The sequence below is a fragment of the Cupriavidus sp. 96C5-1 genome (genome assembly GCF_057798855.1).
The window spans coordinates 281,867-507,893 of sequence record NZ_JBYOJU010000001.1 but is presented as its reverse complement, the minus strand read 5'-3'; the positions used below and the strand labels follow the sequence as shown (position 1 = coordinate 507,893).

Sequence of the window (226,027 nt, the reverse complement as noted above, 5' to 3'; positions counted from 1 at the left end):
TGCGTATCGAAGGATGCGAGGTGGCGAACTCGCTAGAGGATGCGCAACGCCTGTGCGTTGGCGTCGAGCAGATCTTCCTGATCGGCGGCGCGCAGTTGTATGCGGAGGCGTTGCCCAGCGCCGACAGGCTGGTGGTGACGGAGATCGACGCGGATGTGGAAGGCGACGCGGTGTTCCCCGCGATCGACCCGCGCCAGTGGGTCGCGACCGAGCGCGAACGGCATCACTCCGAAGCCAATGGCTTCGACTACGCGTTCGTCACTTACGAGCGTCCGCCGTCCGGCGAGGAGTAGGCGCGGGAAGCGTCCTGGTTTTGCGCCCATGAACTTGCGCCCATGAACGCGGCGGCCTGCAGCCAGGCCGCCGCGTTTTTTCTTAGTTGCCGGCGATCGTCATCTGCTCGATCAGGACCGAGCCGGTTTCCTTGGTGCCGCGCACCAGGCTGTCGGCGCCGATGGCCACGATCTGCCGGAACATCTCCACCATATTGCCGGCAATGGTGATCTCTTCCACCGGGTACTGGATCACGCCGTTCTCGACCCAGTAGCCTGACGCGCCGCGCGAGTAATCGCCCGTCACGTAGTTCACGCCCTGCCCCATCAGTTCGGTGACCAGCAGGCCGGTCCCCAGCTTGCGCAGCATGCCGGCGAAATCGTCGTCAGGCGTGGTCAGCGCGCTGGACAGCGTCAGGTTGTGCGAGCCGCCCGCATTGCCGGTGGTCTTCATGCCCAGCTTGCGCGCCGAGTAGGTGGAGAGGAAGTAACCCTTGACAACGCCCTCGCGCACCACATCGCGCGCATGCGTCTTCACACCTTCTTCGTCGAACGGCGCGCTGCCCATGGCACCCGGCAGGTGCGGCTGCTCGTGGATATGGATATGCGGCGCGAACACCGCTTTTCCCAGCGTGTCGTAGAGGAAGGTCGATTTGCGGTACAGCGCACCACCGGACACCGCCTGCACGAAAGCACCGAGCAAGCCGGCAGCCAGAGGTGCCTCGAACAGCACCGGGCAACGGCGCGTGGACAGCTTGCGGGCGTTCAGGCGCGCCAGCGAGCGCTCGGCGGCATAGCGGCCGATGTCCTCGGGCGCGGCCAGGGCGCCGGGGGCGCGTTTGGACGAGTACCAGTCGTCGCGCTGCATGCCGCTGCCGGTGCCGGCGATCGGCGCGCACGAAATAAAGTGGCGGGAATATGGATAGCCGCCCATGAAGCCGCGCGAGGTAGCCAGCACGAACTGCGAATGCTGGGCCGACACGCTGGCACCGTCGCTGTTGCGGATGCGCGGCGAAACCGCGAAGGCGGCCGCTTCCGCGCGGCACGCGATCTCGATGGCCTGCTCGGCGTCGATATCCCAGGGATGGAACAGGTCGAGGTCGCGCGGGGCGCGCTCGAGCAATTCTTCCTCGGCCAGCCCCGCGCAATCGTCTTCCGCGGTGAAGCGGGCGATGTTGTAGGCCGCCTCGGCGGTAGCGCGCAGCGCCGCCGCCGAGAAATCCGAGGTGCTGGCATTGCCGCGCCGCTTGCCGATCATGACCGTGACGCCCACCACCTTGTCGCGGTTCTGCTCGATGGTCTCCACCTGGCCCTTGCGCACCGAGACCGACAGCCCGCTGCCCTCGGAGATCTCGGTTGCCGCGTCGGTGGCCCCCAGCCCGCGTGCCACCCGCAGCACATCTGCGGCCATCTCGCTAAGCTGGGCCTGGGTATAAGTGAAATGGGTGGTCTGATCTGCGGATTGATCCATTGTCGGCGCGGTCATCAAAAGTCCAAACAGGAATCATAGCAAGATAAAATGCTACCCATGACGCGAAACTCCCGCACCTCCCCCCGGAACGCCTCCGGCTTCCCCGGCCAGTTCGCCCCCGAACCCGCCGAAGACGACGACCTGCCCAAGAGCAAGTCCCAGAAAAAACGCGATATGCTCGCCCTGCAGGACCTGGGCGTGGAACTCGAAGCCCTGCCCAAGGACCGCCTGGCACGCGTGCCCATGCCCGAAGCGCTGGCCGACGCCATCCGCGACGCGCGCCGCATCACCAACCACGAAGGCAAGCGCCGCCAGATGCAGTTCGTGGGCAAGGTCATGCGCAAGCTGGATGAAGCCGAAGTGGAAGCGATCCAGCGCATGCTGGAAGGCTTCAAGGGCGCCAGCAAGGCCGAGACCGCCAAGCTGCACCTGGTCGAGCGCTGGCGCGAACTGCTGCTGGCCGACGATGCCGCGCTGACGAAATTCCTGGCCGAGCATCCGGCCAGCGATGTGCAGGCGCTGCGCAACATCATCCGCAATGCGCGCAAGGAACACGAGATGAACAAGCCGCCGCGCTACTTCCGCGAGCTGTTCCAGGCGATCAAGACCGCCCTGGAAGGCAAGCAGGCGGCCGCCGCCGCGGACGAGCCGCAAGCCGCACCCGACGCTGAAGCTGACGAGTAATCCTTCAAGGAGCAGGGACAAGATGACGCAAACCACGACGCCGATGGTCCATCCCGTTGCCCGCAGGCATCCGGACGAACTGCTGGTCGGCTTTGTCTCGATCTCCGACCGCGCCTCGGCCGGCACCTACCAGGACGAAGGCATCCCGGCGCTGCGCGAGTGGTTCGGGCGCACGCTGACCTCGCCCTGGCAGGACGTGGAGCGCCTGATCCCGGACGAGCAGGCCGTCATCTCGCGCACCCTGATCGAACTGGTCGACGTAGCCGGCTGCGATCTGGTGCTGACCACGGGCGGCACCGGCCCCGCGCGCCGCGACGTCACGCCGGAAGCCACGCTGGCGGCGGGCACCAAGGTAATGCCGGGCTTCGGCGAGCAGATGCGCCAGATCAGCCTGCACTTCGTGCCCACGGCGATCCTGTCGCGCCAGGTGGCGGTGATTCGCGAAACCGCCAGCCGCGCCGCCCTGATCATCAACCTGCCGGGCCAGCCGCGCGCCATCCGCGAGACGCTCGAAGGCCTGCGCGGCGAAGACGGCAAGTCCATCGTGCCAGGGATCTTTGCCGCCGTACCTTACTGTATCGACCTGATCGGCGGCCCTTACATCGAGACCGACGAGGCTGTGGTCAAGGGCTGGCGCCCCAAGAACGCGGTTCGCGCCAAGCCGGCGGCCTGAGCCGAAGACGGGCTGCGCCGCAACCGGCTCAGCGCAGCCCCAGATACAGCCCCAGCGGCACGAACACCACCGCGCCGATATTGCCCAGCAGCACGATCGAAGCGACCTGGTCCGGCTCCTGCCGGAAATGATCGGCGACGAGGAAATTGAGCACGGCCGGCGGCAACGACGCGAACACGAACAAAAGCCCGCGCTGGAGCTGGCTCAGCGGCACCACCTGGGCCAGCAGCAAGGCGCAGGCAATACCGGTCAGCGGACAGACCGCCGCCCCGATCGCGCCCATGCCCCAGTTGCGCAGGCTCACATCCTTCATGCGCACGCCCAGCGCGAACAGCATCAGCGGCACGGTCGCATCGCCCAGCAGCTTGATCGACTGCAGCACCGGATCGGGCAGCGCGAACCACGGCCGCGCCAGCGACAAGCCCACCCCCGCCACGGTAGCCAGCACCATCGGATTGCGCGCGATCTGCGTGATCGACGCATGCCGGTTGACGATCTTCATGCCGATGGTGAAGTGCATCAGGTTGGATGCGGCGAACAATGCGACCGCGGGCGCCAGCCCGACCGGCCCAAAGGCGAATACCGACAGCGGCAGCCCCATATTGCCGCAGTTGTTGAACATCATCGGCGGCACGAAGGTGCGGGGATCCGCCCGCAGCAGGCGCGCGCCCAGCCAGGCCAGCAGCCCGGAACCCAGCACCACGGCCACCGCGCAACCCAGCAGCACAAGCTGGTCGGCCAGCACGAAATCCTTGCTGACGAAGGCGGACACCACCAGCAGCGGCGCGATCACGTCGAGCGTGGCGCGATTGATGCCGGCCATGTCGGGATGCGCGCGGCGCCCGTAGAGCCAGCCCACCAGGATGATCAGGATGACCGGCGTGATGATCGAGACGATGCGCGCTAGCATGGACAGGGCGGCCGGTAAGCCAAGGCGCCCTAAAGGGCGCCTTGGCAATCACATGGGAAAGGAAGAATCAGCCCGCCGGTGCGGCAGGCGCGGCCGGCGCCTCGCCTGTCGCGGCTGCCGCCGGCGCGGCATGGCGGATGAAGTGGGTGCGGTAGTAGCGCAGCTCCTCCACCGACTCCAGGATATCGGCCAGCGCGGTGTGCATCTGGCGCTTGACGAAGCCCTTGTGGATGGCCGGTTCCCAGCGCTTGCACAGTTCCTTCAGCGTGGACACGTCAAGGTTGCGGTAGTGGAAGAACGCCTCCAGCTTGGGCATGTAGCGCGCCATGAAACGGCGGTCCTGGCAGATCGAGTTGCCGCACATGGGCGACTTGCCCGCCGGCACCCAGCGCTTGACGAAGGCCAGCAACTCGGCCTCGGCCTGGTCCTCGCTCAGGGTCGAGGCCTTGACCTTGTCGATCAGGCCCGAGCGGCCATGGGTGCCCTTGTTCCAGTTGTCCATGCCGTCGAGCACGGCGTCTTCCTGGTGGATCACCAGCACCGGGCCTTCGGCCAGGATATTGAGCTCCGAGTCGGTCACCACGATGGCGACCTCGATGATGCGGTCCTGGTCAGGCATCAGGCCGGTCATCTCCATGTCCAGCCAGATAAGGTTGTTTTCGCTCTTGACGGATTTGACGCCGCTGGGGGCGTGGGTGTTTTGGCTGGTCATCTGGACTGCAGTTGAAGAAGAAGCAAGAAGGGAGCGCGCCGCGGTCCCGGCGCTCTCGGACAAGGAACGCGGGGCAGCAGGCACGAACAACTTATAATTCTCGCATATCCGCTGCCGCCGCCGGCTCAAAGCGGTCGGGAACCCCCCTGTTCCGGATCGCGGCCGTGCGTGCGACGGCTTCACATGACAAGGCTCCGCCCGATGTTCACGTTTCTGTTCCTAGCCGCCCTGATGCTGATGGTGCTGACCAAGCTCTGGCTGGCGGCCCGCCAGGTGCGCCATGTGGCGCGACACCGCCACGCGGTGCCCAGCCGCTTTGCCGACACCATTACGCTGTCCTCGCACCAGAAGGCGGCCGACTACACCATCGCCCGCACCCGGCTGTCGATGCTGGAGGTGCTGGCCGGCGCCGCGCTGCTGATCGTCCTGACCATGCTGGGCGGACTGCAGTGGATCAACCAGTTCTGGCTCGGCACTTTCGGCCCGGGCTACGCCTACAGCGTCGCGCTGATCGCCAGCGTGGCCGTGCTCGGCGGCCTGGTCGACCTGCCCTTCTCGCTCTATGGGCAATTCGGCATCGAGCAGCGCTTCGGCTTCAACCGCATGGGCTGGAAGCTCTGGCTGGCCGACCTCGTCAAGATGACGGCCATCGGTTGCGCGCTGGGCCTGCCCCTGCTGCTCGCGGTCCTGTGGCTGATGGAGCATATGGGCCAGTACTGGTGGGCCTGGACGTGGCTGACGTGGATCGCCTTCACGATCTTTGTGCAGATGATCGCGCCGTCGGTGATCATGCCCATGTTCAATCGCTTCGAACCGCTTGCCAACGCCTCCCTGGAAGCCCGCATCACGCGCCTGCTGCAGAAGTGCGGCTTCCGCAGCCGCGGCCTGTTCGTGATGGACGGCAGCAAGCGCAGCGCGCACGGCAACGCCTACTTCACCGGTTTCGGCGCCGCCAAGCGCATCGTCTTCTTCGATACCCTGATGGAGCGCCTGGCCGACGACGAGATCGAAGCGGTACTTGCGCACGAGCTGGGCCACTTCAAGCGGCGCCATATCCTCAAGGGCATGCTGGTGAGCTTCGCGCTGAGCCTGGCCTTCCTGGCCGCGCTGGGCTGGCTGGCCAGCCGCTCCTGGTTCTACACGGGCCTGGGCGTGCTGCCCAACCTCGGCACCACCAACCATGCGCTCGCCCTGGTGCTGTTCTTCCTGACGCTGCCTGTGTTCACCTTCCTGCTCGGGCCGCTGGCCAGCCAGACCTCGCGCCGCCACGAGTTCGAAGCCGATGCCTTCGCCGCCGGCCAGACGGATGCCGGCCACCTGGTCTCGGCACTGGTCAAGCTGTACAAGGACAACGCCTCGACGCTGACCCCCGACCCACTCTACAGCGCCTTCTACTACTCGCATCCGCCGGCGGCACAGCGGATCGACCGCCTGCTGGCGCACGCATGAGCCGCGCCGGCCGGAGCGGCCCGCAGCGCGCCGCAAGCGCTGCCAAGGGCAATGGTGCCGCAGCCGAGGAGGCGCTGATCGTCGCCGCGCACGGACGCCACTATGTGATCGAGCTGGACGACGGCAGCCGCCTGCATGGCTTCCCGCGCGGCAAGCGCAGCGAGTGCGCGGTGGGCGACCGCGTCACCATCGAGCGCGCCGCCGCTGACCAGTGCGTCATCACGGGTTTCAAGCCGCGCAAGAACCTGCTGCACCGTTCGGACCAGTTCAAGTCCAAGCTGCTGGCCGCCAATATCGACCAGGTGGTGATCGTGCTTGCGACCGAACCGGGCTTTTCGGAAGACCTGCTGGGCCGGGCCCTGGTATCGGCCGAAGCGCTGGGCATCCGGCCGCTGATCATCCTCAACAAGATCGACCTGACCGAGCGCCTGGAAGAAGCCCGGGGCCGGCTCGAGCTATACCGCGCACTGGGCTACGAAACCCTGTTCCTGTCGGTACATGGGTCGCCGGACGATACGCTGGCGCAGTTGCGGCCGCAGCTGGCGCATCGCTCCAGCATCCTGATCGGCCAGTCCGGCATGGGCAAATCGTCCTTGCTGAACCTGTTGATCCCGGGCGTGGAAGCGCAGACCCGGGAGATCTCGGCCAAGCTGGATTCGGGCAAGCACACCACCACCTTCACCCGCCTCTACCACCTGCCAGCCAGCGTGGATGGCGCTACAGCCGGCGTCGAGGGCGGTGCCGACCCGCACGCCCGGCAGCGCGGCTGCCTGATCGATTCGCCGGGCTTCCAGGAATTCGGTCTGCATCACCTCAGCGAAGGCATGCTGGAACGCGCCTTCCCCGAATTCCGTCCGCGCCTGACCGAGTGCCGCTTCTACAACTGCCATCACATCAACGAACCCGGCTGCGGCGTGCTGGCCGCGATGAAGGACGGCGCGATCTCGGAGCGGCGCCACCAGCTCTACACGCAGCTGCTGCACGAATCCCGCCAGCAAAAGCCGTGGTAAGGTAGTCGGGCACGCCTGCCCGGCGTGCCCGACTACCATGAAACTACTGCTATCGACCCCTTCCCTCGTCCATGCGGCGCACTGCCAGAACCTGCTGGAAGCCGCCGGCATCCGCGCCGACCTGCGCAACACCTGGCTGGCCGGTGCAATGGGTGATATTCCCTTCCGCGAAAGTGCCCCCCAGGTCTGGCTGCTCGACGACGAGATGGAAACCCAGGCGTGGGCCGTGCTGCGCGCCGCCGCCAATCCGGTGCCGGGCCCAAGGTGGGAATGCAAGTCTTGCGGGGAGTGGCACGAGTCGCAGTTCAACTCGTGCTGGCAATGCGGGGCGCCGCGGCAGCCTTAGTGCAAGGCAGCGGCAGGGGAACGGAAAAGGCGTTGGCGGGACCGTGATCCCGCGCACCCGCCAAGGGGGCCGGCTCAGCCCACCCAGAGCGCCAGCGAAAGCATCGCCAGCAGCAACATCCACAGCACCACGGCACGCCACACCAGGCCGATGGCCGACTGCAGCGTACGCACGCCCGGCTCCGCGCCGAACTCGGGCGCAACCGGCTCGGGCTCGCTATCGTCTTCCATGCCGGGTGCGTAGTCGACCGCCGGGCCGGCCAGGCTGGTACGCAGCACCACGGCGGAATCTTCCTCGGCCAGCGGCACGCCCAGGCGCACGCCCAGGGCTCCGCCGCCGCTGGCGAGCAGGATGCCGTTGACCGCGTCGTTCCACTTGCGCGCGTGGTTGCGCCACGCATAGACGGCATCCTCGAAGTTGCCGACGATGGCAAAGCCGACCGAGGTCAGCCGCGAAGGCACCCAGTCCAGCAGGTAGAAGGCGCGCGCGGCAAACCGCCCCAGCGCCGGGCTGCGTTCGGTGGAAGGCAGGTTCCAGTGGCGTGCCAGATACTCGGCGATGCGGTACAGCACCATCCCGCCCGGACCGATCGGCACCAGGAACCAGAAGAACACCCCGAACACATGGCGGTGCACCGCGACGATAGCGGCCTCCAGCGTATGCCGCACGATCTCGGTGACGGGCATTTCCAGGGTATCGAGACCGGTCCACTGGTGCAGCAGCGCGCGGGCGCGCGGCAGGTCGTCGCGATTCAGCGCTTCGTGGATATCGGTGAAGAAGTGGCTGAACTGCCGGAAACCCAGGGTCAGGTAAAGCAGCAGGACATTCCAGGCGAGCGTGAGCGCGACGCTGATGGAGGCCAGCAGGTAGTGCACCACCATGGCCGCCAGCGTCAGCGGCAGCACCACCGTACACCAGGCCAGCGCGGTATCGCGGGGGCGGCCGGTGTCGAAGGCGTGTTCGGCCCGTTCGGCCAGCACGCGCACGATATCGTAGATCGGGTTGTTGCGGCCCAGGGCACGGAACTGCTCGGCGATCAGCGCGAGGAGAACGGATACAAAGGTCATTCTGGTCTGGGTATCGATGGCCAGGGCGCACCCGTTAACGCATGTGCCGGCCTGACCGCTTAGCTATGACGAGACGATAGCACACGGCAAAGCCGCCCAGACAGAGCATTCCCGCCCGCCGCGAAAACGGGCGGGGCGGGAATGCCGCTCGACAGGCCGCTCAGGGCAGGTCGAAGACAAGCACTTCGGCTCCGTCGCCATGGCTCAGGGTCACCGTATCGATGTCTTCCAGCTGCGCAGCATCGCCCGCCTCCAGCGCTCGCCCATTGACGCTGACACGCCCGCGAGCCACTTGCACATAGGCACGCCGCTGCGGCGCCAGCGCCAGCGTGGCGGACTCATCGCCATCGAACAGGCCGGCATACAGGCGCATGTCCTGGTGGATCACCACCGAGCCTTCGGCACCGTCGCGGCTGCCGACCAGGCGCAGGCGGCCACGCTTGTCGGCCGCCTCGAAGCGCTTTTCCTCATAGCCGGGCTCGAGATCGGCCTTTTCCGGCAGGATCCAGATCTGCAGGAAATGCGTGGTGTCATGCGCCGCGTGGTTGTACTCCGAATGGCGCACGCCGGTGCCCGCGCTCATGCGCTGCACGTCGCCGGGGCGGATCACGCTGCCGTTGCCCATGCTGTCCTTGTGGGCCAGTTCGCCTTCGAGCACGTAGCTGATGATTTCCATGTCGCGGTGGCCGTGGGTGCCAAAACCCATGCCCGGGGCGACCCGGTCCTCGTTGATCACGCGCAGCGGCCCGAACTGGACGTGCTTGGGATCGTAGTAGTCCGCGAAGGAAAAGGTATGGTAGGACTTCAGCCAGCCATGATCTGCATAACCGCGCTCGCCCGCCTTTCTGATTTCAATCATTTTGACGGCCCTCCTTCAGGCCACGTCGGCACAGGAACCTAGTCCTGGCCTTGCGCTACGTTTCGATGCTAGGCAGTTTAGGATGGCAGGAGTATATTTGGCGGAACGATCTCAGTAGCATTCATTCAGAATTTCTGAACATGGCACTTTCTCTCGAATCCCTGGAAGTTCTCGATGCCATCGAGCGCAAGGGCAGCTTTGCCGCTGCCGCGCACGAGATGGGCAAAGTGCCTTCGGCGCTGACCTACGTGGTGCGCAAGCTTGAAGAAGACCTCGATGTCCTGCTGTTCGACCGCCGCCGCCACCGCGCTGAACTGACGCCCGCCGGGCGTGCCCTGCTAGACGAAGGCCGCCACCTGCTGCATGCCGCCGACGATCTGGCCCGCCGCGTCAAGCGCCTGGCCACCGGCTGGGAGGCGACCCTGACCATCGTGGTGGACGACCTGATCAACTTCCGTGCGCTGCTACCGGTGATCCAGGACTTCTACGCCGAAAACAGCGCCACCCGGCTGCGCTTCGCCAAGGAAGTGCTGGGCGGCGCCTGGGATGCGCTGGTCAGCAGCCGCGCCGACCTGGTGATCGGCGGCGCCTATGACGCGCCGAGCACCCAGGGCTTCCAGGTGCGCCCGCTCGGCGCCATGCCATTCGTGTTCGCGGTGGCAGCGCATCATCCTCTCGCGACCGAACCCGGCCCGCTGACCACCCTGCAGATCGCCAAGCATCGCATCGTGGCCGTGGGCGACACCTCGCGCAACCTGCCGGCGCGCACCCACGGCGTGCTGGCCGGGCAGGACGTGCTGGTGGTGCCCACCATGCGCGACAAGCTCGAGGCCCAGATCCGCGGACTGGGCTGCGGGTGGCTGCCCGCACCGATGGCGCAACCGTTTATCGAGAGCGGCGTGCTGCAGGCCCGCGAAACGCTCGAGGTGCGCGCACCGGGCAATTTCAAGGTGGCGTGGCGCACCAGCACGCGCGGCAAGGCGCTGCAATGGTGGGCCAACAAACTGGAAGACCCGCGCCTGGCGCAAGCCCTGCTTCAGCAGCAGCCGGGCCAGTCCGACTAAGGCAGGCCAACACGATGTCCGCCTGCCCGAGCCCGGCGCCCGGCTACCGTGGCCGCTTTGCGCCCTCACCCACCGGCCCGCTGCATATGGGCTCCCTGGTCACCGCGCTGGCCAGCTGGCTCGACGCGCGCGCCCACGGCGGGAGCTGGCTGGTGCGCGTCGAAGACATCGACTATCCGCGCTGCGTGCGCGGCGCCGACCAGCAGATCCTGCATGCGCTGGCCCGCCTCGGCCTGCATCCCGACGAGCCCCCGCAGTGGCAGAGCCGGCGCGAGGCGCTCTATACCGAGGCGCTGCGCAAGCTGGAAACCGCTCATCGGATCTATCCCTGCGGCTGTTCGCGCAAGGAAATCGCGGACTCGCTCCTGCACGCGCGCGAGCGCCACCAGACCCTGGCCTATCCTGGCACCTGCCGCGACGGGCTGCATGGCAGGCTGCCGCGTGCCTGGCGCGTGCGGGTACCGGACAGCGACGATGCCCTGGTCTGCTTCGACGACCGCTGGCAGGGCCGGCAATGCCAGGATCTGGCGACCGAACTGGGCGACTTCGTGCTGCGCCGGGCCGACGGCCTGTGGGCCTACCAGCTGGCCGTGGTGGTTGACGACGGCCAGCAAGGCATCACGCATATCGTGCGGGGTGCCGACCTGCTCGACTCCACACCGCGCCAGATCTACCTGCAGCACCTGCTGGGACTCCCTACGCCGTCGTACCTGCACGTGCCGGTGGTGACCAACGCCCTCGGTGAAAAGCTCAGCAAGCAAAGCGGCGCGCAAGCCATCGACGAACTGGATCCGCTGGCGGCCTTGCGCAGCGCCGGCGGGCACCTGGGCCTGGCGAGCGCGGCGCAATCCGTGGAGAGCTGGCTGGGAGATGCCACCGCCGGCTGGGCTGCATTGCTGGAGCGCCTGCCCGCGGGCGCACAGGGTGGCGCAACGATGGCCTGAAAAGCCGAAGCGCCGCGACGCCGGGCGCGGCGGGACCATACCGGCGCTTGACCTTGCCCTTGCGTAAAGGCCGACAGTACGCACCTTCTCCCGCAAGGAAACCGTATGCTCACGATAGGACAGATGGCCCGATGCTACGGGCTCACTACCAAGACCCTTCGCCACTACGACAGCATCGTCCTCTTCAGCCCGGCGCTGACCGGAACGGAAAACGGCTATCGCTACTACCTGCCCACGCAGATCGGCTGCCTGCCGCCGGATTCAAGGTCCTGGAAGGCATAGAGTTTGAATACATGGACGAACGCTTCCTGGGCCCGCAGCACGCGGACACCGTCGTCGAATTGTTCATACCGGTGCAGGCCTGAGGCCCATCTGGCCGGTTGCAGGCAACCCTGCGGCCGGGTAGGTTGTCCCCCTCTTCCCCCGCGGGGCGAGGGAGTCAACGCCGTCGTCATGCCAGACGGCTTTGGCGCACCGAAGACCTCAGGACTTGCGCGGCACACCGCCAAGCAGCGCCGCCAGCGGGCGCTTGGGCGCGGGGCGGCCACGGCCAAAGGCGGCGGCATGGCTCTCCGTGACATCGGGCTGCGCGGCGGCGGCACCGCCGCTGGGCTCGTAGGGACGCGAGAAGAAGGGATCGTCGGACGGACGGAAGGCGTTGCGCGAGCTGGCCGGATCGTTCCGGCGCGGACGCGGCTCATCGCCTTCGCCGTTGGGGCGGGCGCGGCGCACGTCGCTACGGGCACGGCGGCGTTCGCTCTCTTCCGCGCGGGCGTTGGCGCCGGTGGGGTCGAAACCTTCCAGCGGCGTGCGCGGGATATTGCGCTTGAGCAGTTTCTCGATATCGACCAGCAGGCGCTCGTCGGCCGGCACAAAGATCGACAGCGCGTCGCCGCTGGCGCCGGCGCGGCCGGTACGGCCGATGCGGTGAACATAGTCTTCGGCGCTATACGGCAGGTCGAAGTTGATCACGCAAGGCATGTCGGGAATATCGAGGCCGCGGGCCGCAACGTCGGTGGCCACCAGTGCATCGATATTGCCCTGCTTGAAGCCATCGAGCGTCTGCATGCGCTCGGTCTGGGTCTTGTCGCCGTGGATGGCGGCGGCGTTGATCCCTTCGCGCTCCAGATGGCGGGCCAGGCGCGAGCAGCCGATCTTGCTGTTGACGAAGACGATGCACTGGCGCGACAGCCCGTCGGCGGCGCGCTTCTTCAGCAAGTGCACGACCGCGGCCTGCTTGTGGCCGTCTTCGACCTGGAACACCGTCTGGCGCACGTTCTCGTTGGCCGAGTTGCTGCGCGCCACCTCGATGGTGACCGGCTGGCGCAGGTAGCTCGAAGCCAGGCGCTTGATCTCGGCCGAGAAAGTGGCGGAGAACAGCAGGGTCTGGCGCTGTGCCGGCAGCAGGTTGATGATGCGCTGCAGGTCAGGCAGGAAGCCCATGTCGAGCATGCGGTCGGCTTCGTCCAGCACCAGCATCTGCACCTGCGACAGGTTCACCGATTTCTGCTGCACGTGGTCGAGCAGGCGGCCCGGTGTCGCCACCAGGATTTCGACGCCGCGCCGCAGGGCCTCGGTTTGCGGATTCATGTCGACGCCGCCGAACACCACGGTGCTGCGCAGGTCCGTGAAGCGGGCATAGCGGGCCACGTTGTCGTAGACCTGGTCGGCCAGTTCGCGCGTGGGCGTCAGCATCAGGGCACGCACCGGATGGCGCGCCGGCGAAGCACTGGCATTGGACATCGGCAGCAGCCGCTGGATGATCGGCAGCGCGAAGCCGGCGGTCTTGCCGGTGCCGGTCTGGGCCGCGCCCATCACGTCCTTGCCCAGCAGCACCACGGGAATCGCCTGCGCCTGGATCGGCGTGGGCTTGGTATAGCCCTGCTCGGCCAGCGCGCGCTGGATGCGGGCGTCTAGCCCGAAGCTATCGAAGGTGATCTCGGGGGTGGTCTGGTCGGTGGTCGTAGTCGTCATGGTTTCCGTGTCTTGCAGGAGGCGAACCCGGCGCCAACGGACACGCGTCTTGAACCGAGCGGGGAAAGATCTGCGTATGGATTTAGGCCCGGCCGCGGGTGGCGCTGTGCCGCCGCGAACCGTCGCCTGTCCGTGCCTGTGGTGGGCGATTCCGCCGCGAGATCAATAGCTCATGTAAATCAAAGACTTAGATTGTAGCACCAGAGCCCCTCGGAAGGGTAGGCCGGGTGTGTCGGCTACGCCATTTTCAACCATCGGGGTTTCAACTTTGTGTCGCGCGCGCATCAGCTCCGCAAGCCGGGATAGCGTGGCCGCGCCAGCCAGGTATCCGCGCAGACATCGGGAGAGTCCGCGTACCGAAGCCGCATCCCCTCGCGGCCTGGATTCCAATTGTCATTTTTTGCTTGCAAACGTATACAAACGATGACGAGTGACCTATGCTGGATGCGAGTGAGTCATTCCCAGGCATATCCCGATGCAAACCGTCTCCGTCCGTATCCCCGAAGAAGACCTCGCCTGGCTGGCCCGCATCCAGTTGCCTGGCGCCAGCAGCCCAAGCGACAAGATCCGGGCGCTGCTTGCCGACGCGCGCCGGCGCGCTGACGGTTCGTCCGACTACATCGGCTGCGTTTCGCTGCTGCGCGAGCAGGTGCGCCCGCTGCTGGAGGCCGCGCAGATCCTGGAGCAGGACCACCAGCAGCATTCTGAAATCGTGCTGATGTTCGCCATGCAGCTACCGGAGCTGATGGCCAGCCTGATAGCAGGCGTGCCGGCCGGCGACCAGGCAGCGGCCCGGGCGCGCGAGCTGGAGGCACGCCTGACCGCACGCGCCATGCGCATGCTGCTCGGCCTGCTGCGCCTGGCCGTGACCCAGCGCACCCCCGCCTATGACCCCACCGTGCTGGACGCTTATGTACCGGAAGTGTTAGAACTGGCAACATTGATTAAAAATGCGCGGCGAACAAGCTGATTTCATCTCTGCCGCGCCGCCGCCAGCGCGGCGCCTGATCGATGCACAGAGGAACCACACCATGACGACCGAAGGCCTGGGTAACCGTGTAAAACGACTGCTGACCGCCAATGTGCACGCGCTGGTCAGTTCGCTGGAGAGCCGCACACCGCAAGCCGTGCTCGAGCAGTACCTGCGCGAATTCGACGACGTGATCGCGCAGGCGCGGGTGGCACTCGGCCAGCAGGAGGCCGCCAAGCACCAGGCCGCCAAGGCAATCGCGCGGATCAACAACGAGATCGAGCGGCTTGACGAACAGGTGGCGGTCGCGCTGAATCGTGGCGACGAGGCTGCGGCGCGCGCGGGAACCGAGCGCCAGATCGACCTGGAGGACCAGCTCGGCACGCTCAACACCAGCCTGCAGGAAGCGGTGGAAAAGTCCACTGCGACCGAGTCCGACCTGCTTGGCCTGCGCGCCAAGCGTGCCGAGATGGAACAGGCGCTGGCCGGCATGATCGCCGCGCACGCCGCCGGGCATGCCGGCGGCGGCGGCGGTGGGCCCGCGTTCAACGCCGGCGTGCGCGCCGAACAGCTCGAGCAAGGCTTCAACCGCACCATGACCAGCGCCACCGGCGTAGCGGGACTGGGGGTTGGCCGTTCGGGTGCCGACGCCTCCCTGCTCAAGCGACTGGAGACATTGCACAGGGAGCAGCGCATCGATGAGCGGCTGGAACGCCTGAAGGCCGGACGCGACGGCAACCGCTCCTGAGCCGGCGGACGACCTGCGCCGGCCCAGCCCATCCCGACCGATTCAGCACAACAAGAAAGCCGAAATGAATCAGCTGTTATTGCCGGGCAATGCCCCGTTCGTGGTCGCGATTGGACTGATGGTGGTGATCGGCATGCTGGAGGCGCTGGCCATGCTGCTTGGCTTCGGCCTGTCGCAGCATGCCGACAGCTTCCTCGTCACCCACTTTGCCATCGACCACACCGATGCCGCGGCTGCGGATGCAGGTGCGGTCGGCCAGTTCCTCGGCTGGCTGCATGTGGGACGCGTGCCGCTGCTGATGCTGGTGGTGCTGTTCCTGATGGGCTTCGCCATCGTCGGGCTGGTCCTGCAATGGGCAATGGGAGCAGTAGCCGGCCATCTCTTGCCGGTGCCCATTGCGGTGGGGCTGGCCACCCTCGGCGCCCTGCCCTTCGTCAGGCAGACCGGCGCCCTGGTGGCACGCTACTTCCCGCAGGACGAATCATCCGCGGTATCCGAACTCGATTTCGTCGGCCGCGTCGCCCAGGTCACCGTCGGCGAAGCGGCCGCCGGCAATCCGGCGGAGGCGCGGCTGATGGACGAGTACGGGCAGCCCCACTATATCCGCGTCGAACCGGACCAGCCGGACCAGCGCTTCCCGCGCGGCGAAAGCGTGCTGATCGTCGCGCGCGTGTCGGGCACCCTGTACCGCGTCATCGCCAACCCGCGGCCCGACCTGCTGTAGCCCGCCGGCCCGCGGCCTTGCCTTTCCACGATTTTTTCCTAGTCAAAAAGGAGCGTCAGAACCAATATGGATTCCATCATCTTCTGGGGTGTCATCGGCCTGGCCGGCGTGATCGGCGTGTGCATCATCGGCTTGATCTTCTCGCGCCTGTACACCCGCGCATCCGCCGAACGCGCCTTCGTGCGTACCGGCCTGGGCGGGCAAAAGGTGATCATGAGCGGCGGCGCCATCGTGTTGCCGGTATTCCATGAAATCATCCCGATCAATATGAATACGCTCAAGCTCGAGGTCAGCCGCGCCTCGCGCGACAGCCTCATCACCAAGGACCGCATGCGGGTCGACGTGGTGGTGGCCTTCTTCGTGCGCGTCAAACCCACCGTGGAAGGCGTTTCCACCGCCGCGCAAACGCTGGGCCAGCGCACGCTGGCGCCGGAAAGCCTGCGCGCGCTGGTCGACGACAAGTTCGTCGACGCGCTGCGCTCCACCGCCGCGCAGATGAGCATGCAGGACCTGCAGGACGCGCGCGAGCAGTTCGTGCAGGGCGTGCAGAACACGGTCGCCGAAGACCTGGGCAAGAACGGCCTGGAACTGGAAAGCGTATCGCTCACCAACTTCAACCAGACCTCGAAGGAATTCTTCGATCCCAACAACGCCTTCGATGCCGAGGGCCTGACCAAGCTCACGCAGGAAACCGAGCGCCGCCGCAAGGAGCGCAACGAGGTCGAGCAGGACACCGAGGTCTCGGTGCGCGAGAAGAACCGCGACGCCCTGGCCAAGAAGCTGGGGATCGAGCAGCAGGAATCGTTCATGAAGCTCGAACAGGAACAGCAGGTGAAGACCCGCACCGCCGAGCAGAACGCACGCATTGCCTCCTACGAAGCCGAGCGCCGGCAGGAAGCCGAACAGAGCCGCATTACCGCCGAGCGCCAGGTACAGGAGTCCGAGATCCAGCGCGAACAGGCTGTGCGCACGCGCAAGGTGGAAGCCGAGCGCGACGTGCGGGTCAAGGAAATCGAGCAACAGCGCGTCACCCAGATGGCGGCCATCGAGCAGGCCAAGGTGACCGAGATCGCCGAGCAGGAAAAGGCCATCGTGATCGCCTCCAAATCGGAAGCGCAGTCCCAGGCGCAGGGCCGCGCCAACGAGGCGCTGGCCGAAGCGGTCAAGGCAGAGCAGATGGTGGAGACCACGCGGCGCACCGCCGAAGCGGACCGGGCCAAGCAGGTGGCCCTGATCGAGGCCGCGCAGGAGGCCGAGACCCAGGCCGTGCACGTCACCACGCAGGCACGCGCCGAACGCGAGGCGGCACAGATGCAGGCCATGGCCATTGTCGAACTGGCCGAGGCGGCACGCAAGAAGGGCCTGGCGGAAGCGGAAGCGCAGCGCGCGCTCAACGACGCCATCAACGCGCTCTCGTCGGACCAGACCAGCCTGAAATTCAAGCTGGCGCTCTTGCAGGCGCTGCCCGGCGTGATCCAGCAGACCGTCGAGCCCATGAAGGCGATTGATGGCATCAAGATCATCCAGGTCGACGGCCTGAACCGCGGCGGTGCCGCATCCGGGTCGGGAGACGCCGGCAACGGCAACGGCGGCGGCAATGGCAACGGCAATCTTGCCGAGCAGGCGATGTCGGCCGCGCTGTCGTACCGCGCGCATGCGCCGCTGATCGATTCGCTGCTGAAGGAGGTGGGATTGTCCGGCGGCTCGCTGCAGGGACTGGTCCCAGGCCTGGCGGCGGCTCCGCATCCGGAAGCAACGGCGGCGCATCAGCAGGCAACGGCTCCGCGCCTGGAGGCAACGGCGCCGCATCATGACAACAATGCCGATGTGTTGCCGCTGACGCATGCAGACTACGCTGCGGGCACGCCGAAGATCGGCCCCGCAAGCACCGCAGGCTAACCGCTGCCAGGCAAAAGAAAAGGCCGGACAACCCCGCATGTCCGGCCTTCCCCCACTACAGATCCAGTCCTGGCTGGCGCCAGTAGAGACCATCGCCGATCGATGCCGTCGTCTCAGTCGCTCTTGATACCGTTGTCCTGGATCACCTTGCCCCACTTCTTGTAGTCGTTGCGCATGCGCGCGGCCAGCTGCTCGGGCGGCTGGTAGGCCGCGACCGTGCCGGCGCCCAGCATCTTTTCCTGCACCACCGGATCGGCCAGCGCGGCCTTGAGTTCGGCCGACAATCTGGCGATCACGTCCTTGGGCGTGCCGGCGGGGGCCAGCAAGCCGCCCCAGGCGGTTGCCTCGAAGCCGGGGAAGCCCTGCTCCGCCACTGTCTTCACATCGGGCGTAAAGCTCACGCGCCTGGCCGAGCCTACCGCGATGGGCCGCAGCTTGCCGGCCTTGATATGCGGCAGCGCCGCGATCATGTCCGAGAACATCATTGGCACCTGTCCGGCCAGCAAATCCGAGATCGCCGGCGCGCTGCCCTTGTAGGGCACATGCTGGACATCGAAATGCCCCAGGTTCTTGAGCAGCTCCGTGGACAGGTGGCCAAAGCTGCCATTGCCGGCGCTGGTGTAGTTGAGCGCGCCAGGCCGGGCCTTGGCGCGGGCGATGTATTGCTGCAGGTCCGTCACGTCGGGCATGGCCTGCGGATTGACCACCATCACGATGGGCAGGTCATAGGCGGCACCGACCGGCGTGAAATCCTTGAAGATGTCGTAGCCCTTGCGGCTGATCAGGTGCGGCGCCAGCAGCGTGGGCGTGGCCAGCACCATCAGGGTGTAGCCATCCGGCACGCTCTTGGCGACCGCCTCCGCGCCGATCGTGCCGGAGGCGCCCGGGCGGTTGTCCACCACCACTGTCTGCTTGAGCGATTCACCCATTTTCTGGCCGATGATGCGTGCGGCGGTATCGGTCGGGCCGCCCGGCGGGAACGGCACGACAAGGCGGATCGGCTTGGAGGGATAGGCCTGCGCGAATGCTTGCGATGCGCACAGCGGCAGCGCGGCAACCAGGAGGGCCGCGCCTGCGCGGCGCGTGAAAGTACGACGGCTTGTCTTCTGCATGATGGGTATGAAACGGTATCCAGCAATGACGCGTGCCGGCTCAACAGCCCCCGCGCGCGTCGGCGATCCAGCAAACTAACGGGAAAGACAGGACAAAGCTTCGATGGCCTCCTCCATGACCGGTCACGGCCGGTCTTATCGTTTTTGGACGGCAAACCGGCTGGCATGCGCCCGCCGGCTTCAGGGTGTCAGAGCTTCAGCGGGCCGGGGCGGAACAGCCGCGCGTCCATGACGCGCAGGTCGGCCGCCACCGTGACCGGCGTGGCGCACTGATCCAGCACATCGCGCTGCAGGTCGATGCCGGGCGCGATCTCGATCAGCGTCAGGCACTCGGCGCCAATCGCATCGGGCCGCATCTCGAACACCGCACGCTCGGTGATGTAGAGCACGGGGATGCCCAGCGAGGCCACGTAGGGACCGTTGAAACTGAGATGCGAAACCTGCGGCACGATCTTCTTGACGCAGCCCTCGCGCACGATGCGCAGGGCGCCATCCTCGGCGCACGCCTCGAGGCCGCCGGCGGTAAGCGTGCCGACGAACACCACGGCCTTGGCACTCTGCGTGATATTGATAAAGCCGCCGACACCGGCGATCAGGGCGTTGTCGCCTTCGCCGAACTTGCTGACATTGACGTTGCCATGCCCGTCCAGCTCGGCCAGCCCGAGGATGGCGAGATCGATGCCCCCGCCCTCGTAGAAATCGAACTGCGCCGGCTGGTCGACCACCGCCTCCGGATAAGCCGAGGCGCCAAAGCTGAGGCCATCGGCCGGCGTGCCGCCGATCGGGCCGGCCTCAACAGTCAAGGTAAAGCCGTCGAGGCCGGCTTGCGCCGCCAGCATGCCGACGGCGGCAGGCATGCCGACCCCCAGGTTCACCACGCGCGGCTGCCGGCGCGCCAGTTCCAGCACCGCGCGGCGCTGCACGATGGTACGGGCGTCAAGCGCGGGGGCTGCAGCCGGTGCGGCCGCGGCACTCGCTGTCGCGCCCTGCCACGGCGCGATATAGGCCGGGTTGAATGACTCGGCGAACGTCATCTGGTGATGCGCCGGGTCCGTGCTGACCACCACGTAGTCGACCAGGATGCCGGGCACATGGATGGCGTGCAGATTGTCGTGACGATCCACCAGCGACTCCACTTGCGCGATCACGATGCCACCCGAATTGTGGGCCGCCTGCGCCATCGCCAGCAGTTCGTGATGAAAGGCCTCGCGGTGCGTGCTCAGGTTGCCGCGGCTGTCGGCCGCGGTGCAGCGGATCAGCGCGCAGTGGATCGGGAAGCTTGGATAGAACAGGTATTCGTCGCCACGAAACTCGATCGCCTCGACCCAGTTGGCGCGGTTCCCGGCGATCGCCTGCTGCGCGCTGCGGTTGATCGCGCCGCCATGGTAGCGGCTGTCCTGTGCCGTGCGCGGATCGACGAAGGTGTGCAGGCCGATCCTCGTCATCACGCCAGGCTTGCCGCCGGCGATGGCACGGTACAAGTGCGTCAGCACACCCTGCGGCAGGTTGTAGCCCTCGCACTGCTCGGCCATGGCCAGCGCCGCCAGCCGCGTGGCGGAACGCCAGTGCCCGCCGACGATACGGCCGGTCATGCCGGCATTGCCAAAGTGGTTGACCCCGCGCGCGCCCTGGTCGCCCTGCCCCGCCGAATACACCAGCGTCAGGTCGCGCGGCATGCCGCTGTCCAGGAAGCGCCGCTCGAGCGCCTCCGTCACGGCCTCGGCATGCCCGGCCCCGACAAAACCGGCACTGGCCACGGTCCAGTGGGATTGCACGAGCGCAGCGGCCTGCTGCGCGCTGATGACCTTCATGGCTGTCTCCATCGTATTCTTTTCGCCGGCCGCATGGCGGCGGGCTGGTTGGCCCGCGTTGCGTCTCACCATGTTTTGCGAACATTTGTTCGCAAAACGCATATCATACGGAGTCATGCCGGCATCGCGCAAGTACGTTCAGCGCACTAGAATCACGCTATTTCCTCCACTCCCCGCCAATGAACAGCCCCGACACGCCCCAGGACAACCCGCAAAAAAGGGACGAGCTGCTCGATTCGCTGACCAAGGGACTGGCGCTGCTGCGGCTGTTTGCCTCCGGCGCACCGAGCCTCACCGTGCAGGATGTGGCGGAGCAGCTTGACGTCACCCGCGCCGCGGCGCGGCGCCTGCTGCTGACATTGCAGCACAATGGATACCTCGCGCAGGATGGCCGGGAGTTTTCCATCACGCCACGCGTGATGGACCTGGGCTTTGCCTATTTCGCCTCGATGAACCTGCCGCGCCTGGCCGGGCCCTACCTGAAAGCGCTGTCGGAAGAAGCGGGCGAAACCTGCTCGCTGGGCGTGCTCGATGGCGAATCGGTAGCACTCGTCGCGCGCGAGGAGCCGCCGCAGATCCTGCGCGTAGACATGGGCGTGGGCCGCCGCATGCCGGCCTACGCCCACTCCCTGGGCCGCGTGCTGCTGGCGGGACTGGACGACGCGGCACTCGAGGCCTATCTCGCCACGGCACAACTGCGCAAGCTCACGCCGTTCACGGTCAGCTCGCGCACGGCGCTGGCGCGCACCCTCAAGCAGGTGCGCAGCGACGGCTATTGCACGCTCGTCAGCGAACTGGTGGATGGCTTCGCCGGCATCTCGGTGCCGCTGCGCGCGGAATCGGGCAAGGTGGTAGCCGGGCTGGGTTTCAGCATGGTGCTGGGCAGCCGGGATAAAGCGCATCTCGTGCGCCACCACTTGCCGGCGCTGAGGCGCGCGGCCGGTGACATCGAAGCGCTGCTGCGCAGGCGCTAAGCCCTCGGCAAGAACCGCCGGCCCGGCGCCGCGCCGCGAGAGCCCGGACGCCAGTCCAGGGCATGGCCGCCGCGCAGGGCCTAGGATGGCGCCGCGTAAGCCGGCACGCCCCCTCCCTGTCGGACCGGCTGCGCGGCAGGAAGCCACACGTCACAAAGAAAAAAGAAGCCCCGCAGGTTTCCCTGCGGGGCTTCTTTTTTCCAACAATGGTGGGCCTCCCGTGAGTCGAACACGGCACCAACGGATTATGAGTCCGCTGCTCTAACCAGGCATGAGCTAGAGGCCCGGGGAAGTCAGACCGGCGAACCGGTCAGCTGCCTTCGAGGAAACTCTTCAGCTTGTCGGAGCGGCTTGGGTGACGCAGCTTGCGCAGTGCCTTGGCTTCGATCTGGCGAATCCGTTCACGGGTGACGTCGAACTGCTTGCCGACTTCTTCCAGTGTGTGATCCGTGCTCATTTCGATACCGAAGCGCATCCTCAAGACCTTCGCTTCGCGCGGGGTCAGAGAGTCTAGCACGTCCTTGACCACATCGCGCATGGATCCATGCAGCGCTGCTTCGGCCGGGGCCAGCGTATTGGTGTCTTCGATGAAGTCGCCCAGATGGGAATCGTCGTCGTCGCCGATCGGCGTTTCCATGGAGATCGGTTCCTTGGCGATCTTCATGATCTTGCGGATCTTGTCTTCCGGCATCTCCATCTTCTCGGCCAGCGTTGCCGGATCCGGCTCGTTGCCGGTTTCCTGCAGGATCTGGCGCGAGATGCGGTTCATCTTGTTGATCGTTTCGATCATGTGCACCGGAATACGGATGGTGCGCGCCTGATCGGCGATCGAACGGGTGATGGCCTGGCGGATCCACCACGTGGCGTAGGTGGAGAACTTGTAGCCGCGGCGGTATTCGAACTTGTCCACAGCCTTCATCAGGCCGATATTGCCTTCCTGGATCAGGTCGAGGAACTGCAGGCCGCGGTTGGTGTACTTCTTGGCGATCGAGATCACCAGGCGCAGGTTGGCCTCGGTCATCTCGCGCTTGGCTTCGCGGGCGCGCTTCTCGCCCTCGCTCATCTTGCGGTTGACGTCCTTCAGTTCCTTCAGCGGCAGTACCACGCGCGCCTGCAGGTCGATCAGCTTTTGCTGCAGCTCGTGCACGGCCGGCACGTTGCGTTCGACGATGGTGCTGTACGGCTTGCCATCGGCGATGATGGTGCCGATCCACTCGAGGTTGGTTTCATTGCCCGGGAAGCGGGCGACGAAATCCGCGCGCGACATGCCGCACTTGTCCACCACGATCTTCAGGATGGAGCGTTCGAGCTTGCGCACTTCGTCCACCTGGCCACGCAGCGTGTCGCACAGGCGTTCGACGTTGCGCGCGGTGAAGCGGATGGTCATCAGCTCGTTCTGGATGGCTTCCTGGGCCTTGACGTAGGCCTTGGACTTGTAGCCTTCCTTCTCGAAGGAACGACGCATCTTGTCGAACTGCTCGGCGATCACCCGGAATTTCTCCAGCGCGCCCTGCTTCAGTTCCTCGAGCTGGCGTGCGGAAGCAGCCAGGCCGCCGGCGTCGTCGTCCTCGTCTTCCTCGGACTCTTCGTCGTCCGATTCCAGGTCCTCTTCCTCGGCCGCCGCCGCCACCACGGGCGCGGGCGCGGCCGCGGGCACGTCGTCGGCGTTCGGATCGATCAGGCCATCGACGAACTCGTCGATCTTGATCTCGTCGCTGGCAACGCGCTCGGCCAGCGCCAGGATCTCGGAGATCGTGACGGGGCAGGCCGAGATCGCCATCACCATGTCCTTCAGGCCGGCCTCGATGCGCTTGGCGATTTCGATTTCGCCTTCGCGCGTGAGCAGTTCCACCGTGCCCATTTCGCGCATGTACATGCGCACGGGATCGGTGGTGCGGCCAAATTCGGAGTCCACCGTGGACAGGGCGGCCTCAGCCTCTTCCTCTGCCTCTTCTTCGCTGGTGGCCGACGGCGCGTTGTCGTTGAGCAGCAGGGTTTCGGCATCGGGCGCCTGTTCGTAGACGGCGATCCCGATGTCGTTCAGCGTGGCAACCAGCGTGTCGATCGTTTCCGAATCGACCATGTCGTCCGGCAGATGATCGTTGATTTCCGCGTAGGTCAGGTATCCGCGCGACTTGCCCAGCTTGATCAGTGCCTTCAGCTTCTGGCGGCGTGCTTCCAGTTCTTCCTCGGTGCCCTGCTGGGTCGACGCGAACTCCTTGAGCAGGGCCTTTTCCTTGGCCTTGCGGTCGCGGGCCTTCTGCTTTTCGCTCCTGGGCGCGGCCGCCGGCGCTGCAGCGGGCATCTCGTCTTCGTAAAGCTCTTCAGTCACGTCGTCTGTTGTGCTGTCGTCGTGCTGCATCCCGGCCTTGGGCTTGCGGCCACGCTTCTTCGGCTCCGGCTTGACTGCCGGAGCGGCGGGACGCTCGGATGCAACGGGGGCGGAAGTGGTGGCATGCGGCGTGGCCTCGGGCCCGGTCGTACCCGCCGTGGGGCTGCCGGTCTTGGCGCTGGTCGCTGCCGTTCGCTTGCTCTCGACTTCGGTGTTCTGCTGTTTCGCCACGGTGATACTCTTGCCTTTCACTGGTACAGATGCGGCGTGCTTGCCGCTCGTATTGGCGCTATTGCCGCTCTCGCGTGCCGAAGTCGAGGGCATCGGGTTTTCGGAATTGCGGGTTCCGGTGGAAGCGGTCGCAGCGGGCGCCTTGGCGCTCCGAGCGGTCTTAGCTGGCACAGGCTGGGCTGGCGTCCTGACTGACGCGGCTGTCTTCTCAGCCGCCGCTGATGTCACGGACGCCTTGCCGCTCCCTGATTGGGGAGCTTTAGTGGAAACCTTTTCGGTTGCTTTGGCCTTTGCCATTGGCACGCTCACTTTCACCAGAACTGGAGAGAAAGATTTCGCAATCCAAACCGGTAATTGTAGCACGTCACAATTAGCCGGCTTCCCATCAGGTGAGGTTTTCACCTGAAAAATCAAGGCTTAAGCTCAGCAATGCCGGGCCAAGCCCTTATTTATTCTTCATTCGCGCATAACCTATCCGTCACACCGCGCCCTCCCCGGTTTGGCGTGCCGGACCTCAACCCAGCTGCCGCCGGCGGTTGATCTCCGTGACCAGCCAGCGCATGCGGCTCTTGGCCGCCTCGTCCGCCGTCCCCATGACCACCGACGCCTGCAGGCTGTCGAGTTCGCGGCGCAAAGGCCCGGCCAGCAGCTTGGCGATGGCGGCGTCGAACTCCTGCTGCGCCGGCTCCTCTTCGATCTCTTCGCGCAGCACCGCCGCGCGCACATTGGCATAGACCTCGGCGTACGGCGACTGCGCCAGATGCTCGCTGAAGGCGGCAAAGTTCACCTCGCCCCGCAACTCGTCGCACGCCGACACCAGGTGCGCCAGCACTTCGGCATCGGCCTGCTCGTCCTCCAGCAGCAGCACGCGGCTGTCGGCGTCGAGCCGGACCGAGAGCTGCGGATAGCACATCAGCAGCTGCAACACACGCTGCTCCAGCCCGGTCGGCGCCTGGCGCTTGCTGCGCGGCCGCGGCTGGGCGAAGCGGCCGACCCGTACCGGGTCGCTGGCCAGCCCGCAGACCGCTTCGATCTCGGCAGGCGTCGTTCCGGTCGCGTCCGCCAGTTCGCGCACGATCTGCAGGCGCAGGCCGCCGCCGGGCATCGCCTGCAGCAGCGGCTTGGCCTCGTACTGGGCGCGTGCGCGGCCTTCCGGCTGCCGCAATTCCTGCCCCTCGGTCACCACCTGGAGCAGGAAGCGCGACAGCGGCATGGCATCGCGCACCTGCGCGGCAAAGGCATCGGTGCCCTGCTCGCGCACATAGCTGTCCGGATCGTGCTCGGCCGGCAGGAACAGGAAGCGGATGGTCTTGTTGTCCGCCACATAGGGCAGGCACGCCTCCAGTGCACGCCGCGCCGCCCGGCGTCCGGCGGCGTCGCCGTCGAAGGAGAACACCACGGCATCGGTCTGCCGCAACAGCTTTTGCACATGCACCGCGGTGCAGGCGGTGCCGAGCGTGGCCACGGCGTTGGCAAAGCCAAGCTGGGCCAGCGCCACCACATCCATATAGCCTTCGACCACCAAAACATAGCCGGTTTCCCGGATCGCATGGCGCGCCTCGAACAGGCCATACAGTTCGGTGCCCTTGCTGAACAGCGGGGTCTCCGGGGAATTCAGGTACTTGGGCTCGCCCTGCCCCATCACCCGCCCGCCAAAGCCGATCACCTGGCCCTTGGTGCTGCGGATGGGGAACATGATGCGGTCGCGGAAGCGGTCGTAGCGCCGCGGCTTGCCGTCGGCGTCGCGCTTCTCGGCGTTTTCGATCATCAGGCCGGCCTCCACCAGGGGGCCGGCGATGGCGTCGTCGCGATAGCTGCCGAATACCGGTTCCAGCCCCTGCCAGTCGTCCGGCGCGTAGCCAAGGCCGAACTGCGCGGCGATCTCGCCGGTCAGGCCGCGGCCCTTGAGGTACTGGATGGCTTGCGGGGCACTGCGCAACTGGCGCCGGTAGAACTCGGTGGCGCGGGTCATGGCGTCGGACAGCGCGAGCGAGCGCGCCTGGTGCTCGGCACGCTGGGCCGGCGGCAGGCGATCACGCTCCTCGGGCACCGACAGCCCGACCGATTGCGCCAGCTCGCGCACCGCGTCGGGGTAGGACTGGCCGGAGTATTCCATCAGGAAGCCGATGGCCGAGCCATGCGCGCCGCAACCGAAGCAGTGGTAGAACTGCTTGGTCGGCGAGACCGTGAAAGACGGCGATTTTTCGTTGTGGAAGGGGCACAGCCCCATGAAATTGGCGCCGCCCTTCTTCAACTGCACGTATTTGCCCACCACATCGACTATGTCGACACGGTTGAGCAGGTCCTGAATGAAGGATTGCGGAATCACCCGGCTTGTCGTCCTCATGCACAGCCACCCGCGAGACCGGGCGCCGGCAATATCATCGTGATGGAAGGCGTGACCGGAACTACGCTTTCCGGCCCTTAACACTACATTGTAGTGCAGACGCAACGGATTGCAGCCAGCCGCGGCGTGGGGTGTCGGGCGGCCGGGGCCGGGGCACGCTCATGGCCCCGGCTGCACCGGCCGGGCGCGAAGCACGCCGGCTCCCGGCGGCGCCCCTGGCTCAAGCCCCGGCCAGCGCGGCCTTGACCAGGCCGGATACGGCCGTCATGTCGGCCCGCCCCGCCAGCCGGGGCTTGAGCACCGCCATGACCTTGCCCATGTCCTGCGGACCGGCGGCACCGCTTTCGGCCACCGCCTTCTGCACCTCGGCAGCGACTTCCGCATCGGACAGCGCTGCGGGCATATAGACCTTGAGCACTTCCACTTCGGCGCTTTCCTTGTCCGCCAGGTCGTTGCGGCCGGCTTGCTGGAACTGGGAGATGGAATCCTTGCGCTGCTTGATCAGCTTGTCGATCACGCCCTGCACGGCAGCGTCGTCGAGTTCGATGCGCTCGTCCACTTCCCGTTGCTTGATGGCCGCCAGCAGCAGGCGGATGGTGCCGAGGCGCTCGGACTCGCGGGCGCGCATGGCGGCCTTCATGTCTTCGCTGATACGGGCTTTGAGGGACATGGCAATTTTCCAGGAAAGAGTGGGCAGGACACTGGCGGCCTGGCAGGCACGCGAGCCACCGGGGCGCCAATGCAAAAACCCGCCGGAGCCGTGCCCACAGCGGGTTCTGATGCGGATGCGAAGGGTACGGTCAGTACAGCTTCTTCGGCAGCATCTGGCTGCGGATGCGCTTGTAGTGGCGCTTTTCGGCGGCGGCTTTCTTGCGCTTGCGCTCAGCCGTCGGCTTTTCGTAAAACTCGCGAGCCCGCAATTCAGTAATCAAGCCGTTCTTTTCGATGGTGCGCTTGAAACGGCGCATGGCAACTTCAAACGGCTCGTTGTCTTTCAGGCGGATCGTGGTCATTTTGCTGAAATAAGTGGCAGCTGTTAGCGGTTTTACGAAAGCTACAAGTGTAGCACAGGGATTGTCAAGACCGCACCGCGCAAATTTGCCGATACGCCGCTCAGGCCGCTCCCGCCGCCGCGGCTCGTGCGTTTTCCGCAACAGCCTGGCCAGCCGCCACGCCAGAGGCCCATGCCCACTGGAAGTTGTAGCCCCCCAGCCAGCCGGTCACGTCGACCACCTCGCCAATGAAATACAGGTTGGGCACCGTCCTTGCCATCATGGTGGCGGACGACAGCGCGCGGGTATCCACGCCGCCCAGCGTGACTTCGGCTTTGCGGTAGCCCTCGGTGCCCGCCGGCACCAGTTGCCAGCCGTTGAGCGCCGCACCGAGCCGGCGTAGTGCCTTGTCCGGCATGTCGTGCAGCGGCTGGGCGCCATTCAGGCCGGCCGCGGCGCACCAGGCGTCGGCCAGCCGGGAGGGCAGCCTCTCGGCGAGCAGGTTGGCCAGGTGTTTGCGGCTGCTGCCCTTTTGCTCGAGCAGCCAGGCGCCGGCGTCGTTGCCATCGAACAGGTCGATGGCGATGGGCGTGCCCGGGCGCCAGAAACTGGATATCTGCAGTACGGCCGGACCGGACAGGCCACGATGGGTCCACAGCAGGTCTTCCTTGAAGCCACCGGCCGTCTTCCCGCTGCCGGTGGCGATATCGACTTCCATCGACACCCCGGCCAGCGGCGCGAACGGCGCCCATCCCTGTCCGTCGAAGGTCAGGGGCACCAGCGCCGGCCGCGTCTCGGCCACGCCCAGCCCGAACTGGCGGGCAATGCGGTAGCCCAGGTCGGTGGCGCCGATCTTGGGAATGGAGAGCCCGCCGGTCGCCACCACCAGGGCGCCGGCCCGGATCGGCCCATGCGCTGTCATCAGCAGGAAATCCTCGCCCTCGCGCCGGACCTCGTCCACGCTGCATCCGGTTCGCCAGTGCACATTGCCGGCGCCGCATTCGGCACGCAGCATCTCGATCACCTGCTCGGCGCTGTCGTTGCAAAAGAGCTGGCCGCGATGCTTTTCGTGCCAGTCGATCTCATGGCGCCGCATCAGCGCAAGGAAATCCTGCGGCGTATAGCGTGCGAGCGCGGAGCGGCAGAAGTGCGGATTGGACGACAGATAATTGGCCGGCCCCGCCTGCAGGTTGGTGAAATTGCAGCGGCCGCCGCCGGAAATGCGGATTTTCTCGGCCAGGCGCGTGGCATGATCTACCAGTACCACGCTGGCGCCGCCCTGCCCCGCCACGGCGGCGCACATCATGCCGGCGGCCCCGGCGCCAAGCACCGCCACGTCAAAGCGTCCTGCGCGCGCACCGGTCTGGCCGGTCTCCGCGGTCTGCTTGTTGCCCATGCCCATCCTGCCTTGAAAGAAGCGGCGATTGTAGCGAAAAGCGGGGCTGGCGCCGCTGTGCTACCCTGCTGGCCTTGCGCCAGGCAGCCGGCCCGACGGCCAGCCGCCTGCGCCAACCCTTGATTTGCCGGCCTCGCCAGATGCCGGCCTTGCTGCTCCCATGCTTGTCCTCGGCATTGAATCTTCCTGCGACGAAACCGGCCTCGCCCTGTACGACACCGAAGCCGGCCTGCTCGCCCACGCCCTGCATTCCCAGATCGCCATGCACCGCGACTACGGCGGCGTGGTGCCCGAACTCGCCTCGCGCGACCATATCCGCCGTGTACTGCCGCTATTGCAACAGGTGCTGGACGAAGCCGGACGCACCCGCGCCGACATCGACGCCATCGCCTTTACGCAAGGGCCCGGCCTGGCCGGCGCGCTGCTGGTGGGCGCATCGGTTGCCAATGCGCTGGGCTTTGCCCTCCATGTGCCGATGGTGGGCGTGCACCACCTGGAAGGCCACCTGCTGTCGCCGCTGCTGACGCGCGATCCGCCGCCCTTCCCCTTCGTGGCCTTGCTGGTTTCCGGCGGGCACACGCAGTTGATGGAAGTGCGCGGCATCGGCGACTACGCCTTGCTGGGCGAGACCCTGGACGATGCCGCCGGCGAAGCCTTCGACAAAACCGCCAAACTGCTCGGCCTGAGCTATCCGGGCGGCCCCGAGGTATCGCGGCTGGCCGAGTTCGGCATGCCCGGCGTGTATGCCCTGCCGCGCCCGATGCTGCATTCGGGCAACCTCGATTTTTCCTTTGCCGGCCTGAAGACCGCGGTGCTGACGCAAACCCGCAAGCTGGCCAATGTGTGCGAGCAGGACCGCGCCAACCTGGCGCGCTCCTTCGTCGACGCCATCGTCGACGTGCTGGCCGCCAAGTCCATGGCCGCGCTCAAGCAGACCGGGCATCGCCGGCTGGTGGTGGCCGGCGGCGTGGGCGCGAATCGCCAGTTGCGCGAGCGCCTGGACCAGCTCGGGGCGCAGAAGAAGATCCAGGTCTATTACCCGGACCTGGCCTTCTGCACCGACAACGGCGCCATGATCGCCTTCGCCGGCGCCATGCGGCTGCAGGCCGCGCCCGAACTGGCGCAGCACAGCTACGGCTATGGCGTGACGCCGCGCTGGGACCTGTCGGACATCCGCTTGCCGGCGGCGCACTAGGCTTACCCGCGTCGTTCTCCCACCCGAACGCCGAGAAAAAAGCCACCTTTACGGTGGCTTTCCTACTTTCTTGTTGCCCGGCTATCGCCAAGCCGGCCAATTACGCCGCGCGCTTGTCACGCTCGATCACGGCATAGGCGCTGTGGTTATGGATGGACTCGAAGTTCTCCGCCTCCAGCACGTAAGCCACGATGCGCTCGTCCGCGTTCAGGCGCATGGCGATATCGCGCACCAGGTCTTCGACGAACTTTGGGTTCTCATAGGCGCGCTCGGTGACGAATTTTTCGTCGGGGCGCTTGAGCAAGCCCCACAGTTCGCACGAGGCTTCTTCCTCGGCCATGCGCACCAGTGCCTCGACCGGCAGGTCGCCCGCCAGCTCGACGTTCATGGTGATATGCGAGCGCTGGTTGTGCGCGCCGTATTGCGAGATCTTCTTCGAGCACGGACACAGGCTGGTAACCGGCACCAGGGCCTTCAGGAAGACCTTGGCCGCGCCGTTGCGCACCTCGCCGATCAGCGTGACTTCGTAATCCATCAACGATTGCACGCCCGACACCGGCGCGATCTTGTTGATGAAATAAGGGAAGGTGACCTCGATGCGTCCGGCCTCGGCCTCGAGCTTGACCAGCATCTTGTCGAGCAGCGAGCGGAAGGTGGCCAGTTCGAGCGGCTCGCGCTCTTCCTCGAGCAGCGCGACAAAGCGCGACATGTGCGTGCCCTTCTGGTCGGCGGGCAGGTGCACGTCGAGGTTGAAGGTGCCGACCGTGGCCAGCACGCCGGCGGGGGTCTTCAGCGACAGCGGATAACGCACGCCTTTCACGCCAACCCGCTGGATCGGGATCTGGCGGGTATCGAGGCTCGACTGCACGTCGGGCATCACGAAGGCGGGATTGATGTCATTCATATCGGTCAGGTTTCCTCTACGGTCGCGGCATTTTTCGCAGTCAACTTTGCCGCGCAACGAGTGTGAAACCGCGGGCGAGCGCAAAGCCGATGCCGTCCCGCAGCTGCGAACACAGAACCTGCGATTCTAAGGGAAATCGTCTATTGCTGCCCACGGGCGGGCGATACCCGCACGATCCATACGGATGATGGCGCGATCGCCGCCGCCATGCGGCTCTGCCAAAGCCCGGGCAAGGCCCGGAACCGGAACGAAGGCGGAACGGGGGTCGTACGATAACAGGAAGGAAAGGCGCCGGCGCGCCCGCCATCGGCGGACACGCCGGGATCGGGACGGATCAGGCCGCGCGCGTGGCGACTGCCGCCTGGGTCAGGCTGAAGCGCTCGCGCACGGCATGCTCGATGCCCGCCGCGTCCAGCCCGCATTGCGAGAGCAGGAAGGCCGGGTCGCCATGATCGACAAAGCGGTCCGGCAGGCCGAGCTGCAACACCGGCACGACGATGCCGGCGGCAGCCAGCGCCTCGAGCACCGCGCTGCCGGCGCCACCCATCACGCAGCCCTCCTCGACGGTGACGAGGTAATCGTGATCGCGCGCCAGCGTCTTCACGAGTTCCTCGTCGAGCGGCTTGACGAAGCGCATGTTGGCCACCGAGGCGTCGAGCGCCTCGGCCGCGCCCAGCGCCGGATGCAGCATGGAACCGAAGGCCAGGAAGGCCACGCGCTGGCCGGCCCGCGCGCCGCCGGTACGGCGCATCTCGCCCTTGCCCACCGGCAGCGCGGTGAGCGCGGCCTGCGTGGCCACGCCGGTGCCGGCGCCGCGCGGGTAGCGCACGGCGGTCGGGCACGCCTGCTGGTAAGCGGTGGTCAGCAGTTGGCGGCATTCGTTCTCGTCGGCCGGCGTCATCACCATCATATTGGGGATGCAGCGCAGGAAGGCGATGTCGTAGGCGCCGGCGTGGGTGGCGCCGTCGGCGCCCACCAGCCCGGCACGGTCGAGCGCGAACACGACCGGCAGGTTCTGCAGCGCCACGTCGTGGATCAACTGGTCATAGCCACGCTGCAGGAAGGTGGAATAGATCGCCAGCACGGGCTTGAGGCCTTCGCAGGCCAGACCGCCCGCGAACGTCACGGCGTGCTGTTCGGCGATGCCCACATCGTAGTAGCGGTTGGGAAAGCGCTTCTCGAACTCCACCATGCCCGAGCCTTCGCGCATGGCCGGCGTCACCCCCACCAGGCGCGGGTCGGCGGCGGCCATGTCGCACAGCCATTCGCCGAAGACCTGGGTGTAGGTCTTGCGCGCAGGCTTGGTCGACGGGCGGATGCCTTCGGCCGGATTGAACTTGCCGGGACCGTGATACAGGATCGGATCGGCCTCGGCCAGCTTGTAGCCCTGGCCCTTCTTGGTGACCACGTGCAGGAACTGCGGGCCGCCGCCTTCGAGGGCACGCTGGCGGATGTTCTGCAGCGTCGGCACCAGCGATTCGAGATCGTGGCCGTCGATCGGGCCGATGTAGTTGAAGCCGAACTCCTCGAACAGCGTCGCCGGCACCACCATGCCCTTGGCATGTTCCTCGAAGCGCTTGGCGAACTCGAGCACGGGCGGGGCCACCGACAGCACGCGTTCGATGCCCTTCTTGGTGGCCGCGTAGAACTTGCCGCTCATCAGCCGCGCCAGGTGGTTGTTGAGCGCGCCGACCGGCGGCGAGATCGACATGTCGTTGTCGTTCAGCACCACCAGCAGCGGCAGGTCCTTGTAGACGCCGGCATTGTTCATGGCCTCGAAGGCCATGCCCGCGGTCATCGCGCCGTCGCCGATCACGGCGATCGACACGCGCTTCTCGCCCAGCGTGCGGGCGCCCAGCGCCATGCCCAGCGCGGCCGAGATCGAGGTGGAGGAGTGCGCGGTGCCAAAGGTGTCGTATTCGCTTTCGCTGCGGCGCGGGAAGCCCGAGATGCCGCCCCACTGGCGCAGCGAATGCATGCGGTCGCGGCGCCCGGTCAGGATCTTGTGCGGATAGCTTTGGTGCCCGACGTCCCATACCACGCGGTCGTCCGGTGTGTTGAACACGTAGTGCAGTGCGATGGTCAGCTCGACCGTGCCAAGGTTGGACGACAGGTGGCCGCCAGTCTGCGACACCGATTCGAGCACATAGGCGCGGAGTTCGTCAGCCAGCGTTCCGAGCTGCCGGCGGTCCAGCCTGCGGAGGGCTGCGGGGTCGTCAATAGTTTTGAGCAGTGCGTAGGTCATGATGTCCGTTCGGCGGCCGGATTCTTGTGCCCGGTTGTCGGTTTTCCTGCTTATCAATTCAGTTCGAGCGCAGCACGATCAGATCGGCCAGTTCGCCCAGGCGTCTGGCGCGCGCGCCAAAGACAGCCAGCGCTTCGTGCGCCGTCGTCCGCAGCTGCTCCGCCAGTTGGCGGGCAGGCTCGAGCCCCATCAGCGATACATAGGTCGGCTTGTCGTGGGCGGCGTCCTTGCCGGCGGTCTTGCCCAGCGTGGCGGTATCCGCGGTCACGTCGAGGATATCGTCCACCACCTGGAACGCCAGGCCCACGGCGGCTGCGTAGCGCTCGAGCGCGGCCAGGCCGGCCTCGTCCACCGTGCCGCAGTACGCGCCCATGCGCACACTGGCGCGCAGCAAGGCACCGGTTTTCATGCGGTGCATCGCCTCGAGTTCGTCCAGCGACATGGCCAGGCCCACGTGCTGCAGGTCGATCGCCTGCCCGCCCGCCATGCCTAACGAGCCCGAAGCCCGTGCCAGCTCGGCCACCAGGCGCATGCGCGCGTCAGCGCCGAGCCCGGCCAGCGATGCGGCCTCGGCCAGCACCACGAAAGCCTGGGTCTGCAACGCGTCGCCCACCAGCAGTGCGGTCGCCTCGTCATAGGCCTTGTGCACGGTGGGACGGCCGCGGCGCAGGTCGTCGTCATCCATGCAGGGCATATCGTCGTGCACCAGCGAGTACGCATGGATCATCTCCACCGCGCAAGCCGCAGCATCGCACGCTTCGGGTGATGCGCCAACCACTTCGCCGGCAGCATGAACCAGCAGGGGACGTACCCGCTTGCCGCCGCCGAGCACAGCATACCGCATGCCTTCGTGGAGCGTGCAAGGCACGGTTACAGCGGCCGGCAGGGCGGCGTCGAGCGCGGCCTCGGTGCGGGCGCCCTGGGCGCCCATCCAGGCGGCGAAATCGCCGGCTTCGGCGGTCTGGCGCGAATCGCTCATTCTTGCTCTCCCGGGATGCCGGTTTCGGCGGTCACTGGCTTGAGCACGTCGCCCTCCAGCACTTTGACCTGCTGCTCCACGCGTTCGAGCATCTGCTGGCAATACCTGACCAGTTCCGCCCCGCGCTTGTACGCCGCCAGGGAGTCTTCCAGCGGCAGCGCGCCACCCTCCATGCTGGCTACCAGCCCTTCCAGCTCGGCCATGGCGGCCTCATAGGAAGCGGGCGGCGCGAGGGGCGACCGCTGGTCGGTCGGGGCCGGATCGATGTCGGCCGGGGAGCTCGTAGTCTTTGGCATTTCGGGCATTGAAACAGGGGAAGCTGGGATTTTACGCCAAAGCGGGACATTGCCCGCATCCCATCCGTCGGGTGAGGCGGAGGGCAACACCCGAAAGTGACTTGTGCGCTTGGGTCGTCTTTCCGAATGCGCCCCGAACGGCACCTCCATGACGACCCGGGTCGACTTTTTCGCTAAAAAGGCAAAAAAATCAGTCCCTTAACTTTTTCGCTCGGGTACAATCCGCGGTTCGTCAGCGTGAACTGCATCCATGCGCCCGGAGCGGGTCATGGCACGGCTGACAGTCTTTCCCAAATCGATTTCTTTTCGATGGTTGGGTTGTTCACTGCTTTCGCCTGTCATAGGGAGTGGGGATAATGTCCAATCTCAGCACCGCGCTGAAACTGGTGCCGGCTGATACGCAGCTGCCCGTCAACGTCTACTTCGACGAGCCACTGCATCAACAAGAACTGGAACTGCTGTTCAAGAAGGGCCCGGGCTATGTCGGCCACGAGCTGATGATCCCGGAGACGGGCGATTACCACGCCCTGGCGGCCGAGGAAGAAGGCCGCATCCTGGTGAGGAATGCCGACGGCATCGAGCTCCTGTCCAATGTCTGCCGCCACCGGCAGGCCATCATGCTCAATGGCCGCGGCAATGCGCAGAACATCGTCTGCCCCTTGCACCGCTGGACCTACGACCTGAAGGGTGAACTGCTCGGCGCGCCGCATTTCGCGGAGCAGCCCTGCGTGCACCTGAACCGTTCGCCGCTGCAGAACTGGAACGGCTTGCTGTTCGAGGGCCAGCGCGACGTGCGGGCCGACCTGGCTCGCCTGGGCGTGGCCGGGGACCTGGACTTCGACGGCTACATGCTCGACCACGTCGAGGTCCACGAGTGCAACTACAACTGGAAGACCTTCATCGAGGTCTATCTGGAAGACTACCACGTCGTGCCGTTCCACCCGGGCCTGGGCAGTTTCGTCTCCTGCGACGACCTGAGCTGGGAGTTCGGCGACTGGCACAGCGTCCAGACGGTTGGCCTGCACGCCGGCCTGAAGCGTCCGGGCAGTCCCACCTACCAGAAATGGCATGAGGCCGTACTGCGCTTCAACAACGGCGTGCTGCCGAAATACGGCGCGATCTGGCTGACGTACTACCCCAACATCATGGTGGAGTGGTACCCGCACGTGCTCGTGGTCTCGACGCTGCATCCGCTCGGACCGGACAAGACACGCAATGTCGTCGAGTTTTACTATCCCGAGGAAATCGTGCTGTTCGAGCGCGAATTCGTCGAGGCCGAGCGCGCCGCCTACATGGAAACCTGCATCGAGGACGACGAAATCGCCGAACGCATGGATGCCGGGCGCCGGGCGCTGCTAAGGCGCGGAGTCAGCGAAACCGGACCCTACCAGTCGCCGATGGAAGACGGTATGCAGCACTTTCATGAATGGTATCGCCGCGCCATGTCCTTCACCGGCTGACCTGCGGGCCAAGGCTTTGCGGCCTGCCGCAGTGGCAAATCAGGCAAAACGGACCGCCCCGGCGGTCCGTTTTGCGTTTGGTGCGGTGCACGCCCGCTGATACAATCGCCGCTTCCGGTGTGCGCCCGGCGCCGCGCCGGCCATCCGCCTTGCGCGGAGCCTTTCGAGATTCGAGAACCCGCGTGAGATCGGGGCCCGGATCGCGCGCTGTCTCATTCCTCCTTCGCCCCCGCCATGCAATCGCTCTGGATGCTGTTCGCCGCCTTCGCCTTTTCGTTGATGGGGGTGGGCGTCAAGCTGGCGTCCGAGTTCTACGGCACGGGCGAGATCGTGTTCTACCGCAGCCTGATCGGCGTCGTCATCATGTGGACGATACTGGCCTCGTCGGGCACCTCGGTACGCACGCCGCACATGGCCATGCATATCAAGCGCAGCCTGTTCGGCGTGACCGCCCTGCTGCTGTGGTTCACCTCGATCACCATGCTGCCGCTGGCCACGGCGATGACCCTGAACTACATGTCGCCGGTCTGGATCGCGCTGATCCTGGGCGCCGGCGCCGCGCTGACGGGCACCGGCGGCGCCGACCGCAAGCTGATCGGCGCCATCCTGATGTCGTTTGCGGGCGTGCTGTGCCTGCTGCAACCGTCCGTCGGGCACAACCAGCTCACCGGCGGCCTGATCGGCCTCATCTCCGGGATCTTTACCGCGCTGGCCTATGTCGAGGTCCGGCAGCTCGGCCAGCTGGGCGAGCCCGAAGGCCGCATCGTGTTCTATTTCTCGGCGGTCGGCATGACGATCGGACTGATCTGGATGCTGTACTCAGGCCCGAGCCCCCACAGCTGGCGCGGCGCGGGCCTGCTGCTGGCCATCGGGGTCCTGGCCACGCTCGGCCAGACCGCGATGACACGCGCCTACAAGCGCGGCAACACCCTGCTCACCGCCAACCTGCAATATGCCGGCATCGTGTTCTCCAGCCTGTGGGGCATGATGGTCTGGCGCGACCAGCTCAACTGGCTGTCCTGGCTTGGCATGGCGCTGATCGTCGCCAGCGGCATCGCCACCACCCTGACGCGGGCGCGCGAAAGCTCCAACCGGCAACCCACCGCCGACACCCCGGTCAAGTCGGCAGAAGCGGAAGTGCATCCCGAGGTGTAGCATCGTAGGCCAGTTGCGCTTTCCCAACCCAAGGTTATCCCATGTTCACCACCCTGATCTCCAGCCAGGACCTGCGCGCGCTGCGCGAAGACAGCGGCCGCCACAGCGTCGTGATCGACTGCAGCTTCGACCTCGCCAACCCGGCCGCCGGGCGCGAGGCCTACCATGCGGGCCATCTGCCCGGCGCCTTCTATCTGCATCTGGACAATGAACTGTCCGGCGAAAAGACCGGCGCCAACGGACGCCATCCGCTGCCCGATCCCGACACGCTGGCCGCGCGCCTGCGCGCGCTCGGCGTGAATGAAGCCAGCCAGGTGGTTGCCTATGACGCGCAGGGCGGCATGTACGCGGCGCGCGCATGGTGGCTGCTGCGCTGGCTGGGCCACGGCGCGGTCGCCGTGCTGGATGGCGGCAAGAGTGCCTGGGTAGCGGCCGGCCTGCCGCTCGAGGCCGGCAACGCGCCGGAACCCGAAACGCCCGGCACGCTGGCGCGCAAGGCCGCGCTGGTGGCCACCGTGGATGCCGGCGCGGTGCTGGCCAACCTGGCCAGGCCTGCGCGGCTGGTGGTCGACGCCCGGGCGCCGGACCGCTTCCGTGGCGAGAACGAAACGCTCGATCCCGTGGGCGGACATATCCCGGGCGCGGTCAATCGCTTCTTCAAGGACAACCTGCAGGACAACGGCGCGTTCAAGCCTGCCGCAGCGCTGCAGCAGGAATTCGGCCAGGTCTTGGGCAACACGCCCGCCAGCCAGGCCGTCATGCAATGCGGCTCGGGCGTGACCGCGTGCCACAACCTGCTGGCACTGGAAGTGGCCGGCCTGCCAGGTGCTGCGCTCTATCCCGGTTCGTGGAGCGAGTGGTGCGCCGACTCCGCGCGGCCGGTGGCCAGCGGAGCCTGAGCCCGGCGACCCTGGCGCGCATGCCTGGCTGGCGGCTCGCGCCGCCCAGGCTTATCGGGCGGGAGCCGCCACACCATGCGCATGTCCCTCGCCATGCGCATGGTGTACATCCTTGGTAACGAAGTAGATGGCGCAGATCCCCGTGGCTACCAGTACAACCTGGATGATGGACTCGCGCCAGCGCGGCTTGCGCTGCATCTGCGGCATCAGATCGCTGACGGCGATATAGACAAAACTGCTCGAGGCAATCACCAGCACATAGGGAATCCAGCTGCTCATCTGGTCGAGCAGGAAATATCCCACCAGGCCGCCGGCGATGGCCGCTACGCTGGACAGCAGGTTGAAGGCAAAGGCGCGCGCCTTCGAAAAACCAGCGTTGAGCAGCACGATGAAATCGCCCACTTCCTGCGGGATCTCGTGGGCGGCGATGGCCAGCGCGGTGACCAGCCCGATATGCGGGTCCGCCAGGAACGCCGCGGCGATCACGATGCCGTCGGCAAAATTGTGGAAGGTATCGCCCACCAGGATGGTCAGGCCGCTGCGCCCGGCTTCCTCGCGGTCATGCCCGTGGTGGTGGTGGTGCCCGTCGCCCTCGTGGTGATGCGAGTGGCGCAGCAGCGCGACCTTCTCGAGCAGGAAAAAACCGAGCAGGCCGGCCAGCAAGGTACCGAACAAGGCGCGCGGATCGGCACCCGACTCGAACGCCTCCGGCAGCGAATGCAGCAGGGCCGTGGCCAGCAGCACCCCGACCGAGAAGCTCACCATGCGCTCCACCACGCGCGAGGCTGCCGTCAGCGTCAGCAGCGCCGCCCCAAAGATACTGCCCACCCCCGAGATAGTGGCGGCAAGCAGGATATAGGCAAGGGTGGAATGGATGATAGGCTCCCGGGATCGGTTATGCGCCCCTGGGGAGCAGCATCGATCTCAAACGCAACACTGTTGCAAGAAACGAAGCCCGCATTGTACGTAGATTGGCGCCGACTTTGCAATGACCATCGTCAGCGCGTGTACGCGAGAGGGGAAAGGCGGCGGCGCCAACGCCACGCGCGCCGCTCAGGAGACGCCGTGCTGCCTGAAGGATGCCAGGCAGCGCTGCCAGCCATCCCTGGCGTCGGCCTCGCGATAGCTCGGGCGATAGTCGGCATTGAAGGCATGGCCGGACTCGGGATAGACCACGAAGACCGACGACCTGGCGTTCGGGTTGCCCGACTCCGCCAACGCCGCCTTCATCTTTTCCACCTGCTCCTGCGTGATACCGGTGTCCTTGCCGCCGTAAAGCCCGAGTACCGGCACCTTGAGCTCGCCGACCAGATCGATCGGGTTCTTCGGCTTGATGAGCGTGGGCTCGCCCATCAGCTGGCCGTACCAGGCCACGGCAGCCTTGACCTGCCGGCTGTGCGCGGCGTAAAGCCAGGTCACGCGCCCGCCCCAGCAAAAACCGGTGATGGCCAGCTTGCCGGTATTGCCGCCATTGGCCGCGGCCCAGGCCACGGTGGCATCGAGATCGCCCATGACCTGCTCGTCCGGCACCTTGGAAATCAACCTGGCCTGCAACTCCTGGATGGTCCCGAAACTGCCGGGATCGCCCTGGCGCGCAAACAGCTCCGGGGCGATGGCCAGGTAGCCCAGCTTGGCGAAGCGCCGGCAGATATCGGCGATATGTTCGTGCACCCCGAAGATTTCGCTGACCACCAGCACCACCGGCAGCCTGGTCTTGCCTTCCGGCTGGGCACGGTAGGCGGGCATGCTGAAACCACCCGAGCCGATCGTGACCTCGCCCGCGGTCAGGCCGGCGAAATCGGTCTTGATCGCCTGCGCCATCACGGGCAATGCGGCCGCGGCAAATGCCGAGCCCAGCGCGGTCTTGACGAAAGACCGCCGGTCAAAGGACTGGCCGGGGACAAGGCTTTCCACTTCTGGCTTCAGCATGCGGTCTCCTGTTTGGTTTGGCTTGGATGGCCGATCCGGATGGGCAAGGCATGGCGGCGCGGCAGCCGGAAACAGGCTCCGATTCTAAGCAAACATGGCGACAAACGCACGCGGCCGGCGGACGGGGGCCAGGACCGCCCCCGCGCCGGCACCCGTCAGTGCAGTTTCACGCGCGGACTGGTCTTGCTGCGCAGCCAGTGGGTCACGGTGTCCAGCCCCATGCGCACGGCGCCGTGCAGCGCCAGGACATGCATGCGGTACAGCGAGGTGTACATGACGCGCGCCATCAGCCCCTCGATGAACATCGAGCCGCCGATCAGGCCGCCCATCAGGCTGCCGACCGCGCTGAAGTGCCCCAGCGAAACCAGCGAGCCCAGGTCCTTGAACGCGAATGCCTGCAGCGGCTTGCCATTGAGGCGTGCGCGCAGCGCATCGAACAGGAACATGGCCTGCTGGTGGGCGGCCTGGGCGCGCGGCGGCACGGCGCTCTGCTTTTCGGGCCAGGGGCAGCTGGCGCAATCGCCGAAGGCAAAGATATCGGGATCGGCTTCGCTCTGCAGGGTGGGCTTGACCACGATCTGCCCCATCCGGCTCACCGGCAGGCCCAGGGTGGCCAACACCGCGGGCGCGGTAATGCCGGCGGCCCAGACCGTCAGGTCGGCATCGATGCGTTTGCCGCTGGCGGTCAGCACCGCATCGGCCGTGACCTCGGTCACGCGCTCGCCGGTGAAGACCTCGATATCGAGCTTGTGCAGCAGCTTGGTGGTCTCGGCGGAAACCCGCTCGGACAGCGCGGGCAGGATACGCGGGCCGGCCTCGATCACGTGGATGCGCACATCGCGGCGCGGGTCCAGCTGGTGCAGGCCGTAGGCGCTGAGGACATGCGCGGTATTGCGCAGCTCCGCCGAGAGTTCGACGCCGGTGGCGCCGGCGCCGATGATGGCGATGTCCACGCGCGGCCGGCCGTCTTCGCCGAGCCGCCCGCGGCCGTTCTGTGCACGCACGCAGGCGGAAATCAGCCGGCGGCGGAAGCGCTCCGCCTGCTCGACGGTGTCGAGCGCGATGGCATTCCCGGCAGCGCCGGGCACGCCGAAGAAATGCGTCACGCAGCCGATCGCCAGTACCAGGGTGTCGTAGGGGAGTTCGCGCGCCGGCAGCAGCTCCGAGCCGTCGAGGTCGACGCAGCCCGCCACTGAAATGGTCTTGCGGGCGCGGTCGATGCCGGTCAGCTCGCCTTGCTGGAACTCGAAATGATGCCAGCGCGCCTGCGCGACATACTCGAGCTGATGGGTGTTGGGATCCATGCTGCCGGCTGCGACTTCATGCAGCAGCGGTTTCCAGATATGCGTGGGCGAGCGGTCCACCAGTACCACCTGCGCGGCCCCGCTCTTGCCGAGCTTGTCGCCCAGCCGCGTGACCAGTTCCAGCCCGCCTGCCCCGCCTCCGACTACGATGATGCGATGCGCCCTTCCCTCTGTGCTCATGATCTACCCAGTGTCGTCGATATTTTTTTGCCGGGGGCACGACGCGAGCCAGTGGCCTCGGCTTTGCGCCAGTTTGCTGCACAGCAGCACGACTGGCAAGACGCCATTCACCGATTCAGCGGTCGCTTCAATCGGAAGCAGGATGCAGGAATACCGCGGCGGCGGCAATCCCGGCGCGGGCCGGAAGGCCGCCCCGGGGCACTGGATACAAGCTCAGCGGGTCAGTGCGCTTCCTCCCAATTGCTGCCGCTGCCGACCTCGGCCACCAGCGGCACGCGCAGCGTCGCCACATTGCACATCAGTTCCGGCAGCCTGACCTTGACCAGCGCCAGCTCGGCCTGCGGCACTTCCAGCACCAGTTCATCGTGCACCTGCATGACCTGGCGCGTGGCCAGGCCATCGCGCTCGATCCAGCCCTGCACGGCGATCATGGACAGCTTGATCAGGTCGGCGGCCGTCCCCTGCATCGGCGCATTGATGGCGGCACGCTCGGCGCCCTGGCGGCGCGGACCGTTGCCGCCGTTGATATCGGGCAGCCACAGGCGGCGGCCGAACACGGTCTCGACGAAACCCTGCTCGCGCGCGGTCTGGCGCGTTTCTTCCATGTACCGGGCCACGCCGGGGTAGCGCATGAAATAACGGTCGATATAGTGCTTGGCCGCCTCGCGCTCGATACCGAGGTTGCCAGCCAGGCCAAAGGCGCTCATGCCGTAGATCAGGCCGAAGTTGATGACCTTGGCGTAGCGGCGCTGCTCGCTGCTGACGGCATCCGTGCCGACCCCGAAGATCTCCGCGGCGGTGGCCCGGTGCACGTCCTCGCCCTCGGCGAAAGCGCGCATCAGGTTCTCGTCGCCCGAGATATGGGCCATGATGCGCAGTTCGATCTGGGAGTAGTCGGCCGACACGATGACGTTGCCCGGCGCGGCGATAAAGGCCTCGCGGATACGCCGGCCTTCCTCGGTGCGCACCGGGATGTTCTGCAGGTTGGGCTCGGTCGACGCCAGCCGGCCGGTCACCGCGGTGGTCTGTCCATAGCTGGTATGCACGCGCCCGGTGGCCGGGTTGACCATCTTCGGCAGCTTGTCGGTGTAGGTGGACTTGAGCTTGGCCAGGCCGCGGTAGTCCAGCAGCAGCTTGGGCAGCGGATAGTCCTCGGCGAGCTTCTGCAGCACCTCTTCGTCGGTGGAAGGCGCGCCGCTGGCGGTCTTCTTGACCACCGGCAGCTTCATCTGGCCAAACAGGATCTCGCCGATCTGCTTGGGCGAGCCCAGGTTGAACGGCTGGCCCGCGGCCGCATAGGCGGCCTGTTCCAGCTCCAGCATGCGCTGGCCAAGCTGCGCGCTCTGCGCGCCCAGGCGATCGGCGTCGATCAGCACGCCGTTGCGCTCGATCTTCTGCAGCACCACCGAGACCGGCATTTCGATCTGCTCATAGACATAGCGCAGCCCCGGCAGCGCTTCCACCTGCGGGTACATATTGCAGTGCAGCCGCATCGTGACGTCGGCATCCTCGGCGGCGTACTCGGTGGCGCGCGCAATGTCGATCTGGTCGAAGCCGATCTGGCTGGCGCCCTTGCCGCACACTTCCTCGTAGCTGATGGTCTTGAGGCCGAGCAGGCGCTCGGCCAGGCTGTCCATGCCATGGTTGCGGTGCGAAGCCAGCACGTAGCTCTGCAGCATGGTGTCGTGCGCGATGCCGCGCAGGTTCACGCCATGATTGGCGAAGACGTGCGCGTCGTACTTCAGGTTCTGGCCGACTTTCGCGCGCGACGGATCTTCCAGCCAGGCGCGCATGCGCTCCAGCACGGCTTCGCGCGAGAGCTGGCCATTGGCCTCCAGGCCGACCACATCGGGGCCGCGGTGGCCAACCGGGATATAGCAGGCTTCGCCCGGCTCGATCGACATCGAGATGCCGACCAGTTGCGCCTGCATCGGGTCCAGCGAGGTGGTTTCGGTGTCGATGGACACCAGCGGCGCTGTTTCGATGCGGCGCATCCAGGCTTCCAGCGCCGCCTCGGTCGCCACGGTCTCGTAGCGGATCTGGGCCGGTGCCGGTGCATTGTCGAACAAGCCGCCCTGGGCCGGGCCCGCGTCCGCTCCCGCCGCGCCGGCAGCAGGCTGCGCCGCGCTTGCGCGCGCCTGGGCATGCGGATTGGGCAGGCTTTCGCCGGTCGCCTCGCGCAGCCAGGTCTTGAAGCCATAGCGCGCAAAGAACTCGATCAGCTTGTCCTTGTCCTCGCCGCTCTCCTTGAGCTTGTGGAAATCGGCCAGCGAGCTCTTCAGGTCGCAATCGGTCTTGACCGTCACCAGTTCGCGGGCCTTGGGCAGCCACGCCAGCGTATTGCGCAGGTTCTCGCCAACCACGCCCTTGATGCTGGCGGCGCTGGCCATGACATCGTCGAGCGTGCCATATTCGGTGAGCCACTTGACCGCGGTCTTGGGGCCGACCTTGGGCACGCCGGGCACGTTGTCCACGGCATCGCCGATCAGCGAGAGGTAGTCGACGATGCGCGCCGGCGGCACGCCGAACTTGGCCACGACGCCGGGCGGGTCGAGCACCTCGCCGCTCATGGTGTTGACCAGCGTGACATGATCGTCGACCAGCTGCGCCAGGTCCTTGTCGCCGGTGGAAACCACCGTGCGCATGCCTTCGCCGGTAGCCTGGCGGGCCAGCGTGCCGATCACGTCGTCGGCCTCCACGCCCTCCACCACGACGATAGGCCAGCCCAGCGCGCGCACCGCTTCGTGGATCGGCTCGATCTGCCTGGCGAGGTCTTCCGGCATCGACGGGCGATGCTCCTTGTACGCAGGATAAAGGTCGTCGCGGAAGGTCTTGCCCTTGGCGTCGAACACGCAAGCGCTATACTCTGCCGGAAAATCGCTGCGCAGCTTGCGCAGCATATTGATCATGCCGTAGATTGCCCCTGTGGGCAGACCCTCCCCGTTCCTCAGATCCGGCAGGGCGTGATACGCGCGATACAAATAGCTCGACCCATCGACGAGCAAGAGTGTTTTTGGACTATCCGACATTCCCATGGACTCAAAATTGACTGGTGCCGCCGCAGGCGGTGCGAACGCCGCCCCCCTCTCCGACGCAGCCGGCGCCGGTAACCCGGCGGCGGCCATCAAGCAGGCCGCCGAAGGCAGGATTGTCCCCGCGGCCGATATGGACGTGAACGTGACGGTCGGCGCCGCTGCCGATGGCCCGGGAGACACTGCCCCGGCCGCCGGCATCCGCGCCAACCCGCGCAAGATGATTCCCAGCCTGCGTGCGCTGGCCGATGAAGACCGCGCAACCGCAAAGAAAGCGCGCGCCTCGTGGCAAATGTTCACGATTATGGCAGAGTTCATCGAAGCCACGGAGTACCTGTCCGAGATCCGTCCCGCGGTATCGATCTACGGCAGCGCGCGCCTGCGCGAGGATTCCCCCTACTATCAGCGCACCATCGAGATCGCCCGCCTGTTCTCCGACGCCGGCTTCGCAGTGATCTCGGGCGGCGGCCCCGGCATCATGGAGGCGGCCAACAAGGGCGCCCATGCCGGCAAGTCGGCCAGCGTCGGCCTGAACATCGAGCTTCCGCACGAGCAGCAAGGCAATCCCTACCAGGATATCGCCATGCGCTTCCGGCACTTCTTCACGCGCAAGGTGACTTTCGTCAAGAACTCGGACGCCTTCATCGTGATGCCCGGCGGCTTCGGCACGCTCGACGAACTGGCCGAGGTCCTGACCCTGGTGCAGACCGGAAAATCCCGGGCGGTGCCGGTGGTGCTGTTCGGCAGCCGCTTCTGGAAGGGCTTGCTCGACTGGTTCCGCTTTACCCTGCTGCCGATGGGACTGATCGCCGAGCACGACCTCGATCTGATGAAGATCGTGGACGAGCCGCACGAAGTGCTCGAAGCGGTATATGAGTACTACGAGCAACGCGGCGGCGACAACCCGATCCCGCCCAAGGAAGAAATGTTCTACCTGTAAGCCGGCTGGGCCCGGGCCGGCCATCCGGCTCCCGCCCGGTGCCAGCCTGCCGGGTTGGCGGCGGGGGCCCATGCGGCGCCGTGCGGTCCTGCAAAGGTGGCCGCCGGGTCACCGCAACGGCCAGGCGCGGGCAGGAATTGCTAGAATGGAAGCCTGACACACTGCCAAAGCCCGGCGTCGCCGGGCTGCAGCGCCATTCGCGGCGCAGCAAGCCCACGGCCTGCTGCGCTGCACAGGAGCCTTAGATGATCTCCCCCACACTCCAGGCCACCGCGCGCGCGGAAGAGCCGGAGACATTCCCAGCCGCCGCACGCGCGCTGGCGCTGGCAGCCTTGCTGGCGCTTGGCGCCCCCGGCGTGGCCATGGCGCAGCAGGACGCCGAGCAGGCGGGCGGCGCGCTGACGCAGCAGGAATTGAACCAGATCAACAACCGGCCGATCGTCTCGCCTGCCAAGACCCAGATCAACAAGCCGCGCGAGCCGAGCTTCAAGCTCGATGAACCGGACGGCACCCAGATCCGCGAATACCGGAACAAGGGCCAGGCCACCGATATCGAGGTCAAATCGGGCGTCGGCACCAGGTACCAGATGAGCAAGCCGGAGGACAGCTCCCCGAAGATCCGCGACCGCGAAATGAACCGCGTGCCTTCGGTCAACGTGCTGCAATTCTGAGATCCGGGCTCCGAGCTCCGGCATGCCCGGTCTTTGAGCCCTGTTGTCCGATTTCCCCCGACCCCGCCAGACGATCCGAGGCGGGGCCGCGCCGGCCCTGCCGGCATCCATGCCGCGGCGGAGCGCAGCTTTGCGTCCGCCGCCATCCGTTTCGATTCACGCAAAGAGTATGGCCGTATTCACCACGGTCTCGCCGGACGAGATCGCCAGTTGGCTCCTTGATTACAACCTGGGCGAAATGCGCGACCTGCGCGGCATTGCCTCGGGCATCGAGAACAGTAATTTCTTCCTGACCATGGAGCAGGATGGCAGCACGCGCGAATACGTGCTGACCATCTTCGAGCGCCTGACGTTCGAGCAGCTGCCGTACTACCTGCACCTGATGGCCCACCTGGCATCGCACGGCATCAGCGTGCCGGCGCCGGTCCCGGGCCGCGACGGCGAGATCCTGCGGACCCTCAAGGGCAAGCCGGCGACCATCGTCACGCGGCTGCCGGGCAGCTCGCAGCTGGCGCCCGGCGCCGAGCATTGCGCGGAAGTGGGCGGCATGCTGGCGCGCATGCACCTGGCCGGCCAGAGCTATCCGCGCCAGCAGCCGAACCTGCGCAGCCTGCCGTGGTGGCAGCAGACCGAAGCCGAGATCCTGCCCTTCCTCGACGCCGGGCAGCGCGCCCTGCTGCAGCAGGAACTGGTCCACCAGACCGCCTTCTTCGACAGCGCCGATTACGCGGCGCTGCCTGGCGGCCCCTGCCATTGCGACCTGTTTCGCGACAATGCGCTGTTCGAGGACGATCATGCCGGCCACTACAGGCTGGGCGGCTTTTTCGACTTCTACTTCGCCGGCAACGACAAGTGGCTGTTCGACCTGGCGGTCACCGTCAACGACTGGTGCATCGACCTGGCCACCGGTACCCTGGACCATGCCCGTGCCCAGGCCCTGCTGCGGGCCTATCATGCGGTCAGGCCGCTGGGCGACATCGAATCGCAGCGCTGGCGCGACATGCTGCGCGCCGGTGCGCTGCGTTTCTGGATTTCCCGTTTGTGGGACTTTTACCTGCCGCGCGAGGCCGACATGCTCCAGCCTCACGACCCGACCCATTTCGAACGCATCCTGCGCCGGCGCATCGAAGCCGCCGCGCTGCCCTGGACCTGACCGTCATGCAATTACTGGAAGTTTCCGCCAAGGAAGGTTATGTCTGGTTCCGCCAGGGTGTCTGGCTGTTCCGCAAGAACCCGCTCGCTTTCCTGATGCTGCTGTTTATCTACCTGATCACCGCGCAGCTGGCGGTGTTCGTGCCGCTGATCGGCATCATCGCGCTGCTGGTGGTCACGCCGGGGCTATCGGTGGGCATCATGACCGCCTGCCGCGAGGTGATCCAGAACAAACGCGTGCTGCCCACGGTGCTGCTGGCCGGGTTCAGGGGCAACGGCAAGCAGGCGAGCCGCAACCTGCTGGTGCTGGGCGGCATCTATGCCGGGCTGGTATTCGTGCTGAGCCTGATCGCCGGCAGCCTGGTGGATATCGGCACGCTGGTGCCGATCCTGCTCAAGGAGGAAGCGCCCTCGGCCGAATCGGTGCGGCAGCTCTACTTCGCGCTGATGGTCGGCGCCGCGCTGTACACGCCGATCGCCATGCTGTTCTGGTTTGCCCCGCTGCTGACTGCCTGGCACGACGTGCCGCCGATCAAGGCGCTGTTCTTCAGCTGGACCGCCTGCTGGCGCAACCGCGGCGCGTTCTTCGCCTACGCCGTGGTGTTCGCCGTGCTGCTGGTGGCAATCCCCTTCGTGCTCGAGGCGGTGTTCGGCGCCCTGGGCGCGGAAGGCATCCTGTCCTTCCTGGTCACGCCGTATTCGCTCCTGATGCTGGCGATCATGTATTGCTCCTTCTACGCCACCTACCGCGGCTGCTTCAACGTGGTCCCGGAGGAATCCGGCGGCAAGACCGACTACGCCGCCTGACCCGGCCCGCCCGGCCGCTCAGGGCATGGCATGCATGCCGAACAGCCGGGCCGCGTTGCGGTCCGGCGCCTCGCGCGACGGCCCCAGCCAGTCCCATACCCCGCGCTGCAGACCGGCATAGCTGGCCTGTGCCTCGTGATTGGTCCATGGCCAGTCCGACCCCCACAGCAAGGCCTGTTCGCCCAGGCAGTGGAGCCAGTCCGCTACCACGCCTGCCAGGCCGGCCCCCACGCGGTACGGCGCGCTCAGCTTGACATAGACCTCGCGCTGCTCGCGCCAGTGCCGCGCGCAAGCCAGCATCCGCGCATCGCCTTGCGCGCCGCCCGCGGGCTTGCCGAAGTGGTCCAGCACCAGCGCGATCGGCACCGGCGGCAGCCATTCCCGCAGTTCGGCCAGCCGGCCCGGCTCGGTATGCAGCTCCAGGTGCCAGCCCAGCGCGTGGGCCGCCTCCAGCAGCACCGGCCAGCGCGCATCGCGCCATGCCGGGTCGTCCTGCCGCCCCACCATATTCCAGCGCAGGCCGCGCACGCCGATGCCATGCAGCCGCGCCAGTTCGCCGGCCGACGCTTCCGGGCCGAGCACGCACACCCCGCGCAGCGCGCAGGACGTTGCCAGCGCCGCTTCCAGCTCGCTGTTGTCGGTGCCAAAGAAACTCGGCTGCACCACCACGCCCGCGCGCACGCCATGCACCCCGGAGAGGGCTTGCCACTGCGCCAGGCTGGCGCCGTAGGCGGGCCGGTAGCGGGCGCCGCCCACGGCGGGCGCCTGCGCGGAAAACACGTGGAAGTGCGTATCGATCTGGAACATGCTGGTTCTGGGTGGGCGGACAAGACGGAAGGCGCCGGGCGGCAACACACGGGTCGATTGACATCCCGCAACCACCATTCTATGCTCTAGTCCTATAGATGACTAGAGTTCCCGTCGACATGGCGCAACCGCCACGCCGGGATGCATCATGGAGACACGCATGCCGAATCGTTCCGCCCTGCCCGCCGCGGCCGACACCCATCCCGACGACTCGCCCGCCAGCCTTGCCGCGCCGCGCTGGGCGCGCATCGCCACCGCGCTCAAGGGCCGCATCCTCGCCGGCGAATGGGCATCCGGCACGGCCATTGCCGCGGAGAGCGCGCTGGCGGAACACTATGGGGTGGCGCTCGGCACCATGCGCGCGGCCATCCAGGCGCTGGTGGACCAGGGGCTGCTCGAACGCGTGCATGGCCGCGGCACCTTTGTCCGCGGTGCGCTGACGGGGGCGACCATGGCGCGTTTTTTCCGCTTTGGCGATGCCGGCTCGGAGATTCCGGAGTCGCGCATCGTGTCGCTGCGCACGCTGGCCGCGCCGGCGGAGATTGCCGCGCAGCTCGGGCTGGCGGCGGGCACGCCGGTGCTTCGCCTGCTGCGCCAGCGCGGCTGGGAAGGCAAGGTCCGGCTGCTGGAGACCATCTGGCTGCCGGCAGCGCTGTTCAGCGAACTGGCCACGCTCAAACCGGCCGAGTTCGCCCCCCTGCTCTACCCGATGTACGCCGAGCGCTACGGCATCACGGTCAGCCGCGCGATCGACGACCTGCGCTTTGCCCGGCTGGGCGCGCGCGAAGCCACGCAGCTGGGATTGCCGGAAGGCCATCCGGCGCTGGCGGTGAACCGCGTCGCCTTCGATCTCGCGGGCCGGCGCGTCGAGTTCCGCCAGACGCTCGGCAACGCCGACGATTTCCACTATCGCGCCGAAGTGCGCTGACCCCCAGGCAGCGCGCCAACGGCGACAGCCGGCGCGTCAACCGTACCGACAATACTCCCGAGGAGACCCATGCGATTCCCCGTCCGACTTTGCGCCACCGCCCTGTGCTGGCTCGCCGCCGGCAGCAGCGGGCTGGCCCACGCCGAGGCCTGGCCCGCCGCCAAACCCATCCGCCTGGTGGTCACCTATGCACCGGGCGGCGGCGCCGACACCATGGCCCGCATGATCTCGCCACGCCTGGGCCAGGAACTGGGCCAGACCATCGTGGTCGACAATCGGCCCGGCGCGGGTGGCCAGATCGGTACGGACCTGGTTGCCAAGTCGGCCCCGGATGGCTACACGGTGCTGCTCGACGCCGCCTCGTTCGCCTCCAATCCCTCGCTCTACAAGAAACTGCCGTACGACCCGGTCAAGTCCTTCATCCCGGTCTCGGTACTGGCGCTCTATCCCAATATGCTGGTCGTGAACCCGCAGTTCCCAGCCAGATCCGTGCAGGAACTGATCGCCATGGCACGCGCCAAGCCCGGCGGCATCGCCTACGCGTCATCGGGCAACGGCTCGGCCCAGCACCTGGCAGGCGCGCTGTTCGCCCAGCGCATGAAGCTGGATCTGCTGCACGTGCCGTACAAAGGGGGCGGCCCCGCCATGGCGGACGTGATTGCCGGCCAGGTGCCGGTCTTCTTCGCCAATACGGCCTCCGGCCTGCAGCATGTGCGCGCCGGCAAGCTGCGCGCGCTCGCGGTGACCGGCGCGAAGCGCACGCCCATCCTGCCGGATACGCCAACGCTGGCCGAGGCAGGCGTGCCGCGCTATGAGGTCTACGAATGGAATGGCGTGTTCCTGCCGGCCGGCACGCCGCCGGATATCGTCAAGCGCCTGTCGGAAGCGATCCGCAAGGTCATCAACCTGCCCGAGAACCGGGAGCGGGTGACCAGCCTTGGCGGGGAAATCGTGGCCGGTACGCCGGCGGAGGCGGCGAAGTTCATCCAGGCCCAGACGAGCGAGTGGGCCAAGGTCATCAAGGACGGCAACATCCAGGTTGACTGAAGGCGTGAATAAGTCTGCTGCGCGGTCCCGGGCGGCTCGCTACGATTTCTTCCCCCTTCGGGACGGCTGTGGCACAACAGGCGCGATGCGCCCATTGCAGCAATGCCCGGGGCGCGGCTCGGATCCCGAGCTTTGCCCCGCTCCCGCAGCTCAGTCGATCGGATCCAGTTTGGCCACGGCCAGTGCCAGCCACTTGGCGCCGTGGCGCTTGAACTTGATGTTGGCGCGGGCATCCGCGCCCTCGCCTTCGAGCGCGGTGATCACGCCTTCGCCAAACTTGTTGTGGAATACGTTCTGGCCGATGCGCAGGCCCGAGCCGGCCTGGCGCTTGGCGTCGGCATAGCCGTTGCCGGTGTCCATGCCGCCGGTGGGCTTGGTACCGGAATACGGCACGTCTTCCGGCTTCTTGAACCAGTCGCGGCCCCAACCGCTCTCATTCTGCTGGCGGCGCGGGGAGCCGCCGTAGGCTTGCGCCGGCGGCTGCAGCCACTTGAGCGAGGTCTCGGGCAGTTCCTCGAAGAAGCGCGAGCGCACGTGGTAGCGCATCTGGCCGTGCAGCACGCGGCTCTGGGCGAACGACAGGTACAGCCGCTCGCGCGCCCGCGTGATCGCCACGTACATCAGGCGGCGCTCCTCCTCCAGCCCGTCGGCCTCCATGGCGCTGTTCTCGTGCGGGAACAGCCCTTCCTCCAGCCCGGTGATGAAGACCGCGTTGAACTCCAGGCCCTTGGCGGCGTGCACGGTCATCATCTGCACCGCGTCCTGGCCGGCCTGCGCCTGGTTGTCGCCGGCTTCCAGCGAAGCGTGGGTGAGGAAGGCCACCAGCGGCGTCATCACCACCGGCAGCGCCTCGGGATCCAGCACCTGCTGGGCCTGGTCGCCGTCGGCCAGCGCCGGCACGGCTTGCGCGCCATCGCGCCCGACCGGAATCGCGCTCGCCAGCGCATCCAGGCCGAAGCCTTCTTCCATCACGAACGCCTGCGCCGCGGTCACCAGTTCCTGCAGGTTCTCGATGCGGTCCTGGCCTTCCTTCTCGCCGCGGTAGTGGGTGATCAGGCCGCTGGTATTGGTCACGTATTCGACCGTTTCCGGCAGGGTCATGCGGCGCGTCTCGGCACGCATCTGCTCGATCAGCCGCACAAAGGCGCCCAGCGAACTGCCGGCCTTGCCAGGCACATAGGCCACCGCCTCGGCCAGCGAACAGTCGTACTGCCGCGCCGCATCCTGCAGCGCCTCCAGCGAGCGCGCGCCGATGCCGCGCGTGGGGAAATTCACCACGCGGCCAAAGGCGGCGTCGTTGCGGGGGTTTTCCAGCAGTTGCAGGTAAGCCAGCGCGTGCTTGACTTCGGCGCGCTCGAAGAAGCGCAGGCCGCCGTAGACGCGGTAGGCGATGCCCGACGAGAACAGCGCGTGCTCGATCACCCGCGACTGCGCGTTGCTGCGATAGAGGATGGCGATCTCCGAGCGGCTCATGCCCTGCGCGATCAGGTCGCGGATCTCCTCCACCAGCCAGGAGGCCTCCTGGCCATCGGAGCCGGCCTGGAACACCCGCACCGGCTCGCCATGCCCGGCGTCGGTGCGCAGGTTCTTGCCCAGGCGGCGCGCGTTGTGGGCGATCAGGTGGTTGGCCGAATCCAGGATGTGGCCGTGCGAGCGGTAGTTCTGCTCCAGTTTGATCATGTGGCGCACGCGGAACTCGTGCTCGAAATCGCGCATATTGCCGACATTGGCGCCGCGGAACGCGTAGATGCTCTGGTCGTCGTCGCCCACCGCGAACACCGCCGCCGGGTTCTGCGTGCCAAAGCCCGCCAGCAGCTTGAGCCACTGGTACTGCAGCACGTTGGTGTCCTGGAACTCGTCCACCAGCACATGGCGGAAGCGGTGCTGGTAGTGCTGGCGGATGGCGTCGTTGTAGCGCAGCAGTTCGTAGCAGCGCAGCAGCAGTTCGGCGAAATCCACCACGCCTTCGCGCTGGCACTGCACGTCGTAGGCGGCATAGAGGTCGACGAAACGGCGGTTGAAGTCGTCGTTGGCCTCCACGTCGGCCGGCCGCAGGCCCTGTTCCTTCGCGTTATTGATGAAGTACTGCAGGTTCTTGGCCGGGTACTTCTCGTCGTCGACATTGAGCGACTTGAGCAGGCGCTTGAGCGCGGAGAGCTGGTCCTGGCTGTCGAGGATGGCGAAGGTCTGCGGCAGGCCGGCGTCGCGGTAGTGGGCGCGCAGCATGCGGTTGCACAGGCCGTGGAAGGTGCCGATCCACATGCCGCGCGTGTTGATGGGCAGCATCGAAGTCAGCCGCGTCATCATCTCCTTGGCCGCCTTGTTGGTGAAGGTCACCGCCAGCAGGCCGGCCGGCGAGACCCGTCCGTTCTGGATCAGCCACGCGATGCGGGTGGTCAGCACGCGCGTCTTGCCGCTGCCCGCGCCAGCCAGGATCAGCGCCGGCTCGTCAGGCAAAGTGACGGCGGCAAGTTGTTCAGCGTTGAGATTGGCAAGCAGGTCGGACATCGGGTGGGCCTTGTGGAGTGCCCCGAATTATACCGGGCAGCCCCCCTCCACCGCGCCATGCCCCTCCCCGTGCCCACCGAGCCACCCGGCGCGCCGCCCGATGTCGCAGAAACCGCACAAAGCGGAAAGCGCCACCTTCCCGCGGCGGGATCCGGATCGGCGCAAAGCCGCGGCAAAATGGCATCGCCAGGCCGGCTACGGGCCGAAATCGCGCACCCTCCAGCCGCCTCCCCTATAATTTGACGTTTTCCCGGCGCGTTGCCCCTGCCCGCCTGGCCCGCAGAATCCGACGTAATCATCGACATCCGAGCATGACCGCCCAAGACCAGTCCCTTGCCAAGAGCTTCGAACCCGCCGCCATTGAGGCCAAGTGGGGCCCAGAGTGGGAGAAGCGCGGCATCGCGAAGCCGACCCTCGATCCGGAGCGCCCGGACTTCTGCATCCAGCTGCCGCCGCCCAATGTGACCGGCACGCTGCACATGGGCCATGCTTTCAACCAGACCATCATGGATGGGCTGGCCCGCCATGCCCGCATGAGCGGCGCCAACACCCTGTGGGTGCCGGGCACCGACCACGCCGGCATCGCCACCCAGATCGTGGTGGAACGCCAGCTGGAAGCGCAGGGCGTGTCGCGCCATGAACTGGGCCGCGAGACGTTTACCGAGAAGGTCTGGGCCTGGAAGGAAGAGTCCGGCTCGACCATCACGCGCCAGATCCGCCGCATGGGTGCTTCGATCGACTGGAGCCACGAATACTTCACGATGTCGCCGGAAATGTCCAAGGCGGTCACGGAAGTGTTCGTGCGCCTGTTTGAACAGGGACTGATCTACCGCGGCAAGCGCCTGGTCAACTGGGATCCCGTGCTGGGCACCGCGGTGTCCGACCTGGAAGTGGAGAACGTCGAGGAAGAAGGGTCGATGTGGCACATCCGCTATCCGCTGGCCGAGCCCGACGCCGCGCATGGCCTGACCCACCTGACGGTGGCCACCACCCGCCCCGAAACCATGCTGGGCGACGTGGCCGTGATGGTGCACCCGGAAGATGAACGCTATGCGCACCTGATCGGCAAGTCCGTGCACCTGCCGCTGACCGGCCGCGATATCCCGGTGATCGCCGACGACTACGTCGACCGCGAATTCGGCACCGGCGTGGTCAAGGTGACCCCGGCCCACGACTTCAACGATTATGCGGTAGGCCAGCGCCACAAGCTGCCGCAGCTGTCGATCCTGACCCTCGACGCGAAGATCGTCGCCGATGCGCCCGCCGCCTACGCCGGCCTGGACCGCTTCGAGGCGCGCACCCGCATCGTCGCCGATCTCGAAGCCCAGGGCCTGCTGGCCGAGGTCAAGAAGCACAAGCTGATGACCCCGCGCAGCGAGCGCACCGGCAGCGCCATCGAGCCGATGCTGACCGACCAGTGGTTCGTCGCCATGAGCAAGCCGGCGCCGGAAGGCACCTTCAACCCGGGCCGCTCGATCGCCGAAGTGGCGCTGGACGCCGTGCGGAGCGGCGAGATCAAGCTGATCCCGGAAAACTGGAACAGCACCTACAACCAGTGGCTGGAGAACATCCAGGACTGGTGCATCTCGCGCCAGCTGTGGTGGGGCCACCAGATCCCGGCCTGGTACGACGAGGCCGGCAAGTGCTTCGTCGCCCGCACCGAGGAAGACGCCCTGGCGCAGGCGCGTGCAGCCGGCAGCACCGGCGCGCTGCGCCGCGAGGACGACGTGCTCGACACCTGGTTCTCGTCTGCCCTGGTGCCCTTCTCCTCGCTCGGCTGGCCGGCAGAAACGCCGGAATTGCAACATTTCCTGCCCTCGTCGGCACTGGTTACCGGCTACGACATCATCTTCTTCTGGGTGGCGCGCATGGTCATGATGACCAAGCACTTCACCGGCAAGGTGCCGTTCCACACCGTGTATGTGCACGGCCTGGTGCGCGATTCCGAAGGCAAGAAGATGAGCAAGTCCGAGGGCAACACCCTGGACCCGGTCGACCTGATCGACGGCATCGAGCTCGAGCCGCTGCTCAGGAAGCGCACCACCGGCCTGCGCCGCCCCAAGGACGCGCCCAAGATCGAGAAGAAGACCAAGAAGGAATTCCCCGAAGGCATTCCCGCGTTTGGCGCCGATGCGCTGCGCTTCACCTTCGCCTCGCTGGCCACGCTGGGCCGCAACATCAACTTCGACACCGGCCGCTGCGAAGGCTATCGCAACTTCTGCAACAAGCTGTGGAACGCCACGCGCTTCGTGCTGATGAACACCGAGGGCCACGACTGCGGCATGGGCCCGTGCAGCAATGACTGCGGCCCCGACGGCTACCTGCACTTCTCGCAGCCGGACCGCTGGATCGTGTCGCTGCTGCAGCGCGTCGAAGCCGAGGTGGAGAAGGGCTTCGCCGAGTACCGTTTCGACAATATCGCCAGCGCCATTTATAAGTTCGTTTGGGACGAATACTGCGACTGGTACCTGGAACTGGCCAAGGTCCAGATCCAGAACGGCACGCCCGCACAGCAGCGCGCCACCCGCCGCACGCTGCTGCGTGTGCTGGAAACGGTACTGCGCCTGGCCCACCCGGTCATCCCCTTCATCACCGAAGAGCTGTGGCAGAAAGTGGCGCCGCTCGCCGGGCGCGCCAGCGGCGACGGCAGCGAGACGCTTGCGCTGCAAGCCTATCCGCTGCCTGCCGTGGCCAAGATCGACGAGGCCGCGGAGCAATGGACCGCGCAGCTCAAGGCCGTGGTCGACGCCTGCCGCAACCTGCGCGGGGAAATGAATATTTCGCCCGCCCAGCGCATTCCGCTCTATGCGCAGGGCGACAGCGCCTTCCTGACCTCGGCCCAGGCCTATGTGCAGGCGCTGGCGAAACTTTCGGAGGTCAAGGTGTTCGAAGATGAGAATGCCCTGATGGCCGAAGGTGCTGGCGCACCCGTCGCCATCGTCGGCGCCAACCACCTGTTGCTGAAGATCGAAATCGACGTGGCGGCGGAACGCGTGCGCCTGTCCAAGGAAATAGAGCGTATCAGCGCCGAAATCGGCAAGTGCCGCGGCAAGCTCTCCAATGAGAGCTTTGTCGCCAAGGCACCGCCCGCCGTCGTCGCGCAGGAAACCCAGCGTCTGTCGGATTTCGAACAGACCCTGGGCAAGCTGCAGGATCAACTGCAGCGTCTGCCCGCATGAGCTTTGCGTCACCAGCAGGGATGCCCACACCGTAATGATAAGGAAACCTGATATGGAAACCCGTGTCACCAAGGCTGTCTTCCCGGTAGCCGGTCTCGGCACCCGCTTTCTGCCGGCCACCAAGGCAAGCCCGAAGGAAATGCTGCCGGTGGTCGACAAACCCCTGATCCAGTACGCCGTGGAAGAAGCCATGGCCGCTGGCATCACCGAGATGATCTTCGTGACCGGCCGCTCCAAGCGCGCCATCGAAGATCACTTCGACAAGGCCTATGAGCTCGAAGCCGAGCTCGAGGCCAAGAACAAACAGGCCCTGCTCTCGCTCGTGCGCTCGATCAAGCCGTCGCACGTGGAGTGCTTCTACGTGCGCCAGCCCGAGGCGCTCGGCCTCGGCCATGCGGTACTCTGCGCGGAGAAGCTGGTTGGCGACGCGCCGTTCGCCGTGATGCTGGCCGACGACTTGCTCGACGGCGTTCCCCCGGTGATGAAGCAGATGGTGGATATGTACGGCCACTACCACTGCTCGGTGCTGGGCGTCGAAGAAATCGCGCCGGAACAGAGCCGCTCCTATGGCGTGGTGGCTGGCCGCGAATGGGACGAAGGCGTGATCAAGGTATCGGACATTGTCGAGAAGCCCGCGCCCGAGAACGCCCCCTCCAACCTGGGCGTGGTTGGCCGCTACATCCTGACCCCGCGCATCTTCGACCACATCCGCAACCTCAAGCCGGGCGCCGGCGGCGAGTTCCAGCTCACCGACGCAATCCAGTCCCTGCTTAGCCAGGAACAGGTGCTGGCCTATCGCTACAATGGCGTTCGCTACGATTGCGGCAGCAAGCTGGGCTACCTGAAGGCGACCGTGGAGTTTGCGCTCAAGCACCCCGAGGTAATGGACGAGTTCAGCGCCTACCTGCGCGCGCGCGGCTGAAGGCATGAACACCTGAAGCACCGCCGGCGATGCACGGCCATGAAAAACGGCGCCCGCGGGCGCCGTTTTTCATGGGCAATCGACCTTGCTGGCGCGCCTAGCGCCGGCGCATGTAGAACACAAACACCTTGTCGACTTCCTGGTGCGACAGCAGCTCGTTGCCGGTCTGCTTGGCAAATGCCTGAAAATCGCGCGTGGCGCCCGGATCGGTGGCGAGCACCTTGAGCACATCGCCGCTGGCCATGTCGGCCAGCGCCTTCTTGGTACGCAGGATCGGCAGCGGGCAGTTCAGGCCACGCGCATCCACTTCTTTCTGGAACTCCATTCCTCTCTTCCTTGGTTCTGGGCGTTCAGGGCCTGCCATGCCGCATGCGTCACGGCAACCGTGCCTGCCTCTATCGCATTATCGCGTCGCCGCTGTCTATGAGCGGTATTGTAGCGAAGCATCGCGCTGGCGCGGGTCGGGGATATCCTCCCCGGTCTGGCGATCGAAGAAGCGCACCGGATAGCTACGCGAGGCAAGCCAGTCGGCCACCGCGAAGCCCGTGCCCGCCGACCAGATCCGCATGTCCTCGGGCGCCACCAGTTTGTAGTCGGCCAGTTCCTCGGACAGCGAGACGGTGCCGCTGGCTTGCACATGGTAGGCGATGATCAACTCGTTCTTGCGCATGAACTCATAGACGCCGATCAGCGATACGGACTGGGCGTCGAGGTTGGTCTCCTCCTTCAGTTCGCGCGCCACGCCATGCTCCGGCGTTTCGTCGCGTTCCAGGAAACCGGTCACCAGCGCAAACATTTTTTCCGGCCATGCGGCATTGCGCGCCAGCAGCAGCTTGCCTTCGTACTCCACCACGGCAGCCAGCACCGGCAGCGGGTTATTCCAGTGAACGAAACCGCATTCTGGCTGGATGCAGGCATCGCGCTCGCGGCCGGCATGCGGCAGCACCTCCAGCGGCGAGCCGCATTGCGGACAGTATCGGTAGACGGACATGCGGGGGGCTCCTGTTATTGTGGTTTTGCGGCGTGGTAGCTGGTAGCGTCGGGGCGCTTCAGCCTTGTGCGGCTGCCGGGCCGGACGGTGCACAGGCGCCGCAGGCAATGCGCATGTCGGCAGCCAGCGCCTCGACGGTTTCAGGCTGCAGGTCCCACGCGCACATGAAGCGGCAGCCACCGGCACCGATAAAGGTATAGAAGCGCCAGCCCTTGGCACGCAGGGCTTCGATGGCCGGCAACGGCAACTCGGCGAAGACCGCGTTGGACTCGGTCGGGAACATGATGCGCACGCCGGGAATGGCGGCGATGCGGTCGTGCAGCAAGCGCGCCATGGCGTTGGCGTGGCGGGCGTTGCCCAGCCAGACGTCGTTCTCCAGCAGGCCCAGCCACGGCGCCGAGATAAAGCGCATCTTGGAAGCCAGCTGCCCGGCCTGCTTGACGCGATAGGCGAAGTCCTCGGCCAGCTTGCGGTCGAAGAACACCACCGCCTCGCCCACCGGCAGGCCGTTCTTGGTGCCGCCGAAACACAGCACGTCGACTCCGGCGCGCCAGGTGATCTCGGACGGATGCACACCCAGCGACGCCACGGCATTGGCAAAGCGCGCGCCGTCCATATGCACGCGCAACTGGCGGCGCTTGGCGATGGCGGCGATGGCGCGGACTTCCTCGACCGTATAGACGGTACCGACCTCGGTCGATTGGGTCAACGACACCACCTTGGGCTTGGGATAGTGGATATCGGAGCGGCGCGTCACCAGCGCTTCGACCGCGTCGGGCGTCAGCTTGCCGTTGGCACCGGGAGCGGTCAGCAGCTTGGAGCCGTTGGAGAAGAACTCCGGGCCGCCGCACTCGTCGGTTTCGATATGCGCCAGCTCGTGGCAGATCACCGAATGGTAGGACTGGCACAGCGCCGATAGCGCCAGCGAATTGGCGGCGGTGCCGTTGAAGACGAAGAACACTTCGCAATCGGTCTGGAACAGGTCGCGGATGCGGTCGCAGACCTTCTGCGTCCACGAATCGTCGCCGTAGGCCTGCTCGTGGCCGCTGCCGTTGGCTTCGAGGAAATACCTGAGCGATTCCGGGCAGAAGCCGGCGTAGTTGTCGGAGGCGAAATGCTGCATGGGGGAATCCGTTGCGGGTGGCGAGGCAGGTGCCGCGGGCATTGAGGCTGATGGTCTCCGGCCCGTGGCGGATTGGCGTCGCGCCTGGCTTACTTCTTGTCAGCCCACAGTTCGCCGGCGGTGGCCCAGTTCTCGCGCTTGATATCGGTGATGATGATGTCGACGGCCGAGGCTGAACAGCCCAGCGTTTCGCAGGTGACGCGGGTGACTTCCTCGACCAGCTTGCGCTTTTGCTCGATGGTTCGGCCTTCGAAGAGTTCTACATGGTAAGTCGGCATGGTCTGGCTCCTGTTGCCTGGTGGTCCGGCTGTTTTGAGAATGCGGCGAGCGCCCGGCCTCCGGGCCGGCGCTTGCGGTTCAGGGGTAGCGGGGCGGACACCGGCGTGAAGCCGCTGCCTCAATCGCGATACGAAGCATCGATTCTATCGAGTTTGCGCAACAGCGATGGCCACTCCATCTCGCCCTCCAGCGCGCCGCCGTCGTATAGCTGCTCGGAGGCGCGTATCGCCAGCGCCGGCGGCGGCTGCACCACCTGCCCACCGGCCTGCGCACCCAGCTGGATCTCGCAGGCCTTGACCAGGGTCGCCATCAGCACGTAGGCCTCGGCCACGGTCCGGCCCACCGTCAGCGTGCCATGGTTGCGCAGCAGCATGGCGGGATGCTGCCCGAGCGATGCGGTCAGCCGCGCACCCTCGGCAGGCGTGAAGGCCAGGCCCTCATAGTCGTGATAGGCCAGCCGGCCGTAAAAGCGCAGGGCATGCTGCGACAGCGCCAGCAGGCCGCAGGCCTGGGCCGACACCGACACGCCGGCGCTGTTGTGCAGGTGCATCACGCACACCGCATCGGGGCGTGCGGCATGCACCGCGCCATGCAGGGCGAAACCGGTGACGTTGACCGGATGCGCGCTATCGCCCACCACCTCGCCGCGGCCGTTGATCTTGACCAGGTCGCTGGCGCGGATCTCGTCGAAGGCAAAGCCGAAGGGATTGATCAGGAAATGATCCGGCTCGCCAGGCACGGCTGCCGAGATGTGCGTGTAGATCAGGTCGTCCCAGCCTTGCAGGGCACACAGCCGATAGGCCGCCGCCAGGTCGGCGCGCATGCGCAGCTCGGCTGCTTTGACTGGCTGGGAGATGCCCGCCGCGCGGGTGGGCTGCAAGGCAAAGGACATGAATCGGCTCCTGCGCCGCGCCCTGTCATGCGCCGGTTTTGCCAACCGGAGCGGGGACGGCGAAGGCGATACTGTAGCGCAAGCCGGCGGGCGGCGTCAGGCCGCCGGCGTCTCTCGGGCCGGTGCCGGGGCGGGCCCGGCACGCCCCATCCACGCGAAGATCGCCCCGCCCAGCAGCAGGGCCGCGACGGCGCAGCAAAGCGAAGCGGCGAAGCCGCCGCTGCGGGCCACCAGCGCCGTGGCCAGCGGCGGCCCGACGATCTGGCCAAGGCCGTAGCTGGCGGTCATCAGGCCCATCAGCCGCTGTGCCTGGCCACCCCACAGGCGCCGCGCCTCGCGCATGGCAAATGCCACCAGGGCATTGAAGGGCAGCCCGGCCAGCAGGCTGCTGAGCGCGAAGCCCGCGACCGTGGGCCAGACCACCGCGATGGCCACGCCGATCGCCTGCATGGCGTAGGTGAACGCCAGCAGGCGGCGATTGTCGCGCCCGGTGCTCACTTTCGATGCCGCGAAAGCGCCGATGGTCACGCCCGCGCCGAAGATGGGCCAGAACAGGTCCGCCCACAGCGAGCCCGGCATGGCCTGGCGCGCGATCACCGGCAGGAAGGTGGCGGTGATGATGTAGCCGAAGCCCGCCAGGCCATAGGCCAGCGTCAGCAGCCACGTTTCGCGGTCCAGGCGCGGGGCCGCCCGGGCCGGCGCGGCGGGACCCTCATGGCGGGCGCCGCGGGATGCCGGCCGGAACACTTGCCAGACCATGCCGACCAGCGCCACCGCCAGCGCGCCGAAGGCCAGCCAGCCCCAGCTCGCGCGCCAGCCCGCGCCTACCATGGCGAAGGCGGACACGCCGGTGACCACGATGCCGATGCCAGGCCCGCAGAAGATCAGGCCGCCCAGCGGCGCCCGGCCAAGCTCGGCAAGCCTGTGCATGCACCAGGCGGTGGTGTAGACCATGGTCAGCGCGCTGGCCACGCCGGCCGCCGCGCGCCACAAGCCCCAGGCGGCCATGCCGCCGGGCGCCGCCATGCCAAGCGTCAACAGTACGGTGGCCGCCAGGCCATACCTGACCATGCGAGCCGGATCGGGATGCATGAACAGGCAGGCGGCAGCGCCGGCAAAGTAACCCAGGTAGTTCAGCGTAGCCAGCCAGCCGCCCTCGCCCAGCGTGACGGCGCCGTCATGCAGCATCATGGGCAGCAGCGGCGTAAAGGCGAAGCGGCCGATGCCCATCGCCACGCCCAGCGCGACCAGGCCCGCCAGGGCCACGGCCCAGGCCCCGGGCTGCGTCCGCGCCGCGGCGCTGGCGCCGCCGGGCTGGTGGTCCGCGCCGCCCATCTAGGCGACCGCCCGGAGCGAAGGGGGGGAAGGGACGGGACGGCGCGGGAGCGCCGGTGAGCGTGTCGAAGTCATAGCGGCATGCTACGCTCGGATCCCTGAACCGAAAAATGAATAATTGAGATCGCAATCATCTCGGCACGAGATGATTGGCTTGTGCCGGCAATGCCCGCCGCAGGTTTCGATTCCGGTTTCGGTCGGCATCCGGCAACTACCCCCTCAAGGCTTCAAGGCGATCGCAATGGACCTGGCTTCCCTGGAAATCTTCCGCTCCGTGGTCGAGGAGGGCGGCGTCACCCGCGCCGCGGCCCGCCTGCACCGCGTGCAATCCAACGTCACCACCCGTATCCGGCAACTGGAGCGCTCGCTCGGCGTCGAGCTGTTCCTGCGCGACGGCAAGCGCATGGTCCTGACGCCGGCGGGACAGACCCTGTTCGACTATGCCCGGCGCGTGCTCGACCTGGCCGAGGAAGCGCGCCAGGCCGTGCTCCCGGCCAAGCCGCAGGGGCGCCTGCGCATCGCCTCGATGGAAAGCACGGCGGCCAGCCGCCTGCCTGCCGTGCTGGCCGCCTATCATCAGGCCTGGCCGGAGGTGCAGCTCGAACTGGTGACCTGCCCCACGCGCCAGGCCCTGCAGGCGCTGGCGCGCTTCGAGGTGGACTGCGCCTTTGTGGCCGAGCCGCTGGACGATCCTGCGCTGGCATCGCTGCCGGTCTTCCAGGAGGAACTGGTGCTGGTGGCGCGCGAGCATCACGCGCCCATCCACGCACCGGCCGACCTGGAAACCCGCACCATGCTGGCCTTCGAGCCGGGCTGCAATTACCGCATGCGGCTGGAAAGCTGGCTTGCCGGCGGCGACAGCCCGCCACGCCGGGTGCTGGAACTGGGCTCCTATCACGCCATCATTGCCTGCGCGGCCGCCGGCATCGGCGTGGCCATCGTGCCGCGTTCGGTGCTTGGCCTGTACCGCGACCTGCCCAGGATCAGTCTTCACGCGCTGGGCGCGGCAGGCAAGGTCGACACCCTGCTGGCCTGGCACCCCGCCATGGCCAATACCGCGCTGCGCGCGCTCGTCGATACATTGCGTGCGCCGCGGCCCGGTCTCGCCGCAGCGGCCTGAGTCGATCGCCTGGGATGTGCCCGGCAGGATGTGCCCGTTCGCCTACACTGGAAGTGGCGCCGCGTTTGCACCCCTCGTGCCGGCGTCACTGCCATGAAGTATGCCCCGATGCTCCTGCGATGGCTTGCCGCCGGCCTCTGTCTGGCCGTGGCCGCCACGGTGGCCACGCCGTCCGCCCCGGCCAATGCGCAGGCAAGTGCGCCCTACGGCGCGAGCGGCGCCATCCCCGGCCTGGCGGCAGCGGCAACCACTGCCGTCGTGGCCGCCGCGCCGGTCGCCACCGCCAGCGCCACGGCCCCCGTGGTCGTGATCCCCCTCAAGGGAGCGGTCAGCCCCGCCAGCGCCAACTTCATCCTGCGCGGCATGACGCACGCGCGCGAAGCCGGCGCGCAATTGATCGTGCTGGAAATGGACACGCCGGGCGGCCTGGACCTGTCGATGCGCGAGATCATCCAGGCCATCCTGGCATCGGAGATACCGGTGGCCAGCTATGTCTACCCGGGCGGCGCGCGCGCCGCCAGTGCCGGCACCTACATCCTCTATGCCAGCCATATCGCGGCGATGGCGCCCGGCACCAACCTCGGCGCCGCCAGCCCGGTACAGATCGGCATCGGCGGGCCGCAAAAGCCGGAAGCGGTGCCGGCCTCGGCGCCCGCCGGCGCCCCCCCGCAGGACACCATGGAGCGCAAGCAGATGCACGACGCCTCGGCTTATATCCGCGGCCTGGCGCAACTGCGCGGTCGCAACGCCGAGTGGGGCGAGCGTGCGGTGCGCGAGGCGGTCAGCCTGTCGGCGGACGAGGCCGTGGCGCAGCATGTGGCCGACCTGGAGGCGCCCGACCTGCCCGCCCTGCTGCGCGCCCTTGACGGGCGCCGGGTCCAGGCGGCCGGCGTGCAGCGCGTGCTGCGCACCGCGCAGGCACCGGTGCAGGTGCAGGAGCCGGACTGGCGCGACCGCTTCCTGGCGGTCATCACGGATCCCAGCGTGGCGCTGATCCTGATGATGGCCGGCATCTATGGCCTGATCTTCGAATTCTCCACGCCGGGCATGGTGGTGCCCGGCGTCGGTGGCGCGATCTGCCTGCTGCTGGCGCTGTTCGCGCTGCATATGCTGCCGGTCAGCTACGCCGGACTGGGGCTGATCGCGCTGGGCATCGGCTGCATGGTGGCCGAACTGTACCTGCCGACCTTCGGCGCGCTTGGCGTGGGCGGCATCATCGCCTTTATCTTCGGCGCAGTGATGCTGATCGACACGGATGTGCCCGGCTTCGGCATTCCGCTGTGGCTGATCGGCAGCCTGGCGCTGGCGAGCGCAGTCTTCCTGTTTGCCGTCTGGACGCTGCTCTGGCGCGCGCGGCGCATGCCGTCGATCAGTGGCGGCGATGCGATGATCGGCACGCCCGGCGTGGTGCTGGAGGACCTCCGGGACGATGGCTGGGCCGAAATACGCGGCGAACGCTGGCGCGTGCACAGTGCCCTGCCGCTGACGCAAGGCCAGCGTGTGCTGGTGATCGGGCGCCACGGCCTGCTGCTGGAGGTGCGCGCTGTCGACACGGTCCCAATTCAATCATCCACCCAAGGAGCATGATCATGGCATTCGGATTCAGCGCGGGCGGCCTGGTCTTCATCATTGCCCTGCTCATCGTTTCCTCCATCCGCGTGCTGCGCGAGTACGAGCGAGGCGTGGTGTTCATGCTGGGACGCTTCTGGAAGGTGAAGGGGCCGGGGCTGGTGATCCTGATCCCGGCGGTGCAGCAGATGGTGCGCGTGGACCTGCGCACCGTGGTGATGGACGTGCCGCCGCAGGATGTGATCTCGCGCGACAACGTGTCGGTCAAGGTGAACGCCGTGGTGTACTTCCGCGTGATCGACCCGGAGCGCGCCATCATCCAGGTGGCGAATTTCCTCGAGGCCACCAGCCAGCTGGCGCAGACCACGCTGCGCTCGGTGCTGGGCAAGCATGAACTCGACGAGATGCTGGCCGAGCGCGAGCAGCTCAATATCGACATCCAGAAGGCGCTGGACGCCCAGACCGACAGCTGGGGCATCAAGGTCTCCAACGTGGAAATCAAGCACGTCGACCTCAACGAGACCATGATCCGCGCGATTGCGCGCCAGGCCGAGGCCGAACGCGAGCGGCGCGCCAAGGTGATCCATGCGGAAGGGGAATTGCAGGCGTCGGAAAAGCTGCTGGAAGCGGCGCAGATGCTGGCCAGGGAGCCGCAGGCGATGCAGTTGCGCTACCTGCAGACGCTGACCCAGATCGCGGGCGACAAGAGTTCGACCATCGTGTTTCCGCTGCCGATCGATATCTTGACGCTGGTGGGAAAGCTGAGCCGCGGGCAGACGTGAAAAAAGGCGCCGGAGCGCCTTTTTGATACTGCGGGGGGACTGAAAGTCCCGGCTGTCACTCCCGCGAGAGGGAGTGACAGCCGTCGTCATTGCAAACGGCTCTGGCGCATCCTGCCGGCTTCGTCCAGTGCCGGAGACTTACCTCAGACCTTGCCTGCCACCCACTCGCCAACGCCCGCCAGCGCCTTCGGCAGATTGGCCGGCTCGGTGCCGCCAGCCTGCGCCATGTCCGGACGGCCGCCGCCCTTGCCGCCGACCTGCTGGGCGACAAAGTTGACCAGTTCGCCGGCCTTGACCCTGGCTGTGGCATCGGCGGTCACGCCAGCAATCAGGCTGACCTTGCCGTCGGCCACGGCGCCCAGCACGATGGCCGCGGTGCCCAGCTTGTCCTTGAGCTTGTCCATGGTCTCGCGCAGCGTCTTGACGTCGGCGCCGTCGAGCTGGGCGGCCAGCACCTTGATGCCCTTCACGTCGATGGCCTGCGCCGCCAGCTCGTCGCCCTGCGAGGCGGCCAGCTTGCTCTTGAGGCGTTCCAGCTCCTTCTCCAGCGCCCGCACCTGCTCCTGCACCTGGCCGATACGCGGCACCAGTTCGGACGGCTGCGCCTTGAGCGCGGCGGCGGCTTCGTTCAGCCTGGCATCCAGCGCCTGGAGGTAATGCAGCGCGTTGTCGCCGGTGATGGCCTCGACGCGGCGGATGCCCGCCGCCACGCCGCCTTCCACCACGATCTTGAACACGCCGATATCGCCGGTGCGGGTCACGTGGGTGCCGCCGCACAGTTCCTTGGAACTGCCGATCGACAGCACACGCACGTCGTCGGCGTACTTTTCGCCGAACAGCGCCATGGCACCGCTCTTGACAGCGTCGTCAAAAGGCATGATCTCGGCGCCGGTGGCCGCGTTCTGCAGGATCTCGGCGTTGACGATTTCCTCGACACGGCGGATCTGCTCGTCGGTCAGCGGCGCATTGTGCGAGAAGTCGAAGCGGGTCTTGTCGGCATCCACCAGCGAGCCCTTCTGCTGCACGTGGCTGCCCAGCACTTCGCGCAAGGCCTTGTGCATCAGGTGGGTGGCCGAGTGGTTGCGCACGGTGCGCGCGCGGCGCTGCGCGTCGACCTGCGCGGTGACGCTGTCGCCGACCTTGAGCGCGCCGCCCGCCAGGGTGCCCTGGTGGCCGAACACGTCGGCCTGCACCTTGGTGGTGTCGGCCACGGTGAAGACGGCGCTGCCGCCCTGCAGTTCGCCCTGGTCGCCGGCCTGGCCGCCGGACTCGGCGTAGAACGGCGTGTTGTCGAGCACCACCACACCGGTCTGGCCCGGCTGCATGGCGTCGACGGCGGCGCCGTCCACATAGAGTGCCGTGATCTTTGCGCCATCGACGGCCAGCTTCTCGTAGCCGTGGAAGGCGGTCTTGTCGCCCTTGTACTCCAGGCCCGCGGCCATCTTGAACTTGCCGGCGGCACGGGCCTGCTCGCGCTGGCGGTTCATGGCGGCGTCGAAGGCAGCCTCGTCGACGGTGATTTCCTGTTCGCGGCACACGTCCTGCGTCAGGTCGAGCGGGAAGCCGAAGGTGTCGTGCAGCTTGAAAGCGAGTTCGCCGTCGAACACCTTGCCGCCCTTGAGCTTCAGCCCGGCCAGCGCCGCATCGAGGATCGACATGCCGTTCTCGATGGTCTCGAAGAAGCGCTCTTCCTCCACCTTGAGCACTTCCACCACGCGCGACTCGGCTTCGGCCAGCTCCGGATAGGCTTCGCCCATCTGCGCCACCAGGTCGGCCACCAGCTTGTGGAAGAACGGCGTCTTCTGGCCCAGCTTGTAGCCATGGCGGATGGCGCGGCGGACGATCCGGCGCAGCACGTAGCCGCGGCCTTCGTTACCGGGGATCACGCCGTCGACGATCAGGAAGGCGCAGGCGCGGATGTGGTCGGCGATGACCTTGAGCGAATTCTGGTTGAGGTTGTCGGTATGGGTCTCGCGCGCAGCGGCCTTGATCAGTGCCTGGAACAGGTCGATCTCATAGTTGCTGTGCACGTGCTGCAGCACCGCGGCGATCCGTTCCAGGCCCATGCCGGTATCGACGCAGGGCTTGGGCAGGCGCGGCATATTGCCTTGATCGTCCCGGTTGAACTGCATGAACACCAGGTTCCAGATCTCGATGTAGCGGTCGCCGTCTTCGTCGGGAGATCCCGGCGGGCCGCCCCACACTTCCGGGCCGTGGTCGTAGAAGATTTCCGAGCAGGGGCCGCAGGGGCCGGTGTCGGCCATCTGCCAGAAGTTGTCGGAAGCGTAGCGCGCGCCCTTGTTGTCGCCGATGCGCACGATGCGCTCGGCCGGCACGCCGACTTCCTTGGCCCAGATGTCGTAGGCTTCGTCGTCTTCCGCGTACACCGTGACCCACAGCTTGTCGGCCGGCAGCTGGTAGACCTTGGTCAGCAGTTCCCACGCGTACTGGATGGCCTCGCGCTTGAAATAGTCGCCAAACGAGAAGTTGCCGAGCATTTCAAAGAAGGTGTGGTGACGCGCGGTGTAGCCCACGTTCTCCAGGTCGTTGTGCTTGCCGCCGGCGCGCACCGAACGCTGCGACGAGGTCGCGCGGGTGTATGGGCGCTTGTCGGTGCCCAGGAACACGTCCTTGAACTGCACCATGCCGGAATTGGTGAACAGCAACGTCGGATCGTTCCCCGGCACCAGGCTGGACGAGCGGACCACGGTGTGGCCCTTCGATTCGAAGTACTGCAGGAACTTGCTGCGGATGTCGGAGACTTTCATGTTCTGGGCAAGGGCGTCCCGCGGCATGGCAGGGCGCTGTCGGTCAGGATGGATTTGCAAACCATTGATTATACGGGGAAGCCTGCCTGCGCGGCGCGCCGCCGGGGATTCGCCCCGCCCGGCCGGCGCCAGGCGATCCGGGCGGCTGCCGATGTGCTTCCGGCGGCCCGCCGGTGGTAAAGTGCAGGCTGTCCCAGCCGGACGCCCCAGGGCCTGTTCTCGCACCAGCGCCCGATTGCCCTGCAAGCCGCCACCCTGAACAGACGGCGGGGCCGCCCGGCCGTCCCTTGCCCACCCTTGCCGGATCCGCCTGACACCCCATGGGAGCTTTAAGCCACCTCCGCGTCCTCGACCTGACCCGCGTTCTCGCCGGGCCCTGGTGCGCCCAAAACCTTGCCGACTTCGGCGCCGACGTGATCAAGATCGAGCGCCCCGGCGCCGGCGACGATACCCGCACCTGGGGCCCGCCCTGGCTGCAGGACGCCGACGGCCGCGATACCGCGGAGGCCGCCTACTACCTGGCCGCCAACCGCAACAAGCGCTCGGTAACCTGCGACATCAGCACGCCCGAGGGCCAGGAACTGGTACGCGCGCTGGCCGCCCAGAGCGATGTGGTGCTGGAGAACTACAAGGTCGGCCAACTGAAGAAATACGGCCTGGACTACGACTCGCTCAAGGCGGTCAAGCCCGACCTGATCTACTGCTCGGTGACCGGCTTCGGCCAGACCGGCCCCTATGCGGCGCGTCCGGGCTACGATTTCATCGTGCAGGGCATGGGCGGCTTCATGAGCCTGACCGGCGAGCGCGACGACCTGCCCGGCGGCGGCCCGCAGAAAGCCGGCGTGGCCATCTCCGACCTGATGACCGGCCAGTACGCCACCATCGCCGTGCTGGCCGCGCTGGCCCACCGCGAGCGTACCGGCTGCGGCCAGTACATCGACATGGCCCTGCTCGACGTGCAGGTGGCCATGCTGGCCAATATGAACACCAACTACCTGGCCAGCGGCGTGGCGCCCAAGCGCTGGGGCAATGCCCATCCGAACATCGTCCCCTACCAGACCTTCCAGGCCGCCGACGGCTGGATCATCGTGGCGGTGGGCAACGACGGGCAGTTCCGCAAGTTCGTCGGCGCCGGCGGACAGCCCGAACTGGCCGACGACCCGCGCTTCGCCACCAACCCGCAGCGCGTGGCGCACCGCGACGTGCTGGTGCCGGTGCTGGCCGAGATGGTCAGGCCGCGCAGCCGGGCCCAGTGGATCCTGGACCTGGAAAGCGCCGGCGTGCCCTGCGGCCCGATCAACACGCTGGACGACGTCTTCGAGGATGCCCAGGTCAAGGCGCGCGGCCTGCGCGTGGACCTGCCGCACCCCAGCGCCGGCGAGGTCAAGCTGGTGGGCAGCCCGATCAAGATGAGCGCGACCCCGCCGGAAGCGGTGCGCCACCCGCCGCTGCTGGGCGAGCATACCGACGCGGTGCTGGGCGAGATGCTGGGCTACACGCCCGGGCAGATTGCTGCGCTGCGCGCCAAGGGCGTGCTGTAAGGCGCCCGCCGCCGTAGCCGAACCAGCCGTAGCCGTAGAGAATCGAGCAAAGAGCCTTGCCCTGCGCGCGCCGGCAGCCGGCGCATGCCCAACCACAAGAGAAAAAGGAGTTTGGATGCTGACCGACGCCCTGCTGGCTTTCCTGCACTTCACTTTCATCTTCCTGCTGATCGCCTTGATGACCGCCGAGGCCGTGGTACTGCGGCCCGGCATCACGCCGGCCACGCTCAAGCGGCTGTCGGTCTACGACCTGTTCTACTTCCTCTCGGCCATGGCGGTGCTGGCGACCGGCCTGCTGCGCCTGTTCTACGGCGCCAAGGGCGCGCAGTTCTATCTGCACAACCCCTGGTTCCACGCCAAGATCGGCGTGTTCGTGGTGATCGCCCTGTGCTCGCTGCCGCCGACCTTCGCCATCCAGCGCTGGCGCCGCCAGGCGCGCAGCCTGCCGGATTTCGTGCCGGTGCCTGCCGAGCTGAAATCCGCCCGCCGCTGGGTCATGATCGAGGCGCACCTGCTGATCCTGCTGCCGCTGTGCGCGGTCATGATGGCGCGCGGCATCGGCATGCGGTGAGGCCCGCCGTCCGCCCCGGCGCACCCCCATTCCCCATCCATACCAACGCAATCCCATGGTCTTCAAGCAACGACTCGCAGCGGCGCTGTTCGCCGCCGCCCTGCCAGCCATCGGCGCCCTTGGCGCCATCAGCGCCGCGCCGGCCGCCGCCGCTGCCGCCTATCCGGTCAAGCCGCTCAAGTTCGTGGTGCCCTATCCGGCCGGCGGCCCGCTCGACACGGTTGCGCGCGCCATCGGCGACAAGCTCAAGGACAGCCTGGGCCAGCCCGTGGTGGTGGAAAACCGCCCCGGCGCCGGCGGCAATATCGGCGCCGACTATGTGGCAAAGCAACCTGCCGACGGCTACACCATCGTGATGGGCGCCGTGGCCACCCACGCCATCAACCCGAGCCTGTTCGCCAGGATGCCGTACGATCCGGTGAAGGACTTCAGCCCGATCACGCTGGTGGCCGACGTACCCAATGTGCTGGTCATGCATCCCGGCAAGGCCGCCGAGCTGCGTATCAGCAATGTGCGCGAACTGGTGGATTACGCACGCAAGAATCCCGGCAGGCTGGACTACGCCTCGGGCGGCAACGGCAGCGCCGGCCACCTGTCGGGCGAACTGTTCAAGAGCATGGCCAAGGTCAGCATGGTGCACATCCCCTACAACGGCGCCGCGTCCGCGCAATTGTCGGTGCTGTCCGGCCAGACCGACATGATCTTCGACAACCTGGCCTCGGCCACGGCGAATATCCGGGCCGGCAAGCTCAAGGCCTTCGCCGTCACCACCGCCACGCGCGCCGCCGCCTTCCCCGAGTTGCCGACCATCGCCGAAGCCGGCAAGGGCCTGGGTCTGGAAGGCTTCGACATCTCCACCTGGTTCGGCGTATTCGCGCCGGCCAACACCCCGAAGGAGATCGTCGAGCGCCTCAATCACGATATCGTGGCGATCCTGAAGACCGACGACATGAAGGCGAAGCTGGCCCGCATCGGCGCGCAGCCAGCCCCCACCACGCCGGAGCAGTTCGCGGCGCTGGTGCAGCGCGAACTGAAAAAGTACGCGCAGATCGTCAAGGTGTCCGGGGCCAAGGTGGACTAGCACACCGATGGCGGGAAAGCCGCTCCGGCATGACGAAACGGCCCGCGCTTGCGGGCCTTTTCCTTGCTTCAGGCTTTACTCCCCCGCTTCCGTGCGCGGCAGCAGCAACCCCACCTGCATGATGCGCGGCCCGTCCATCCGCGTCACGGTCAGTTTCAGCCCGGCGATCTCCACGGCGTCACCTTCCACTGGCGGTGACGTAAAGGCCTCCTGCATGGCAGCCTCCAGCGTCCGCGCCGCCTCGGCGGCAGTCAGTTCGCGCGTGCCATAGAGTCCCGCCACGTCGCGCAGCATGGCATCGCCGGACAGCAGGAAATCGTGGCTGGCCTTGCCCCAGGCCGGCGCCGGGCCGGGCCGGTGAAACAGCACCGCCAGCATCGGCACGCTGGCAGCCGGTGCCATGATGGAAACGACGTCGCCAGCGCGCAGCACGGTCTGCCCGGGAGCGGCCAGGGCCTTGTCGCGCACCACCGTCAGCAAGCGGCTGCGCGGCGGCAGTTCAAGCTGGTCGGCACGCAGGTTCTCGACCGGGGCATTGGCCTCGACCGCGAACTGCATCACGTCAAGCGCGGGCGCGTGGGTGCCGTGCAGGCGCGCGCGCGCCAGCGGCTCCGGGTAGGCCGGGCGGAGCACCCGCGCCAGCCTGGCGGCCAGCGGCACGGTAGTGCCCTGCAGCAGCAGGCTGGTCAGCACGACCGCGAAGGCGATGCGGAACAGCAGGCCGGAGTCGGGCATGCCTTGCAGCATCGGGAACAGCGCCAGCACGATGGGCACCGCCCCGCGCAATCCCATCCATGCCACGAAGCCCTTCTCCCGCGCGCTGAAGCGGAACGGCAGCAAGGCCAGCCAGACCGCGGCCGGGCGCGCCACCAGCATCAGGAAGGCAGCCACCGCCACCGCCGGCAGCGCCACGTCCCAGATCCGGTGGGGCGCCACCAGCAGGCCCAGCAGCAGGAACATCACGGACTGCGCCAGCCAGGCCATGCCGTCCATGGCGCGCATGGTGTCGGCGCTGACCGCGCGCTCGCGGTTGCCCACCAGGATGCCGGTCAGGTAGACCGCCAGGAAGCCGCTGCCGCCCGCGGTCTGCACGATGGCGAACACCATGGCGCCGCCCGAGCACAGCAGGATGGCCTGCAGGCCTTCGGCCACGCGCATGCGTTCCATGACATTGGCAAGACAGTAGCCCAGGCCAAGCCCTAGCGCACCGCCCACGCCGAACTGCACCACCAGGCGCCAGGCCAGCGCACCGGCGCTGAGGCCGGCGGGCGCGCCAATCCAGTCGATCAGGGTGAGGGTCAGGAAGATGGCCATCGGGTCGTTGATGCCGGACTCGATCTCCAACACGCTCGCCACCCGCTCCTTGAGCCGGATGCCGCTGGTATTGAGCAGCGAGAATACCGCCGCCGCATCGGTCGAGCCGACGATGGCGCCCAGCAGCAGGCCCAGCTTCCAGTCGATCTCCAGCACCCAGGCGGCGAACAGGCCCACCATGCCGGTCGTGACCAGCACGCCGACGGTGGCCAGCGACAGCGATGGCCGCAGCGCCACCCGGAAGGTGGCCAGCCGGGTGCGCAAGCCGCCATCGAGCAGGATCACGGCCAGCGCCAGGTTGCCGACCAGGAAGCTCAGCCAGGTATTGTTGAAACGGATGCCTCCCGGTCCGTCCACGCCGGCCAGCATGCCGACCGACAGGAAGACCAGCAGGAAGGGCACGCCCAGGCGCGCCGAAAAAGCGCCGACCACAATGCCCAGGGACATCACGATGGCGCCGATCAGGATGACGTGGTCGATGCTTTCCAAAACGGCTTCCCTTTCCATGCCGTGCCGTATCGACCACAGGCTGCGGGCGCGCAGGCAACGGCAGTGCAGCCAGCGATGATAGCGCAGCACAAAGTCGGGGCTACCGCGGCGATGCGCAAGGATCTCTCGGGGCGACGACGGACCATCCGGATGTCATTAATGTATCCCTAGGGAGATACCCGGACATTGACCATTTTTGCAGACATCCGAAAGGTAACTGAAAGGTCTTCCCCTTAATTTCCACCCTGCCCGCGGCAGGAGGGGTGCGCGCTCTTTTTTTTAGCGCCGCGACATCAGCCACCGCACGGATTTCAAGCAAGTTTTATCGAGGAGAATCATTTTGCGCATACGTAGCCAAAAGGACTTTGCCTCCGGCCTGATGTTCATCCTGGTCGGATTCGGCTTTTCCTGGGTCGCACGCGGCTATTCCATGGGAACCGCCGCCAAGATGGGCCCGGGGTATTTCCCGTTCTGGCTCGGCGTCGTGCTCGCCCTGCTGGGCGCGCTGGTGCTGTGGGGCGCCCTGTCCGCCAAGAAGGAAGAAGATCAGCTGGCGCGCTGGGACATCAAGACGCTGTTGTGGATCCTGGGCGCCGTGGTGCTGTTCGGCCTCATGCTCAAGCCGCTCGGCATGGTGCTGTCGGTGCTGGTGCTGGTGCTGGTGTCGTCGATGGCCAGCCACGAGTTCAGCTGGAAGGGCGCCATCGCGAACGCGATCATCCTGGTGCTGATCAGCATGGGCGCCTTCGTGTACGGCATCAATCTGCAGATGCCGGTATGGCCTGCATTCTTGGCAGGTTAAGGAGACGGCCATATGGAACTACTAGCCAACCTGGGCCTCGGTTTCTCGACCGCCCTGACCCTGCAAAACCTGGCCTACGCCTTCCTGGGCTGCGTGCTGGGTACCCTGATCGGCGTGCTGCCGGGCCTGGGGCCTCTGGCCACCATCGCCATGCTGCTGCCGGTGACCTACACGCTGCCGCCGGTGGCCGCGCTGATCATGCTGGCCGGCATCTACTACGGCGCCCAATACGGCGGCTCCACCACCGCCATCCTGGTCAACCTGCCGGGTGAATCGTCATCGGTGGTGACTACCATCGATGGCTACCAGATGGCGCGGCGAGGACGAGCGGGGGTGGCGTTAGCGACCGCCGGCCTGGGCTCGTTCTTCGCCGGCTGCGTGGCCACCCTGATCCTGGCCGCGTTCGCCGCGCCGCTGTCGGAGCTGGCCTTCAAGTTCGGTCCCGCCGAGTACTTCTCGCTGATGGTGCTGGGGCTGATCGGCGCCGTGGTGCTGGCCTCCGGTTCGCTGGTCAAGGCGATCGCCATGATCGTGCTGGGCCTGCTGCTGGGCCTGGTCGGCACCGACGTGAACTCGGGCGCCGCGCGCTTCTCCTTCGATGTGCCCGAACTCACCGACGGCCTGAATTTCGTCTCGGTGGCGATGGGCGTGTTCGGCTTCGCGGAAATCATCGCGAACCTGGAACAGAAGGATGCCCGCGAGACCTTCACCGACCACATCACCAACCTGTTCCCGACCAGGGACGACTTCAAGCGCATGATCCCCGCGGTGCTGCGCGGCACCGTGCTGGGTTCGGCGCTGGGCATCCTGCCTGGCGGCGGCGCGGCGCTGGCCTCCTTCGCGGCCTACTCGCTGGAAAAGAAGACCTCGAAGTACTCGCATGAATTCGGCAAGGGCGCCATCGAAGGCGTGGCCGGTCCGGAATCGGCCAACAACGCCGCCGCGCAGACCTCCTTCATCCCGCTGCTGACGCTGGGCATTCCACCCAACGCCGTGATGGCGCTGATGGTGGGCGCGATGACCATCCACAACATCCAGCCGGGCCCGCAGGTCATGACCAGCAACCCCGCGCTGTTCTGGGGCCTGATCGCCTCGATGTGGATCGGCAACTTCATGCTGATCATCCTGAACCTGCCGCTGATCGGGATCTGGGTGAAGCTGCTGAAGGTGCCTTACCGCTACCTGTACCCGGCCATCCTGACCTTCTGCTGCATCGGCGTGTACTCGGTCCAGAACACCACCTTCGACGTGTTCCAGACCGCGGCCTTCGGCGTGATCGGCTACCTGTTCATCAAGCTCAAGTGCGAGCCGGCGCCGCTGCTGCTGGGTTTCGTGCTGGGGCCGATGATGGAAGAGAACTTCCGCCGCTCCCTGCTGCTGTCGCGCGGCGAGTTCAGCGTGTTCGTGACCCGTCCGCTGTCGCTCGGCCTGCTGATCGCCGCCGCGGTGCTGGTGCTGATCGTGGCGCTGCCGTCGATCAAGAACAAGCGCGAGGAAGCGTTCCAGGAAGAATAACCAGGATAACCAGGCACGTCTCGCGGCCTGCCTCGGCGCAGGCTGCGAGGGACGTCGCCAGCCAGCCTCTCAAGGTGCCGTCAGGCACCTTTTTTTGCGCTGTCGGCCCGGACATTCAAACGCCGGCGGCAACGGCGCGCACCCGCTCCAGCCAGGCTTCCCTCTGCCTTGCCGCCGAGCCCAGCACCGGGCCGAAGGCCATGGTCCTGACCGGCCTGATGCCGCAGAACGCCAGCGTCGTTTTCCGCATCTGATGGATGCCCGGCATGCGGTAGACCCAGCGGAAATACCAGGGAGGCGTATCCATGGTCACCAGGAGATGCGCCGTGCGGCCTCTCAGGAGCTGCTCGGGAAACGCCTTGCCGGCGCGGTACCTGAATGCGAACCCGGGCAGGAACACGCGATCCAGGAAGCCCTTCAGCAGCGCCGGCACCCCGCCCCACCAGATCGGAAAGACAAAGGCCAGGTGCCCTGCCCAGGCGATCGCCTCCTGTGCCGCCAGCAGATCGGGCTCGAGGTCCTGGATCCCATGGTAGCCCGCGTGCAGGATGGGATCGAACCGCAACGCATCCAGCCGGAGCAGCCGGACTTCATGTCCCGCTGCCTCGGCGGATGCCGCATAGGTCCGGGCGATGGCCCCGCAGAGACCATCGCCGGAAGGGTGGCCCAGGATCACAAGTATTCGTTGCCGCATTGCGACGCGCTCCTCAACAGGTTGACGCCGCGAGAGTAAGGCTTGCCCCTGGTGGCAGAGTCAAGCGCGCCGGCAGGCCATCGCTGCCGCCTCAGGCGGCGGATGGCGGATGGCAGGCCGGCCCATCGGCACTGCCCGGATCATTGCGGCGGTCAAGGCATGCGCGGATCTCCGCGCCGATCTCGCCCAACTGGGCGTCCAGCCTGCGCAATCGCTGTATTTCCTCGCGCAGGCTGGCGCGTTTGCCGTCGATCTGCTGCGCCAGGCCTTGCCAGTCCGGTTCGCCGGCGCCCCCGTCCAGCGCCGGGAGAAGCTCGGACAAGCGAAAGCCCAGGGATTGCGCCTGCCGGATCAACTCCACCTGCCTGACCTCATCGTCCGTGTAGACGCGATATGAACCGGCGCGTGTCACCTGCCCAAGCAGGCCGAGCGCTTCGTAGTGGCGAATCGCCTTCGGCGAAGCCCCCGTGCGCCTGGCAATCTCTCCGATGAACATCACCCGCTCCTCAAGAATCAATACGAAATATCGGCCGCCATCCAGCCGCGCGCCCGGCACTGCCCTGCCTCGTGAAGCTTGCCGCAAGGGGGCCGCAGGGTAAGGCCTGCCCCTGGGGGCAGAGTCAAGCGGCGACGGAAACCGCGGCCTTCGCCCCTCATGCCTGCGCGGCGGCGGTGCGATCGGCAGGCGCGCCAAACAGCACGCTGCACGCCTCGCGCACTGCCGCCGTGACATGGCGCCGGGCGTGGTCGCGCCGCTCCAGCATGCCGATGGTACGCAGCACCGGCGGCGCGCCGCCCACGGCCAGCGGCAGGATGCGCAGCGCCTCGTCGTCCAGCCAGCGCGCGCGCTGCAGCAGCGGCACCACGGTCACGCCGACCTGCTGGCGCACCAGTTCCACCAGCGCCTCGATGGAGTTCAGTTCCAGGAATTCGTTGACGCGCAGATGCGCGCGGCGCAGCGCCCGCTCCACCTGCATGCCGGTACGCTGGCCGCGGTCGAAGCGCAGGAACGGGTTGGCCGCCAGCGCCTCGCGCGCGTTCGCGCCGGGGCTGTCGCGCCCGGCAATGGCCACCAGCGGCTCCTGGTAGAGCGGCGTCCATACCAGCGTGCCGGGCAGGCGGCCCGCCCCTTCCACCAGCATGGCCGCGTCCAGTTCGCCGGCTTCCACCTGGGCGGCCAGCTCGATCGACTTGGCGCCGACCAGGCGCACGTCCAGCGCCGGGTATTCGCGTTTCATGCGCGCCACCACATGCGAGAGGCCGCCCATCACCGAGACCACTGCGCCCACCGCCACCGCGCCGGCCATGGCATCCGGCGCTTCCGGCGGCATGCGCATCTCGTCGTAGAGTGCCAGCATCCGGCGCGCCTGCGGCAACAGCTCGCGGCCGCCGGCGTTGAGCGCCACCACCCTGCCGCCGCGATCGAACAGTTCGCGGCGCAGCTCCATCTCCAGCGAACGCATCTGCAGGCTCACCGCGGCCTGGGTCAGGGCCACCTTTTCCGCGGCGGCGGCAAAGGATCCGTGGTCGGCCACGGCCACGAAAGTGCGCAGGAAACGGATGGTGCTCATGAGCTGGGTCTGGGAATGGTGGCTTGTCCGGCGGGGCCGATACTTAAGAAAACATTGAGACACAAGAAAGAAATATTAGCTTTCATTACGATCAGCTGCACGGAATAATGATGTGCAATACCATCGCAGCGTGCCTCCGGCGTCACCGCCCCGGCGCGCTGCCGCGTGGTGATCCGCCCGAGGGCCGCCAGCGGCCTGCCATGCCTTGCTTTCCAGATCCGGAGATCGTCATGAAACACTGGCTGCGCCTGTTTGGCACGAGCCTCGCCACCGGTCTCGCGCTGACCGCCTTCCCGGCCCTCGCCGACACCTACCCGAGCAAGCCGATCCGCCTGATCGTGCCGTTCCCGGCCAGCGGCGCCACCGACCTGCTGGCGCGCGCCATCGCACAGAAAGTGGGCACCAGCATGGGACAGCAGATCGTGGTCGACAACCGCCCCGGCGCGGGCGGCGCGATCGGCTCCGACATGGCGGCCAAGGCCCCCGCCGACGGCTACACGCTGCTGATCGCCACCACCAGCACGCACGCCATCGGGCCGTACATCAACCCGCGCCTGCCGTACAACACCGAGACCGACTTCACGCCGATCGGCCAGGTGGCCATCGCCACCAACCTGCTGGTGGTGCCCAACAGCCTGCCGGTGAAGAACGTCAAGGAACTGATCGACTACGCCAAGAAGCACCCGGGCGAACTGAACTACGCGTCCAGCGGCAACGGCACCGTGGTGCACCTGACCGCCGAGGCCTTCAAGGCGCAGGCCGGCGTGTTCATCACGCACATCCCGTATCGCGGCACCGCGCTGGCCGTGCCTGACCTGATCTCCAACAAGGTGCAGGTGCTGTTCGACAGCATCGTCTCCGGCCTGCCGCATGTGAAGGACGGCAAGCTCAAGGCGCTGGCCGTGACCAGCCTGAAGCGCTCGCCGCTGGCGCCCGAGATCCCCACCGCCAGCGAATCCGGCCTGCCGGGCTTCGAGTCCGATACGTGGTTCGGCATCTATGGGCCCAAACAGATGCCGGCCGAGCTGGTGAACCGCCTCAATGCAGAATTCAACAAGGCGATCCAGGCGCCTGACGTCAGGGAGCGCCTCGGCAAGCTGGGGGCGGAACCGGTCGGCGGCACGCCGGCGCAGTTCGCCGCCATGGTGAAGAAGGACAGCGCGCGCTGGGGTAAGCTGATCAAGGATCGCAAGATCACCGTGGAATAAGCGCGACGGAATCCAAGCAATTTCGTGTGTACTCCCCTCTTCCGCGCATGGGAGCGGGGAGCCAGGCAAACGCAAGGCTCCGGCACATCGGCACGACGCGATCCGCCAGGCCGGCAAATCGAACCAAGGCAAGCATGCAGAACTTCAACTGGACCAATCCCTACCCTTCGGTGCGCATCCCGCTGTTCGCACGCAACGTGGTGTCCACCTCGCACCCGCTGGCGGCGCAGGCCGGCCTGCGCATGCTGCTCAAGGGCGGCAACGCGGTGGATGCGGCCATTGCCGCGGCGGCGGCCATCACCATTGTCGAGCCAGTCTCGTGCGGCCTGGGCAGCGACGCCTTCGCGATCCTGTGGGACGGCAAGGAACTGCACGGCCTGAACGCCTCGGGCGTGGCGCCGGCGGCATGGAGCCCCGAGTACTTCAAGAGCAAGTACGGCACGGACGCCAACGGCATTGCCAAGCGCCCCTTGCGCGGCTGGGACGCCGTCACCGTGCCGGGCGTGATCGCCGGCTGGGCCGCGCTGCACGAACGCTTCGGCAAGCTGCCCTTCGCGGAACTGATGGAGCCCGCCATCGAGATCGCCGAGCGCGGCTACGCCGTGCCGCCGGTGGTGGCGCACAAGTGGGCGGCCGCCGTGCCCGAACTCAAGGACCAGCCCGGCTATGCCGAAGCCTTCATGCCGAATGGCCGCGCGCCCAACGTGGGCGAGAAGTTCACGCTCAAGGCCGCCGCCGAGACGCTGCGCAAGATCGGCGCCACCAACGGCCGCGCCTACTACGAAGGCGAGATCGCCGAGCAGATCGCCGCCTTCAGCAAGGAATGCGGCGGCGCCATGACGGCTGACGACCTGCGCAACTACAAGCCGGATTGGGTCAAGCCGATCAGCAAGTCCTACCGTGGCTACGAGATGCACGAGATCCCGCCCAACGGCCAGGGCATCGCCGCGCTGATGGCGCTCGGCATCCTCGCCCAGTTCGACATGGCGTCGCTGCCGGTGGACTCGGTGGACTCGCAGCATCTGCAGATCGAGGCGATGAAGCTGGCTTTCGCCGACCTCTATCGCTACGTGGCCGATCCGCGCAGCATGGAAGTCACGCCCGAGCAGATGCTCGACGACGCCTACCTGAAGTCGCGCGCCAGTCTGATCGACATGGAGCGCGCCACGCATTTCGACTTCGGCATGCCCAAGGTCGGCGGCACCATCTACCTCACCGCCGCCGACGAGAACGGCATGATGGTCTCCTTCATCCAGTCGAACTACATGGGCTTCGGCTCGGGCGTGGTGGTGCCGGGCACCGGCATCAGCCTGCAGAACCGCGGCGTCGGCTTCTCGATGGACCCGAAATCCGCCAATGTGGTCGCGGGTGGCAAGCGGCCCTTCCACACCATCATTCCCGCCTTCCTCACCAAGGATGGCCAGCCGGTCATGAGCTTCGGCGTGATGGGCGGCGACATGCAGCCGCAGGGCCACCTGCAGACCGTGGTGCGCATGGTGGACTACAAGCAGCAGCCGCAGGCCGCCTGCTGCGCGCCGCGCTGGAAGGTCAACCGCGACTTCACGCTGGACGTGGAATCCAGCATGGACCCGGCCGTCGTGGCCGGCCTGAAGGCGCGCGGCCACCAGCTCAAGTCGGTCGACGATCCTTATATGGACTTCGGCTCCGGACAGTTTATCTGGCGCCTGTCGGATGACGCCGAGCATGGTTATGTGGCCGCCAGCGACAGCCGGCGCGACGGGCAGGCAGTCGGCTTCTGATTCTCTGCAAGCTGCACCGGAAGCGCGCCCGCGGTGGGCGCGGCGAAAGCGAAGACATCCAACTCCCCGAGCGCAGGGAAAGGCTTGCCCCGAAATCTGGAAGAATCTGGAAGAATCTGGAAATTCCAGGAGGAGAAACTGATGAAAAAGTCGGGTTCGACCGGGGGCCAGCCAGCGTCCGAGCTGATTGACAAAAGAATCGCCGATCTCGGAGACTGGCGCGGGGAGACCTTGAGCAGGATGCGCAAGCTCATCCACGAGGCTGCCCCGGACGTCGTGGAGGAGTGGAAGTGGATGGGCACTCCCGTCTGGTCTCGCGACGGGATCATCTGCACCGGCGAGTCTTACAAGTCGATAGTGAAATTGACCTTCGCCAAGGGGGCTTCGTTGAAGGACCCGGCCAAGCTCTTCAACGCGAGCCTCGACGGCAACGCAAGGCGCGCGATTGACATCCATGAGGGGGAGGAGGTCGACGCGGGCGCGTTCAAGGCGCTCATCCGTGCCGCGATCGCTCTCAATACGTCGAGTGGAAAGGCAAGCCCAAGGCGAGCGAAGTAGGCCACGGGATTCGCGCCGGACCGGCGCTGAACCGCGATGCACGCCACTGTCTGCAACTGGCTTGCCCGCCATCCCGGCAAGTGTCCATGGTGTCTGCCGCGGGGAGAATTACACTGAGGCCTCTGCCTCCACCACGATAACCATGGCCACCTACGCTTATCGCCTGCTCAACGTCTTCGCCGAGTCCACCTTTGGCGGCAATCCCCTGTGCGTGTTCGAGGATGCGCGCGGGCTCGACGACGCGACCATGCAGGCCCTCGCATTGCAGTTCAACCTGTCCGAGACCACCTTCGTCCTGCCCTCCGAACAGGCCAGCGCGCGGGTCCGCATCTTTACCCCGGGCTATGAGATGCGCTTCGCCGGCCATCCCACGCTGGGCACCGCGCATGTGGTGCGCGACCTCGCCGGCACCGGCGATGCGCTCACGCTGGAATTCAAGGCCGGCGTGGTGCCGGTGACCGCGCAAGGCGACGTCTGGACCTTCACCGCACCGCATTCGGGCGAACCGAAGACCGCGCCGGCCGGCCTGCCGGACGCGCAAATGGCAGCCCTGCTTGGCCTGGCCGAGTCCGACCTGCTGACTTCGCCGATGTGGGTCGACACCGGCGCAGACCAGCTGCTGGTGGCGGTAAAGACCGTCGACGCCGTGCGCCGCGCGCAACCCGACGGCGCGCGCCTGGGTATCTGGCCGCAGAGCAGCCTTGGCCGCAAGACCGCCTACGTCTTTGCCTTCGACCCCAACCGGCCCGGACAGGTGGTGGCGCGCTATTTCTTCACCAAGCAGGGCGGCGGCGTGGCCGAGGATCCGGGCACCGGTTCGGCCTGCGCCAACCTGGGCGGCTGGCTGATCGCCACCGGCCACGCGCTGCCGGCCGGCTACCAGATCGCGCAGGGCGAGGCTGTCGACCGGCCGTGCACGCTGCGGCTGGAAGTGACCGGCGGGCAGGCTATCCGCGTGGGCGGCCGCGTGATCGAGCTGGGCCGCGGCACCGTCACCCTGTAGCGGGCACGGCCGGCGATGGCCCCGCGCGGGCGCGACAAACCTCACGTCAGTGCGTTACAGTGAGACTAGTCCGGCGCCCGCGCCCCCCAACGCCCATCGACATGACCACCCCGCACGCCATTACCACGCTGGCAGAGCTGGAGGCTCGCTACGCCGAAGCCGGCGAAGCCTCGCTCGCCAAGGAAGTCGACCACCTCCATCCACACTACCGCGCCTTTGTCGAGGCCGCACCGCTCTGCCTGCTCTCCACGGTGGGTGGTGAATACGCCGAATGCTCGCCGCGCGGCGATGCGCCCGGCTTCGTGCAGGTGCTCGACGAACGCACCCTGCTGCTGCCGGACCGGCGCGGCAACAACCGCATCGACAGCCTGCGCAATATCGTCGCCGACCCACGCGTGGGCCTGCTGTTCCTGATCCCCGGCGTGAACGAGACCATCCGCGTGGCCGGCACCGCCCTGGTCTCGGTCGACCCGGCGCTGATCGCGCGCTGCGTCATCGACGGCAAGGCACCGGCCACGGTGCTGGTGATCTCGATCCAGTCGGTGTTCTTCCAGTGCGCCCGTGCGCTGGTGCGCTCGAAACTATGGGACCCGGCAACGCAGGTGGCGCGCACCAGCCTTCCGAGCAACGGCACCATCCTGGCCGACCTGAGCCGCCATGCGATCGACGGGGCCGCCTACGACCAGACGCAGCCGGAACGGCTGAAGCAAACCCTGTATTGAAGCTTGACTACCCCGGATATATGTACACGCCAACCCACTTCGCCTGTACCGAGAACGACGCCATCGACGAGGTCATGCGCCGTTATCCCTTCGCCACCCTGATCGGTAACGACGCCGGCGGCCTCCCCTTCGCCACGCATTTGCCGGTGGTAGCCGAGCGTAGCGGCGACAGCTGGCGGATCGAAGCCCATATGGCGCGCGCCAACCCGCACTGGCGCTGGCTGGAGCAGACTCCCAAGGCCTTGCTGGTGTTCCAGGGGCCGCATGGCTACGTATCGCCGGCGCTGTACGAGGAAAAGCGGTCGGTGCCGACCTGGAACTACGTTGCCGTGCATGTGTACGCCGAGATCGTCACCGTGCATGACGCCGGCGCCAAGGACGCGCTGCTCAAGCGGCTGATCGCCCATAACGAACCGGGCTATGCCGCGCAATGGCATGACTTGCCGGAGGATTTCAAGCAAAAGATGCTGGGCGGGATCGTCGGCCTGCGCATCGAGCCGACGCGCATCGAAGCCAAGTTCAAGCTCAGCCAGAACCGCCCCGCCACCGACCGCGCCCGCATTCTCGCGGCCCAGCGGGAAGGCAGCGCCATCGAGCGCGACATGGCGGAGTGGATGGCGCGCATGACGGGCGCCTGAAGCCCGGGGTTCCCACCGCGCGCCGCTCAGGCGCGCGGCAGCCACTCGGGCATATGGGTGCCGAGCGGCACCGAGGGCAGCGCCCATTGCGCAGGCGTCTCCGACAGCCGGGCCGCATGCGACACCACGCCCAGCGCACCGAAGCCCGAAGGCAAGGCCACCATCAGGTCGGCCACATCCTCGAAGCGCTGATCCGGTATCTCCATTCCGCCTTCAAGCCGCCCGAGGCCGCGCAGCCACTGGCCGGTCTGCGCCAGCGACACCCGCACATGCCAGCTGCCGCCCTCGCCTGCGCGCCGGTGCAGCGCGGCCATGGCGCCCAGCGCCAGCAGGTAGCCGGCCGTATGATCGAGCACCTGGGCCGGCAACGGCTGCGGCGTGTCGCTGCCCGCGGCCTGCGCTTCCGCGTGGTTGAATCCGCTCGCGGTCTGCACCAGGGAATCGAAGCCGCGCTTGCCAGCCCACGGCCCGGTGTGGCCATAGGCGCTCAGCGTCACATAGACGATGCCCGGCCGCGCGCGCGCGGCCGCCTGCGGCCCCACGCCCAGTTCCGCCAGCCCCTGCGGCCGATAGCCCTGGATCAGGACATCGGCGCCATGCAGCAGCTTGTGCATGGCGTGCTTGTCGTCCGGGTCGCGCAGGTCCAGCTGGCAGGAGCGCTTGCCGCGTCCGGTATCGATCACCAGCGGCATGATGGCCGGCAGATGGGCGGCAGTGACCAGCAGCACGTCGGCGCCATGCGCCGCCAGGGTGCGTCCGGCCACGGGCCCGGCGATGATGCGGGTGAAATCCAGCACGCGCACGCCCGTGAGCGGGCGCGCGCCGGTGGCCGGCAGATCCGGCAACGGCTGCGGCGGCGCCTCGCCGATGCGCTCGATGGTCAGCGGCGGCATGCCGTGCAGCGCCTGTCCCTGGGGATGCCGGTCCCACGCCTCGAAGCTGCGCATGGCGGCCACCACCAGGCCTGCCTCGGAGGCAGCGGTCTCGAACGCCTCGGCCTCCCACTTTTGCAGGGCGGCCTGCACCGCCGCGACATCGTTGGCGCAGCCGAGCAGTCGCAGCACGCCATCGCGGTGGTGGGGAAAATTGGCATGCAGGCGCACCCAGCGGCCATCGCCGCAGCGGAAAAGCCGGGAGAGCGGATCCCGGAACTCCGGCCAGGGCGCGCCATCGACGCGCAGGTAGCGTTCGCTGCGGAATTCGGCCAGCGCGTGACGCATCTCCACGGCGACGTCCTGCCAGCGCCCGCTGCGCTGCTGCCACAGGGCGGCGGCGGCGAGCGCCGCGGCGCCCAGGCTGGCCTGGGCAGCGGTGCCCACGGCGAAGGAGGATGGCAGCACCGGGTCGGCGCCGCCGAGTTGCAGCCGGCCCAGTGCCGCGGCCGGCAGCCCCGCGGCCTGCCAGAGTCCGGCTACGGCCTCGTCCGGGCTGGGGCGGGTGGCCGGGGTAATGGTTGGCGTCGGCATGGCGGCAAGCTCCAGGGGCGGATGCGCTCCCTCCATCCTAGTCCACCGGATCGCCGAAATTGGCCGCGCCTGGTATTTCAAACCGGCGGCGAACCCGGCCGCGCCGGCTGTTTTCCGGCCGGCGCGCTCAGTTTCCCCGACACTGGCCGCAGGCACGGTAAAATCACCCGATCCGGCAATCCGCCACGCAATCGAGCATCGCGGCGGGCAGCGGGCCGCCATCGCGGCCGCCGCCCCCGCGGAATTAACAGCCCATCGGCGCCCAAATGAGCCACGACCCCAAAGCCAACGACAATACGCCCGCCGCATCCAATTTCCTGCGCAGCATCATCGACCAGGACCTCGCCTCCGGCACCTACGCCGGCCGCCAGGATGCGCAGGGCCAGCCGTTGCCCACCGTCATCACCCGCTTCCCGCCGGAGCCCAACGGCTACCTGCATATCGGCCACGCCAAGAGCATCTGCGTGAACTTCGGCATGGCGCGCGATTACGCCGGCCGCTGCCACCTGCGCTTCGACGACACCAACCCGGTCAAGGAAGACACCGAATACGTCGACTCCATCATCGACGCGGTGCACTGGCTCGGCTTCAGCTGGGACAGCACCGGCGCGGACGGCAGCAAGCAGCCTCACCTGTACTACGCCAGCGACTACTTCGACCAGCTCTATGCCTTCGCCGAAAAGCTGATCGAGCGCGGCGTGGCCTATGTGGACAGCCAGACCGCCGAGCAGATCGCCGCCAACCGCGGCGACTTCTCGCGCCCCGGCACGCCCTCGCCGTTCCGCGACCGCAGCGTGGCGGAAAACCTGCAGCTGTTCCGCGACATGCGCGACGACAAGTACGCCGACGGCGAACACGTGCTGCGCGCCAAGATCGACATGAGCGCGCCTAATATCGTGATGCGCGACCCGGTGATCTACCGTATCCGCCACGCCCATCACCACCGCACGGGCGACAAGTGGTGCATCTACCCGATGTACGACTTCACCCACTGCATCTCGGACGCGCTGGAAAACATCACGCATTCGCTGTGCACGCTGGAGTTCGAGAACAACCGTCCGCTGTACGACTGGGTGCTGGCGCAGCTGCGCGAATGCGGCGTGTTCAGCGATCCGCTGCCGCACCAGTATGAATTCGCCCGCCTGAACCTGACCTACGCCATCACCAGCAAGCGCAAATTGCTGCAACTGGTCGCTGAGAACCGCGTGGACGGCTGGGACGATCCACGCATGCCCACCATCGTGGGCATGCGCCGCCGCGGCTTCACGCCGGAATCGATCCAGTTGTTCTGCGACCGCATCGGCGTGGCCAAGTCCGATAGCTGGATCGACATGAGCACGCTGGAGGGCGCCGTGCGCGACGACCTCGACGCGCGCGCCGCGCGCAGCGTGGGCGTGCTGGACCCGCTCAAGCTGATCCTCGACAACTACCCCGAAGGCCAGAGCGAAGAGTGCTCGGCGCCCGTGCACCCGAAGAAGCCGGAGCTGGGCCGTCGCGTGTTCCCGCTGTCGCGCGAGCTGTGGATCGAGCAAGACGACTTCAGCGAAGCGCCGCCCAAGGGCTACTTCCGCCTGTTCGCGCCCAAGGACGGCAATCCCGGCAGCAAGGTGCGCCTGCGCTATGGCTATGTGATCGAATGCACGGGCGTGGACCGCGACGCCGACGGCAAGGTGATTGCCGTGCACGCCAACTACCTGCCCGACACCAAGAGCGGCACGCCGGGCGCCGACAGCGTCAAGGTCAAGGGCAACATCCACTGGGTCAGCGCACCGCACGCCTATGAAGCGGAAGTGCGCCTGTACGACCGCCTCTTCAGCGACCCGAACCCGGATGCCGGCGGCAAGAACTTCCTCGACGCGCTGAACCCGGGCTCCAAGAAAACGGTCACCGCCTACCTGGAGCCCGGCCTGCAGCAGGCCGCCGCGGAAGACCGCTTCCAGTTCGAGCGCCATGGCTACTTCGTCGCCGACCGCGTCGACTCCAGGCCGGGCAAGCCGGTCTTCAACCGCATCGTCGGTCTCAAGGACAGCTGGGGCAAGTGAGTCGAACGAGGCAAACGAAGTCAACAAGGAACAAGGCAGACGAGGACCATGCAAACCATAACCTTCCCGCTCGAGGGCGAGCATATCGCCCTCAACGACCTGCTCAAGGTGGCCGGGATATGCGACAGCGGAGGCGCCGGCAAGGCCCTGGTGGCGACCGGCGAAGTGTCGGTCGACGGCGCGGTGGAATCGCGCAAGACCGCCAAGATCCGCGCCGGCCAGGTGGTCAGCGTGCCCGGCGTGAAGATTCGGGTGGTGGCGGCCTGAGGCCAGCCCATCCGCAGGCATGCCCGGCGGCTGGTCCGGCCGGCCACCGGGCGCCTGCCCCCAAGCAAAGGAAATATCCATGCCGATTGCATTCTGGTGTGTGCTGCTCGCAGGCATCCTGCCTGTCGTGACGGTGGGCATCGCCAAGGCGGGCGGACGCGGCTACGACAATCACGACCCGCGCGGCTGGCTGGAAGAGCAGGCCGGGCGTGCCCGGCGGGCCGACCAGGCCCACCGCAACCACTTCGAGGCCTTCCCCTTCTTCGCCGCCGCCGTGCTCTCGGCGAGCTTCCTGCATGCGCCGGCCTCGCGCATCGACGAACTGGCGCTGGTCTTCGTCGCTGCGCGCATCCTGTACACCTTGTGCTACCTGGCCGATCGCGCCACCTTGCGCACCCTGTGCTGGACCGTGGGCTTCCTGTCCGTGATCGGCATCTTCCTGCTGCCGGTGTTCGTCCACTGAGGATATGCCCTATGCGGCACCTGCCAACCGCCCTTTGCTCACTATGCCTGCTGGTGTCCTTGCTGCCCGGCACGGCTCTGGCGGAACCGCTCGACTTCAAGGTCGACCCGACCCACACCACGGTGTATTTCGCCGCCAGCCATTTCGAGCGGACCTCGGTGCGCGGGCGCTTCGGCAAGATCGACGGCCGCATCCGCTACGACGAAACCAGCGGCAGCGGCGCGATCGATTTCACGGTGGATGCCGACTCGGTCGATTCCGGCAACCGTACCCTGGACGGCATCCTGCGTTCGCCCCAGTTCCTCGATGCGCAGAATTTCCCCGTGGTCAGGCTGCAGGCCAGCCGCTTTGTACGCGAAGGCGACCGGCTGGTGGCCGTGGAAGGCGAGCTGACCCTGCACGGCGTCACGCAGCCGCTGCGGCTGGAGGCGGAGCGGTTCAGCTGCGGCGCGATTTCCCTGTTCGGCATCAAGCGTCACGTCTGCGGCGGCGATTTTCGCGCCGTGCTGTCGCGCAGCACCTTTGGCATGACGCGCTTCCTGCCCGAGGTGGGCGATACCGTGGTGCTCACGATGTCCGTGGAGGCGACGCCGTCGCTGCCGGCGCTGGAGTGACAGCCGCGCCGCCCAGCATCCGGCGGCGCTGCGGGATGTCGCCCCGGCGGCACCTGAAGCACCGATTTCTTCTGTAGAATCAGGGGTTTGCCTATTTGGCCGGTCCTGTCTCCCGGCCTTCGCCCGAACGGGGAACGAACACAAATGACGATGATTCAAGCTGGGGATATCGTGGCTGCCGCGCTGGCGGCGGCGGGCGCCTGCCTGGTCTGCAGTATCCCGCTGGACTTCCTGCGCCCCTTCCCGGCGTGGGCGCTTCGCACCTATGGCCGCCGCGCCCTGCTGGTGCCGCTGCTGATCCCGCTGGTTGGAAGCTGGCTGCTCGGCCTGGCCCAGTCGGGGCAACTCGACAGCCCGGCCGGGCACGCCATGGTAGTGGCGGCGGCCTTCCTCTGCCTGAACCTGGCTGCGGCGCTGCTGCGCTACTACCTCAGCGACTACCGCAAATCGCGTTGATCCTCAGGGACCCCGGCGCGCCATTCATGAGCACACCCCTGCGCTTCGACATCGCGGCCGGCGCCGAAACGCTGGCCGCGGACCGCATCGACGCCGGCAACGGCGCCAGCTGCCTGCTGCTGCACGGCGCCGGCACCAGCCACCGCGGACGCTGGCTGGCACTGCGGCAGGCGCTGGCCGCGCACGGCGTCGGCAGTGTCGCCATCGATTTTTCCGGCCACGGCGAAAGCGCCGCCCGCACGCCCAACTCGCTGGCCAAGCGCCTGGGCGAAGCGCAAGCAGCGCTGGCGCATCTGGACGGCAGCGGTCCGAGGGCCCTGATCGGCATCAGCATGAGCGGCGAAATCGCCGTGCGCATGGCGGCCGATCCGGCCAACCGGATCGAGCGCTTGCTGACGCTGGTGGGCGCCGCCTACGACCCGGCCGCCTTCGAACTGCCCTTCGGCCCGGCCTTTACGGCCGTGCTGCGCACGCCCGGCAGCTGGCGCGCCTCGCTCGCCTTCGAGCAGATCGAGCGCTTTCGCGGCCGCATCACGCTGGTGCGCGGCGCCGAGGACAACGTCATTCCACCCTGCATTGCCGACACCCTGGCCGCCCGTGCCAGCCTGGCCGAGCGGGTCGAGGTGATCGACCTGCCCGCTACGGGTCACTTGCTGGGGGAAGCCTGGCAAACCCGGCCGGGTTTTGCCGCGCTGCTGAGCGGGATCGCGCTGCGCGCCGTCAGCGCCTGACGGCGCGCTCCCGGGCCGATCGTGGCGTCCTTGCAAGACATGGCGGACCGCGGCCATGGCGCAGTCGCGATCGCGCCGCGCGTTTCACGTATGATGCGGCCTTTCGCTTCTCGCAGCCTCTGCCGCGCCCAGTCTTCTCCCATGGCTCTCAAATCCACCATCTACAAGGCCGAACTGTCGGTGTCCGACATGGACCGGCCTTACTACGGCAGCCACGCCCTGACCATCGCCAAGCACCCGTCCGAGAACGACGCGCGCATGATGGTGCGGCTGCTGGCCTTCGCCTGCGAAGCCAGCGACACGCTTACCTTCACCCGTGGCCTCGACGAGCCCGACGAGCCGGACCTGTGGGAAAAGACCCTGACCGGCGAAATCGCCCACTGGATCGAGCTGGGCCAGCCCGACGAATCCCGCCTGAAGCGCGCGGCGGCGCGCGCCGACCGTGTCACGGTGTTCACCTACAATGGTGCCAGCGCGCGCGAATGGTGGAAGGGCATGGCCGGCAAGGCAGGCAAGCTGCGCAACGTGACCATCTACAATGTGCCCGCCGAGGCGGTGGAAGCGCTCGCCGCCCTGGCGCAGCGCGCCATGCGGCTGTCGGTGACGATCCAGGACAGTGAAATCTGGGTCAGCGACGACGACAACAACGTCCGCATCACGCTCGAAGTCCTGCAGCGCCCGGCGGGCTGAGCCTGCCGCGCCGCCCGGTTTTCGCATTTTGTGTATTTCGTGTTTTTCGCATCACCCATCCGCCCGGTGCGACCGCAAACGCCGGTCGCACCGAACCCGTGACCCTCGCTGATACAGCACAAGGAAGCCATCCATGAATACCACTCCCTCCGGCCTGCAATATGAAGACACCGTAACCGGCGAAGGCGCCGAAGCCACGGCAGGCAAGCATGTCACGGTGCACTACACCGGCTGGCTCTACGAGAACGAACAGGCCGGCCGCAAGTTCGATTCGAGCAAGGACCGCAACGATCCCTTCGTGTTCCCGCTGGGCGCCGGCCATGTCATCCGCGGCTGGGACGAAGGCGTGCAGGGCATGAAGGTGGGCGGCACGCGCCGCCTGGTGATCCCCGCCGAACTCGGCTACGGCGCGCGCGGTGCGGGCGGCGTGATTCCGCCCAACGCCACGCTGCTGTTCGAAGTGGAACTGCTGGCAGTCTGAGCGCCTGGCTGCCGCTCGGGCGGCAGCCATCGGCATGCCATCCCGCGCGCCTGCGCGGATGGCAACAAGCAACAAGGGGCGCCCGCGGGCGCCCCTTGTGCGTTCCGGCCCCGGCCATGCCGGCCGGACGCGCTTCCAGCACTAAAAGCTGATCGCAGCGTTGCCCACGTCGACCCGCACCTTGTCGCGGTCCAGCAGGCGCGCGGCATGGCGGGCATAGTCCTGCGCCCAGGCGGCATCGCCGGAAAATCGCGCTTCGCCGGAGAACTTGGCCACGTTGAGGATCTTGTCGATCACCAGCACCTTGCCCACCGGGCTGGAGGCCTGGCAATCGAGCTCGGCGTATTCGCGGTCGAACCAGCGCCAGCCGGCATCCTCGCTGACCGCCGCCAGCTCGGCATCGCCAATGGTGAAACCGAATTCCTTGCCGGTGCCGAAGGCCACCGTGAGCGTACGCGCCATAGCCTGATCTCCTGGTTGATGCCAGCATTGTAAAGACATGTCGGCCGATACCGCCACCTTGCCAGGTCAAGTATCGCGCCGAAATATCGCGCCGGCGCGGCAGCCGCCATCCCCCCGGCACCTCGTAGCGCGGCATAGGCCTGGCCACCCTGCCTGCCAGCGGCGCCGCTCGCGTGCGCACGCCTGACTCCGATCGAAACCTGACCGTTGCGAGCCGCCGACAACGTGGGGAACCTTACACAGATTTCTCCTCGCCATGTGGTTTCCATGCCGCCCGCCGCGCCGCTTTGGATTATGCTTGCACCATGGCCATCACCCGACAAGATCTCGAAACGGATCGGCTGCGTGCTTCTCTATGCAGCACGCCGGTGGCTTCCTCGCTGCTTCCCGCCGAAGCGCTCGAGGGTTCGCTGCGCGCCACGCTCGACCGGCGCCCGGATTCGCCGGCGCTGGCCGGCGATGTCTGGCTGTTCGGCTACGGCTCGCTGATCTGGAACCCGATGGTGGTCCACACCGACCACCGGCTTGCCACCGTGCACGGCTACCACCGCGGCTTCTATCTCTATTCGCGCATCAACCGGGGCACCTGGGACGACCCGGGCCTGGTGCTGGGACTGGATCGCGGCGGCTCCTGCCATGGCGTCGTCTTCCGCATTCCCCATCACATGATCGAGCAGGAATTCCGCCTGCTGTGGCGCCGCGAGATGCTCACCGGGGCTTATCATCCGCGCTGGCTCAACGTGAAGATGGCCGGCAGCGCGCCGCAGCGGGCGCTGGCCTTCGTGATGAACCGCACGCATGAGTCCTACGCTGGCCGGCTGCCCGACGACCGCGTGGTGGCGTGCCTGCGCCATGCCTGCGGGCTCTACGGCCCGGCTCGCGAGTACCTCCAGCAAACCCTGCTGGGCCTTGCCACCAACGGCGTCGACGACCCCTACCTGGGGCGGCTTTGGCGCCGCCTGCAGGATACGGATGCCGCGGGCGCGGCCACCCGCGCCGCAAGCGAAATCGCCTGATCCAGGAACCACCGGGATGCCACGCCCTGCCGCCCGCCCTCGCCGCCTGGTGCTTGCCGAAGTGCTGGGACTGACCGGGTTGCTGATGGGCGGCGCCTTGCTGGCCGGCCCGGGCGGGTCGAGCCTGGCGGCACGCCCGGCAGGAAGCGGTCCGGCACAGGCTTCACCGCGCTCGCACGGGCATGGCTCGGCGCACTCTCCGTCCGCCGCGCACGACAGCGTCGGCGCGCTGGACCGCAACCTCATCGCGGCCGCCTCGGTCGGCGATCTCGAACTGGTCAAGCGCTTGCTGGCAGCGGGCGCATCGGCCCAGGCTACCGACGATCACAACCGCAGCGCCTTGCTGGTGGCGGTCTACAGCCGGCATACGGAAGTCGCCAGGGCGCTGGTGGTGGCTGGCGCCGACGTCAACCGCAAGGATGTCGAGGGCAACAGCCCGTTCCTGCTGGCGGCGGCTACGGGGCAGCTCGAGGTGGTGCAGTTGTCGCTGGCCCATGGCGCCGACGTCGGCAGCACCGACGGCTACGACAACACCGCCCTGATCGCAGCCTGCGAGCATGGCAATACCGAAGTGGTGAAAGTGTTGCTGAAAGCCGGCGTCGCGGTCGACCACGTCAACGGGCAAGGCTGGACCGCCTTGCTGGAAGCCATCGTCATGGGGGACGGCAGCGCGCGCTACGAAGACATCGTGCAGTTGCTGCTGGACGCCGGCGCGGATGCCAACCTGGCGGACCGCGACGGCACCAGCCCGACCCGGCACGCGCGCGAGCGCAGCTACAAGACCATAGTGAAGATGCTGATGCGCGAACGCGGGCACTGAGGCGCGGCCGGATTGTCCCGGGGCGCGCCCGGAACTCGCCGCCCTTGCATCAGGCAACTTGCCGGCGCATCAGGCCTCGGCCGGCTTGGCCCCGGCGTTGCGCGCGTTCTCGCTTTCCTGCAGGTGGCGCCACATCACCTTGCCCGTGCCCGATTTGGGCAGCGCATCGACGAACTCCACCACGCGCGGATACTTGTAGGCCGCCATGTTCTCCTTGGCCCACTCGATGATGTCCTCGGGCGTGGTCTTGCCCTTGGCATGGGTCTTGAGCACCACCACGGCCTTCACGGTCTCGCCGCGGTAGGCGTCGCGCGTGCCGATGATGCAGGCCTCCTGCACGTCGGGATGCTTGTACAGCAGGTTCTCGACTTCGGCCGGCCACACCTTGAAGCCTGACGCATTGATCATGCGCTTGAGCCGGTCGGTGATGAAGTAGTAGCCGTCCTCATCCATGCGGCCCAGGTCGCCGGTACGGAAGAAGGTCTTGCCGTCGAATTCGATGAAGGCATCGCGGGTGGCATCGGGCTTGCCCCAGTAGCCCTTGAACACCTGCGGGCCGCACACGATGATCTCGCCGACTTCATTGACCGGCATTTCCTCCAGCGTCACCGGGTCGATCACGCGCGCGTCGGTATTGAGGAAGGGCACGCCCAGGCACTGCAGCTTGGGGCGATCGCCCGGATTGCTGTGGGTCGGCGCCATGGTCTCGGACAGGCCGTAGCCTTCCAGGTAATTCAGGCCGAACTGCTGCTTCAGGCGCTCCGCGATCGCCTGCGGCATGGCCGCGCCACCGCCGCCGATATAACGCAGGCTGGACAGGTCGAACTGCTCCAGGTTCGGGCTGGCCAGGAAATCGATCACCATGGTCGGAATATTGGTCCAGTGCGTGACCTGGTAGCGCGAGATCAGCCGGCCGGCGACTTCGCGATCCCAGCGCGGCAGCATCACCACGGTGGCGCCGCTGTAGATCGGGCCGTTCATGCCGTACTGCATGCCGGTCACATGGAACAGCGGCAGCACCGACAGGATGGTCGATTCCGCGCCGCTGCCGCTCCAGATGCTGCCGCCGATGACGTTGTGCATCACCGAGCGATGGGTGTGGATGCAACCCTTGGGGAAACCGGTGGTGCCCGAGGTGTAGGGCATCACCGCCATGTCGTCCGGGCCGGCGGTATGCGGGGCCGGAACCAGTTGCGCGGCGAGCGCCTCGGCCCACGGCGTGGCGCCTGCGGGCAGGGGATGCTGGGTGGTCAGCCAGGCGGCCGGCGCGTCTTCGGGATGCGCGTAGCTGGGCGGCAGCGCGTCGCTGTATTGCGTGACCAGCAGATGCTGCAGGCGCTGGCCGGCCGGCAGTTCGCCATTGGCCTGCTCGGCCCCGCCGGCCAGGTCGGCGCTCAGGATCGCCACGCGGGCCTGCGCGTCGCTGATGTAGTGCTTGAATTCTTCGGCGCGGTTCATCGGGTTGACCGGCACCACCACCGCGTCCGCGCGCAGGATGGCGTAGTAGGCAATGATGAACTGCGGGCAGTTCTGCATATAGAGCAGCACCCGGTCGCCCTTCTTCACCCCCGCCTTTTGCTGCAGCCAGCCAGCCATTGCGCTGGCCTGGGCCTCGAGCTCCCGGAAGCTGATGGCGTTGCCGAAATACCGGATGGCCGCCTTGCCGGGGTAGCGATGGGCGGAGACCACCAGGTTGTACCAGAGCGAAGTCTCCGGCAGCACGATCTCGGTGGGCACGCGCTTGGGCCAGAACTGGAAATGCGGGCGCGCGGGCTGAGGGGTCTGCATATTGGTCTCCTGTGCGGTCTCGAGGACCGTGGTCTTGGCATGCGGGTCGATGCGTATCAATGCGTATCAGATACCGGTCAATCAATATAACCGAACGACCGTTCTATTTTCAATCCATCGCTTACCCTTGTCTACCCTCCCGCCACCGCGGCAAGGTTGCATTCGGCCGGTCCCGCCCCAAAATGAAGAGGGTGAAATGCCCTGCCCGGCGGCGCTGCCGCGGGGGCTCCACTTCTCGAGACCAAGCCATGAGCGACGTAACCCTGCAGAACTTCGAGGCCGACGTGATCGACACGTCGCGCCATGTCCCCGTGCTGGTGGATTTCTGGGCACCCTGGTGCGGACCTTGCCGCACCCTGGGGCCGATGCTGGAAAAGCTGGAAGGCGAAGCCGCCGGCAAATGGCGGCTGGCCAAGGTGAACGTGGACGAGAACCAGGAGCTGGCGGCCCATTTCGGGGTGCGCAGCATTCCGCACGTGGTGGCGTTCGCGGACGGCCAGGCGGTCGATCAGTTCACCGGTGTGCTGCCGGAGTCCGGCCTGCGCGAGTTCATTGCGCGCGTGATGCCCGACCCGGGCCAGGTGGCCCTGCGCGCGGCGCGCGATCACGCCGCCGCTGGCGATAGGGACGCCGCCCGTGCGGCGTTCCAGGCGGCGCTGGCCTTCGACCCCGGCTTCGACGCGGCGCGCCTGGAGTACATCGGTTTTCTGCTCGACGAAGACGCGCTGGAGCAAGCCGAGGCCGAGTTCGGCATGCTATCGCCCGACGCCACCCAGGAGGATGGGTTCGCCGCGCTGCGCACCCGGATCGAGGCCATGCGCGGCGTCTCCGGCCTGCCCGACCCGGCTGTCCTGATGGCCCGCATCGCCGCGGCGCCGGACGATCTCCAGGCACGCCTGGACCTCGCGCGCGCCCTGATCGCGCACCGGCAATACGAGGCGGCGCTGGCGCAACTGCTGGCCATCGTGCGCGCAGACCGGGCCTTCGGCGACGATGTCGGGCGGACCACCATGCTGTCGGTATTCGCGCTGATGGGCGACCAGCCCGAGGCGGTGTCGCGCTGGCGCCGGCAACTGGCCTCGGCGCTGAATTAAACTGGCGGGTGCATGCTGCGGGCGGGCCAGCCCGCTCTCCCGCCGCACCTGCCCTGTTTCCCTAATTCCCCAGTTCCGCCGTGACCGCCTCCCTGCCCCGCCTGACCGATTTCCAGACCGACGCGCAACCCCTGCCCAGCCATGACCGGCCACGCCCCGACCGGCTGGTCGCCGGCAACCCGGACCGCACCACCTGGACGCACTACAGCGCCGGCCAGGGCGATTTCGATTGCGGCGTGTGGGCTTGCGAGCCCGGCGCCTGGCGCATCGCGTTCCCGGCCGGCAAGGAGGAGTTCTTCCATGTCATCAGCGGACGCATCCGCATCAGCGACGACGCCGGCCAGGCCCGCGAATTCGGCCCCGGCGACGCTTGCGTGATCCCGGCCGGGTTCACCGGCCTGTTCGAGGTGCTCGAAGCGGTGCGCAAGCACTTCGTCGTGCTCGACCGCGCCGCGGCCAGGGCCGGCTGAGGCGGCAGCCGCTTCAGGCAGCCTGCCCGGCCGGCGCCTCGATCAGCGAAAAGCCGTTCTCGCGCATGTGATCGACCATCATCGCGTCCATCGACTTCACATGCTGGTCGAACCAGCCGGGCAGTTCCGACACCAGCCGCCTGCCCAGCGCCAGGTCGCCCTCGGCGACCTTGTCGCGCACCGCGCCGGCCACCGCCAGCACCTGCTCGTGCTCGCCCCGATGGCAATGCTGCGGGCCGAAGGCCATCGCCTCCATCCAGGCTTCCTCCTGCCCGAAATGGTGGCGGGTATGGTCGATCCACTCGTCCAGCGCCGCCAGGAACCCGGCGTCGTCGGCGCGCGCGGCAGCATCCAGCAACTGGACGAATTCAGCGTGGGTGGCGTCGGTCACCGGCTCGCCCAGCAAAAGCTCGGGTGCAAGGACGGCGGTGCTCGGTGCGGAAGAATCGGTCATGACAGGGAGGACGGAAGCGGGCAAACCGCAAGGATACCGAATCTGCCGCGCAGCGGCCTGATCCAGGACAAGGCGCGGTTGTGCCGGGCTGGCCCACGTCCAGGGGTTATGCTGGAGCCTGAACTCCGCTCCCGCCAGGCTGCCCCCTGGCCCCCCAATGCCCCGACTGCTCTTCTTCTGCGGCCATGCCGGCACCGGCAAGACCACCCTGGCCCACCGCCTGATCGGCCCGCTGATGCAGGCTACCGGCGAACCGTTCTGCCTGCTGGACAAGGACACGCTCTACGGCGGCTACAGTGCCGCGGCGATGAGCGCGCTGACCGGCGACCCGAACGACCGCGACAGCCCGACCTATCTCAAGTACCTGCGCGATGCCGAATACCACGGCCTGCTCGACACCGCGCGCGAGAATCTTCTGCTCGGCATCAGCGTGATCGTGGTGGGCCCGCTGTCGCGCGAGGTGCGCGACCATCTGTTGCACGATCCAGCATGGCTGCGCATGCCAGCCGGCACCACGGTGCGCACGCTCTGGGTGCACCTGCCGGAAGACGAGGCCCACGCGCGTATCGTGCGGCGCGCCAATCCCAACGACGCCTACAAGCTGGCGCACTGGGAGGACTACCGGACGCGGCGCTTCATGCCCGCGCCGGAGCAGTATCCCGAGCTGGCCTACTTCGACAATACCGCCCCCGGCGAGGCCGAATTCGCCGCCCTGCTGGCGCGCCTGGCGGCGTGATGGCGGCCACGCGCGTGGCTTTAGTCCGGTGCCGCCGGATCCGGGGCCGCCGGGTCTGGCGCGGTCAGCGCGCTTAGCACCGTGGAGGCCGCCACCAGTCCGAACACCGCGGTCACCGCCACCGAGGAGCCGAAGCCGGCGCAGGCCAGCCCCTGCGGGCCGGCCGGTGCTGCGGCGGGAGCGGCCGCCGGGGCCTCGTCGATCTCGCAGGCCTGCTGTTCGGGCTCGGGATAGCGCAGGGGCTCGTCCGAGTAGACCGCGTCGATGCCGAACTTCCGCTTGGGATTGCGCGGCCAGCCCCAGTCCTTGCGCAGGCTGGAGCGCACCTTGGCCAGCAGCGGGTCCTGCTGGGTACGGGAGAAATCGACCACGCGGATACGGGTCGGGTCGAGCTGGCCGCCGGCGCCGCCGCAGGTGATGATGCGCCTGCCCACGCGGCGGGCCCAGCCCAGCATGGCGATCTTGACCTTGACCGAGTCGATGGCATCGATGATGTAGTCGTGCCCGTCCAGCAGCTCGGCCACATTGTCCACCGTCACGAAGTCATCCACCTCCCGCACCTGGCAGCGCGGGTTGATCTGCACCATCCGCTCGGCCATGGCCTGCACCTTGGCGCGGCCATAGGCATCGCCCAGGGCGTGGATCTGGCGGTTGGTATTGGACAGCGCGATATGGTCGAGATCGATCAGCGTGACGCGGCCGACCGCATTTCGCGCCAGGGCCTCGGCCGCCCAGCTGCCCACCCCGCCGATACCGACCACGCACACCTTGGCCGCCTCAAGCCGCGCCAGGCCCGCCGCGCCGTACAGGCGCGCCACGCCACCGAAGCGGCGATGATAGTCCTCCTCCTCCGGGCTCTCGTGGGCGAGCGCCGGCGGCAGTTGCGCCAACTCCGGCTGGGCGAATGTTTCCGGGACGAGATTGCTCATTTCTTCGCTCGAAGCTTGCTGATTGGAGGACACTGCGGGGGAAAGCGCGCGTTGCGCCACCTTGTCGGCCGGGCGCCGACAGGATAGCGGGGCGCGCAACTATACAATAACCGCAGCCCCCCAGCCGCGGTTCGACCGCTGCATTGTCCCGCAGACGCTGCGGCGGGCCGCGCCGATCAGGAAACCGACCCATGACCCTGCGCCGCAAGGCCGTTCTCTGGAGTGTACTGACCCCGCTGCTGCTGATCGCGGCGCTGGCGGTCGCTCTCCTGAACTTCGACTGGAATCGCCTCAAGCCCTGGCTGAACCAGAAGGTCTCCGAATCCATCGACCGGCCTTTCGCCGTCAATGGCGATCTCAGCCTGACCTGGCGCAGCGCCGAGGGCGAGACCGGCTGGCATACCTGGGTGCCCTGGCCCCGGCTTTCCGCGCGCGACATCACCGTCGGCAATCCCCTCTGGGCCCGCGAGCCCAATTTCGCCACGGTGCGCGAACTGATCTTCGTGCTGCGGCCGCTGCCCCTGCTCTCGCATCGGATCTCGGTGCCCACCATCGTCATCGACAGCCCGGCGGTCTGGCTGGAGCGGCTGGCGGACCAGCGCAACAACTGGACCTTCACGCCCCCCGCCAGCAAGGCGCCTTCGCGCTGGCAGCTCGACATCGGCGAAGTCTCGCTGGCGCGGGGCGACCTGGCGCTGACGGACCAGGTGCTGAAGCTGGAACTGCAGGCGCGGCTGGACTCCATCGGCGACGCCGCGCTCTATGACAAGACCCGCGACGGCGCGCTGATCGCGCCGCCGGCATCCGGCCCGACGGCGACAGGCGCGGCCAGCCAGGCGCCCGGGGCGGGCAGCGCAGCCGCAACCGCCCCCGGAGGCCCGCGCTACGGTATCCGCTGGAAGGCCACCGGCCGCTACAACCAGGCCACCATCAACGCCACCGGCAAGGCCGGCACGGTGTTGAGCCTGCGCGACGCGAACGTCCCCTTCCCCTTGCAGGCCGACGTGCGCGTCGGCAACACGCGCGCGGTGGTGGAAGGCACGCTGACCAATCCCGCCCACCTCGGCGCGCTCGACATGCACCTGCAGCTGTCGGGCGACAGCATGGCCTCCCTGTATGCACTGAGCGGCATCGTGCTGCCCAGCACCCCGCCGTATGAAACCCGCGGCAGGCTGGTGGCGACGCTGCGCAAGGGCGCATCCGTGTATCGCTATGACAGGTTCTCCGGCCACGTGGGCGGCAGCGACCTGAGCGGTTCGCTCACCTATGCCCAGCGCCAGCCGCGCGCCCTGCTGTCCGGCCAACTGGAATCGAACCAGCTTCGCTTCGAGGACCTGGCGCCGCTGATCGGCGCGGATGCCAAGCCCGGCCAGGCCGCGTCCGACAGCACGGTGCGCCAGCCCGCCGGCAAGGCCCTGCCGGTAGCGCCGTTCCGCACGGAACGCTGGGACAGCATCGACGCCGATGTGAGATTCACCGGTAAGCGCATCATCCGCACCGCCGACCTGCCGATCAGCGATCTCGACACCCATCTCAAGCTGGACGACGGCGTGCTGACGCTCGATCCGCTGAACTTCGGCGTGGCCGGCGGCAACCTGACGTCCGCGCTGCGGCTCGACGGCAAGCGCGAGCCGCTGGCCGCCACCATCGACATGAAGGCACGCCACCTCAAGCTCAAGCAGCTGTTTCCGAGGCTCGAGCCGATGCGCGCCAGCATCGGCGAACTCAACGGCAGCGCCAGGTTGAGCGCTACCGGCAACTCGGTGGCCGCCCTGCTCGGCACCTCCAACGGCGAAGCCAGGCTGCTGGTGGAAAACGGCACGGTCAGCAAGTTCCTGCTGGAGGCCATGGGCCTGAACGTCGGCAGCGTGGTGATAGCCAAGCTGTTCGGCGACAAGCCGGTGCAGATCAACTGCGGCGTCGGCGATTTCACCTTTACCAAGGGCGTGGCCCGCGCACGCACCTTCGTCCTCGACACCCAGGATGCCGTGATCGACACCAGCGGCGCCGTCGACCTGGCCAGCGAGCGGCTCGCGCTGACCGTCCGCCCCGACTCCAAGGGACTGCGCATCTTCTCGCTGCGTTCGCCGCTGTATGTGGGAGGCACGCTGAAAAAGCCTTCGGTCAGCCCGGACATCGGCGTGCTGGCCTTGCGCGCGGGCGGCGCCGTGGCGCTGGCGCTGGTAGCACCGGTTGCCACCGTCCTGCCGTTGATGGACCTGTCCACCGGCGAGGACTCGCAGTGCGGCCGGCTGCTGGCGGGCATGCGCAAACGCCCCACCGCGCCGCCGCCGGGCCAGGCGTACCGCGACCCGGGCGCCGGGAAAGCCGGCCAGGGCGCCAGCCCGCCGGCTTCGCCCGATGCCAGGGCCAAGCCCCCGGCCGCTGCCTCCGGTAGCCAATCCCGGCCGGTGCGCCCGGACCTGCCCCCGCGGCCTGCGCCCGGCACTTCGCTCTATCAGGGCGGCTGAGCAGTTGCGCCGTCCGGCCGCCAGGCGGTCGTGGCTCGCATGCGACGGCACCTTTTTCCTCTGCGACGCAATTTCGCAACACTTTGGTGCATCCGTGCAAATGAACGTTGTATATCGCCTACATCGCTCGCATAATTAAACAGCCATTTACAAATAAGTTACCAATAAGTGGCACGAAGCGGATGTCCGGCTGCGGATGCATTGCGGAACCGGCGTTCTTATAAAGGTGCGGCCCAGGCCGCACTTGTTTTTCCCGGATTCTCCCTCCAGCCCCCGCCCCAGCATGACGCCGCTCCACGCCACCGTCCCGCCGATCAGCTGCCTGATCGCGCTAACGGTGTGCAACCACGTGGCCTTCAACGCCAGCCGCGTCGTGGTATCGCTGTTTGCCCTCTCCCTCAAGGCCTCGACCGTCACGCTTGGCATGCTGATGTCGCTCTATGCGCTGCTGCCGATGCTGCTGGCCATCCGCGCCGGCAAGCGCATCGACGAGATCGGGCCGCGCAAGCCGATGACGGCGGGTTCGCTGATGGTGGTCGCCGGCACCCTGCTGCCGGCGGTGTGGCCGGGCATTGCCGCGCTCTATCTCTCCTGCGCGCTGATCGGCGTGGGCTTCATGCTGGTGCAGGTCGCCATGCAGCTGCTGATCGGACAGATTTCCACCGACGGCACCCGGCTGCGCAACTACACGCTGCACGCGCTCGGACTGTCGTTCTCCGGCACGCTGGGCCCGGTGGTGATGGGCTATGTGATCGAGCACGCCGGCTACCGCCCGGCATTCTTCGCGCTGGTGGCCGTGGCGGCCGCCGGCCTGCTGGGGCTGCACCTGGTACGCGGCAGGCTGCCGGCGCAAGGCGGGCGGGCCGCGCGCGGCGCGATCGTGGACGGTAGCCGCAACTCCACCCTGGGCTTGCTCGCGCACCCGGAATTGCGCGCGGTCTTTATCGCCAGCGCCGTGCTGTCGGCGGCCTGGGACCTGCATGCCTTCCTGATTCCCATCCAGGGCACCCGGGTCGGTCTCTCCCCCTCGTCGATCGGCTGGGTGCTGGGCGCCTTCGCCATTGCCACCTTTGCCATCCGCGTGGCGATGCCGCTGGTGTCGCGCCGGCTGTCCGAGTGGAAGGTGATTCGCGGCGCGCTGCTGGTGGGCGCGGTGGCCTACCTGATCTACCCGTTCGTCGCCGAGTTCTGGCTGATGTGCTGCCTTGCTTTCCTGCTCGGCCTCGCCCTGGGCAGCGCCCAGCCCAACGTGATGAACATCCTGCACACGGCATCGCCTTCGGGGCGCGCCGGCGAAGCGCTGGGCCTGCGCTCGGCGGTGCTCAACACCAGCCAGGTGGTGTGGCCGCTGACCTTCGGCGTGGTGGGCACGGCGCTTGGCATGCTGCCGATCTTCCTGTCGATGGCGGGCGCGATGGGGGTGGCGGGCTACTACTCGCGCGGCCACGCCCGCAAGCTGCCCCCGCCACCGGCCTGAACGGCACTGGCGGGGACTTGCGTGCGCGCAAATGCGGCTTGGTGCGCTTTCGCTATACTCAAAGCAGACAGGCCGCCGATGCCGGGCATGCTTGCCCCGCGCGCGGCCTGCTGACTCGATACCTGATCCGACATGACCCAACTCGCCGACCTCCGCCGAACCTACGTACTCGGTTCGCTCTCCGAATCCGATGTGGCACCCGATCCTATCAGCCAGTTCCAGCGCTGGTTCGATGAAGCCATACACGCCAAGCTGCCCGAGCCCAACGCCATGACGCTGGCCACCGTCGACGCCGATGGTCAGCCTTCGGCACGGATTGTGCTGCTCAAGGGCATGGATGCCAGCGGCTTCACCTTCTTCACCAATTATGAGAGCCGCAAGGGCCTGGACCTTGCCGCCAACCCGCGCGCGGCGCTGCTGTTCCACTGGGTGCAGCTGGAGCGCCAGGTACGCGTGGAAGGACATGTTGAAAAAGTTACCGATAGCGAGAGCGATGCTTACTATGCCACGCGGCCGCTCGGCTCGCGCCTCGGGGCATGGGCCTCGGAGCAAAGCCGCGAAGTCCCGGACCGCGCGGTGCTGGAACAGCGCGAAGCGGACTTCCGCGCCAAGTTCGGCGACAACCCGCCGCGCCCGGCGCACTGGGGCGGCTACCGGCTGGTGCCGACCCGCATCGAGTTCTGGCAGGGACGCCCGTCGCGCCTGCACGACCGCATTGCGTACCGGCTGCTGCCGGACGGCCGCTGGCAGATCGTGCGCCTGTCGCCATGAATGGCGGCGCATGCGGGTAGCGGCAGGCGCGCCGCACGCGTTCGTGTCCTGGCGGGCAGCGAGGTCGCGCACTGCACAAAATTTGGATTTGTCGTAAAGTGAATATAGGCCGCTTCCACCCGGAAGCGGCCGCCAGGAGCAGGCCCCGCCTGCCCTCTGCTGTAGTTCGAGGAGTATGCCGCAACCGTCAGGAGGGAAGCCGCATGTTTTTCAAGCAAGCACTGGACAAGCAACTGGATCACTGGATCGCCGACCTGCGCGAGCGGGCCAACCTACCCGTCAAGCTTCGGCTGTGGAATGGCAACGAGTATCCGCTCGGCCGTTTCGAGCAGCCGTCGGTCACGCTGACCGTGCGCGAGGCCGGCGCCCTGCCGCTGTTGCTCACGCCCAGCCTGGACAATCTCGGCGAAGCCTATGTGCAGGAGAAGATCGACCTGGACGGCAAGCTGAGCGACATCATCGCGGTGGCCTACCGCTTCTCGGCCGCCGCCAGCGCACAGGCCGGCGGCGCGCTGGCACGCGTGGCACAGCATTTCGTGCATACCAAGGCGGCCGACAAGGCCTCGATCCAATACCACTACGACGTCTCCAACGAGTTCTACCGGCTCTGGCTGGACCCGGCCATGGTGTACTCGTGCGCCTACTTCGAGCATGGCAACGAAGACCTGGCCACCGCGCAGCGCAAGAAGATCGACCACATCCTCACCAAGATCCGGCTGCAGCCCGGCCAGACCCTCCTCGACATCGGCTGCGGCTGGGGCGCGCTGGTGCTGCGCGCGGCTGAAAAATTCGGGGCGCGCTGCGTCGGCATCACGCTGTCGCAAAACCAGTTCGATCTCGCCACCGAACGTGTCCGGCAGGCGGGACTGTCCGACCGCATCGAGATCCGCCTGCAGGATTACCGCGACATCGCGGGCACCTTCGACCGGATCACCAGCGTCGGCATGTTCGAGCACGTGGGCAAGAACAACCTGATCGGCTACTTCAGCCGCATGCGCGAGCTGCTGGCCGAGGACGGCTTCGCCATGAACCACGGCATCACGTCGCCCGACCCGGAAAGCGGCGCCACGCCCATGGACGGCTCCGAGTTCATGGACCGCTACGTCTTCCCGCAGGGCGAGCTGCCGCACATCGGCATGGTGCTCAACGCGCTGCAGCGCGGCGGCCTGGAGGCCACCGACGTGGAACTGCTGCGCCACCATTACACGCGCACGCTGCGCCACTGGGCGGAAAATTTCGAGGCGCAGGGTGATACCATCCGCGCCATGGTGGGCGAAAAGAAATACCGCATCTGGCGCGTCTACCTGGCAGGCTGCGCGCATGCCTTCGACACCGACCAGATGTCGATCTACCAGGTGGTGTGCCATAAGTCCGGGCTGTCGTCGCAGAGCCTGCCCTGGTCGCGCCGCTATATCTACGATAAATCGCTCGACTGAATATCTGCTTGACTGAAGACTTGTTCGGCGGCCTGCTGGAACCGCCCGCGCCGCCCCCTTCCGCCGACACCGCAACGCATGCCGGCCCGCCGGCGTCCGCCACCAGGCCCGCCCGCGGCAAGAGCGTGCTGGCGCCGCCGCCGGACCCCGCCCTGCTGGCCCTGGCCGGGCGCCTGCCGGCAGGCCTGCATCTCGGCACCTCGTCATGGTCCTATGGCGGCTGGAACGGACTGGTCTACCAGGGGGAATACAGCGACAGCCTGCTTTCGCGCAAAGGACTGGCCGCCTACTCCCAGCACCCCTTGCTGCGCGCCGCCGGCATCGATCGCGGTTTCTACGCGCCGATCCCGCTGGCCGACTACCTGGCCTACGCGGCCCAGGTGCCGGCCGGTTTCCGCTTCCTGGTCAAGGCGCCCGCCAGCGTATGCGATCCGTGGCTGCGCACCTCGGAGGGCGCGGGAAGGCTGGCCAATGCCAGCTTCCTCGACGCCGCCATCGCCGTACGCGACTTTATCGCGCCCGCCACGGCGGGTCTTGGCGCCAAATGCGGGCCGCTGCTGTTCCAGCTGTCGCCGCTGGGAACCATGGCTACCGACGCCGCCGGCTTCCTGTCGCGGCTCGATGCCTTCCTCGGCGCCCTGCCCCAGTTCGATCCGGCCGTGACGCCCGATGGCTGCTACGCGGTGGAACTGCGCGACGCGGCGCTGCTGACGCCGCGCTTTATCAAGCTGCTGCGCGCACGCGGGGTGCGCTTCTGCCTGTCCGCGCGCGAGCGCATGCCCGCCGCCGAACGGCAGGTACCCGCGCAGGCGCTGATGGACGAGGGCGCGCCAGGCCCCCTGGTGCTGCGCTGGATGCTGCATGCCGGCTTTGCCTACGAGCAGGCCGAATCGCGCTATGCCCCCTTCGACCGGCTGATCGACGAAGACCCGCATACCCGCGCGGTGATCGCCGCGCAGGTGGTCCGCACGCTCCGGGCCGGGCAGCCCGCCTACGTCATCGTCAGCAACAAGGCCGAAGGCTCGGCCCCGCTGACCTGCCTGCGGCTCGCCGAGGCCATCGCGGAATTGCTCGCCACGGAGTGAGCGGCAGGCCTGCGCCTCACCGGTTCAGCAGATGCGCGAACTTCTGCCGGAACTTGGCCAGCTTGGGTGAGATCACGTAGGAGCAATAGCCCTGGTTGGGATGGCTCTGGAAATAGTTCTGGTGGCTTTCCTCGGCGCGCCAGTACGGCTGCGCGGGCTCGACCTGCGTCACCAGCGGCGCATCGTAGAGCTGCTGCGCGGCCACTTCGCGCATCACGTACTCGGCCGTGGCGCGCTGCGCTTCGCTATGGGTGAAGATGGCGGAACGGTACTGCGTGCCCACGTCGTTGCCCTGGCGGTCAAGCGTGGTGGGATCGTGGATGCCGAAGAAGATCTCCAGGATCTCGCGGAACGTGATCACCGACGGATCGAAACTCACGCGCACCACTTCGGCGTGTCCGGTGTCGCCGCCGCACACCTGCTCGTAAGTCGGATGGTTCACGTGGCCGCCGGTATAACCCGACTCCACGGCCCGCACCCCCCTGACCTGCTGGTACACCGCTTCCAGGCACCAGAAGCAACCTCCCCCCAGGGTGGCGATTTCCCGCTCGTTGTCCATCTTGATTTCTCCGGCTCGTGATAATAGCTAGCATACTCGTTCGGCAACCGGCATGCCGCCGGCGAGTGACCGTGCCCGCCGGCCGGGGGCACGGCAACGAGAGTCTGGTGGCTCGCCAGCGCGAAAGGCCGCCGATCTCTGGCGGTGACTACCGGAGAGGCAAGGCAACCGGCCGGATCGGCGCGGCATCGGCCCCGCGGAACTTCAGCGATGCGCCGATAAAGGCAAACTCATAGACCCGGTCGCGCGACAACGCCTCGAGATTCACCAGTTCAATGATGAAGGCGCCTTGCTGCGCCAGCAGATAGGTATGCACCGGGATGTAGTTGTCGGGCACTTCCGCGGGAAACGTCTCAAAGCTCAGGTTGTCGGCGCCGACCACCATGGCGCCGCCTTCCTCCACCAGAAACCTGGCCGCGTCCAGGCCAAGGCCTGGCGGGTTGGCCATGTACGCCTGGGCATTTTCATAGTGTTGCATGCGCCCCGTGCGGATCAGCACCACGTCGCCTTTCTGCAACCCGACGCCTTGCCTGGCCAGCGCTTCGCGCAGGTCCTTCCGGGTCACCCGGTAGTTGTCGGGCAGCATATCCAATCCCTTGGCCGCAGCCACATCGATCAGCACGCCGCGGGCGACGATCGGCGGCAGCTTCTCCGCGCCGGTGACTTTCCAGCCGCGATCGCCCAGGTGCTCGGCGGCGGAATAACCGTTCCAGATCTTTCCGTTCAGGCCGAAGTGGTTGAGCGCATCGATATGCGTGCCCATGTGCGCATACATGGAAACCGCCGACCCGCTGTAGCTGACATGCCGGTTCATCGCCTCGCCTACCTGCATGGAGTCGGCCACCAGGTTGCCGTGCGGGGTATGGGTCATCCACATCTGGTACGGCGGATCGCCGGCTGCCTGCCAGCTCGGCATGCCGATGAAGTAGTCCACCGCCAGATCGTAGGCCTGCGTGCCGGAGACGCGCGCCATGATGGCGGCGCGCGAGGCCGGGGTGATCAGGTTGAGGCGGCCGATCTCATCCTTGGGACCCCAGGGGCTGACGCCCACCTGAGGCGCCGCGCCGGCGGTACCGCTCAGCACTGCGAACATCATCGACAGGGAAAACCTGGCGAGCCGGCGCCCGGCGGCGCGGGAGAGAGAGGACGGGATGGATTGCAACATAGGAGTTCCTGAAAGAGTGGCGCTTTCCACAGCGTGGAAGCGATGCCGCCATCCTATTAGGCATTCTTCAGTAGATAATCCGGGAATTCATAGAAACATATTCAACCAAAAGGAAAATATATATGGATCTGCTTGCTGCCATGCGGACCTTCCGCCGGGTGGTGGAACGCGACAGCTTCAGCCAGGCCGCGGCCGATCTCGGGCAATCGACCGCTGCGGTCAGCAAGCAGGTGCGTCAACTGGAGGCGCGCCTGGGCGCGCTGCTGATCCTGCGCACCACGCGGCGCATGAGCCTGTCGGAGACCGGTCGCGCCTACTTTGCCGAATGCTGCCGCCTGCTCGACGAGCTGGATGCGCTGGAGCGGGCCACGGCGGCCGGCAAGGAGGAGATCAGCGGCCGCCTGCGCGTGAATGCGCCGCTGTCGTTCGGCCTCAAGGTGCTTTCGCCCCTGCTGGTGACGTTTATGGCGCGCTACCCACAGCTGCAGGTCGAGCTGACCCTGGACGACCGGCTGCTGGACTTGGTGTCGGAGGGCTTCGATGTGTCGCTGCGCATCCGCTCCGCGTTGGCGGACTCATCCCTGGTTGCAAGGCGGCTGGGCGAGATGGAGCAGTTCATCTGCGCCGCGCCCGGCTACCTGGCAGCCCGCGGCACGCCGCGCAGCATCGAGGACCTGCGCGGCCACGATTGCCTTGCCTACCAGTTGGCCGACTATCCGGGCAGCTGGCACCTGGAGGGGCCACTAGGCACTACCAGCATCGACGTGCCGGCCCGCTTCTCGGCGAACAACAGCCTGCTGCTCAGCGATATGCTGCTGGCCGGGATGGGCATCGGCGCGCTGCCCTCGTTCATCGCGCAGCCGTTGCTGGCGCGCGGCGATCTGGTAAGGGTGCTGCCCGAGCATGCGCTGGCCGGACGCAGCATCTACGCGCTCTATGCAAGCCATCGCCACCTGCAACGGAAGGTTGGCGTATTCGTGGCCTTCCTGGCGCAGGCGCTGCAGGGTCAATAGCAGATGCGCACGCTGCCTTGCGCGTTAGCCGGACGACATTTCCAGCATGGCCTGCAATTGCGGCTTGAGCACCTTGCCGAGCGCGCTCTTGGGCAGACTGTCGAGCAGCACGACCCGCCGCGGCAGCTTGAAGCGGGCAATGTGGCCGGCCAGGGCCTCGCGCAGCGGCTCCTGTGCCAGCGCCCGGAGATCGGCGCCGGCGGCAGGCACCACCACGGCGACCGGCACCTCGCCCCAGTGCACATCGGGCAGCCCGACCACCGCGCAGTCCTGCACGCCGGGCAAGCCCAGCAGCACGTTCTCGATCTCGGCCGGATAGATGTTTTCCCCACCGGAGATGATCATGTCCTTGCTGCGCCCGACCACCTCGATGCAGCCGTCGGCATTGCGGTGCGCGAGGTCGCCCGAATGGAACCAGCCGTCGCGGAAATCAGGATGATCGGGCTGGCGCCAATAGCCTTGCATCAGGTTGGCGCCGGCCAGCCATAGCTCGCCGACCTCGCCATCGGGTACTTCGGCGCCGTCCGCGCTGGCCAGCCGCACCGCCACCTCCGGCTGGGGCCAGCCCGCGTAGCCCGGCCGCGCCATGGCCTGGTCCAGCCGCAGCACGACCGACACCGGACCGGTCTCGGTGGCGCCATAGACCTGGCCCAGCGGAATGCCGCGCGCATGGAACGCGTCGATATAGGCACGGGGAATGGGCGAGGAGCCGGCCATCACGCCGCGCAACGAGGAAAGATCCGCGCCCGGCCAGCCCGGATGCTCCAGCACCGCGCGCAGGGTGGCCGGCACCATCAGCGACAGCGTGGCCCGCGTCTGCGCCAGCGCCTGCAGCCAGGCGTCCGGCGCGAAGCGCTGGTGCAGGGTAACCTGCGCCCCCGCGAGCAAAGCCGGCAAGGTCTGGATGCACAGGCCGCCCACATGGAACAGCGGCAGCACGGACAGGATATGGTCGTCCCGCGTCATGCCATGCGCCCACCAGCTCGCGCGGGCATTGGCCAGCACGCCGGCCTGCGTGTGCAGTGCGCCCTTGGGCTGGCCGGTGGACCCGGAGGTATACGCCAGCAGCAACGGCGCCTCGTCGGCCGGCCGGGATGGCGCGGGCAGGCGCGCACCCCGTGGCGCCGGCCGATCGATCAGGCTTTCGATGGGTGCGTGCGCGGCAGGCTCCTGCATCGCCGCGGCGGCCACCGCTGCCGCGGCAGCCGCGTGGGGCGCGTCGTGCAGCAGCACCCGGATGCCCGCGTGCGCGGCGATGGCGCTCAGCTCCGGCACCGCCAGGCGGAAGTTCAGGGGCACGAAGATGGCGCCCAGCCGCGCGCATGCAAACAGCATGGCCAGTTGCAGATCGTGGTTCAGGCACAGCGTGGCCACGCGATCGCCGGGCCGCACGCCCCAGCTGCCGCACAGGTGGGCGCAGACGCGCTCCACGCGGCGCCACAGCTTGCCGTAGCTGATGGTGCGGCCCGGGCTATGCAGCGCCGGACGCTGCGGCGCGGCGCTGACCTGCGCGTGCAGCGCGCGCAGCAGGCTGCCGGGCTCAGCGGTGCCGGCGAGGAGCCGGTCTGCGCGCCCGCTCATTCGTCGCGCTCGCCCGATTCGTAGAGGGTCTCGCGGCCCATCCGGTCCAGGATCAGCTCGGCGGTCCAGGGCAGCATCAGCGCGCCGCAGCGCGAATCGCGGTAGAGGCGTTCGAGCGGCAGGTCCTTGAGCATCGACTGGCCACCGCAGGTGCGGATCGCCAGCCTGGCAATATCGTTGGCGCCCTCCATCACCGTGTAGTGCGCGGCGTACAGGCGCATGCGCGCGTCCTTCCCCGGACTGGCGCAGGCTTCGTGAATCACGCGCCAGAAGATCGAACGCAGGTTCTCGAGCTGGATGCGCATCTGCGCCACCGCGATCTGCTTGGTGGGATACATGCGGCGCTTGACCGGCGGCTGGCCCGGCACCTCGCCGCGCAGGTATTGCACGGTAAAGTCGTAGGCGGCCTGCGCCACGCCCAGATAGGTCGGCGAGAGCGTGAAGAACATCGCCGGCCAGGTCTGCGCGGCCTTGTAGTAGACGCCGCGCGGCATCAGCTGCTCCTGGTCGGCCACGAACACATCCTTGAGCAGCAGCGTGCGCGAGACCGTGCCGCGCATGCCCATCGGATCCCACTCGCCGGTCACGGTCAGGCCCTCGGCGTTGCCCGGCACCGCGATGTAGAGCGTGTCGCGCATATCGGGCGAATGGTCCGCGCATTCCTCCGTGCACAGGATGCCGTAGTAGTCCGCCGCGCCCGACAGCGAGGCGAAGATCTTGCGGCCGTTGAGCACCCAGCCGCCTTCCACCTTGCGCGCGCTGGTGCCGAACGGCGCGCGCCCGGCGGCGGCGGCCGAGCCTTCGGAGAAGGGCTGGGCGTAGATCGCGCCGTCCCTGACCACCCGCGCGAAATGCAGCTCGCGGCGCGCTTCATGCTCGGCGCGCTGCCCGGGCGTCATGGCGATGCCGTCGGACAGCATGCCGGTCCACATGGTCGAGCAGATATGCATGTTGTAGGTCAGCGCGGTGGCGCCGCAGAAGCGGCCGATCTCCGCGCCCACCATGCAATAGGTGGCGAAGTCCGCGCCCTCGCCACCGAACTCGCGCGGCACGCACAGGGCCAGCAGACCGGCCTCGCGCAGGTCGTCGTAGTTGGCGAAAGGGAAGCTGGCCTCGCGGTCCCACTGCGCCGCGCGCGGCGCGAAGCGCTCGCGGCCGAGCCGGTTTGCCAGCGTCAGCAGGCGCTCCTGCGCCTCGGTGAAATCGGCGCTGCCGACGGCGGGGATGAATTCCAGTGGCATGATCGTTGTCTCCCGGGCACCGGCCTGCATGCGGCGACGCCTCGTTGGTTTTCTTGAGCCGCGCCGGCGAGCCGGCAACGCGGGGTTCAGTGCAAGGGGAACTGCCGGCCGAGAAAGCCGAGTACGGCGGCGTTGAAATCCGCCGGCCGTTCCATGCAGGCCAGATGGCCTGCCGCCGGCAGGCACAGGTACTGCGCGCCGGCAATCTTCTGCGCCATGCGCTCCATCACCGCGGGCGCCGCATTGGCATCGTGCTCGCCCGCCAGCGCCAGCACCGGCACCGAAATGCGCGCGAGCGATTCGCGCCGGTCGAAGCGCACCAGCGCCTGCAACGCGGCGCGATAGGTGGCCGGCGGCACCGCTGCCATCACGCTGGCGGCGAAGGCCACGGCATCGGCGTCGGCTTGCGGCGCGACCATCGCGCGCACCAGCCCATCCGCCATCTGCGCCATGGTCTTGCCGGCGTCGAGCGGCGCCGTGCGCGCGGCGACGAAATCGCGCTGCCACTGTCCGTCGGCCTTGCCGAAGGCGGGCGAGGTGCCGGACAGCACCATGCCGTCGATCAGCCCGGGCATGGTGGCGCAGGCTTCCTGCGCCACCATGCCGCCCATGCTGTGGCCCAGCAGCACGATGCGCCGGCCTGCATCGCGCTCGGCCTGGAGCACCGGTTGCAAGGCCCGCGCCAGTCCGGCGAAATCGTAAGGATCGATCAGGCCGCTGCCACCATAGCCGGGCATGTCCCAGGCCACCGCCCGGTAGCCCGCTCGCGCCAGCGCGTCGAGCTGTGCCGGCCAGGCTGCCTTGCCGCCGCCAATGCCATGCAGCATCACCACCGCCACCGGGCCCGTGCCCTGCGAGACGACGGCCACGCCGTTCGGGAAGGTCTGGATGTTCGTGCTTGCGTTCGCGTTCATGCGCCTGCCTGATTGGATGGGTTGCCCGCCGGCGGCGTGGCCGGGCCGGCAAGCCGGCCCGCTTCGACTTCGCTCACGCCGTCGAGCGTGATCGTGCAATGGCGCAGCGGCAGGTCGAAGTGGCCCAGCGTATGCCGGCCGGCCACTTCGTTGGCCCCGGTGGAATAAAGGAAATTGCCGGCAAAGGCGCGCAGCTCGGTACCGTTGCAGTCGCGCTTGTCATAAAAGGCCATGGCATCCCAGCGCGCCCGCGCGTTCATGCCCCAGCCGACATGCGACACCGCGTAGGCATCGCGCGTGCCCTCGCTGTCGGCCCAGGCCGCGTAGTAGCCGCGCATCATGTCGGCGTCCACGCCCTGCCCTTCGATGCCGACCATATAGTCGTCCTCGATATGGCAGACGATGGTGTCGCGCAGGTAGGTCTTGAAGGTCAGGTTGACGTCGCCGGGGGCCAGCACCAGCGTGCCGTTGACCTGCCCGCCGGACGGGAAGGCGAGGCACAGGCCGCCCGGCCAGTGCGCTACCTGGCCTGGCTTGCTGCAGTAGCCCCACACCCCGCCCACGCGCGCGCTTGCCAGTCCGACCCGCAGTTCGGTGCCGGCCGCCGAATGCACGCGCATCTCGCGCGCGCCGCGCAGGCGCTTCATCGCGGCCCGCACTCCCGTTTCCAGCGCGGGGTCGGGCAGGCAGCGCTCGAGGATCTCGGGATGTTCGTTGCTGACCATCAGCAGCCGCGGCACGATGCCGTCCGCGCCTTGCAGGATCTGGGGGAGTTCGGGCGCGTGCAGCAGACCCTCCACGGTGCAATCGATCACCAGGTGGCAGCGCTGCAGGGCAGCTACCACCGGCGCGAGTTGCCGCAAGGCATCGCTGGCCCCGGTGGAGCGCACCGGGGCGGGCGCCTGGAGCGCCGGGGACGGCACCCGGATGCGCACGGGCGTGGCGCCCAGCGCTTGCACCGCCAGTTCCGCCAACTCCACATTGACGAGTCGGGATTGGGACTCCGTTACAATCCCAACCACTTCCTGGGCGCTCAGGGCGCACAGTTCCAGGTTGCGCCGAAAAGCGGCCAGCCAGCGGTGTTCGATCTGCTCGATGAGCATTGGTCTCCTCCTGGTGCGATCCTGCCGCGGTCCTGGCATGGTCCCGGGGGCGGCCTTGGTGCGCCAGCCCACCGAAGCCTCCTGCCGGACGCTTTAGCTTGTGCTTGTGATTCTTGTCGCTGGCGCAAATAATATATGAAATTTCATGGATCCCAGTGGAACCCGCGCTATGGGCATGCCTGAGGCCACGCCGAGCGTCACCGGCAAGGCCGCTTCTCCCGATTTCGATACGCTGCACTTCCGGCGCGCGCTGTCCCAGTTCGCCACCGGAGTGACGGTGATCACGACCCGCGCGGCTCCCGGCTCGCCAGCGGGCGCACCCTTCGTGGGCATCACCGCCAGTTCGTTCAACTCGGTGTCGCTAGCCCCCCCGCTGGTGCTGTGGAGCATGGCCACGCGCGCCAACAGCCTGCCGATGTTCCGCGACGGCTCGCACTACATCATCAATGTGCTGTCGGCCTCGCAACTGGACCTGTGCCAGCGCTTCGCCACGCTCAAGGGCGACCGCTTCGCCGGCGTCGACTATCGCCTCTCGGAGAACGGACTGCCGATCCTCGCCAATGCGCTGGCCTGGTTCGAATGCCACAACCGCAGCCGCTATGACGAAGGCGACCACGTCATCTTCGTGGGCGAGGTGGAGCGCTGCGGGGTCCACGACAACGCGGGCAACCCGTTGGTGTTCCACGACGGCCGCTTTGCCACCACCGACCCGCTGACGGACTGAAGCGCCGGCGCATGCGGCCATGACGGATTCAAGCCACCCCGCCTCGCCCGCCTTCGTGGACGGCTACCTGCCCTACTTGCTGGCGCGGGCCAGCCATCTGGTGTCGGGCGAGTTCCACCGCCAGGTGGAGGCGGCGGGCTTCTCCGTGCCCGAGTGGCGCGTGCTCGCCACCCTGGCCGACCGGCCCGAATGCACCATCGGCGCGCTGGCCGACATCACGCTGACCAAGCAACCCACCCTGACCAAGCTGATCGACCGCATGGCCGCCGATGGTCTCGTCGCCCGCCGCAACGGCGCGCAGGACCGCCGCCATGCCCTGGTCTCGATCACCCCGCGCGGCCGCGCCCGCGCCCGCGCGCTGCTGGCCCAGGCCGCCGCGCACGAACAGCAGGTGCTGGATGACTTCGGCGCGCAGCAGGCCGAGCAGTTGAAGGACACCCTGCGCCGGCTGATCGCGCTGCACGCGCCGCGCTGACGATGGGCGCGTGGCTTACGGCTGTGGCGCGCCCTTGATCACCGCCAGCGGCGAGCCGTCGGTCTTGATCCGCTGCAGTACGATATTCGAGCGGATGTCCATCACGCCGGGCGTGCGGTAGAGCCGGTTGACGATGAAATCCGAGTAATGCTTGAGGTTGCGCGCCTGCACCCGCAGGATGTAGTTGCTGTCCCCGGTGATGATGTAGGCGGACACGACCTCGGGCCAGGCCTGCACCGCCGCGTTGAAGGTGTCGTGCCACCCTTCCGTTTCCGGCCGCATCGACACCTGCACGATCGCCTCCAGTTCCAGGCCCAGCCGCTCCGGGTCGAACCATGCGCGGTAGCCGCCGATCACCCCGTTTTCTTCCAGCAGACGCACCCGCCGCAGGCAGGCTGACGGCGACAGCGCCACGCGGTCGGCGAGATCCTGGTTGCTGATGCGGCCGTTCTCCTGCAGGCAGGTCAGGATGCGTAAATCAATGGGATCGAGATTCATTTCGCAGATTCTTCCATAATTGGCTCCATCCGTGAAATTCTATGCGAATTCCATCGCGATCAGTGGGTCAATTAGCAAGCCTCTTGCCCGGAATATTGACTATCATGCCGTCATCCGCTCCTTGAAGAGCCCTGGAACGCCGGCCACCGGCGCCACCCGCCAATGACCAACCGCCCCGCCCCCGAGATCCAGCGCCAGCTGTGGGATATCAGCCCTCCGCTCTCGCCCGACACGCCCGTCTGGCCTGGCGACACCCCCTTCCGGCAGGAGACGGCGTGGCAGATGGACGCGCACTGCCCCGTCAATGTCGGCCGCATCACGCTGTCGCCTCACACCGGCGCTCATGCCGACGCCCCGCTGCACTACGCCGCCGACGGCGCGCCGATCGGCGCGGTGGACCTGGCGCCTTATCTCGGGCCTTGTCGGGTGATCCACTGCATCGGCGCGGCCCCGCTGGTCGAGCCCCGCCATATCGAGCATGCCCTGGCCGGCGCGCCATCGCGCGTGCTGCTGCGAACCTATCGCCAGGCGCCGCTGGCGCAGTGGGATCCGGCATTCTGTGCCGTCGCGCCCGACACCATCGCGCTGCTCGCCGCGCATGGCGTGATGCTGGTCGGCATCGATACGCCCTCGCTGGACCCGCAGGAATCCAAGACCATGGACGCCCATCGCATGGTGCGCCGGCATCGGCTCGCCATCCTTGAAGGACTGGTGCTCGATGCGGTACCCGAAGCCGACTACGAACTGATCGCCCTGCCCCTGCGCTTTGCCGGACTCGATGCGAGCCCGGTGCGCGCCGTGTTGCGCAGCCTGCCCTGAACAAGCCGAACCACCTCCCCCGAAGCAATCTCTCACCCATGAACGCACCGACCCGCGAGCAATGCCTCGCACTTGACCAGCAAGACCCGCTGCGCCACCTGCGGGAACAATTCGCGCTGCCCGACGGCGTGATCTATCTCGATGGCAACTCCCTGGGCGCGCGCCCGCGCAGCGCCGCCGCGCGCGCCGCAGCGGTGGTGAGCGAAGAATGGGGCACGGGCCTGATCCGCAGCTGGAACACCGCCGGCTGGTTCGAGCTGCCGCAACGCCTGGGCAATATGCTGGCGCCGCTGATCGGCGCCGCCGAGGACGAAGTCGTGGTGACCGACACCACCTCGGCCAACCTCTTCAAGGTGCTGGCCGCCGCGCTGCGCGTGCAGCAGACCCGCGACCCGAAGCGCAAGATCATCGTGTCGGAGGCCAGCAATTTCCCCACCGACCTCTATATCGCGCAAGGACTGGCCGATCTGCTGCAGCAGGGCTATTCGCTGCGCCTGGTGAATGCCCCCGAGGAAATCGATGCAGCGGTCGGCGAAGACACCGCCGTGCTGATGCTGACCCACGTCAACTACAAGACCGGCGAAATGCTGGATATGGCTGGCATCACCGAAATGGCCCACGCACGCGGCGTGCTCACCGTGTGGGACCTGGCCCACTCGGCCGGCGCGGTGCCGGTGGCGCTTAACGCGTCCAAGGCCGATTACGCGGTCGGGTGCACCTACAAGTACCTCAATGGCGGCCCCGGCTCGCCGGCCTTCCTGTGGGTCGCGCCCGCACTGCGCGACGCCTTCTGGCAACCGCTGTCCGGCTGGTGGGGCCATGCCGCACCGTTCGCGATGGAACCCGGCTACCGCCCCCGCGCCGGCGTGGCCCGCTTCCTGTGCGGCACCCAGCCTATCGCGTCGCTGGCCATGGTCGAGTGCGGCCTCGATATTTTTGCCCAGACGGATATGCAGTCGCTGCGTGCCAAGTCGCTGCAGCTGACCGATCTCTTTATCGCGCTGGTGGAAGCACGCTGCGGCCATCACCCGCTCGAACTGGTAACGCCCCGCGTCCATGCGCGCCGCGGCAGCCATGTCAGCTTTGCCCATCCCGATGGCTTCGCCCTGGTGCAGGCACTGATCGAGCGCGGCGTGATCGGCGATTACCGCGAGCCGCGCGTCGCCCGCTTCGGCTTCACCCCGCTGTACACCAGCTTCACCGAAGTGTGGGATGCGGTCGAGATCATGCGCGACGTGCTCGACAGCGGCAGCTACAAGGCCGATCGTCACCAGACCCGTGGCCAGGTGACCTGAGCAGGAGCACGCAATGAGCACCACAATGAGCACCAACAAGGGATGCCCGATGTCGGGCGCGGGCGTGAAAGAAACCAGCGGCGACGCCGCCAGCTGGCACGATGCCCAGATGGACTTCGCCAAGGACATGAGCTACGGCGACTACCTGGCGCTGGACCAGATTCTCAACGCCCAGCATCCACTCTCGCCCGAGCACAATGAGATGCTGTTCATCGTGCAGCACCAGACCAGCGAGCTATGGATGAAGCTGGCGCTGCATGAGCTGCGCGCCGCGCGCGAGTGCGTGCGCCAGGACCAGCTGCCGCCGGCCTTCAAGATGCTGACGCGCGTGTCGCGCATCATGGAGCAGCTGGTGCAGGCATGGAATGTCCTGGCCACCATGACGCCGCCGGAATACTCGGCGATGCGGCCTTACCTGGGCATGTCGTCCGGCTTCCAGTCGTTCCAGTACCGCGAGATCGAGTTCATCCTCGGCAACAAGAACGCGGCCATGCTGCGCCCGCACGCGCACCAGCCCCAGCACCTGGCGCTGGTGGAAGAGGCGCTGCGCACGCCCTCGCTCTATGACGAGGCGATCCGCCTGATGGCACGGCGCGGCTTTGCCATCGATGCGGCCTGCGTCGAGCGCGACTGGACGCAGCCGGCCGGCGAGAATGCCTCGGTGGAGGCCGCGTGGCTGGAGGTCTACCGCCAGCCCGAGGCGCATTGGGAGCTGTACGAACTGGGCGAGAAATTCGTCGACCTGGAAGACGCCTTCCGGCAATGGCGCTTCCGCCACGTCACCACCGTGGAGCGCGTGATCGGCTTCAAGCGCGGCACCGGCGGCACGGAAGGCGTGAGCTACCTGCGCAAGATGCTCGACGTGGTGCTGTTTCCCGAACTCTGGAAACTGCGCACCGATCTCTGAGCGGCGCGCCAGCGAAGCCGTGCGGTACCGGCCCCGGCCGGTACCGGAACGCTCGCCGGTATCAGGACGCCGGGTCGGACAACCGTCCCGCCAGCGCGCGCAGCGCCGGCGCCAGCCTGTCGTGGAACACGGCTTCGTCGACCGAGCCATAGGATGCGCTGCAGCTCAGCATGTGCAGTTCCTTCTCGCCCACCGGCCGGAATGCCACCGCGCAGGCATGGATCGCCGGGTGCCAGTCGCGGAAGGATGCCGCGTAGCCCTGCGCCGCAGCCTGTGCCACCGACGCGCGCATGGCCACCTCCTGCATCTTCCATTGCTCCGGATAGGCCACGGCAAACTCCGACAGCACCCGCTCGCGCCTGGCTGCCGGTAAAGCGGCCAGATAGGCGCGCCCCATCGAACTCGACACCAGCGACAGGCGCGACCCCACGCCGAGCCCTAGCATCACCCCGGCATCGTTGCGGATCGACTCCAGATAGATCACCTCCATCCGCTCGCGCTTGCCGAGCGACACGGAGACGCCGTAAGCCTGCGCGAACGCCAGCATATGCGGGCGCGCCAGCGTCACCACATTGGACGCCGACAGGTAGGAATAGCCCAGTGCCAGCACGCCGGCATCGAGCGCGTACTTGCCGAGGCTATCGTCATAGCGCAGATAACCCAGCTGCACCAGCGTGCCGGCAAGCCGGCTCACGGTCGCCTTGGGGAAACCGGTGCGGCGCACGAAATCCTGATTGCCCAGCATCGATTCGCCGGTGCGGAAACAACGCAGCAACTCCAGGCCGCGCGCCAGCGCGGTAACGAAATTGGGATCGCTTTCGCGCGGGGTGACGCTGGCGGCATCCGCAGCGGGCGTAGCTTGCGATTCAGTAGCCAAGAGAGGTCTCCGCGAATGGGATGATGGCACGCGCCTATTGCACGGACCGCGCATTGCGATATACTACATCATCGGAACAGAGTTCCGCAATGCGGAACCTAATAAATCCTCGGCAGACCGCGGAATGCGCCGATATCTGATGAATTCCGGGCTGGCTCGCGAGGCTGCCCATCCCGACCTGCACTATCGAAGGAGACGTAATATGGCTGCCAACGCCGAATTCCACTGGGCCGATCCCCTCTTGCTGGACCAGCAACTGAGCGCCGACGAACGCATGGTGCGCGACGCCGCCCTGGCGTACTGCCAGGACAAGCTCGCGCCGCGCGTGCTGCAATCGTTCCGCAATGAAAAGACCGACGTCGAGATCTTCCGTGAAATGGGCGAACTCGGCCTGCTCGGGCCGACCATCCCCGAGGAATACGGCGGCCCCGGCCTGAACTACGTGGCCTACGGCCTGATCGCGCGCGAAGTCGAACGAGTGGATTCCGGCTACCGCTCGATGATGAGCGTGCAGTCGTCGCTGGTGATGGTGCCGATCCATGAATTCGGCAGCGAGGCGCAGAAGCAGAAGTACCTGCCCAAGCTGGCCACCGGCGAATGGATCGGCTGCTTCGGACTGACCGAGCCCAACCACGGCTCCGACCCCGGCTCCATGGTCACGCGCGCCAAGAAGGTCGCGGGCGGCTATGAACTCTCCGGCGCCAAGATGTGGATCACCAACTCGCCCATCGCCGACGTGTTCGTGGTGTGGGGCAAGCTGGTCGGCGACGACGGCAAGGAAGCCATCCGCGGCTTCATCCTGGAAAAGGGCTGGAAGGGCCTGTCGGCCCCCGCCATCCACGGCAAGGTGGGCCTGCGCACCTCGATCACGGGCGAAATCGTCATGGACCAGGTGTTCGTGCCGGAAGAAAACCTGATGCCCGGCGTGTCCGGCCTGAAGGGCCCCTTCACCTGCCTGAACTCGGCCCGCTACGGCATCGCCTGGGGCGCTTTGGGCGCCGCCGAATTCTGCTGGCACACCGCGCGCCAGTACACCCTGGACCGCAAGCAGTTCGGCCGCCCGCTGGCGGCCAACCAACTGGTCCAGAAGAAACTGGCCGACATGCAGACCGAGATCACGCTGGGCCTGCAAGGCTGCCTGCGCCTGGGCCGCATGAAGGACGAAGGCACCGCCGCGGTGGAAATCACCTCCATCATGAAGCGCAATTCCTGCGGCAAGTCGCTGGACATCGCCCGCGTGGCGCGCGACATGCTGGGCGGCAACGGCATCTCGGACGAATTCGGCGTGATCCGCCATGTGGTCAACCTCGAGGTGGTCAACACCTACGAAGGCACCCATGACATCCACGCGCTGATCCTGGGCCGCGCCCAGACCGGCATCCAGGCCTTCTTCTAAAGCCCGGAACCCGGACCAGCCCGCTCTCCCGCAAAACGAAAAAGGCCCGGCTGCAAAGCCGGGCCAAGCACACTACCAAGGAGAGACGACGGGCGAGCCCATCGTTTTACAACACCGGTCAGCCGGCCGGCGCATTGCGCCCGGCCGGCTTTCTTGCTTTCCGCTTACTTGTCCGGTTGCGGCGTCAGCCGCAGGTAGGGCCGCACGGCCTTGTAGCCTTTCGGAAATTTCTGCCTGATCACCTCCTCGTCCTTCAGCGAGGGCACGATCACCACATCCTCGCCGTCCTGCCAGTTGCCGGGCGTGGCGACGCTGTGGTTGTCGGTGAGCTGCAGCGAATCAATCACCCGCAGGATCTCGTTGAAGTTGCGCCCCGTGCTGGCCGGGTAGGTGATGATCAGGCGCACCTTCTTTTTCGGGTCGATCACGAACAGCGAGCGCACTGTCAGGGTCTCGTTCGCATTCGGGTGAATCATGTCGTAGCGCTCCGATACCTTGCGGTCGCCATCGGCAATGATGGGGAAATTGACCGTGGTACCCTGGGTCTCGTTGATGTCCTTGATCCACTCGCGGTGGGATTCGACCGGATCGACCGACAGCGCGATCGCCTTGACGTTGCGTTTGGCAAAATCGCCTTTCAGCTTCGCGGTCAAACCCAGTTCGGTGGTGCAGACGGGCGTGAAATCGGCCGGGTGCGAAAACAATACACCCCAGCTGTCGCCCAGCCACTCATGAAAGCGGATCGGGCCTTCGCTGGAATCCTGCTCGAAATCCGGTGCGATATCGCCAAGACGTAGGGTCATATAGGTCTCCACAAAGGGGCAAATTCGGGTTGAACCAGTCTAGTGAGATTGCGATCCAACCCAAACGAATATAAAGTCACTACAAAATCACCTTTTTTTATTAAGACCTTTGTCTTGCGTCACTGTCCTGCACGCGGTGTCGGACGCGTGGTGTTGAAACCACGGCAGTTCCCCGCATATGCTAGGAAAGAGGGCCAGAACCTGCCCGACAACGTGCGAGGAAGGCAAAATGTCATAATCCAAAACCACCGCCCTCAACCAGGAGAAACTGATGAGCGATGTCAAGACCGTTTTGTCCGATGCCGAAGAACTGCTTAAGCAAGCGGCCTCGACCACCGGCGAGAAAGCCGCCGAACTGCGCGAGCGCGGCATGGGCCTGCTGAAGCAAGCCAAGGAAAAGGCCCAGGACCTGCAGGACGCCGTCGTCACCAAGAGCAAGGCAGCCGCCCGCGCCACCGATGACTACGTGCATGACCATCCGTGGCGCGCCGTCGGCGTCGCCGCCGGGGTCGGCCTGCTGATCGGCTTGCTGCTGAACCGCAAGTAATTCGCCGCGAGGCCCCGCGGGCCGGGCGTCCGACCCCACCCGCCCTGTACCCCCCGGGGCTGCGATGCAGGGCAGTGGCCTCGCCAGCGGTTCGCACCGCTGGCGAGGCTCCCCGTCCGCAGCTGTTGCAGCGCCCGGCCGCTGCACGCCCTCGCCGGAATTGCATGAGCGACCCCACCCCCTCCCCCAAGTTTATGGATGCCCTGCGCAGCCTGGCAGGATCGCTGGTGGCAATGGTGCAGACGCGCCTCGAACTCGCCAGCGTCGAACTCGCGGAAGAACGGTCCCGGCTGATGAAGATGGCCTTGCTGGCCTGTTTCGGCCTGGTCTTCTTTGGCCTGGCCATGGTGACGCTGACCGTACTGATCACCATCGTGTTCTGGGACACCTACCGTTGGCAGGCCATGGGCGCGCTGGTCGCGATCTACCTGGCCGCCTGCGCGGTCTGCCTGGCGTTCGCCCGCCACCTGATGCGCAATGCCCCGCCCCTGTTCGAGGCCACGCTGGCCGAGATCGACAAAGACCGGGAGATCCTGCGCCGATGACTACCCCGCACAAGCCAAGCGAGCCGCCGGCGCATCCGGGCGGCAACCCGCTTCCGCCCCGCGAACACCGGCGCCCGGTGCGTTTCTCGCGCGAGGTGCGCCTGCCGCTGGCCGTCCGCAAGGAACTGCTGATCACCCGCGCCGCGCTGGAACGCTACGACTGCGCCCAGGCGCTCCATCATGTACGGGGCAGCGCCGCGCGCCTGGGCCGTTTCAGCGCGTGGCTGCCGCGCATGGCCCGGCCCGCGTCCTGGCTCAAGCTGCTGGGCCTGGCCAAGGACTACCCGCTGCTCAGCTCGGCCGTGTCACTGGCGCTGCCCCTGCTGCGCAAGACCCCGCTGCTGCGCTGGACCTGGAAGCTTTCCAAGGTAGGCCTGCTGGCTGGCGCAGGCTACCTCGCCTACCAGGCCTGGCAGAAGGGATCGGCGCCGCCGGCAGGCGAGACTCCGCCAGAATCCGTCGACACCGGATTCCGCGACCCGCTGGTACGCTAGCGTAGCGCGGCGACGCCCAGCGCAAGGCTTGCCAACCTGCCGGCCTTGCCTCCGAGAGCGCACCACACGGCAAGGCACGCGATGCGCCCTCGGCGAACCGCGGCGCGTCCCGACACCGGGGGCGCCGCAAAGGCCTTTTCGACGCAAGGTGACAGCGCCATGACCCATCGATCGGATATACAGCAGAAGTCGTTCTACCTGCTGCTCGCAGCAGTCTCGGTAGGCTTCTGCTTCGTGCTCTGGCCCTTCTTTGGCGCGGTATTCTGGGGCGCCATCCTGGCCATCATCTTCACGCCGCCCAACAACTGGCTGACCCGCCGCCTGGGCGGGCGCCGCAACCTGGCTTCGCTGACCACGCTGACCCTGTGCCTGCTGATCGTGGTGCTGCCGCTGGCTTTCGTCACCGGCGCGCTGATACAGGAAGTCAGTACCGTCTACCAGCAGATCAAGTCCGGCCAGCTCAACTTCGGCGCTTATTTCCAGCAGGCGGTGCACGCGCTGCCGCCGTCGGCGGGACGGGTGCTGGACCGATTCGGGCTCACCGACATCAGCAGCCTGCAGCAGAAGCTGACTGCCGGCGCCGCCCAGGCCAGCCAGATCATCGCCACGCAGGCGCTCAGCATCGGGCAGAACACCTTCCAGTTCGTGGTCAGCTTCGGCGTGATGCTGTACCTGCTGTTCTTCCTGCTGCGCGATGGCCCGCAGATTTCCCGGCTCATCATGCGCGCGATCCCGCTCAGCGAGCCGCATAAGCAGCATCTGCTGCGCAAGTTCACCACCGTGGCCCGCGCCACCGTCAAGGGCAATATCGCCGTGGCCGCGGTACAGGGCGCCCTGGGCGGCCTGATCTTCTGGTTCCTCGGCATCCAGGGCTCGCTGCTGTGGGGTGTGCTGATGGCCTTCCTGTCCCTGCTGCCCGCCGTCGGCGCGGCGCTGATCTGGGGACCCGTGGCGCTTTACTTCCTGCTCACCGGCGATGTCGGCAAGGGCTCCATCCTGATCGGATTCTGCGTGCTGGTGATCGGCACGGTGGACAATGTGCTGCGCCCCATCCTGGTCGGCAAGGACACCCGCATGCCCGACTGGGTGGTGCTGATCTCCACGCTGGGCGGCATGGCGCTGTTCGGGCTGAACGGATTCGTCATCGGCCCGCTGATCGCCGCGCTGTTCATCGCCAGCTGGGACCTGTCCACATCCTCGCGCGACGAGATCGAACGCCGGGATGCCGCCGCCGACCAGGAAACAACGCCGCCAGCGGACGGCGCGACCGGTCAATCCGCCGGCGCCCCCGCCGGCCCGCGCCCCGAGGCGCCGCCGCATACGGAGTGAGCTTGCCGCCGTCGTTGCCGGCCCCGAACACACCAAGGAGTGAGCATTGAGTCAAAGCAGCGAACCATCCAGCGTGCCACGCCAGGCCGCGCCGGCACCCGCCAAGGTCAAGCATTACAGCGTGCGCGAGTTGTTCCGCAAGCCGGACCGCTCGCAGTTCTCCATCTCGCCGGACGGCCGCCACCTGTCGTTTCTCGCCAGGCATCACGGCCGCCAGAACATCTTCGTGCAGGCGATCGATACCGAGGGCAACCTGCTGGGCGAGGCCCGGCCGCTGACCCGGGAAAGCGAGCGCGACCTGCCCTTCCACACCTGGAAGGGCAATGCGCACATCCTGTATGCGAAGGACTTCGGCGGCGACGAGAACTTCCACGTGCTGTCGGTGCCGATCGATGGCGGCGAACCAGTCGACCTGACGCCCTATCCGGGCGTGCGCGCGGAGATCGTCGACGATCTCGAGGACGATGAACGCCATATCCTGCTGTCGCACAACAGGCGCGACCCGCAGGTGTTCGATGTGCTGCGCGTCGACGTCGTCACCGGCGAGTCGGTCCAGATTGCCGAGAACCCCGGCAATGTGATGAGCTGGGGCACCGATCATGCGGGCCGCCTGCGCGTGGCAAGCGCCAGCGATGGCGTGAACACCACCCTGCTCTACCGGGACAGCGAGGAGGAGGACTTCCGGCCGATCCTGAGCACCGATTTCCGCGAAACGGTGGCGCCGCTGTTCTTCACCTTCGACGACAGGCAGCTGTACGTGCAATCGAATCGCGGACGCGACAAGCTGGCGATCTTCGAATTCGACCCGCATACCGCGCGGGAAGGACGCCTGGTCTTCGAACACGGCGAGGTCGATGCCGGCGGGCTGGCCTATTCCCGCAAGCGCCGCGTGCTAACCACCGCCTGGTACACCGACTGGAAAACGCACCGGCACTTCTTCGACGCGCATAGCGAGCGGGTCCATGCGGACCTGGAACGGCAGCTGCCCGGCTACGAATACCACATCACCAGCATCACGCGCGACGAGACCCGCATGATCGTCTCCGCGTCGAGCGACAAGACCGCCGGCACCCGCTACCTGTACGACAGCGGCACCGGCAGGCTGGTCACGCTCGGCAAAATACTGCCCTGGCTCGACGAGGCCGACATGGCAGCCATGCGGCCGATCCAGTTCACCTCGCGCGACGGCCTGCGGCTCCATGGCTACCTGACGCTGCCCGTGGCAGCCGCGGGAGAAACGGGAGAGCCGGCGCCGCAGCAAGGCCTGCCGCTCGTCGTCCATCCGCATGGCGGCCCGTGGATACGCGACGTGTGGGGCTTCGACCCCGAGGTGCAACTGCTGGCCAACCGCGGCTACGCGGTGCTGCAGATCAATTTCCGCGGCTCCACCGGCTACGGCCGCGCATTCTGGCAAGCGAGCTTCAAGCAGTGGGGCAGGACCATGCAGCGCGATATCGATGACGGCGTCGACTGGCTCGTTGCGCAAGGCATCGCGGATCCGCGGCGCATCGCCATCTATGGCGGCAGCTATGGCGGCTACGCGACGCTCGCCGGCGTCGCCTTCACGCCGGACCGCTACGCAGCGGCGATCGATTATGTCGGCGTGTCGAACCTGTTCACGCTGCTGGAGACGATTCCCGCGTACTGGACGCCCATGCTCGACATGCTCTACGAGATGATCGGCAACCCGAACGACGAGCACGACCGCAAGGCCATGCACGATGCCTCGCCGGTATTCTTCGCGGACCGGATCCGCACGCCCCTGCTGGTGGCGCAGGGCGCCAACGATCCGCGCGTGAAGCAGGCCGAAAGCGACCAGATCGTCGAGGCGCTGCGCGAGCGCGGCGTGGATGTGGAATACCTGCTCAAGGAAAACGAGGGACACGGCTTCCATAACGAGGAGAACCGCTTCGACTTCTACGAGGCGATGGATGCCTTCCTCGCCAGGCATCTGGCAAAGGCCGGCTGATTTTCGCCGAAGCGCCAGGGCTGGGCCGGCCGGCGGAGCCTGTGAAACGCCAGAACAAAAAAGGCGTAGCGGTTGCCCGCTACGCCTTTTGCAATGCTGGTGGGTCGTGCGTGACTCGAACACGCGACCAACGGATTAAAAGTCCGCTGCTCTACCGACTGAGCTAACGACCCGGAAAAACTGAAGCCGCGATTATAGGAATATCTTGGCCGTTATGTCAACCTTTGAGTGCAGGCCCATCGTGCTAGGCCATGCGATCAAGGCGCCATATCTGGTAGCGGAAGCCCAGCACGGAACCGGCCAGGATGCCAGCCAGCGCAATGAAGGAGCCGATCGCCAGCGTCGATACGCCTGACAGGCCCTGCCCGACGGTGCAGCCCAGCGCCGTCACCCCGCCGGCCCCCATCAGGATGCCGCCCACCATGTGGTTGCCGACGTCCTCGGCATTGCCGAAGCCTTCCCAGCGGAAAGTGCGGGTCGCCAGCGCATAGGCCCCGGCGCCGGCCACCACGCCGAATACGCTGACGATGCCCATGGTCAGCACCTTGCTCTTGTCGCTGAACATCATCAGCCAGTCGAGCGTATAGGCGTACGGCGCGACAAAGCTCAGGCTCTCCATGCGGCCGCTGTTGCTGGCGACAAACAATTCCTCGAGCGTATTGGGATCTTCGGCGACATAGCCGATGTGCCCCGACACGTACCACATCGCCACGATGATCAGGCCCACCGCAAAACCGCCCAGCAGGTTGTCGAAGGTGCGGAAACCGCGCCCCGCAAGTGCCCAGATCACCAGCGCCCCGCCCAGCACCAGCGCTATGCCGAGTTGCAGGGTGCCGCGCGCCATGCCGCTGGCATGGGCCAGCACCGAGGGCAGGTCCTGGGTGGTGGGCAGCGTGAGCGCCACGGTATCGACGGTATTGACGCGAATCACGCCGAACAGTCCGCGCAATGTCATATAGGCCGACAGCCCGAGGAAGACGAACACCACCAGCGACTTGAGGTTGCCCGCGCCGATGCGCACCAGGGTCTTGCTGCCGCAGCCCGAGGCCAGGACCATGCCGAAGCCGAACATCAGCCCACCCGCCAGGGCGGAAAGCCAGCTGAGCTTGCTGGCGGCATAGATGGTCTTGGTGGGATCGATGTAGCCGCCCGCGGCCAGCCCTGCGGTGCCGATCATGGCCACGCCGATGGCCAGCCCCCACATCCGCATGCGGCTCCAGTCGCCCATATTGACGATGTCGGAAACCGCGCCCATGGTGCAGAAGTGCGTGCGCTGGAGCACTGCCCCAAACAGGAAGGTCAGGATGAACGTGCTTGCCAGTACGGTGCGGCTAAGCGCTGCAATGTCGATATCGGGCATGGGTGTCCGGCGGGGGAAGCGGAGCGGGTGGATGCGGCGTCCCGGGGACGGCTCTAGTAGTAGTTCTGGTTCTTGTCACAGCGACCGTCAGGCGGCACCCCGGTAGCGGGTGGGATCGGGCACGCCGGCGGCCTCGAAACCCGCGCGCCGAATGCGGCATGAGTCGCACACGCCACAGGCGCGGCCATCGTCGTCGGCCTGGTAGCAGGACACGGTCATGCCGTAGTCCACGCCAAGCCTGACGCCGGCGCGGATGATCTCGCCCTTGGTCATGTCGATAATGGGCGCGTGCACGCGGATGCGCTCGCCTTCGACGCCGGCCTTGGTGGCCAGGTTGGCGAGCGTCTCGTAGGCGGACACGTATTCGGGACGGCAATCGGGATAACCCGAGTAATCGACCGCGTTGGCGCCGAAGAACAGGTCGCGGCCGCCAACGGCTTCGGCCCAGCCGAGCGCCAGCGAGAGCATGATGGTATTGCGCGCCGGCACATAGGTGACCGGAATGCCGCCTACCGCGCCGTCGGTCGGGATGTCGAGGCTGTCGTCGGTCAGCGCGGAGCCACCGAAGCGTCGCAGGTCGAGGTCGACGATCTCATGACGCACCGCGCCCAGGGCGGCAGCCACACGCTTGGCAGCCTCCAGCTCCGAGGAGTGGCGCTGCCCATAGCGCATCGACAGTGCATAGGTCTCGAATCCCTGCGCATTGGCCATGGCAAGGACGGTGGCGGAATCCAGGCCGCCGGAAAGCAGGACGATAGCGCGTTTTTTCATGATGGCAGGCGCTGCGCCGGTAGGGCGCCACGCAAAATTCAGAGCGAATCTTGTATTTTAGCGCGACCACGACAAAAGGCCCGCGGATGCGGGCCCTGTGTCTTCCGTCTGCTGCCGGCGCGGCGCTTACTTCAGCGTCTTCAGGCGATTGCTCGCTGCCTGCGCGCCCTCGGTGCCGGGGTATTTGGCCACCACCTGCTCCAGGGTCTTGCGGGCCGCGGGCTTCTGGCCCGATTCCATCTGGTCGTTGGCGATGGCGATCAGCGCATCCGGCACCTTGGGGTGATCCGGATAGGTCTGCACCATGTTCTGCAGCACCGAGATCGAGCCGCGGTAGTCACGCTGCGCATACAGCGAGTTACCGAGCCAGTACTGCGCCAGAGGGACATACGGGCTCTGCGGGTACTTCTTGATAAAGGCCGAGAAAACGCTGCCGGCACCCTTGAAGTCCCCGGTCTGGAACTGCTTGAGCGCGGCATCGTATTCGGTCTTCTCGCCGGGTTGCGACAGCCCTTCGCGACCATCCACGGTAACCTGCTGCGGCTCGAATTTCTTCAAGCGCGCGTCGAGGTCGGCGTAGTAGTCCTTCTGCTGCTTTTGCAGCGTCGTCACCTCGTTCTGCAGCATCTCGTTCTGGCCGCGCAACCGCGCCACTTCCTGGCGCAGGCCCTCGAGCTGGTTCTGCATGTCGAGCTGGGCGCGGCTATTCTGGTCGATACGCTGCGATGCGGTTGCCTGGAAGCCGTTGAACTGATCGCGCATGGTGACGATGGCGCGGCGTGCCTCGTCATCGTCGAACACGCCGGCCCGGGCCTGTACCGCCGGCAGCAGGCCGGCACAGGACATCGCAGCGAGCAATACCAATTTGGAGACGCGTGCTTTCATGAGATGACTATCCGCGGATTAGTACGCGATGTCCGCGCGGCGGTTTTCCGCCCACGAGGCTTCATCGTGGCCAGTTGCCTTGGGCTTTTCCTTGCCCAGGCTGACGGCTTCCATCTGGTTGTCGGGAACGCCCAGCGAAGACAGCGAGCGGCGCACGGCCTCGGCGCGCTTCTGGCCCAGCGCCAGGTTGTACTCGCTGGTGCCGCGTTCGTCGGTGTTGCCCTGGATCAGGATGCGGCGGCCCTTGTTGGCGCCCAGGTACTTGGAATGCTCAGTCAGCATGCCTTGATAGTCAGGCTTGACGCTGTAGCTGTCGAAGTCGAAGTACACGCTGCGCTTGGCCAGCGGGCTGTTCGGATCGTTGAGCGGATCGCGCGAGACATCCACCGGTGCCACGGCGCGAGCGTCGGTCGAAGGCGTGCCCTTGTTGCCGGCACCCGCGTTGGCGGTGTCGTCCAGCTTGACGCCGGAGCTGCAAGCGCCGAGAGCCAGCAGGGCGGCGACGGCAAGGGTTTTGGTCATCATTTGGGTCATGGCGTGGAACTCCTGGTTTACTGCATGAATGGGCCCCAGGACGGCTCGCGAACCTCGCCGGACTGGAGAGACAAAACCTGCCGGGTGCGCCCGTCAGTGGACACCGCCGCCAGCACCGAGCGACCTCCCACCCGGGTGGCATAAAGGATGTACTTGCCATTGGCGGCAAAGCTCGGCGCCTCGTCGTTGGAAGTATCGGTCAGCGAGGTGACGTCGCCGTTGCCGAGATCCATCAACTGCAGCTTGAAGCCGCCAGTGCGCGTGATATAGGCCAGTTGCTTGCCATCGGGGGAAATCCGCGGGCTCACGTTGTAGCTGCCCTTGAAGGTCACGCGCTGGGCCGCGCCGGCCTCTTCGCCGCCAGCCGGCATGCGATAGATCTGGGGCGCACCGCCGCGGTCGCTGGTGAAATAGACGCTGCGGCCGTCGGGTGCGTATTGCGGCTCGGTGTCGATGGCGCTGCTGCGCGTCAGGCGCTTGAGGCCCGAACCGTCGGCATTGACCTGGTAGATCTGGGTGTTGCCGTCGCGCGACAGCGCCACCGCCAGGCGCTGCCCGTCGGGCGACCACGAGGGCGCGCTGTTGTTGCCCTTCTGGTTCGACACCAGAGTGCGGCGGCCGGTCGCCAGGTCATGCACGTAGACCACGGGCTTCCTGGCTTCGAAAGACACATAGGCGACCTTGGTGCCGTCCGGCGACCAGGAAGGCGAGATGATCGGCTCATTGCTGGTCAGCGCCACCTGCGAGTTCTGGCCGTCGGAATCGGAGATCAGCAAGCGATAGCGCCCGCCCACGCGGGACACGTAGGAAAGGCGGGTGGCGAACACGCCCCGCTCGCCCAGCAGCTTCTCGTAGATGTAGTCGGCAATCTTGTGGCCGGTCACGCGCAGCTGGTTCCCACCGACCGTAAAAGCCAGGCCGCCAAGGCTCTGGCCCTTGACCGTATCGTAGAGACGGAAGCGCACGTCGTACTGGCCATTGCCGGTGGGCGTCACGCTGCCGGCCACGAAGGCATCGGCGCCGCGCGACTTCCAGCTGCCGAGGTCGGCATCGGCGGACTCGGCGACGGTAGCGCCGGCCACGTCGATATTGCGGAAGCGCCCGCTGCGCTGCAGGTCCCCGCGGATGATGGCGGTGAGGTTCTGGGGAGCCTGTGCTTCGCCCTGGAAATTGGCGGTGGCGATCGGGAACTGGCTGGAGCCGACGCCTGTGATTTCAACGTTCAGTTGCGCCTGCGCGCTGCCTGCCGAACAGGCCAGCGCAACTGCCAGCCAGGCAAACAGGGCGTGCGCGCGGATATTGTGCCGCCGGGCGGCCAGCCAAAGGGGGGCCCAAAGCTTTCGCATGCTGCTCCTCAGTCGAGATCAAGATTCATCGAGCGCGGCCGGCAAACAGGATGCCGTGGTACAGCAAGGATACGGGGGGCATGTCGCATGCCCGTATCGCGTGCTCCAGGCACATTCGCCGGCTGCGTCAGGCAACCTAATATCGTAGCCTTGGGACTACCACGCATGGATGTAGGTTGCAATATGTTGCAATTCAAAACCACCGGCCGCTCTATCGCAGGGTTGCTGCATTGCATCATCGCCGCCTCCTAGTCCTTCGGCTTGAAGGTGATGGTGAAGCTGGCCGGCGCCTTGCCGTTTTCGTCGCGGGGCAGCGGGTCCGAGCGCTCGACGGCGCGCAGCACCGCGTTGTCCCAGGCCGAATTGCCGCTGGACTTTGCCACCCGGGCCGACATCAGCGAGCCATCCGGCGCCAGTTGGACGGAGACCACGGCGGCCGGATTGCCGGCAACGTCCTCGGTGAACACGATATTCGGCTTGACGCGGCGGCGCACCCGATCCGGGTAGCCCGGCGAGGCCTTGCCGCCTGAGCCCGCACCGCTGCCCGCGCTGCTGCCGACACCGCCGGCGCCGCCCGCTGCAGCCCCGCCGCCGGCGAGGGCCTGCAGCCGTGCCAGTTCGCCATGGCGCTGCGCATTGGCCGCGGCCTCGCGCTTGGCCTTGGCATCGGCATCCGCCTTGGCTTTCGCATTCGCCGCAGCCTTGGCCTCGGCATTGGCCTTCGCCTTGGCATCCGCCGCGGCCTTGGCCTCGGCATTGGCCTTCGCCCTGGCATCCGCCGCAGCCTTGGCCTCGGCATTGGCCTTCGCCCTGGCATCCGCCGCAGCCTTGGCCTCGGCATTGGCCTTCGCCCTGGCATCGGCCTCCGCCCGGGCCTTGGCGTCCGCGCGAGCCTTGGCATCGGCTTCCTTGCGCTCGCGCTCAGCCTGCTCCTTGCGCTGTTGCTGCTGCTCCTGCAGGAGCGCCTGCTTGCGTGCGTCTTGCTTGCGCAGTTCTTCCTTATGCAACTCTTCCTTGCGCAGATCGTCCTTGCGTTGCTGTTCGCGGCGCAGGTCGTCCTTGCGCTGGGCGTCCTGGCGCTCGCGCAACTCTGCCTGCTTGCGCGCCTCCTCGCGGGCCTCGGCCTCGGCCTTGCGGCGCTTCTGCTGCGCCAGCGCGATGTCGGCCTCTTCCTCGGCGCGGGATTTCACTGCCGGGGCGGGAGGCACGGGGCGCGGCTGCACTACCGGCTCGGGCACGGAGGTTACCGGCACGGGCGGCGCCGGCGCGGGAAGAGGTGGCGGGGGCGCGGTAGTGGCGGCGGGAACCTCTTCCCACAGCTCGGCCTCGGCGCCAACCGGAGTGCTGCTCTGCCAGTGCACGCCGTAGTACAGCACGATGCCCAGCAGCAAGTGCATGAAGAGCGCAAGCAGGAAGGAGCGCAAGCTTCCCCGCTCCGGGACCGGCTGATACGGATAGGCGGCGGTCTTCATGGCGCGCGGCGATGTATTACTTTGACTTGACCATCAGGCCGACGCGCTTCACGCCGTCGGCCTTGAGCACCGACATCACGTCGAGCACGGCTTCATACTTGACCGAGCGGTCGGCGGCGATCACCACCGGCTGGTCCGGGTTCTCGTTCTGGCGCTGATGCACGAAATCGATCAGGCCCGGCTTGTCGAGCTGGCGCTCGAAGGCCTTGCCTGCATTGTCCTTGCCGCGCGCGGTGAGCTGGCCATCTTCGTGCACGGTCACCACGATCGGCGGCGTGCTCTGCTGCGGCGTGGCATTGGCCACGCTCGGCAGGTCGACCACCGCGGGGTTCACGATCGGGGCTGCCACCATGAAGATGACGAGCAGCACCAGCATCACGTCGATGTAGGGCACCACGTTGATTTCGGCGCTGGCCCTGCGGCGCGAGCCGCCGCGGCGCTGTATCGCTGCCATTGCAGGATTCTCCTTGACCGGTAACTACGGTGATTTGCCGCGCGTCAGCGGGTCTGCCGTTGCAGGATATTCAGGAACTCTTCCATGAAGCTTTCGAACCGGATGGCCAGGCGATCGATCTCGGTGGCGTAGCGGTTGTAGGCAATCACGGCGGGAATGGCGGCAAACAGGCCGATGGCGGTAGCGACCAGCGCTTCCGCAATACCCGGCGCCACCGAGGCGAGCGTGGCCTGCTGCACATTGGACAAGCCGCGGAAGGCGTTCATGATCCCCCACACCGTGCCGAACAGGCCGATGTACGGGCTGACCGAGCCCACCGATGCCAGGAAAGGAAGATGCGACTCCATCACATCCATCTCGCGCTGGTAGGCCGCGCGCATGGCGCGGCGGGCGGCGTCCAGCAGCGCGCCGGCGTCGTTGTTGCGTTCGCGCGCCTTCAGGTATTCACCCATGCCGGACTCGAAGATCCGTTCCAGTGCGCCCGTGCTGTGGCGATTATTGGCTGCGCTCTGGTAGAGAGCCTGCAGGTCGCCGCCAGCCCAGAAGTCGCGCTCGAAGCCTTCGGTCTGGGTACGCGCCGCGCGCAGCGCGAAATGTTTGCGGAAAATGTATGTCCACGAAAACAGGGACATGACGAGCAGCAGGGCCATAACGGCCTGCGCCAGCACACTGGCGTGCAACACCAGCGTAATGATCGACAGGTCTTGCGTGACGGTCACGGGGTTCATCGGGCGGTCTTGATGGTTGCAAGGACGGGAGCGGGGATGGGAGTCGGGCGAAATGTGATACGATCCACACATCCCACCCGGATGGCGCCGGTAGCCAATAACTGCTCCCCTCGCCAGGCTTCCTGGGCGAATTGGACCGACGCCGGCCCAACCCGTTCAATCTGTGTCCGGATTTCGAGCAGGTCGTCCAGACGGGCGGGGGCATTGTAGTCCACCGCCGTACTTCTGACGATGAAGACCACGCCGGTCTCATCGGCCAGCGCCTGCTGTTCGATGCCGAGCGAGCGCAGCCACTCGGTCCGGGCGCGCTCGAAGAATTTGAGGTAATTGGCGTAGAACACTACGCCGCCCGCATCGGTGTCTTCCCAGTACACCCGCAGGGCCCACACATTGTTGCTCATGGCCGCGATTGTAACGGACAGCCAGCCTGGCCCGGCGTAAACCCTTGCCCAGCATTACAACAATTACATTACCTGACAGACAAGCCATTGACTTTTCGGACAGGTGCCCGAAGCCCCGTCTTGCAGCCAGCCGGCGCCTCGCGTAAACTGCCGCCAACCATTCCATCTTGCGCGACTGGCGAAGTCAGTGGGCACTACCACGAGGAAGCGCAAGTTATCTGGCGCGATGTATCAAGCGCCTGCCGCTCGCCTGGGCAGCGAATGGGAAGCAGGGTGCGCCCTGCGCCGGACTCGCCACAGCGTCCGGTGCTGGTCGCATGTGCCTTCCCCGCGCGCCCTACCCCGAAGCCGATTCGGATCCCCTTTTTTTTCAGACGAGTTTTCGCCATGTTCGAACGCAGCCGCTATACGATCGACCAGATCGACCCCGAGCTTTTTGCCGCCATCCAGAAGGAAGACCAGCGCCAGGAAGAGCACATCGAGCTGATCGCCTCGGAAAACTATACCTCGCCGGCCGTGATGGCCGCGCAAGGTTCGCAACTGACCAACAAGTACGCCGAGGGCTATCCCGGCAAGCGCTACTACGGTGGCTGCGAGTACGTCGACGTCGTCGAGCAGCTCGCCATCGACCGCGTCAAGCAGCTGTTCGGCGCCGAAGCCGCCAACGTGCAGCCCAACTCTGGCTCCCAGGCCAACCAGGGCGTGTTCTTCGCCGCCCTGAAGCCGGGCGACACCATCATGGGCATGAGCCTGGCCGAAGGCGGCCACCTGACCCACGGCATGGCGCTCAACATGAGCGGCAAGTGGTTCAACGTGGTCAGCTACGGCCTGGACGCCAATGAAGACATCGACTACGACGCGCTGGAAAAACTGGCCCAGGAAAAGCAGCCCAAGCTGATCATCGCCGGCGCCTCGGCCTTCGCCCTGCGCATCGACTTCGAGCGCATTGCCCGCGTGGCCAAGTCGGTCGGCGCCCTGTTCATGGTCGACATGGCTCACTACGCCGGCCTGATCGCCGCCGGCGAGTACCCCAACCCGGTGCCGCACGCCGACTTCGTCACCACCACCACCCACAAGAGCCTGCGCGGCCCGCGCGGTGGCGTGATCCTGATGAAGGCCGAGCACGAGAAGGCCATCAACTCGGCCATCTTCCCCGGCATCCAGGGCGGCCCCCTGATGCACGTGATCGCCGGCAAGGCCGTGGCCTTCAAGGAAGCGCTGTCGCCGGAGTTCAAGACCTACCAGCAGCAAGTGGTCAAGAACGCCCGCGTGCTGGCCGAGACCCTGATCGAGCGCGGCCTGCGCATCGTCTCGGGCCGCACCGAAAGCCACGTGATGCTGGTCGACCTGCGCGCCAAGAAGATCACCGGCAAGGAAGCCGAGAAGGTGCTGGGCGAAGCGCACATCACGGTCAACAAGAACGCCATCCCCAACGACCCGGAAAAGCCGTTCGTCACCTCGGGCATCCGCCTGGGCTCGCCGGCCATGACCACCCGCGGCTTCAAGGAAGAAGAAGCCCGCCTGGTGGCCAACCTGGTCGCCGACGTGCTGGACAACCCGCACGACGAAGCCAACATCGCCGCCGTGCGCGAGCAAGTGGCAGCCTTGACCAAGCGTTTCCCGGTCTACGGCTGATGCCCCTGCGCCACCCGCCTCCGTGCGGGTGGCCGGCAGCCCGCCATGGCGCGGGCCTTGCCAACCCAGGCCGGCGCGACCCAGAATGACAAGACGCTGCATGCGCAGCCCGCGTCCCGGCTCAAACTTCGAGGTGGTCAGGCATGAAATGCCCCTTTTGCGCTCATTCCAACACCCAGGTCCTGGACACGCGCATGTCGGAGGAAGGCGATACCGTGCGCCGCCGCCGCCGTTGCGAATCCTGCGACCGCCGCTTCACCACCTATGAGCGGATCGAACTGTTCTTCCCCGCCATCGTCAAGAAAAACGGCTCCCGCGTGGATTACACGCGCGACAAGCTGAAGGATTCGATGCGGCTGGCGCTGCGCAAACGGCCGGTCTCCGCCGAAGCCATCGATGCCGCGATCACGCGCATCGAAGAAAAACTGCTCGCCCTCGGCGAGAAGGAAATCCCCAGCAGCCAGATCGGGGAACTGGTCATGCGCGAATTGCGCCGGCTCGACAAGATCGCCTATATCCGGTTTGCTTCGGTGTACCGGAGTTTTGAGGACGTGTCCGAGTTCTCCGATGTGCTCGCGGAAGTGACGGCGGGCAATAGCAAGCGCTGAGCACCTGCCGGCCAAGGGGCCTCCCTGCCCTTGCCCCCTGGCCTTCATTTCTGGATATAGACCTCCTTCCATGCCACACGCTTCGATTTGCTCAGAAGATTGATCGGCAGCTGCGACGTGGACGAAGTCGCGTTCGACTGTTGGGTCAACGCATCGAGGTTGCCGTTGCTTAGCGCGACCAGGGATGGTCTGGACGACAGCGCGGTATTGGACAAGGCAATGCCTGTCCATGGAGACATGGCGGACGAGATGAAATTCGTGCTCGGCAGTTCGCCGCCGGTGGTCAGATCAACAGCATACAGGTAGCTCGAAGAGCCGCAGGTTGCTGCCGACGGGATATCGGTAGTGAAGACCAGGATGCCTGCCACCGCCGTCGGATTGGTGACCACACGCTCGCCCGACCCTGGCAGGTCGAAATACCAGCCAGGACTCTTGGTGAAGTCTATCGCCGGGGTGTTGCTGATATGACGCACAGACCCCGATAGTGTCACGGCTCTTTTCACGAGCGTGGTTCGCACATTGGAGATCAGCGGCACGGCGGTCATCGTGTCGACCAGCGCGTACATGGACTGCACATTGCTCACGCTCAGGTCGGATTGGCCGAGCAAGAGCCCCGTCCCCACGAAAACCAGGCGCTGGCCGTTGTAGACGGTCAGTTCCGGCGCCGAGCTGATCGGCTGGGCCTTGCCGCTGCCATCCACCAGGCTGGCAAGCTTGCTGACGTTCCACGCCGAGGTACTGGCACCGGAGAGATCGAAGCGCCAGACGTTACCCAACAGGTCGCCGCCATATACGTAGTCAATTGTCGCGTCGGTGGCCCCGTTCGCCGCAAAAGCCGAGATATACGCCAGGCCGGAGGGCGTAGTGGTATCGCCAACCCCCGTCGACATCGACTGGATCACATTGCCCGTAGCAGGATCGAGTACGAACAGCCGCCCCTTGCCATCACCCTGCGTGCCATTGCGGGTCACATTGTTGTTGTAGCCGGAGGGCACCAGCACCACCCAGCCCATGGCCTTGGTCTTGGCAAGCACAGGCTTGCCGAAAGTCAGGCCAAGGTTGGCCGCATCAGCATTGCTGGTGGCGGAATTCGGGAACTCCCATTTCACCTTGCTGGCCACGTCCGCCGCCTTCTGTGCCGTCGAACTGGTCACGTCAAGCGCATAGTAGCCGCTGCCCCCTGCCCCCAGGCCGCCCACAAGCAGCGTTGACCAGCTCTTGGTACCCGCCAGATAGACATCGCCCACGGCAGGCGTCGCATCGACGTAGTACTGATGTGTGTAGGGCGTGATCGTGTACGCATTCATTTTCCCGTTCGCCGTCAGGAGCGCGCCCGGAACGTAGGCCCAGAGTTCCGCACCGGAGCTGGCATCGAACGCATGTAGCATGCCGTCGTTTGCCCCTTGGTAAATCGCTGGCTTGCGCGAAGTAAGCTGCCTCTGGAAGCCTGCATAGCCGGCATCCGAGTAATAAGCTGCTGCGCCGGCAACATAGACCGGCTCCGCCGACACGATATCGCCAAGAAGGGATGTACGGGTGCGATACGTCGAGCCCTCCAGCGAGCGGTCCCCACGCAAGTAGGCAAGCACGCTGGGACCATCCGTCTTGCCCGGACTATTCAGCAGATTGATGGTGGAAGCCTGCAGCCCCCCCGTTCCCGAATCGAACGAGACGCCCTTGCCACCGTCGTAGGTCGCAATCAAACGGCTACCGGGCGAGCGGCCGGTCAACTGCTCACGTGCTTTCCACAGTGGCGCGGCTGCATTGATAAAACCGGTTGACGGGTCTATGGGAGCGGCAGTGAGTTCGCCGGACCAATTCTGCCCGTTATAGCTGGCCATGAAGGCTGCGCCGCCACCGTTTGTGGAACTGACGGCGATCGCCGCATTGGACGCCGACTTGGACAGCAGGCTCTGGAGTACCTGCTGGAAGAACGAAGTCAGATCAGCTGCATTGGTGGCACGGAACATCTGGCCACGGCCATTGATCGTGGCATGCCAAAGGTCGTCCAGGGCGTTCGGGCTGTAATTCTGGGATGTGGCCACCCAGGTTGGGGGGTTTAGGTTGGGGCTGTTGGCCTGCGCCGTGTTCTGCCCATAGATATAGCCTTTGGCCCCCAGAGCGACCGCATAGGTGTTCATATGCAGATTGGGGTTCTTGTCGGCATTCCAGGAAGTATCCGTCGTATTCACCGGCACCAGGCCCGCAGTGAGATCGGAGCGCAGGTTGTTGACGAAGTACGAACTGGCGATGTCCGCCAGCGAAGGTTTGGGGATGTTTGTATAAGGCGCGCTGTTGATGAGGCTGCTGGACGACAGGTAGCTGGGCGGCGCCACTGTCGACTTGTTGGCATAGCCGTCAGTCAGGATAAAGCCGGCATTCTGCTGGCATGCGTACTTGACCGGCGCGTTGGCGTCCGTCCTCATGAACTGGCTGCCGATGAAGTTGAGTGTTTCCAACGTGGGCGTGCCGCCAGACGCCACGCTCTGATAGATCGCTCCCAATAAAGCGGATCCGCTCTTTGCATTATCGGTCGACGAAAAATCGTACATCGTGATGGCGCTACCGGCTCCCGAATTGAAGTTGGTATAGCCGCCAAACATGCCCTTCAGGTTCGTCAATACCTGTCCCATACCCGACGCCAACATCAACTTGCGCTTGCGATAGTACTGAAACCAGTTGGCGAAATTCTGCAATTCATCGGTGTATGTGCGACCGCTGGGGAACTTCTGGCTATTTGCGGCAGTGATCTGCCACTCACGCACAAAGCCGCCATCAGGCATTGCGATACAGCCAGCGGTACTGGCCGTGCAGGTCGCATCCTTGACATAGTACGTCGCTGGACGGTACGGGAGTGACACGTCCCAGTAGGTCACATTGGATGGCACGGGAAGATCGGCGTTGATATTGATGGTTCCCCAGCTACCGCCATTTTTCCTGTAGGTAATCTGCGTGAGCCCGTTTGCTGACGCCCATGCAAGAGGAATAACCATGCCGGGATACATGCGGAAGGTTGTGTTGGCGCCTGGATTGCTTTGCACCGCAACGGTCCCGGCCAGATTCCACACATAAGGTGAGGACGAAGTCTGCGTCGGATAGTACGGATGGCTGCGCACCGCCGCCGTGCTTGCGGCGCTGAAGCTCTTCATGGCTCCGCCAATGTAGGCGGATGGCCACGGCACGTAAGTCACGCTCGGGTTGTAGTACAGAGGGTTGTAGTCCGAACTACGCATGTACGAGTACTGCGGCAATGGCGGCACCGCATAGTGGTCGGATGTCGAATCGGCGTAGCGCCGCAGATCGCTGTCGTTACTGCTGCTTTGTCCGTTCGGGAAAAGATAGGCATACTTCATCCAGCCATTGCCGGCCGATCCGTTGTCGTTGAAGTTGAACTTGCCGCCCGAGTAGAAGTTCTTGTTGCCCGTATCCCACCACAACGCGCCATCGCTCGTATTCATCAGGACCTCGAAGTCCATCGAACCCGAATCGTCAATGCCAAAGATGACATTTGGCGCAGCCTGGGACGTCGCAGACAGCGGCGTGACGGCAATGTCGGTCGAGGCAGAGTAGGCCGAAATCATCGCCAACGCCGAAATCCCCAGGCAGACCTTCAGCAACGTAGAGAGTTTCATGGGCTGGTTATCTGTTGAGAATTGCCTGAACGAAGGTCTCGCCGCTACGCGGGCTCGTCACATGCACCGTGACCCGATAAGCGACTTGCGGCAGTTGCAGGGGCGTTGAGCCCACCTGATTGCTGCTCGGCCCCTGAACCGCTTTGGCACGGGCGGTACACTGTCCGTAAGGATCGGTTACCGGCGTCGAACTGCACAGGCGCTCAACGACATACTGATACTGCAGGCCACCGTTGGTCACCTTGACTTGCGGAAAACCGGTGGTGTCCGCCCAGTTCACGTCAGGCAAGCCATTCTGGTCCGATGTGAAAGTGCCGGTGGTTGCGTAGTACTGCTTGCCAGTGTCCGTGGCATCCGGGCTGGCAACCTCGTCAAGCATGGCCTTCGCCGCAGTCAGGGCAAGATCGGCAGCCTGGCTCGCCGCCTCCTTGAAAGCGACATTGCCCGCCGTGGTTCCAGACACCGCACCGGACCGCAGCAATGATACGGCGGACACCAGGATAGCCAGCAGGATGATCAGCACTATCGGAAGTGCAAGCCCTCTCTGGGCACGACGCGATCGCATGCTCACTATTCTCCGAACACGATATTCTTGAGCGGTATGACGAGGCTCTGCGTACGGTAGCGATAGCATTGCCAATTCTGCGTCGCGCTCAGGTCGGCCGTCACAGCCGCCCCCAGCGGCGAAGCCGTAGCGGGGAATATCACCGGCAACGTTGCAGCCGTGGTCGCATCGCATGCCGCGCCCGCGCCGCCCGAAGGCTTCACCGCAGCCGGAATCCGCGTCACCAGACCGACACGGATTGCCCGGATCTGACTCATGCTCGCCGCGCTTAGCGGCCATGCCCACGCGCCGCTTCCATCAACCCATTGAGAAATGCTCATGCCGGCGCCGGTCGCCACGCCATATTGCGCGCGCATGTGGACCACGTTCTCGGCCATCGGCGTCGCCGGGGTATTTGCCGCGGCAAACCGATCGGCGAGTTCAAGCATGGCGGTCGCATTGTTGACCTGGTAGGTCTTCCATGAAAATACCCCTGCATTCATTACGCTGGCACCTGCGCCATACAGTTGTGGATTGGAGAACGCCACGGTTGCCGGAGGATTCCAGTTGCCGCTGCCAGCCGCATGTGCGATCTGCGTGCTGTTGGCCTGCAACGAGGTACCGCTGACTTGCATGACGGTACACGGCGAGGTCACGCTGCCGTTGCCGCTGTACGCGGATACCAGCAGCACCGATCCTTGTACATTCGGGCCCGGAATGGTGATCCCCTGCGCCGAGGGCACGTTTAGCGGATCCGTACCCGCGGCCATTCCGGTGCTGAGGGCGATAGGTGCAGCAGCGCTTATCGAGGAACTTCCGGCGACGGAAATGGTGTCCGATGCGCCCACCCCGCCCGGGTGCGTCACCCATACGGGAGCGATGGCGGCATTGTCGATCAGCACGCCATTGAAATACGCGTTCAGTGCCGGGCAGATGATTGTGGACTGATTGTTGCGGCCAGCGGAGGCAACCCCCACGCCCGCTCCCTTGACATCACGTTCGATCGCCAGCATCGCCAACACGCTGCTGTCGGCGGCCGCGCTGGTCCCGAACTGCGTGCGCTTGAAATCCTCGAAGAAGTAGGTTGCGCTGACAATCGCGACGCCGGCAATCAAGCCGACCAGGAGGCCGACCAGAAGCTCAATCAGCGTAAAGCCGCTGGTACGCAGATGCGAGTGAAGCCTGGCGTGCATGGCTTGGCTATTTGAGATTGGTGGTGGTGACGGCGTTGTGCCAGGTGGTCAGGCTCAGATAGGTCTTCTCCTGCGCTTCTCCCGCAAGCTTCCATTGCAGGGTGACGGTCAGGTTTCCGGTGATTGCGTCGTACACCACGCTGGGTGCGTGCTGATCATCGGAGGGCAGCGCGCCTTTCACGCGCTTCAGCCAATCTGTGGCAATGGCTTGACCGGTGCCGGCAGTGCACCCGCCGCCGGCGGGCACCGTGTAGCAGGCAGCGTTCGCAGCATCCACGCTGGCGACCCCGATGATCTCTGCTGCGTAGTACTGCGCCACGGTTCGGTAGCGCGTTTGGGAATTCTGCTTGGCCGCAAGCAGGGTTGCCGCGCACAAGCCAACGATTCCTACCGAGAACAGTGTCAATGACACCAACGCCTCGATGAGCGCAAAGCCTTGGACGCGTGGTTTCATGTCAGCATGCCATCACGCTGTTGGCAGCGGCCGCGGGATTGCACACGCGCGCCTGCCCCAAGGCCGACAGCGCCACGCGCAAGCATTGCGCGGTTCCGCCACCGGCGCGGCAGGCGGCGCTGCCGCTAGCCGGCTGGACATCAAATCGGGGCAGCGCTGCCGCCGGCCCGCTGCAATCAGCCAACAGCACGCGTCCGGTACCATCAAAGCAGACTGATGCCTGGTTCGAGGCCAGTGCCACCGAGCGGCTCAACTCCGGCGGAGACGCGGAATAGCCCGCGAATCCGGCAGCGCTCGGTACTGCGTAGGACCAGCCCGTTGCCGACACCGTAAAGGTGGTCATCCGGTTGCGGTTGAGTGCTTCGACACGCGCTGCCTTGAGGTCGGAAGACAACTGTTCGCTGATGGCGCGCAAGCGGCTGTTCTGCAAATAGTCGCTCATGCCCGGCACGCCAAGCATCAGCAGAATGGAAATAATGGAGATGACTGCCATCATTTCCACAAGGGATATTCCCTTGGCCCTCATCTCAGCAATTCCCCTGGGTCAGCCACCAGCAGGTGCCGGTCACCGCATGCCCCTTATATGCGCTGGTGCCTTTGTTGCCGGTCTGGTCAAGCGTATAGGTATAGCCGGCCACCGCACCCTGGCCCTGCGCGGTGGCCGTGTATCCCTGAGTGGTCAGGACGCACTGGTAAGTAAAATTTGTCGAAGAGGTCGAAACATTGCAAGCGGCAACCCCATAGTTGCCGTTGTCCTGAAAGCTCTGCTCCATGCGCAAGCCGAAAACGGAAAGTGTGTCGAAGGCTTCCGATAGCTTGCTGCGCGTTATGTAGTCCGAGTAGATCGGAACGGAGATCATTGACAGGATGGCGAGGATCGCGACTGTCACCATCAGTTCGATCAAGGTGAATCCGCGTGCCGCCCCACATCCGTGCCGCCCGGATCCAGGCCGGGTATCTTGCTGTGTGGGGAAACGCGGCGCGGTCGCGGCATGGCGAAGCGGCGCGTGCATGTCAGCGCCGCCGGCGAGAAGACGAAAGCAGTCGCTGCGTGAGCGAAATTGTGACCCAGTTCATATGACCCCCGGTTGAATGACTCATCCGGATTCCGGCATCCCGCTCTGTGGCGGAAGCGCCGAACCCATCCCGATATTTTTTAATTTTCTGCAGGCCGGAGGCACACGCACCAGCCTTGATGACGTCATGGCACATCCTGCTGCCCGCGCCACCCCGCTATAGTGGGGGAAAGGATAGCGAAGTGTCAATTGCGTTACTTTCCCGTGCCGGATTTCGCTTCCAGCGTTGGATTGCGGCCACATGGATGTATGCAACATTAGTTATCAAACTCTTCACAGCCAGGCACGTTTCGCCCGTCGTTTGACCGGCATCCTGAGCAGGTCGCCACTGCCGAGCGAAACTGCCATGCCACCGACGAAAAACCCTTCCACCCGCTCAGGCGAACGCGCCAATCCTGCCAGCCTCCGGTCGGCGGCATCCAGCTCCCGCGTCGTACCAGCGCGGCATACGCGTACTGGAAGACGCCAGACTGCCTCCCCTTTCCGCACCACCAGGCCGTCCACCCGCGGCTACCTCCTGATCGAATCCCTCACCGCCCTCGCCGTGCTCGGCGTCGGCCTGCTCCCGCTCGCCACGCTCGCGCCTGTCGTGCTGGGTGCGCTGCGCCACTACGAGATCCTCGCCCATTCGACACGCGCGGCCGCCGAACTGGCGGAACTGGAACATCCGGCCATGGCCCTGTCACCGCTGCACGCGCGCGGCATCGGCCCGGATCATCTACGGTTGTGCCGGTCGCTCATCCCGGCGGGCGGCGACGATGGTCTGCCCGGCTGCACGGCAGGGCCCAGGCTGGCAGTCGTCGGACCGCTGCGCTCATCCCCGACCCGGCCCGGCGGCGTGCATGACGCGGCCGCGCTGCGGGTCGTCGCGCTATGGATCCGGCCGTGAAGACCGCCCCCACGCACGGCATCCTCCGGCGGGCCGGCCTGGCCAAAGTGCGCGCCCCAGGCTTCTCGCTGATCGAGCTGATGATCGGCCTGGCACTTGGCCTGCTGGTCAGCGCTCTGGCCGCGGCGGCGTTCCATGCGGCACAGCTGGCTTACCGCACCGCGGTCGACCTGGCGCTGCTGGAGGAGCGAGGCCAGCGCGCGCTTGCCATCGTCTCCCATCTGATCCGGCATGGTGGCTGGCGGCCCCCGGCTGCAACCATGCCGGCCGGGGCACCGCCGGCTGTCACCGGGCGCGACGATTGCGGCCAGCCCGGCATCGCCGCGCTGCCAACCTGCGCGCGGCGCGGCATCAACGGCAGCGATGCGTTGCTGGTGCGCTTCAGCGGCAGCGGACGCGCGCACGATCCCACCCTGCCCGACCAGACCATGACCGACTGCAGCGGCTACGCGTTGCCGGCCGCCGGCGCAGGCGGCGCTGGCGATGAAAGCGCAGACGCCTATGCCGGCACCAGCCTGCTCTATATAGGCAGTGGCGCCGACGGCGAGCCGCAACTGCTGTGCCGCTATGCCAGCCGGCGCGACGGGCGGTTGCAACGGGACAACTGGACCTCGGGTGCACTGGTGCGCGGCGTGGAGACCATGCAGTTGCGCTACGGCATCGATACCGATGGCGACGGCAAGGCCGATGCCTTCCTGCCCGCCGAGGCGCTGCTCGGCAGGGGAAACGCGGCATGGGGCGAGGTGCTGGCGGTGCAGGTGGTGCTGGTGCTGCGCGGCGAGCGCCTGTTGCCGCAGGCAGCCGTGGCCGCCACGCTCGCCTTGTTCCCGCCGCGCGCGCCCGACGGTCGTGGCAGCGCCGGCATGCAAGCCGACGACACCGTATTCGCGGTTCCCACCCACCCGGCCTTGATGCGCCGGGTGTTCTCGGCATCCGTGCGCCTGCGCAATGCCGGCTCGTGCGAGGAGACGCTATGTTGAAATCTGCGCCTGCGCCTTACCCGTCTCGCCGCAAGCGCGCCGGCGGAAGCGCGACCCTGGTGCTCACAGCGGCAATGCTGCTACTGGTGGCGGCCACTACGCTGGCCGGCCTGCACTTCCTGCTCCACAGCCGGCAGATCGCCTCCTACCAGCTCGAGCGCGAAATCGCGTTCCGCGCGGCTGACACCGCGCTGCTCGATGCCGAAGCGGAGTTGCTGGAAGCGCTGCGCGCCGGCGCTGCCGAGGCCGATGTGCGCCTTGCCGCCTGGCCTGCGCCGGGCCAGTGCGGGGGCGGCGCCCAGCGCGGCCTGTGCCGGCCTGCCGCGGACGTCCCGCCGCCGTGGGTGGACTGGCTGGATTCGCGCCGGCCGGATGACGCCACCGGCATCGCGGCAGGCAGCTTCAGCGGCGTCGATCTGCCGATACTGCCCCCCGGGGCGATTGGCATCGGCACCCTGCCGCGCTATGTGGTGGAACTGCTGCACGAACGCCCGCCTGGCGAACAGCTGGGGCGGAGCTATGCGGCCGGCACGGCGCCGCGGCTGCGCTTTCGCGTTACGGCGCTGGGCACCGGGCGCGACGCAGCGGTGCGCAGTTTGCTGCAGAGCGAGTTTCAGCCATGACGCTCGCCTCACGGTGTCGCGATGCGCTGGCCGCCCTCTGCAGCGGCCTGCTTTGGGCCGCTGGGGCGCAGGCCACCGCCGCGACGCCAGCGCCAGGCTCGCTGAGCTATATCGCCGAAGCCGGCCGGCATCCCTGGACCGGCCGCCTGCTGGCACTGGCGCTTCCATCGGGGGAGCAGGGAGCCGCACAAGCAATGCCAATGCCCGCCTGGGAAGCCGGCACGCTGCTCGATGCGCGCGATCCGGACTCGCGCCGCCTGTTCTCCGCACAGGAAGCACCGGACGGTACGCCGCCGTATCTTGTCACCCTGCGATGGGAGGCACTGGATACCTCAACGCGGGATCTGCTGGCGCAAGCCAGCGACGATGGCCGTCCGGATGACCAAGGCCGGCAACGGCTCGCGCGGCTGCGGGGCGCATGGCCAGCCGCGAACCAGCCTGTGCATCTGTCACCCACGGCGCCGGGACGGCTCGGGCGCCCGGCCGGCACGCCGCCCGTGCTGGTGCCGCCCCCCGTCTGGATACCTGGCAGGCCGGGACACGCCGAATTCGCCGTTCAGCACAGCGCGCGCCGGGCGCTGGTCTGGCTCGGCACGCACGACGGAATGCTGCACGCCTTCGACGCCAGTTCGGGCGAGGAAGTCCTGGCCTACCTGCCGCGCGGCCTGCTCAAGGAGAGCGCAGCCTGGTCATCGCGGGCCCTGCGATCGTCGGCGGCGCCTGCAGCGCAAGCCGCGGAGGCCACCCCGCCCGCCGCGCCCTGCCCCTATCCCGAAGCGGCCGATGTCGCGCTCGAACCCGGCCGCTGGCGCACCGTATTGCTGTGTGGCTTTCCCACCAGCATCCCGGACCCGGCCAAGCCTGCCGTGCAACGGGCGCCAGCGGGCGTGTTCGTGCTCGATATCACCGACACCGCCGCACAGCCACCGCTGGGACTGCTCTGGGAAGCACAGGCGTCGGATGCGCTGCCGCTGGCGCCGGCCGGCCCTGTGCGCGCCTTGGCGCTGGCCACCGCCAAGGGCCAGCGCTGGTACGCCATGGTGGCGCTGGCTGCCGCGCATGGCGGCCAGCGCCAATCCGGCAAGGCGCACGATACCCGGCCCGGCCACCGGGCGGGCCTGGCCCTGCTGCCGCTGGACAAACCCGCCCACGCCCCCTGGCAGGGGCGCCACGCTGTACCGCGACTGCAATTGCCAGCCAGCGGCTGCGGGACTGCCACGTCCAGCCCGGCGCTACTGGCGGCGACCGTCCTGCCGGACTTCGCCGGCGCGGCCCTGGCGGCTTATGCCGTGGATGCCGTCGGCCGGCTCTGGCGCTTCGATCTGCGCGGCGATCCCCCATGGCACGACAGCGACAACCGGGTCCGCTGCATTCACCGCGCGGAGAGCCAGACCCCGAGCCCGCCGCGTGCAACGCCCCCAACCGGCGCGCCGGCGGCCCCGGCACCCGTCATCGTGAGCGCCCCCGGAGGCCACCTCGTGGTGTACGGCGGCGGCAACCACATCACCGCCGTATTCGACCACGCCACCCTTGCCAGCGCGAGCGAGTCCGGAAGCCAGCCCCGGCGCATCTCGGCCCAGGCCAGGGAAGGCGGCGTCGTGTTGCGCCGGCAGCCGTGCGCGCCGGACTGCCCGGGCATGGCCGGCTGGCACCTGCCCTTGCCCAATCCCGGCGAGCGGCTCGACCGCATCCTCGCCGCCGACACAGGCTATCTGGGCTTGGTGACCCGCACGCCCGATGCGCGCCAGCGCATCTATCTGGTCCACGCGCTGAGCGGCGAGTCCATCGCGCGGAATCGGGTGGGCGGCCCCCTGGTCCATGCCGCGACCGGACTGGACGCGGGCGCCAACGCGGCCGTGGTGCTTGCCCGCAGGCCGCTGCCGCCCGCGCGCGCCCCGCAGCCCGGCGCCAGTTCACGCGAGGCGGTGGCGCTCACGCTCTGGTCCCTGGACGGTGACCGTGCCGTGCCACACCAGCGCATCGTTGCCAGCCGCCGTACCGGCCGGCTGCGCTGGCGCGAACTGATCCGCTCCGGTTCGCCCTGACGCGCCGCACGCCAGAGCCGCCCTGGCGCAAGGGCGTTCCCAGGAGCCCTGCGCTCCCGCGCCAACCGCCATCCACCGCGCATCGGCTTGCCAAAGCCGTTGACGGCGCCACGGAGTCCATTCATGACACCCACCCCTCGCACCAGCGGATTCACCCTGCTCGAACTCCTGATCACACTCACCATACTTGCCATCCTCGCGGCGATGGTCGTGCCGGCGTGGCACCGGCACATGGAACGCGGCTGGCGCGCGGAGGCGCGCAGCGCACTGATCGGTGCGATGCTGGAACTGGAACGCCACGCCCTCGCCACCATGAGCTTCGCGGCGCAGCCGGGCGGCGCCGTGGTGGCCGGCAACTGGCCGCGGGCGGTGCCCGGACAAGCGGCGCGCCCGCGCCATCTGATCAGCGCCGGCGCCTGCCCGAGCGGTGGCCTTGAGCGCTGCGTCGAACTGCGCGCCGTGCCCCAGACGCCGGATGCGCCATGCGGCGTGCTGATACTGCGCAGTACCGGCGAGTGGCTGGCGCAGCCCGCCTTTGCCGCGGAGCCGGTGCCGCTGCCGCCGGCTTGCTGACATGCCTGGCCATCGGCATCCCTGCCGCGGCATGACGCTCGCCGAACTGCTGACCTGCCTGGCCGTGCTGGCCATCCTGGCGGCGGCGGCCTATCCGTCCTGGCAACGCTTGCTGGCGCGGCAGCAGGTGGTGCTGGCTGCCGACCGTCTTGCCGGCTCGCTGGCGCTCGCGCGCGCCGCCGCGGTAGCCCGGCGTGCGGAAGTGATACTGGCGCCCTTGCCGGGCGAGGCAACGCTGGACCGCGGCTGGCGCCTGGCCCTGGCACCCGGGAGCAGCACGGCCGCGGAGCCGTCCGCCCCCGGCGGCAGCCAGCCGGACTGGCACGAGGGCGGCTTGCTGGCCGTGGTGGAACTGCACAGCGCCTGCCTGCGCATTGCCCTGCGCTCCACCGCGCAAGGCAACAATACGCTGCGCATGACAGCTGTGGGATACTCTCGCTCAGAGCAAGGCGGTTTCCTCGCCGCCACCTTCACCGTGACCTGCCAGGGTGAACAACGGCAGCTGAGGCTGGGGGCGCATGGCCGCGTACGCCTGTGCACGCCGGGCCAGGATACCGACTGCGATGGCCTCGCCCAGACCGCACCGCCCTGACGCCAGGTCATTTTGATAGCGCCTCCAACCCTCACCGATTCACCGTTCACCCGACAGGAAGCACCAGGCCTCATGTTCTCCGATACCGACCACGCAGCCATGGCACAGGCGCTCGCGCTCGCAGCGCGGGGCATGTACACCACCACGCCCAATCCGCGCGTTGGCTGCGTTTTGTCCAAGGACGGCAAGATCATCGGCCAGGGCTTTACCCAGCCGGCCGGGCAGGACCACGCCGAGATCCAGGCGCTCAAGGACGCCACCGCGCACGGCCACGATCCCGTCGGCGCCACGGCCTATGTCACGCTTGAGCCCTGCAGCCACTTTGGCCGCACCCCGCCCTGCGCGGATGCGCTGGTGCGCGCGGGCATCGCGCGCGTGGTGGCGGCCATGGAAGACCCCAATCCCGCCGTTTCCGGCCGGGGGCTGCAACGGCTGCGCGAAGCCGGGGTGGACGTGCGTTGCGGGCTGCTGGAAAAAGAAGCGCGCGAACTCAATATCGGCTTTGTCTCGCGCATGACGCGCGGCCTGCCCTGGGTGCGGGTCAAGGTGGCCGCCTCGCTGGACGGCGGCACCGCGCTGCACGATGGCACCAGCCAATGGATTACCGGCCAGGCCGCGCGCGACGATGGCCATGCCTGGCGCGCGCGCGCCAGCGCCATCCTGACCGGCATCGGCACCGTCCGCGACGACGACCCGCAACTGAACGTGCGCGCCGTCGAAACGCCGCGCCAGCCGCAGCGGGTGGTGGTCGATTCCCGCCTGGAATTGCCGCTGGATGCGCGCCTGCTGACCCCGGACACGGGCGATTTCGCCAAACCGGTGCTGGTGTTCTGCGCCTTCGACGACGCCGCGCGCCGGCGCGCGCTGGAAGCCCGCGGCGCCGAAGTGGTGGTGCTGCCCAATCCGCACGGCAAGGTGGAACTGCGCCACATGCTGGAAGAACTGGGCCGGCGCGGCATCAACGAGTTGCACGTGGAAGCCGGGTTCAAGCTTAACGGCTCGCTGATCCGCGAGCATTGCGCCGACGAACTGCTGGTCTACCTGGCGCCCAAGCTGCTCGGAGACGCGCAAGGCATGTTCAACCTGCCGCCGCTGGCAAGGCTGCAGGATGCGCCCGCCTTCCGCTGGCACGACGTACGCATGATTGGCGAGGACCTGCGCCTCATCGCCCGCCGCGCCGACCACGCCTGACCGCCATGCGCGGCCGCGGCGGCGGAATCGGGATCGGTCATGCCCCCGCGTAAGCGGCGAGGACCCGACACAGGCTGAGGCCCGGGGCTGCGCCACCTTCGCCAGCACCCGACCCTCCCCTATATAAGAAAGCAAGAAGGGCGTCCGTGCCGTCCTGGCGACATGCCAACCGGCCGCAGATGTCCGGCCAAAAACGAATCGGCTCCGCACCTGCTAGCATGCGTGTTTTCCCATCGCATCACGCACCGATCATGTTCACTGGCATTGTCGCGGCCGTTGGCCGCATCGAATCCGTTTCCCCGCTGGGCGCCAGCGAAGCCGCAGCCGACGCTGGCGTGCGCCTGCGCATCCGCGCCGGCGGCCTTGACCTGTCCGATGTCATCCTCGGCGACAGCATCGCCATCCAGGGCGCCTGCATGACGGTGATCGCGCTGGATGGCGACGCCTTCGACGTCGACGTCTCTCGCGAGTCGCTCGACAAGACCGCCGGCCTCGACCGCCCGGGCCGCGTCAACCTGGAAAAAGCCCTGCGCCTGGCCGACCGCCTGGGCGGCCACCTGGTATCGGGCCATGTCGACGGGCTTGGCGAAGTCACGCACTTCGCGCCGGTGGGCGAATCCCACGAACTGCGCGTGCGCGCCCCGCGCGAACTGGGGCGCTACCTGGCCTACAAGGGGTCGGTGGTGGTCAATGGCGTCTCGCTGACGGTCAACAAGGTCGCCGACGACGAGCAAGGCTGCACCTTCTCGATCAACCTGATCCCCCACACCATCGAGGTCACCACGCTGCAGGATCTCAAGCCCGGCACGCGCGTGAACCTGGAAATCGACCTGATCGCGCGCTACGTGGAGCGCATGCTGAGCGCGCCAAAACCAGCCTGATCGCCGCCCACCCATGGCCGGACCGCGGTCCGGCGCCGGCTTCGCCGTCCCGCCCCCGGATCGATCGGCCGCACGGGGCAGCCAGGCTGCGCGCGCCTCGCCGCGCGCGCTTGACGTACAATATCGGGCCAGACCGCTGCCGCGGGACAACCGGTTTGCCGCCTGCGGCCATCGGCCAGTCTGCCCGGGCAGCCGCCCAGCAAGCCATCCCGCCCGAATTTCAGCCAGAATTCCAGCCTAAACCTCAGCCGCTCCCAGCCTGCACGCCATGACAATCGCCCGTACCGAAGACATCATTGCCGAAATCCGTGCAGGTCGCATGGTTATTCTGGTCGACGAGGAAGACCGCGAAAACGAAGGCGACCTGGTTCTGGCAGCCGATTTCGTCACACCCGAGGCGATCAATTTCATGGCCAAATACGGGCGCGGCCTGATCTGCCTGACACTGACCGCCGAGCGCTGCCGCCAGCTTGAGCTGCAACCCATGGTCAGCCGCAACGGCACGGTGCACGGCACCAACTTCACCGTGTCGATCGAGGCAGCCGAGGGCGTCACCACCGGCATTTCGGCGGCCGACCGGGCCCGCACCGTGCAGGCCGCGGTCGCCAGGGACGCGCGCGCCGCCGATCTGGTCCAGCCCGGCCACATCTTCCCGCTGACGGCTCAGCCCGGCGGCGTGCTGATCCGCGCAGGCCATACCGAGGCGGGCTGCGACCTGGGCGCCCTGGCGGGCCTGACCCCGGCCGCCGTGATCTGCGAGATCATGAAGGACGACGGCACCATGGCCCGCCTGCCGGACCTGATCGAATTCGCGCAGGAACATGACATCAAGATCGGCACCATTGCCGACCTGATCCACTATCGCAGCCGCACCGAGAGCATCATCGAGCGTGCCGGCGAACGCGCCATGGCCACCCCATACGGTACCTTCCACAGCATCATCTATCGCGACAAGCCGACCGGCCGCGCGCATCTGGCGCTGGTCAAGGGCACGCCGCGGCCCGACCGCGAAACCCTGGTGCGCGTGCACGAGCCGCTGTCCACCCTGGATCTGCTGGAAGTGTCGCGCACCACGCATTCGTGGAGCGTGCCTGCCGCGCTGGAGGCCATCGCCCAAGCCGAGCATGGCGTGATGGTGCTGCTGAACTGCGGCGACACCGCGCAGCAGTTGTTTACGCAGTTCTCGGCGCTGGACGCGCCGCAGGACCGCCCGCGCGTGAAGCCGGACCTGCGCATCTACGGCACGGGCGCGCAGATCCTGAAGGATGTCGGCGTCGGCAAGATGCGCGTGCTGGCGTCCCCGCTGAAAATGCCGAGCATGACCGGCTATGACCTCGAAGTCACCGGCTACCAGCCCATGGGCGGCGGCAAGGCAGACTGAACTACCGTATACACACGGCGGCCGCATCCCTAGAGCCGGCCGCCGCACCGAACCCAGGAGAATACAAGATGGATCACGGTTTCTATCCCAGCAACCTCGAAGGCGAAGGCCTGCGCATCGGCATCGTGCAAGCGCGTTTCAACGAGCCGGTTTGCGACGAACTGCGCGAAGCCTGCGTGGCAGAGCTGGAAAAGCTGGGCATCGAAGGCGAGGACACTCTGGTGGTGACCGTACCCGGCGCCCTGGAAATCCCGCTGGCACTGCAAAAGATGGCCGAAAGCGGCCAGTTTGACGCGTTGATCGCGCTCGGCGCGGTGATTCGCGGCGAGACCTACCATTTCGAGCTGGTCTCGAACGAGTCGGGCGCCGGCATCACCCGCGTCGGTCTGGACTTCAATGTACCGATCTCCAACGGCATCCTGACCGTGGACACCGACGCCCAGGCCCACGCCCGTACCCGCGAAAAGGGCCGCGACTGCGCCCGCGCTGCAGTGGAAATGGCCAACCTGGTATCCGCGCTGGACTCCCTGCGCGGCCAGGAAGGCGAGGAAGACGAGGACGAAGATGAGTGACGCGCCCGATAGCAGCAACCCCGCCGGCAAGCCGGCGGACGGCGCCAAGCCCGTCGCCAAGGCCGAGCCGAAGGCCCCGCCCAAGAGCGCGCGCCGCCGCTCGCGCGAACTTGCGCTGCAGGGCCTGTACCAGTGGCTGCTGAATCGCAACGATACCGGCGCCATCCAGGCTCACCTGCATGACGCCCAAGGCTTCAACAAGGCCGACCGCGAGCACTTCGACGCCCTGCTCAATGGCGCCATCCGCGAGGAAACCAAGCTGACTGGCGCGTTCGAGCCCTTCCTGGACCGCCCGGTGGACGAACTCTCGCCGGTCGAGCGCGCCGCCCTGCTGATCGGCAGCTACGAGCTGGTGCATTGCCTCGACATCCCGTACAAGGTCGTCATCAACGAGGCCGTGGAGCTGACCAAGACCTTCGGCGGCGTGGAAGGCTACAAGTACGTCAACGGCGTGCTGGACAAGCTGGCCGCCCAGGTGCGCGCGCCCGAAGTGGCCGCCCGACGCTGACCACGGCGACCGGCACCGTCCGCGGCGCCGCGCTTGCCGTACCGACACCCGCTTCAGGCGGGTGTTTCTACATTTACCCCCCGAACCAGCCAAGCGCCCGCCCTCCGGGCAACCCAGGCTAACCGAGCTAACCAAACCTCTCCCGCCATGGACATGCAGCGTCTCGCCACCGCCTCCCGCCTCGCCAATATCGACGCCTTCCACGTGATGGAACTGGCCAAGCAGGCCGCCGAACTGGAACGCGCCGGGCGCCACATCATCCACATGGGAATCGGCGAGCCCGACTTCACCGCGGCCGAGCCCGTGGTGCGGGCGGCCGAGGCCGCCATGCGGCGCGGTGTCACCCAGTACACCGGCGCGCTGGGCATCGCACCGCTGCGCGAGGCCATTGCCGGCTACTATAAGACGGCGTACGGCATCGACATCCCGGCCCGCCGCGTGATCGTCACCGCCGGCGCCTCGGGCGCGCTGCTGCTGGCCTGCGCGGTGCTGGTGGAGATCGGCGCCGAGGTGCTGATGCCCGACCCCAGCTACCCCTGCAACCGGCATTTCGTCGCGGCCTTCGACGGCCGCGCGAAAATGATCCCGAGCGGGCCCGCCCAACGCTTCCAGCTGACCGCCGAACAGGTGGAGACGCACTGGGGCGAGCAGACCCGCGGCGTGCTGCTGGCGTCTCCCTCCAACCCCACCGGCACCTCGATCCTGCCGGGCGAGCTGACGCGCATCCTGCAAGCCGTACGCGCGCGCCAGGGCTTTGCCATCGTCGACGAGATCTACCAGGGCCTGTCCTACGACGCCCCGCCGGTATCGGCCCTGAGCCTCGACGACGATGTCGTCACCGTCAACAGCTTCTCCAAGTACTTCAATATGACGGGGTGGCGCCTGGGCTGGCTGGTGGTGCCGGACGCGCTGGTGAGTGCCTTCGAGAAAGTGGCGCAGAACCTGTTCATCTGCGCCTCCGCGGTTGCCCAGCATGCGGCGCTGGCCTGCTTCTCCCCTGAAGCCCTGGCCATCTACGATGCCCGCAAGGCCGAATTCCACCGCCGCCGCGACGCCATCGTGCCGGCGCTGGAGTCGCTCGGCCTGCGGGTGCCGGTCAAGCCGGATGGCGCCTTCTATGTGTATGCGGACTGCCGCGGCGTCAACCACCCCGCCGCAGGCGATGCCGACAGCCTGACGCAGGCCATGCTGCATGATGCCGGCGTGGTGCTGGTGCCGGGCCAGGATTTTGGCCCGTACACGGCCAGCGACTACATCCGCATCTCGTACGCGACCTCGATGGAGAATATCGAGCAAGCCATGGCACGCCTGGGCAAGTTCTTCGCCTGAACAACGAAAAAAGCACCCCGAAGGGTGCTTTCAGATTGCTGGCAAAATCGGACCTGTGGTGGCGGCCCCCCTCTCCCCATGAGGGAGAAGGAGTAACACCCTCGTCATGCCACGCGGTTTGGGCGCATCCGGCCGGCTTCGGCTAGTGCCTCAGGCTTGCCAGGGCCGCCGCCAGCACCTGTCAGGCGCTCTTGGGCACGTTGCCCGCCGCTTCCAGCTTGTCGCCCGCGCCTTGATGGTGCTCGGCCTGGGCCTTGGCGCCGGGCGTGGCTTCCGGCTTGGCGGCGACCGGCTCGGGCGCATTGCGCACGCCCAGCAGTTGACGCAGGCGGGCACGTTCCGCCAGCACCTTGGCGCCATAGCCGCCATCGGTATTGGTCGTCGCCGCGCCCACGTAATACTTCAGGCCACCTTCCAGCGAACCGGCGCGGGCAATGCAGTCCTTCAGCACCAGCGCGCCGATCTTGATGTTGGCGTACGGGTTGAGCGCGGCGGCCACGCCGCCCACGGCCTCGTACTTGTCCTGGTGGACCTTGGTCATCACCTGCATCAGGCCCTGCGCGCCCACGCCGCTCTCGGCGTACGGGTTGAAGCTGGACTCGATCGCGATCACGCCCAGGATCAGCAGCGGATCGATGCCGACTTCGCGCCCGGTCAGGTATGCGGCCTTGACCAGTTGCGCGGTTGCCTGCGCGGCTACCCGATACTTGCGGGCAATGTATTCCGCCACGGCAGCCTGCTCGCGCGCGCTGCCCAGCGTGGCGGAACTGCGCGCGTCCAGCGCCACGCGCTGCGCCGGGATCTGCGCGGCCAGATGGGCCACGGAAGGCACCTTGCCCGCCGTCGTCTGGCCCCAGTCGTCGGTCCCGGTCACCGTCGGCAAGCCCGCGGGCTTCGAAGGCACCGTTGCCAGGGCCAGCTTGGCCGCGGCGACGTCGGCCGTGGACGCAGGCACCGCCGCTTCCATCAGCACCGCGGGGGCTTCGTCCCCGGCCAGCGCACCGGCCAGGGCCGTACGCCATTCCTGGCTGAGCGACAGCGATACTGCCGCGACGACAGACACCACCCCGAGACTGTTCAGGGCGTACTTCAGTGTTGCACGACCGCCCCGTATGGCGCGGTTAGCCACCGGATGCGCGAGACGAACCTGCAACGCCCGACTCACTCCGGGTACCGGTTGTCTGAAGCGGACCTGCAATGCCCGTCCGACACCGGGAAGATGAAGGGTTTTCCAACCACTCATACTTACCTCCATCCGCTGTCCGCTTCGCGCTGCGCTATTGCGCCGCACGCCCGATGACCGCGTATTCAAGTAAGGATGCCGCACTGCCTAGCAAGGACCGCCAGCACCTGTTGGTGGGCGCTCCCCATGCGCCCAACGAGAAACAGGGTAGGCTCTTGGGGGAGCCTGCCCTGCTGCGAACTACTCAAAACCACCGGCTCGGCGCCGGGCAATCAGGCGGGCCCGTCCTTGCTCAGACGAATCCGCTCAGATGATCAAATATGGATAATTCTCCACCAACCCCTTGACAGGGCCAAAAGAAATGTGCTGCATCGCAACACTCCAACGAGTAGAGCCGGATTGTAGAAACCCTTTTATACATCGTCAAGAATAACGTTTAGCAAAAACAAAGCTTCTGGTTATATGTAACAAGGCTCTTTTACGCACTTCCGCTCCCCTGGGAATCGGCTGAAGTCAGCACTGGCAATGCATGGAGGGCATCGACACCGAGGCCGGCGGGGCAAAAAAATTTACAATTTGGACATGGAATTCGGGGCAAATTTTTTACGCCCTATTGCATCGATGTGCATATAAATGCATATATTAAACATATCACTTGTGCGGACAGGGACTTCCGAGTGCCTGAGCCTCAACAGAATTCACTATGAAATACAACGACTTGCGCGATTTCATCGGCCAGCTGGAAGGCCTTGGCGAACTGAAACGGATTGGCGTGCCAGTGTCGCCCAACCTGGAAATGACTGAAATCTGCGACAGGCTGTTGCGAGCAAATGGACCGGCTGTCGTGTTCGAACGCCCTAGCGATCCCCACCGGCCTGGGCATACTTATACGGTGCCGGTACTGGCCAATCTGTTCGGCACGACACGCAGAGTCGCACTTGGCATGGGCGCGGAAAGCCTGGCCGACCTGCGCGACATCGGCCGCGTCTTGTCGGCGCTCAAGGAACCCGAGCCGCCACGCGGCCTGCGCGAAGCCGGCAAGCTCTTCACGCTGGCCAAATCGGTGTGGGACATGGCGCCCAAGCGGGTCGGCAGCCCCGCCTGCCAGGAAGTGGTGTGGGAAGGCAATGACGTCGATCTCGCGCGCCTGCCGATCCAGACCTGCTGGCCGGAAGACGCGGCACCGCTGATCACCTGGGGCCTGGTGGTCACCAAGGGCCCGCACAAGAAGCGCCAGAACCTGGGCATCTACCGCCAGCAGGTCATCAGCCGCAACCAGGTCATCATGCGCTGGCTGGCGCATCGCGGCGGCGCGCTGGATTTCCGCGAGCACGCCCTGGCAAACCCCGGCAAGCCTTTTCCGATCGCTGTGGCGCTGGGCGCCGACCCCGCCACCATCCTGGGCGCGGTCACACCGGTGCCGGACACCCTGTCGGAGTACCAGTTCGCCGGCCTGCTGCGCGGCAGCCGTACCGCGCTGGCCGGCTGCATTACGCCGACGCTGTCCGAGCTCAGCGTGCCGGCCTCGGCCGAGATCGTGCTGGAAGGGCATATCCAGCCCGACCCGAACCACCCGTCCGGCTACCAGCATGCGCTCGAAGGCCCTTACGGCGACCACACCGGCTACTACAACGAGCAGGACTGGTTTCCGGTCTTCACCATCGAGCGCATCACCATGCGGCGCGACCCGATCTACCACTCCACCTACACCGGCAAGCCGCCCGACGAACCGGCCGTGCTCGGCGTGGCGCTCAACGAGGTATTCGTGCCGCTGCTGCAGAAGCAATTTCCGGAGATCACCGACTTCTACCTGCCGCCCGAGGGCTGCAGCTACCGCATGGCGGTGGTGCGCATGAAAAAGCAATACGCCGGCCACGCCAAGCGCGTGATGTTCGGCGTCTGGAGCTTCCTGCGTCAGTTCATGTATACGAAGTTCATCGTGGTGGTCGATGACGATGTCGACGTGCGGGACTGGAAGGAAGTGATCTGGGCCATCACCACCCGCGTCGATCCTTCGCGCGACACCGTGCTGGTGGACAACACCCCGATCGACTACCTCGACTTCGCCTCGCCGGTGTCCGGGCTGGGCTCGAAGATGGGCATCGACGCCACCGACAAGTGGCCCGGCGAGACCACGCGCGAGTGGGGCCGTCCGATCAGGATGGATGACGGCGTCAAGGCGCGCGTGGACGGGCTGTGGGACAGCCTGTTCGAAGCGCGGGACAAGGCGTAAGCGCATGCGGGCCCAGCCGGGCCGGCCCTGCATGCCGACAGCATGTAAGATCACGCTGGCCGGTCGGCGGTGAACGCAGCGCCAGGCAACATCTGGCAACACCAGGCACCCCCTGACCATCCCAACCCATCCGCACGTCCGCGCAGACGGACCCGAGGAGGAGACATGACCCCCCTTGAACAAGGGAAACTGATGTGGACGCCCTCACCGGCGTTCCGCGACGGCAGCCACATTGCGCACTTCATGCGCTGGCTGGAAAGCGAGCGCGGGCTCGCCTTCGGCGACTACGCCGCGCTTTGGCAATGGTCGGTGACCGACCTGGAAGCCTTCTGGGACGCCATCCGGGCTTACTTCGACCTGCGCTTCGACACGCCGCCCGTGCGCGTGCTCGGCAACCCCGCCATGCCCGGCACGCGCTGGTTCGAAGGCGCCAGCCTGAACTATGTGCAGCAGGTGTTCCGGCACGCCGGCAGTGGCGCCGCGCGCCAGCGCACCGCCATCCGCCATGCCAGCGAGTCGCGCGAGGTCGCCGACCTGAGCTGGGACGCGCTGGAGGCGCAGGTCGCCTCGCTGGCACATGCCCTGCGGGAAATGGGCGTGGCCCGCGGCGACCGCGTGGCCGGCTACCTGCCCAACATTCCCGCCACCGTCGTCGCCTTCCTGGCCACCGCCAGCCTCGGCGCGATCTGGTCCGGCTGCGCGCCCGACATGGGCCAGGTCGCAGTGATCGACCGCTTCCGCCAGATCGAGCCCAAGGTGCTGATCGCGGTGGACGGATACGGGTATGGCGGCAAAGCCTACGACCGTCTGCCGGTGCTGGCCGACCTGGCCGCCACCCTGCCCTCGCTCACCGATTTGATCCTGGTGCCGGCCGGAGCGGCCGACCCCGGCGCCCTCGCGCTGCCCGCCGGCGTGCGCCGCCACGCATGGCAGGCGGTGCTGGCGCATCGCGTGCCGCTGGCGATCGAATCCGTGCCGTTCGACCATCCGCTGTGGATCGTCTACTCCTCGGGCACCACCGGCATGCCCAAGCCCATCGTGCACGGCCACGGCGGCATCGTCATCGAGCAACTCAAGCTGATGGCCTTCCACAACAACCTGGGACCGGACGATGTCTTCCATTGGTACAGCAGCAGCGGCTGGATCATGTGGAATGCGCAGGTGGCGGGACTGCTGCTGGGCACCACCATCGCGCTCTACGACGGCAACCCCGCGTTTCCCGATGCCGGTGCGCTGTGGCGCTTCGTGGACGCCGCCGGCGTCACCGCCTTCGGCGCCGGCGCGGCGTACTTCACCGGCTGCATGAAGGCCGGCATCGAGCCCGCCCGCGAGGCCGATCTGTCCCGGCTGCGCGCGCTCGGCTCGACCGGCTCGCCGCTGCCGGCCGAAGCCTACGACTGGATCTACCGCCATGTGCGGGCCGATATCTGGCTCGCGCCGATGAGCGGCGGCACCGACTTCGCCGGCTCCTTCGTGGCGGGCTGCCCGATCCTGCCGGTCTATTCGGGCGAGATGCAGTGCCGCTGCCTGGGCGCCAGGGTCGAAGCCTTCGACGAGGCGGGCCACGCGCTGATCGACGAGGTGGGCGAACTGGTGTGCAGCGCGCCGATCCCGTCGATGCCGCTGTTCCTGTGGGGCGACGCCAACGGACAGCGCTACCGCGACAGCTACTTCGACACCTATCCCGGCGTGTGGCGCCACGGCGACTGGATCAAGATCACCCGGCACGGCGGCGCCATCATCTATGGCCGCTCGGACGCGACCATCAACCGCCATGGCATCCGCATGGGTACCAGCGAGCTGTACCGCGTGGTGGAAGACCTGCCTGAAGTGCTCGACAGCATGGTGGTGGACCTCGAATACCTCGGCCGCGACTCCTATATGCCGCTGTTCGTGGTGCTGCGGGAAGGCCTGGTGCTCGACGAAGCGCTGCGCGACCTCATGCGCGCGCGCATTCGCAGCGCGCTGTCGTCACGCCACGTGCCGAACGAAATCCTGCAGGTGCCCGGCGTGCCGCGCACGCTGTCGGGCAAGAAGATGGAAGTGCCGATCAAGAAGCTGCTGCTGGGCCACGCCCCGGACAAGATCGCCAACCGCGATGCCATGGCCAACCCGGACACGCTGGACTGGTACTTTGCCTATGCCGAGCGTTTCCTCGCGGCGCGCGCCGGCGGTTCCGCCACGGCCTGAACACGGCCTGAGGCAAAAAAAGCGCACCATGGCGGCAAGCGCCGTGGTGCGTTCCATCCAGATCGAAGCCGGATCAAAAGCAGGAGCCGAGGCAAAGCCGCAGGTCAGAACTCCACTTCCAGCTCGCTGATTTCATCGGGTTCCTTCTTCGCCTCCGCGATCCATTCCTGCAGTTCGGGCATGGAGAGGATCTGCTTGCAGTACGCCACCGGCACGGGATCCAGCTCCACGCCATAAGTCACGAAGCGCGTCACCACCGGTGCGTACATCGCATCGGCCATGCAGCGTTCGCCGAACAGGTAGGGGCCACCGTACTGTGTCAGGCACTCGGTCCAGATCTGGGTGATGCGATCGATATCCGCCTGCGCGCGCGACCACACCTTGAAGCCCGGAAAGTGCCCCTTCAAATTCATCGGCAGGGCCGCGCGCATGGCCGCGAAGCCAGAGTGCATCTCGCCGCAGATAGCCCGGCAATGCGCGCGCGCGGCGCGATCGTCGGGTAGCAGCCCGGCCTTCGGACGAACCTCGTTGAGGTATTCGGCGATGGCCAGCGTGTCCCATACCGTCACGCCCTGATGCAGCAAACGAGGCACCAGGATGGAAGGCGATAGCAGCAGGATTTCCGCGCGCGCCGCGGCATCGTCCGGCGGCACCAGCACCTCCTCGAACTCGAGTCCCGCGAAGCGCGCCAGCAGCCAGCCCCGCAGGGACCACGACGAATACGTTTTACTGCTGATGGTGAGTGTCGTCCTTGCCATCGTGCCTCCTTGCCACCTGGATAAACGTTGAACGCTGCATGGCGGGCGAACGCCATTCGTCGTATGTCTGCCAGTGAACAGTGCGCCCGTGCGTCTCGCTGCAGTATCGTGCTACGTGCTTTGTGCCCGCAGTCTTCTACTATGAATTTGTACTACATCGTGGCAAAGCCATTGGTACCGACTGTGCGGCCTGCGCCGAAAATGCGCGCAGCGGCCAGGCTCTTTTTTTCTCTCTCACAGACGCAGACGCGCTGCGGCGAGGCCGGCACCGGCACGGTGCGCAGCACGGCACCAGCATGAGGCGTACTGCCGGCAACGCCCCGCGCGCGCGGTCCGCGCGCGGCGCTTGCGCCGCATACGAGCCAGAACAGGTCGTCCTGTTCCGCCGTACGGAAAGGCCCGCAAGCCTCATGCCATGGCGATCGCCGTGGCATGCATATTGCGGATGATGAGGTCAACGCATAAAAGGGGCGAGCCATGCTGTACCAGGTGTACCAGACTTATGCGGACATCATGCAACCGGCCTGCAGCGTGGCCGACATGGTGGCGACCACGCTGGCCGGGAATCCGCGCCTGGCGGACTGCGAGCCGATGCGCGCCACGCGCGCCGCCTGCGAAGTGCTGGCGCTGAGCCGGCTGACGCACCACCGGCACGCGTTCGACATCGGCAGCGTCATGGTAGACGGCGTGCCGGTACAGGTCAGCGAGGAAGTGACGGCACGCACACCGTTCTGCTCGCTGCTGCACTTTCGCAAGCACGGCATCACCGGGCAGCCGCGCGTGTTGCTGGTCGCACCGATGTCGGGCCACTTTGCCACGCTGCTGCGCGGCACGGCGCAGACCATGTTGCGCGACCACGATGTCTATATCACCGACTGGCACAATCCGCGCGACATCTCGCTGGCGCACGGCCGCTTCGGCTTTGACGAGTTCGTCTACCACCTGATCGATTTTCTGCACGTCCTCGGTGCCGGCACGCATCTGATGGCTGTCTGCCAGCCGACCGTGGCGGCACTCGCCGCGGTGGCCCTGATGGCCGAGGACGGCGACCCGGTACAGCCGCCCAGCCTGACGCTGATAGCCGGCCCCATCGACGCCCGGATCAATCCGACCAAGGTCAATGAGCTTGCCACCAGCAAACCGATCGAGTGGTTCGAGTGTTCGCTCACCAGCTATGTGCCGATGCGCTTCACCGGCGCCATGCGCCGCGTTTATCCGGGCTTCATGCAACTGCTCGCCTTCATGAGCATGAACAGCGAACGCCACCAGCAAGCATTTCGCGATCTCTACGACCTGCGCGCCAATGGCGAGCACGAGCGCGCCGATGCGATCCAGGTGTTCTACGAGGAATATTTCGCCACCATGGACCTCACCGCCGAGTTCTATCTCGAGACCGTCAGCATGGTGTTCCAGCGTTTCCTGCTGGCGCAGGGCCTGCTCGACGTGGGCGGCCGCCGAGTGGACACGCGCGCGATCCACCGCACGGCGCTGCTTACGGTGGAAGGCGAACGCGACGATATCTGCGCCATCGGGCAGACCATGGCCGCACAGGAACTGTGCGGCAGCCTGCGGCCCTATATGCGCATGCATCATGTACAAACCGGCGTGGGCCACTACGGCGTGTTCAACGGCAAGCGCTGGGATGCCCAGGTCTATCCGCTGGTGCGCAACGCGGTGCACATGAGCCAGTGAAGCGTCTCGCCGGCGACGGGGCCGGCGCAGGACGCCTCAGCGTTGTCGGGCTAGGCTGCGTCCCGCTTCGCCGGCCACGGCGTCACCGGCGGTACCGCGCACGGCCCTTCGACGCCGACCGTGCCGAAGTCGGCCGGCCCGACGATTTCGAGGTACTCCATATCCGGCGAGTAATCGAACAGGTAATGGGTGATGCCGGGACGCTGGTGCACGCAATCCCCGGCCGCCACCAGCGTCTCCTTGTCCTCGTACATGAAACGCGCCCAGCCCTTGAGCATCAGCACGACATGGAACTGCGCCTCGTGCCGGTGCCAGCCGGTGCCCTGCTCGGGTGGCCGGTTGGCCTTGACCAGCTGCACCAGCAGCTTGCCGCCGGTAGCCTCGGCAATACCGAGATCGCGGTAGAGAAAAAAGTCGCGCAGGCCCTGGTCGACGAAGGCAGTGTCCTGGGGGCGTACGTGGGAGAACTTGGTGGAGGTGGAGGCAGCGGCGGATTCGCCGACCGGATCGCTGCCGGACTTGCTGAGGGACTCGGCCATGACAAGCTCCTTTCGCTAAGAGGAAAGCTCCGCGCTGCGACGCAACATTCACGCCAGCGGCAGGTCCCGGGTGCCGCCGCGCGGCGGGGCGGGTAGAACCGCCGAAATGTGAGGCGCGAGCCGCTGCGCCTGGCAACCGCCGGGAGCAGCGCACCGGGCATGCACTCGCCGCGGGCGGGCGATGTGCCCGCCTGGCGCTTCCGGGCACCGGGCCGGTGCCCGCTGCCGCGATGCGGCCGGGCGCATGGATGCGCGCCGCGCAATGGCGGTTATGATGCAGCGATTCCATTCGCAGGACTTCGCATGCAAGCACTCCCCCTTAGTCTCTTCCAGGGCCAGGAATTAGTCCAGGTCGGGGACGAACACAGTTTCCTCCTGCTCGCCCCGCAATCCGGCGGCCGCCTGGTGCGCTGGGTACATTGCGGCGAGGACATCCTTTATTGGCCGGACCATGCCGACTGGTCGCAGGCAGCCCGCGTGCGCGGCGGCAACCCGCTGCTGTTCCCCTTCATCGCCAGGCACTTCGCCGAGGGCACGCCCGGCGCGTGGAAAGATGCCGATGGCGTGGTGCGCGCACTGCCGAACCATGGTTTCGCACGCGACCTGCCCTTCACGGTCACGCAGCATGAAGCGGGGCGCGGCATCGCCATGGCGCTGCAATCCTCGGATGCCACGCGTGGGAGCTACCCCTTCGAATTTACCTTCGAGGTCACTTACCGGCTGCTGGATGACGGCCTCGAAGCCACGCTGCGCACACGCAATACCGGCGCGCAGGCCTTACCGTATTACGCGGGCCATCATTTCTATTTCGCGCTCGCCGCGGAGGCACGCGCGGCTTGCTCGCTGGCCATGCCGGCGGCGGAACTGATGCGCCAGCGCGAAGACGGCTCGCTGGCAGCGAACGGAGCCGGCGCCGCATCGTACCGGCTCGACGACGCGCGCCTGCAGGATACTTTCCACGTACTGCAGGCGCCGCCGGCAAACCCGGGGACCTGCACGCTGGCAATGCCGCACGGCCGCCGGCTCTCGATCGAACTGGATTCGCCCACGCCATGGTTCGCCGTCACGACATGGTCGGAGCGTCCTGACTCCGATTTCTACTGCGTGGAGCCGTGGATGGGCCTGCCGAATGCCATCCATCACGGCACCGGGCTGCGCTGGCTCGCACCAGGCCAGGAGGAAGCGGCGGTGTGCCGGCTGCGTCTGGATCGGTAGAGGGCATCCGGCGGACAAGGCGAAGAACGGGTGGCGGTGCGGCGCGCCGCCCGCGTCGAAAAGCGGATGGAGTGGAGCCCAGCTATACGGCCTCGCAGCGAGAGCTCACAACTCCACATGAGGGACTCTAGCTCGCCGCCATCCCTTTTTCCGCCAGTTCCTTTTTCGCGCTTTCGTTCTTGGTCAAATGCGTCAGACCCATGCCGCGCAGAACGTTCGGAGCCTTGGTGAACTGGATATTGTCATAGCCCACGATCTCGATGCGATTGCCCCAGGGGTCGCGGAAATCCAGAAACGGACCGTCGATCGGCTTGACCCCCGCCGCCTTGAGGGCGGCGCGCGCCGCCTCCTTGTCATCGACAACGAGGCCGACATGCCGGCCGTCATCGGGGGGCTGTTTGCGTCCCGCCTGCAACGCGATGAATTGGTCGCCAAGATCGATGAAGGCCATCGTCTTGCTCTTGCCGCGCAATTGAAAGTCGAAGATGCGGCCATAGAATGCCAGCGCTTCCTCGATATCGCCGACTTCCAGCGCTACGTGGTTGAAGCCGATAGCGCGCGGCTTTGTGGAATCGACCATTTGGCCCTCCTCTGTCATCGGTGGATAGCGTTCACAAGCTCGCTCACAACATTGTCCGCTCGCTTGGCGGATCACGGTTGCGGTGGCCAACTTGGCCGGCGCCCCGGAGACGGCCTCCTACTGTGCGACACCCCAAGTATGGAGATTGAAGTCGTCTCACACTAGACGGTCAAACAGGATTTGTTTAATCCATTTCTGGATAAATATCGCGCTCGATCCGAACGATCTGGTGATGTTCGTCCAAGTCGTCCGCGCCGGGTGCTTTCCCGGCCACGGCACGCGTGTGCGTGCTTCCTGCGAACATGTACATGACACGCGCCACGAACAACGTCGAGCTTGAACCTCCCTACCAAACGGCAGGAGCCGCGATGCTCTCGAATCCTGTCGAACGTCCGATCACCGCCCCGGCGCTGTCGTTCAACACACGTGGCACGTGCGTCCGCCGAGGGTCGGCTGCGGGCGTAGCGAATGCAGCCGTCGGCATGGCAGTGGATACATTTTCGCATGTAGCGCCCGCGTCACACGCTTGCACAAATCACCAGAACCCGCGTAGAATCGCGGTTTCGCGGGCGTCGTATAATGGCTATTACCTTAGCTTCCCAAGCTAAAGACGTGGGTTCGATTCCCATCGCCCGCTCCACATCAGATTAAGACGAGCCGCCTTCGCCACCTGGTCGCATGCCCGACCAGGTTTCGCCCGGCGGCTTTTTTGCTGCCATGCTCCCCCAAGACCTGAGTTCCGACCCGACGCCGGCCAATGCTGCCGACATCGCCGACAACGCGCCCACCCAGGCCGCCGACGGCAGCGATGTGGCCCATCCTCGCCGCATCCGTTCCTTCGTGCGCCGCGCCGGGCGTACCTCCACCGGCCAGCAACGCGCCATCGACGACCTGGGCCCGCGCTTCATCCTGCCCTACGCACCGCAGCCGCTCGACTGGGAAGCCGCGTTCGGCCGTGCCGCGCCGGCGATCCTCGAGATCGGGTTCGGCATGGGCGAAACCACGGCGCATATCGCGCAGCTGCGCCCACAGGACAACTTCCTCGGCTGCGAGGTGCACGAGCCCGGCGTGGGCGCCCTGCTCAAGCTGATCGGCGAGCGCGGGATCGGCAATGTGCGGATCATGCCGCACGACGCGGTCGAGGTCATCGCGCATATGCTGACGGAATCCTGCCTGGACGGCGTGCATATCTTCTTTCCCGACCCCTGGCACAAGAAGCGCCACAACAAGCGGCGCCTGGTGCAGCCGCCGCTGGTGAAGCTGCTGGCCAGCCGGCTCAAGCCGGGCGGCTACCTGCACTGCGCCACCGATTGGGAAGAATATGCCCACCAGATGGTGGAAGTGCTTGCCGGCGAGCCGGCCCTGGTCAACACTTCGGATGCCGCAGGTGGCTTCGCGCCGCGGCCGGACTACCGCCCGGTGACCAAGTTCGAGCGCCGCGGCGTGCGCCTTGGGCATGGCGTATGGGACGTAGTGTTCCGCAAGCAGGCCTGAAACTGCGCGGCAGCGCGCATGAAAAAAGCCGCCAGGGCCCAAACCCTGGCGGCTTTTTTTATCCACCGACCATGCGCTATACCCGCTTCAGGCATGCCACGCGATCAGGCCCGAGTAGGCAGTCGCCAGCACGATGACGCCGAAGACGATGCGATACCAGGCGAACGGCTTGAAGTCGTGCGTCGCCACGAAGCGCAGCAGCCAGCGCACGCAAAGGAAGGCCGACAGGAAGGCAAACACGAAGCCGATGCCGAAGATGCCGAGATCGTCGGCGGAGAGCAGCGCGCGGGACTTGTACAACTCATAGACGGTGGCGCCGAAGATCACCGGGATCGCCAGGAAGAAGGAGAACTCGGTCGCCACCTGGCGCGACAGCCCGAACAGCATGCCGCCGATGATGGTTGCGCCCGAACGCGAGGTGCCCGGGATCAGCGCGAAGCACTGGGCCAGCCCGACCTTGATGGCATCGCGCCAGTGGAGATCGTCCACCGATTCGATCCGGGGCGCGCCGGCCTTGGCGGCTTCCAGCAGCGCATTGCCCTGGGGGTGGGAGACCTGGCCACGACGGCCTTCGCGCCACTCGGCCAGCAGGATCACCACGCCGCCGACGATAAACGCGGTCGCCACGGTAATCGGATTGAACAGATGCGCCTTGATCCACTTTCCGAAGACCAGCGCCAGTACGATCGCCGGCACGGTGGCCACGATGACGTTGATGGCGAAGCGGCGCGCTTTTTCTTCGGTGGCCAGGCCGCGCACCACGGTGGCGATGCGGTGGCGGAATTCCCAGCACACCGCCAGGATGGCGCCGAACTGGATCACGATTTCGAAGATCTTGCCCTTTTCATCGTTGAAGTCGAGCAACTGGCCGGCCAGGATCAGGTGGCCGGTACTGGAGATGGGCAGGAACTCGGTCAGTCCTTCGACGATACCGAGGATCACGGCTTTCAAGGCGAGAGCAATATCCATTCTTGTTGGGAGAGCGAAGGAGAGAAGGTAAGGAAATCAAAAAACGAAGAAAGCCAAGGAAACCGGCAGCCATCGCCACCGTTCACCGCAAGACCGCATGTCCGCCGCCATGATGGCGGTGCGCCATTTTGCACCCCGTGCGTTACGGACGATTGATCTTGACGTTGATCCCGTTGGACAAAACGGTAATTGTACCGGGCTCGACACTGGCACCGGCGACGCGCAGCTGGTCGGGGCGGAAAGTGTAGAGCGGATAGCCCTGCAGCAACTGCTCGGCCAGGATCCCGCCGAGCGCGTTGAGCTGGCGCGCGAACTGCGGCGGCAGGCCGGTCACGTCGAACTGCTGTACCTGGGGATCCTGCAGCACGATGGCGCGGGTGGCCTGGTCGTAGCGCAGGCCGCTGTCCAGCGCGAAGCGCCCGGTCAATGCCTGGCGAAAGAACAGGCGGTTGTCCACGGTGGCGTCGAACTGCACATTGACACGGTTGCGCCCGGGGTCCAGCGTCAGCTGCGGATTGGCGAGCTGGATGTCGAACAGCTCCATATAGCGCTTGTTGAACGGGAACTTGCGCTCCAGCGCCGCTTGCAACTGGCTCTGCGAGAAGGTGTAGTCGTTGCCCAGCGCGCCGCAGGCGGCCATGCCCACCGCCAGCGCAGCGCCGGTGCCTGCTGCCAGCCAGCGCCGGCGAGTCATCTTGATCATCTGTAGCTTCCTTGGCGGATTCCTTGGGGCTTCCTTGGGGCTTCCTTGGGCATTCAACCGGCATGGCCCGGCGCGGTAGCGGCCTCGAGCCGTGCCAGCCAGGCCAGTGCCTGCCCGCGCGATTCGCCGCACATGTCGGCGGCGGGCTTCAGGCCGGCACAGAACGCCGGCCGCGAGGGGTCGCCAAAAATCGCGCAGCGCCGGTCGGGCAGCAGCTGCACGCACGGTACGCCGGCCGGCTTGCCGTCGGGCATGCCGGGAATGGGCGAGGTAATCGAGGGCGCGGTGCAACAAGCGCCACAATCGGGCCGGCAGGAAAGTTGAGACTGATGGAGCATGGCAAAGGTTCAGGCGCGGACGGACCGGCAGCCCCGTATTGTGCCCCAGACGGTCCCGAGGGCACCCGCTTGACCGCCGGAATCGGCTCCACTACATTACTGACCCAAGAGTTATTTATTTGCGAATCGCAGAAAACACCGGCATAGGTGCGCGGCGTCCCCAGTGAACAAATCCCCAGATCAGAACCAGGAAGCGGCGAACACCAAGCGTTGGGCACGCCGCAAGGCTGCGCGCCCGCAAGAACTCGTGGCGGCCGCGCTCGACCTGTTTGTCGAACGCGGCTATGCCGCCACCCGCCTCGAGGACGTGGCAGCCGCGGCAGGCGTGTCCAAGGGGACAGTGTATTTGTACTTCGCCAATAAGGAAGAGCTGTTCAAGACCGTGGTACGCGAGAACCTCGTTCCCGCGCTGGCCAGGGGCGTTGACCTGGTGGAGAACTACGAGGGCTCCACGCCGGAGCTGCTACGGGAATTGCTGCGCGGCTGGTGGGGCCTGATCGGCGCCACGCCGGTGGCGGGCCTGACCAAGCTGATCATGGCCGAATCCAGCCACTTCCCGGACATCGCGCAGTTCTACCAGGAAGAGGTCATGCTGCCGGGCGATGAGTTGTTCGCACGCGTGCTGGCGCGCGGCGCGGCACGCGGCGAGCTGCGGCAGGTGCCGGCCAACCCGACCACCACCCTGATCTGCGCCCCGCTGGTGTTCCTGATGCTTTGGCAGCGCGCGTTCAGCGCGTCGTCGCGCATCGAGATCGATCCCGAGGCGTTTATCGACAACCTGCTCCAGATGCTGCTGTTCGGCCTGACCACCGGCGCGGCGCGCGACACGCCGCTGCCGCCCCAGGTCGGACCCTATGTCTGGGAGCGGATACAGCAGGAAGCCCAACAAGAAGCCCTGGCGCAAGTGCCGGGGCAGCAGGACGCGCGGCCCGCCCCGGCGCGGCCCCCGGAGACCGCATGACCCGACGCAAGAAGATCCTGATTGCCATGCTCGCCACTGTCGCCGCGATCGCGGTGCTGGGCACCGCCGCCGCAATGCGCAAGACCGGCGGCGGCAAGCCAGCCCCCGCTCCGGCGCAGGCGGCAGCGCCAGGCACGGTGGAATTCCTGCAGTCGGACCTGGTCGATGCCACCACGCAAGACCTGCGCGTCTCGCTGCCTTTGTCCGGCGGCCTGCGGGCGCTCAACCAGGCGTCGGTCAAGGCCAAGGTGTCGGGCGAAGTGCAACAGGTGCTGGTACGCGAGGGCGAAGCCGTGCGCGCCGGCCAGGTCATCGTGCGCATCGACGCGACCGAATACCAGGCCAAGGTGGCACAGGCGCGCGGGCAGATGCTGGCGGCGCGCGGCCAGTATGAAAACTCCAGGCAGACCTACGAGCGCAACCGCGAGCTCGTCGGCAAGGGCTTTATCTCCAAGACCGCGTTCGACAATTTCCAGAGCAACCTGGACGTGGCGCGCGCCAACCTGGACGCCGCCCAGGGCGGGCTGGAGGTGGCGCAGAAAGCACTGGCCGACACCGTGGTCAAGGCCCCGCTGGACGGGCTGGTCGCCGCGCGCGCGGTGCAGCCCGGCGAAAAGGTCTCGCCCGATACGCGCCTGATCGACGTGGTCGACCTGCGCACGCTGGAACTCGAGGCGCCGATCCCGATGGCCGACGTGGCGCGCGCCAGCATCGGCCAGGCCGTGCAGCTCGAGGTCGAAGGCAGCGGCCGCTTCGAGGGCAAGCTGGTGCGCATCAACCCGGCGGTGACCCAGGGCACGCGCAGCATCATGGTCTATGTGCGCGTCGAGAATCCCGATGCGCGCCTGCGTGCCGGCATGTTCGCCCAGGGCGCGCTGGTGCTCGGCCACCACGCCGGCGTGGTGTCGGTGCCCGTCACCGCGGTGCGCAGCGACGGCGAACGCGCCTTCGTGTACACCATCGAGAACGACGTGCTGGCCGAACGCGAGGTCAAGCCCGGCATTCGCGACGAGGGTAACGGACTGGTGGAGATCACCAGCGGCCTCGCCGCCGGCGCCAGGGTGGTGCGCAACAACCTCGGCACCCTGCGCGCGGGCAGCCGCGTCAAGCTGGTCAAGGCGTAGGAGCCCCGCCCATGTGGTTCACCCGCCTGTCGATCCATAACCCGGTGCTGGCCACCATGATGATGCTGGCCTTCGTCGTGGTGGGGCTGTTTTCCTACCAGCGGCTGCCGGTGGACCAGTTCCCCGACATCACCTTCCCCATCGTCGTGGTGCAGACCGAGTACCCCGGCGCGGCACCGGAATCGGTCGAATCGGACGTGACCCGCAAGATCGAGGAAATCGTCAACACCATCTCCGGCATCGACGAGATCTTCTCGCACTCCTACCAGGGCAACTCGGTGGTGGTGATCAAGTTCGACCTCTCCGTCGACGTGGGCCAGGCCGCGCAGGACGTGCGCGACAAGATCGCGCTGATCCGCCCGCAGTTCCGCGACGAGGTCAAGGATCCGCGCGTGCTGCGCTACGACCCGTCCGAAGCGCCGGTGTTCTACCTGTCCGTATCGAACGCGCCGGGCGCCACGCGCACGCAGCGCGAACTGACCACCATTGCCGACCAGATCGTGCGCAAGCGCCTGGAAACCGTGCGCGGCGTGGGCGCCATCAATATCGTGGGCGGCACCAAGCGCGAGGTGGAGATCCGCATCCGCCCCGCGCAGCTGGAAGCGCTCGGCATCGGCGTGAACCAGGTGATGGACGCCATCCGCAACGAGAACCAGGAACTGCCCGCCGGCGAATTGCGCTCCACCTCCACCGAAACGGTGGTGCAGATCAAGGGCCGCATGATCACGCCGGACGCCTTCCGCCGCATCATCGTGGCGCGCCGCGCCGGCCAGCCCGTCACGCTGGAGCAGGTGGCCGACGTGCGCGACGGCGAGGAGGAACAGGAGAGCCTGGCCATGCTGGACGGCAAGCGCGCGCTGTTCCTGGCGGTGGTCAAGGCGCAGGGCCAGAACACCGTCGATACCGTCGACGGCCTGATCAGCATGACGGACGAAGTGCGCAAGCTGGTGCCCGCCGGCGTGCAGCTCACCGTGGTGAACGATGCCGCGCGCGGCATCCGCAGCAGTGTCAAGGAAGTCCGCTCCACGCTGCTCGAAGGCGCCATGCTGACGGTGGCGATCGTGTTCCTCTTCCTCGGCTCCTGGCGCAGTACGGTCATCACCGGGCTGACGCTGCCGATCGCGCTGATCGGCACCTTCGGCGTGATGTATATGTTCGGCTTCACGCTCAATGTGATCACGCTGATGGCGCTATCGCTATGCGTGGGCCTGCTGATCGACGATGCCATCGTGGTGCGCGAGAACATCGTGCGCCACAACCTGATGGGCAAGGACCATCGCGCGGCGGCGCTGGACGGCACCAACGAGATCGGCCTGGCGGTGCTGGCCACCACGTTCTCCATCGTTGCGGTGTTCCTGCCGGTGGGCTTCATGGGCGGCATCATCGGCCGTTTCTTCCACCAGTTCGGCGTGACCGTGGTGGCGGCGGTGCTGATCTCCATGTTCGTCTCCTTCACGCTGGACCCGATGCTGTCCTCGGTCTGGCATGACCCGGACCTGCACGGCACCGGCAACAAGAAGAGCCTGTACGGCCGCACCGTCGGCCGCATGCTGGACTGGTTCTCGGCGCGCATGGATGCGCTTGGCCATGGCTATGGTTCGATGCTGGGCTGGGCGCTGAAGCACCGGCTGGCGACCGCCATCATCGCCGCGGTGACGTTCTTCGGCAGCTTTGCGCTGGTGCCGCTGATCGGCACGGAATTCGTGCCGGCCGCCGACCTGGGCGAAACGCAGGTCGGCTTCACCACACCGGTGGGCACCTCGATGGCGGTGACCGAAGCCAAGGTCAGGCAGGTGGAAACCGCCCTCAAGGCCTTCCCCGAGGTCGCCTACACCTACGCCACCATCAACTCGGGCAACACGTCCGGGCGCAACAACGCGCTGGTCTCGGTGCGCCTGACCGATCGCCGCGCGCGCCAGCGCACCACCACCCAGCTCAACCCGATGATCCGCGAGCGCCTGGCCGGCATCGCCGGCATCACGCTGACCATGGTCGGCATGCCGGACGGCGCCGGCGGGCAGAAGGCGCTGCAGGTCTCGATCCAGGGCGACGACCTGGAAACGCTGCGGCGCCTGTCGCAGGAAGCCAGCCGTCGCATGAGCGCCGTGCGCGGCCTCACCGACCTCGACTCCAGCATGAAGGACGACCGCCCCACGGTGGAAGTGCGCATCCGCCGCGAGCTGGCGTCCGACCTGGGCGTGGGCATCGTGCAGATCGGCAACGCGCTGCGGCCGCTGCTGGCCGGCGACGCCATCAGCTCCTGGCGCGCGCCCGACGACCAGAACTACGACGTGCGCGTGCGCCTGCCCAAGGATGCCCGCACCGGCATGGCCGATCTCAGCGGGCTGATGATCGCCAGCAGCCAGACCAACGCCGACGGCTCGCCGCGCATGGTGCCGCTGCGCCAGATCGCCGAGCTGATACCCACCACGGGCGCCAACCAGATCAGCCGGCGCGACCTCAGCCGCGAAGTGGAACTGACCGCCAATACCGCGGGCCGCTCGCAAGGCGAGGTGGCGCGCGAGGTCAAGCTGGCGCTGGACGGCATGAACTGGCCGGCCGGATACAAGTACCGCTTCGGCGGCTCCACCAAGTCGATGAACGAGTCGTTCGGCTTCGCGGTGTCGGCACTGGCGCTGGCGGTGATCTTCATCTACATGATCCTGGCCTCGCAGTTCGCCAGCTTCTTCCAGCCCATCGCCATCATGACCTCGCTGCCGCTCACGCTGGTCGGCGTGTTCGCGGCGCTGCTGCTGTTCCGCTCCACCCTGAACATGTTCTCCATCATCGGCTTCATCATGCTGATGGGCCTGGTGACCAAGAACGCCATCCTGCTGGTGGACTTCGCCAACCAGGCCAGGCGGGGCGCCGACGGCCAGCCACCGATGTCGCGCGAGACGGCGCTGATTGCGGCCGCGCGGGTGCGCCTGCGCCCCATCCTGATGACCACGCTGGCCATGATCTTCGGCATGGTGCCGCTCGCCTTCAGCCTGGGCGAAGGCGCGGAGCAGCGTGCGCCGATGGGGCAGACCGTGATCGGCGGCATCATCACCTCGTCGATCCTGACCCTGGTGGTAGTGCCTGTGATCTATACGTATCTGGACGATTTCAGCGCCTGGCTGGGCCGGCTGTGGCGTGGCAAGGCGGCAGCCTTGCCGGCCGCCGACGACACGCCAGCACGCGGGCCGGCGAGCGCGGAATGAAGCGTCCCCGCGCCCTGCCCCGCAATGCCGCGGCCATGGCCGGACTGCGGCATGGAGGCGACAGCCTGGCCAACGTGCTTCGGCAACTGCCTTGTCGAGGGGTTAAAATAGCAGGTTTGACGGATTTCACCGGCCCCTGGCACCGCGCGGCCGGAATTCAGAACTGATTAGCGGTTGGCACTGGAAGGAATGGCAAGATGGATCTCGAAAAAGCCCGATTCAATATGATCGAACAGCAAATCCGCCCCTGGGATGTGCTGGATCAGGAAATCCTGGACCTGCTGGCCGTGGTCAAGCGGGAGCAGTTCGTGCCGCAGGCATACGCCGCGCTGGCCTTTGTCGATATGGAAATCCCGCTGCCGGGCGGCCAGAACATGCTGGCCCCGCGCGTCGAAGCCCGTATCCTGCAGGACCTGGCCGTGCGCAAGCACGAGCAGGTGCTGGAAGTCGGCGCCGGCTCCGGCTATATGGCCGCCCTGCTGGCCCACCGCGCCCGCCACGTACTCACCGTGGACATCCTGCCCGAGTTGGCCGCGCTGGCCCGCAAGAACCTGGCCGACGCCGGCGTGACCAATGTCGACGTGGCCGAAGGCAATGCCGCCGCCGGCTGGGCCGCCAGCGCGCCCTACGACGTGATCTGCATCTCGGGCGCACTGCCCTCGGTACCCGCGGCCATCCTGTCGCAAGTCAAGGTAGGCGGACGCATCGCCGCCTTCGTCGGCAGCCTGCCGGCGATGGAAGCGCAGATCATCACGCGCGTCAGCGAGACCGAGTACAAGACCGTCAACCTGTTCGAGACTGCCGTCACGCCGCTGCTGGGCGCCGAGCAGCCTTCGCGCTTCCACTTCTGAGCGGTACTCCCGATATGCAGGTAATCAACGCTCCCGAACTTGCGCAGTGGCTGGCCGACGCCAGCCGCCCGCGACCGGTGCTGCTCGACGTGCGTGAAGGCTGGGAGGTGCAGACCTGCGCCATGCCCGGCATCACCCATATCCCGATGGGCCAGATCCCGGCGCGCGCCGCCGAACTCGACGAGGAAGCCGACATCGTCTGCATCTGCCATCACGGCATGCGCAGCATGCAGGTAGCAGGCTTCCTCGAGCGCCAGGGCTTTGCCAAGGTCTACAACCTGACCGGCGGCATCGACGCCTGGGCCCACCAGGTCGACCCGGCCATGCCGAAATACTGAAGCGGCACCGGTAGTACCACGGGCAATACACGCAGTACAAAGCAAAGCGGTGCAAGCGATAGAAGCAACAAGCAATACGCGATACGCGATACGCAATTCACGCACCGCAGGCGCAAGCATCAAACGTATCAAAAGCATCAATCCCACGGCGCCGGTTTGCTCCGGCGCCATTCCCCTTGAACGCTGATCGATAGAAACGTTAGCCGCGCGCCCGGTGCCCGGCACACTGGAGATGTCATGAGGTTTGCGCTTTTCCCTGCGCGGGGCGTGCCCAAGACGCGCCTGGCACTGACAGGTTCCCTGCTTGCGCTGCTGCACCTGCCGGCCGCGCACGGTGCCGACCTGCTCCAGGTCTATCGCGACGCCCAGGCCAACGACGCGCAGTTCGCCAGCGCGCGCGCGCAACTGTCGGCGAGCCTGGAAAAGCTGCCGCAGGGACGCTCCGGCCTGCTGCCGCAGGTCAACGGCACGGCTGGCGCCACGCGTACCAAGATCGACCAGTCCGCGCCCATCGTCGGCGACCGCTTCATCAACGGCAATAACTGGGCGCTGCAACTGGTCCAGCCGCTGTTCCGCTGGGACCGCTGGGAAACCTACAAGCAAGGCGAACTGGCCGCGCTTGCCGGCGAGGTCAGCTTCAGCCAGGCGCAGCTCGACCTGATCACCCGCACTTCGCAGGCTTACTTCGACGTGCTGGCATCGCAGGACAATCTCTACCTGGCCGGCGCGCAAAAGAAGGCGATCGGCGAGCAACTGGCGCAGGCCAAGCGCAACTTCGAGGTCGGCACCGCCACCATCACCGATGCCAACGATGCGCAGGCCCGCTACGACCTCGCCATCTCGACCGAGATCGCGGCGCAGAGCGACCTCGAAATCAAGCGCGCCAACCTGCAGCAGATCACCGGCAAACCGGTCGACGAACTGCTCGGCCTGCGCGCGGCAGCCACCCTGCCCGGCCCGCAGCCGGCCGATGTGAACACCTGGGCCAGCCAGGCCGAGAACACCAATCCGCAAGTCGGCCTGGCCCGCTACAACCTCGACACCGCCCAGCGCGAATACAACAAGGCGCGCGCCGGCCACCTGCCCTCCGTCGATCTGGTGGCCTCGTACGGTTTCAACAACTCCACCGGCAGCGCGGTCCAGACCGTCAACGTCAGCAGCCGCTACAACAGCGCTCAGATCGGCGTGCAGCTCAACGTGCCGATCTACAGCGGCGGCCAGATCCAGTCCCGGGTGCGCGAGACCCAGGCACTGGCCGACAAGGCCGCCAGCGACCTCGAATTCGCCCGCCGCACCGCCGCGCAGAGCGCGCGGCAGAATTACTCCGGCGTTTTCAACGGCCTGGCACAGGTCAAGGCGCTCGAAGCCGCCGAGCATTCGGCGCAGAGCGCGGTGGAATCCAACCAGCTCGGCTATGAAGTGGGCGTGCGCATCAACATCGACGTACTGAACGCCGAAGCGCAGCTGTTCTCCACCCGCCGCGACCTCGCCAAGGCGCGCTACGACACCATCATGAACGGACTGCGCCTGAAGGCCGCCACCGGCGCGCTGGGCGAGGACGATGTGGTACAGATCAACACCCTGCTGACCTCGATGCCCGGCGCGATGTACAAGCTGCCCGGGAAGGTCAAGCTGGGCACGGCATCGCCGACGGCCAGCCCGGCCGCGAAGCGCCCCGCCACGCGCCGCGAGGCCATTGCCGGAGCGCCCGCGCCGCGCAGCTGAACGCGGAATGCCCGACAGCTATCGGCCATCGGTATCGACTGGAAAACAAAACGCCGCGGCTTTGAACCGCGGCGTTTTGCGTACTGCCCCAGGCTCGCGAAAGCTGGATCAGTTTGCCCGCGTGCGGGACTCCACCTTCAGCAACTGCCAGCGGATCGCCGACGCATCCGCGGGCGGGTTGTCCACCCGGGTCTCGCGCACGCGCAGGGTATAAGCCGTGCCGGGCTCGAAATCCAGACCCTCGATCGGGCCATACCACAGCGTCCACGATGCATTCGGATTTTCGCGGACGCGATAGCAGGATTGCCGGATTACGCCCGTGCACTCCACGCGCTGCGAATCCACGTAGACGGTTTTCTCCACGCCACCGGCCGCCTGCGCCTCCATCTTGTCGCCGCGCCGGCCCACGCCTTCGCGCTCGATGAACTGCAGCAGATCGCCGTTCGCGGTCTTCCAGATGATCTGGCGCCCCATCGACCCCGCCGACGGCTGCGTGCCCACCGTAGTGAACGGCGACTGCATTGCCGTCAGCAACGCGTTCTCCAGTTCGGCCCGCGGCGGAATACAAGCCATGCGCGTTGCCGCCAGCGGGTCGAAGCGCATGCCTGTCGACGTCTTGCCATAGCCGCCGGTAAAGCGGTTGCAGCCGCTGTATCCGCTGACCGTGCCTTGCGCGGAGTCGATGCCGCTATTGAACTCGAAGATGATCGGCTGGCCGTTATCGCCATGCGGGATGGATCTAAGCGAGCCGTCGGCCTGCTGCCAGCGCACCAGTTCCCAGCGGCTGGGGCCGCCGGCCTGCGCCTCGTTGAGGCTGGCGCCGGCGCCGGGAGAATCCGGGGCTGGCGCGGTGGTGCAGGCGCCCAGTGCAGTGGCAAGCAGTACGGCACAGGTGGCACGTGCGATCAGCACGCCGGGCGAAGAACGGGAAATTTTCTGCATCTTTTTCTGCATCTGGAAGCTCCTGGTAGGGGCAGCGAGCCTGGCCCGCAAGGCAATCAGTTTAACGGACTGCGCGGCGGCGGCCCATCGGGCAGTGGCCTACAAGGCGCGCGAGGCGGGCCGGCATGCGATCCACGACGATCTGCGTGCGGTGGCAAACACTCCGCCACGCCCCCACCCACTACAGTGGAAACACACAGCGCGAGTCCTGGCATTGCCAGGCCATCCGCACAGAGCGTCAAAGCCGACACCGGGGGGTAGTATGGCTTCGAACAGCAAGATAAGCCGCACGCGGGCGGATTGCCTGGCCGTTGCCATCGGCGCCGCACTACTGTCCGGCCAGGCATGGGCCGCCATGGAAGACGAATTCCTGCAAGCGGAACCCATCACCGCCAATCCGAGCGGGCTGCGGGTAGAAGCCAGCTACGACGCATTCAACAGGACGCTCGATGTCTTTAAACTGCGCGATCACCGGGACACCGCCGAGCGTACCGGCGACTATAGCGGCGGCCGCATCGCGATCGGCTACAAGTTCTCACCGGCGTGGTCTGTAGAGGCAACCTACTGGCACCGCAACATCACGTTTCAGCGGGATACCGACAACATCAACAGCTGGCAACTGGCCGCGCACTACGGCATTCTTGCCGCCCCCGATGGCGAACGCAAACTGACGCTGAAACCCTCCGCCTGGGGCGACTATGCCAGCAGCCTGGCGAGCAGCACGACCACGCGCAGCAATGGCACCAGCTTCGGCAATCTCAGCATCGCGCACGCCGACGACGTCCAGGCGCAGGCAGACCTGATCCACTCAAGCCGGCTGTGGGAGTACAACCTGCTGAGCGGCTTGATCACCGGCGGCTTCAGCCGGGTCACGGCCGGGGAGTTCCAGGGCGCTTACCAGCAGGGCAACTGCCGCTTCAACGTGCAGGTGGGATCGAACAACATGGCAACCGCGGCCCTTGCCAACCCATGCCGGGTCGGCCGCGCCACCGCGCGCAACCTCCAGCTTAGTGTCAACGCCAGCCGGTACGGCCTGGATGTCGACCGCGACTTCCAGTACACCGCCCCTTTCGTCGCGCTGGGAGGATCATGGCACTGGCAATATTCGCGGTTCGGCGCGATGGCCGGCTACCATTTTCAATACCTGTTCCGCAACGGCATCGACGACCGGCTCAACAGATTCGGCGTGCCGCAGGTGCGGTTCAACCAGACGGTCGGGTTGGAATTCTCGTATGCGCCCGATGAAGCATCTTGAAATCTTCCGGCGCGCGGAGGGTTTCAAAACAGCTTTGTGGGGTATGTGCCGCTTTTGTATAACGCGGCTACGAGTAATCGGCTGGATAAATTTTATGGGTTGGCTTCGGTGGGGGTGGGGGCTTATGGGTTTTGAGACATAATGCGGCACGCTCGCATGTACTCTTCACACGTACCTGTTGCACCATCATGGTCTCCGTTCGGGTCTGCATATTAGAATTTCTCGCAACCCTCGCCTCCATGTGTCGGATTTAGCACCACTATAGACTTGCTGTATGATTATTTCCCACAAATACAAATTTATATTTGTAAAGACTTTAAAAACTGCCGGCACGAGCTTGGAGGTGTTTCTCTCGCAATGCTGCGACCCGCGAGACATATGCACACCAATATTTCCGCATGTAGAGCCGCATGCAGCACGGAATTACGATGGATATTTCAATCATATTTCCGCGCATGAAATTTCGACTCAGGTAAGTGATGAAATCTGGCAGAACTACTTCAAGTTCTGCGTGGAACGAAATCCGTGGGACAAGACACTCTCCTACTACCATATGATGAACTATCGAAAGGAAGGCAAACTCTCTTTTGATCAGTTCATGAGCGAAGGTGACTTCCCGGTCAACTACCCCCTGTATACCGCCCCTCAAGACGCTAATCGGATACTGGTCGACCGGGTGCTTCGTTACGAATATTTGCAGGAAGACCTGGCAAGTGCCTTCAAGGGACTCAACATTCCCTTCTCCGGCTCATTGGGCGTAAATGCAAAGTCGGAGTACCGGATGGATCGGCGACCGTACCGGCAGGTCTATTCGGATGACGATGCAAAGGCCGTCGAAACCCACTTCGCCCAGGAAATCATGTTGCATGGTTATCGGTATTGAGCGCACTGCCAAATGTTGTAAAAAAACAACAATTAAAGCGCAACAGATTGGAAGAATAGGCTGCCAAACAAGGCGCATTTCGGGCTTCAGAACATTCGCTCTTTGTGCTCGCCTGTTGGCTGAGAGCGAGGTGTCAGCATACGTCCGCCTAGCGAGCTAGCATGGTGGTGGGAAGTGCGCGTTACGCGCCCCAGAAAATCCTGCCACCTCAACAAGTAACGCTTTCTTCACTCAACATCTCCGCGTGTATCGGGTCGCAGCCGAGAATGCGAAGAATCTATATGCTAGAAGCCGCAACGCTCTGGCCAGGGAGTTGAAGACGTCGATTGCAATAAATGTAACGAGTGATTACGCATCAGCTCATTCTCTCCGTCATTCCTGTATGGAAATAGCGGCCGGATTCGGTCTGGCCGCCTGAGCGACCATCCCTTAACACATTGTGAAGCAGTTCGATTTTTTGCCGCCGACAACATTCGAACGTAGAATCGCTAGTTCTCGTGTCGGCGATGCCGGCCTCTTCAGCGGAGAACCCGGCATTGACTGGTAGAGAAATTTCAGATGGCTACGTTGTTTGGCTAACCGGTTTATCTGGGGCTGGCAAATCTACGATTGCGGTTGCGCTACGGGATTTCCTGCGCACACGAAGCGTAGCCGCTGTCGTACTGGATGGTGATGACCTGCGAACCGGTTTGAACGCCGACCTCGGATATAGCGCCGAAGACAGGACTGAAAATCTGCGCCGGGTGGCGCATGTCGCAGACCTGTTCCGCAGACAAGGCTTCGTCGCAATAGTCGCCACGATTTCGCCAGAGCAACGACATCGAGACAAGGCTCGCGAAATCGCGGGCCGGGATTTCATTGAGGTCTTTATCGACGCGCCACTCCACGTTTGTGAATCGCGGGACCCCAAAGGCCTCTATGAAGGTGCCCGTGCGGGCAAGATCAAGAACTTCACTGGCATTGCTGCTCCTTACGAGATACCAGCCAATCCAGATATTTCGATTAATACAAAGACGTTCAGCATCAAAAAATGTACGGAAGATATATTTAACTTCCTAGCCGGAAGAATCTCTTGTCATTCGCCATGTTGACCGAGTCGCCATGATAATTGCAAAGCAACCGCATTTACCGAGCAACGTCAATATAGCCACACGCCTTGTTTATAGCTGCCAGAAATGACAAACGAAGAAAAATTCCCTCCTCCCATTTTTATTCACTCACTATACAGATCTGGCAGCACATATCTGTTCAATGCCTTCCGTCGGTCCGGTGACGCTTATTTTTGCTACCAGGAGCCGGAACATGAATTCCTGATCAACCTCAATACAAATCCGGACGCATTGCTTGGCATTGATGAAGAAATGTCAATCAGCCTTCGCCACCCAATACTGACGAAGCCATATTTTTGGGAATTCCACCAAATACGTGATAGCCTGAACGGCCTTTTTAATAAGACGTTCAGTTTCGATGATTTCTTCTGCTCACCATCCAATGTATTATCGAGAGAGCAAAGTGATTATTTTGGCGCCTTGATCGAGCATGCCAAAGGGCAGACCGTGCTCCAGTTCTGTCGAAGCGCCGGCAGAATCTGGGCATTAAGAGAGAGATTTGGAGGCGTGCACCTTCATCTCTGGCGAGAGCCACGTAATCAGTGGTGGTCATTTAAAATCAATGATTTCTTCGACTCGGCTATTCTACTGATCTACAATGCAAAGAATATCCCCCCAGCGCTGAGGGAAATCCGCGATCGATGTGGAATTCAGGAGTTCCATGCCTCTACCGTCGAAGAGGAATTATCATTTTTCCGGCGGCGCCCCATTTCCGCGGTTGAAAATTACCTTGCATTCTTCGGATTGTGGCTATATTCGTATATCGAAGCTGAACGCCATGCTGATATATCGATAAATATTGAGCACTTAAGCTCCGATGAAGACTATCGAACTCGGATTGTCGGCGAACTCCAAGCGCGGAAAATAACGGGCATCAATTTCTCCGATGCCGATATTCCTCATGCATTTTTTACCAAACAGGAAATCGAGTTTTATCACAACATCGAGCAACTGGCGCTGCATATCTTTCAGTACCACGGCTACCCGAGAGAGACTCTTGATCAAGCAATAGCGGCGAAGGACGCACTTTCCGTCCTGGCGACCACATCCATTCGGGCAAATAAAGCACCGGATGATTCCATCAGGGCAAGGAAAACTGCCCTGCGCCTTCTTGATCAGTCTGCGGAAGCGTCGTCGCGGGCCATCGCTTCGGCCGCAATGGCTAAGCAAATTGAAAGCGAATCTCAACTCGCTAACGCTGAATTAGCCGCCGCGCAACGGCTTGCCGACGAGCGGGCAGCCAGTGTACTTATCGCAGAACAACAAAACGCTAGCCTCCTGGAGCAACTGGATCGCACGCAAGCCGAACTGGCCGGCGCTCGGGAAATTACCCGAGAGTACCAAGCCAGCATTGTCCTCGCAAACCAGGAAAGGGACGGACTGCACGAGCAGGTGGGCAAACTGCAGATCGAATTGACGGCTGTCCGAAACCTTGCCGCAGAACACCATGCCAGCGTAGTTCTCGCAGAACAGGACAAGTGCGGCCTGCGCGAGCAGATACGCCTCTTGCAAGAACGGCTGGAGACTACCCAAATTATCGCCGACGAGCACCTTGCCAACCTAGTCGCCGGGGAGCGAGACAAGTCCGAACTGCGCGTGCAATTACGGCTTGCGGAAGGCCGGCTGGCGACAACACAGGAAACTGCCGATGAGCGACAGGCTAGCATCCTCGCTGCTGAACATGACAAGCTGATTCTGCAAGAAAAGTTGGACAGCAGCCACCGCGAGTGCATCGCCAGCAGGGAACTGGTCGAGAAGCAGCACACCGCCGCCCTGGCCGCTGAACAGCGCCTGGCTGCTCTCGCGCAACAGATCGAGAATATCTATGATAGTCGGTCTTGGCGTCTCACTTCGCCCCTACGCGCGGCATCTGGTCTGCTTTCCAAGGTCCTGCCACGGAAACGCGGCCCTCGAAAATGAGCTCCGTACAGCGCTCAAAAATCCACGGCATAGCTATTGCCGGAGGCAAGGGACCTCTGTCCGAGGGCCCGCCTTCAAAAGCAAAAGCTTTCATCGGCGGTTCAGGCAGAGGGATAAGCGCACACCTTGCTTACTGGACGCGACCGTAGTGATCTTCGAACCGAACAATATCATCTTCGCCGAGATATGTGCCGGACTGCACTTCGATCAATTCGAGTGGAATCTTCCCGGGATTCTCCAACCGGTGGGTCACCCCGAGCGGGATGTACGTGGATTGGTTTTCCGACAGCAACAACACTTGGTCACCGTTAAAAACCTTGGCCGTGCCGCGCACTACGATCCAGTGCTCGGCACGATGATGGTGCATCTGCAGGCTGAGCGAGGAACCCGGATTGACTATGATGCGTTTGACTTGGAAGCGATCGCCTTGGTCAATACCTTCATAGGAGCCCCATGGTCGGAACACCTTCCGATGTGTCACAGACTCATGCCGGCCGGAGCGGTTCAACTGCTCGACGATCTTCTTCACGTCCTGCGTCTTATCGCGATGAGAGATCAGAATCGCGTCAGCCGTCTCCACAATAACGAGATCCTTCACACCTACAGCCGCAACCATTCGATGCTCGGCACGCACATAGGTATTGCTGACATCCTCGGTGAGCACATCGCCAAAGAGCGCATTGCCACTCGCGTCCGCATTGGCAATATCTGCAAGCGCCGTCCACGAACCGATATCGTCCCATCCCATACCGGCCGCCGTGACAAGCGCAGCACGTGCAGTCTTTTCCATCACGGCGTAGTCAATCGATACGTTGGGGCAAGCACTGAACGCCTCATTGTCGAGCCGCACGAAATCAATTTCGCGCTTGCTCGCTGCTAGCGCCAGTTCCGCCTGCTTCAGGATGTCGGGCTCATGGCTACGCAATTCTTCCAGGTACGTCGAGGCCTTCAGCATGAACATCCCGCTGTTCCAATAGTAGCCGCCCTCTTCCATGAAGCGCGCGGCAGTGGCTGCATCTGGCTTCTCGACGAAACGTTCGACCGCGTAGGCGCCGTCTTCCTCCACTAGGGCCTGACCGCTGCGGATATACCCGAAGCCGGTGTGTGGCGCGGTCGGCTCGATGCCGAAGGTGACCAGGTAGTTGTCCTGAGCGATAGCAGCCGCGATACCGGCCAGCTTGCCAAATATTGCGTTGTCCAGAATTACATGATCGGAAGGCAGTACCAACAGCGTTGCATCGGCTGCATCCCGCAACGCGAGCAGCGCAGCTACGGCAACTGCCGGCGCCGTATTGCGCCCAACAGGCTCGAGTACGATGGACGACGGCTGCACGTCGATGCTACGCAATTGCTCAGCCACCAGGAAGCGCTGTTCGGTATTAGTAATAACAATGGGCGCGGCAACATTGCTGACACCCTGCAAGCGCAACGCGGTCTGCTGCACCAGCGTGTGTTCGCCTGTGAGCTTCAGGTACTGCTTCGGGTAGCCGCCGCGCGACAAGGGCCAAAGACGGGTGCCGCTGCCACCGCACAGGATGACTGGATAGATACTCATGCCAACTCCAACATTGGACTACAAATAACTCAATCAACCGCCGTGCATCAACGCACGGCGCATTTCTTTGTATTGCTACCACTCACAGTTCGCCACCTCATCTAGCAGGCGGCAAACCGCGCTGTCGCCAAAGCCAGACACCGTACCGAGCCACGTTTCGGCTCCAGCGCCAGGCTTTGCGGAACGCGCGTCCACGGTCCGTCGCGATAGGCTTGAGAGGTCGGCCCGCCATTAAACCTAGCCGATGCACCACCGCCTCGGGCGTCGTAAACATCCGGGTATGCCAGTCCCAGTAGACCGGGTAGCGCAGCAATGCGCCCGCCACCAGCATGTTCATTGTCAACGTGCGCTCACGCCATGGTAAAGCGAGCGCGTCCTCGGTCAGGCCCCAGCCCGCATAGAACGGCAGGCCGTAGGTGAATACGCGTTTGCCGCGCAGCATCGCATCGAAACCAGCGAGCGACGACAACACGTGGACCTCGTCTACTCGATCCACGAGCGAAATCAGGTCGGCATCGACATCGACAACGTCGGCCAATTCGCGGGCCTGCGTCAACCCTGGTCGATTTCCGGAAAGCACATCCGGATGAGGCTTGTACACGATAAAGCCATCAGGGTTGCGCTTGCGCACCTCTTCAAGCAACGCCTCCGCCGTAGCCAATGCGCCGGTCCCAAAACGAATGGATGCGTCATTGGCCACCTGACCTGGCACGAGAATCACGGTCCTGCCCGGAGGTGCTTGCCAGCTTGGCTCGCATCGCCCGAGGTTGTACTTGGTCACGCCCAAACGAGAAATCAACGTGCGCAATGCTGACGCACGCGCCAACTCATCCGAATCGAATGTAGCTTGGTTCAGGATATGCGTGAGCTCGTTCGGGCTGCGTGCGTCGAAATATAGGCCCTGTCGGTCTAGCACCTGGCTGCATGGCGCATTCATGTCCGAACCCAGGCCGTTGGAATGGAAAAAGCCATCTTCCATGCGCAGCATCGGGGACCACGCCGGGATTCCCTCGGTACTCTTCCCACCCCATAGCGCAATACGATCGCCAGGTTCGACTTTCCTTGGCGAATCCAGCCAGCTCAGCGCGCCACCACCTGCCGTCAGGAATGGCGTGGCAAAATGCCGCTTCCACAGTTGAAAGCGCACGCCCACCACTCGTGTGCAATCCGCGTAGCGCGCGCGCACCGCGCGCTGCAATTCTATACTGTCCAGCACCTTCGCCAGCGTGCCCGCACCATGCGTCTCAGGGTCCAGATAGTGCGACAGGCGAAAATAGACCGCGTCAAACAATGCGGCAAGTGTAGGCCGGCTACGCCGATCCGGCATCGGCAGCGCATCGGCTGTCAGTCCCCAACCCGCGTAGAAAGGCATCCCGAATACATGCACCGGTACTCCCGCCAGCAACGCTTGCATACCCTCGGGAGCGCTGACGGTATAGAGATGATCGACATGGCCCAGCGCCGCCAGGAAACTGAATCCACGGGCAACTCGTTGGATCCCGGGCGGAAGTCCCCGAAGCCCCGACAAGCTGCCTCGCTTGCCGTTCGACGTCGGCCAGATCCAGAGCTTGGCTCCGGGATGGTCAGCTATAGCAGCAGCAACCATCCGTTCGAAGGCAGCAGAATCGCTACCGGTGCCGGCGCATTGATCCACCAGCAAGACGCAAGGCTTGCCTTGCGACGCCGCCAGTTGGGGTGGACAGGACGGCATCGCATCGCGAACGAAATCCGCCCGGCAAGCAACTACCCGCGCCATCAAACTCGGCAGTTCGGACGATGTGCCAAGTTCTGCCTCGCTCGTATTAGCCAGCGTCTCGGCCACTGCATGCGCCAGCATTGCATCCGCGTCGCCTGAGCCCGAGAGCGCAAACCAAGACAGCATCGGCACCCCATACCCGCACAAAGACCAAATGGGCCCGGGGAGCAAAGCCGGAGCGGAGCGACGGCCTAGGCGCATCAAACCAAGCGTAGCCCGGCCCGCCCAGTGTCCAGCCCACACGCCATTCTTCGAGTCCGTGAACGAAGTCAGCGAGCGCCAGCCATGCGTCACGCGGCGCAGACTGAGCACACCCTGCGGCGATGGGGCCGCCACCGCGCCCACACAAGCCATCTACGCCAACTCCTCAATAAATTGGTCCACCACTTCGAAATGTTCCCGCCACGTCGGCTCTCGGAAATCTTCAATACGTTGCAATTGCGACGCACGCGCCTCGCTCCCAGTCGCGACATACTCCATAATCCGAGTTATCCAGCCGGGGCCGTCCAGCGGATCGAGATAGTCTGGAATCTCCCCTGCAATTTCACGGAACACAGGCAGATCGCTGGCAATCACTGGCACTCGGAGCGCAAGTGCCTCGGCGAGCGGCATTCCATAGCCCTCGACGAAGGAAGGGAAAAGCAAAGCTTGCGCATGATGAAGATAGCTGTACAAACGTTCATCCGAGCAATTGCCCTCCTCAATCACCTTGCCGCGTAAGCGCGCACAGCGCTCGAGCATATCCACCACGTTCTCGCACTCCCATCCGCGCCGGCCGATTACCACAAGTACCGGCGCCCCCTCACCATAAATCTCCACCAATCGACGCCAAACATGTAGTACAAACCAATGATTCTTGCGAGGCTCGATGGTGCCAAGCATCACGAAGTAAGGCCGCGGCACAGGCCGCTCACCGAGCATCCCCACAGGCACGGCCGAGGCAAGGCGGGCAACCACGGTCTTGGGCACAGCCCAGCCAGCCCGTCGAGATTCAACGGCAAGAGAATCCAAGGTGGACTGGGAATTGGCGATGATTCCCGCAGCATGAGCAAGTGCCACACTCATCCTTTTATGATGCGTTTCAAACACGCCAGGCCGACAATATTCAGAATGCGTGAGCGGAATCAAATCGTGCACCATAAATACAACACGAATATCACGCTTTGTCATCGCCTTGAAATAGCGGTCGAACTCCATTCCGGAGTGACTGGTGTGCAGGAGCACCCCTGACCCAACGGGTTTGCCTCGCAGGGCGCCGAGAATAGCACGCGCCATTAGGGCTTGCGCACCCCTCGAATGGGTGAAGTTCTGCTCAAGCAGCATCTCAAAAGCACGGGCGGATTGGCCTTCCGACATCACGACGTGGAAGCCACGCTCGCTCAGCACGGCGCGCGCCCGGTGTGCGTAGTGCCTGATGTAGGCTAGGCCGACGCGGTCCACACCGGTCGGCAGTGTCCGCTTGGCCAGCCGATCCAGGAGACGCGTAACGTCCAGATATATCGGGATCACTGTCTTGTAATTGCGCGAGGGATCGCGCGAACCGGAGTCTGTGGCGCGAATTGTGCCTCGATTGTGAAAAATTGTGCCTGATTGTGAAAATATACCAACGATTTAACGAACGCGATTGTTGGCTATCCGCATATTCTAGCCATGAACATGCCATAATTGCAAAAATTCGCTTAGCCCGAGAGAATCACCTCAGAATGCGCAGCCTTTCCGCCTTGATGTTGGCCGTGTCGACCATCAGCACAGCCAGCCTTACCGCCTGTTCCCTAGTCCCCTCATCCGGCCCGACCCAATCCCAGGTTCAGAGTTCCGTGGATGCTTCTGCGATGGCGGGCATCCAAATCATCGACGTAACGGAAGAGGTTGCGCAGCGCCTGTTGGCGGAACGACAGCCTAGCGACTTCGCCAAGTCCTTTGGCAATGGCGCGCATTTCCAGCAGCAACTGGGCGTGGGCGACGCGCTGGAGGTATCGGTGTGGGAGGCTCCGCCAGCGACATTGTTCGGCGCGCAGGCCGTAGACCCACGGATAGCACCGACGAATGCCCGCGTAACAGTCCTGCCCGAGCAGACTATCAGCGGGGATGGCTATATCAACATCCCGTTTGCCGGGCAGATCAAGAGTGCCGGCCGCACGCCGTCGGAACTCGAGCGAGATATTACCGCCGCCCTGAAGGGCAAGGCAAATCAGCCCCAGGTAATGGTCCGCCTGTCCAGGAATGCCACCTCGTACGTGACCGTGGTAGGTGACGTCAACGCCAGCACCCGGATGCCGCTCAGCGCCCGCGGCGAACGCTTGCTCGACGCCATTGCCACGGCTGGCGGCGTCAAGCAGCCCATCGACAAGATAACCATCCAGATCACGCGGGGTACAAAGGTCCACGCGTTGCCGCTCCAATTGATCATTCGTGATCCCCAGCAGAACGTAACGCTGCGCGCCGGCGACGTCGTTACCGCGCTGTTCCAGCCACTGAGCTTCACCGCGTTGGGGGCCACCGGCAAGAACCAGGAGGTCAACTTCGAAGCTCAGGGCATTACGCTTGCCCAGGCGATGGCCCGCGCTGGTGGACTAGACGATTCCCGCGCGGACGCGAAAGGCGTGTTCATCTTCCGCTTTGAGGACGCCAACGCGCTGTCCTGGCCCCGTCAACCGGTTCGCACAACCCAGAACGGCAAGGTCCCGGTGGTATACCGAATCAACCTGAAGGATCCGGGAAGTTTCTTCGTTGCGCAAACATTTGCAATGGACAACAAAGATCTGCTGTACGTTTCCAATGCCCCCATCGCGGAGCTGCAAAAGTTCCTGAACGTTGTGTTCTCGGTCGCCTACCCTGTCGTGACGACGGTAAACACGTTCAAGTAAAATCATTATCTGCGACCTTGTAGCTGGTCCCTGCCCCTTCCGCAAGGAAGGGGCAGGGACCAGCCTGCCGCGTCAGCTTGAGTTTCGAGAAAATCTGGCGACTCAGGGCTTCCTGCACGCTACAGTGCCACAGCACCGTCCGATACCATGCCACAGACCACAAGCAAGAAGCACGCTCCGAAAACCCTCCCGACCAACCTTGCCGCCGATCAGGCTTCGCCCGCCAACGTGCACTCGGGTGGAAGCGCCGGTGGAGCCGCCTTGGCAAGATCAGGCGGTTTGCCACAGTTTCGCCCTGAGATTGCGATCGATCAGATCCAGCAACGGCTCCGGCAGCGCGTAGCGCTCAAGTCAGGAAGGGCCATCGCGTCTGCACCGGACATGGCTAATCTGGTGGCCTCTCCAAAGTCCGGCCAGCGGATTCCCAGCGATGCCGTCGAGAAGCTGATGGGGCTGACGAATGAAGAGTTTGTTGAGCGGTCCTTCACGTTGACGCTCGGTCGTGCGCCGGACCACCGCGGCTTCTATCACTACATGCGTCAACTCGATGAATCCAGGGCGCGCCTCGATATACTTACCGAGCTGGCTCGCTCGGACGAGGCAACGGCACGGCCCGGGCAAGGGAATGCCGCTAACGACGCATCTCCCTCTGAGGTCATCCTTGCGCAGATCGCACGATTCGCGATTGTGGAACATGCCGCGACGGCAAGCGAAGCGAAGCGCGATACGGTCGCGAGCAGGACGGAAGGAAAAGAGAGGGCGAGCGCCGCAACGGAGTCAGGTTCACAAAATGGCACGAACGCGGCCCTGGCTGCTGCTCTTGCACATGCCCTGGCGAAACGCCGCGATAAGGCAAGCGGCGCCAGAGTCCCGCTGTCGACGAGGCCGGCCACACTCGCGCCGCGGGAATCCGCTCGAACCACGTTCAGCATGGATGCCGCGGAACGTCGCCAGCAGTACTATGTTGAAGAGTTGCTAAACGGCAGCGACGAGACCTTCATTGCCAACGCTTATACCGAATTGCTGCGCCGCGCCCCAGACACGCAAGGTCTGAACTTCTACCTAAACCTTCTCCGGTCAGGCACAACCCGTGTTGCCGTTCTCGCTTCCATCGTGAAATCGGAAGAGGCACGACACCACGGAACACATGTGCTGGGCATGGATTACCCGCTCGCACTGGCAAAGGCCGGCAAACTGCCAGTGCTTGGTATGGCAGCGAAGCTGCTTTACAAGACCTCCTATGGGAAGAAGGGGTCCAGGTACGGCCACATCAAGGGTCTAATGCGCAGCCACGACGAGAGTTTCGTCGAGGAAGCCTACCGCACCTTGCTCGGACGGCCTCCAGATGCCACTGGCCGGCGCCACTATTTGCAACTGTTGCGGCGGGGTGTCGATCGCGCCCAGTTAGCTTGGGACATCCGCAACTCGCAGGAAGGCCGACGGCTGGCGGTCCGTGTTAGGGGCCTACGGCGCGCCTATGCATTATCTAAAACGGCTGATGTACCACTGCTCGGTGGCTGCATTGATCTCTTGGCGCGATTGGCCTCACCACGCCGCGACCGACAGAGGCACCGCATTCAGGAAAACTATCTCTGGCGGACAGCCTACACGCTCAGCCGATTCATTGTGGCTTCCGAGCAGAATGCCGAGCAGATGACCCAAGTGACGCGGGAAACGCAATCGGCCGTCGATGCCATTGTTGAAGCGCTGTCGGGCGACACGACGGCCGGTCAACGGGGGCGAAAGAGTAGCAACCGGGACCAGTAGAGGCCCATTGGTATCGCTGTCGAATCGATTTATCTCGGTAAAGGTTTCCTGCCTTTCCACTTGCTAGACCTGATGAACTCACAAATCTACCTCGTTACGCCCTGGTATGGCACGTTCGCCGGCGGCGGAGAATCCACTTTTCGCGCGCTCGCGCGCAAGTTTCTATCCTGTGGCTACTCCGTTACGGTGCTGACGACGACCAGCAAGTCCCCCTATCTGAACTGGCAGAGCGATACACATCCCGCCGGCGAGTACGAAGTCGATGGCGTAAGGACGCTCCGCTTCGATGTCGACCAGAAACCACAGGATGACTTTCACTTGGCTGTACGCCGTCGACTGGACGGGCACGAGGTCGAGCCTCATCTTCAGGAAGCCTTCTTCACCCTCGGCATAAACTCGTCGCCGCTGATCGGCTACGTTGGCAAGCTTCCGGCCTCCGCGACTGTGCTGGCTGGACACTATTTCCAAGCACTGATGCCCAGCGTTACCAATGCGTTGCCGGGGCGCATCTCGGTGTTGCCTGCGTTCCATGACGAGCCGGAGTTCTATTGGCAGCCCATCACTTCAGTCACCCGGAATGCCCGCCATATTCTCTATCTTTCGGATGAAGAGAAGCGCTTGGCCATTCAGGCACATGGCGCCAAGGGTGGTCGCGCAGTGGTCGAAGGTCCGGTGGTCGGTCTCGGCGTCGAACTCCCTCCTGCCCTTGTGGATGAACGCATGCTCGCCGAGTCGGCCGCAGCCGCCGCCAAACGATATAACCTGCCGGAACGCTATTTCCTGTATATCGGGCGCATCGAGGAAGGCAAGGGCCTTTCCTATTTGCTGCCCTGGTTCAAGCAATGGTGTCAAGAACGCAGGGATGCGGGTCTCGAGACAGTTCCACTTGTGCTCATAGGTATGGGAAATATGGAGATCGTTCCCAGCACGCCGGACTTCATCGCGACAGGCTATGTATCCGTTGAGGAAAAATTCTCGATTGCGGCAGGCGCAGTAGCATTGATCAATCCGTCCGTCATGGAGAGCTTCTCTTATGTCGTGATGGAATCATGGTTGGTTGGCCGTCCAGTGCTGGTCCCTGCCCAATGTGCGGTGACCCGCGGACACTGCGAGCGCTCCAACGGCGGACGCTGGTTCGCGGACCAGCAGGCTTTCATGGACGAACTCGATGAACTGAGTCACGGTACCGTAGCGGACACGCTCGGCAAGAATGGCAAGGCCTTTGTGAATGCAAACTATCAATGGCCAACTGTGATGAACCGTTTCCTGCACGCACTGGAACTCGCATGAAAGTCCTGATTGATGGCCAAACGCTAGGAACCCCGGAAATGTCGCGGGGCATTGGCCAAGTATTCCGTCGCCTGATCGAAGGCATGGTGGTTAGCGAGATCGGTATCGACTGGCATATCGCCGTGCGCGATCCAGCATGGCTGGAGCACTTCTCTCCGCAGGTAGCGAGCGCTCTTCGGCCTGTACTTCTGCCAGAACTGTCGGCAAGCGGGCCTCAAAAGGAGTGGTGCCGGGCTTATGGGCGGCAACTCCAGCAGATAGTGGATCGCGAGAGATATGATCTGTACTGGAACCCCAATCCGCTGATGATCAACGTGCATTACCCCCTGGGCTTGCGCCGAGTAGCAATCGCCAGCACGTTGCACGATCTGATCCCTGCAGTGTTTCCCGAGAAATACTTCGGCGAATGGCGTGCAGAAATTGTGGACGACTATCGGGAGCGCCTCGATGAGATTGCCAAGCATGCCCATACCCTACTTTGCGTGTCCGAACATAGTGCCTCGGATTTCCGCCGTTTGTATCCTGATGCAGCCGTACGTCTCCAGACCGCGAGCCTGGGCGCCGACTTCTCCAGGATGTGGCCCGAATCCGCCGGGGTGCAACTGGTAGCACAACCCTATATCCTGTACGTCGGCGGCTTCGATCCTCGGAAGAACATGGAAGGTGCGGTTCGGGCGTTCGCGAGGTTCGCTCACTCCCTGCAAGAAAGCAAGGAGGCTAGCCCCACGCTTCGCCTGGTTTGCAGCCTCAGTGACGATGACCGGCAACGCCTGATGGCCTATGCCGACAGCTTTGGCGTCTCCGATCTGGTCGAGCTTACCGGCTACGTCGGCGATGACGAGCTTGGGCAGCTCTTCCGTGGTGCATCGATCTTCTTCTTCCCGTCGCTTTATGAGGGCTTCGGCCTGCCCGTGCTCGACGCTCTTGCCTCGGGAATTCCTGTGGTTGCCAGCAACATCTCCTCGATTCCGGAAGTCTGCCAGGGTCACGCCTATTTCTGCTCGCCGGATGACGACGCTGCTATGGCGACGGAACTCGAGGCCGCATGGAGGGCACGCGCCGCCCGGCCCGGTCCCTGGTTGGAAAATGTTGCGCACGCGCGCGAATTCAACTGGGCGAAGTCATGCAGCCGTTACCTCGACATCTTCCGGGGAATTGGTCGCGCGCCGGGAAGTGACGCATCCGCGAGCAACCGACTCCGCATCGCCTATCTGTCCCCCTGGCTTCCCCAGAAGAACGGCATTGCCGACTATAGCTACGCTCTGGTTAAGGAAATGTCCCGTAAAGCCGATATTACAGTCTATACGCCATGCAAGGATCCAACCCCCCTGGCAGGCGTCACAATCCGGCACGTTGACGACTATCCGACTCAACACGGAGATTTCGATCGCGCCATCTACCATATTGGAAATGGGCTGGATCATATTGACATTTACCGACATGCATGGAATGTACCGGGCGTCGTGGTCATTCACGACTACAACGTGCACCCGTTCACCCAGCATGGGTACTTATTCAAAGGCGAGCGCGACTTCTACCGCGAGATCCTCTCTTGCTACGGCGAGGAGGGACGGAGGGCCTGGGATGAAGTGGACGCTGGCGGCTATGCGGATATCTGGAAATTCCCAATGACCGAGCCACTCGTCGCACGCAGCACGGCTGCCGTGGTGCACTCCCGTTGGGTGGCCGGCCGTCTGAACCAGCATGGTACGCCTGTTTATGCCTCCCATCACGGTACGGCATCCCGGCCCATGATCAGCGAGACGGAACGCCTTACCGCCCTGGCCGACCTGGGCCTCGAGCCCAGCCGCCAATATATCGGTGTCTTCGGCTTCATCAACAAGAACAAGCGCGTCGATATCACGATGTCGGCGGTGGCAGAACTCCAAAAGGAGGGTTATCCCGTTTCGCTGCTGCTGGTCGGGGAAGCCAACGATGCTGAAGTGAAACTGGAAGAATGGCGGAAGGAACTGGGATTAGCGCCAGAAACGGTACTTCACACATCCTTTGTCAGTTATGAAGATTTTCTGCGGTACATGGCAGCAACGGACGTCATTGTGAACCTGCGCTACCCGACCATGGGCGAATCGTCAGGTTCGCTGTTCAATGCCTTTGCCGTTGGAAAACCTTGTATCGTTTCAAATCTCAACCAGTTTGCTGAGATCCCCGACTCGGTTGCATGGAAATGTGATCTTGACGAACTAGAGATCCCGCAACTTAGGGAATATCTGCGCTACCTCCTCGAAAACCCTGAGGCAAGGGCACAGATGGCGCTGAACGCTTATAATTTTGTCAACGAGTTCGCTTCGACGACGCGGGCCGCTGATACCTATTTAACTGCAGCGACAGTCGGCATCAATTAGATAATTCCTACCTCTCAGGATTCTGACAGACTGGCGATGACATTTGGATGGTACGGTTGACCCATTTTCAATACAGAACAGATATCAAACGTCCATTTCATGCCTGCCACTCACCACTTTAACGATCGGAGCCTCGTAACAATACTCTATCGTCAACTACTGAATCGCGCGCCCGATCCTGAAGGACTCGAATATCACGAGAGGTTGCTCGAGCAAAGTACAGCACCGGACGACGTGGAGCGCATCGTGCAAGGCATGCTTCGCTCCAATGAAGCATCCGGCAACTTGGTGCGCAAACTCTACTTGCCCTCGAAAGGTCTGCCGATCCCTACGGATGTGGAACTAATCAGCCTCGGGACACATTGTTTCAGCAGCTTCTTCCTAAAAAACTTTGGATTAAAGAGATCTTCGGGTCCATTTGATTGGCTGTTTACATCCCCACGAATGATTGCTCATTGCCTGGAGGATGACTTCTCGCTTTTCCTAGATCAGCGCCAGTACGAGCCGGTTCCGCCTCACAGAAAAAGAGACCAGGGAAACGTAAACAAAGTAGATCATCGTCACTACCGGGATAACTACGGAATTGACTTTGTCTTTAACCATCACAATGTACATTTACCCGAAGATTACGGGTATATCTCGCGATGCGTTGAACGTTTTCGTAAGACTGCTCGAGATGAGAAGCCCAAGATCTACCTGCTTGTTCGGAGTCATTCCGACAAGACAGAGGAGGATTTTTCCATGATATCCCAGGCTATTAATACTTATGCCAAAAATGGAAGGCTTATCTACGTCGCCGTCAGCGATACGCCAAAGGACGGCGTCAGACACATCTCACCTGAGATTAAAAAGACCACCTCATTCAGACAGCATCAATTGTTCACGCTGACCCCGACATCCGAATGGCAGGCACTAAATTTTGCTGATCCGATTGACGAATTTGCCATCATCAACTTGTTGCTCGCAGAAAGCCACCTCATGAGCATCTGAGTATAGTCATATCCGACCACCGGTAAGGTGGTCGGGCGCTAGGCCGCCAATGCGAGGCGTTGTACTTCTAGCTTTCCCCTTCGACCCTTTTACTTACATCCTTCACCAACAGCAAACCTAGCAGCAACAGGATTGCATCAGATGCAACCATGTATTCGATACTATAGTGAGGCGTCACCGCACTGCCAAAGTAGCCAGCCCGAAGCATCTCGGTCCCGTGAACCATCGGCAAATATAGAACATATTTCTGGGCAGAGACCGGAAGCCAGGCAACCATGAACGCCGCACCCGATAATGGGAAAAGCAGATATGCGACCGTATGCCACAGTCTCTCCATCATCTCGCTACGCTCGCTGATCGCTCCGATAATCAGCCCCATCGACGCGCCCAGTATGCAGAAAAAAATCCACGAAACAATCATCAGCGAAATATCTTCAGGTGCCTTCATCAGTCCAATGACAATGAATAGCGCTGAAAGCAAGACCATGGAAATGGTGGCCCCTGCGACCTCCACAATGATGCGTGACCAAAAGAAATCCTGCACCCGTACGTTACGATGAAACAATAGCGAACGATTTGGCGTCACGGCTAGAGCACACCTCGACGCGCAATTTCGCCATATTAATACAGTCGAATATCCCGTGATTGCAAACTCTGTGATCGGCAGGTTGGATCCGTGATTTGCACCAGCCGCAACCCATAGTGCCGTGACACCCAGCGTGAATAGCATGGGCTCAAGAAATACCCACAGAAAGCCTATATTGTGGCGGCCATAGCGAGTTAGTATTTCCCGCATAACGAGCGCACCGATCACTCTGAATTGGACGTTAAGTGAGCGCAGAAATGGAGTGTCATGCATGATTTTCGGCCCTACCAATTTCTTCAGTCGCAGTCATCTTTTCAAGCCATCGTGATAAAAGGAAAAAGCTTCGTCCATTTCGGTGAACATATGAAGCTTCCCATCGACCAAGACAGCAGCGGTATCGCAATTATCCCTGACATAAGCAGCGTCGTGGCTAACAATAATCAGCGCGCGATCCTTACGCCTCACAAACAGTTCCTCATGGCACTTATCATGGAATCTGCTATCCCCCACCGCAACGATCTCGTCGATCAGAAAGCAGTCGAACTCGATTGCCATCGAGATAGCAAACGCCAGGCGTGCGCGCATGCCAGCGGAGTATGATTTGACAGGCTCACGCAGGTAATAGCCAAGCTCAGAAAATTCTTGCACAAAGGGCTCGGCCTTCTTGGCATCTGCGCCATAGACGCGACAGATAAAGCGGAGGTTGTCCATTCCAGTTAGGCTTCCCTGGAAGGCCCCCCCGAATGCCAGCGGCCACGACACGCTCATGTCGCGCGCTATACGTCCAGATGACGGTAGCTCCGCGCCACTGATCATCCGAATCATGGTCGATTTGCCGGCGCCGTTCCTGCCTAGGATGCCGATCTTCTCGCCGCGGGCGACGGTCAGATCGATCTTGTCAAGAACACGCTTCCGTCCTTGCCGCGTGTGATAATCCTTCGAAACCTGTGACAGGTTAATCATGTTGAGGCCTTCCGTCGATTCGGCATACTACAGGTACCGCTGCAAAACGATCTGCTACGTCTGCGCCAGGATGCTGCTGACGCATTTAGTCGTGATGCTCGCGGACCCCTGCCACCAACAGACTTAGTACTCCCCAGATAATCATGCCAAGAGCAAATGTCTCGAAGATCCCTTTCAGCCTCTTCGGTTCGATAGCGACATCTGGAGCGTTTGGCTCGACAAAACGCTCCAGATAAAGCTGCTTTCTTTGCGCCTCGGCCCTGGCGGTTTCCAGCGCCGCCATTGCGGATGCCAATTGCTTGTCCGCGAATTGAGCATCGAGCTGCAGCCGCGCATATTGTGCGGCCTTGTCTGATAAGGAGCCCGTGCCGCCAGTAACGCCGCCGGTAGCCTCCTTGATCTGATTTTCCAACGCCGTCATGGTCGTTTTCAGCGCGGGAATTTGCGGATTCTGCGGCGCTATCGACTGCAATTGAGCAAGCTGTGTCTGTGCGTTGAACAACTGGGTCTGGAGGGTTGCCACCTGTTGCAGTTGCAAGGCAGACTGGCGATCCGGATCGAAGACTGTGTTTGTCTTCCGGTATGTAGCCAGTACAACGGCGGCGTCCTTGGCCTTCTTCGTTGCCATTTCAACCTCCCCGCGAGCAAACTGCACCATGTCCCTTGCCGCGCGTTCATTCATCCGGTTGATCAGCCGTTCGCTGAGCTCCAGCAAAGTGCCGTTGATCTTGGTTGCATCGCTGGAAGAAAAACCTCGTACCTCGAGCGTGGCAATCGATGAAACCGGGTCAAACTTCACGGACACGATGCGCCGGCTATAGTATTTCCACAACGACTCGAAGCTATCATCGAAGTGGCGGAGAAAACGACTGAATACATCGCCCTGCGTGCTGTAGGCATTCAAGACAAAATTATTCCGGTTCAACTCCTTCAACGCATCGCGCGACTCGATATAGTCGATGACGGAATATGTATCGTCCTGCGCCCTGCTGAATCCGGTACTTTGCAATAGCGCCCCCAACGAGCTGCTCTGCATTTGCCGCTGAGGGGTCCGTATGACAAATCGGGATTCCGAAACGTAGATATCCGAGGCAATGGCACCGAAGTAGACCGTAGCCACCACGGTAGGGATCACTACGGTCGCGAGGAATAGCCGGTTGACACCTTTCAGGCGTTGAAGGAGGCCCAAACCGCGCCGCGCCGCATCCTGCGTCGCTTCCTTCTGCAATACGTTTTCCAAAGTGCGTTCCAAATCTGAGAGATGCCGGAGCCTGAACGATAGCAATCCGGGCCGGGAAAGCTGCTACCCGTTTCACTCATTGGGAAACGCGGCGGCCGCCTGAACATGTGGGCGCCGATATCGTCAGACGATCCACCTCAAAAAGTACTAATTATAGCGGGCCCGCCTGGGGAGTGGGGGGCGGCTTGACGGTTTCGCAACATAACGGGAGATCTCGCTCTTTCGGACGGTACCAGGGCGGCGCCATCTGCGATATCCTCCCGTTCGCTGCAACTGGATCAGCTAGTCTCGCGACCGAAGTGACGCGACACTACAGGTTCCCCCCCGCTAAGACGCGAAGGCACTATCATCGTGAGCTTCACGCGGAGCCGCCGCCATCACGAGCACTAGACCCGAGAATGGCTCAAGTAAGCTAGGTTTCTGGCCGAAATCAGCCTGCACTCACAAATCACTAGCCTAGGGCCAGGCTCGAAGCATACGGACGACATGTACGAACGCAGCAAGATGCAACCCCACCCACTGATGGTGACGGTGGACGCCATCAATCACCCGCTGACCGGAATCGGCCGTTACACCTGGGAAATTGCGAATCGCGCAGCGACCCTGGAAAGCGTTGGGCCTGTCCGATATTTTTGTCGCGGCGAACTCATCAATGACCTGGAACGTCTACGCGCGCGGCCCAACTCTGGGCGCAAGCCCTGGTGGCTAAAGAAAATCCATTCCGCAAGGAACTGGATTACCGGCAATGACCCGCGCAAACACCGCGACGGAGTATTTCACAGCACAAATTTCTTTCTTCCCGACTTTATCGAAGGCGGCGTAGTGACGGTTCACGATTTATCCGTCTTGCGACATCCGGAGACCCACCCGGCAGACCGCATCAAGAGCTTCGAGAAGAATTTCCAGGAATCGATGCGGCGGACCGCGCATGTCATCACTGTGTCCCAGCACGCGCGACAGGAATTGATCTCGCACCTCGACCTGCCGGCGTCCTCGATCACGGCGATTCATCTTGGTGTCGACGAATGTTACCGCCCGATGCGCTGGGACAATGAAGCGATATTTCCAGGTACCGCCTATGGCTTGGCGCCAAATGGCTACACGCTTTGCGTTTCGACGCTGGAACCGAGGAAGAATATCGACAAATTGTTGCATGCATATGACGCATTGCCGAACGCGCTGCGGCAGGCTCACCCGCTCGTGCTCATCGGCGCGAAGGGATGGCTTTATACGAAGCTCGAAGCAGAAATAGCCAAACGGATGCCCCAGGGCTGGCTGCGAGTTCTGGGATACGTGCCAGAGTCCGATCTCCCCAGCCTGTATGCGGGCGCGACGTTATTCGTGTATCCGTCGATGTATGAGGGATTCGGATTGCCGGTTGCGGAAGCGATGGCATCCGGAGTACCGGTAATCACTTCCAACCGCTCCAGCCTGCCAGAAGTCGCAGGCGGTGCTGCCGCCATCATCGATCCCGATGACATCAGCAGCCTTACCGACGCGCTTGCCAGAGGCCTGGAAGACAACACATGGAGGGAAGACGCTGTTGCTCGCGGCCTCGAAGTGTCTTCCAGATATAAATGGGAAAGGTGCGTAGCAGCCACTGGCGACGTCTACCGGCATGTTCATTCGAATCGCTGACGATTGAAGGCAACGGTAGTGCGCTCATCGTTATATATGCAAGGATGCGATTTACCACGCCTTCTCGACGGAAGGAGTAACTTGTCAAAGCATTACCGTATAATCTTGGCACGTCATTCTCACAACATCTGAAGAAAATACCAAAAATGCCCTTACATAGTATTCGCACCTCAGGTATGCTCCAGCTAGTTGGCTGGAGTTCCTGCTCGCGAGCACAAAGGGCCTGTGAACGTTCCGCACCCCCCCACTCTGCCGCCCGACCTTCATGCTTCGCTCTTTCCTTGCCCTACAGGGCACGGCATCGCCCTTCTTCAGCAAGCTCGCCGAAGCCTTAAACGAGCAAGGCCACCGGTTGGAACGCATCAATTTCTGCGGAGGTGATGTCGCCTATACCGGGCCCGAGACCGCCTATAACTATGCAGATCCATTTAGCGCGCTGCCCGAACGGTATGCGGAGATGCTTGGTTCGGGGAGTTTCACCGACGTTCTTCTTTTTGGTGACTGCCGCGAAACTCATCAGCCGGTGTTTGCCGCCGCTGAGCGGCACGGAGTTCGCGTGCACGCTTTTGAAGAAGGCTACGTCCGCCCCCACTGGCTCACCCTCGAACAGCATGGCGTTAACGGCCGCTCCCGCCTCCCTCGCGATCCCGACTGGTATCTCGGCCACCGCAGCGTGACGCCCCCCAGCCATCCCGGCCTAAGCACGGGCTATAACCTGTATGAGCGCGCCTTTCACGATATCCGCTATCGCGCCGCCAATGTAGTGCACGCCAGACAATTCCCGCACTACCGCAGCCACCGCCCGCACAACGGCTTGCGCGAATATGCCGGCCTGGCCAGTCGCCTGCTGCTGCGGCGTCAGCATAAGGCCGAGGCGGACAAGGTAACCGAGCGCCTTCTGGGCTCGAAACAGCCGTACTACATGTTTCCGCTGCAACTAAATTCGGACTCCCAGATTCAGGTCCATTCCCCATTCGAGGGCGTGCGGCAGGCCATCGAACTGGTGATGACGTCGTTCGCGAACCACGCGCCGGGCGACGCCAAGCTGGTGATCAAGAACCACCCGCTAGACACCGGCCTGATCGACTACCGGAAATATTCCCGCAACCTCGCACAAACACTGGGCATGGCGGACCGCTTTGATTTCGTCGACGCGGGCCACCTGCCCACCCTGCTCGACCATGCCCGAGGCGTGGTGGTGGTCAACAGCACGGTGGGGCTATCGGCCCTGCACCATCGCCGCCCGTTGATGACCCTGGGCACGGCCATCTATGACATGGCCGGCATGACCTGGCAGGGCGGGCTGGATAATTTCTGGCGCGAGGCCGAAGGTCCGGACATGGACTTGTACCAGGCTTTTCTGGATTATCTGCTGCACCACACGCAGGTCAACGGGGACTTTTATACCCGGACTGGCATCGCAATGGCCACCGCTGGCGTGGTGAAGCGCCTGGAGGCTGCCGCGCATGGCTAACGCCGCGCCTCGCCATATCGTCATCACGGGTGCCAGCGCGGGCATCGGCCTCGCCGTGGCGCTCGCTTATGCCGGCCCGGGCGTCACGCTAGGCCTGGTTGGCCGCAACGCGTCCCGGCTTGCCGGCTGCGTCGAGCAGTGTCGCTCGGCAGGGGCCACCGTGGCAAGCGCTGAGCTGGATGTGCGCGATGCCGCTGCCATGGCGCAATGGCTGCATGAATTCGACGACAACCACCCCATCGACCTGCTGATCGCCAACGCCGGCGTGGCCAGCACCCTGTCGTCGGCGCGCGATTGGGAGGACCTGGCCCGCACGCGCGAGGTCTTCGACACAAATTTTTACGGTGCGATGCACACCGTTTTGCCTATCATAGGGCGCATGCGCGCACGCCGGCACGGCCAGGTGGCCTTGATCAGTTCCCTTGCGGCCATCCGCGGCATGGCTATTTCCCCGGCTTATTGCGCCAGCAAGTCCGCGATCAAGGCGTACGGGGAATCGGTTCGCCCGCTGCTGGCGCGCGACGGGGTCGATCTGTCGCTGGTGTTCCCGGGCTTTGTGAAGACCGCGATGAGCGATGTCTTTCCGGGCGACAAGCCGTTCCTGTGGTCGGCGGACAAGGCGGCGCGCCATATCCGTGCAAAGCTGGCTGCGAACAAGGCGGAGATTGCTTTCCCCGGCTTGCTGGCCTTTGGCATGGGCTTGCTTCCGCTGCTGCCGGCGCGCCTTGCGGATTCGATCCTGGACCGACTTTCTTATCTACCGAGGGAGGAGCACTAGCCCGGCATGCCGCCTTTGCTCCTGTTCCTTATAGCGCTTGCCGCTTCCTTCCTGCCGGACGCTATCGCCCTGCCCCGGCCGCGCGCGCCGTGGCGGCGCTCGGCCGGGGCGCTGGCCATCCATGCCCTGGCATCGGCGGTGACGTTCACGCTGATGCTGGCGGTCTCGGCTCGCCCGGCATTTGCCGCACTCGTGGCATTCGCGCTGGCCGCGTTGATGGCAATTGTCAACAATGCTAAATATGCGTCCTTGCGGGAGCCTTTCGTTTTCACCGACCTGAGCCTGTTCGGCCAGTTGTTCCGCCACCCTCGCCTGTACCTGCCCTTCCTCAGCGTGGTCCAGGTGCTGGCCATCGCCGTCGGGGCGGCGCTGTTCGCAGGAGCATTCCTTGCCTGCGAGCGGCTTCCGGCCGTACCGTATGAAACGCTGGCGGCCTGCGGGGGCGGCGCGCTGGTCGTTGCCGTCCTGCTCGCCGCGCGCTTGCCGCTTACCCTTGCGCCGGGCGAGGACCAGCTGCGCCATGGCTTTATCACGGTGTTCGTGGCCTATCTGCTGAACGGCTTGCGGCCCCGCACCGCGCACGGCCTGCGGGCCGCGTTGATGGCCGGGCCGTTCTCGCGGACCGCGGCGCCGGCCGTGCGGCCGGACGTGATCGTGATCCAGAGCGAGTCGTTCTTCGATGCCCGCCGCCTGGGTTCGGCGGTGAACCCGGCGATCCTGGCAAACTTCGACGCTGCCCGCCGCGCCGCTTGCCAGCACGGCGAGCTGCGGGTGCCGGCGTGGGGCGCCAATACCATGCGCACGGAGTTCGCCCTGCTGTCCGGCCTGCCCGAGGCGGCGCTGGGCTATGCGCGCTTTTACCCCTATGCCTTTATCCGCCGTCCCTGCGCCTCGCTGGCGGGCTGGTTCCGGCGCGCCGCCTACCGCACGTTGGCGATTCACCCGTATTTCGCGGATTTCTTTGGACGCGAGCGGGTGTTCCCGCTGATGCATTTCGAGCGGTTCCTGGATATCCGGCATTTCGCGGCGGCGCCACGCGCCGGGCCTTATGTGGCGGATGCCGCCGTGGCGGACGCGATCATCGATGAACTGGAATCCGCCGGCGACGAGCCGGCTTTCGTCATGGCAATGACGATGGAAAACCACGGCCCGCTCCACCTCGAGCGGGTGGAGGCCGGCGAAAGCGCCCGCTACCACACGCTGGGCGACGGCGCGCCGTGGGACGACCTGACCGCTTATCTGCGCCACCTGGCCAATGCCGACGCCATGATCGGCCGGCTGACGGATTACCTGGCGAAACGCCAACGCAAAGCCATCCTTTGTTTCTATGGCGACCACGTGCCTGCCCTGCCGCATGTATTCGGCAAGCTGGGCGGCATGCAAACCCGCAGCGATTACTTTATCTGGCGCAATGACGGTTGCCCGGCATCGCTGCACAAGGATATGGATGTCGCCGATCTGGGGCGGGATTTACTCGATACGATCGGGCAGCCGGTGCATGCCGGCATGCCTGGATGAAGAACAAAGAAGCTGAAGTTTAGAACAGCAGGGCCGAGTCAGAGGAAGATGAAAAAAGCTATCGCAGTTGTGGGAATGTCGTGCAGGTTTCCCGGAGGTGTCCGCAATCCGGATGACTTCTGGAACCTGCTGGTCAATGAAACCGATGCGGTCACGGAAGTGCCCGCCGACCGGTTTGGCACCGAGTTCTACCTGCATCCGGCAAAGCGCGAGCCCGGCAAGAGCTATACATTCTCCGCCGGCGTGCTGGACGACATTGCGGGCTTCGACGCCGATTTCTTCGGCATCTCGCCGCGCGAGGCCAGGCAGATGGACCCGCAGCAGCGCCTGCTGCTGGAACTCGCATGGGAGGCCTTCGAGCATGCAGGCCACCTGCCTGCCAGGATGGCGGGCAGCAATTGCGCCGTCTTCGTCGGCGTGGCCAGCCAGGATTACGGCGACCGCGGCGTGGATGACCTGAGCGTGGCCGATGCTTATTCCGCGACCGGCAATACGATGAGCATTGCTTCGAACCGGATTTCCTACCTGTTCGACCTGCGCGGCCCCAGCATGTCGATCGACACGGCCTGCTCGTCGTCGCTGGTCGCCCTGCACCAGGCCTGCAATGCGATCCATGCCGGCGAAGCCGACACGGCGCTGGCCGGCGGCGTCAACCTGCTGCTGCATCCGTTCCCCTTCGTCAGCTTCGCCAAGGCGTCGATGCTGTCGCCTACCGGGCGCTGCCGGGCCTTCGATGCCGCGGGCGACGGCTATGTGCGTTCCGAGGGCGGCGCCCTGGTGCTGCTCAAGCCGCTGGAGAAGGCGCTGGCCGACGGCGACACCATTCATGCCGTCATTGTTTCGTCCGGCGTGAATTCGGACGGCCATTCGCAAGGCGGCATCAATGTGCCCGCCGCCGCCACGCAAGCCGCGCTGCTCAAGGATGTCTATGCGCGCGCCGGCGTCGATCCGCTCGATATCGCCTATGTGGAAGCGCATGGCACCGGCACCGCGGTGGGCGATCCGATCGAGGCGCGCGCCCTGACCGATGTGCTCGGCAAAGGCCGCGCGGCCGGGCAGCCCTTGCTGATCGGCTCGGCCAAGACCAACGTCGGCCACCTGGAAACCGCCTCCGGCATGGCAGGGCTGCTGAAAGCCATTCTCTGCCTGAAGCACAGGGCGGTGCCGGCAACGGTCCATTTCAAGAATCCCAACCCGAACATCGACTTTGCCGGCGGCGGTTTGCGCGTGGTCGACAGCTTCCTGCCGCTCGACGCATCCGGCAAGCCCCTGCTGGTGGGTGTGAATTCCTTCGGCTTCGGCGGCACCAACGCACACGTGCTGCTGCGCGAAGCTGCGCTCCCGGCTACGGTGGCGAAGGCTGCGCCGGCGGCGGAGCCGCTGGCCCTGGTCCTGAGCGCGCGCAGCCCGGACGCGTTGCGCGCACTGGCGGGCCAGTATCACGCACGCCTGCAGGCCGGCGCTTCCTGGGAGCAGCTTGCCAGCGCCGCCGCGCGCAAGCGCCAGTGGCTGCACCATCGGGCGGTCATCACGCCCGCCAGCCAGGATGAAGGCATGGCCTCTCTCGACCTGCTGGCGCGCGGGGAGAGCGCGCCGTGCGTCACCATCGGGGAAGCGCCGGCGGGTACGGACAGCAAGCTCGCCCTGGTCTTCTCGGGGAACGGCTCGCAGTGGGCAGGCATGGGCCGGCGCCTGCTGGCGGAGGATGCCGTGTTCCGCGACGCCATGCACGAGATCGACGCACTGTGGCAGGCGGATGGCAGTGCCTCGCTGGCCGGCGTGATGCGCGACGGCGCCACCGCCGCCTGGCTCGAGGGCACGGAAAACGCGCAGCCGCTGCTGTTCGCGCTGCAGGTTGGCGTGGTGCGCTCGCTGCAGGCGCGTGGCCTGCGCTACGATGCCTGCTTCGGCCATAGCGTGGGCGAAGTGGCCGCGGCCTGGGCGAGCGGCGCGCTCACGCTGGCGCAGGCGGTGCATGTGATCAAGGAACGCAGCCGCGCACAGGCCTCCACCGCAGGCGCCGGCAAGATGGCGGCCGCCGGCGTCAGCGCACAAGCCGCGCAGCAGCTGATCGACCGCCTGGGCCTTGGCGGCGCGCTGGAGATGGCCGGCGTCAACAGCCCGGAAGCCGTCACCCTGGCCGGTTCGCCCGAGGCGATTGCCGCCATGCAGGCGCAGTTCGCCCAGAGCGGCAAGTTCTTCCAGGTGCTGGATCTCGACTACGCGTTCCACAGCAAGTGCATGGAGCCGATCCGCGATCTGGTGCTGACGGCCCTGGCCGATCTGCGGCCGCAGCAGGCGCACACCCCGTTCATCTCGACTGTCGCGGGCGCGCAGTTGCCCGGCACCGCGCTCGACGCCCAATACTGGTGGCGCAATATCCGCGAACCCGTGCAGTTCGAAGCCGCCGCGCGCCACCTGGTGGATGCCGGCGTGCGCGTGTTCCTCGAGATCGGCCCGCACTCGATCCTGCGCAGCTACGTTGCGCAAACCCTCGAGCATGCCAAGGCGGGCGGCAGCGCCCTGCCGACGCTCAAGCGCAATCACGACAGCGCCGCGCAGTTGCATCACGCGTTCTGCGCAGCACTGGCGCAAGGCGCCAGCCTCGATGCGGACAAGGCCTATCCGCCGGCCGATCCGGAACTGGTGCTGCCGACCTATCCGTGGCAGAGGACCCGGCACTGGCTCATGCCCACCAGCGAGGGCTATGACCTGGTGAACCGGCGCCGCGAACATCCGCTGCTGGGCTATCGCCTGAAAGACAGCGCCGTGGCCTGGGAGAACCAGGTCGACCCGGTCAAGCTGCCGGTGCTGGCCGACCATGTGGTGGATGGCGCGGTCATCTTCCCCGGCGCGGCCTATGCGGAAATGGCGCTGGCCGCCGCGCGCCTGCATTTCGGCACCGTGGCCTGCGCCGTCGAAAACCTGGAGATCCGCTCGCCGGTGGTGTTCCAGCCGCAACAGGGCAAATTGTTCCGCTTCACCGTCGACCCGCGCACCGGCGGCTTCGTCGTCGAGACGCGTCCGCGCATGAGCACCGATCCGTGGACGCTCACCGTGGTCGGCCGCCTGCTGGCCGGCGGCCCCGCCGCCCAGCCCGGCGAGGCGATCGCCGGAGAGGAACTGGCGGCGCTGGAAGCCGCATGCCCGATCGATGGCGGGCAGCTCTACGGCAGGGCAGCCGAAATCGGGCTGAATTTCGGTCCGGCCTTCCAGTGGGTGCGGTCCGTGCGTCTTGCCGGCGATACGGCGATTGCCGAACTGGCGCAGCCCGCCGTGCTGCAGAATGCGCTGGCGCCCTACGCGATGCACCCGGCCGCGATCGACGGCGGCTTCCATCCGCTGCTCGCCCTGCTGGGCGCGGAGGCCGATGGCGAGGATGCGGCAGCGGACGCGGCCGCCTACGTGCCGGTGCAGATGGGCCGCATCGACTACTACGGCGGCGGCGATGCCGTGCGCCGCGTGGTGGCGCGCATCGAGCGGCGCAGCCCGCATTCGCTGGTGGCCTCGTTCACGTATCTGGACGAAGCCGGCAAGGTCGTCATGCAGGTGGGAGCATGCCGCTTCCGCCGCGTTGACCTTGCGGCCCGGCGCCAGGCGGCACCCAGCCGCTTCGCCTTCGTGACCGAAGCAAAGCCCTATGCTGCCGACATCAGCGCCGCTGCCCTGCCCTCGCCGCAGACGCTCATCGCGGCCGCCGCCGCCACGCTGACCACGCATGAGGACGCCGCCCACCGCCGCACGCACCTCACCGAGGTCATGCCGCTGCTCGACGTGCTGGCGGCGGCCTATGCGCTGCGCGCGGTCGAAGCGCTGGACGTGCCCGGCCAGCCCCAATTGCCCGCCAGCGCCAATCCGGCGCTGCTCGAACGGCTGATCGGCATGCTGGTGGAAGACGGCGTACTGGCCATGCGCGACGGCCAGCTGGTGCGCGGCGACGAGACCCTGCCGGCCATCGAGGATCTCTGGCGCAGCCTGGTCTCGGCGTCGCCGGGCCACGTTGCGGAACTGACGCTGCTGGCGCATTGCGGCAACGCGCTGCCAGCGGTGCTTGGCGGCACGCTGCGCCCGCAGGCCGTGCTGCCCAGCGGGCGCAGCAGCCTGGTGGACCACCTCTACGAGGCGTCCCCCACCTGGACCCACGTCAACGCACTGGCCAGCGCCTGCCTGGACACCTTGGTCGACGCCTGGCGCGAGCATCGCCCCTTGCGCGTGCTCGAGGTGATCGCACCGGGCACCAACCTGTTCCAGCCGTTCGGCTCGCACCTGCAATCGCGCTGCGACTATGCCATCGCCGGCAGCGCCGAGCAGCTTGGCGCCTTCGATGCGACCGAACATCCGCTGATCCGCACGGTGCAGATCGAGCTGGGTGAAACGCCCACGCTGGCCGCCGAAGCGGGGCGCCCCGCACGGTACGATGTCCTGATCATCAACAACCTGCTGCGCGCGGGCGCGTACCCCGCGCGCCTGATCGAGGCAGCCCGTGCGTGGATGACGCCCGGCGCGCTGCTGATCGTCGCGGAAAGCCAGTCGAGCCGTTTCTCGGACATCGTGTTCGGGCTGACTCCCGACTGGTGGACGCAGGGTCGCGGCGAACTGCTGCCCGCCAACGCCATCGCTTCCCTGCTGCAGGAACACGGCTTCGAAGCCCCGGCCCGGCACACCGAAGCGGAGCTCGACATCGAAGGCGCGCCCGCCTTCATGGTGGCGCGCCGCGGCGCGGATGCCGTTGCCGCGCTCCCGGCCGAAACACCGCCGGCGCACTGGCTGCTGGTGAATCCCGCCGCGCACGGCGAGCTGATGGCCGCCGTCGCCGATACGCTGCAAAGCCATGCGCCTGCCGGCCAGGTCACCGTGCTCGACTCGGTAGCGGCCCTGCTCGCCCACCCGTCGCTCGGCGCGGCCGGGGCCTTGCCTCGCCACGTGGTCTTCCTCGCCGCCGACATCGAGGGCCTGGACGCCGGGGGCGACGGCAGCGAAATGATGCGCGCGCAGGAAAGCACCTCGATCGCGCTGGCGCAACTGGTGCGCGGCCTCGCCGGCGCACCCGCGCCGGTCCGCCTGTGGGTGGTGAGCCGTGGCGGCGCGCCACTGGCCGCCCCCGCAACGCAGCCGTCGGCCTTCCGGCCGGAACAGGCGACGCTGTGGGGACTTGGCCGCGTGCTGATGAACGAATACGCGGAACTGGCTTGCCACCTGATCGATATCGATCCCGGCTGCGAGCGGCCCGCGCCCTTGCTGGTACGCGAACTGTTGTCGGACGAAGGCGAGGAGGAAGTGCTGCTCACCCGCTCGGGCCGTTTCGTGCCGCGCATGTTGCCGGCCGCCACCGTCGAGCTGCGCGAGCAGGGCGCGCGCGCGGGCGAGCGCAATCAGCACAGCGTGCTTGCCTTCGAATCCCCGGGTTCGCTGCGCCACCTGCAATGGTTCGCCCTGCCCGAGCGCGAGCTCGAAGCGGATGAGGTGGAGATCGAACCCGCCGCGACCGGCCTCAATTTCCGCGACGTGATGTACGCCATGGGCCTGCTGTCCGACGAAGCGGTGGAGAATGGCTTCGCGGGGCCGACCATCGGCATGGAGCTCTCGGGCCGGATCACGCGTGTCGGCACGGATGTGCAGGGCTTCCAGCCGGGCGACGCCGTGCTCGGCTTCGCGCCCGCCGGCTTTGCCAGCCGCGTGCGCACGCGCGCCGGCGCCGTCGCGCTCAAGCCGGAGCGGCTGAGCTTCGAGGAAGCCGCGACCATCCCCACCACCTTCTTCACGGCCTTCTACGCGCTCTGCGAGCTGGCACGGTTGCGTCCTGGCGAGCGCGTGCTCGTGCACGGCGCGGCCGGCGGCGTGGGTATCGCAGCCATCCAGCTGGCCCGCCATCTCGGCGCGGAAGTGTTCGCCACCGCGAGCACCAACGAGAAGCGCGAGTTCGTGCGGCTGCTGGGCGCCGACCATGTGTTCGATTCGCGCAGCCTGGCGTTCGCCGACGACATCCTGCGCCGCACCGGCGGCCAGGGCGTGGACATCGTGCTCAATTCGCTGGCCGGCGAAGCCATGGTGCGCAGCATCGACGTGCTGCGCCCGTTCGGCCGCTTCCTGGAACTCGGCAAGCGCGACTTCTACGAGAACAGCCGGATCGGCCTGCGCCCCTTCCGCAACAACATCAGCTACTTCGGCATCGATGCCGACCAGCTGATGCATGCGCAGCCGGGCCTGACGACCCGCCTCTTTGCCGAGATCATGGAACTGCTGGCCAGCGGCGCGCTCGATCCGCTGCCGTATCGCACCTTCCCCGCGCACCGCGTGGAGGAGGCTTTCCGCTATATGCAGCAGGCGCGCCAGATCGGCAAGATCGTGGTCACCTTCCCCAGCGGCGCCCCGGCGCCGCAAAGCCCGAAGCCGACGCACCTCGCGCTGGACCCGCGCGCCGCCTACCTGGTGGCCGGCGGCACCGGCGGCCTCGGCTTTGCCACGGCACGCTGGCTGGTTGCCAGGGGCGCCCGGCATGTGGTGCTGGCGAGCCGCGGCGGCACCTTGTCGCCGGAGCTGGCCGCGCAGGCGCAACAGTGGAACGAGGCGCTGGGCGCCACCGTCACGGTGGCGTCGTGCGACCTGACGGATGCCGCCGCCGTCGCCGCCCTGGTGGAACGGATCGAGCGCGCCGGGACCGCGCTCAAGGGCGTGGTGCATTCGGCCATGACCATCGCCGACGGCCTCATCGCCAATCTCGACGATGAGCGCTTTGGCAGCGTGCTGGCGCCCAAGGTGGCCGGCGCGTGGAACCTGCACCGCGCCACCAGCGGGCGGACGCTGGACTTCTTCGTGGTGTACTCGTCGGCCACGACCTTCCTCGGCAGTCCGGGCCAGTCCAGCTACGTCGCTGCCAATACCTTCCTGGAGTCGCTGGTCTATCAGCGCCGCGCCAGCGGGCTGCCGGGCTGCTTCATGGCCTGGGGGCCGCTGGAGGATGTCGGCTTCCTGGCGCGCAACGCGCAGACGCGCGAAGCGCTGCAGGTGCGCATCGGCGGGCGCTCGATCACCTCAAGCGAAGCCATGGCGGCGCTGGAGCATGCGCTGCTGGCAAACCGGGCCGGCGAGGCCGTGCTCTGGCTCGACTGGCAGGCCGTGGCCCGGGTCATGCCGGCCGCGCGCTCGCTGCGCTACGTCGAGATGCAGGGCAGCGACGGCCAGGATGCGCAGCGTTCCGCCGGCGCCAGCCTGGACGGCGAGGTCCGCGCCCTGCCGCACGCCCAGGCCCTGCAGCTGGTCATCGAGACCATGCAGGCCCAGATTGCACGCATCCTCCACCTGTCGGCCAAGAAGGTCGACATCGACCGCTCGGTGGTCGATCTCGGCATGGATTCGCTGATGGGGATGGAGCTCGGCATGGCCGTGGAGGAGTCCTTCAAGGTCAAGCTGTCGGTGATGCTGCTGGCGGACGGCGCCACGGTGCGCTCGCTGGCGCAGAAGATCGTCGAATCGATCCGCACCGGCGATGCCGCCGGCGCGGAGGGCGAGGCACCGTCGGAGGCGCAGCAACAGATCGAAGCGATGGTTGCGCGCCACGCGCTCGAGATGAACCCCGAGGACATCCGCGCCCTGGCCGGCAAGGTCGAGCCGGACGCCCCCGCCACCGCCTCGCCACAATGAACGGCGCACCGGGCTGGCAGGCAAACCAGGGAACACTGGCGCAAGACCTGGTGATGACGGGCCACGGCCTGCACACCGGGCGCCGTGTCAATGTGCGGATCCGGCCGGCCGGCGCCGGCCATGGCATCGTCTTCGTGCGCGTGCGGGATGGCCGCACCCTGGCCAGGCTGCCGGCCTCGCCCGGGCTGCGGCTGGCGCAGCCGCTATGCACGGCGCTGCAGGCGGACAATGGCCTGCGCGTGCGCACCGTGGAGCACCTGCTGGCTGCGCTGCTGGCCTGCGAGATCGACCATGCCACGGTGGAGCTCGATGCCGAGGAAGTGCCGATTCTCGATGGCAGCGCCTTGCCCTGGGTCAGGGCCATGGAAGCCTGCGGCCGCGCTGCCCTGCCTGCACCCAAGCGCTTTATCCGCGTGCTGCGCCGCCTTGCGGTTGCCGACGGCGAGATGCGCCAGCTGGTCATCGAGCCGGCCGGGCGCTATGAGCTGCATGTCACCAACGATCTCAAGGGCTTCGGCGTGCTGTCCTGGCAAGGCGAGATCAACCCGGCGCGCTTCGCCAGCGAAATCGCGCCCTCGCGCTCGTACGGCCGCCTGAAATGGGCGATCCCCACGATCGCTTACGGCTACCTGCGCGGCAGGCCGGTCCTGCGCGGCGCGCGGCCATCGTGCACGGCGACCATCGTCGGCGGCTCGGTGCTCGGCGGCATGCGCCTGCCGGAGGAGTTCGTGCGCCACCGCGCACTGGACCTGATCGGCGACCTGGCCCTGCTGGGCGCGCCCTTGCTGGCACGGGTGACGGCCCTGCGCCCCAGCCATGAAATGAACTACCGCCTGAGTTCGGCACTGCTCGCGCAAACCGATGCGTGGGAATGGGCCGGACCGGCCATCTGATTGAACGAGGATTACGACGTATGGGATTGGGCGACCACCTGAGGCAGCAGCTCGCCGCGAAGGCGCTGCAGCGCCAGCTACAACGGGTGACCAACGAGATGGAGGCTGCCCCGGCGGCCGTGGCCAGGCCGGCCGCGCCGTCGGAGCTGGCCCAGCTATGCCGGTTCGATACCCTGCCGGCCTACCAGCAGGTCGCGATCGGGCGCCAGATGAGCGAGCAGCTGCGCATCGAATCGCCCTTCTTCCGGGTGCATGAAGGCGTGGCCGGCGCCACCACGCAGATCGGCGGCCGCAGCTATATCAACTTCGCCAACTACAACTACCTCGGCCTTGCCGGCGATCCGGAAGTATCGGCCAGCGCCAAGGCCGCCATCGACCAGTATGGCACGTCGGCCTCGGCCAGCCGCATGGTTGCCGGCGAACGCCCCGTGCAGCGCGAGCTCGAGCACGCGCTGGCCCGGCTGTACGAGGTGGATGACTGCGTGGCGTTCGTCAGCGGCCATGCCACCAACGTCACCGTGATCGGCTCGCTGTTCGGCCCGGCCGACCTGATCGTCCACGACTCGCTCGCGCACAACAGCATCGTCCAGGGCGCGCAGCTCAGCGGCGCCAAGCGGCTGAGCTTTCCGCACAACGACTGGCAGGCGCTGGACGCGCTGCTGACACGCGTGCGCCGCCAGTACCAGCGCGTGCTGATCGCCGTGGAAGGCCTCTACAGCATGGACGGCGACCTGCCGGAGCTGGATCGCTTCATCGACATCAAGCGCCGCCACGCGGCGTTCCTGATGGTGGACGAGGCGCACTCGCTGGGCGTGCTTGGCGCCGCCGGCAAAGGCATCCGCGAGCACTACGGCGTGGCCGGGCGCGACGTGGATATCTGGATGGGCACCTTCAGCAAGACGCTGGCCGGCTGCGGCGGCTTTATCGCCGGCGACCAGGCGCTGACCGACATCCTCCGTCACCTGGCGCCCGGCTTCCTGTACAGCGTGGGCATCGCGCCCATGCTGGCGGCGGCGTCGCTGACCGCACTGCAGCGGATGCTGGCGGAGCCGGAGCGGGTCGCCGCACTGCGCGAACGCGGGCAGCTGTTCCTGGATCTGGCGCGGCAGGCCGGCCTGAATACCGGGACCAGCGCCGGCTATTCGGTGATCCCCGTCATCACAGGCAGTTCGCTGAAGGCCGCGCAATGGGCGAATGCCCTGTTCGACGAGGGCATCAACACCCAGCCGATCTTCTACCCGGCCGTGGAGGAAAAAGCGGCGCGCCTGCGCTTCTTTATCTGCTCGACACACACGCCCGAGCAGATCCGCACCGCCGTCGACGTGGTTGCCCGGCTGGCGCGCAGATGAGCAGCGTGCCCTCGGTGGCGTTGAAGCGGCAGGCGGGGATGGTGTTCCGCCAGGCCGCGCCGCGCGATGCGGCGGCGCTGGCGCCACTGGTACTGGCATCGGGCCAGCTTGAGTTCGCCTACCTGCTTGGCGGCACGGCGCAAGAGCGCGAAGCCTTCCTGCGGCGGGCAATCGCGGCGGACAGCGGGCGCTTCTCGTGGCGCCGCCATCGCGTGGCCGCGATCGAAGACCAGCCGATCGCGGTGCTGGCGATCCAGGATGGCCGGGCCAACCTGCTCGACGACCCGCGCATCGCGCTCGACTTCCTGCGCTTCTTCGGCGTCCGGCGAAGCAGCGGCATCGTCGGCCGGGGCCTGGTCCTGGAGCGGGAGATTCCGGCGCCGAAGCGCCGGCAGACGCTGCTGGCGCATTGCGCCACGCGCGGCGATATGCGTGGCCGGGGGGTATTCCAGGCGCTGTTCGCCGACACCATGCGCGCCGGCCTGCTCCCCGCCGCGCCGGGACAGGCGCTCCTGCTCGATGTGCTGCGCAGCAATACGCGGGCAGCCGCGCTCTACCGCAAACTCGGTTTCGTCACGCTGGATGCGCGGCTGGACCGTACCCCCAGGCTGCCGGCGCAGCTACGCTCCACCAGGATGCGGTTTCAGCCGGCCCCGGGCGGCACGCGATAGCCCGTAGCAACGGCGGGATAACGGGATCCGCGCCGGAGCCGAAACTCACGCGGACAGCACGCGCGCCAGCGCGGCCATCGTACGCGCCGTGGCGCCCCGGTGCAGCACCGCGAAAGCGCGGGCGTGGCCGCGCATGGCGGCCAGCCCCGGCGCATCGCCCAGTACCGCCGCGGCCGCACGCATCAGCGCATCGGCATCCGTCACGCGCTGGCAGGCGCCGGCGGCTATGGCGTCTTCGGTTGCCTGGGCAAAGTTGAAGGTATGCGGTCCGATCAGCACGGGCGTGCCGGCGGCGCAGGCCTCGATCAGGTTCTGGCCGCCCAGCGGCAACAGGCTGCCGCCGATGAACGCGAGATCCGAGGCGGCGAAGTACAAGGCCATCTCGCCCATCGAATCCCCCAGCAGCACATCCGCCGCGACCGGCTCCGGCAGGCCGGCCTGCTCCCACGCGGCGGAATCGCCCAGCGCGCTGCGCCGCTGCAGCGAGAAACCGGCGCGCGTCACCATGGCCGCCACTTCGTCAAAGCGCTGCGGATGACGCGGCACCAGCAGCAGGGCCGGCCGCGGCACCGGGTTTGGCGCGTCGGCGGCCAGCGCCTGCCAGCGGGAGAATGCCTCCAGCAGCAGGGTCTCCTCGCCTTCGCGCGTGCTGGTGGCGGCGAACACGGCGCGAGCGCCGAATCCCTGGCGCAGCAGGCGGCCGCGCCGCAAGCCATCCTCGGACGGCTGCATGTCGAATTTCAGGTTGCCGGTCACCTGCACCGACGCCAGCCCCAGCGCGCGGAAGCGTTCGGCATCGCCCTGGGTCTGCGCCAGCACGCCGGTGAAGTCGCGGTACATGGCGGTGGCCGCCCCGCCAAAACGCGCGGTGCGGCGGAAGCTGCGCGGCGACAGCCTGGCGTTGACCAGCAGCAAGGGCACGCCGGCCACGCGGGCGCCGCGCACCAGGCTGGGCCACACCTCGGTTTCCATCAGCATGCCGGCCGCCGGGCGGAAATAATGCAGGAATCGCCGCACCAGCCAGGGCAGGTCATAGGGCAGGTAGCACTGCATCACGCGCGGCTGCCAGCCGAACAACTGGGCGCCGGTCTGGCGCCCGGTCGGCGTCATATGGGTGAGCAGGATGCGATGTTCCGGATAGTCCGCCAGCAGCGCCTCGATCAGCGGCTGGGCGGCACGCGTCTCGCCAACCGAAACCGCGTGCACCCACAACCAGGGCCCGGCCGCCGGCAGGTTCCCGTAGGCGCCGAGACGCTCGCCCACATGCTGCACATAGCCGGGCTCCTTGCGCGCCCGCCACACCAGGCGCAACAGCGCCACGGGCAGCGCCACCAGCCATAACAGGCTGTACAGGACTCGCAGCATCAGGTCCCCTGCCCGCGCACGCGCCGGGCGGCGGCGTGGACTTCGTCGACCGACGGCACCACGCCATCGTCACCCACGTTGGCGATGCGGTCCGACCAGTAGCCTTCGGTCTTCCAGCGCCAGGTGGCGGTATAGATTTCCACGGTGGGCCGGCATAGCGCCGCGGCAATATGGACCAGTCCCGTATCGACCCCGATCACCACCTCGGCGCGGTTGATCAGGCCGAAGCCCTGCATCACCTTGAAGCGCGGCAGCACCTGCGCCCCCGGCACGCCGGCGGCGATTTCCTCGGCCGCGCGCCGCTCCGCCTCGTTGCCCCACGGCAGCAGCATGGCCAGCCCTTCGTCCGCCAGCCGGCGGCCGAGGTCGTGCCAGCTGGCCAGCGGCCACTTCTTCTTCGCGCCCGCGGTGGCATGAAAGCACACCGCGTAGCGCGCCGGCAGGCCGGCCCAGAGCGGGTCGCCGACATGCAGCTCGCGGGCGCCCGGGCCGAAGAAGCGCGGCGGCTCGGGCGGCGCCAGCCCGGTCAGCGCAGCGCCCAGCAGGCGCGAGCGCCGCACCGAGTGCGTCTGGCGCGGCACCGTCACCGGCTCGCTATAGAAGAGCCGCGCGGCCGGCTCGTAGCCCGACCCCTGGGTGGCATTGGCCAGCCCGATCACCGGCGCCCCGGGCCGCCGGCTGGCCACGCGGGCCACCACGGCAGTCTTCAGCAAGCCCTGCGTTTCGATCACGGCATCGTAGTCGTCCTCGCGCAAGGCGCGCTTCAACGCGCCGATCTCCCGCCATGTCGCCGCCTGGTAGAAACGCTTGCGCCAGCGGCGCAGGGCGAACGGGATCACCCGCCGCACTTCCGGCAGCAGGCGCACGAGATCGACATAGCCCTCTTCGACCACCCAGTCGATCTCGCAGTCCGGCCAGCGCGCGCGCAGGTCGTGCACCAGCGGCATGTTATGCACCACGTCGCCGAGCGACGACACCTTGACCACCAGGATGCGCGGGCGCGCGGCAAGCGCGTGCCGCGCCACGGAGGTGCCCGTAGCGGGCGCAGTCAACGGCATCCGCTCAGAACGGGAGTTGCGCATCCGGCTTCTCTGCCAGGATCACGCGCTTGAATTCCGCCTGGATACGCGCCAGCGCGGCATCGTTGTCGGCCTCGAAGCGCATCACCACCACCGGCGTGGTATTGGACGGCCGCGCCAGGCCGAAGCCGTCCGCGTATTCCACGCGCACGCCGTCGATGGTGATCACCTCGCGCGCGCCATCGAACTTCGCATTGGCGCGGATCTTGTCCAGCAGCGTGAAAGCCTCGCCTTCGGCGCACTTGAGCTGCAACTCGGGCGTGCAGTTGGAGTTGGGCAGGGCATTGAGCACGGCGCTCGGGTCGGCATGCTGCGACAGGATCTCCAGCAGGCGCGCGCCGGTGTACAGGCCATCGTCGAAGCCGTACCAGCGGTCCTTGAAGAACACGTGGCCGCTCATCTCGCCGGCGATGGGCGCGCCGGTTTCCTTGAGCTTGGCCTTGACCAGCGAATGCCCGGTCTTCCACATCAGCGGCTCGCCACCGTGCTCGCGGATCCAGGGTGCCAGCTTGCCGGTGCACTTGACGTCGTAGATGATCTGCTGGCCCGGGTTGCGCGACAGGATCTCTTCGGCAAACAGCATCAGCTGGCGGTCGGGGAAGATCACCTGGCCGTCCTTGGTCACCACGCCCAGGCGGTCGCCGTCGCCGTCGAAAGCCAGGCCCAGCTCGCAATCGGTGTCGCGCAGGGCCTGCATCAGGTCCTGCAGGTTTTCGACGTGAGCGGGATCGGGATGGTGGTTGGGGAAGTTGCCGTCCACCTCGCAGAACAGTTCCGTGACCTCGCAGCCAAGCCCGCGGAACAACTCGCCGACGAAGGCACCCGCCACGCCGTTGCCCGCATCCAGCGCGATCTTCATCGGGCGGGCCAGCTTGACGTCGCCGACAATGCGCTCCAGGTACTGCTGGCGGATATCGACCTGCTGGTAGCCGCCGGCGCCGCTGGCGAACTTGCCCGCCTCGATGCGCTGGCGCAGTGCCTGGATCTGCTCGCCGTAGATCGCCTTGCCGGCCAGCACCATCTTGAAGCCGTTGTAGTCGGGCGGATTGTGGCTGCCGGTCACCATGATGCCGGAGGTGGCGCGGCGCCCTGCCAGCTCGACATTGGTGCCGAAGTACACCATCGGCGTGGCCACCATGCCGAGGTCGATCACGTCCATGCCGGCGGCGCGCAGGCCTTCCACCAGGCCGCCCAGCAGGTCCGGCCCCGACAGCCGCCCGTCGCGCCCCACCACCACGGCGCGCTCGCCCTGCTCGGCGGCGGCGGAGCCAAAGGACAGGCCGATCGCGCGCGCCACGTCGCGCGTCAGGGTCTTGTCGACGATGCCACGGATATCGTAGGCCTTGAAGATGGAAGGATCAGCTTGCATGGGTCATCCTGGATGTGTGCGGTTAAACCGGCCGACATTGCCGGCCACCGGTTCCGGCCATGGCCGGGGCGACGGGCAAATGCGACAAAGACGGTATTTTGCCGGATTGCGTGTGGCGTGCCAGTTATAATCGACTGCCTGTGCTCGAAAATGGCGCAGCGAGGCAGCCGGAAAGACGGCACAAGCGCCGCGCGCGTCACTGGTTGAAGCGCCCGCGACCTGCCCGCGACTTGCCCGGGAAGGGCCAGCGGGCAAGCCAGGGTGGCTGATTCTCCGCCTGCCACCGCTTCAGCCGGCCGGCGCCGGAGGATAATGCCTGACAGTGCTTCTTTCTTTTTTTTGCCTTTTCTGCCCCTGGGTGCCTGCCTGACAGGCATGCCGGATCGCCAGCCCAACTGACCTGTCCCGGCAGCCTCTCCCATAGCCGACCTAGCGATTTGCCCCAGTGCCTTCGTCCCAGTCCCCCCACCGCCCACGCATCGCCTTCCTGATCACCAACTCCGAGATCGGTGGGGCGCAGTCGCATGTCGCCGATCTGCTGCAGGCACTGCGCGACAGGATCGAGCCGGTACTGCTGGCCGGGGGCGACGGTCCCCTGCTGGCCACCGCCCAGGCCGCCGGCGCCACCACCGTGCGCCTGCCGCTGCTCGACAACGCCCTGTCACCGCTGCGCGCGCTGGCTGCGCTCAGGCAGCTGCTGCAGGCGCTGCGCGCCGCCGCCCCCGACCTGATCCACGCGCACAGCGCCAAGGCCGGCGCCCTGGGCCGGTTGGCAGGCTGGCTGCTTGGCATCCCGGTGGTCTATACGGTGCATGGCTTCGCCTTCAAGGCGGCCGCCCCGGCACGCCAGCGTCTTGCCTCACGGGTGGCGGAGTGGGTGCTGGCACCGTTCACCGCCCGCCTGATCTGCGTGGCGCAGGCCGAACGCGAGCTGGCCGCAACCCTGCCGATTTCCGCCGAGCGTGTCAGTGTGATCCGCAACGGCATCGCCGACTGCGACACACGAGCCACGCCCGGCGCGCCGCTGCGCCGCGTCGTGATGGTGGCGCGCCAGGCCGCGCCGAAGCGCGCCGACCTGCTGATTCGCGCCTTCGCACGCGCCGCCCTGCCCGATTGCGAACTGCTGCTGGCGGGCGAAGGCCCGCAAATGGCTGCCTTGCGGGAGCTGGCCAGCAGCCTGGCCCCGGGCCGGGTACGATTTGCCGGTGCGGTCGGCGACGTCCCCATCCTGCTGGCCTCGGCCCAGGCCTTCGCGCTGGCATCCGACCATGAGGGCTTTCCGCTGTCGGTACTGGAAGCCATGCGCGCCGGCCTGCCGGTGATCGCCAGCGACCTCCCCGGCATCCGCGAGCAACTCGACGACGGCGCCTGCGGCCTGCTGGTGGCCGGCAACGACGAGCACGCCTGGGCGGCCGCGCTGACGCGGCTGGCGGGCGACGCCGCGCTGCGCGAGACCCTGGGGCAAGCAGCCCGGACACGCTGGGCGCGCGAGTTCGGCCTCGGGCCGATGGCCGAGGCAACCTGGGCGATCTACCAGCAAGCCTTGGCGGGCAGGCCCAGCGCCTCCCGGTCGGCGGCCAGCACCGGAGCAGGTGGACAATGAACAAGAGTCACAGCGTCGGCCGTCCGGCCCAGCTGATCCGCGCCCAGGGTTCGGAAACCATCCGCCGCGCCAGCCGCATGCTGGGCTGGGCGCTGCTGGGCCTGCTGCTGTTCGGCCTCAATACCGCGCTGGCCGAACTTGCCCACAACGCCGGCCTGGTCACCCATATATTCACCCGCACGCTGCTGTGGTCGGTGCTGCCCTACCTGTTTGCCTTCGTGCTGCTGCACCGCTCGCTGCACCTGCCCGCCATGGAAGGCAACAGCCTGGTCGGGCTGGCCGCCACGCTGCCCTTCGCCGCGCTGCTCTTCGTATTCGCCGCCTTCCACCTCGAGTACTCGCGCGGGGCCTTGCTGCTGAGCTACCTCACCACGCTGGCATGGATCTGGTTTGGCTACCGGCGCTTCGTGCGGAACTACGTGCCGGTGTTCGGCTACACCGACGCCGCCACGCTGGCGCAGCTGGAAAAGGTCCTCGCCATGCCGGGCGCGGCGCCGGCCAGCCCGACCCGCTTCCAGGCCATCAGCTCGCTGGACGAAGCCGTGCATTGCGATGGCCTGATGCTGGACCGCAACGCCACCGCCGACCCGGAGCGCACCCGCGTGCTGGCCCAGTTCAAGCTCAGCCATGTGCGCATGTACTCGGTGGAGCGGATCGGCGAGATGCTGACCGGCCGCGTCGGCCTGGCCCATATCGACGAGAATTTTCTCGACGACTACGCCGCGCACTATTTCTACAGCTTCGCCAAGCGCCTGATCGACCTGGCCGCGGTACTCTGCCTGGCGCCCGTTGCGCTGCCGCTGGGACTGGCGGTGGCGGTGGCCATCCGCCTGGAATCGACCGGTCCGGCCCTGTTCCGCCAGGTGCGGGTGGGCCTGTTCGGCAAACCCTTCACCATGTTCAAGTTCCGCAGCATGGGATACGACGCCGGCGCGCCGGCCCGGTTCGCCGCCCGCCGCGACCCGCGTGTCACCCGCGTCGGCCGCGTCATCCGCAAATACCGCCTCGATGAAATCCCGCAGCTGTGGAACGTGCTGGTGGGCGATATGAGCCTGATCGGGCCGCGGCCCGAACAGGTGCCGATGGTCGAGGAATTCGCCCGCACCATCCCCTACTATCCCTACCGCCACCTGGTGCGGCCGGGCCTGTCGGGCTGGGCACAGGTGCAGCAAGGCTACGTCGGCACCCATGAAGAGACCGTGACAAAGCTCAGCTACGATCTGTACTACGTCAAACACTGCGCGTTTGCCCTGGACCTGCTGATCGCGGTGAAGACATTGAGGACATTGCTGACGGGGTACGGAGCGCGGTGACCACGGCATTCAGCCCGCCCTGCGCCACCGCGCCGATGCGCATCCTGCTGTTGAGCACGGGCCTCAAGCTCGGCGGAGCCGAGCAGCAGGTAGCAGCCCTGGCGCGGCAGTTTGTCGCCATGGGGCACGCGGTCGCGGTCGTCAGCCTGACGCCCGGCCGCGACGTGACGCTGCCGGACGCGGCCACCCTGCTCCAGCTGAATATGCGCAAGACGCCCATGTCGATGGCGAGGGCGCTATGGCAGTTGCGCGCATTCGTGCGGAATTGGCGTCCGGAAATCATTCACGCCCATATGGTCCACGCCAACCTGCTTGCCCGCGCGCTTGCCGCGATTGCGGATACGCCGCCCGTCATCTGCACCGCGCATAGCGCGCGGGAGGGCGGCCGCCTGCGCATGCTGGCGTACCGGCTGACGGATCGCTGGGCCAGCCTGACCACCCACGTCAGCCCCCAAGGGCGGCAGGCCATGGTGGACGCAGGTGCCGTTCCCGCCGCGCGCATCACCGTCATACCGAATGGCATCGATACCTTGCAGTTCCGCCCCGATCCTGCCGCGCGCAGGATCGCCCGGACGGAACTGGGCCTGGCCGAGGACACGCGACTGCTCCTCAACATCGGCCGCCTCGTGCCGGAAAAGGCACAAACCCTCTTGATCGATGCCTTCGCCCGACTGAAAGCCGATACGGCGACGCCTGCCCGCCTGGCGATCGTCGGCGAAGGCCCCGAGCGCCCTGCCCTCGAGCAACGCATTCGCCAGCATCGGCTCGAAGGCAGTGTCACGCTCGCAGGCATGCGCCGCGACGTGGCGGCCCTGCTCAACGCGGCCGACCTGTTCGTTCTTTCCTCGGAAATCGAAGGCATGCCGCTGGCCGTGGGCGAGGCGCTGGCCTGCGCGTGCCCGGTGGTTTCCACCGACGCCGCCGGTGTGGCGGAGTTGCTTGGCGAGTGCGGCGAGATCGTGCCCAGGGGCAACGCCCCTGCCCTGGCCGCGGCCATGCGCAAGGCACTGGCGGCTGGCCAGGGCAGCGCCACCGAACAGGCCGCCCGCCGCCAGCGCATCGTGTCTCGCTTCAGTCTCGAAGCGATCGCCGGCCGGTGGCTGGATTGCTATGCGAGCCTGGCCCGGAGGTCTCCCGCCACCCGTACGGAGCCTGCCTGATGCAACGCAGGGTCGCGCATAACCTGGTGTGGATGCTGGTCGAGCGGGGCCTGCAGATCGGCGCCGGCATCGGCATCGTGGCCATGCTGGCACGCGGGCTGGGGCCGGAGGGCTTCGCGCATATCCAGTATGCGCAGGCCGTGGTCTACATCGCCTCCTCGATCGCGCTGATCTGCGGCGGCGAAGTCGTCATTCCACGCCTTGTCGCCAACCAGGATCCGCTCGCGCAGCATCGCCTGCTGGCCCATGCGTTCCGGCTCAGGCTGGCGGCGGGCGTGCTTGGCTACCTGCTGATGTGCGCCTTCCTGGCGGTCACCGGGCAGACCGTCGAATTCTGGCTGCCGGCCTTGATCATCGGCGTGGCCGTGGTGCTGCGCGAGCCCTTCGGCATCGTCACGGCGTGGATGCAGGCCCATACGCGAACCCGGCCCAACACGCTGTTCAACCTTGCCTCGCTGACGGTGAAGGCAGCCGGTGTCGCGTTGCTGTTTGCCCTGGGTGTCCACAATGTGCCCGCCTATGCGACAGCCTTCTCGCTGGAGCAGGTTGTGATGGCCGTCCTGCTGACAGGTTTCTATCTGGCGCGCGCACCACGCGCCCGCGTCTCGTACGACCCGGCGCTGGTCCGGGAACTATTCAGCAACGGAATGCTGTTCTGGGCCAGTTTCATGCTCATGATGGGCTCGCGCCGGATCGACCAGCTGCTGCTCAAGCCGCTCGTTTCCCTTGGCGAGCTGGGCGCCTATGCGGCGTCGATGCAGATCCTCGATAACTACGTCATGGTCGCCACCATCCTCGCGGCCGGCATCGCGCCGATCTATGTCTACGCGCAGCCCACGCTGGCCCAGGCGCGCCGCAACATCCTCAAGATTGCCGCCGGCATGATGGCCGTGGGCGTCGCGGGCGGCGCGCTGATCGCGCTGGGCGCGCCCTGGATCATCCACCTGCTCTATGGCTCGGCCTTCGCCTCGGCGGCCAGTCTGCTGCAGCTCGCCGCGCTGGCCTCGACGCTGGTCTTCGCCGATGTGGGACTGACCCTGCTGCCGATCTACCTGCGGCGCCCGCGCCTGGTGGCGATCAAATGGGGCCTGGTGTTCGCTGTCACGGTCCTCATCGACATTGTCGCCATTCCGCGTTTCGGCGTGTACGGCGCCATCCTGGGCTACGCCGTCGCCAACCTGCTCTCGGTACTGTTCGGCATCGTCATCTGGCTACGCAGCGCAAATGCGCAGCCCGCCGCGCAGGAGGCCCGAGCATGACGGCGGCATGGCCCCGGCTGTGTTTCCTGACAGGGACATTGAATGCGGTGGCGGGCGCGGAACGGATGACCGCCACCATGGCCAATGCACTCGCCGGGCAGGGGTATGCCGTCACGATCCTGAGTTTGTGGGACGCGGCAAGCTGCTTCCCGCTGCACCCTGCCGTCAGGCACGAGGCACTGTTCGCGAGCCGCCCATCGTTCAAGCGCGCCTATGCCGGCACCGTGGCCGGCATCCGCCGGCACCTCAGGGCAAACAAGACAGACGTGCTGGTGCAGGTGGACCCCATGCTCGCGTTCTTTGCCCTGCCTGCGGCGCTTGGCCTGGGCGTGCGGCACCTCGCCTGGGAACATTGCCACTTCGACGAAGACCTCGGCAAGCCGGCTCGCAGGCTTGCCCGCCGGCTGGCCGCACGCTTTTGCGAGGCCGTGGTGGTGCTGACCGAGCGGGACCGCCGCCGGTGGCTCGAAGCCCTGCGTCCCCGCAGCGCCGTGGTCTGCATCCCGAATCCCCTGCCCTTCGCGGTGCCGGCACAAGCCGCCCCCAGGACGGACAGGACGGTGCTCGCGGTCGGACGGCTTGTCGCCGCGAAGGGTTTCGACGTCCTGCTGCGCGCCTGGGCCGAGGTCGTCCCGCAGGCACCGGGCTGGCGGCTGACGATTGCAGGCGAGGGCGAAGAGCGCGCCACGCTGGAGGCATTGCGCGACGAACTTGGCCTGTCTGATAGCGTAGCCCTACCCGGCATCTATGAAGATGTAACGATAGCTTACAAGCTGGCCTCTGTTTTCTGCCTCAGCTCCCGCTACGAAGGCTTTGGGCTGGTGCTGCTCGAAGCGATGGCGTTCGGCCTGCCGATCGTGTCGACCGACTGCGAGACCGGACCGCGGGAACTGCTCGAGCCGGGACGCGATGCGCTGATGGTGCCGGTTGACCAGCCAGCCGCGCTTGCCCAGGCGCTCGGGCGCCTGATCAGGCACCCCGGGGAGGCTGCCGCACTGGGCGAGGCGGCACGGGAAAAAGCCAGGACATACGCGCAAGAGCAGATCGTCGGGCAGTGGGAAACACTGATTGCCCGGGGCAAGAACCCAAGCGGCGAGCGGTGACGACACCGGGAACCTGGGTTGCCCTTATGACAAGCTTAAATAAGAGGAAACATTCCCCCCTGTTCCTGGCTTGCCCCACCTGTCTCGCCAAGGTATAAAAAAGCCCCGAATACCAAGCAGTTCGCCAGTGTGCCCACCAGAGGCATGCAACTGCCATCTCATGACAATGACACATCGGATCCTTGCACCGCATGTGAGCGCTAGCCCGCCGCACGCCCCCGCGCTGGATGAACAGCGGCCGCTGACAGTCTGGCTGACGGGCTTGAGCGGTGCGGGCAAGTCGACGCTGGCCGATGGAGCGCAGCGAAGCCTAAGCGAGCGGGGCATCCGTTCGCTGCGTATCGACGGCGACCAGTTACGCGCGGGACTTTGCCAGGACCTGCGGTTCTCGGCCGAGGATCGCCATGAAAATGTGCGTCGAGCAGCACAAGTGGCCAGGCTTCTCAACGACCAGGAGGCACTTGTACTCGTATCGATGATCTCGCCAAGCGGGTTCGACCGGCAGACCGCCCGGGAGATCGTGGGCGCGGGGCGCTTTATCGAGGTCTATGTGAGAGCCGATCTGGAGCAGTGCCGTGCACGCGATCCCAAGGGCCTCTACGCCCGCGTGGAGCGCGGCGAGATTGCCCAGTTCACTGGCATCAGCGCGCCTTATGAGCCACCGCATGCTCCGGACCTGACGATTGATACCACCACGGCCAGTGAGGCAAGCTGCATCGACACGCTGGCCCGGCTAATCCTCGGGCGCTGCCTGGGAGACGATGCGACGCAACTGCCACTGGCCACGCCGGCGCTCTAGAAGGCGGTAGCCAATAGTCACCGGATTGGCCCAATGCGGCTCTTCCTGCACGCCAAATGCCTGTAGATGGGCAACGCTTCGCACGCCAGCGCGAGGTTCGCCCGCGAAGCATAGGTCGGAACGCCTCGTTCGCCGCAAATTGACCGGAACGCCGAAAACCGCAGCTTCCGGAATCGGCGGAATGGCCATGGGCGTGTGACATAATTCCTCCCTTTGACGGCATCCTGCGGGCTAGCCGATGTCGCGGCCCGGCCATATCCCCGATTTGCTCCCAGGAACAGGATCCGCAAGCATTCGAAGAAACTGAAAACCGGCCATCCTTGCGCATCCGTCTTCACCGATATGCCAGGCGTGAGCTTCACCGGCCCGTGCAGAGGCAGGCGGCATTGCCTCCCCTACACCGAAGACCACGATAAGAGCGCGATCGGGGCGTTGACCGAGCCATGAGAAAGCCACCCTGCGGCAAG

Annotated in this window: 200 protein-coding genes, 3 tRNA genes and 1 riboswitch (2 of these 204 cut by a window edge); of the genes, 120 read left to right on the top strand and 83 right to left on the bottom strand. The window is 66.0% G+C overall.

Annotated features, from left to right (window positions below; translation table 11 throughout):
- On the top strand, positions 1-293 hold the 3' portion of the coding sequence (locus AC3FOF_RS02330) for a dihydrofolate reductase (protein ID WP_017227640.1). It extends 208 nt beyond the left edge of the window; 293 of the gene's 501 nt are visible here — the last part of the coding sequence; its start codon lies beyond the left edge, outside the window; its stop codon occupies positions 291-293.
- A gap of 82 nt (positions 294-375) precedes the next feature.
- Here AC3FOF_RS02330 and pmbA read toward each other — a convergent pair whose 3' ends face one another.
- Positions 376-1,743, bottom strand: a complete 1,368-nt coding sequence (pmbA, locus tag AC3FOF_RS02325; RefSeq protein ID WP_017227641.1) for a metalloprotease PmbA — start codon at positions 1,741-1,743, stop codon at positions 376-378.
- A gap of 57 nt (positions 1,744-1,800) precedes the next feature.
- Between pmbA and yjgA the strand changes: the two genes are divergently transcribed.
- Both yjgA and mog read left to right on the top strand, forming a co-directional pair.
- The gene (yjgA, locus tag AC3FOF_RS02320) at positions 1,801-2,427 is read left to right on the top strand and encodes a ribosome biogenesis factor YjgA (protein WP_430869509.1); all 627 of its coding nucleotides are present in this window, start codon (positions 1,801-1,803) and stop codon (positions 2,425-2,427) included.
- A gap of 22 nt (positions 2,428-2,449) precedes the next feature.
- The gene (gene mog / locus AC3FOF_RS02315) at positions 2,450-3,100 is read left to right on the top strand and encodes a molybdopterin adenylyltransferase (protein ID WP_017227643.1); all 651 of its coding nucleotides are present in this window, start codon (positions 2,450-2,452) and stop codon (positions 3,098-3,100) included.
- A gap of 28 nt (positions 3,101-3,128) precedes the next feature.
- On the opposite strand, the gene AC3FOF_RS02310 is transcribed toward mog, so the two are convergent.
- On the bottom strand, positions 3,129-4,010 hold the full coding sequence (locus AC3FOF_RS02310) for an AEC family transporter (RefSeq protein WP_017227644.1): 882 nt from the start codon (positions 4,008-4,010) through the stop codon (positions 3,129-3,131).
- A 67-nt stretch (positions 4,011-4,077) separates the two neighbouring features.
- On the bottom strand, positions 4,078-4,722 hold the full coding sequence (gene orn / locus AC3FOF_RS02305) for an oligoribonuclease (RefSeq protein ID WP_276264318.1): 645 nt from the start codon (positions 4,720-4,722) through the stop codon (positions 4,078-4,080).
- A gap of 201 nt (positions 4,723-4,923) precedes the next feature.
- On the opposite strand from orn, the gene AC3FOF_RS02300 reads away from it, so the two are divergent.
- The 3 genes from AC3FOF_RS02300 to AC3FOF_RS02290 are packed head-to-tail and all read left to right on the top strand — an operon-like array spanning position 4,924 to position 7,527.
- Positions 4,924-6,171, top strand: a complete 1,248-nt coding sequence (locus AC3FOF_RS02300) for a M48 family metallopeptidase (RefSeq protein WP_276264319.1) — start codon at positions 4,924-4,926, stop codon at positions 6,169-6,171.
- Positions 6,168-7,181, top strand: coding sequence for a ribosome small subunit-dependent GTPase A (rsgA, locus tag AC3FOF_RS02295; protein WP_017227647.1), 1,014 nt, complete (start codon positions 6,168-6,170; stop codon positions 7,179-7,181). The genes AC3FOF_RS02300 and rsgA overlap by 4 nt, the downstream gene beginning before the upstream one ends.
- Positions 7,182-7,218: 37 nt before the next feature.
- Positions 7,219-7,527 carry a putative signal transducing protein gene (locus AC3FOF_RS02290; RefSeq protein WP_017227648.1) on the top strand — a complete coding sequence of 103 codons (309 nt, stop codon included), beginning with the start codon at positions 7,219-7,221 and terminating at the stop codon, positions 7,525-7,527.
- A 74-nt stretch (positions 7,528-7,601) separates the two neighbouring features.
- On the opposite strand, the gene AC3FOF_RS02285 is transcribed toward AC3FOF_RS02290, so the two are convergent.
- Both AC3FOF_RS02285 and AC3FOF_RS02280 read right to left on the bottom strand, forming a co-directional pair.
- The gene (locus AC3FOF_RS02285) at positions 7,602-8,594 is read right to left on the bottom strand and encodes a CobD/CbiB family protein (protein WP_488725653.1); all 993 of its coding nucleotides are present in this window, start codon (positions 8,592-8,594) and stop codon (positions 7,602-7,604) included.
- Between the two features lie 160 nt (positions 8,595-8,754).
- Entirely contained in the window at positions 8,755-9,453 is a 699-nt protein-coding gene (locus tag AC3FOF_RS02280) for a pirin family protein (protein ID WP_017227650.1), read from the bottom strand.
- Positions 9,454-9,593: 140 nt separating this feature from the next.
- Between AC3FOF_RS02280 and AC3FOF_RS02275 the strand changes: the two genes are divergently transcribed.
- The 3 genes from AC3FOF_RS02275 to AC3FOF_RS02265 all read left to right on the top strand — a co-directional run bounded on the left by AC3FOF_RS02275 (position 9,594) and on the right by AC3FOF_RS02265 (position 11,743).
- Positions 9,594-10,517: a LysR family transcriptional regulator gene (locus AC3FOF_RS02275; protein WP_017227651.1), complete on the top strand. Its 924-nt coding sequence runs from the start codon at positions 9,594-9,596 to the stop codon at positions 10,515-10,517.
- 14 nt (positions 10,518-10,531) lie between these two features.
- Positions 10,532-11,461 (top strand): tRNA glutamyl-Q(34) synthetase GluQRS, encoded by a 930-nt coding sequence (gene gluQRS / locus AC3FOF_RS02270; RefSeq protein ID WP_488725652.1) that lies wholly within the window; start codon positions 10,532-10,534, stop codon positions 11,459-11,461.
- 105 nt (positions 11,462-11,566) lie between these two features.
- Entirely contained in the window at positions 11,567-11,743 is a 177-nt protein-coding gene (locus tag AC3FOF_RS02265; protein ID WP_488725651.1) for a MerR family DNA-binding transcriptional regulator, read from the top strand.
- A gap of 201 nt (positions 11,744-11,944) precedes the next feature.
- Here the strand turns inward: AC3FOF_RS02265 and AC3FOF_RS02260 are convergent, their stop codons facing one another.
- A complete protein-coding gene (locus AC3FOF_RS02260) occupies positions 11,945-13,435 on the bottom strand; it encodes a DEAD/DEAH box helicase (protein WP_017227653.1) in 1,491 nt (496 codons plus the stop codon).
- Positions 13,436-13,910: 475 nt separating this feature from the next.
- Here AC3FOF_RS02260 and AC3FOF_RS02255 point away from each other — a divergent pair, with 475 nt between their 5' ends.
- The 4 genes from AC3FOF_RS02255 (at position 13,911) to AC3FOF_RS02240 (ending at position 17,776) form a co-directional block, all read left to right on the top strand.
- A complete protein-coding gene (locus tag AC3FOF_RS02255; RefSeq protein WP_017227654.1) occupies positions 13,911-14,405 on the top strand; it encodes a hypothetical protein in 495 nt (164 codons plus the stop codon).
- Positions 14,406-14,466: 61 nt separating this feature from the next.
- Positions 14,467-15,153: a PspA/IM30 family protein gene (locus AC3FOF_RS02250; protein WP_276264321.1), complete on the top strand. Its 687-nt coding sequence runs from the start codon at positions 14,467-14,469 to the stop codon at positions 15,151-15,153.
- Between the two features lie 64 nt (positions 15,154-15,217).
- Complete coding sequence (locus AC3FOF_RS02245; protein WP_017227656.1) at positions 15,218-15,877, top strand: OB-fold-containig protein; 660 nt, start codon at positions 15,218-15,220, stop codon at positions 15,875-15,877.
- Positions 15,878-15,943: 66 nt separating this feature from the next.
- Entirely contained in the window at positions 15,944-17,776 is a 1,833-nt protein-coding gene (locus AC3FOF_RS02240; protein WP_017227657.1) for a flotillin family protein, read from the top strand.
- Positions 17,777-17,889: 113 nt separating this feature from the next.
- Here AC3FOF_RS02240 and AC3FOF_RS02235 read toward each other — a convergent pair whose 3' ends face one another.
- A complete protein-coding gene (locus AC3FOF_RS02235; protein WP_488725650.1) occupies positions 17,890-18,888 on the bottom strand; it encodes a Bug family tripartite tricarboxylate transporter substrate binding protein in 999 nt (332 codons plus the stop codon).
- 188 nt (positions 18,889-19,076) lie between these two features.
- Positions 19,077-20,699 carry an acyl CoA:acetate/3-ketoacid CoA transferase gene (locus AC3FOF_RS02230; RefSeq protein WP_488725649.1) on the bottom strand — a complete coding sequence of 541 codons (1,623 nt, stop codon included), beginning with the start codon at positions 20,697-20,699 and terminating at the stop codon, positions 19,077-19,079.
- A gap of 179 nt (positions 20,700-20,878) precedes the next feature.
- Here AC3FOF_RS02230 and AC3FOF_RS02225 point away from each other — a divergent pair, with 179 nt between their 5' ends.
- Complete coding sequence (locus AC3FOF_RS02225) at positions 20,879-21,673, top strand: IclR family transcriptional regulator domain-containing protein (RefSeq protein WP_017227660.1); 795 nt, start codon at positions 20,879-20,881, stop codon at positions 21,671-21,673.
- A 207-nt stretch (positions 21,674-21,880) separates the two neighbouring features.
- On the opposite strand, the gene AC3FOF_RS02220 is transcribed toward AC3FOF_RS02225, so the two are convergent.
- From AC3FOF_RS02220 to AC3FOF_RS02195, 6 genes are all read right to left on the bottom strand, one after another.
- Positions 21,881-21,959: transfer RNA gene (locus AC3FOF_RS02220), tRNA-Ile, on the bottom strand.
- Positions 21,960-21,983: 24 nt separating this feature from the next.
- Positions 21,984-24,329, bottom strand: a complete 2,346-nt coding sequence (rpoD, locus tag AC3FOF_RS02215; RefSeq protein WP_430869510.1) for an RNA polymerase sigma factor RpoD — start codon at positions 24,327-24,329, stop codon at positions 21,984-21,986.
- A gap of 421 nt (positions 24,330-24,750) precedes the next feature.
- The gene (gene dnaG / locus AC3FOF_RS02210) at positions 24,751-26,565 is read right to left on the bottom strand and encodes a DNA primase (protein ID WP_488725685.1); all 1,815 of its coding nucleotides are present in this window, start codon (positions 26,563-26,565) and stop codon (positions 24,751-24,753) included.
- Between the two features lie 238 nt (positions 26,566-26,803).
- Entirely contained in the window at positions 26,804-27,253 is a 450-nt protein-coding gene (locus tag AC3FOF_RS02205) for a GatB/YqeY domain-containing protein (RefSeq protein ID WP_017226051.1), read from the bottom strand.
- Positions 27,254-27,383: 130 nt separating this feature from the next.
- Positions 27,384-27,596, bottom strand: coding sequence for a 30S ribosomal protein S21 (gene rpsU, locus AC3FOF_RS02200; RefSeq protein ID WP_017226050.1), 213 nt, complete (start codon positions 27,594-27,596; stop codon positions 27,384-27,386).
- 100 nt (positions 27,597-27,696) lie between these two features.
- On the bottom strand, positions 27,697-28,971 hold the full coding sequence (locus AC3FOF_RS02195; protein WP_017226049.1) for a BaiN/RdsA family NAD(P)/FAD-dependent oxidoreductase: 1,275 nt from the start codon (positions 28,969-28,971) through the stop codon (positions 27,697-27,699).
- 160 nt (positions 28,972-29,131) lie between these two features.
- Between AC3FOF_RS02195 and tsaD the strand changes: the two genes are divergently transcribed.
- On the top strand, positions 29,132-30,166 hold the full coding sequence (gene tsaD / locus AC3FOF_RS02190) for a tRNA (adenosine(37)-N6)-threonylcarbamoyltransferase complex transferase subunit TsaD (RefSeq protein ID WP_017226048.1): 1,035 nt from the start codon (positions 29,132-29,134) through the stop codon (positions 30,164-30,166).
- Positions 30,167-30,266: 100 nt separating this feature from the next.
- Here tsaD and folE2 read toward each other — a convergent pair whose 3' ends face one another.
- The 4 genes from folE2 to AC3FOF_RS02170 all read right to left on the bottom strand — a co-directional run bounded on the left by folE2 (position 30,267) and on the right by AC3FOF_RS02170 (position 34,590).
- Positions 30,267-31,070: a GTP cyclohydrolase FolE2 gene (folE2, locus tag AC3FOF_RS02185; RefSeq protein ID WP_276267024.1), complete on the bottom strand. Its 804-nt coding sequence runs from the start codon at positions 31,068-31,070 to the stop codon at positions 30,267-30,269.
- Between the two features lie 334 nt (positions 31,071-31,404).
- Complete coding sequence (gene dxs / locus AC3FOF_RS02180) at positions 31,405-33,315, bottom strand: 1-deoxy-D-xylulose-5-phosphate synthase (protein WP_276267023.1); 1,911 nt, start codon at positions 33,313-33,315, stop codon at positions 31,405-31,407.
- A gap of 58 nt (positions 33,316-33,373) precedes the next feature.
- Complete coding sequence (locus AC3FOF_RS02175; RefSeq protein WP_488725648.1) at positions 33,374-34,294, bottom strand: polyprenyl synthetase family protein; 921 nt, start codon at positions 34,292-34,294, stop codon at positions 33,374-33,376.
- Positions 34,291-34,590: an exodeoxyribonuclease VII small subunit gene (locus AC3FOF_RS02170; protein WP_035807208.1), complete on the bottom strand. Its 300-nt coding sequence runs from the start codon at positions 34,588-34,590 to the stop codon at positions 34,291-34,293. Before AC3FOF_RS02170 ends, AC3FOF_RS02175 begins: the two co-directional genes overlap by 4 nt.
- A gap of 356 nt (positions 34,591-34,946) precedes the next feature.
- Here AC3FOF_RS02170 and AC3FOF_RS02165 point away from each other — a divergent pair, with 356 nt between their 5' ends.
- From AC3FOF_RS02165 to AC3FOF_RS02155, 3 genes are all read left to right on the top strand, one after another.
- Entirely contained in the window at positions 34,947-36,050 is a 1,104-nt protein-coding gene (locus AC3FOF_RS02165; protein ID WP_017224913.1) for an aromatic ring-hydroxylating oxygenase subunit alpha, read from the top strand.
- 234 nt (positions 36,051-36,284) lie between these two features.
- Positions 36,285-37,205: a DMT family transporter gene (locus AC3FOF_RS02160; protein WP_017224912.1), complete on the top strand. Its 921-nt coding sequence runs from the start codon at positions 36,285-36,287 to the stop codon at positions 37,203-37,205.
- A 41-nt stretch (positions 37,206-37,246) separates the two neighbouring features.
- A complete protein-coding gene (locus AC3FOF_RS02155; RefSeq protein WP_488725647.1) occupies positions 37,247-38,104 on the top strand; it encodes a sulfurtransferase in 858 nt (285 codons plus the stop codon).
- A gap of 51 nt (positions 38,105-38,155) precedes the next feature.
- Here the strand turns inward: AC3FOF_RS02155 and AC3FOF_RS02150 are convergent, their stop codons facing one another.
- The 4 genes from AC3FOF_RS02150 to polA form a co-directional block, all read right to left on the bottom strand.
- On the bottom strand, positions 38,156-38,983 hold the full coding sequence (locus AC3FOF_RS02150; RefSeq protein WP_051078656.1) for a ZIP family metal transporter: 828 nt from the start codon (positions 38,981-38,983) through the stop codon (positions 38,156-38,158).
- A 174-nt stretch (positions 38,984-39,157) separates the two neighbouring features.
- Entirely contained in the window at positions 39,158-40,033 is an 876-nt protein-coding gene (locus tag AC3FOF_RS02145; protein ID WP_017231354.1) for a dienelactone hydrolase family protein, read from the bottom strand.
- A 155-nt stretch (positions 40,034-40,188) separates the two neighbouring features.
- A complete protein-coding gene (locus tag AC3FOF_RS02140) occupies positions 40,189-41,517 on the bottom strand; it encodes an NAD(P)/FAD-dependent oxidoreductase (RefSeq protein ID WP_276267019.1) in 1,329 nt (442 codons plus the stop codon).
- 221 nt (positions 41,518-41,738) lie between these two features.
- A complete protein-coding gene (polA, locus tag AC3FOF_RS02135; protein ID WP_488725646.1) occupies positions 41,739-44,546 on the bottom strand; it encodes a DNA polymerase I in 2,808 nt (935 codons plus the stop codon).
- 4 nt (positions 44,547-44,550) lie between these two features.
- On the opposite strand from polA, the gene AC3FOF_RS02130 reads away from it, so the two are divergent.
- The 4 genes from AC3FOF_RS02130 (at position 44,551) to AC3FOF_RS02115 (ending at position 48,119) form a co-directional block, all read left to right on the top strand.
- A complete protein-coding gene (locus tag AC3FOF_RS02130) occupies positions 44,551-45,489 on the top strand; it encodes an LOG family protein (RefSeq protein WP_488725645.1) in 939 nt (312 codons plus the stop codon).
- A gap of 245 nt (positions 45,490-45,734) precedes the next feature.
- Complete coding sequence (locus AC3FOF_RS02125; protein WP_276267016.1) at positions 45,735-46,160, top strand: hypothetical protein; 426 nt, start codon at positions 45,735-45,737, stop codon at positions 46,158-46,160.
- 169 nt (positions 46,161-46,329) lie between these two features.
- On the top strand, positions 46,330-47,313 hold the full coding sequence (locus AC3FOF_RS02120; protein ID WP_488725644.1) for a homoserine kinase: 984 nt from the start codon (positions 46,330-46,332) through the stop codon (positions 47,311-47,313).
- 5 nt (positions 47,314-47,318) lie between these two features.
- On the top strand, positions 47,319-48,119 hold the full coding sequence (locus AC3FOF_RS02115) for a BPSS1780 family membrane protein (protein WP_017230596.1): 801 nt from the start codon (positions 47,319-47,321) through the stop codon (positions 48,117-48,119).
- A gap of 18 nt (positions 48,120-48,137) precedes the next feature.
- Here the strand turns inward: AC3FOF_RS02115 and AC3FOF_RS02110 are convergent, their stop codons facing one another.
- On the bottom strand, positions 48,138-48,926 hold the full coding sequence (locus AC3FOF_RS02110) for an amidohydrolase family protein (RefSeq protein ID WP_488725643.1): 789 nt from the start codon (positions 48,924-48,926) through the stop codon (positions 48,138-48,140).
- Positions 48,927-49,086: 160 nt separating this feature from the next.
- Between AC3FOF_RS02110 and AC3FOF_RS02105 the strand changes: the two genes are divergently transcribed.
- Together AC3FOF_RS02105 and AC3FOF_RS02100 are read left to right on the top strand one after the other, a co-directional pair.
- Entirely contained in the window at positions 49,087-49,854 is a 768-nt protein-coding gene (locus AC3FOF_RS02105) for a GntR family transcriptional regulator (RefSeq protein WP_276267012.1), read from the top strand.
- A gap of 69 nt (positions 49,855-49,923) precedes the next feature.
- Positions 49,924-50,901 (top strand): tripartite tricarboxylate transporter substrate binding protein, encoded by a 978-nt coding sequence (locus AC3FOF_RS02100; RefSeq protein ID WP_017226022.1) that lies wholly within the window; start codon positions 49,924-49,926, stop codon positions 50,899-50,901.
- Positions 50,902-51,051: 150 nt separating this feature from the next.
- Here the strand turns inward: AC3FOF_RS02100 and AC3FOF_RS02095 are convergent, their stop codons facing one another.
- The gene (locus tag AC3FOF_RS02095; protein WP_017226021.1) at positions 51,052-53,409 is read right to left on the bottom strand and encodes a UvrD-helicase domain-containing protein; all 2,358 of its coding nucleotides are present in this window, start codon (positions 53,407-53,409) and stop codon (positions 51,052-51,054) included.
- Between the two features lie 311 nt (positions 53,410-53,720).
- Here AC3FOF_RS02095 and AC3FOF_RS02090 point away from each other — a divergent pair, with 311 nt between their 5' ends.
- A complete protein-coding gene (locus AC3FOF_RS02090; RefSeq protein WP_488725642.1) occupies positions 53,721-56,588 on the top strand; it encodes a valine--tRNA ligase in 2,868 nt (955 codons plus the stop codon).
- A 52-nt stretch (positions 56,589-56,640) separates the two neighbouring features.
- Positions 56,641-57,510: a UTP--glucose-1-phosphate uridylyltransferase GalU gene (gene galU / locus AC3FOF_RS02085; protein ID WP_017226019.1), complete on the top strand. Its 870-nt coding sequence runs from the start codon at positions 56,641-56,643 to the stop codon at positions 57,508-57,510.
- A gap of 97 nt (positions 57,511-57,607) precedes the next feature.
- Here galU and AC3FOF_RS02080 read toward each other — a convergent pair whose 3' ends face one another.
- The 6 genes from AC3FOF_RS02080 to AC3FOF_RS02055 all read right to left on the bottom strand — a co-directional run bounded on the left by AC3FOF_RS02080 (position 57,608) and on the right by AC3FOF_RS02055 (position 62,130).
- On the bottom strand, positions 57,608-57,835 hold the full coding sequence (locus AC3FOF_RS02080) for a sulfurtransferase TusA family protein (RefSeq protein WP_011297045.1): 228 nt from the start codon (positions 57,833-57,835) through the stop codon (positions 57,608-57,610).
- Positions 57,836-57,931: 96 nt separating this feature from the next.
- Positions 57,932-58,501, bottom strand: a complete 570-nt coding sequence (locus AC3FOF_RS02075; protein ID WP_017226018.1) for an NUDIX domain-containing protein — start codon at positions 58,499-58,501, stop codon at positions 57,932-57,934.
- 58 nt (positions 58,502-58,559) lie between these two features.
- On the bottom strand, positions 58,560-59,624 hold the full coding sequence (locus tag AC3FOF_RS02070) for a threonine aldolase family protein (RefSeq protein WP_017226017.1): 1,065 nt from the start codon (positions 59,622-59,624) through the stop codon (positions 58,560-58,562).
- Between the two features lie 89 nt (positions 59,625-59,713).
- Positions 59,714-59,902, bottom strand: coding sequence for a 4-oxalocrotonate tautomerase (locus AC3FOF_RS02065; protein ID WP_017226016.1), 189 nt, complete (start codon positions 59,900-59,902; stop codon positions 59,714-59,716).
- A 119-nt stretch (positions 59,903-60,021) separates the two neighbouring features.
- Positions 60,022-60,795 carry a class II aldolase/adducin family protein gene (locus tag AC3FOF_RS02060; RefSeq protein ID WP_276267008.1) on the bottom strand — a complete coding sequence of 258 codons (774 nt, stop codon included), beginning with the start codon at positions 60,793-60,795 and terminating at the stop codon, positions 60,022-60,024.
- Between the two features lie 96 nt (positions 60,796-60,891).
- Positions 60,892-62,130 carry a YbfB/YjiJ family MFS transporter gene (locus AC3FOF_RS02055; protein ID WP_276267007.1) on the bottom strand — a complete coding sequence of 413 codons (1,239 nt, stop codon included), beginning with the start codon at positions 62,128-62,130 and terminating at the stop codon, positions 60,892-60,894.
- Positions 62,131-62,371: 241 nt separating this feature from the next.
- Here AC3FOF_RS02055 and AC3FOF_RS02050 point away from each other — a divergent pair, with 241 nt between their 5' ends.
- The 3 genes from AC3FOF_RS02050 (at position 62,372) to AC3FOF_RS02040 (ending at position 65,601) form a co-directional block, all read left to right on the top strand.
- The gene (locus tag AC3FOF_RS02050; protein ID WP_488725641.1) at positions 62,372-63,250 is read left to right on the top strand and encodes a LysR family transcriptional regulator; all 879 of its coding nucleotides are present in this window, start codon (positions 62,372-62,374) and stop codon (positions 63,248-63,250) included.
- A 93-nt stretch (positions 63,251-63,343) separates the two neighbouring features.
- Positions 63,344-64,837: an NfeD family protein gene (locus tag AC3FOF_RS02045; protein WP_488725640.1), complete on the top strand. Its 1,494-nt coding sequence runs from the start codon at positions 63,344-63,346 to the stop codon at positions 64,835-64,837.
- Positions 64,838-64,839: 2 nt separating this feature from the next.
- Positions 64,840-65,601, top strand: coding sequence for a slipin family protein (locus AC3FOF_RS02040; protein ID WP_035813344.1), 762 nt, complete (start codon positions 64,840-64,842; stop codon positions 65,599-65,601).
- Between the two features lie 143 nt (positions 65,602-65,744).
- Here AC3FOF_RS02040 and alaS read toward each other — a convergent pair whose 3' ends face one another.
- Positions 65,745-68,369 carry an alanine--tRNA ligase gene (gene alaS, locus AC3FOF_RS02035; protein ID WP_276267004.1) on the bottom strand — a complete coding sequence of 875 codons (2,625 nt, stop codon included), beginning with the start codon at positions 68,367-68,369 and terminating at the stop codon, positions 65,745-65,747.
- A 320-nt stretch (positions 68,370-68,689) separates the two neighbouring features.
- Here alaS and AC3FOF_RS02030 point away from each other — a divergent pair, with 320 nt between their 5' ends.
- The 3 genes from AC3FOF_RS02030 to AC3FOF_RS02020 all read left to right on the top strand — a co-directional run bounded on the left by AC3FOF_RS02030 (position 68,690) and on the right by AC3FOF_RS02020 (position 71,562).
- Positions 68,690-69,910, top strand: a complete 1,221-nt coding sequence (locus AC3FOF_RS02030) for a CaiB/BaiF CoA transferase family protein (protein WP_276267003.1) — start codon at positions 68,690-68,692, stop codon at positions 69,908-69,910.
- A 115-nt stretch (positions 69,911-70,025) separates the two neighbouring features.
- Positions 70,026-70,481 carry a DUF2214 family protein gene (locus tag AC3FOF_RS02025; protein WP_276267002.1) on the top strand — a complete coding sequence of 152 codons (456 nt, stop codon included), beginning with the start codon at positions 70,026-70,028 and terminating at the stop codon, positions 70,479-70,481.
- Between the two features lie 55 nt (positions 70,482-70,536).
- Positions 70,537-71,562: a tripartite tricarboxylate transporter substrate binding protein gene (locus AC3FOF_RS02020; protein WP_488725639.1), complete on the top strand. Its 1,026-nt coding sequence runs from the start codon at positions 70,537-70,539 to the stop codon at positions 71,560-71,562.
- A 75-nt stretch (positions 71,563-71,637) separates the two neighbouring features.
- Here AC3FOF_RS02020 and AC3FOF_RS02015 read toward each other — a convergent pair whose 3' ends face one another.
- A complete protein-coding gene (locus AC3FOF_RS02015) occupies positions 71,638-73,365 on the bottom strand; it encodes a potassium/proton antiporter (protein ID WP_488725638.1) in 1,728 nt (575 codons plus the stop codon).
- A gap of 340 nt (positions 73,366-73,705) precedes the next feature.
- Between AC3FOF_RS02015 and AC3FOF_RS02010 the strand changes: the two genes are divergently transcribed.
- Together AC3FOF_RS02010 and AC3FOF_RS02005 are read left to right on the top strand one after the other, a co-directional pair.
- On the top strand, positions 73,706-74,167 hold the full coding sequence (locus tag AC3FOF_RS02010; RefSeq protein WP_017227360.1) for a tripartite tricarboxylate transporter TctB family protein: 462 nt from the start codon (positions 73,706-73,708) through the stop codon (positions 74,165-74,167).
- 12 nt (positions 74,168-74,179) lie between these two features.
- Entirely contained in the window at positions 74,180-75,682 is a 1,503-nt protein-coding gene (locus AC3FOF_RS02005; protein WP_276266999.1) for a tripartite tricarboxylate transporter permease, read from the top strand.
- A gap of 115 nt (positions 75,683-75,797) precedes the next feature.
- Here the strand turns inward: AC3FOF_RS02005 and AC3FOF_RS02000 are convergent, their stop codons facing one another.
- From AC3FOF_RS02000 to AC3FOF_RS01990, 3 genes are all read right to left on the bottom strand, one after another.
- A complete protein-coding gene (locus AC3FOF_RS02000) occupies positions 75,798-76,376 on the bottom strand; it encodes an NAD(P)H-dependent oxidoreductase (protein WP_276266998.1) in 579 nt (192 codons plus the stop codon).
- A 91-nt stretch (positions 76,377-76,467) separates the two neighbouring features.
- On the bottom strand, positions 76,468-76,872 hold the full coding sequence (locus AC3FOF_RS01995; protein WP_488725637.1) for a MerR family transcriptional regulator: 405 nt from the start codon (positions 76,870-76,872) through the stop codon (positions 76,468-76,470).
- 157 nt (positions 76,873-77,029) lie between these two features.
- The gene (locus AC3FOF_RS01990) at positions 77,030-77,947 is read right to left on the bottom strand and encodes a LysR substrate-binding domain-containing protein (protein WP_276266996.1); all 918 of its coding nucleotides are present in this window, start codon (positions 77,945-77,947) and stop codon (positions 77,030-77,032) included.
- 230 nt (positions 77,948-78,177) lie between these two features.
- On the opposite strand from AC3FOF_RS01990, the gene AC3FOF_RS01985 reads away from it, so the two are divergent.
- From AC3FOF_RS01985 to AC3FOF_RS01960, 6 genes are all read left to right on the top strand, one after another.
- Positions 78,178-79,155, top strand: a complete 978-nt coding sequence (locus AC3FOF_RS01985; RefSeq protein WP_488725636.1) for a Bug family tripartite tricarboxylate transporter substrate binding protein — start codon at positions 78,178-78,180, stop codon at positions 79,153-79,155.
- Positions 79,156-79,289: 134 nt separating this feature from the next.
- Positions 79,290-80,915 carry a gamma-glutamyltransferase gene (gene ggt, locus AC3FOF_RS01980; RefSeq protein WP_488725635.1) on the top strand — a complete coding sequence of 542 codons (1,626 nt, stop codon included), beginning with the start codon at positions 79,290-79,292 and terminating at the stop codon, positions 80,913-80,915.
- Positions 80,916-81,056: 141 nt separating this feature from the next.
- Positions 81,057-81,473, top strand: coding sequence for a DUF1801 domain-containing protein (locus tag AC3FOF_RS01975; RefSeq protein WP_276266993.1), 417 nt, complete (start codon positions 81,057-81,059; stop codon positions 81,471-81,473).
- A gap of 142 nt (positions 81,474-81,615) precedes the next feature.
- Positions 81,616-82,476, top strand: a complete 861-nt coding sequence (locus AC3FOF_RS01970; protein ID WP_488725634.1) for a PhzF family phenazine biosynthesis protein — start codon at positions 81,616-81,618, stop codon at positions 82,474-82,476.
- A 101-nt stretch (positions 82,477-82,577) separates the two neighbouring features.
- A complete protein-coding gene (locus tag AC3FOF_RS01965) occupies positions 82,578-83,198 on the top strand; it encodes a pyridoxamine 5'-phosphate oxidase family protein (protein ID WP_017224527.1) in 621 nt (206 codons plus the stop codon).
- Between the two features lie 20 nt (positions 83,199-83,218).
- Entirely contained in the window at positions 83,219-83,836 is a 618-nt protein-coding gene (locus AC3FOF_RS01960; RefSeq protein WP_017224526.1) for an FMN-binding negative transcriptional regulator, read from the top strand.
- Between the two features lie 26 nt (positions 83,837-83,862).
- Here the strand turns inward: AC3FOF_RS01960 and AC3FOF_RS01955 are convergent, their stop codons facing one another.
- Positions 83,863-85,302: a CoA transferase gene (locus tag AC3FOF_RS01955; RefSeq protein WP_488725633.1), complete on the bottom strand. Its 1,440-nt coding sequence runs from the start codon at positions 85,300-85,302 to the stop codon at positions 83,863-83,865.
- A 266-nt stretch (positions 85,303-85,568) separates the two neighbouring features.
- Between AC3FOF_RS01955 and AC3FOF_RS01950 the strand changes: the two genes are divergently transcribed.
- The 8 genes from AC3FOF_RS01950 to AC3FOF_RS01915 all read left to right on the top strand — a co-directional run bounded on the left by AC3FOF_RS01950 (position 85,569) and on the right by AC3FOF_RS01915 (position 91,046).
- Complete coding sequence (locus tag AC3FOF_RS01950; protein ID WP_276265543.1) at positions 85,569-87,344, top strand: glutamine--tRNA ligase/YqeY domain fusion protein; 1,776 nt, start codon at positions 85,569-85,571, stop codon at positions 87,342-87,344.
- Between the two features lie 48 nt (positions 87,345-87,392).
- Entirely contained in the window at positions 87,393-87,611 is a 219-nt protein-coding gene (locus AC3FOF_RS01945) for an RNA-binding S4 domain-containing protein (RefSeq protein WP_488725632.1), read from the top strand.
- 79 nt (positions 87,612-87,690) lie between these two features.
- The gene (locus AC3FOF_RS01940) at positions 87,691-88,074 is read left to right on the top strand and encodes an MAPEG family protein (protein WP_017226279.1); all 384 of its coding nucleotides are present in this window, start codon (positions 87,691-87,693) and stop codon (positions 88,072-88,074) included.
- A gap of 11 nt (positions 88,075-88,085) precedes the next feature.
- Positions 88,086-88,688 (top strand): YceI family protein, encoded by a 603-nt coding sequence (locus AC3FOF_RS01935; protein WP_276265542.1) that lies wholly within the window; start codon positions 88,086-88,088, stop codon positions 88,686-88,688.
- A 144-nt stretch (positions 88,689-88,832) separates the two neighbouring features.
- Positions 88,833-89,144 (top strand): hypothetical protein, encoded by a 312-nt coding sequence (locus tag AC3FOF_RS01930; RefSeq protein ID WP_017226281.1) that lies wholly within the window; start codon positions 88,833-88,835, stop codon positions 89,142-89,144.
- Between the two features lie 26 nt (positions 89,145-89,170).
- Positions 89,171-89,875 carry an alpha/beta hydrolase gene (locus tag AC3FOF_RS01925; RefSeq protein ID WP_276265541.1) on the top strand — a complete coding sequence of 235 codons (705 nt, stop codon included), beginning with the start codon at positions 89,171-89,173 and terminating at the stop codon, positions 89,873-89,875.
- Positions 89,876-90,016: 141 nt separating this feature from the next.
- A complete protein-coding gene (locus tag AC3FOF_RS01920; RefSeq protein WP_017223971.1) occupies positions 90,017-90,565 on the top strand; it encodes a YaeQ family protein in 549 nt (182 codons plus the stop codon).
- A 133-nt stretch (positions 90,566-90,698) separates the two neighbouring features.
- Positions 90,699-91,046, top strand: coding sequence for an FKBP-type peptidyl-prolyl cis-trans isomerase (locus tag AC3FOF_RS01915; protein ID WP_017223970.1), 348 nt, complete (start codon positions 90,699-90,701; stop codon positions 91,044-91,046).
- 141 nt (positions 91,047-91,187) lie between these two features.
- Here the strand turns inward: AC3FOF_RS01915 and AC3FOF_RS01910 are convergent, their stop codons facing one another.
- The gene (locus AC3FOF_RS01910) at positions 91,188-91,508 is read right to left on the bottom strand and encodes a hypothetical protein (RefSeq protein WP_017223969.1); all 321 of its coding nucleotides are present in this window, start codon (positions 91,506-91,508) and stop codon (positions 91,188-91,190) included.
- A 305-nt stretch (positions 91,509-91,813) separates the two neighbouring features.
- On the opposite strand from AC3FOF_RS01910, the gene AC3FOF_RS01905 reads away from it, so the two are divergent.
- Complete coding sequence (locus AC3FOF_RS01905) at positions 91,814-92,524, top strand: gamma-glutamylcyclotransferase (RefSeq protein WP_017223968.1); 711 nt, start codon at positions 91,814-91,816, stop codon at positions 92,522-92,524.
- 16 nt (positions 92,525-92,540) lie between these two features.
- On the top strand, positions 92,541-93,344 hold the full coding sequence (locus tag AC3FOF_RS01900) for an ankyrin repeat domain-containing protein (protein ID WP_488725631.1): 804 nt from the start codon (positions 92,541-92,543) through the stop codon (positions 93,342-93,344).
- 69 nt (positions 93,345-93,413) lie between these two features.
- On the opposite strand, the gene AC3FOF_RS01895 is transcribed toward AC3FOF_RS01900, so the two are convergent.
- A complete protein-coding gene (locus AC3FOF_RS01895; RefSeq protein WP_035810705.1) occupies positions 93,414-95,132 on the bottom strand; it encodes a long-chain fatty acid--CoA ligase in 1,719 nt (572 codons plus the stop codon).
- Between the two features lie 248 nt (positions 95,133-95,380).
- Here AC3FOF_RS01895 and trxA point away from each other — a divergent pair, with 248 nt between their 5' ends.
- Positions 95,381-96,226 (top strand): thioredoxin, encoded by an 846-nt coding sequence (trxA, locus tag AC3FOF_RS01890; RefSeq protein ID WP_488725630.1) that lies wholly within the window; start codon positions 95,381-95,383, stop codon positions 96,224-96,226.
- A gap of 80 nt (positions 96,227-96,306) precedes the next feature.
- Positions 96,307-96,696, top strand: coding sequence for a cupin domain-containing protein (locus AC3FOF_RS01885; RefSeq protein WP_488725629.1), 390 nt, complete (start codon positions 96,307-96,309; stop codon positions 96,694-96,696).
- A 13-nt stretch (positions 96,697-96,709) separates the two neighbouring features.
- On the opposite strand, the gene AC3FOF_RS01880 is transcribed toward AC3FOF_RS01885, so the two are convergent.
- Positions 96,710-97,150 (bottom strand): bacteriohemerythrin, encoded by a 441-nt coding sequence (locus tag AC3FOF_RS01880; protein WP_017230909.1) that lies wholly within the window; start codon positions 97,148-97,150, stop codon positions 96,710-96,712.
- A gap of 157 nt (positions 97,151-97,307) precedes the next feature.
- On the opposite strand from AC3FOF_RS01880, the gene AC3FOF_RS01875 reads away from it, so the two are divergent.
- Positions 97,308-97,886, top strand: a complete 579-nt coding sequence (locus tag AC3FOF_RS01875) for a P-loop nucleotide/nucleoside kinase family protein (RefSeq protein WP_488725628.1) — start codon at positions 97,308-97,310, stop codon at positions 97,884-97,886.
- A gap of 20 nt (positions 97,887-97,906) precedes the next feature.
- Here the strand turns inward: AC3FOF_RS01875 and tcdA are convergent, their stop codons facing one another.
- Entirely contained in the window at positions 97,907-98,815 is a 909-nt protein-coding gene (gene tcdA, locus AC3FOF_RS01870) for a tRNA cyclic N6-threonylcarbamoyladenosine(37) synthase TcdA (protein ID WP_488725627.1), read from the bottom strand.
- 191 nt (positions 98,816-99,006) lie between these two features.
- On the opposite strand from tcdA, the gene AC3FOF_RS01865 reads away from it, so the two are divergent.
- The 5 genes from AC3FOF_RS01865 to AC3FOF_RS01845 all read left to right on the top strand — a co-directional run bounded on the left by AC3FOF_RS01865 (position 99,007) and on the right by AC3FOF_RS01845 (position 106,055).
- Positions 99,007-101,286, top strand: coding sequence for an AsmA family protein (locus AC3FOF_RS01865; protein WP_488725626.1), 2,280 nt, complete (start codon positions 99,007-99,009; stop codon positions 101,284-101,286).
- A gap of 283 nt (positions 101,287-101,569) precedes the next feature.
- Positions 101,570-102,763 carry an MFS transporter gene (locus AC3FOF_RS01860; protein ID WP_276268464.1) on the top strand — a complete coding sequence of 398 codons (1,194 nt, stop codon included), beginning with the start codon at positions 101,570-101,572 and terminating at the stop codon, positions 102,761-102,763.
- A 132-nt stretch (positions 102,764-102,895) separates the two neighbouring features.
- The gene (gene pdxH, locus AC3FOF_RS01855; protein WP_017230276.1) at positions 102,896-103,534 is read left to right on the top strand and encodes a pyridoxamine 5'-phosphate oxidase; all 639 of its coding nucleotides are present in this window, start codon (positions 102,896-102,898) and stop codon (positions 103,532-103,534) included.
- Positions 103,535-103,737: 203 nt separating this feature from the next.
- Entirely contained in the window at positions 103,738-104,970 is a 1,233-nt protein-coding gene (locus AC3FOF_RS01850; protein ID WP_488725625.1) for a class I SAM-dependent methyltransferase, read from the top strand.
- Positions 104,971-104,978: 8 nt separating this feature from the next.
- Positions 104,979-106,055, top strand: coding sequence for a DUF72 domain-containing protein (locus AC3FOF_RS01845; RefSeq protein ID WP_488725624.1), 1,077 nt, complete (start codon positions 104,979-104,981; stop codon positions 106,053-106,055).
- Positions 106,056-106,071: 16 nt separating this feature from the next.
- Here AC3FOF_RS01845 and msrA read toward each other — a convergent pair whose 3' ends face one another.
- Complete coding sequence (gene msrA / locus AC3FOF_RS01840; RefSeq protein WP_276268462.1) at positions 106,072-106,614, bottom strand: peptide-methionine (S)-S-oxide reductase MsrA; 543 nt, start codon at positions 106,612-106,614, stop codon at positions 106,072-106,074.
- Between the two features lie 148 nt (positions 106,615-106,762).
- Positions 106,763-107,710 (bottom strand): cyclase family protein, encoded by a 948-nt coding sequence (locus AC3FOF_RS01835; RefSeq protein ID WP_488725684.1) that lies wholly within the window; start codon positions 107,708-107,710, stop codon positions 106,763-106,765.
- Between the two features lie 191 nt (positions 107,711-107,901).
- Here AC3FOF_RS01835 and AC3FOF_RS01830 point away from each other — a divergent pair, with 191 nt between their 5' ends.
- A complete protein-coding gene (locus tag AC3FOF_RS01830; RefSeq protein ID WP_017227631.1) occupies positions 107,902-108,792 on the top strand; it encodes a LysR family transcriptional regulator in 891 nt (296 codons plus the stop codon).
- Positions 108,793-108,816: 24 nt separating this feature from the next.
- On the opposite strand, the gene AC3FOF_RS01825 is transcribed toward AC3FOF_RS01830, so the two are convergent.
- The 4 genes from AC3FOF_RS01825 to AC3FOF_RS01810 all read right to left on the bottom strand — a co-directional run bounded on the left by AC3FOF_RS01825 (position 108,817) and on the right by AC3FOF_RS01810 (position 113,631).
- Complete coding sequence (locus AC3FOF_RS01825) at positions 108,817-110,373, bottom strand: class I adenylate-forming enzyme family protein (RefSeq protein ID WP_488725623.1); 1,557 nt, start codon at positions 110,371-110,373, stop codon at positions 108,817-108,819.
- Positions 110,370-111,614 carry an acyl-CoA dehydrogenase family protein gene (locus AC3FOF_RS01820; RefSeq protein WP_035811888.1) on the bottom strand — a complete coding sequence of 415 codons (1,245 nt, stop codon included), beginning with the start codon at positions 111,612-111,614 and terminating at the stop codon, positions 110,370-110,372. The genes AC3FOF_RS01825 and AC3FOF_RS01820 overlap by 4 nt, the downstream gene beginning before the upstream one ends.
- Positions 111,615-111,700: 86 nt before the next feature.
- A complete protein-coding gene (locus AC3FOF_RS01815; protein ID WP_488725683.1) occupies positions 111,701-112,441 on the bottom strand; it encodes an alpha/beta fold hydrolase in 741 nt (246 codons plus the stop codon).
- A gap of 83 nt (positions 112,442-112,524) precedes the next feature.
- Positions 112,525-113,631 (bottom strand): 2,5-dihydroxypyridine 5,6-dioxygenase NicX family protein, encoded by a 1,107-nt coding sequence (locus tag AC3FOF_RS01810; RefSeq protein ID WP_488725622.1) that lies wholly within the window; start codon positions 113,629-113,631, stop codon positions 112,525-112,527.
- 169 nt (positions 113,632-113,800) lie between these two features.
- Here AC3FOF_RS01810 and AC3FOF_RS01805 point away from each other — a divergent pair, with 169 nt between their 5' ends.
- Positions 113,801-114,355 carry a flavin reductase family protein gene (locus AC3FOF_RS01805; RefSeq protein WP_017230687.1) on the top strand — a complete coding sequence of 185 codons (555 nt, stop codon included), beginning with the start codon at positions 113,801-113,803 and terminating at the stop codon, positions 114,353-114,355.
- A 19-nt stretch (positions 114,356-114,374) separates the two neighbouring features.
- Positions 114,375-114,830 (top strand): MarR family winged helix-turn-helix transcriptional regulator, encoded by a 456-nt coding sequence (locus AC3FOF_RS01800; RefSeq protein ID WP_488725621.1) that lies wholly within the window; start codon positions 114,375-114,377, stop codon positions 114,828-114,830.
- Positions 114,831-114,845: 15 nt separating this feature from the next.
- Here AC3FOF_RS01800 and AC3FOF_RS01795 read toward each other — a convergent pair whose 3' ends face one another.
- Positions 114,846-115,328 (bottom strand): Lrp/AsnC family transcriptional regulator, encoded by a 483-nt coding sequence (locus AC3FOF_RS01795; protein WP_017230685.1) that lies wholly within the window; start codon positions 115,326-115,328, stop codon positions 114,846-114,848.
- Positions 115,329-115,490: 162 nt separating this feature from the next.
- On the opposite strand from AC3FOF_RS01795, the gene kynB reads away from it, so the two are divergent.
- Genes kynB through kynA form a run of 3 tightly spaced genes read left to right on the top strand, consistent with a single transcriptional unit; the run spans position 115,491 to position 118,349 of the window.
- Positions 115,491-116,147 carry an arylformamidase gene (gene kynB / locus AC3FOF_RS01790; protein ID WP_276263269.1) on the top strand — a complete coding sequence of 219 codons (657 nt, stop codon included), beginning with the start codon at positions 115,491-115,493 and terminating at the stop codon, positions 116,145-116,147.
- Between the two features lie 38 nt (positions 116,148-116,185).
- A complete protein-coding gene (gene kynU, locus AC3FOF_RS01785) occupies positions 116,186-117,442 on the top strand; it encodes a kynureninase (protein ID WP_488725620.1) in 1,257 nt (418 codons plus the stop codon).
- 25 nt (positions 117,443-117,467) lie between these two features.
- Positions 117,468-118,349 carry a tryptophan 2,3-dioxygenase gene (gene kynA / locus AC3FOF_RS01780; RefSeq protein ID WP_035817567.1) on the top strand — a complete coding sequence of 294 codons (882 nt, stop codon included), beginning with the start codon at positions 117,468-117,470 and terminating at the stop codon, positions 118,347-118,349.
- Between the two features lie 61 nt (positions 118,350-118,410).
- Here kynA and AC3FOF_RS01775 read toward each other — a convergent pair whose 3' ends face one another.
- Entirely contained in the window at positions 118,411-119,226 is an 816-nt protein-coding gene (locus AC3FOF_RS01775; RefSeq protein ID WP_017230681.1) for an IclR family transcriptional regulator, read from the bottom strand.
- Between the two features lie 202 nt (positions 119,227-119,428).
- Between AC3FOF_RS01775 and AC3FOF_RS01770 the strand changes: the two genes are divergently transcribed.
- Positions 119,429-120,622: an acyl-CoA dehydrogenase gene (locus AC3FOF_RS01770; RefSeq protein WP_017230680.1), complete on the top strand. Its 1,194-nt coding sequence runs from the start codon at positions 119,429-119,431 to the stop codon at positions 120,620-120,622.
- A 164-nt stretch (positions 120,623-120,786) separates the two neighbouring features.
- Here AC3FOF_RS01770 and AC3FOF_RS01765 read toward each other — a convergent pair whose 3' ends face one another.
- The gene (locus tag AC3FOF_RS01765) at positions 120,787-121,425 is read right to left on the bottom strand and encodes a peroxiredoxin (RefSeq protein ID WP_488725619.1); all 639 of its coding nucleotides are present in this window, start codon (positions 121,423-121,425) and stop codon (positions 120,787-120,789) included.
- Positions 121,426-121,696: 271 nt separating this feature from the next.
- On the opposite strand from AC3FOF_RS01765, the gene AC3FOF_RS01760 reads away from it, so the two are divergent.
- The 5 genes from AC3FOF_RS01760 (at position 121,697) to AC3FOF_RS01740 (ending at position 126,309) form a co-directional block, all read left to right on the top strand.
- A complete protein-coding gene (locus AC3FOF_RS01760; protein ID WP_006162945.1) occupies positions 121,697-121,972 on the top strand; it encodes an ElaB/YgaM/YqjD family protein in 276 nt (91 codons plus the stop codon).
- Positions 121,973-122,136: 164 nt separating this feature from the next.
- On the top strand, positions 122,137-122,517 hold the full coding sequence (locus AC3FOF_RS01755) for a phage holin family protein (RefSeq protein WP_035817555.1): 381 nt from the start codon (positions 122,137-122,139) through the stop codon (positions 122,515-122,517).
- Positions 122,514-123,011 (top strand): DUF3318 domain-containing protein, encoded by a 498-nt coding sequence (locus AC3FOF_RS01750; protein WP_276264913.1) that lies wholly within the window; start codon positions 122,514-122,516, stop codon positions 123,009-123,011. The genes AC3FOF_RS01755 and AC3FOF_RS01750 overlap by 4 nt, the downstream gene beginning before the upstream one ends.
- Positions 123,012-123,170: 159 nt before the next feature.
- A complete protein-coding gene (locus tag AC3FOF_RS01745; RefSeq protein WP_017230676.1) occupies positions 123,171-124,340 on the top strand; it encodes an AI-2E family transporter in 1,170 nt (389 codons plus the stop codon).
- 46 nt (positions 124,341-124,386) lie between these two features.
- Positions 124,387-126,309 carry a S9 family peptidase gene (locus AC3FOF_RS01740; protein WP_488725618.1) on the top strand — a complete coding sequence of 641 codons (1,923 nt, stop codon included), beginning with the start codon at positions 124,387-124,389 and terminating at the stop codon, positions 126,307-126,309.
- A 97-nt stretch (positions 126,310-126,406) separates the two neighbouring features.
- Here the strand turns inward: AC3FOF_RS01740 and AC3FOF_RS01735 are convergent.
- The 10 genes from AC3FOF_RS01735 to ybgC form a co-directional block, all read right to left on the bottom strand.
- Positions 126,407-126,482, bottom strand: a tRNA-Lys gene (locus AC3FOF_RS01735).
- A 71-nt stretch (positions 126,483-126,553) separates the two neighbouring features.
- Positions 126,554-127,669 carry a YeeE/YedE family protein gene (locus AC3FOF_RS01730; protein ID WP_488725617.1) on the bottom strand — a complete coding sequence of 372 codons (1,116 nt, stop codon included), beginning with the start codon at positions 127,667-127,669 and terminating at the stop codon, positions 126,554-126,556.
- An 87-nt stretch (positions 127,670-127,756) separates the two neighbouring features.
- Positions 127,757-128,440 carry a 7-cyano-7-deazaguanine synthase QueC gene (queC, locus tag AC3FOF_RS01725; protein WP_017230673.1) on the bottom strand — a complete coding sequence of 228 codons (684 nt, stop codon included), beginning with the start codon at positions 128,438-128,440 and terminating at the stop codon, positions 127,757-127,759.
- A 126-nt stretch (positions 128,441-128,566) separates the two neighbouring features.
- On the bottom strand, positions 128,567-129,325 hold the full coding sequence (ybgF, locus tag AC3FOF_RS01720; protein ID WP_035817553.1) for a tol-pal system protein YbgF: 759 nt from the start codon (positions 129,323-129,325) through the stop codon (positions 128,567-128,569).
- Positions 129,326-129,343: 18 nt separating this feature from the next.
- A complete protein-coding gene (gene pal, locus AC3FOF_RS01715; protein ID WP_017230671.1) occupies positions 129,344-129,859 on the bottom strand; it encodes a peptidoglycan-associated lipoprotein Pal in 516 nt (171 codons plus the stop codon).
- 17 nt (positions 129,860-129,876) lie between these two features.
- Entirely contained in the window at positions 129,877-131,205 is a 1,329-nt protein-coding gene (gene tolB, locus AC3FOF_RS01710) for a Tol-Pal system beta propeller repeat protein TolB (protein ID WP_017230670.1), read from the bottom strand.
- A gap of 248 nt (positions 131,206-131,453) precedes the next feature.
- Positions 131,454-132,677 (bottom strand): cell envelope integrity protein TolA, encoded by a 1,224-nt coding sequence (gene tolA, locus AC3FOF_RS01705; RefSeq protein WP_488725616.1) that lies wholly within the window; start codon positions 132,675-132,677, stop codon positions 131,454-131,456.
- Positions 132,678-132,693: 16 nt separating this feature from the next.
- Positions 132,694-133,131, bottom strand: a complete 438-nt coding sequence (gene tolR / locus AC3FOF_RS01700; protein ID WP_017227209.1) for a protein TolR — start codon at positions 133,129-133,131, stop codon at positions 132,694-132,696.
- A gap of 44 nt (positions 133,132-133,175) precedes the next feature.
- On the bottom strand, positions 133,176-133,859 hold the full coding sequence (gene tolQ / locus AC3FOF_RS01695; protein WP_017227210.1) for a protein TolQ: 684 nt from the start codon (positions 133,857-133,859) through the stop codon (positions 133,176-133,178).
- A complete protein-coding gene (gene ybgC / locus AC3FOF_RS01690; protein WP_035812085.1) occupies positions 133,856-134,260 on the bottom strand; it encodes a tol-pal system-associated acyl-CoA thioesterase in 405 nt (134 codons plus the stop codon). The genes tolQ and ybgC overlap by 4 nt, the downstream gene beginning before the upstream one ends.
- Positions 134,261-134,421: 161 nt before the next feature.
- Positions 134,422-134,523, top strand: a riboswitch (ZMP/ZTP riboswitch).
- Between the two features lie 124 nt (positions 134,524-134,647).
- Between ybgC and glyA the strand changes: the two genes are divergently transcribed.
- Together glyA and nrdR are read left to right on the top strand one after the other, a co-directional pair.
- Entirely contained in the window at positions 134,648-135,895 is a 1,248-nt protein-coding gene (gene glyA / locus AC3FOF_RS01685; RefSeq protein WP_276264909.1) for a serine hydroxymethyltransferase, read from the top strand.
- A gap of 143 nt (positions 135,896-136,038) precedes the next feature.
- A complete protein-coding gene (nrdR, locus tag AC3FOF_RS01680; RefSeq protein ID WP_035812089.1) occupies positions 136,039-136,503 on the top strand; it encodes a transcriptional regulator NrdR in 465 nt (154 codons plus the stop codon).
- 44 nt (positions 136,504-136,547) lie between these two features.
- Here nrdR and AC3FOF_RS01675 read toward each other — a convergent pair whose 3' ends face one another.
- Genes AC3FOF_RS01675 through AC3FOF_RS01650 form a run of 6 tightly spaced genes read right to left on the bottom strand, consistent with a single transcriptional unit; the run spans position 136,548 to position 143,339 of the window.
- Positions 136,548-140,135, bottom strand: a complete 3,588-nt coding sequence (locus AC3FOF_RS01675) for a pilus assembly protein (protein WP_488725615.1) — start codon at positions 140,133-140,135, stop codon at positions 136,548-136,550.
- 7 nt (positions 140,136-140,142) lie between these two features.
- The gene (locus AC3FOF_RS01670; RefSeq protein WP_276264907.1) at positions 140,143-140,658 is read right to left on the bottom strand and encodes a pilus assembly PilX family protein; all 516 of its coding nucleotides are present in this window, start codon (positions 140,656-140,658) and stop codon (positions 140,143-140,145) included.
- A gap of 47 nt (positions 140,659-140,705) precedes the next feature.
- Positions 140,706-141,872: a PilW family protein gene (locus AC3FOF_RS01665; protein WP_017227216.1), complete on the bottom strand. Its 1,167-nt coding sequence runs from the start codon at positions 141,870-141,872 to the stop codon at positions 140,706-140,708.
- A 7-nt stretch (positions 141,873-141,879) separates the two neighbouring features.
- The gene (locus AC3FOF_RS01660) at positions 141,880-142,326 is read right to left on the bottom strand and encodes a type IV pilus modification PilV family protein (RefSeq protein ID WP_017227217.1); all 447 of its coding nucleotides are present in this window, start codon (positions 142,324-142,326) and stop codon (positions 141,880-141,882) included.
- A 1-nt stretch (position 142,327) separates the two neighbouring features.
- Positions 142,328-142,852 (bottom strand): GspH/FimT family pseudopilin, encoded by a 525-nt coding sequence (locus AC3FOF_RS01655; RefSeq protein WP_488725614.1) that lies wholly within the window; start codon positions 142,850-142,852, stop codon positions 142,328-142,330.
- Position 142,853: 1 nt separating this feature from the next.
- Positions 142,854-143,339, bottom strand: a complete 486-nt coding sequence (locus AC3FOF_RS01650; protein ID WP_276264904.1) for a type IV pilin protein — start codon at positions 143,337-143,339, stop codon at positions 142,854-142,856.
- Between the two features lie 304 nt (positions 143,340-143,643).
- On the opposite strand from AC3FOF_RS01650, the gene AC3FOF_RS01645 reads away from it, so the two are divergent.
- From AC3FOF_RS01645 to AC3FOF_RS01590, 12 genes are all read left to right on the top strand, one after another.
- Positions 143,644-144,291: a type IV pilus modification PilV family protein gene (locus AC3FOF_RS01645; protein WP_488725613.1), complete on the top strand. Its 648-nt coding sequence runs from the start codon at positions 143,644-143,646 to the stop codon at positions 144,289-144,291.
- Positions 144,288-145,271 (top strand): PilW family protein, encoded by a 984-nt coding sequence (locus AC3FOF_RS01640; RefSeq protein WP_488725612.1) that lies wholly within the window; start codon positions 144,288-144,290, stop codon positions 145,269-145,271. Before AC3FOF_RS01645 ends, AC3FOF_RS01640 begins: the two co-directional genes overlap by 4 nt.
- Positions 145,265-145,894 carry a pilus assembly protein gene (locus AC3FOF_RS01635; RefSeq protein ID WP_488725611.1) on the top strand — a complete coding sequence of 210 codons (630 nt, stop codon included), beginning with the start codon at positions 145,265-145,267 and terminating at the stop codon, positions 145,892-145,894. Before AC3FOF_RS01640 ends, AC3FOF_RS01635 begins: the two co-directional genes overlap by 7 nt.
- Complete coding sequence (locus AC3FOF_RS01630; RefSeq protein ID WP_488725610.1) at positions 145,891-147,939, top strand: pilus assembly protein; 2,049 nt, start codon at positions 145,891-145,893, stop codon at positions 147,937-147,939. The genes AC3FOF_RS01635 and AC3FOF_RS01630 overlap by 4 nt, the downstream gene beginning before the upstream one ends.
- A 123-nt stretch (positions 147,940-148,062) precedes the next feature.
- Complete coding sequence (locus tag AC3FOF_RS01625; RefSeq protein ID WP_488725609.1) at positions 148,063-148,512, top strand: type IV pilin protein; 450 nt, start codon at positions 148,063-148,065, stop codon at positions 148,510-148,512.
- 31 nt (positions 148,513-148,543) lie between these two features.
- Positions 148,544-149,104, top strand: a complete 561-nt coding sequence (locus AC3FOF_RS01620) for a GspH/FimT family pseudopilin (protein WP_488725608.1) — start codon at positions 148,544-148,546, stop codon at positions 149,102-149,104.
- A 72-nt stretch (positions 149,105-149,176) separates the two neighbouring features.
- The gene (ribD, locus tag AC3FOF_RS01615) at positions 149,177-150,295 is read left to right on the top strand and encodes a bifunctional diaminohydroxyphosphoribosylaminopyrimidine deaminase/5-amino-6-(5-phosphoribosylamino)uracil reductase RibD (protein WP_488725607.1); all 1,119 of its coding nucleotides are present in this window, start codon (positions 149,177-149,179) and stop codon (positions 150,293-150,295) included.
- 251 nt (positions 150,296-150,546) lie between these two features.
- Positions 150,547-151,176, top strand: coding sequence for a riboflavin synthase (locus tag AC3FOF_RS01610; RefSeq protein ID WP_017230260.1), 630 nt, complete (start codon positions 150,547-150,549; stop codon positions 151,174-151,176).
- A gap of 268 nt (positions 151,177-151,444) precedes the next feature.
- A complete protein-coding gene (gene ribBA / locus AC3FOF_RS01605) occupies positions 151,445-152,557 on the top strand; it encodes a bifunctional 3,4-dihydroxy-2-butanone-4-phosphate synthase/GTP cyclohydrolase II (RefSeq protein ID WP_276267882.1) in 1,113 nt (370 codons plus the stop codon).
- Positions 152,558-152,625: 68 nt separating this feature from the next.
- Positions 152,626-153,129, top strand: coding sequence for a 6,7-dimethyl-8-ribityllumazine synthase (gene ribH / locus AC3FOF_RS01600; RefSeq protein WP_017230258.1), 504 nt, complete (start codon positions 152,626-152,628; stop codon positions 153,127-153,129).
- Positions 153,122-153,637 (top strand): transcription antitermination factor NusB, encoded by a 516-nt coding sequence (nusB, locus tag AC3FOF_RS01595; protein WP_276267883.1) that lies wholly within the window; start codon positions 153,122-153,124, stop codon positions 153,635-153,637. The genes ribH and nusB overlap by 8 nt, the downstream gene beginning before the upstream one ends.
- Before the next feature lie 147 nt (positions 153,638-153,784).
- A complete protein-coding gene (locus tag AC3FOF_RS01590; RefSeq protein WP_488725606.1) occupies positions 153,785-154,966 on the top strand; it encodes a pyridoxal phosphate-dependent aminotransferase in 1,182 nt (393 codons plus the stop codon).
- Between the two features lie 181 nt (positions 154,967-155,147).
- On the opposite strand, the gene AC3FOF_RS01585 is transcribed toward AC3FOF_RS01590, so the two are convergent.
- Entirely contained in the window at positions 155,148-156,209 is a 1,062-nt protein-coding gene (locus tag AC3FOF_RS01585; RefSeq protein WP_035816768.1) for a lytic transglycosylase domain-containing protein, read from the bottom strand.
- Between the two features lie 643 nt (positions 156,210-156,852).
- On the opposite strand from AC3FOF_RS01585, the gene ubiD reads away from it, so the two are divergent.
- Entirely contained in the window at positions 156,853-158,382 is a 1,530-nt protein-coding gene (ubiD, locus tag AC3FOF_RS01580; protein WP_017230255.1) for a 4-hydroxy-3-polyprenylbenzoate decarboxylase, read from the top strand.
- 165 nt (positions 158,383-158,547) lie between these two features.
- Positions 158,548-160,572, top strand: a complete 2,025-nt coding sequence (locus AC3FOF_RS01575; RefSeq protein WP_488725605.1) for an acetoacetate--CoA ligase — start codon at positions 158,548-158,550, stop codon at positions 160,570-160,572.
- 104 nt (positions 160,573-160,676) lie between these two features.
- Here the strand turns inward: AC3FOF_RS01575 and AC3FOF_RS01570 are convergent, their stop codons facing one another.
- Complete coding sequence (locus tag AC3FOF_RS01570) at positions 160,677-161,330, bottom strand: glutathione S-transferase family protein (RefSeq protein ID WP_017226402.1); 654 nt, start codon at positions 161,328-161,330, stop codon at positions 160,677-160,679.
- A gap of 477 nt (positions 161,331-161,807) precedes the next feature.
- Between AC3FOF_RS01570 and AC3FOF_RS01565 the strand changes: the two genes are divergently transcribed.
- On the top strand, positions 161,808-163,022 hold the full coding sequence (locus AC3FOF_RS01565; RefSeq protein ID WP_017226400.1) for a polyhydroxyalkanoate depolymerase: 1,215 nt from the start codon (positions 161,808-161,810) through the stop codon (positions 163,020-163,022).
- A gap of 50 nt (positions 163,023-163,072) precedes the next feature.
- Here AC3FOF_RS01565 and AC3FOF_RS01560 read toward each other — a convergent pair whose 3' ends face one another.
- Complete coding sequence (locus tag AC3FOF_RS01560; RefSeq protein ID WP_276268135.1) at positions 163,073-163,561, bottom strand: cupin domain-containing protein; 489 nt, start codon at positions 163,559-163,561, stop codon at positions 163,073-163,075.
- 303 nt (positions 163,562-163,864) lie between these two features.
- On the opposite strand from AC3FOF_RS01560, the gene AC3FOF_RS01555 reads away from it, so the two are divergent.
- Positions 163,865-164,776 carry an aldose epimerase family protein gene (locus tag AC3FOF_RS01555; protein ID WP_488725604.1) on the top strand — a complete coding sequence of 304 codons (912 nt, stop codon included), beginning with the start codon at positions 163,865-163,867 and terminating at the stop codon, positions 164,774-164,776.
- 127 nt (positions 164,777-164,903) lie between these two features.
- Here the strand turns inward: AC3FOF_RS01555 and AC3FOF_RS01550 are convergent, their stop codons facing one another.
- Together AC3FOF_RS01550 and AC3FOF_RS01545 are read right to left on the bottom strand one after the other, a co-directional pair.
- Positions 164,904-165,356: a VOC family protein gene (locus AC3FOF_RS01550; protein ID WP_017226397.1), complete on the bottom strand. Its 453-nt coding sequence runs from the start codon at positions 165,354-165,356 to the stop codon at positions 164,904-164,906.
- A 184-nt stretch (positions 165,357-165,540) separates the two neighbouring features.
- Positions 165,541-165,666 (bottom strand): hypothetical protein, encoded by a 126-nt coding sequence (locus AC3FOF_RS01545; RefSeq protein ID WP_488725603.1) that lies wholly within the window; start codon positions 165,664-165,666, stop codon positions 165,541-165,543.
- A gap of 255 nt (positions 165,667-165,921) precedes the next feature.
- On the opposite strand from AC3FOF_RS01545, the gene AC3FOF_RS01540 reads away from it, so the two are divergent.
- Positions 165,922-165,996 (top strand) — tRNA-Gly (locus AC3FOF_RS01540).
- Positions 165,997-166,073: 77 nt separating this feature from the next.
- Positions 166,074-166,850 (top strand): tRNA (guanosine(46)-N7)-methyltransferase TrmB, encoded by a 777-nt coding sequence (gene trmB / locus AC3FOF_RS01535; protein ID WP_488725602.1) that lies wholly within the window; start codon positions 166,074-166,076, stop codon positions 166,848-166,850.
- An 87-nt stretch (positions 166,851-166,937) separates the two neighbouring features.
- On the opposite strand, the gene AC3FOF_RS01530 is transcribed toward trmB, so the two are convergent.
- The 3 genes from AC3FOF_RS01530 to AC3FOF_RS01520 form a co-directional block, all read right to left on the bottom strand.
- Positions 166,938-167,819, bottom strand: a complete 882-nt coding sequence (locus AC3FOF_RS01530; RefSeq protein WP_035810821.1) for an undecaprenyl-diphosphate phosphatase — start codon at positions 167,817-167,819, stop codon at positions 166,938-166,940.
- Between the two features lie 142 nt (positions 167,820-167,961).
- Positions 167,962-168,522, bottom strand: a complete 561-nt coding sequence (locus AC3FOF_RS01525; RefSeq protein ID WP_017226393.1) for a DUF1439 domain-containing protein — start codon at positions 168,520-168,522, stop codon at positions 167,962-167,964.
- A 53-nt stretch (positions 168,523-168,575) separates the two neighbouring features.
- Positions 168,576-168,860: a YkgJ family cysteine cluster protein gene (locus AC3FOF_RS01520; protein WP_035810819.1), complete on the bottom strand. Its 285-nt coding sequence runs from the start codon at positions 168,858-168,860 to the stop codon at positions 168,576-168,578.
- 163 nt (positions 168,861-169,023) lie between these two features.
- Between AC3FOF_RS01520 and AC3FOF_RS01515 the strand changes: the two genes are divergently transcribed.
- From AC3FOF_RS01515 to AC3FOF_RS01490, 6 genes are all read left to right on the top strand, one after another.
- Positions 169,024-169,821 (top strand): TetR/AcrR family transcriptional regulator, encoded by a 798-nt coding sequence (locus AC3FOF_RS01515; protein WP_017226391.1) that lies wholly within the window; start codon positions 169,024-169,026, stop codon positions 169,819-169,821.
- Entirely contained in the window at positions 169,818-170,945 is a 1,128-nt protein-coding gene (locus AC3FOF_RS01510) for an efflux RND transporter periplasmic adaptor subunit (RefSeq protein WP_276268130.1), read from the top strand. The genes AC3FOF_RS01515 and AC3FOF_RS01510 overlap by 4 nt, the downstream gene beginning before the upstream one ends.
- An 11-nt stretch (positions 170,946-170,956) precedes the next feature.
- Complete coding sequence (locus tag AC3FOF_RS01505; RefSeq protein ID WP_488725601.1) at positions 170,957-174,148, top strand: efflux RND transporter permease subunit; 3,192 nt, start codon at positions 170,957-170,959, stop codon at positions 174,146-174,148.
- A gap of 197 nt (positions 174,149-174,345) precedes the next feature.
- On the top strand, positions 174,346-174,999 hold the full coding sequence (locus tag AC3FOF_RS01500) for a protein-L-isoaspartate O-methyltransferase family protein (protein WP_017228623.1): 654 nt from the start codon (positions 174,346-174,348) through the stop codon (positions 174,997-174,999).
- 14 nt (positions 175,000-175,013) lie between these two features.
- Positions 175,014-175,337, top strand: coding sequence for a rhodanese-like domain-containing protein (locus AC3FOF_RS01495; protein WP_017228624.1), 324 nt, complete (start codon positions 175,014-175,016; stop codon positions 175,335-175,337).
- 237 nt (positions 175,338-175,574) lie between these two features.
- Complete coding sequence (locus AC3FOF_RS01490; protein WP_488725600.1) at positions 175,575-177,062, top strand: TolC family outer membrane protein; 1,488 nt, start codon at positions 175,575-175,577, stop codon at positions 177,060-177,062.
- Between the two features lie 108 nt (positions 177,063-177,170).
- On the opposite strand, the gene AC3FOF_RS01485 is transcribed toward AC3FOF_RS01490, so the two are convergent.
- A complete protein-coding gene (locus AC3FOF_RS01485; protein ID WP_488725599.1) occupies positions 177,171-178,004 on the bottom strand; it encodes an META and DUF4377 domain-containing protein in 834 nt (277 codons plus the stop codon).
- Positions 178,005-178,359: 355 nt separating this feature from the next.
- Between AC3FOF_RS01485 and AC3FOF_RS01480 the strand changes: the two genes are divergently transcribed.
- From AC3FOF_RS01480 to AC3FOF_RS01465, 4 genes are all read left to right on the top strand, one after another.
- Positions 178,360-179,259 carry a hypothetical protein gene (locus AC3FOF_RS01480; RefSeq protein WP_488725598.1) on the top strand — a complete coding sequence of 300 codons (900 nt, stop codon included), beginning with the start codon at positions 178,360-178,362 and terminating at the stop codon, positions 179,257-179,259.
- Between the two features lie 274 nt (positions 179,260-179,533).
- Positions 179,534-180,142 (top strand): sulfotransferase family protein, encoded by a 609-nt coding sequence (locus AC3FOF_RS01475; RefSeq protein ID WP_488725597.1) that lies wholly within the window; start codon positions 179,534-179,536, stop codon positions 180,140-180,142.
- A 536-nt stretch (positions 180,143-180,678) separates the two neighbouring features.
- Positions 180,679-181,233, top strand: coding sequence for an adenylyl-sulfate kinase (cysC, locus tag AC3FOF_RS01470; protein WP_488725596.1), 555 nt, complete (start codon positions 180,679-180,681; stop codon positions 181,231-181,233).
- Between the two features lie 84 nt (positions 181,234-181,317).
- Positions 181,318-183,171 (top strand): hypothetical protein, encoded by a 1,854-nt coding sequence (locus AC3FOF_RS01465; protein WP_488725595.1) that lies wholly within the window; start codon positions 181,318-181,320, stop codon positions 183,169-183,171.
- 130 nt (positions 183,172-183,301) lie between these two features.
- Here AC3FOF_RS01465 and AC3FOF_RS01460 read toward each other — a convergent pair whose 3' ends face one another.
- From AC3FOF_RS01460 to AC3FOF_RS01450, 3 genes are all read right to left on the bottom strand, one after another.
- Positions 183,302-184,726 carry a mannose-1-phosphate guanylyltransferase/mannose-6-phosphate isomerase gene (locus tag AC3FOF_RS01460; RefSeq protein ID WP_488725594.1) on the bottom strand — a complete coding sequence of 475 codons (1,425 nt, stop codon included), beginning with the start codon at positions 184,724-184,726 and terminating at the stop codon, positions 183,302-183,304.
- Positions 184,727-184,823: 97 nt separating this feature from the next.
- On the bottom strand, positions 184,824-186,563 hold the full coding sequence (locus tag AC3FOF_RS01455; RefSeq protein WP_488725593.1) for a capsule polysaccharide biogenesis protein: 1,740 nt from the start codon (positions 186,561-186,563) through the stop codon (positions 184,824-184,826).
- Between the two features lie 273 nt (positions 186,564-186,836).
- On the bottom strand, positions 186,837-187,991 hold the full coding sequence (locus AC3FOF_RS01450; RefSeq protein ID WP_488725592.1) for a glycosyltransferase family 4 protein: 1,155 nt from the start codon (positions 187,989-187,991) through the stop codon (positions 186,837-186,839).
- Between the two features lie 194 nt (positions 187,992-188,185).
- Here AC3FOF_RS01450 and AC3FOF_RS01445 point away from each other — a divergent pair, with 194 nt between their 5' ends.
- The 5 genes from AC3FOF_RS01445 (at position 188,186) to AC3FOF_RS01425 (ending at position 195,759) form a co-directional block, all read left to right on the top strand.
- Positions 188,186-189,349, top strand: coding sequence for a polysaccharide biosynthesis/export family protein (locus AC3FOF_RS01445; RefSeq protein WP_488725591.1), 1,164 nt, complete (start codon positions 188,186-188,188; stop codon positions 189,347-189,349).
- Between the two features lie 147 nt (positions 189,350-189,496).
- Positions 189,497-191,116 (top strand): DUF4214 domain-containing protein, encoded by a 1,620-nt coding sequence (locus tag AC3FOF_RS01440; RefSeq protein ID WP_488725590.1) that lies wholly within the window; start codon positions 189,497-189,499, stop codon positions 191,114-191,116.
- A 72-nt stretch (positions 191,117-191,188) separates the two neighbouring features.
- On the top strand, positions 191,189-192,406 hold the full coding sequence (locus tag AC3FOF_RS01435; protein WP_488725589.1) for a glycosyltransferase family 4 protein: 1,218 nt from the start codon (positions 191,189-191,191) through the stop codon (positions 192,404-192,406).
- Complete coding sequence (locus AC3FOF_RS01430) at positions 192,403-194,769, top strand: glycosyltransferase (protein WP_488725588.1); 2,367 nt, start codon at positions 192,403-192,405, stop codon at positions 194,767-194,769. Before AC3FOF_RS01435 ends, AC3FOF_RS01430 begins: the two co-directional genes overlap by 4 nt.
- A 99-nt stretch (positions 194,770-194,868) precedes the next feature.
- On the top strand, positions 194,869-195,759 hold the full coding sequence (locus AC3FOF_RS01425; protein ID WP_488725587.1) for a DUF1796 family putative cysteine peptidase: 891 nt from the start codon (positions 194,869-194,871) through the stop codon (positions 195,757-195,759).
- 67 nt (positions 195,760-195,826) lie between these two features.
- On the opposite strand, the gene AC3FOF_RS01420 is transcribed toward AC3FOF_RS01425, so the two are convergent.
- From AC3FOF_RS01420 to AC3FOF_RS01410, 3 genes are all read right to left on the bottom strand, one after another.
- On the bottom strand, positions 195,827-196,618 hold the full coding sequence (locus AC3FOF_RS01420; protein WP_488725586.1) for an ABC transporter permease: 792 nt from the start codon (positions 196,616-196,618) through the stop codon (positions 195,827-195,829).
- Positions 196,619-196,651: 33 nt separating this feature from the next.
- Positions 196,652-197,308: an ABC transporter ATP-binding protein gene (locus AC3FOF_RS01415; RefSeq protein WP_488725585.1), complete on the bottom strand. Its 657-nt coding sequence runs from the start codon at positions 197,306-197,308 to the stop codon at positions 196,652-196,654.
- A gap of 85 nt (positions 197,309-197,393) precedes the next feature.
- Positions 197,394-198,548: a KpsE/RkpR family capsule polysaccharide export protein gene (locus tag AC3FOF_RS01410; protein ID WP_488725584.1), complete on the bottom strand. Its 1,155-nt coding sequence runs from the start codon at positions 198,546-198,548 to the stop codon at positions 197,394-197,396.
- A gap of 486 nt (positions 198,549-199,034) precedes the next feature.
- Here AC3FOF_RS01410 and AC3FOF_RS01405 point away from each other — a divergent pair, with 486 nt between their 5' ends.
- The 8 genes from AC3FOF_RS01405 to AC3FOF_RS01370 all read left to right on the top strand — a co-directional run bounded on the left by AC3FOF_RS01405 (position 199,035) and on the right by AC3FOF_RS01370 (position 214,510).
- Entirely contained in the window at positions 199,035-200,186 is a 1,152-nt protein-coding gene (locus AC3FOF_RS01405; RefSeq protein ID WP_488725583.1) for a glycosyltransferase family 4 protein, read from the top strand.
- A gap of 265 nt (positions 200,187-200,451) precedes the next feature.
- Positions 200,452-201,660, top strand: a complete 1,209-nt coding sequence (locus AC3FOF_RS01400) for a capsule polysaccharide biogenesis protein (protein ID WP_488725582.1) — start codon at positions 200,452-200,454, stop codon at positions 201,658-201,660.
- Complete coding sequence (locus AC3FOF_RS01395) at positions 201,653-202,438, top strand: SDR family NAD(P)-dependent oxidoreductase (protein WP_488725581.1); 786 nt, start codon at positions 201,653-201,655, stop codon at positions 202,436-202,438. The genes AC3FOF_RS01400 and AC3FOF_RS01395 overlap by 8 nt, the downstream gene beginning before the upstream one ends.
- Before the next feature lie 6 nt (positions 202,439-202,444).
- Positions 202,445-203,956, top strand: a complete 1,512-nt coding sequence (locus tag AC3FOF_RS01390; RefSeq protein WP_488725580.1) for an LTA synthase family protein — start codon at positions 202,445-202,447, stop codon at positions 203,954-203,956.
- Positions 203,957-204,004: 48 nt separating this feature from the next.
- Positions 204,005-211,597, top strand: coding sequence for an SDR family NAD(P)-dependent oxidoreductase (locus tag AC3FOF_RS01385; protein ID WP_488725579.1), 7,593 nt, complete (start codon positions 204,005-204,007; stop codon positions 211,595-211,597).
- A complete protein-coding gene (locus tag AC3FOF_RS01380; protein WP_488725578.1) occupies positions 211,594-212,490 on the top strand; it encodes a UDP-3-O-acyl N-acetylglycosamine deacetylase in 897 nt (298 codons plus the stop codon). Before AC3FOF_RS01385 ends, AC3FOF_RS01380 begins: the two co-directional genes overlap by 4 nt.
- 20 nt (positions 212,491-212,510) lie before the next feature.
- Positions 212,511-213,839: an aminotransferase class I/II-fold pyridoxal phosphate-dependent enzyme gene (locus tag AC3FOF_RS01375; protein WP_276268107.1), complete on the top strand. Its 1,329-nt coding sequence runs from the start codon at positions 212,511-212,513 to the stop codon at positions 213,837-213,839.
- Entirely contained in the window at positions 213,836-214,510 is a 675-nt protein-coding gene (locus tag AC3FOF_RS01370; protein ID WP_488725577.1) for a GNAT family N-acetyltransferase, read from the top strand. The genes AC3FOF_RS01375 and AC3FOF_RS01370 overlap by 4 nt, the downstream gene beginning before the upstream one ends.
- 45 nt (positions 214,511-214,555) lie before the next feature.
- On the opposite strand, the gene waaA is transcribed toward AC3FOF_RS01370, so the two are convergent.
- The 3 genes from waaA to AC3FOF_RS01355 are packed head-to-tail and all read right to left on the bottom strand — an operon-like array spanning position 214,556 to position 218,323.
- On the bottom strand, positions 214,556-215,875 hold the full coding sequence (gene waaA / locus AC3FOF_RS01365; protein ID WP_488725576.1) for a lipid IV(A) 3-deoxy-D-manno-octulosonic acid transferase: 1,320 nt from the start codon (positions 215,873-215,875) through the stop codon (positions 214,556-214,558).
- Positions 215,875-216,957 carry a lipopolysaccharide heptosyltransferase I gene (waaC, locus tag AC3FOF_RS01360; RefSeq protein ID WP_430869678.1) on the bottom strand — a complete coding sequence of 361 codons (1,083 nt, stop codon included), beginning with the start codon at positions 216,955-216,957 and terminating at the stop codon, positions 215,875-215,877. The genes waaA and waaC overlap by 1 nt, the downstream gene beginning before the upstream one ends.
- Positions 216,938-218,323 carry a phosphomannomutase/phosphoglucomutase gene (locus AC3FOF_RS01355; protein ID WP_276268104.1) on the bottom strand — a complete coding sequence of 462 codons (1,386 nt, stop codon included), beginning with the start codon at positions 218,321-218,323 and terminating at the stop codon, positions 216,938-216,940. The genes waaC and AC3FOF_RS01355 overlap by 20 nt, the downstream gene beginning before the upstream one ends.
- A gap of 445 nt (positions 218,324-218,768) precedes the next feature.
- On the opposite strand from AC3FOF_RS01355, the gene AC3FOF_RS01350 reads away from it, so the two are divergent.
- The 7 genes from AC3FOF_RS01350 to AC3FOF_RS01320 form a co-directional block, all read left to right on the top strand.
- Positions 218,769-219,926, top strand: coding sequence for a glycosyltransferase family 4 protein (locus AC3FOF_RS01350; protein WP_488725575.1), 1,158 nt, complete (start codon positions 218,769-218,771; stop codon positions 219,924-219,926).
- Positions 219,923-221,239 carry a sugar transferase gene (locus tag AC3FOF_RS01345; protein WP_017230054.1) on the top strand — a complete coding sequence of 439 codons (1,317 nt, stop codon included), beginning with the start codon at positions 219,923-219,925 and terminating at the stop codon, positions 221,237-221,239. Before AC3FOF_RS01350 ends, AC3FOF_RS01345 begins: the two co-directional genes overlap by 4 nt.
- Positions 221,240-221,274: 35 nt before the next feature.
- Entirely contained in the window at positions 221,275-222,399 is a 1,125-nt protein-coding gene (locus AC3FOF_RS01340; RefSeq protein WP_488725682.1) for a glycosyltransferase, read from the top strand.
- Positions 222,399-223,658, top strand: coding sequence for a lipopolysaccharide biosynthesis protein (locus tag AC3FOF_RS01335; protein ID WP_017230052.1), 1,260 nt, complete (start codon positions 222,399-222,401; stop codon positions 223,656-223,658). The genes AC3FOF_RS01340 and AC3FOF_RS01335 overlap by 1 nt, the downstream gene beginning before the upstream one ends.
- Positions 223,655-224,761 carry a glycosyltransferase family 4 protein gene (locus tag AC3FOF_RS01330; RefSeq protein WP_488725574.1) on the top strand — a complete coding sequence of 369 codons (1,107 nt, stop codon included), beginning with the start codon at positions 223,655-223,657 and terminating at the stop codon, positions 224,759-224,761. The genes AC3FOF_RS01335 and AC3FOF_RS01330 overlap by 4 nt, the downstream gene beginning before the upstream one ends.
- A 160-nt stretch (positions 224,762-224,921) precedes the next feature.
- Positions 224,922-225,560 carry an adenylyl-sulfate kinase gene (gene cysC, locus AC3FOF_RS01325; RefSeq protein ID WP_488725573.1) on the top strand — a complete coding sequence of 213 codons (639 nt, stop codon included), beginning with the start codon at positions 224,922-224,924 and terminating at the stop codon, positions 225,558-225,560.
- A gap of 443 nt (positions 225,561-226,003) precedes the next feature.
- Positions 226,004-226,027 carry the 5' portion of a hypothetical protein gene (locus AC3FOF_RS01320; protein WP_017230049.1) on the top strand. 141 nt of this gene lie beyond the right edge of the window, so the window shows 24 of its 165 coding nt (coding positions 1-24); it begins with the start codon at positions 226,004-226,006; the stop codon falls past the right edge of the window.

Excerpts from the sequence above, each read along its gene's own strand:
- pmbA (WP_017227641.1), bottom strand. The coding sequence starts at position 1,743 with ATGGATCAATCCGCAGATCAGACCACCCATTTCACTTATACCCAGGCC.
- yjgA (WP_430869509.1), top strand. The coding sequence starts at position 1,801 with ATGACGCGAAACTCCCGCACCTCCCCCCGGAACGCCTCCGGCTTCCCC.
- mog (WP_017227643.1), top strand. The coding sequence starts at position 2,450 with ATGACGCAAACCACGACGCCGATGGTCCATCCCGTTGCCCGCAGGCAT.
- AC3FOF_RS02310 (WP_017227644.1), bottom strand. The coding sequence starts at position 4,010 with ATGCTAGCGCGCATCGTCTCGATCATCACGCCGGTCATCCTGATCATC.
- orn (WP_276264318.1), bottom strand. The coding sequence starts at position 4,722 with ATGACCAGCCAAAACACCCACGCCCCCAGCGGCGTCAAATCCGTCAAG.
- AC3FOF_RS02300 (WP_276264319.1), top strand. The coding sequence starts at position 4,924 with ATGTTCACGTTTCTGTTCCTAGCCGCCCTGATGCTGATGGTGCTGACC.
- rsgA (WP_017227647.1), top strand. The coding sequence starts at position 6,168 with ATGAGCCGCGCCGGCCGGAGCGGCCCGCAGCGCGCCGCAAGCGCTGCC.
- AC3FOF_RS02290 (WP_017227648.1), top strand. The coding sequence starts at position 7,219 with ATGAAACTACTGCTATCGACCCCTTCCCTCGTCCATGCGGCGCACTGC.
- AC3FOF_RS02285 (WP_488725653.1), bottom strand. The coding sequence starts at position 8,594 with ATGACCTTTGTATCCGTTCTCCTCGCGCTGATCGCCGAGCAGTTCCGT.
- AC3FOF_RS02280 (WP_017227650.1), bottom strand. The coding sequence starts at position 9,453 with ATGATTGAAATCAGAAAGGCGGGCGAGCGCGGTTATGCAGATCATGGC.
- AC3FOF_RS02275 (WP_017227651.1), top strand. The coding sequence starts at position 9,594 with ATGGCACTTTCTCTCGAATCCCTGGAAGTTCTCGATGCCATCGAGCGC.
- gluQRS (WP_488725652.1), top strand. The coding sequence starts at position 10,532 with ATGTCCGCCTGCCCGAGCCCGGCGCCCGGCTACCGTGGCCGCTTTGCG.
- AC3FOF_RS02265 (WP_488725651.1), top strand. The coding sequence starts at position 11,567 with ATGCTCACGATAGGACAGATGGCCCGATGCTACGGGCTCACTACCAAG.
- AC3FOF_RS02260 (WP_017227653.1), bottom strand. The coding sequence starts at position 13,435 with ATGACGACTACGACCACCGACCAGACCACCCCCGAGATCACCTTCGAT.
- AC3FOF_RS02255 (WP_017227654.1), top strand. The coding sequence starts at position 13,911 with ATGCAAACCGTCTCCGTCCGTATCCCCGAAGAAGACCTCGCCTGGCTG.
- AC3FOF_RS02250 (WP_276264321.1), top strand. The coding sequence starts at position 14,467 with ATGACGACCGAAGGCCTGGGTAACCGTGTAAAACGACTGCTGACCGCC.
- AC3FOF_RS02245 (WP_017227656.1), top strand. The coding sequence starts at position 15,218 with ATGAATCAGCTGTTATTGCCGGGCAATGCCCCGTTCGTGGTCGCGATT.
- AC3FOF_RS02240 (WP_017227657.1), top strand. The coding sequence starts at position 15,944 with ATGGATTCCATCATCTTCTGGGGTGTCATCGGCCTGGCCGGCGTGATC.
- AC3FOF_RS02235 (WP_488725650.1), bottom strand. The coding sequence starts at position 18,888 with ATGCAGAAGACAAGCCGTCGTACTTTCACGCGCCGCGCAGGCGCGGCC.
- AC3FOF_RS02230 (WP_488725649.1), bottom strand. The coding sequence starts at position 20,699 with ATGAAGGTCATCAGCGCGCAGCAGGCCGCTGCGCTCGTGCAATCCCAC.
- AC3FOF_RS02225 (WP_017227660.1), top strand. The coding sequence starts at position 20,879 with ATGAACAGCCCCGACACGCCCCAGGACAACCCGCAAAAAAGGGACGAG.
- rpoD (WP_430869510.1), bottom strand. The coding sequence starts at position 24,329 with ATGCCCTCGACTTCGGCACGCGAGAGCGGCAATAGCGCCAATACGAGC.
- AC3FOF_RS02205 (WP_017226051.1), bottom strand. The coding sequence starts at position 27,253 with ATGTCCCTCAAAGCCCGTATCAGCGAAGACATGAAGGCCGCCATGCGC.
- rpsU (WP_017226050.1), bottom strand. The coding sequence starts at position 27,596 with ATGACCACGATCCGCCTGAAAGACAACGAGCCGTTTGAAGTTGCCATG.
- AC3FOF_RS02195 (WP_017226049.1), bottom strand. The coding sequence starts at position 28,971 with ATGGGCAACAAGCAGACCGCGGAGACCGGCCAGACCGGTGCGCGCGCA.
- tsaD (WP_017226048.1), top strand. The coding sequence starts at position 29,132 with ATGCTTGTCCTCGGCATTGAATCTTCCTGCGACGAAACCGGCCTCGCC.
- folE2 (WP_276267024.1), bottom strand. The coding sequence starts at position 31,070 with ATGAATGACATCAATCCCGCCTTCGTGATGCCCGACGTGCAGTCGAGC.
- dxs (WP_276267023.1), bottom strand. The coding sequence starts at position 33,315 with ATGACCTACGCACTGCTCAAAACTATTGACGACCCCGCAGCCCTCCGC.
- AC3FOF_RS02175 (WP_488725648.1), bottom strand. The coding sequence starts at position 34,294 with ATGAGCGATTCGCGCCAGACCGCCGAAGCCGGCGATTTCGCCGCCTGG.
- AC3FOF_RS02170 (WP_035807208.1), bottom strand. The coding sequence starts at position 34,590 with ATGCCAAAGACTACGAGCTCCCCGGCCGACATCGATCCGGCCCCGACC.
- AC3FOF_RS02165 (WP_017224913.1), top strand. The coding sequence starts at position 34,947 with ATGTCCAATCTCAGCACCGCGCTGAAACTGGTGCCGGCTGATACGCAG.
- AC3FOF_RS02160 (WP_017224912.1), top strand. The coding sequence starts at position 36,285 with ATGCAATCGCTCTGGATGCTGTTCGCCGCCTTCGCCTTTTCGTTGATG.
- AC3FOF_RS02155 (WP_488725647.1), top strand. The coding sequence starts at position 37,247 with ATGTTCACCACCCTGATCTCCAGCCAGGACCTGCGCGCGCTGCGCGAA.
- AC3FOF_RS02145 (WP_017231354.1), bottom strand. The coding sequence starts at position 40,033 with ATGCTGAAGCCAGAAGTGGAAAGCCTTGTCCCCGGCCAGTCCTTTGAC.
- AC3FOF_RS02140 (WP_276267019.1), bottom strand. The coding sequence starts at position 41,517 with ATGAGCACAGAGGGAAGGGCGCATCGCATCATCGTAGTCGGAGGCGGG.
- polA (WP_488725646.1), bottom strand. The coding sequence starts at position 44,546 with ATGTCGGATAGTCCAAAAACACTCTTGCTCGTCGATGGGTCGAGCTAT.
- AC3FOF_RS02130 (WP_488725645.1), top strand. The coding sequence starts at position 44,551 with ATGGACTCAAAATTGACTGGTGCCGCCGCAGGCGGTGCGAACGCCGCC.
- AC3FOF_RS02125 (WP_276267016.1), top strand. The coding sequence starts at position 45,735 with ATGATCTCCCCCACACTCCAGGCCACCGCGCGCGCGGAAGAGCCGGAG.
- AC3FOF_RS02120 (WP_488725644.1), top strand. The coding sequence starts at position 46,330 with ATGGCCGTATTCACCACGGTCTCGCCGGACGAGATCGCCAGTTGGCTC.
- AC3FOF_RS02115 (WP_017230596.1), top strand. The coding sequence starts at position 47,319 with ATGCAATTACTGGAAGTTTCCGCCAAGGAAGGTTATGTCTGGTTCCGC.
- AC3FOF_RS02110 (WP_488725643.1), bottom strand. The coding sequence starts at position 48,926 with ATGTTCCAGATCGATACGCACTTCCACGTGTTTTCCGCGCAGGCGCCC.
- AC3FOF_RS02105 (WP_276267012.1), top strand. The coding sequence starts at position 49,087 with ATGCCGAATCGTTCCGCCCTGCCCGCCGCGGCCGACACCCATCCCGAC.
- AC3FOF_RS02100 (WP_017226022.1), top strand. The coding sequence starts at position 49,924 with ATGCGATTCCCCGTCCGACTTTGCGCCACCGCCCTGTGCTGGCTCGCC.
- AC3FOF_RS02095 (WP_017226021.1), bottom strand. The coding sequence starts at position 53,409 with ATGTCCGACCTGCTTGCCAATCTCAACGCTGAACAACTTGCCGCCGTC.
- AC3FOF_RS02090 (WP_488725642.1), top strand. The coding sequence starts at position 53,721 with ATGACCGCCCAAGACCAGTCCCTTGCCAAGAGCTTCGAACCCGCCGCC.
- galU (WP_017226019.1), top strand. The coding sequence starts at position 56,641 with ATGGAAACCCGTGTCACCAAGGCTGTCTTCCCGGTAGCCGGTCTCGGC.
- AC3FOF_RS02080 (WP_011297045.1), bottom strand. The coding sequence starts at position 57,835 with ATGGAGTTCCAGAAAGAAGTGGATGCGCGTGGCCTGAACTGCCCGCTG.
- AC3FOF_RS02075 (WP_017226018.1), bottom strand. The coding sequence starts at position 58,501 with ATGTCCGTCTACCGATACTGTCCGCAATGCGGCTCGCCGCTGGAGGTG.
- AC3FOF_RS02070 (WP_017226017.1), bottom strand. The coding sequence starts at position 59,624 with ATGCAGCATTTCGCCTCCGACAACTACGCCGGCTTCTGCCCGGAATCG.
- AC3FOF_RS02065 (WP_017226016.1), bottom strand. The coding sequence starts at position 59,902 with ATGCCGACTTACCATGTAGAACTCTTCGAAGGCCGAACCATCGAGCAA.
- AC3FOF_RS02060 (WP_276267008.1), bottom strand. The coding sequence starts at position 60,795 with ATGTCCTTTGCCTTGCAGCCCACCCGCGCGGCGGGCATCTCCCAGCCA.
- AC3FOF_RS02055 (WP_276267007.1), bottom strand. The coding sequence starts at position 62,130 with ATGGGCGGCGCGGACCACCAGCCCGGCGGCGCCAGCGCCGCGGCGCGG.
- AC3FOF_RS02050 (WP_488725641.1), top strand. The coding sequence starts at position 62,372 with ATGGACCTGGCTTCCCTGGAAATCTTCCGCTCCGTGGTCGAGGAGGGC.
- AC3FOF_RS02045 (WP_488725640.1), top strand. The coding sequence starts at position 63,344 with ATGAAGTATGCCCCGATGCTCCTGCGATGGCTTGCCGCCGGCCTCTGT.
- AC3FOF_RS02040 (WP_035813344.1), top strand. The coding sequence starts at position 64,840 with ATGGCATTCGGATTCAGCGCGGGCGGCCTGGTCTTCATCATTGCCCTG.
- alaS (WP_276267004.1), bottom strand. The coding sequence starts at position 68,369 with ATGAAAGTCTCCGACATCCGCAGCAAGTTCCTGCAGTACTTCGAATCG.
- AC3FOF_RS02030 (WP_276267003.1), top strand. The coding sequence starts at position 68,690 with ATGGGAGCTTTAAGCCACCTCCGCGTCCTCGACCTGACCCGCGTTCTC.
- AC3FOF_RS02025 (WP_276267002.1), top strand. The coding sequence starts at position 70,026 with ATGCTGACCGACGCCCTGCTGGCTTTCCTGCACTTCACTTTCATCTTC.
- AC3FOF_RS02020 (WP_488725639.1), top strand. The coding sequence starts at position 70,537 with ATGGTCTTCAAGCAACGACTCGCAGCGGCGCTGTTCGCCGCCGCCCTG.
- AC3FOF_RS02005 (WP_276266999.1), top strand. The coding sequence starts at position 74,180 with ATGGAACTACTAGCCAACCTGGGCCTCGGTTTCTCGACCGCCCTGACC.
- AC3FOF_RS02000 (WP_276266998.1), bottom strand. The coding sequence starts at position 76,376 with ATGCGGCAACGAATACTTGTGATCCTGGGCCACCCTTCCGGCGATGGT.
- AC3FOF_RS01995 (WP_488725637.1), bottom strand. The coding sequence starts at position 76,872 with ATGTTCATCGGAGAGATTGCCAGGCGCACGGGGGCTTCGCCGAAGGCG.
- AC3FOF_RS01990 (WP_276266996.1), bottom strand. The coding sequence starts at position 77,947 with ATGAGCACCATCCGTTTCCTGCGCACTTTCGTGGCCGTGGCCGACCAC.
- AC3FOF_RS01985 (WP_488725636.1), top strand. The coding sequence starts at position 78,178 with ATGAAACACTGGCTGCGCCTGTTTGGCACGAGCCTCGCCACCGGTCTC.
- ggt (WP_488725635.1), top strand. The coding sequence starts at position 79,290 with ATGCAGAACTTCAACTGGACCAATCCCTACCCTTCGGTGCGCATCCCG.
- AC3FOF_RS01975 (WP_276266993.1), top strand. The coding sequence starts at position 81,057 with ATGAAAAAGTCGGGTTCGACCGGGGGCCAGCCAGCGTCCGAGCTGATT.
- AC3FOF_RS01970 (WP_488725634.1), top strand. The coding sequence starts at position 81,616 with ATGGCCACCTACGCTTATCGCCTGCTCAACGTCTTCGCCGAGTCCACC.
- AC3FOF_RS01965 (WP_017224527.1), top strand. The coding sequence starts at position 82,578 with ATGACCACCCCGCACGCCATTACCACGCTGGCAGAGCTGGAGGCTCGC.
- AC3FOF_RS01960 (WP_017224526.1), top strand. The coding sequence starts at position 83,219 with ATGTACACGCCAACCCACTTCGCCTGTACCGAGAACGACGCCATCGAC.
- AC3FOF_RS01955 (WP_488725633.1), bottom strand. The coding sequence starts at position 85,302 with ATGCCGACGCCAACCATTACCCCGGCCACCCGCCCCAGCCCGGACGAG.
- AC3FOF_RS01950 (WP_276265543.1), top strand. The coding sequence starts at position 85,569 with ATGAGCCACGACCCCAAAGCCAACGACAATACGCCCGCCGCATCCAAT.
- AC3FOF_RS01945 (WP_488725632.1), top strand. The coding sequence starts at position 87,393 with ATGCAAACCATAACCTTCCCGCTCGAGGGCGAGCATATCGCCCTCAAC.
- AC3FOF_RS01940 (WP_017226279.1), top strand. The coding sequence starts at position 87,691 with ATGCCGATTGCATTCTGGTGTGTGCTGCTCGCAGGCATCCTGCCTGTC.
- AC3FOF_RS01935 (WP_276265542.1), top strand. The coding sequence starts at position 88,086 with ATGCGGCACCTGCCAACCGCCCTTTGCTCACTATGCCTGCTGGTGTCC.
- AC3FOF_RS01930 (WP_017226281.1), top strand. The coding sequence starts at position 88,833 with ATGACGATGATTCAAGCTGGGGATATCGTGGCTGCCGCGCTGGCGGCG.
- AC3FOF_RS01925 (WP_276265541.1), top strand. The coding sequence starts at position 89,171 with ATGAGCACACCCCTGCGCTTCGACATCGCGGCCGGCGCCGAAACGCTG.
- AC3FOF_RS01920 (WP_017223971.1), top strand. The coding sequence starts at position 90,017 with ATGGCTCTCAAATCCACCATCTACAAGGCCGAACTGTCGGTGTCCGAC.
- AC3FOF_RS01915 (WP_017223970.1), top strand. The coding sequence starts at position 90,699 with ATGAATACCACTCCCTCCGGCCTGCAATATGAAGACACCGTAACCGGC.
- AC3FOF_RS01910 (WP_017223969.1), bottom strand. The coding sequence starts at position 91,508 with ATGGCGCGTACGCTCACGGTGGCCTTCGGCACCGGCAAGGAATTCGGT.
- AC3FOF_RS01905 (WP_017223968.1), top strand. The coding sequence starts at position 91,814 with ATGGCCATCACCCGACAAGATCTCGAAACGGATCGGCTGCGTGCTTCT.
- AC3FOF_RS01900 (WP_488725631.1), top strand. The coding sequence starts at position 92,541 with ATGCCACGCCCTGCCGCCCGCCCTCGCCGCCTGGTGCTTGCCGAAGTG.
- AC3FOF_RS01895 (WP_035810705.1), bottom strand. The coding sequence starts at position 95,132 with ATGCAGACCCCTCAGCCCGCGCGCCCGCATTTCCAGTTCTGGCCCAAG.
- trxA (WP_488725630.1), top strand. The coding sequence starts at position 95,381 with ATGAGCGACGTAACCCTGCAGAACTTCGAGGCCGACGTGATCGACACG.
- AC3FOF_RS01880 (WP_017230909.1), bottom strand. The coding sequence starts at position 97,150 with ATGACCGATTCTTCCGCACCGAGCACCGCCGTCCTTGCACCCGAGCTT.
- AC3FOF_RS01875 (WP_488725628.1), top strand. The coding sequence starts at position 97,308 with ATGCCCCGACTGCTCTTCTTCTGCGGCCATGCCGGCACCGGCAAGACC.
- tcdA (WP_488725627.1), bottom strand. The coding sequence starts at position 98,815 with ATGAGCAATCTCGTCCCGGAAACATTCGCCCAGCCGGAGTTGGCGCAA.
- AC3FOF_RS01865 (WP_488725626.1), top strand. The coding sequence starts at position 99,007 with ATGACCCTGCGCCGCAAGGCCGTTCTCTGGAGTGTACTGACCCCGCTG.
- AC3FOF_RS01860 (WP_276268464.1), top strand. The coding sequence starts at position 101,570 with ATGACGCCGCTCCACGCCACCGTCCCGCCGATCAGCTGCCTGATCGCG.
- pdxH (WP_017230276.1), top strand. The coding sequence starts at position 102,896 with ATGACCCAACTCGCCGACCTCCGCCGAACCTACGTACTCGGTTCGCTC.
- AC3FOF_RS01850 (WP_488725625.1), top strand. The coding sequence starts at position 103,738 with ATGTTTTTCAAGCAAGCACTGGACAAGCAACTGGATCACTGGATCGCC.
- msrA (WP_276268462.1), bottom strand. The coding sequence starts at position 106,614 with ATGGACAACGAGCGGGAAATCGCCACCCTGGGGGGAGGTTGCTTCTGG.
- AC3FOF_RS01835 (WP_488725684.1), bottom strand. The coding sequence starts at position 107,710 with ATGATGTTCGCAGTGCTGAGCGGTACCGCCGGCGCGGCGCCTCAGGTG.
- AC3FOF_RS01830 (WP_017227631.1), top strand. The coding sequence starts at position 107,902 with ATGGATCTGCTTGCTGCCATGCGGACCTTCCGCCGGGTGGTGGAACGC.
- AC3FOF_RS01825 (WP_488725623.1), bottom strand. The coding sequence starts at position 110,373 with ATGAGCGGGCGCGCAGACCGGCTCCTCGCCGGCACCGCTGAGCCCGGC.
- AC3FOF_RS01820 (WP_035811888.1), bottom strand. The coding sequence starts at position 111,614 with ATGCCACTGGAATTCATCCCCGCCGTCGGCAGCGCCGATTTCACCGAG.
- AC3FOF_RS01815 (WP_488725683.1), bottom strand. The coding sequence starts at position 112,441 with ATGCTGCATGGCATTGGCGGCGGCAAGGCAGCCTGGCCGGCACAGCTC.
- AC3FOF_RS01810 (WP_488725622.1), bottom strand. The coding sequence starts at position 113,631 with ATGCTCATCGAGCAGATCGAACACCGCTGGCTGGCCGCTTTTCGGCGC.
- AC3FOF_RS01805 (WP_017230687.1), top strand. The coding sequence starts at position 113,801 with ATGGGCATGCCTGAGGCCACGCCGAGCGTCACCGGCAAGGCCGCTTCT.
- AC3FOF_RS01800 (WP_488725621.1), top strand. The coding sequence starts at position 114,375 with ATGACGGATTCAAGCCACCCCGCCTCGCCCGCCTTCGTGGACGGCTAC.
- AC3FOF_RS01795 (WP_017230685.1), bottom strand. The coding sequence starts at position 115,328 with ATGAATCTCGATCCCATTGATTTACGCATCCTGACCTGCCTGCAGGAG.
- kynB (WP_276263269.1), top strand. The coding sequence starts at position 115,491 with ATGACCAACCGCCCCGCCCCCGAGATCCAGCGCCAGCTGTGGGATATC.
- kynU (WP_488725620.1), top strand. The coding sequence starts at position 116,186 with ATGAACGCACCGACCCGCGAGCAATGCCTCGCACTTGACCAGCAAGAC.
- kynA (WP_035817567.1), top strand. The coding sequence starts at position 117,468 with ATGAGCACCAACAAGGGATGCCCGATGTCGGGCGCGGGCGTGAAAGAA.
- AC3FOF_RS01770 (WP_017230680.1), top strand. The coding sequence starts at position 119,429 with ATGGCTGCCAACGCCGAATTCCACTGGGCCGATCCCCTCTTGCTGGAC.
- AC3FOF_RS01765 (WP_488725619.1), bottom strand. The coding sequence starts at position 121,425 with ATGACCCTACGTCTTGGCGATATCGCACCGGATTTCGAGCAGGATTCC.
- AC3FOF_RS01760 (WP_006162945.1), top strand. The coding sequence starts at position 121,697 with ATGAGCGATGTCAAGACCGTTTTGTCCGATGCCGAAGAACTGCTTAAG.
- AC3FOF_RS01755 (WP_035817555.1), top strand. The coding sequence starts at position 122,137 with ATGAGCGACCCCACCCCCTCCCCCAAGTTTATGGATGCCCTGCGCAGC.
- AC3FOF_RS01750 (WP_276264913.1), top strand. The coding sequence starts at position 122,514 with ATGACTACCCCGCACAAGCCAAGCGAGCCGCCGGCGCATCCGGGCGGC.
- AC3FOF_RS01745 (WP_017230676.1), top strand. The coding sequence starts at position 123,171 with ATGACCCATCGATCGGATATACAGCAGAAGTCGTTCTACCTGCTGCTC.
- AC3FOF_RS01730 (WP_488725617.1), bottom strand. The coding sequence starts at position 127,669 with ATGCCCGATATCGACATTGCAGCGCTTAGCCGCACCGTACTGGCAAGC.
- queC (WP_017230673.1), bottom strand. The coding sequence starts at position 128,440 with ATGAAAAAACGCGCTATCGTCCTGCTTTCCGGCGGCCTGGATTCCGCC.
- ybgF (WP_035817553.1), bottom strand. The coding sequence starts at position 129,325 with ATGAAAGCACGCGTCTCCAAATTGGTATTGCTCGCTGCGATGTCCTGT.
- pal (WP_017230671.1), bottom strand. The coding sequence starts at position 129,859 with ATGACCCAAATGATGACCAAAACCCTTGCCGTCGCCGCCCTGCTGGCT.
- tolB (WP_017230670.1), bottom strand. The coding sequence starts at position 131,205 with ATGCGAAAGCTTTGGGCCCCCCTTTGGCTGGCCGCCCGGCGGCACAAT.
- tolA (WP_488725616.1), bottom strand. The coding sequence starts at position 132,677 with ATGAAGACCGCCGCCTATCCGTATCAGCCGGTCCCGGAGCGGGGAAGC.
- tolR (WP_017227209.1), bottom strand. The coding sequence starts at position 133,131 with ATGGCAGCGATACAGCGCCGCGGCGGCTCGCGCCGCAGGGCCAGCGCC.
- tolQ (WP_017227210.1), bottom strand. The coding sequence starts at position 133,859 with ATGAACCCCGTGACCGTCACGCAAGACCTGTCGATCATTACGCTGGTG.
- ybgC (WP_035812085.1), bottom strand. The coding sequence starts at position 134,260 with ATGAGCAACAATGTGTGGGCCCTGCGGGTGTACTGGGAAGACACCGAT.
- glyA (WP_276264909.1), top strand. The coding sequence starts at position 134,648 with ATGTTCGAACGCAGCCGCTATACGATCGACCAGATCGACCCCGAGCTT.
- nrdR (WP_035812089.1), top strand. The coding sequence starts at position 136,039 with ATGAAATGCCCCTTTTGCGCTCATTCCAACACCCAGGTCCTGGACACG.
- AC3FOF_RS01675 (WP_488725615.1), bottom strand. The coding sequence starts at position 140,135 with ATGAAACTCTCTACGTTGCTGAAGGTCTGCCTGGGGATTTCGGCGTTG.
- AC3FOF_RS01665 (WP_017227216.1), bottom strand. The coding sequence starts at position 141,872 with ATGCACGCCAGGCTTCACTCGCATCTGCGTACCAGCGGCTTTACGCTG.
- AC3FOF_RS01660 (WP_017227217.1), bottom strand. The coding sequence starts at position 142,326 with ATGAAACCACGCGTCCAAGGCTTTGCGCTCATCGAGGCGTTGGTGTCA.
- AC3FOF_RS01655 (WP_488725614.1), bottom strand. The coding sequence starts at position 142,852 with ATGAGGGCCAAGGGAATATCCCTTGTGGAAATGATGGCAGTCATCTCC.
- AC3FOF_RS01650 (WP_276264904.1), bottom strand. The coding sequence starts at position 143,339 with ATGCACGCGCCGCTTCGCCATGCCGCGACCGCGCCGCGTTTCCCCACA.
- AC3FOF_RS01645 (WP_488725613.1), top strand. The coding sequence starts at position 143,644 with ATGGATGTATGCAACATTAGTTATCAAACTCTTCACAGCCAGGCACGT.
- AC3FOF_RS01635 (WP_488725611.1), top strand. The coding sequence starts at position 145,265 with ATGTTGAAATCTGCGCCTGCGCCTTACCCGTCTCGCCGCAAGCGCGCC.
- AC3FOF_RS01630 (WP_488725610.1), top strand. The coding sequence starts at position 145,891 with ATGACGCTCGCCTCACGGTGTCGCGATGCGCTGGCCGCCCTCTGCAGC.
- AC3FOF_RS01625 (WP_488725609.1), top strand. The coding sequence starts at position 148,063 with ATGACACCCACCCCTCGCACCAGCGGATTCACCCTGCTCGAACTCCTG.
- AC3FOF_RS01620 (WP_488725608.1), top strand. The coding sequence starts at position 148,544 with ATGACGCTCGCCGAACTGCTGACCTGCCTGGCCGTGCTGGCCATCCTG.
- ribD (WP_488725607.1), top strand. The coding sequence starts at position 149,177 with ATGTTCTCCGATACCGACCACGCAGCCATGGCACAGGCGCTCGCGCTC.
- AC3FOF_RS01610 (WP_017230260.1), top strand. The coding sequence starts at position 150,547 with ATGTTCACTGGCATTGTCGCGGCCGTTGGCCGCATCGAATCCGTTTCC.
- ribBA (WP_276267882.1), top strand. The coding sequence starts at position 151,445 with ATGACAATCGCCCGTACCGAAGACATCATTGCCGAAATCCGTGCAGGT.
- ribH (WP_017230258.1), top strand. The coding sequence starts at position 152,626 with ATGGATCACGGTTTCTATCCCAGCAACCTCGAAGGCGAAGGCCTGCGC.
- nusB (WP_276267883.1), top strand. The coding sequence starts at position 153,122 with ATGAGTGACGCGCCCGATAGCAGCAACCCCGCCGGCAAGCCGGCGGAC.
- AC3FOF_RS01590 (WP_488725606.1), top strand. The coding sequence starts at position 153,785 with ATGGACATGCAGCGTCTCGCCACCGCCTCCCGCCTCGCCAATATCGAC.
- AC3FOF_RS01585 (WP_035816768.1), bottom strand. The coding sequence starts at position 156,209 with ATGAGTGGTTGGAAAACCCTTCATCTTCCCGGTGTCGGACGGGCATTG.
- ubiD (WP_017230255.1), top strand. The coding sequence starts at position 156,853 with ATGAAATACAACGACTTGCGCGATTTCATCGGCCAGCTGGAAGGCCTT.
- AC3FOF_RS01575 (WP_488725605.1), top strand. The coding sequence starts at position 158,548 with ATGACCCCCCTTGAACAAGGGAAACTGATGTGGACGCCCTCACCGGCG.
- AC3FOF_RS01570 (WP_017226402.1), bottom strand. The coding sequence starts at position 161,330 with ATGGCAAGGACGACACTCACCATCAGCAGTAAAACGTATTCGTCGTGG.
- AC3FOF_RS01565 (WP_017226400.1), top strand. The coding sequence starts at position 161,808 with ATGCTGTACCAGGTGTACCAGACTTATGCGGACATCATGCAACCGGCC.
- AC3FOF_RS01560 (WP_276268135.1), bottom strand. The coding sequence starts at position 163,561 with ATGGCCGAGTCCCTCAGCAAGTCCGGCAGCGATCCGGTCGGCGAATCC.
- AC3FOF_RS01555 (WP_488725604.1), top strand. The coding sequence starts at position 163,865 with ATGCAAGCACTCCCCCTTAGTCTCTTCCAGGGCCAGGAATTAGTCCAG.
- AC3FOF_RS01550 (WP_017226397.1), bottom strand. The coding sequence starts at position 165,356 with ATGGTCGATTCCACAAAGCCGCGCGCTATCGGCTTCAACCACGTAGCG.
- AC3FOF_RS01545 (WP_488725603.1), bottom strand. The coding sequence starts at position 165,666 with ATGTACATGTTCGCAGGAAGCACGCACACGCGTGCCGTGGCCGGGAAA.
- trmB (WP_488725602.1), top strand. The coding sequence starts at position 166,074 with ATGCTCCCCCAAGACCTGAGTTCCGACCCGACGCCGGCCAATGCTGCC.
- AC3FOF_RS01530 (WP_035810821.1), bottom strand. The coding sequence starts at position 167,819 with ATGGATATTGCTCTCGCCTTGAAAGCCGTGATCCTCGGTATCGTCGAA.
- AC3FOF_RS01525 (WP_017226393.1), bottom strand. The coding sequence starts at position 168,522 with ATGATCAAGATGACTCGCCGGCGCTGGCTGGCAGCAGGCACCGGCGCT.
- AC3FOF_RS01520 (WP_035810819.1), bottom strand. The coding sequence starts at position 168,860 with ATGCTCCATCAGTCTCAACTTTCCTGCCGGCCCGATTGTGGCGCTTGT.
- AC3FOF_RS01510 (WP_276268130.1), top strand. The coding sequence starts at position 169,818 with ATGACCCGACGCAAGAAGATCCTGATTGCCATGCTCGCCACTGTCGCC.
- AC3FOF_RS01505 (WP_488725601.1), top strand. The coding sequence starts at position 170,957 with ATGTGGTTCACCCGCCTGTCGATCCATAACCCGGTGCTGGCCACCATG.
- AC3FOF_RS01500 (WP_017228623.1), top strand. The coding sequence starts at position 174,346 with ATGGATCTCGAAAAAGCCCGATTCAATATGATCGAACAGCAAATCCGC.
- AC3FOF_RS01495 (WP_017228624.1), top strand. The coding sequence starts at position 175,014 with ATGCAGGTAATCAACGCTCCCGAACTTGCGCAGTGGCTGGCCGACGCC.
- AC3FOF_RS01490 (WP_488725600.1), top strand. The coding sequence starts at position 175,575 with ATGAGGTTTGCGCTTTTCCCTGCGCGGGGCGTGCCCAAGACGCGCCTG.
- AC3FOF_RS01485 (WP_488725599.1), bottom strand. The coding sequence starts at position 178,004 with ATGCAGAAAATTTCCCGTTCTTCGCCCGGCGTGCTGATCGCACGTGCC.
- AC3FOF_RS01480 (WP_488725598.1), top strand. The coding sequence starts at position 178,360 with ATGGAAGACGAATTCCTGCAAGCGGAACCCATCACCGCCAATCCGAGC.
- AC3FOF_RS01475 (WP_488725597.1), top strand. The coding sequence starts at position 179,534 with ATGATTATTTCCCACAAATACAAATTTATATTTGTAAAGACTTTAAAA.
- AC3FOF_RS01465 (WP_488725595.1), top strand. The coding sequence starts at position 181,318 with ATGACAAACGAAGAAAAATTCCCTCCTCCCATTTTTATTCACTCACTA.
- AC3FOF_RS01460 (WP_488725594.1), bottom strand. The coding sequence starts at position 184,726 with ATGAGTATCTATCCAGTCATCCTGTGCGGTGGCAGCGGCACCCGTCTT.
- AC3FOF_RS01455 (WP_488725593.1), bottom strand. The coding sequence starts at position 186,563 with ATGCTGGCGCATGCAGTGGCCGAGACGCTGGCTAATACGAGCGAGGCA.
- AC3FOF_RS01445 (WP_488725591.1), top strand. The coding sequence starts at position 188,186 with ATGCGCAGCCTTTCCGCCTTGATGTTGGCCGTGTCGACCATCAGCACA.
- AC3FOF_RS01440 (WP_488725590.1), top strand. The coding sequence starts at position 189,497 with ATGCCACAGACCACAAGCAAGAAGCACGCTCCGAAAACCCTCCCGACC.
- AC3FOF_RS01435 (WP_488725589.1), top strand. The coding sequence starts at position 191,189 with ATGAACTCACAAATCTACCTCGTTACGCCCTGGTATGGCACGTTCGCC.
- AC3FOF_RS01430 (WP_488725588.1), top strand. The coding sequence starts at position 192,403 with ATGAAAGTCCTGATTGATGGCCAAACGCTAGGAACCCCGGAAATGTCG.
- AC3FOF_RS01425 (WP_488725587.1), top strand. The coding sequence starts at position 194,869 with ATGCCTGCCACTCACCACTTTAACGATCGGAGCCTCGTAACAATACTC.
- AC3FOF_RS01420 (WP_488725586.1), bottom strand. The coding sequence starts at position 196,618 with ATGCATGACACTCCATTTCTGCGCTCACTTAACGTCCAATTCAGAGTG.
- AC3FOF_RS01415 (WP_488725585.1), bottom strand. The coding sequence starts at position 197,308 with ATGATTAACCTGTCACAGGTTTCGAAGGATTATCACACGCGGCAAGGA.
- AC3FOF_RS01405 (WP_488725583.1), top strand. The coding sequence starts at position 199,035 with ATGTACGAACGCAGCAAGATGCAACCCCACCCACTGATGGTGACGGTG.
- AC3FOF_RS01400 (WP_488725582.1), top strand. The coding sequence starts at position 200,452 with ATGCTTCGCTCTTTCCTTGCCCTACAGGGCACGGCATCGCCCTTCTTC.
- AC3FOF_RS01395 (WP_488725581.1), top strand. The coding sequence starts at position 201,653 with ATGGCTAACGCCGCGCCTCGCCATATCGTCATCACGGGTGCCAGCGCG.
- AC3FOF_RS01390 (WP_488725580.1), top strand. The coding sequence starts at position 202,445 with ATGCCGCCTTTGCTCCTGTTCCTTATAGCGCTTGCCGCTTCCTTCCTG.
- AC3FOF_RS01385 (WP_488725579.1), top strand. The coding sequence starts at position 204,005 with ATGAAAAAAGCTATCGCAGTTGTGGGAATGTCGTGCAGGTTTCCCGGA.
- AC3FOF_RS01380 (WP_488725578.1), top strand. The coding sequence starts at position 211,594 with ATGAACGGCGCACCGGGCTGGCAGGCAAACCAGGGAACACTGGCGCAA.
- AC3FOF_RS01375 (WP_276268107.1), top strand. The coding sequence starts at position 212,511 with ATGGGATTGGGCGACCACCTGAGGCAGCAGCTCGCCGCGAAGGCGCTG.
- AC3FOF_RS01370 (WP_488725577.1), top strand. The coding sequence starts at position 213,836 with ATGAGCAGCGTGCCCTCGGTGGCGTTGAAGCGGCAGGCGGGGATGGTG.
- waaA (WP_488725576.1), bottom strand. The coding sequence starts at position 215,875 with ATGCTGCGAGTCCTGTACAGCCTGTTATGGCTGGTGGCGCTGCCCGTG.
- waaC (WP_430869678.1), bottom strand. The coding sequence starts at position 216,957 with ATGCGCAACTCCCGTTCTGAGCGGATGCCGTTGACTGCGCCCGCTACG.
- AC3FOF_RS01355 (WP_276268104.1), bottom strand. The coding sequence starts at position 218,323 with ATGCAAGCTGATCCTTCCATCTTCAAGGCCTACGATATCCGTGGCATC.
- AC3FOF_RS01345 (WP_017230054.1), top strand. The coding sequence starts at position 219,923 with ATGAACAAGAGTCACAGCGTCGGCCGTCCGGCCCAGCTGATCCGCGCC.
- AC3FOF_RS01340 (WP_488725682.1), top strand. The coding sequence starts at position 221,275 with ATGCGCATCCTGCTGTTGAGCACGGGCCTCAAGCTCGGCGGAGCCGAG.
- AC3FOF_RS01335 (WP_017230052.1), top strand. The coding sequence starts at position 222,399 with ATGCAACGCAGGGTCGCGCATAACCTGGTGTGGATGCTGGTCGAGCGG.
- AC3FOF_RS01330 (WP_488725574.1), top strand. The coding sequence starts at position 223,655 with ATGACGGCGGCATGGCCCCGGCTGTGTTTCCTGACAGGGACATTGAAT.
- cysC (WP_488725573.1), top strand. The coding sequence starts at position 224,922 with ATGACAATGACACATCGGATCCTTGCACCGCATGTGAGCGCTAGCCCG.